The sequence below is a fragment of the Rhodococcus sp. C1 genome (assembly GCF_020809065.1).
GTDB lineage: Bacteria > Actinomycetota > Actinomycetes > Mycobacteriales > Mycobacteriaceae > Rhodococcus_F > Rhodococcus_F qingshengii.
The window spans coordinates 5,057,471-5,287,543 of sequence record NZ_CP078080.1; the positions used below are offsets into that span (position 1 = coordinate 5,057,471).

Consider the following 230,073-nt stretch of genomic DNA (forward strand, 5'->3'; position numbering starts at 1 on the left):
AGATGCCACCCCGCAGCGAGCGCCGACGCCATCCCCTCGGCGCGCGACCTCTGCGTCAGCACGACGCGGGTGCCGCCTTCGATCGGGGTCAGGTCCCACACCAATTCGTCCGGGCCCCACTCGTGTTCGAGCCGCCGAGTGGTCTCCACGACGTGAACGGTGACCGGCAGCGACATTTCGGGGGCGCCGTCCTCGGTGAGCATGGTGATCACCGCATCACCGGTACGGCTCAGATTCCGATCGGCGGTGTACGGCGTCCATTGCGCCAACATCTCCGGGTCGGTGATCGCCTCCCACACCTTCTCGACGGAATACGGCAGCACCCGAGGAAAGCTGACGACTGTGTCGTCACCGTCGACGCTCACCGTGACGTCGGACAGGGCACTGGGCTGATACGGCTGGGCACTCATGGTTCGATCTCACCAGGAACCACCGACACGGGCAACCGCCCGCTCGGCGTTCAGAACGCAAACACCGCCGATGCGGCCGCGATTGTCTCCTCCACCACCGGAAATTTCACCACGGACAAGTCGTGTCGAGCTCCTTCGAACTCCACCAGACGCGTCGCGGCGGGAATCAAGGCGAGTGCTGCCCGCATCTCCTCCGTTGTCGCGAACTCGTCCTTCGAACCGTGGACGACAACGGTCGGGGTGTTCAGTTCGGGCAGGTGTTCGGTTCTGAGCTTCTCGGGCTTCTTCGGTGGATGCAGTGGATAGGAGAGAAGGACCAGGCCGTCGACAAGTCCCGGGTTCTCCGCCGCAAGCATCGACGCCTGCCGACCGCCGTACGAATGTCCGCCGAGCAGAACGGGTCCGGGCACCGAGTAGTCCTTGCGAACAGCAGCAATCACCTCGGCAATGCCCGCGCGATCCTCCGCAGCACGCGACGGATGCGGAGGCCCCGAAGCTCGACGCACCCGAAACGCGAGATCGAAGCGCAGAACTTGCACTCCTGCCGCAGCAAAGCCGTCGGCAACAGCACGCAACAGCACGGTGTCGCAGTTACTTCCTGCGCCGTGAGTCAGTGCAAGCGTGGCGACGGGCGACGCGAAGGACACAGAAGCAGGTCGATGAAGGAAACCGTGCACCGCACCTTCGTCGACCGTTTCGACAGTAGTCATGGACGCATCCTTGTCCGACCCGCTCGGGCCTGTTCGACCGCGGCAGTCATGCTGCCCTCGTAAACCGGACCGTGTCCGGGAAACAGCACGCCGGCAGGTGCAGCGGCGATATTGTCCAACGCCTGGTCGGTCGCTTCACGGTCATGATTGAAGGGGCACACCAGAAATTGTGGTCCGGCGACGCTCGACGTCGCGTGTCCGGTCACCAGAGCGTCACCCGACGCGATCACTCCTGCGTCGGGAACAAGGTAAGCGCTGTGGCCGTCGGTATGCCCATGAGTGGGAATCGGCACGATCCGACCGGGAACGTCCAGCGCACCACCGGACGCAAAGGACTGTGCCCGAGGCAGTTCCGCACCTTTCAACGCGCCGACTCCGATCACGTCGCGAAGCCATTTCGGAGCACCTCGCCGCCACAACAGCAACGGAACTCCGGCCGGCGACAACTGTTGCAGATACTCCCGCTTCGCATGAGGCACTTCCAACGGATCCATCAGGACCGGAACCTCGAGCCGAGTCACGATGTCCGCGATCCCACCGATGTGATCGATGTGCGCGTGAGTGACGAGAATTGCCCGAACATCCCCGAGCTGGTGACCGATCTGTTCGATCGAGCGTTCGACGTCGGTGCCGTTGGCCGGATATCCGCCGTCGATCAAGGTCAGATCGGACCCCTCTTCGACCAGGACCCAATTGGCGTGACCGCACCGAACCAGATGTGTGTTCTCGATCTGCGTGATCGACAGTGCCGCAGTAGTCATGCTTGGTAGTCTGCGCCACGTGTCGGAATCCGTGAAGCAGGCCAGCAGCCGCAGCATTCGAGATCGTGCCGAAGCATCCTTGGTGGCAGCCGCATTCGCACTGCCCAGCGCGGTGAAACGTCGAATCACCGGACCACCCGTCGTCATCGAGGGCAACACGCTCGACGCCGACGCACACCTTCTGCTCACGCTCGCGAAGACGCGGCCACTCCCCTCGCATTCAACCGATCCCCAGTCACTCGCCGCTGCTCGCGCCAATCTCACCCGAACCGCGATCATGATGGGCGGCAGGCCCACGCCCGTCCACACCGAGGAGATCTCCGTTTCGGGTGCCGACGGCCCGCTTCGCGCCCGGCTCTACGTCCCGACAGCCGACACCGGCGCTCTGCTCGTCTATTTCCACGGCGGCGGGTGGGTACAGGGCAGCATCGAATCCCACGATGCCCCGTGCCGCCTGTTGGCCGAAACCTCCGGCGCACGGGTCATCTCGGTCGACTACCGGCTCTCACCCGAATTCGCTTTCCCCACACCGGTACACGATGCCTATGCCGCCTACCTCGATATCGTCGACCGCGCCGACGAGTTCTGCGCAGACCCGACGCGCATCGCTGTCGGGGGCGACAGCGCGGGCGGGCATCTTTCCGCAACGGTCGCGCTGCGTGCCCGCGACGACGGCAAGACCCCACCGGCGGCGCAGCTGTTGATCTACCCCGCGACCGACTTTCACGAGAAGGCCCCCTCGCGAACGACGTTCGGTGAAGGTTTCTTCCTGACCGAGGCCAACATGAACTTCTACGAGTCCAGCTTCCTCGGCAGCAATGCCGATCGACTCGATCCGATGGTGTCGCCGCTACGCGCCCCCGACGCGACCGGACTGCCGCCGGCCATCGTGATCACGGCGGGATTCGATCCACTCCGGGACGAAGGCGAAGCCTACGCAGCTCGATTGCGCGACAACGGTGTTCACGTGACCGATCGACGCTATCGCGGGTTCATCCACGGCTTCGTCAACGTTCTGGGACCGAGCGCGGGTTCGCGCACCGCCGTCGCCGAGATCGGCGGAATGCTCCGCGTTCTACTCACCCACCCAGCAAAATCTCCCGCAACGTATCCACCAGCGGATCAACCGGCAGCTCAGGGCTGATCGCACGCTGTAGCCCCAAACCGATTCCGACGCTGAGTATGCGCAGTGCCGCGGCGTTCGGGTCCAGTGCCGGCGTCACGCCGTTGGACTCGGCAAGATGTTGCACCACTCCGGCAATCAATCCGCGCACCTGATCGGCACCCGTCGCGATCTTTTCGCGGATCTCTTCGCTGTGCCGCGATCGCACCGAGAACTCGACTTCGAGCAACGTCCATCTCTTGTCCCCGATGGTTCGCTCGGCCCATCGCGCGAACTCGGCCACCGCGTCGTCGAGCGTCGAATTGGCTCCGAGCTGTGAGGTGATCTCGCCGACCTTGGTCAACCTGATTCGGCCGAGCACCTCGGCGCACAACTCGTCCTTGTTCTTGAAGTTCGAGTACACCGCACCTTTGGAATAACCGGCATCCTCGGCGATCTGATCGAGCGACGCGGCGGCGTACCCGCGATCGAGGAAATGTTCGACGGCCGTCGCCAACAAGGTCTCGCGGGTCATCGCCTGCGCTTCCTGCCTGGTCAATCGCGCCATCGGAACCTCCTCGCGGTTCTGAGTATCGAGATTCCAACGGTAGCCGAATACCGGAAGCGCACCGCAGGCGCACTCCCGAAACCCAAATTTGGGGTACCCACGTTATTCAGATACTGATAGTCTCCGAAATATGACTTCAGAAGTGACCGGCACCACCGCGCCCGGGTCCGGACGACACAGCGCGCCTAGACGGGGATTGGCAATCGGATGCGGCGGCACCCTCGGCTTCGCCTGGACCGTTGCTGCCCTCGCCTCGGTTCGGGACGCCCTCGACTGGGATCCCCGCGAAGCCACCGCCATCATCGGCACGTCCGCCGGAGCCGAGTTCGTGACAATGCTCGGCAGCGGAGTCGGCGTCGACGAGTTGGTAGCCATGCAACTCGGAGAGCCCGCCGCACGTCCCGAACTCCTCGCCCACACAGCATCGGCGCCCGGAAGAATCCCGCCACTTCCGAGTTTGGGGATCGGCAATCCACGACTGGTGACGCGTCGAGATCTTCCCGTTCTGAGCCGGATGAGCGGTATCGCACCGCGTGGTGGCGGCGACCCGTCCTGGCTCACCACGCTCGCCGAATCTCTTGCCCCTGGCGATTCGTGGCTCCCACATCCGTGCGCGTACATGGTATCCATGGACTACAGAACCGGGCGACGGGTCGCGTTCGGGGCACAGGGGGCTCCGAAAGCGACAGTCGGTGAAGCGCTTCGAGCGTCTTGGGCGATTCCCGGCTGGTTCCCACCTGTCACCATCGACGGCGTCAGGTACATCGACGGCGGCGCGGCGTCCACGGCATCGGTAGACCTCCTGCTCCCCCTCGAACTCGACGAGCTGGTTGTACTGGCGCCCATGGCATCTCGAACACTGAAGCCGGCGCGCGGCGCCGCCCGTATCGAACGCGGCGCCCTGCGGAACTCCATGTCCAAGGGCCTCGACCGGGAAATCGAACTGGTCCGCGCTGCGGGAACCAGGGTCTTGCGCATAGACGCCACCGACGACGATCTCGCCGTCATGGGCGCCAACTTCATGGACGGCCGACGGCGGCTCGCCACCTTCGAATCATCCCTACGTACAACACGTGCGAGCGTGAAACGCGAACTCGATGCGCGCCCGTTCCACTCCACCCCGTCCCACCAGTGAAAGCGCAGACTCAGTGAACAACAGAACTGACCACTTCGAGGTCGTGATCATCGGTGGCGGGATCTCCGGGATCGGTGCCGCAATTCACCTGCAGCGCCTCGGGATCGACAATTTTGTCCTGCTCGAGAAAGCGGACTCCCTCGGCGGCACCTGGCGCGCCAACACCTATCCCGGTTGTGCCTGCGACGTTCCGTCCGGCCTGTACTCGTATTCCTTTGCCGCCAATCCGGATTGGACCCGACTGTTCGCGGAGCAGCCGGAGATCCGCGAGTACATCGAGGACACGGCCGTCCGCCACGGGGTCGACAAGCACGTTCGCTTCGGGGTAGAAATGCTCTCCGCACAGTGGGACGCATCGCAATCACTCTGGAAGATCACAACTTCCAGCGGTGAACTCACTGCTCGTTTCGTGATAGCCGCCGCCGGCCCGTGGAACGAACCCTTGACGCCGGCGATTCCCGGGCTGGAAACGTTCGAGGGCGAGGTGTTTCATTCCTCGCAGTGGAATCACGACTACGACTTGACCGGAAAGCGCGTCGCCGTCGTAGGTACCGGCGCTTCCGCAGTCCAATTCGTGCCGCGCATCGTCTCCGACGTGTCCGCCCTTCACCTTTACCAACGCACCGCTCAATGGGTCCTTCCCAAACCCGATCACTACGTACCGCGGATCGAAAGGTCCGTCATGCGATTCGTACCGGGAGCGCACAAGGCTCTACGCAGCATCGAATACGGAATCATGGAAGCGCTTGGATTGGGGTTCCGCAATCCGTGGATCCTGCGTATCGTGCAGAAACTCGGGTCGGCCCAATTGCGCTTGCAGGTGCGCGATCCGAAGCTACGCAAGGCGCTGACTCCCGACTACACCCTCGGTTGCAAGCGACTACTCATGTCGAACTCGTACTACCCGGCCCTCGGCAGACCCAACGTGACCGTCCATGCCAACGCAGTCGAAGAGATCCACGGCAACACCGTGATCGGAGCCGACGGAGTGGAATCGGAAGTGGACGCGATCATCTTCGGAACGGGCTTCCACATCCTCGACATGCCCATTGCATCAAAGGTATTCGACGGAGAAGGTCGATCACTCGACGATCATTGGCAGGGAAGCCCGCGGGCGTACTTCGGTTCCGCCGTCAGCGGATTCCCCAACGCGTTCATTCTGCTGGGCCCGAGCCTCGGCACCGGACACACGTCGGCCTTCATGATTCTGGAAGCCCAACTGAACTATGTGGCACAGGCGATCGGCCACGCTCGTCGGCACGGCTGGAAAACCATCGACGTGCGCCCGGAAGTACAGGCAGCCTTCAACTCTCAAGTTCAGGAGGCATTGGGTACCACGGTCTACAACGCCGGTGGTTGCGAAAGCTATTTCTTCGACGTCAACGGCCGCAACAGCTTCAACTGGCCGTGGTCGTCAGGAGCCATGCGTCGACGGCTACGGGCCTTCGATCCATACGCCTACAACCACACGCTGTCCGACAACCCTGCGTCAGACGACACCGCCGCTGAGCCCACCACCACCCCCGAACCGGAGTACACCACATGAGCCTTTTCGGCACCACCTACCCGCCGATCGATCTCGACGGAGCAGTCGTCGTCATCTCCGGAGGTGGCCGCGGAATCGGCCGGGCCACAGCGGAGTTGTTCGCAGCTCGCGGCGCACTCGTCTGCGTCGGCGACCTCGACGAGGAGACGGCCGTCGACACCGCCGCATCCATCGGCGCACGGGCCCGCGGGTACGCTCTGGACGTCACCTCACGCGAATCCTGGGATGTGTTCGTCTCCACAGTGATCGGCGAATTCGGTCACATCGACATTCTGGTCAACAATGCGGGCGTGATGCCGCTCGGCAGCTTCCTCGACGAGTCCGACGCCACCAGTCGAGTAACCCTCGACGTCAATGTCTGGGGCCCGATTCACGGGATGCGCACCGTGCTGCCCGGCATGGTGGATCGGCGACGCGGCCACGTCGTCAACATCGCATCCATGGCAGGCAAGCTACCGGTGCCAGGAATGGCCGTGTACAACGCAAGCAAGTTCGGTGCGGTGGGCCTTTCCGCCTCTGCTCGTGTCGAATTCGCAGATTCCGGCGTCAGCGTCAGCGCCATCCTGCCCAGCGCGGTGCGCACCGGGCTCTCCTCCGGTGTGCCACTCGGAAAGGGCATGCCGACGGTTGAACCCGAGGTCGTGGCCAAAGCTGTCGTCGACACGGTCGCGCACCGGCGAGCCGAAACTACTGTTCCGCGTTACCTTGCGGGCTGGGACCTCATCGACGCTGTAGTACCCGAATGGATGATAAACATCGGACGCCGGGTGATCGACGATCGCCGCGCGCTGACATCGGTAGATCCGAACGGGCGTGCGGACTACGAAAAGCGAGTGGCACGTCAGGCCGAAAACGAGGAGCACGATCGGAGATGAAGCGGGTAGTTTCGTGGCCATGTACATCCGCCGCGAAACTTCTTCCGACCGTGACGCAATCTATTCACTGCTCGGGGCGGCGTTTGCCGACCAAGCGCCGCCCGGCGAGTCTCCCTACGAGATCGAACTGACACGTCAGCTCTTCGCCTCGAACGACTACTTACCGAAGTTGTCCCTTGTCGCCGTCGCCGGTGATGAGATCGTTGGTTTCGTGATCGGAACACGCGGATGGGTCGGTCCCGTTGAGGCGGTTGGCCTCGGCCCGTTGGCAGTCACACCGGACAACCAACGCAGCGGCGTCGGTTCGGCGCTGATGCACGCGGTGATCGGTGCGTCCGACGCTCTGGACGTGCCACTGCTCGCCCTCCTGGGCAGCACCGAGTACTACCCGCAGTTCGGGTTCGTCACCAGCACGGACGCCGGGATCGAGTCTCCGGAAGCCGAGTGGGGCGAGCACTTTCAGATCAGGACCCTCACCACGCACCGCCCCGATCAGACGGGGAAGTTTTCATACGCAGCGCCTTTCGGGGTCGCTTGACCCTCAGCGCGATGTAAGAGTTCTTTGACATCCAGCGCACGTAGACCTACGCTCAGGCATGTCAAAGAACTCTTACACCTGGGAGGCTTCATGAGCACCACGGCACGGTGGAGCCTGATCATCGGTATCGGCGTCGCAGCAACGCTAGCCTTCAGCTTTTTTGCAGCATTGACCGCCGATGATCGGAAGACGTTGGCCTTCATCGTCTTCGCAATCGTCATGGCACCGGCTTGTATCGGGTCGGCGTGGGCCCTTTTTCCATCGGAGAACGACAAGGCCCCCGCCTACCCCGAGGACACCGTCGAAACAGAATGGAGTCGCAAGGCCGGCTTCGGCGCGTTCACCGACTTGATCACTGCCATGGGGATCGCGCTGATCGCGCACAATGTCTTCGGCGCTCCCGAACTGCCGCTCGTAATGTTTACAGCCCTCGGTCTGGCCGACTTCGGAATCCGGTACTGGGCAGTGTCGAGGGACCGCACCCCACATTCGAGATCTGACGAGATCTGATGCGCAACAACCTTCAAGAACTTCGTACGGCAGCCGGATTGTCACAGCAAGCGTGCGCCGACGCGCTCGGCATCACACGCCAGACCGTCATCTCGATCGAGAAGGGACACTTCGACCCGCGTCTGTCACTGGCGTTCCGAATCGCCGAATACTTCGACAAACGCGTAGACGACATTTTCTCCAGCTGACGCCGTCTCGAACTGACGGAAGATCAGTCGAGCTGCGGTTTCAGTCGAGCTGCGGTTTCAGTCGAACAGAGTTGGCGATCCGTTTTCGTCGTTCCCGTCTTCGACGGCCGTTGCCTTCTTGCCCGAGCCCTTGCGGACGACGGTCAACGTCGTCGTTCGACGCGACAACCTGTGCCCGTCACTGTGTTCGAGCAGCGCCATCCCCTGGCGAACTTCGACTACCGTCCACGGACCCGCATGGCCGGCTGCCTGCACGAGGTCACCGGACTCCACCTCAGTTGCCATGACCACTCCTTGTTCGTCGTGTCCTGCACGTTCTCCTTCCTATTATCGACGCGGCCACCTGGTAGTCGACGCGCAGGGTACCTACGCTGCAGCTGCAACCTTGACCGCATGGCCGACTTCGGCTCGGAATGCCGCGTATTCGGGTGAGCCTCGGAGATCGTCGGGATCGACGCCGGTTCGTGGCAGATCGATTTTCAGGTCGAGCGCGACCTTGCCCGGTCGGCTTGTCAGAACTACGACGCGGGAGCCGAGAAAGGCCGCCTCGTCGGCACTGTGAGTGACGAAGACACTTGTTCGCCCCGATTCGGCACTGACACTGCGCAGGTCCTCCTGCAGACGCTCGCGAGTGAGGGCGTCCAGCGCGGCAAAGGGTTCGTCCAACAGGAGCAACGACGTTTCGGCCGCCAAGGCACGAGCAATTGCCACCCGCTGCTGCTGCCCGCCGGAGATTTCCCAGATACGCCGGTCCGCAGTGCCGACCAGACCGACGCGGTCGAGAAGCTCGTCACGCCTTTGCCCGCGTTCGCTCTTCGCAACGCCGGCGTATTTGAGTGCCAGATCGATGTTGCCGCCCACCGATTTCCACGGAAAGAGCCGTGGCTGCTGAAACACCACTCCCGCACTCGACCCGGGAATCGGGTCGGATCCGGAGACCTGAACCGTTCCACTGGAAGGACTTTCGAAACCCGCGATCAGCCGCAGCAATGTGCTCTTGCCGCAACCCGACGCTCCGACGAGAACCAGAAACTCACCAGGTGTGACGTCGATCGATACGGGCCCGAGTGCCGTGACGGACTCTCGACCGTGGCCGTACCTGTGCGAGACGGTGTCGATTCGGATCGCGCCCGGGCGGTCGGCAGCGAATCCTCCCGAGGCCTGCTGTGCGGTCACGCTACTGGTCAAGGACATCGGGAAGCCCCTTCACATAGAGAGCATTCTGAAAGACCGCCAGATCAGGCACACTGTCGATCTGCTTCTGCTCGGCCAGGAATTGCGCTGCACTCTGCAGGTTCACTGCCAGATTCCCGGGAGCGCCCTCGGTGCCCAACCATTCCGGCGAGGAGATCTGCTCCGGAGTGAGGAACACACCCTGTTTCAACTGCGCTGCCGCGTCGTCCTTCGAGGCGCCTAATTGTGCGGCAACAGCTTCCGCTGCCGCGTTCGGATCAGTGGCGATCGTCGTGAGCGCGCGGGCCTGAACCTGGCGCCAGGTGTCGACGATCTCGGGGTGATCCTTGGCAAACGCAGTCGACACCACACCAAGATCGAGTGTCGGCTTTCCTGCTGTCGCGAGCTCACGGCTGGCGATCAACTGTGTTCCGTCCTTACGGAGTTCGTCGAGCGTGGGCAGCCAGGTGTAGACGGCATCGATGTCACCGCGCTGCCAGGCTGCGAGGGATGCTTGCGGCTGGAGATCCACCAATTGGACGTCGTCGGCACTGAGTCCGGCCTGGTTCAGCGCTGCCAGCAGACTGTAGTGCGCGGTCGAGGCGAATGCCGTGGCCACTTTCTTGCCGCGCAGATCTGCGACGGTCTTGATTCCGGTTGCGTTGCGCGCCACCAGGGCTTCGTTGTCGCCGGCCACGTCCAGAACAAACGCGACCTGATACGGAATGTTCAGCGGTGCCGAGAGGCCACGAGCAACCGGGCTCGAACCGATTGCGCCGAAATCGATTTCACCGGCGATGAAGGCGGTGTTGATGTCGGCTCCCGAATCGAACTTCGTCCACTTCACGTTGTACTCGGGCAGTGCGTCTTCGAGCCAGCGATTGTTCTTGACTATCAAGTCGCCGCTCGGGAACGACTGGTAAGCGATACGGATCGTTTCCTTGGACGAATCCTGGCCCGAATGATCCACCGAGCACGCACCGAGAACAAGGGCAAGGACGCCGATCAGCACCGTGAACGCCGTCCGGGCAGCCCTTCCTTCATTGGGCGTCGAATTACTGCCGCGCTTCAGATTGCTGCTGGCGTGTTTCTGATTGTCAGTCATACTTTTCCCCTCCAGGGAACGGCGCGGCGCTCTGCAGCCCGCAGCAGTCCGTCGATGATCAGGCCGGAGAATCCGATGGCAAAGATCCCCACCAGCACGACCGGTGTGTTGTTGTAATTGCTTGCATCCTTGACCATTCCGCCAATTCCGGGGATGCCGTTGAACAGTTCGGCCGCGACCACCGACGAGTACGCCATACCTACCGACAGCCGAATGCCCGTGAAAGTTTCCGGTAAGGCCGACGGGACGACGACGTCCCGGATCACTTGCGCCCGTGAGGCTCCCAGGGCCCTGGCCGCTTCGACCAGTCCGACCGGCGCCGCGACCACAGCAGCTGTGGTGGCCACCGCTGCCGGCGGAAGAGCAGCGAGCGCCAGCAATGTAATCTTCGGCGCCTCGTCGATTCCCAGCCAGATCACCAGCAGGAAGAAATACGCCAGGGGCGGCAGTGCGCGCAGGAACGTCAACCACGGTTCGAGCAGGCTCCGCAGCCATGTCACCGATCCCATGGCCAAACCGAGGATCACGCCCAATCCGACGCCGATGATCACACCGACCAGCACCCGTCGCAGCGTCATGTAGAGGTGCTCCCAGAGCAGGTAGCCCTGGTAGCCGCGCACTCCGTCGTGCGTGGTCATCGTGTTGACGAAGGCATGCCAGACCGTGCTCGGGAACGGCACGAAGGTCTCACTCCAGGTGCCGCTCGCGGCAGCGACCTGCCACAGGGCCAAGAATGCGATCACGGAAAGCACCGGCAGTCCGACAGTGGTCGCACTCGAAGTCCACGGCCGACGCGGCTCACGGTTCGGTTCCGTGACTGATGTTGGTTCTATTGCTTCGACAGGAGTCGACATCGCTGTTCTTCCTCGACGTACGGAAAATTCCGGCACACATGCAGCAACGGGCGCATATGCAGGGGCGAAGGCGCACAGAGCGGCGCCATTCTCACTCAGGAGAGTCGGAAGGAATCAACAGCAACAGCAGTTGGCACCAAGACGGCACAGGTCGACGGCGATGCGTCGTGTCAGTGGCGTCGAGGGCATGGGGGTAATTACTACCTGTGTCTGCAATTACCCGCAAATGCGGGGGAAATAGGCGTCAGTCGGCCAAGCGAACCGACAGCGAATACATGAGCGGGATCTCGGGTCGTCCGGCCGGGACTCCCCAACGCTTGCCGCCGAGTTCAGCCATCTCCTCGAATCCTTGCCAACCGTTGGCGTACGGGTACTCGTCGAAAGACTCGAGCGTCAATCCGGCGCGCCGCAAAGTTCCTAGCACCTCGGAAATGGACCAGTTGAATTCACATGAGGGGAAAGGATTTTCGAAGTTCTCGACTCCTTTTCCCTCAGCGCCTGGCAAGACGAGATCGGCCGAATCTGCCACGTAGTCGCCCACGCCACGGGGTTCGGTCACGGGAGTCCCGCCTCCGTACGGGTATGTCAGCGACCACTTCTCGTCGAAACACATGGCAAACGGATGAAACTCCACCAGAACGAATCGACCGTTCGGCGCGAGAACACCGGCAATCCCCTCGGCCCACTCGTCGAGATCGGGTAACCAGATCACCGTTCCGTACGAAGAAAAGACTCGGTCGAACTTTCTCTGGCCAGCGGCAGCAGCGCGGAGCCACGCAGATACATCGGCACGCTCGAAATCGGCGGCAATTCCGGATTCCGCGGACAAGGTTCGGGCGAAGTCGATCGCGGAATCCGCGATGTCGACGCCGGTCACCGCGGCACCGAGAGCGGCCAAACTCAACGAATCCTGACCGGAATTGCACTGCAGATGAAGAATCGAGGAGCCGTCGATCTCGCCGAGCAGCGCCAGTTCTTCCGGATACAAGGTCGACCCGCCGTTGCGAAAGAACTGTGCCTGGTCTCCTTTGTGACTGTTGTGAGCGACGGTCGCCGCATTCCACGACAACCGATTCATCTCCGCTGCATCCATCACTACTGCATCCACCTCTACTGCATCCACTTCTCGACCCACAACAAGTCCGCCCGAGTTCACCACGTCCCAGGTCACGTCGGCAATCGATTTACTGGGCTGGAAACCTATCCGAACGAAGATGCAACAGGTTACAGTTTTTCGACGGACCATCGAAGGAGAACCAGTGCGCTACGGACTCAGCCTGTTCACCAGTGATCGCGGCATCCGCCCTGCCGATGCAGCAAAGGCTGCGGAGGCGAATGGATTCGACGCCTTTTACGTTCCGGAGCACACTCACATCCCTGTCTCGAGGGATTCCGATCACCCCGGAACCCAGTCGGCCGAATTGCCCGACGACCGTTACATGCGCACACTCGACCCCTGGGTTGCCCTCGGCACCGCCGCGTCGGTCACGAATACCATCCGATTGGGCACCTCCGTGGCTCTCCCCCTCGAACACGATCCGATCACTCTCGCGAAAACCATCGCATCGCTGGACCATCTTTCCGGCGGACGCGTGGTCTTCGGCGTCGGATTCGGCTGGAATGCAGAGGAACTCGCCGACCACGGCGTACCGCCCAACAAACGCCGGACCGCACTCCGCGAGTATCTCGAAGCCATGGGCGAACTGTGGTCGAAGGAAGAAGCGTCGTACGACGGCCAATTCGTGAAGTACGGACCCAGCTGGGCGTGGCCCAAACCAGTTCAGAAGCCCCGTCCTCCCATCCTCTTGGGCGGCGGCGGCAACGAGAAGACTTTCAAGTGGATCGCAAAGTCTGCCGACGGGTGGATCACCACGCCCATCGAGCAGGAGATCGACGGAAACGTGGAACTGCTCCGAAAGATCTGGGCCGAAGCAGGTAGAGTCGGCGAGCCTGAAATAACCGTCCTGGCAGGCAAACCCGATTCGGAGAAGCTCGCCCACTGGGCAGACATCGGTGTCACCGAAGCAATGTTCGGCACTCCGGACAAGAGCCCCGACGAGGTTGTCGGATACATGGAACGTCTGGCAGCCAAGCTCGGACGGTGAGGTCCGCCACAGCATCTTGACCTCAACTGCACTCGAGGTTTTAACGTCGGTATTGCACAAGACAGTGCAACGGCAGCAAAACCCGAGACAGAAGAGGGGCGAGGAGTGACCACAAAACTGGTTGGCACCCAATCTGTTTCGGACGACTCTGTTGATGCGGAGCCGTCCATCCGAAACTCCTTCGTCGAGGCGTTCCGGAACCATCCCGCCGGCGTCTCGATCATCACCGCAACGGGCGATGACGGCCCGGCCGGCATCACGTCGTCGTCGGTGATCTCGATCAGCGCCGATCCTGCAGTTCTGGCGTTTTCACTGCAGTCGTTGCGAGGCTCTGCGAGCGTCATCGCTTCCGCCCGCAGTTTTGTTGTTCACCTGGCAAATTCGGCGAACGAACGACTGGCTTCCACGTTCGCAACCCGCGGCGCTGTGCGCTTCGGAGACGATATGCCCTGGTCGTTTCTCTCGACGGGTGAACCGTTCCTACATGGGACAGGCCACGCCCTGCGTGCGGTTCCCTTGAATGCCACTACATGTGGCGCCGCAGTGATCGTCACTGCACGCGTCGTCGACGTCATCGATCCGCAGCACGTGTCAGCGCCGCTCGTCTATCACGATCGAACCTATCGAAATCTCTCGACTCACAACATTTCCTCAAAGGAAGGCATGTCACATGACTGAATACGTTCTCCCCGAACTGGATTACGACTACGCCGCTCTCGAACCGCACATCTCCGGCGAGATCATGGAACTGCACCACAGCAAGCACCACGCAACGTACGTGGCGGGCGCCAACAGCGCAATCGAGCAGTTGGCTGCTGCGCGCGAAGACGGCACGATCACCGCGAAGGCGCCGCTGCTCAGCAAGAACCTCGCCTTCCACCTCGGCGGCCACACCAATCACTCCATCTTCTGGAAGAACCTCTCCCCCAACGGCGGTGAGCGGCCAGAGGGAGAGTTGGCAGCCGCAATCGACGAGCACTTCGGCACCTTCGACGCATTCGTCAACCACTTCTCCGCTGTAGCAACCACTTTGCAGGGGTCCGGCTGGGCAGTACTGGCCTACGACACGGTCGGGCAGCGCCTGGTCATCGAGCAACTCACCGACCAGCAAGGCAACATCAGCATCGGTATCGTTCCGTTGCTCATGCTCGACATGTGGGAGCACGCCTTCTACCTGCAGTACAAGAACGTCAAGGCCGACTACGTGAAGGCCTACTGGAACGTCATCAACTGGGAAGACGTTGCACAGCGATACGCGACGGCCACAGCCTCGACCGGCTTGATCGTCCCCGCCTGATCGTCCCCACCCGATCACTGCCATACCACCCCGATCAACCCAGCTCGGCACGGTGGCTCCGTTGCCGAGCTGGGTTTCTGCACCCACGAAGTCGATGTATGTGAAGGCAGGTAACATACACCGAGCGCGGCTGACTCGGCCGTCCGCCGATTCGACTCCGAGGGGAACCAGTGCTCGATATCAGTGGTTTGATCGCGACGTGGCGTCCGACGCTGGACACCGCAGCACGCAATGCATGGGGACTCTCCTTCGGCGACGGTGTCGAGAAGACCGAACGCACCCCGTCCGTACTGATCAGCGAAGGTCCACACCGCGATCTGTATCGCTTCGGCGCATTGTGGAGGCCAAGAGGTAATCCGGTTCTCCTCGTACCGCCCCTCGCGGTTTCAGCCGACTGCTACGACCTTCGTGCGGGCCAAAGCCTCGCCGCACACCTACTGGATGGGGCGAACACGCCCTACCTCCTCGACTACGGGACCATGCGGTACTCCGACCGCGGGATGGGTTTCGAGGCCTGGGTCGACGACATCATCCCCGAAGCGATCCGTACGATCTCGGATCTACACGACGGCGCACCGGTTTCGCTGATCGGGTGGAGCCTCGGCGGGACCATGTCTCTGCTCACGGGCTCCGCTCACTCCGACCTGCCGATCGCATCGATCACGGCAATCGGAACGCCAATCGATTACACGAAGATTCCCGCTATCAGCCCCTTGAGGCTGATCGGCAAATACACGGGCGACACCCCACTCACGTCCGCGACCAATCTTGTCGGCGGACTACCTGCACCACTCGTTCAGGCGAGTTACAAGGTGACGGCGTTGCAGCGCGAAGTTCTCAAGCCATGGTTCATCATGCGCAACCTCCACAACACCGAGACACTGGCTCGCATGGAATCGATAGACAAGTTCATGGCAGCCATGCCTGGATACCCTGGCAAGGCTTTTCAGCAGATCTGCGAACAACTCATGCTGGGCAACAATCTCTTCAACGACACCGTCACGCTTGCCGGACGCGAGATCAAACTGTCAGCTCTGAGCGTTCCCGTTCTCGCGGTCGGCGGCACCACTGACGTGATTGCACCAATCGCTTCGGTGGAAGCGATCACGTCGGTCCTCACCGGCGCGCCGTCGGTCCGGTTCGAGAAGGCGCCGGGAAGTCACCTCGGGCTCGTTGCCGGCCCCACCGCGAGAGACTCCACCTGGGCGCACATCGACGAATTCTTGAAAGAGAATGCACCGCAGTTGGTTTCGACCAGCTAAATCACGGCGTTGTGATGCCCGCGGCTACAGCTGCCTTGTGCCAATCCGGGAATTCACTCAGCAAACGGGTGTACAACTGGGCGTCGTCGACGGTGTCGATGTCGTCCAGCGCGAAGAATCCGGCATTGTCGACCACCCTGCCGTCGAGGTCGTCGAGCTTCTCCAGCACTCCGTAGTTGGCCTTGCCGATTCCGACGAACTGCCAAAAGGCCGGGAGCCCAGACGCTTCGCGCATCAATTTCGTGATTTCCTTGCGCTCGCTGAAGCCACCGTCGGTGAAGAACAGGACGAGCGTCGGCGCCGAACCACGTGTCAGGCCGGAAAGAATCTCAGTCATGATCGGCACTTCACGATTTGCGGCGCCGATCTTGTCGTAGTTGAATCCGCCGTGCGAGCCGCGCAAGTGCAGGTAGGTATCCGACCACTCTTCCGCGTCATGGACAGAGATCTCGGGAAGTTTGACGAAGCTGACTGCATACAAGTACGGCTCCAGCTTGCCGTCGTCATCGAGTTGGATCGCAACGGGAATCATGCGTTCGACAACACGATGCACCACTCTGGTGCGGTACTGCTTGGCCATACTTCCGGTTTTGTCGATCACCAGGACCACCCGTGCCCGAATTCCGTTGCCACCCTTCGTCAGCAGGACCTTGGCCACTTCGCGCTTTCGGAGGTCCAGCTTCTCCCGCTTCACCATGGAGAGTTTGGCTTCGTCGGGCACGGTCCGAATGCCGTCTGTCGTTTCAGCAGAGCCGGCGGGTCGAGCCTGCGGTTCCTCGTCGACCGACACTCCGAATGCTGTTACCAGGTCCGCCAATCCGCTGTCCCAGCCAGCTGACACGTTTCGCAGCTTCCAGCCCGCGCCGCGGCGATAGATCTCGACGAGAACCGCTGCCCTCTCACTCGTCAACCCCAAAGCCTGAGCCACGATGGCGGTGGAACCAACCTGCTCCACCACGACACCAAGGCCCCCGACAGCAGACAGGGTTCCGTTTGCCGCCGCATCAAGTGCCACGGCAACACTCAGCTGATGGATGTCAGCGGGCAACCTCGCAATGTCGATTTCGATGACGCCGCCGGACTCCAAGCGCACCGCGCCTTCGGGTGAGACCGGCTGATTGAAGAAGACAAAATCTGCGTCGTCCCGTACTTTGTTCCGTTCGTCGAGCTGGAACACCATCAGGTCTACCGTGCCCGGGGCGCTACCGTTCACCGCCACCTTCAGCGAAGTTCCCTCAACGACTGTGTTCGCTCCACGCGCCAGCTCCATACCGGAAGATTAGCTGGCCACCAAAGAATCCACGGCCCCGCGGTCGGAAGAATCACAGCACACTTTCAGCAATCGCGAGGATTCTCGAGGCAGACTGTTCGTGGAAGATTTGTCGCACGCGGGACCAAGAGCCTGAACATCGACAGAATCCTAGGGTCGATCAGGAGGTCAAAAATGCCGCACGGCCAGGCGCGCACCATCCCGATGTTGCCACTCTTGCCACCTCTGACGAATTTCGACGACGCAAGTCGCTCGGTCGTGTCCTACCTCGACGAATATCTTCCGCTGGCACTGTGGTCGATCACGCGGTTCGACGGGTCCAATCAAATCTTTCTCACCGTCTCACCCAACCCACTTCACATCGAAGTCGGCGAGACCCGGGCTTGGCCAAACACCATGTGCAGCGAGGTGGTACTCGGAAATGCGCCGCCAGTCTCATCGAATCGCGCGCTCGTGCGCGCACTGTCCCGCGATGGCAGGTGGGAAGGCATTGGCGCATACGTCAGCATCCCAATCCTCCACAACGACGGCAGTCTCTTCGGCACTCTGTGTGGCGCCGACCCGAGTGCGGGCGACTCCGCACTCGAGGACAACCTAGCCCTCCTCAATCTCCTGTGCCGACTTCTCGGAACCATTCTCGATGTCGACTATCAGCGCGCGCAGTCAGTCCGACTGGCCGAAACTGCGCAACTCGATGCCGAGACCGACCCGTTGACAGGTCTTCTCAATCGGCGCGGGTGGAATCGCATCCTCGAGGCCGAGCAAACTCGGTACCGCCAATTCGCCGATCCGGGAGCTATCATCATCGTCGATCTGGACGGCATGAAGACCATCAACGACGAACTCGGCCACGCCGCGGGCGACGAATACGTTCAAAGGGCCGGCAAGATCTTGGCAGCGTGCGCGCACCCTGGTGCGGTGGTTTCACGGTTGGGCGGAGACGAGTTCGGAATCGCTCTGCCCGATACACAGCCGCGCGCCGTCGACTACCTGCTCGAGTGTTTGGAGAAGGCGTTCCGGAATGCCGACGTCTGTTGTTCGATCGGTCGAGCCGACTTTTCCATGACCCAAAGCCTTTCCGAGACTTGGGATACGGCCGATGCGGAGATGTACCGCCACAAGCGCTCGAAGCACTGATTCGACTCCTCCACGGCCGGTTGGCACCGCATCGGAGGATCCCTTCGATGCGGTGCTCGGTCCGTGTTCTGTTGTCGCCAAAGAGGTTTGACCTCTCAGGTTTTGAAGGTGGTGTTCGCCGGCCTGGGTTGCTGTCCGGGGTCGATCGAGGGCGGCGGGATGAACCAGGGCTTGTTGTCGACACCGATCCGGATTTCCCATTTCCCGACGAACCCGGATTTTCGGTGCATCAATCGGTGATGTGAACGGCACAGCAGGACCAGGTTGTTCATCACCGTCGGGCCACCGTTGGCCCAGTGCCGGATATGGTGCGCATCAGTCCACGCGGGCACGCATGTGCAGCCCGGGAACGCGCAGCCTCTGTCTCGGGCAATCAACGCCACTCGCTGTTCGGCGGTGACCAACCGTTTTCCTGGTTGCGCATCGAGCGGTGCCCCATGATCGTCGAGCAGAACGGTCGACAGGAAACAATCACACCCGAGAAGCCTGGTCTGCGACACCGACAGCGGTCCGAGCCAGGGCATGTGCCCGACATCAAGATCCGACACAGCCATTCCGTCATCAGCAGTGGAGGGTGCTGCGGCGCAGTCACGGTGCTCCGCCAGATCCCGAGCATTGATGTGCACATTCACATGCGGACGCTGACCACCATCGGTACCGGTCTTGGCGCAGTCCAGATAGCGGCGGATCAGTTCGGTGAACCCATCCGCAGTCCGCTTCGCCGCCGACCGAGAATCCGGGGTTCCGTCCGGTGCTGGGGTGGGCATCGTCAGATTCGACAGGGCCGAGAGCAGCATTTCTCCGGTGAGGGCGTCGAAATCACCACGCACCACCACTCGACCGTTCAATGTCGACGCGATCCGCAACTCGTTCCGGTCGACATCCTCGGCGGGCGGAATCTCATCCGATTCGAACAACCGCTCCAACGTCGCGATCACGTTCCGCACCTTCGTCGTCGTCGCCTCCACACCCGACGCAGCAGCCAACAACAAATCGATACAGCGAGGGAGCGCCTCCTCCGGCATCCCCTTCGGCGGTGATTCACAGAACGCCACGATCAACACCGCATGCTCGAAGGAGCAGTCCCCGCCATCGAACCGAGCCGCCACCGCCGGAAACGGCCGCAAAGCCGCACCCAGGGCGGCGATCTTCTTCCCGTCCCGAACCTGCAGCATCGTGTTGGCCGCCAACCAGGACCCCACCCCGCGGCTCGCAATCACCTGATCATCCGGGCGCAACGACAACTCGTACACCACAGCCACACGAACGGCTTCCAGGCGCAGAATCTCAGCACTCGCCGACACCGCAGCAGCGCGCAACTCAGCAGCAGACAACTGCCACAACCGTCCGCGTAACCCCACCGCAGAACCAGACACCACGTCCGACAACAAGACACTCATTGAATCCCCCGATCCCCTCCCCAAATCATACTCGAACATGCGTTCGAGTCAATACCTTGCTACCAGCGCAAATAAGAGCATGGAATAGTTCGACGGTCGCACGCGTATTATTTGAGTAAGCAATACTTGCGGTCGCAAATAAATGGAGGGCGTCACCGATGACAACTGATGAACACGTACGTGGTCGTGTGTGGCGCGACCTCGTCGTCTCCCACAGCGTCATCCTCGGCAAGATGGAGGCGGACCTTCGAACCACCACCGGGCTCACCCTTGGCCAGTACGACGTTCTGCTCCGACTGCACGAAGCGCCGGGAAACACGATCCGAATGGGCGATCTGGCCGAACTGGTCCTGGTCACCACCAGTGGCGTGACGCGCGTCGTCGATCGATTGGTCGAGGCAGGACTGGCAGAGCGCGTTCGCCCGGAAAACGATCGACGCGTCGTGACGGTGTCAATGACGCCTGCGGGCAAGAAGACGCTTCGAAAAGCGTCCGCCATACACACGCGAGGGATCGCCGAATACTTCTCCGATCTCATTGAAACCGAGGAGCTTCCGGTACTCGAACGCTTCTTCTCCCGACTTGCCGCACATCACACGAATCAAGGCGGCGCATGCGATGCGCACGTAGAACAACTTTCCATCACCCCCACGAACAGATAGCGAGAAACAACATGGCTTTCGAATTGGGCGTCTACCATTTCGGTGAACTCACCCCAGATCCCACTACCGGCGCGATGATGAATCCCGGTGTCCACCTTCGCCATTTGGTGGAGCAGGCAACCGTTGCCGATCAGGTTGGACTCGATGTCTTCGGCGTCGGCGAGCACCATCGCACCGACTTCGCAGTCTCAGCCCCTGCAGTTGTGCTCGCGGCAATGGCTCAGGCTACCGACAACATCAAGCTGTCCAGCGCCGTAACCGTACTCAGTTCCGACGATCCCGTACGTGTGTTCCAACAGTTCGCGACAGTTGACCTGCTTTCCGAAGGCCGTGCCGAGATCATTGCCGGCCGAGGTTCGTACACGGAGTCATTTCCGCTCTTCGGGTACGACTTGTCCCAGTACAACGAACTCTTCGCCGAAAAGCTTGATCTACTACTGAAACTGCGCGACGAGAACCCGATCAACTGGGAAGGACAACTTCGCCCACCACTGATCGACGGTGACGTGACGCCCCGCCCGGACCGTCAGATTCCGGTGTGGATCGCAGTCGGAGGTACTCCGGCCTCTGTCGTCCGTGCCGCGAAACTGGGCCTGCCCCTCTCACTGGCCATCATCGGTGGAAGTTACCAACAGTTCGAACCGTTCGTCGATCTATACCGCAGGGCTGCAGCGGAGTTCGGACACGATCCGAAGAAACTGGCTGTCTCGATTGCTTCGCCAGGATTTGTCGATACCTCGAAGCAAACAGCACTCGACACGTCGTACCCGTACTTCCAGGCCGGGTGGATGCAGAATCATCATCAGCGCGGAAACGGAGTTCCCATGCCGCGCAGGGCATATGAAGCGCAGGCAACCACCGCGGGTGCGTTCTTCCTCGGCGGCCCGCAGGAAATCATAGACAAGACGATGGCGCAGTACGAACTGTTCCATCATGACCGCATCATGATCCAGATGGGGTTCGGCAACGTGCCACAGAAGGACATGCTGCGTGCGATCGAGATCCTCGGCACCGAAGTAGCCCCCGTTGTGCGTAAGGAAATCGAATCGCTGAAGTCGTCCCAAGAATAGGAGTTTCGATGAGCACACCGCTCAAAATTGTTGCCGTTGTCGGCAACCTCCAAAAACCCTCCAAGACTCGTGCCCTCGTCGACCTGATCGTCGAAACCTTGGGAGACTTCGAGCAGATCGACACACGAGTTTTCGAGATCGTGGATCTGATTCCAGGTCTTGCATCTGCTCTGGATCGCGATCACGTCGACTCAGTGACCGCCGAAGCGCTGGCAGCAGTCGAGTCCGCCGATATCGTCATCGCGGCGTCACCGGTGTTCCGCGGTTCGTACACGGGAATGTTCAAGCATTTTTTCGATCTCGTCGACCAGTACGCGCTTGCCAACACTCCGGTGATTCTTGCCGCTACAGGTGGTAGCGACCGCCATGCTCTCGTGTTGGATCATGCCCTGCGGCCACTGTTCGCTTTCTTCCAAGCGCTGACCGCTCCGGTCGGAATCTATCTCAGCTCAGGTGATTTCGACGGAACGACCATCCTCAATCCCGAGGTATTCGAACGTATCGAGATGGCAGCAAAGGACGTCCTGCCGGTAGCCAGGATGCTCGCGGAGCGGCATCGAGTTGCGCTGACGTGAACGCCCCTCGTCTGCACAACAATGACCCGGAACCACCACCAGCGGTCACGACTGGCAATGCGGCTGATCCAGCACACTTACGCCGCTGATCCACATCGCATCACCGAACACCATTTTTCAGTGATTCTTCAGCTCCATCGCAGTAGCGTCGAAAGGGCCACCTCATGTCAGGAGCCCCCCATGACCACCCCGGATCAACCCACTGTCCAGCAATCCGTTCCTCAGCACCCGATTCGACCACCCGTCAATGCGGGCTGGGCAGTGGTCTCGCTGCTGTTCTTCTGGCCGCTTTCCTTCTCCGCTTTCACGCACGCCTTCAACGTGTATCCGCTGTGGGCTGACGGCGATGTGGCCGGGTCGCGGTATGCGTCCGATCGAGTGAAACGGCTCGGTCAGATCTCGCTGTGGATCGCAGGCGGCCTACTACTCCTGGTCTGCATCCTGTACGCGATTGCGGCAATCGTGTGGTTCGCCAACGGTGGCCACGATTACGGTCCGCGGCGTATGCGCTGAACAGCCACCCTGGACAACCACACCACCAGGACATCACCTCATCAATCGATCGACGAACTCCATGGTCTGGTCCATCGAAGCGACCGTCGTTTGACCGTGGCTGATTCCGGCGAGTTCTTGATACTCGAACTGCGTTCCCCGCGAACGCATGTCGACCAGTTGCGCCCAGGTAAGGGCGACAGGAACCGTTGTGTCCGACACGCTCTGCACCACGCGCAGTGGACGGTCGTAGCCGTCGACCGGCACCTGCATCATCTCGCGGAACAGGTCGTACATGCGCGGCGTCCATACCGACCGAGAAAACAACGAGCTCAACTGGATTCGTTCGGCTCGAATGTGTCGGCCGAGATCTCCGGCGCACAGTGTCCGAGCCTTTTCCATCCACTCGATCCCCTGCGGCGAGAGAACCTCGCGAATGTTCTCTTCGGGTCGTTGATCGTCGATCCCAGCCAGGACGTACAGCGCATATCCCACCAGCCCGGTGATACCGATGTCGGGAAACAGCGGGCCGCCCAACGGAAACAGCCCTTCCATGTGTGTGGGGCCTGCGACTACAACCGAGCCACGGAAATCCAATTCCGGTGCACGAGTGGTGGCATCGTGTCCCGCGAAGTACGCCGCATGACCACCTTCGGACAAACCCGCGACCATCCACCGCGGACTCAGCACATTGCCGTACAACTCGTGCGCGGCCCGCACGATGTCGACGGCATTCGCCCCGGCGGCATGTCCGTCGAGATAGGCCAGCACCCCGTCGGTACCAACTCCCGAGTAGTCGGTAGCGACCACCGCGTACCCCTGCTCCAACCAGCGTTCGATCGGTTCGATCTCGCCCGGACCGAATCCGGTCGACGAGGGTGCACACTGATCCGCACTGCCCAAAGTTCCGTGGGCATAGGAGATGACGGGCCAACCGCCCGCCGGTGGGGCGCCTTCCGGCAGAAACACGGACCCTGACGACTCTCCCCATCTGTCAGCGGTACGCAGAGTTCGATAGACGACCCGCTGCGTCTCACCGGCGCCGACCGGAAACACTGCGGCCGAGAGTTCGCCATAGGACTCCAGCGCGCCCGCGACTTCCGGTTCGTCCGCCGTCGCCACTGCAACACCTGACCCCCACCCGAGACCCGACAACAGAATGCTCGCCACCACGGCCGCAACAGAGGTTCTACCCGAACGACTCACCACGCCAACCCCTCCCGACCTATGCAGAGCATGATGTCGATATGCAGATCATCATCACCGGTCACAGCCTGCCCGGACGTGAGTGTTCCGAAACCGCAACCTTCGAAGAGCGCAGCAACATCCAAGTCGGCGTTCAGCGCCGAGGCAAGCCACACGAAATCCTCGACCTCGTACCGGGAGATACCGAGACAGTGCGATGGGAACTGACAGCGAGTCTGGAGCGAAAGTCCGGTGCCTGGGACTTACTCGGTCCATACATCCAGGGTCCACCTCGCGGACGCTTCATCTACCTGTCCTGGGTGACGGTATCCGATGACCAGACGTTCGAGATGTTTCGGCGCGCAAAGCTGATGCTCGACGCGATCCCCGAGCACATCGCCGAGGAGGCCGACGCTTCCGGCATGCTCCACGGAGACCTCGGCCTCACCGACGCCGCAGGTAAACCACTGTGTGCGGCTATCCGACCGCCGACGATCACATGGTCATCCTCGCCTTACTGAGCATCGTTCAGTAGTGTGGAGATCGAACACATTAGCCTGCCCGGTGGCCCCACACGATCGATACGGAGTCCGAACTGATGAGCACCGAACACCTCGATGTCCTGATCGTCGGCGCCGGCTTGTCCGGCATCGGTGCTGCGTATCGACTCCAGACCGAGCTTCCCGGCAAGTCGTACGCAATCCTCGAGGCCCGCGCGAACAGTGGCGGAACCTGGGACCTCTTCAAATACCCTGGCATCCGGTCGGATTCCGACATGTTCACGCTCGGCTACCCGTTTCGGCCGTGGACAGATGCCAAAGCAATCGCCGACGGTGATTCGATCCTCCGGTACGTGCGCGACACCGCGCGAGAGAACGGGATCGACAAGAAGATTCGGTACAACCGGAAGGTGACGGCCGCATCATGGTCGTCAGCTGACTCGACGTGGACGGTCACTGTCACGACCGGTGACGAAGATGAAACCCTGACCTGCAACTTCCTCTATCTGTGCAGTGGTTACTACAGCTACGAAGGCGGATACACCCCCGACTTCCCTGGACGTGAATCATTCAGCGGCGACGTAGTGCACCCGCAGTTCTGGCCCGAGGATCTCGATTACTCCGACAAGAAGATCGTTGTGATCGGAAGCGGCGCCACCGCAGTCACTTTGGTCCCCACGATGTCGCGCGACGCGAGCCATGTCACCATGCTCCAGCGATCACCGACATACATTCTGGCTCTGCCGTCCAGCGACAAATTATCGGACACCATTCGCGCAGTACTGCCGAATCAGCTCGCGCACAGCATCGCTCGATGGAAGAGCATCGTAGTGAACCTGAGTTTCTACCAACTGTGCCGGCGCAGTCCAGCGCGCGCAAAGCGGTTGCTGAACCTCGCGATCAGTCGCCAACTCCCGGAAGAGATCCCACTCGATCCTCACTTCACACCCACCTACGATCCCTGGGATCAACGCTTGTGCGTCGTACCGGACGGCGATTTGTTCAAAGCCCTCCGATCGGGCAAGGCCTCGATCGAGACCGATCGCATCGACACTTTCACCGAGACCGGAATTCGTCTCGCGTCAGGTCGCGAACTCGAAGCTGACATCATCGTCACTGCAACAGGATTGAAGATGGAAGCGTGCGGCGGGATGTCGATCGAAGTGGACGGCGAACCCGTCACCCTCGGTGATCGTTACGTCTACAAGGGCATGATGATCAGCGACGTACCGAACTTCGCGATGTGCGTCGGCTACACCAACGCCTCGTGGACTCTGCGAGCAGATCTCACGTCGATGTACGTCTGCCGACTGCTGACGGCGATGGACAAGCGCGGCTATTCGAAGTGCGTGCCGCACGCGAGCGAAGAGATGGACCAGCGGCCGATCCTGGACCTGGCGTCGGGGTACGTCATGCGTGCTGTGGAACAGTTCCCGAAGCAGGGATCGAAGTCACCGTGGAACATGCGTCAGAACTACATCCTTGATCGTCTTCACTCGACGTTCGGGAGCATCAACGACCACATGACGTTCTCGAAGGCGCCAGCTCGACAGTCGACGCCGGTACCGAGCAAGAGTTGAGCGGACCACGAACAACCAGGTAGAGCAATCGGGCGAAGCCACCAATCGATCCGACGACAAAGAACACACCCGAACCTGCGACTACTGCACAGAGCGCACCGAGAACGATGATCGCCGACGCCTCTACCATTCGACCGGCGGACTCCGATCCGAGAACGTGTATTTCATCAACTCCTTCGTCCATAAAACTATTTTCAGCCAACCGTCCAGCCGGTTTGTAGGGACTTTAGTCGCGAGTCGGATCAAAATGGACTCATAATTGCAGGTCAAGCGTTCAGTTGGCCATTCCGGCCGGATGATCTCCAGTCCGTTCCGTTGTGATGGTCGGCAACCGAGTGCTGGTCGAATACATGGACGATTCACGAATCGACACGGTCGTATCAAATCTCCGTGCCTCTCCACCCACTCTTACGCAGGGTGTGGCCCAGCAGCGTGATCACCAGTGAAAACATCGGCAGGGCAATGATCACCCTCGCGGCAAACACCCCCGATCTTCCCGGCCGCGTCCTTCGCAGCGACAAGATCAACGAACTCGCGCAGGCCTGACAGCTTGGCCTCGAAAGACGAAACCGCGGGCGACGAGTTCCAACGCCACGGCCACCGAGCAGGTTTGTGCCAACAACAACCCTGCCAATACAAGAATTTGCACAGCACCGGCCTGAACGGCCGATCCCGTCGCGAGCAACACACCGACAAAGGCTCCGGGCAATGTCACGAGGCCGACGGTGCGTGTCTGGTCGACTCCAGGCAGCAGAGCATCGGAGGCAGCGGTGCGGGCTACCTCCCACCGCGCATCGCGTTGGGAAAATCCAAGGCTCAGTGCTGCTTCCACTTCCCCGTACCGGTCGTCGACGGCGTCGAGTCCGCGTTTGGCTGCCATCGATGTTGCAGTCATCGCGCCACCCAGAACAATGCCGCCGATCGGCACCAGAGCGACGCCTTGCAGCGGAACCACTCCGGACAGCAGCATCAGTGGCAGAACCACACCGATTCCCGACGCCAACGCGATGGTCAGCCAAACTCCGGACGTCCCCGCGTTCGAGCGTCGTGCCGCGGTGAAAGACGCCGCAACGAACATGCCGGCGAGCACGAGGAGCGCCGACCAGATGTGGGCCAAGGCGGCGGCAAGGATCAACGAAATCGCAGCCAGCTGAAGAGCGCCACGAGCGAGGGCACCGGGGACCACCCGAACGCTACCGAGATAGGTGAATCGGTAGACGAGCGTGGCGACAAGTGCCATGACGATGCAGAGCACAGCCAGACGGATGCCGGAGTCGGCTATCGAAAGGCTCATGGGTCTCAGTGTTCCCTACGAGCCGAGTCCGATCCGAATTCGAGAACCGCTCAGAACACCCAACCGCGAAGGGCGACGAATCGCAGGCCACCGACAATTCCGCTCACGGCGATCACAAGCCCGGCTTGAAGAAGCCCGTCGGCGCCTGGGAGAAGGAAGCCGAGCGCACTGATGGCGGCAGAACTGGCGATCAACCCGACCAGTGCGAGTCCACCGCCTTCCCACTGCGCGGTGAACCAGTTGACGCGATCCGCGGCGTGGAAGGTGAGCCGGCGATGCAGCTCATTGGCCAGAATGGTGCTCAAGACCGCACCAACTGCGTTGGCTACCAGCGCTCCGTCACCGCGCAGCGCCAGAAAAGCGGCAAAGTACAAGATGTTGCTGGCTCCGCCGACGAGGGCAAAACGAACGAGCTGAGCAAAGGCGCCGTCGCCGGCAAGGGCGCGAAGCCTCGTTGCCGCGAAACCTGCACTCCGCGTACCCACCATCGAGATCGGATTGCTCCCGACCCAGATGTCAGACGTGCTCATATCGGCTTCTCTCATACGGACAATCGGAACCACACGTTCCGCTTAGTAATATAGCACTAACGGAATCGATCATTCCGCTTAGTGCCGTAGACTGTGAGGATGCCGACAACACACCCCGACGCTTCTCATGCGGGGACCTCGGCCGACTGCTCACAGCCGCGCCTTCGGTCCGACGCCAAGGCCAACCTCGAGCGCATCCTCAACTCCGCTCGCGAGGTGTTCGCTGCCCAAGGACTCGACGCCACGCTGGCGGACGTCGCGAAGCACGCCGGCGTCGGCGTCGGCACCGTCTATCGCCGGTTCGCCAGCAAGGACGAACTGATCCAGGCACTGTTCGACACGCGGTGTTCCGAGATCGAAACGATCGCCGCCACCGCCCGAGAGATGCCCGACGCCTGGGAAGGTCTTGTCTACTTTCTCGACGTGATCTCTCTGCGCATGGCAGACAACCGCGGATTCGGCGATCTCCTGATGGACGGACGCTTCACGTCCGACACCTTCGCTCGCGCGCGCGCCGGGATCGCTCGACACACTGCGGTACTTGTCAATCGAGCCAAGGAACAGGGCACCCTGCGCAGCGACTTCGAAGTCAACGACATTCCGCTTCTCATGCAGGTCGTCAAGATGGCCCAGAAGTTCGGTGGCGACGAGGCCCCTCAGGCTTACCGCCGCGCACTCGGGTTCATGATCGACGGACTCTGCGCGTCCCGCACCGACCATCGGGAACTGCCCGTGCCGGCGCTGTCCTCCGAGCAACTCGATCACGTCCTTCATCGGTTTCAGGCAACGCCCGGGAAGAACTGCTGAGTCGATTTCGGGGTCGACGCCATTGCGGCGTCGACCCCGAAATTTGCTGTCAGTGGGCGATTACCGGTTCACCTTCCGGCGAATCCGGAAGCAGTCCACTCCGAAGAACCAGTCCGGTCAAGACCGCACCGACCGCGAATATGCCTGCGGCCCAATAGAACGTCGTGGTGTAACTCTCGACGGCGGCCTGCGCCTGAGTCAGCGGATTCATCTCGCGGCCCACCAGGTAGTTGGTGGAAGCCGAGGCGGCAATCGTGCTGAGCAGTGCAGTTCCGATCGAGCCGCCCACCTGCTGCATCGTGTTGACCGTGGCAGATGCGACGCCGGCATCTTCGTGATGCACGCCTGAAGTTGCTCCCTGCATCGACGGGGCGAAAATGCTGCCCATGCCGAGTCCGGTGACGACGAGCCCCGGCAGAATGTGTACTGCATAGGTGCTGTCCACGGAAATCTGGGCCAGCAGCGTCATTCCGATCGCCGCGATGACCATTCCGCTCACGATCAGCACTCGCGGACCGACGCGCGGCAGCAAAACCGCTGTCGAAAGCGTTGCCGCTGTCACGATTCCGAACACCATCGGCATGAATGCGAGGCCGGTCATGATCGGGCTGTACCCGAGGATCAGCTGCATGTAGTACGTCAGGAACAGGAAGACTGCGAACATGCCTGCGCCGGAAAGGAAGATCGCCAGGTACGAGCCAGCCCGGATTCGGTCGAGGACCACCCGCAGCGGAAGAAGTGGGTGCTCGGACTTGGTCTGCCAGTAGATGAACGCCGCCATGAACACGACGCCGGCAACGAGCCACGAGATAGTGGGAGTTGCACTCCACCCGTCCGACTCGGCCTTCGAGAATCCGAAGACGATGCTGAACAAGCTGATCGACACCAGGATCGTTCCGGGGATGTCGAGTTTGGGTCGCGAGTCACTGGTGTGCGGCGCGAGCAACAGGACTGCTCCGACCAGGGCGATCGCCGCGAAGAAGAGATTTACGAAGAGGCACCAGCGCCAGTCGACCCACTCGGTGAGTGCGCCGCCGAGCAGCAGTCCGATGGCGCCACCACCGCCGGCAACGGCACCGAAGATACCGAACGCCTTGGCACGCTCACCTGGATCCGTGAATGTCACGGACAGCAGCGACAGGGCTGCCGGGGCAAGGAGCGCACCGAATACGCCTTGGCCGGCACGAGCGGCAACAAGCATTTCGAAGTTGACGGCTGCGCCACCGATGGCGGAAGCGACTGCGAAGCCGATCAGGCCGACGATGAAAGTTCGCCTGCGCCCGAACAAGTCGCTCAATCGACCGCCGAGTAGCAGCAAACTGCCGAACGCCAATGCGTATGCCGTGATGATCCACTGGCGGTCCGAATCACCGAACTCCAGTGAGCGCTGCGCAGCAGGCAGCGCGATGTTGACGATGGTGGCATCCAAGACCACCATCAGCTGCGCAATTCCCAGAACCGCGAGAACCAGCCACCGCTTTGCGTGGTTGTCCCCTGAAGGCGCTGAGGACTGCTCGAATTCAGTCCGTTCAGCAATGTCTGACATAGTCCCTCGCCCAACCTATGCGGAGATGGCTTCTCCGGTTAGCAAAAACGCTACACGAAAACGGAGAGGCTGTCTCCACTTGGCGGGTAGAGTGGGGACATGAGTACCGCAATGGAGCGCCCCCTTCGCGCCGATGCTGCACGTAATCGGCAGTTGATCATCGACGCCGCACGTGAATTGTTCGCCGAAGAAGGGATCGACGTCACACTCGACGACGTCGCCCGGCGCGCGGGGGTCGGCGTCGGAACGGTCTATCGGCGGTTCGCCAGCAAAGAAGAATTGATCGACGGAGTCTTCCAGCAGAACTTCGCCGACATGGCAGCGGCCGCGGACGCGTCACTTGCCAATCCGGATCCGTGGGACGGACTTGTCACCTTTGCCGAATTCGCCTGCAGCCGTATGTCGGTCAACCGCGGACTCAAAGACGTCCTGAACGGAACCGACGAGGGATGCGAGCAAGTCGCATGCCAACGATCCATCATCGAACCGTCGGTCGAGAGGATCTTCTACCGGGCCCAGGAGGCCGGGATGCTGCGCACCGACGCCGTACCGACGGACCTGTTCGGCCTCATCTTCATGGTGGGCGCAGTCACCGAATTTGCTCAGCCCGTCAACCCGACCGTGTGGCGTCGATACCTCTCGGTAATGCTCGACGGCCTACGCACGGAGGGCTTGCACCGTGACGCACTGCCCCTTCCTCCACTGAGTTCGGAGGAATTGCACGAGGCCAAGCAATGCCTGAAAGACCGCCGCCGTTGAGCGGTTCGGTCAGATCTGCTCACGAGGAATGAAAATCCACATCACGATGTAGATCAGAAACTGCGGGCCGGGCAGCAGGCACGAGAGTACGAACAGCAAGCGGACTGTCGACGACTTCCAACCGAAGTACCGAGCGATTCCGGCGCACACCCCACCGAACATTGCTCCCGAGCGGGCGCGGGTGAGCTTGCGGGTATTCATCGGGGAGGTCATGTGTTGTTTCCTTTCAACGGAACTCGCGGTTCATCCGCGTCGACCTCCACTATCCGCTGCCGATCCACCTGTGCGCATCAGGCCATGGACCCATCTTTTCCGACGCGGTGTGTCCTCAGGTACGAGTCCGTCCCCGCGTCAGACTCAGGGTTCTCCCCCACACCCCGGCCTCGGACCTCAGCCTCGCACCTCAGCAGGGAAACATGCGTCGAAGCCGTTTCGGAGCCGCAAAAGGTTGCCAGTTGTCGACGTCCTGCGCCAGACGATCGGCAACGGTCCACAACGCCGACGGGTTGTGGGTCAACCCCATGTGACTGCCTTGCACCGCAATGCTTTCCGACAGGCCTGCCGAGGTTTCACAGCACGCTTGCCATGGAACGATACCGTCGTGCCTGGAGTAGACCGACGTGGCGGGAACGGAAATAGGCGATCCCTGTTCGGATTCGATGCCGTCGACCGGAGGCAGTATCGCGTGATTGCCGGACAAACGAGCGTAGAGAGATCCGACTCTCGTCTGCTCCAGACTGGTGAGACCGAAAGGACTTCCCAGTGTCACTACCTGACGCACCGAATCCGGCAGGTCCCTCGCCAGCTTTCGAGCGTAGATACCGCCCAGACTCCAGCCAATTACCGACACCTTCTGCTCGTATCGATCTGCTACCTCGGCCAATGCGGCAGGCAGTCCGTCGACCACCGTCGCCGTCGGACCGGTGTTCAGACCCAGATTCCAACCGTGAACCCGGTATCCGAGAAAGCTGAGGTATGTCCTCAAGGCGAGAGTCGAAACGTCCGAAGTCAGCAATCCGGGGAGAACGAGGACCGGATGCCCGTCCCCACGCGGCGATCGAAGCAACCAAGGAGCCGCGAGAAGCAGTGAAGCGATGTCGACCAGTCCGCGCGTCGGCTCGCTCAGACACATCGCCAAGGATGGTGGCCCCGGAACGAGTGGGTCGACTTCACGAATCAGCGTCGATCGCTGCGCCCAATCGAATTCGGTCTCCGCGAAATCGATCGCCGAGACTTCCGCAACTACGGACACCTGAACTCCTGTCGGCCGGTGCCCTCGTCGGGGCGTGTGGTGGGGCGGTTCCGCGAGCTGTGTGCTCAACCCGCGGAACCTTGTCCTCATCCACCACCGGTAGCGAACCAGGACCCGTTCTGCCCACAGATTCGTGACCAAAGGCCTCTCGACCACACGAACACTGTGTGATCCAGAACACTAGTTTTGGCTACGTTGCATCTACGTTGCGTAGATGTTTCGTCGCTTCCTACGAGATTTCGTCCCACAGAAGCGCGACCCACGCGGTCGCGGCGCCGGCGTCCTAGCGAGCGCTCAGTTCGAGCAACTCTCGGGTGGCAGATTTTCGGCGGCCCACGTTGTCAGTTCACTGAGAGCGGGGAGCAGCGCCTGCCCCGACGCTGTGAGTTCGTACTCCACGGCGATGGGCGGACCTGCATCGACGCTCCTCGTCACCAGGCCTGCCCCTGCCAACTCCGTCAGGCGTTCCGAGAGCACCGAATCACTGATCCCGCCCACCGCGCGCTTGAGTTCGGAGAATCCCGCCGGCCCGTTCAGCAGCGTGCCGAGAATGACGCCGTTCCACCGTTTGCCCAGGAAGCCGAACGCGCGGGCCAGAGCCCCGTCACATGCGCGGGGCTCGTGTCCCGCTTCGCTCTTGCTTGCCACCCCACCATCCTAGCCACAGTGCTAACGTATCCGTAGGCACTATTTTTTTACTAGCAACTAGCTTTACCGGGTGATGCTCGGTCGAGCTACCACGGAACGGAAACCCCCGATGTCTCTCGACGCAGCCACGCCATTCACCGCCCAGCAACTCGACGAAGCCGGCCGCGAACTCCTCTTCACTGCGGCTCGCACCGCCAACTCCTTCTCGAACGAACCTGTGACCGACGACGAACTGACTGCGATCTGGGAGCTCGCGAAGTGGGCACCGACCGCGGCCAACACCAATCCGCTACGTGTGCTGTTCGTCCGTACCGAGGAAGGCAAAGCACGCCTCGTCGAGCACATGGCAGACGGCAACAAAGCCAAGACCGAGGCCGCTCCTGCAGTTGCCGTTCTGGCGGTGGACACCGAGTTCTACAAGCACATCCCCAACCTGTTCCCCATTCGCCCGGAGATGAAGGACTACTTCGAATCCGACGAGGCTGCCGCCAGTTCGACGAGTCGGTTCAATGCCGCACTTCAGGCCGGCTATGTGATCCTCGCGATTCGCGCACAGGGTCTGGTCGCCGGCCCGATGGCCGGGTTCGACGCCGACGGCATCGACGGCGAATTCTTCGCAGACGGACGTTTCAAGACGATCCTCGTGGTGAACATCGGCCATCCCGGTGAGAACCCCTGGTTCGATCGTCTGCCGCGCCTCTCCGATGAGGATGTGCTCAGCTGGGCCTGAGGCCAATTCGGACAAATCAAGCAATGCGGGAGAGTTCTGCGGAACTCTCCCGCTTTGCCATCTCCAGCGCGTTTCAACTCTGCTCGCAGTGGGTACATACCCGCGTCTCGCAAAATCTCACGTCCAGAACAACATCCGACACGCTGCAATCGGAATTAGTTGCAGTATCTCAGTTTTTGGACGACAGTCGAGGGAAACCCCTCGGCCTACGGAGGCTGTGGGGAAAGCCCTTGTGCGCCGGTCGGTGTCGAGGGAAGACGTTCGAGCGAGCAGAAGTCCGAAGAAAGTGGGTTCGGAAATATGGGCGCGCTATGGGATTTTGTCGTTGCACGACGACAACAGTTGTTGACCGACTCGTACCTTCATGTTTCAGCAGTTATCCAGTCCGTGATCATCGCGACGATCGCCGCCGTGATCATCGGCATTCTCGTCTACCGGAGCCCGGCGGGATCCTCCATCGCTACGGCGTTGGCCAGCACGATCCTGACGGTTCCTTCATTCGCCCTCCTCGGACTGCTCATTCCGATTCTCGGTCTCGGCGTCGCTCCCACGATCACCGCGTTGATCTTGTATGCCCTGCTCCCGATCATTCGGAACACGATCATCGGTCTGGATGCAGTCAACCCGGCGATCACGGACGCAGCCCGCGGTGTCGGAATGAATCGCATGCACGTACTGAGTCGAATCGAGCTACCGATCGCGTGGCCGTCGATCCTCACCGGCATGCGGGTCAGTACACAGATGCTCATGGGCATCCTCGCCATCGCGGCGTACGCCAAAGGTCCTGGTCTGGGAAACCTGATCTTCTCCGGACTCTCGCGTGTCGGTAGCCCGAATGCTGTTCCGCAAGCGCTGGTCGGCACCGTACTGATCGTCATTCTCGCTCTGATTCTCGACGGAATCTACGTCGTCATCGGTCGTCTCACTACTTCGAAGGGGCTGCAATGACTGAAACCATTCCGTCTGACGTATCCACAGATCAGAAGGTATCCGGGGTCGAGATCGTCCTGGAGTCCGTCACCAAGCGGTACCCGGGCCAGAAAGCTGCAGCGGTGGACAATGTTTCGCTGACTGTTCCGGCCGGTGAAATCGTGGTCTTCGTCGGACCTTCGGGTTGCGGCAAGACGACGACGATGCGCATGATCAACCGCCTGATCGAACCTACCTCCGGCAAGATCACCATCGACGGCAAGGACGCGCTGTCGATCGACCCGGACAAGCTCCGCCGTGGCATCGGGTACTCGATCCAGCAGGCAGGCTTGTTCCCGCACTTCACGATTGCGAAGAACGTCGCGACTGTCCCGGGTCTGATCGGTTGGGACAAGAAACGTATCGCAGCGCGCACCGACGAGATGCTCGACCTCGTAGGCCTCGATCCCGATACCTATCGCGACCGCTACCCTCGCCAATTGTCCGGTGGGCAGCAACAGCGTGTGGGCGTGGCGCGGGCGCTGGCTGCCGATCCTCCGGTGCTGTTGATGGACGAACCTTTCGGTGCCGTCGATCCGATCACCCGCGGCCTGCTCCAGGACGAACTGATGCGTCTGCAGTCGGAGTTGGGTAAGACCATCGTCTTCGTCACGCACGATTTCAACGAGGCAGTCAAACTCGGTGACCGTATTGCCGTGCTGGGCAATCAATCCAGCATCATGCAGTACGACACTCCGGAAGCGATTCTCGCCAATCCCGCAAACGACATGGTCGCCGGATTTGTCGGGGCGGACGCCTCGCTCAAGCAGCTGACCCTGACACGCGTGCGCCAGATCAAACTCAAGCAGTGCCTCACCGCCCGCGAAACCGATTCGGTCGATGATTTGAGAACCGCACTCGCAGCGCGTAAGTGGAAGTGGGCCCTGATTCTCGATCAGCGCGGACGGCCGCTTCGCTGGGTCTCGCCCGGCCACCTCGCCCATGCGTCGACTCTTCGAGGTGTCGGTAACGAGATCGGCGAAGCCGTGTCCATCCAGTCCACCCTGCAGGATGCGTTGGAAGCTCTTCTCGCAGAGAGCAATGCGTCCACCGTGGTCACCGGACGGCGTGGCGAGTACGTCGGTCTCATCACCATCGACACACTGGTCAGCCATCTCTCCGAAATGCGCGAGGAGCATGCGCACGACCACGACGAAGAGCCAGACACCGAGAACGTCGAGGGTTGAACATGACTGCCACGACAGAGGAGCGCGTCTCCGCGCCTGAGATGGAACCGGACGCCCCCGATCTGGGTGCGGCCGAGAACGCCGCCACGCGCCGTGCGGAACGGATGCGACTGTATGTGCAGCCGGTCATCGTCCTGATCCTGGTTGCGGGCGTGTTGATCTGGGCATTCAGCCGAGATCTCAACGCGACGCAGAAGGCGAGCATCAACCTCGACAACATCGTCACTCTGACCTGGCAGCACGTACTGATCACCGCCGCCGTGGTCATCATCGTCGTCGCCATCGCGGTTCCACTCGGAACCCTGCTGACCAGGCCGAAATTCACCCGCCTGGCACCGTTCTTCGTGGGAATAGCCAACATCGGAGCCGCAGCGCCTGCCATCGGCCTGCTCGTGCTGTTCTATCTCGCGACAAGAACGACCGGCTTCTGGATCGGCGTGTTTCCCATTGCGTTCTATTCGTTGCTTCCGGTGCTGCGCAACACCATCCTCGGCTACCAGCAAGTGGACAAGACCTTGATCGATGCGGGGCGCGGGCAGGGAATGTCTTCGCTCACGGTCCTACGTCAACTCGAGTTCCCGATGGCCGTCCCGTACATCCTTGCAGGACTGCGTACTTCGCTCGTTCTGGCCGTCGGTACCGCGACGCTGTGCTTCCTGGTCAGTGCCGGCGGACTCGGCATTCTGATCGACACCGGATACAAGCTCCGCGACAACGTCACCCTCGTTGTCGGTGCCGTACTGGCGGTGTCGCTGGCCTTGCTGATCGACTGGCTCGGCGCGCTCGCCGAAACTTATCTCGGGCCCAAGGGATTGCGATGACCAAGACTTCGATCACCAGAACGTGGGGCTGGAAACTCGCGGTTGCCACGATCGGCCTCACACTTGTCGCTTCGTGTGGTCTCGAGTCCGGTGGCGCACTGCCCCTGGCCGTCGGCCCCGGCAGCATCGAGCCGGTTACGGAGCTCGAGGGTGTGAAGATGACCGTCGGCTCCAAGGACTTCACCGAGCAGATCGTGCTCGGGTACGTCATCGAATTCGCGATGGCCGCTGCGGGCGCGGATGTTCGAGATCTCACGAACATCCAGGGCTCGAACAGCACCCGTGACGCACAGTTGAACGGCCAGATCGATCTTGCGTACGAATACACCGGAACCGGCTGGATCAACTACCTCGGCAACGAGACACCGCTTCCCGATTCGCAGGCGCAGTTCGAGGCCGTCCGCGATGCGGACCTTGCTGCGAACGACATGGTGTGGACCGATCCGGCGCCGATGAACAATACGTATGCATTGGCGATGAGCAAGGAGACCGCTGAGAAGACCGGTGTCAAGACCGTTTCCGACTACGCGAAGTTGGTCGAATCCGATCCCGGAGCTGCGGTGACGTGCGTCGAGACCGAGTTCAACGTCCGCCAGGACGGATATCCCGGCCTGGCAGCGAAATACGGTTTCGACGCCTCTCGTGCCCAACGCCAGATCCTGCAGACCGGCATCATCTACCAGGCGACAGCCGATGGCGATCAGTGCAAGTTCGGCGAGGTGTTCACCACCGACGGTCGCATCATCGCACTTGATCTCGTTCTGCTCGACGACGATCTCCAGTTCTTCCCGAAATACAATCCGGCACTGGTGATGAAAAAGGACTTCGCGGAAGCACATCCGCAGGTAGCAGAAGTCATGGCACCGATCTCGGAGCGACTGACCAACGAGGTGATGACCGAGCTCAACCGGCAGGTCGACGTCGACGGCAAGGAGCCGGCGGACGTGGCCCGCGACTGGCTGGTCTCGGAAGGCTTTGTCACGGCGCAGTGATCGGCTGACCGCAACCCAGCCGAGTAGTTACCGTTTGCGTCCGACGCAGAACACCCGCCGGAACGGAAAGAGCGTTCCGGCGGCTGTTGCGGGGTAGGCCTCCCTCAGCAGATCGGAATACTGACGCTCGAACTCCGGAGCGTCAGCTTCGCCGAGAACGTCGAGCACGGGTCGTAACCCCGTCCCCCGTACCCATCCGAGCACCGGGTCGGCACCTGCCAGCACGTGTACGTACGTCGTCTCCCAGGCGTCGACGTCGAATCCGTGTTCTTGGAGACGCTGCGCGTACTGAACTGGACTGTCGACGCCTTCCGGGCCGCGTAGGACGCCACCCAGTCGCTCACTCCATTCCGCTGATTCCGCGAGATCTCGCATGAGCGCATGGGACGGAGCATCGAAGTTACCCGGCACCTGCCACGCCAGCCACGATCCGGATTCCAGGGTGTCCGCCCACTGGTCGATCAGCTCGCGATGGCTCGGAACCCACTGCAATGCAGCGTTACTGACGACCACGTCGTAACCGGTGGCGTCGAAGGACATGATGTCCCCCAACTCGACGGTGACGTTTCCCGGTAGGTCTGTAGGGGCCTGCGCGACCATTTCGGGAGACGAGTCGAATCCGGATACCGAGGCGTCCGGCCATCTTTCCCCGAGCATCGCGGTCAGGGTGCCTGATCCGCAGCCGAGGTCGGCTACCCGCGTCGGGTCTTCGGTGGCCACCCGTGACACCAGGTCCACGAACGGGCGTGACCGCTCACCCGAATAGCGGCCGTAGACTTCGGGATTCCACGTGACAGTGCGCATGAACCCATCCTGCACCCTGTTCCTGAGAATTGCCGCCCGTCAGATCTCGCTCTTCACGATCCGGCCATTCGAAAATCACCGACGCGGCACCACGGTGGACACTACGTTCGGCAACCTCGACCAGTCCGCGGTGATGTAACTTGCGTGCTGCCCGGCCAACAGGTCGAGACGCTCGCTCGCCTCGGTTTCGGTGGCATGGGTTCCGTCGATCTGCGGAGCGACCTTGTGCGCGTCGGTCATGACGAGCAGGTAGCCGCGATCGTGGTACCAACTCGGATCCACGACTCCGGCGGTGTAGTCGAGAGCGTCACCGTCGAAGATCACGAACCACGGACGGATCCCCGGGTCGGTATAGCGGTCGAGACGTGGGTCTCCCGGTGATGCACGGTGAACAGCGGGAAAGGCGGCGCCGAGTTCGACGAGCCCGGCGGAGGACAGATCTCGCAGGTGCGTCGCATACTGCCGGTCCGTCCACTCCGTATCGAGAGGGTTTCCCTCCTCGATCGTTCCCGGTATCAGCTCGAACAGAAATTTCCCGGTCATTTCGGAATTGCTCGGCCATCCACGCTCGGTGACGGCGGCATCCGGGGTGGAGTAGGACTCCCCCATCAGATCGGCCGGCGTGAAAACCGCGTCTCCGAGAGTCCCGAGAATCAGGGCGTCGAGATCCGCGGGCCCACGTCCGTACCCGGCAGTGAACCCGTCCTTGATTTCCAACTTGATCATCACCGGCGGATGCTCGGGATTGGCCTCGTGCCACGCCCGCATATCTGCCAGGCATCCACGGAATCCCTGATCTCGTAGACCGCTTCGCAACCCGGATGCGTCCTGAGCGCCGACGCAGTTGCTGTCGCTCGCCACCGGATTCATGTGCGACACACGCCAGTCCGGACCGCCTCCGTTGGTCCACAAGTCCAGCTCGAGCAACGACGCCCCGGAATCCAAAGCGTCGGCGAAGTACGAAAACGTCGCCTTCTCGTAGGAATTGTGGACCCCGACTGACGTGGTCTCGGAAAACGAGCGCACTTGGTTCGTAGTCGTTTCGGCGCCGGCAGAGGGCGCCGAGACGACCGCCACGAACGCACTCATACCGGCTACCAGGATTGCTCGCATGTTCGACACTCTCGCAGAAATCACCCCACGGCAGGATGGAATCGTCAGAGTTAACTGGACAATCGTCTAGATTGCACCGGAGTGGGGCATGATTTCAGGCGGTGAGTGAGGGCAATTGTCAGGCCAATAGCATCAGTGCCGGAACTGATCCGAGTCAGAGCACTCGCCGCACACTCGCAGGAGGAATCGCATGCAGCTGACTCAATTCGTTCACCGATCCCTACGAGCGTCGCCCGAAGCGGTGATGACGATCTCCGATGGCCGAGTGCGCACGTCTCGCGAATCGGTCGACCGGATCAAGAGGCTCGCGGGCGGGCTGCAGACGTTAGGCCTGCGCACCGGTGACAGAGTCGCGATCTTGGCATCGAACTCCGACTACTACCACGAGGCGCTCCTGGCCTGCTGGTGGTTCGGAGCAGTGGCCAGTCCGGTCAATTCTCGCTGGAGCACGGCGGAAATCACATACGCCCTGGAAGATTCAGGGTCGACGGTATTACTCGTGGACGAGAATTTTGCTTCCGTCGGATCTACCCTTCGCGAGGCGTGTCCAGGCCTGACCACTGTCGTCTACTGCGGCAACGACCGAGTTCCGGACGGAATGCTCGACTACGAACAGGTGATCGCGGAGGCGATTCCGGTCGACGATCTGCGCGTCGGCGGCGACACGCTTGCACTACTCCTCTACACCGGCGGGACCACCGGAGTGCCGAAGGGCGTGATGATCAGCCATCAAGCGCTGATGACCTCGGCGCTGGGCACTCTCGCGGCAGGCGGCGTGGCAATCAGCAACGGAACGAACCTCGCGGTGAACCCTCTGTTTCACATTGCCGGGATCGTCGGATGGTTGGCTCAGTCGCTGATGGGTGGAACTCAGGTCTTCGTACCGAACTTCAGCCCACGGACGTTCCTCGAGGCCGTGGACCGCTATCGCCCGACAACCGTGGGTCTGGTGCCGACAATGCTCCAGATGTTGGTCGCCCACAAAAACGAAACGGGCGAAGACGCAACCACCTACGATCTGTCCAGCGTCAGGATCCTGAGATACGGCGCCTCGCCCATATCTCCGACGCTTCTCGGACAGGTCATGCAAATGTTCCCCAACAGTTCCTTCGCTCAGGGCTACGGGATGACTGAAACCGCGCACATCAGCATGCTGAGTCCAGCCGATCACCTCGAAGGTGGTGACCTCCTCCGCAGCGCTGGTCGCGCACTCCCTCATTGCGAGGTGAAAATCGTCGACCCGGCCGGCTCGGAACTCCCACCCGGCGAGGTGGGCGAAATCGTCACGTTCGGCAGCCACGTCATGCTCGGATACTGGAACAAACCGAAGGAGACCGCTGAAGTGCTCCGCAGCGGGTGGATGCATACCGGCGACGCGGGGTACCTCGACGCCCGCGGTTACCTGTTCATCGTCGATCGCATCAAGGACATGATCGTCACCGGTGGCGAGAACGTCTACTCCACCGAGGTCGAAAACGCTCTGGAACAACACGAATCCGTCGCGGCCTGTTCCGTGATCGGTCTGCCCGATGCCCAGTGGGGCGAGCGTGTCCATGCCGTGGTCGTCCTTCGGCATGGTTTCGACGCCGACGCCGACGAACTGCGCGCTCACGTGAAAACGCTGATAGCCGGATACAAATCTCCGCGCACTTTCCAATTCGTCGATGCATTGCCGCTGTCGGCAGCAGGCAAGGTGCTGAAGCGCGATCTTCGTTGCAACGCAACGTAATCCTTTACGACGGTCAGGATTACAGCTTCAATGTCGGTTCTGGGTCGGTGATCAAGCGGTGCAGTGACGGCGACGCCGCTACGGCCTCTCCTAGTTGCGTCGCACTCGCGATTTCGTCGCCGAACTCCGATCGCCAGGCGTGCAGTCGACGCGTCAGTTCTTGCAATCGGTATTCGCGGGTCATGCCGATTGCACCGTGTGCCTGGTGGGCGGCGCGGACGCTCACGAGCGCATTCTGCGAAACCACCAATTTGGTTGCGCTCACTTCGAAGTCGGCGTCGCCTCTGATGAGTGCATGTGCAGTGCGATCGACGGCCAGCGTGGACATCGAAGCCATCTGAGCAAGCGTCACGATATGCTGCTGGACTGCTTGAAACTGCGCGACGGGCCTACCGAATTGCACCCGGTCGGACACATAGCGCCGGGTCAACGTCGACGCCGACTCCATCGCTCCCGACATCTGCACCGAGCGCAAGAACGCGCCGAGCTTGCTGAGAATCCGGGCATCGACCGGGTTGTCGCCGTCAATGGTCCGCGCTTCGGAGAACGTCAGGCTCTCACGCGGTTGCCCCGCAAGATCCGTCCCGCCACCGATCTCGGCGTCGGAGATGTCAAGGAGTACGACGCGATCACCGAGAACTGCTGCCAGCACTGATGCAGCGCTACCCCACGGCACGTCGTGAAAGGTTCCCGAGAGAACACCGTCGTTGGTCCGGCGCACATCGTCGCGCGGCGAACCCGGGGCGACCGTTGCGATTCCGGAGGGCACGGGTAACCCGCCCGCTGTTGCCAGCCTGCCCGCGAGGTACGTCTCGGCGAGCGGCAGCGGCGCAGCGTGCCTCGCCGCCGCGCGCTGGACAGTCACGGCGTCGAGGAGCGAGCCACCGGAACCACCAACCGATTCGGGAAGACCGACCAGAGGTAACCCTAGTTCGACTGCCGCGCTCCATAATCCGGCGGGCAGACCGCCGATCTCCGCCTGCGCTACCACCTCGGTGCCGGACTTCTCGGCGAAAAATTGCTCGACCATCGATTCGAGGTCGGCGTCGAATGTGTACGCGTTGATCTGTGACCCCGAATTCATCGGTCCAACCCTTTCATGATCACGGTGCGGAGAATTTCGTTGGTACCGCCGCGAATCGACCACGACGGCGCCACCAGCACGGCCCGGGCGAGCAGCGACTCGTACGGATCGTCGGATGCAAGGTCCGGAGCCCGGCCGAGGTGCCGCGCGACGGTCGCAACACAGTCCTGTTCGAAGCGTGTTGCCATCTCCTTGATCAGCGCGGCCTCCGTGACCGGCGAGCGACCGGCGTCGACCATCCGTGCGATGGACAGCGACATCCCGCGAAAAGCCCAGCAGCGTGCGGTAATCGAGCCCAGATCGGCGAGGGCAGCTGGACCGCATTGCGCTGCTTGGTTGGCCGCGAAGTTCTCGAGGACCGGCATCAGCGACATCCAACGGTCGACGCCACCTCGCTCGAGTGCGAGTTCACCGGTGTTTTGTCCCCAGCCCGCTCCGACGTCTCCGAGGCGACGCGAATCCGGCACGAAAACATCCTGGAACGACACCTCGCAGAAGTCCTCACTACCGTCGATGAACGGAATGGGTGAGACGGTCAGACCCTCGCTGTCGCGATCGACGATCAGCTGAGTGAGACCGTTGTGCTTGTCTGCCGAGGTTCGAAGCAGGGCGAGTATGTGTGTGGCATGGAAGGCGCCGGTGGTCCAGATCTTGGTGCCGTTGACTTTCCAGCCACCATCGACACGTTCGGCGCGAGTGCGCACCGATGCCAGGTCCGAACCCGAGTCGGGCTCACTCATCCCGATCGAGAACGAGAACTCACCGCTCGCGATACCGGGAAGGAAGTACCGCTTCTGTTCTTCCGTGCCGTTGGCGGCGATGCTCGGACCCGACTGTCTGTCTCCGATCCAGTGATAGCCGACCGGCGCTCCCCGCGCGAGAAGTTCTTCGACGACGACCAATCGATCCACTGCTGACCGTCCGCCCCCGCCGTATTCCTTCGGCAGCGACATGCCGAGCCACCCACGTCGACCCAGATCTCGCGAGAACACCGGATCCACCGCCCCGGCCATCCCGAGTCCGAGCGAGTAGGTACCGGGGGTGAGTCGCTTGTCGAGGTACTCCCGCACTTCAGCCTGAAGAGCAAGCTCCTCGATCGTCAGTTCTGTTGCGTCGAAACGCATGACGTCTCCGATCAGTTTCGTGAGTCGATCCGCCGCCCGTGGCGCTTACCCGAATTTTTCATGCGCCCAGCAGCAGGGCGCAGCCGATCTCGAAGAGTCTGTCCGACAGGTCGTCGCGACGGCGAAGCCGGCCGATTCGGACGGCGTTCTCCACAACTGTCAAAGTGGCATTGACGGTGATCCTGGCGGTGGCGGACTCGAGGCCCGGACGGACTTCTTCGAGCATCTTGACCCATAGCGCGACGTACTCACGTTGATTCTGTTCACACGTGCGGCGGAACTTGTCCGGTAATTGGTCGAGTTCGCTGATCAACAACCCGATCAAATGACGCTCGTTGATCGCGAAATCGATATGTGCGGCAAGCAATCCGGACAGCGCGTCCTCCGGGCCGGTTGCGGCGCCGAGAGCCTGTGCAACGCCGAGCCGGCGACGCTCGCCGCCCCTCGAGACCGCGGAGATCAGCAGGTCGATCTTGGCATCGAAGTGGTTGTACACATTCGGGCCTGTCGTTCCTGCAGCCTCACCGATGTCCTCGGTATTGACTGCTTGATATCCACGCTCGTCGAACAGCCGAATTGCTTCGGTCAACAAGAGTTCACGTCTGGGTATCACAACGGGCAGGTGACCCGTTGCCGCCACGACTTTCACTTCTGAGCGACCCAGTTCCGCGTATGCAGCGCGGTCTGCCAACTCGACAAGCAGCAGTTCCATCTGACGCCTCGGCAAGGACACTCGATGCGAAGACACACTGTTGAAGACTGCGATGACAGCCCAGGCGAGCAGATAGCTGTCTTCCTCGTCGAGGTCGGGACGCTCAATTCGGATCAGCGCTGCATCGCGCGAAGCTGCACTCTTGAGGGTCGAACGCATTTCCTCACGTTGCTCGTCAGGCAGATAGCGTGCCTCTCGCTGCCACAGGAGCGACAGACCCCGACGTTTGGACACCGATGCCGCAAGTTCGGTGATCAGTGTTTTCAGATCCTCGGCACCTGCGACCCGATCGTAGAGCGATTCGATGCCTGCGTTGACCGCGGCGTAGAGGAGATCCGGCTTGTTCTTGAAGTGCCGATAGAGCGCAGGTGCCGTGATTCCAACTGCAGCAGCCACCTGAGCGACAGACACGTTGTGATAACCGTGCTCACGGAAAAGCTCACCTGCAGCCGCAAGAATCTGCTGCTTACGGTCGCGGGGCCTGCGTACGACCATCGTGACTCTCTCCTTCGCGGCAGCGGACACGCTCAGAGTACCGAGCCGAGGAATGAAGCAATGAACCGAACCGTCTACAGCAGCGACGATCCGATGCACCGTTCACGAACACGGAATCCCGCTCAGGAGTAGATGAACGACTCGACCATCCCTCGTTCGGCGGCCCTGTCTGCAAGAGGCCACGCCAACAGCATCAACACGATCCGAACCACCCACTGCGACTCTTGACCTTCAGGATCCAATCCTGCAAGTTCCAGTGCAGTACGCGGGAGCAACGGCGAGGACACGAGATACTCGTCGATTCCGTTGGCCCGCGCTGCCGCAAGGCCGTGGCTCATGGCAGCGTCGGATCTGATCGCGTCGACGGCGACGAGGATCGACTCCACGATGCGCTCGTCGCCGTGCAGTGATTCGACGGCAGTTGCGACCTGGCTCGCCACGGATGCCGCGCCTCGTGACAACAACCCCTCGCGGATCGCGGACTTGCCACCTACGTAGCGGTAGAGCGTTGCCCTCGAACAGCCTGCGCGGGCAGCGACGTCGTCGGCGTTGAACCGATCGAATCCCTGTTCTCGAATCAGCTCTGCCGCAGCCGCGAAGATGCGCTCGGTTGCGAGTTCACGGCGGTTACCGCCGGCCAACCAGTCGGCGGCGCGGCGCTCGTTTGCACCGGTCACTCTCCGTCACCTCGTCTCACTCTGAGACAGATTCAATCAGAAATCTCAAGGCTACGGAAGGCCGCGAGCCTCTGACCTGGGAGAAGTACGAGGGGGTTGAAGTGCGTGAGATTTTCTCAAAATGCCAGTTCAGAGGCATTTTCCACCTGTTGACTTCTCCTCGACGGCCGTGACATCTTCCCTTCGTGACACCATCGACGCTCGACATCAACCCTTTCCTGCCGTCGAACATCGACGACCCGTACCCGCTATACGACGTACTCCGGCGCGAGCACCCCGTGTACCGCATTCCTGATACCGACTTCTATCTGGTGTCCACGTGGGAATTGGTCACCGAAGCCGTTTCCCGTACCGACGACTTCTCCAACAACCTCACCGGCGTGCTGGTTCGTACACCGGACGGTTCGGCAATGACATTCGACATGAACGGCGGCGGCCAAGCTGTTCACGTTCTCGCGACTGCCGACGAGCCCGACCATCAACACCAGCGCAAACTTGTCTTGCCGACACTGGTCGCCAAACGTATACGAGCACTCGAGCCGGTGATGACCGAGTACACGCAGCAGTTGTGGGACAACGGCTTCGACGGTCGACGGATCGAATGGGTCACGTCGGTAGCGGACACGCTGCCGCTGCAGATGGTTGCCACGCTGATCGGCCTGCCGGCACACGACGTCCCCCAATTGCTGGCGTGGTCGTACGACAGCACCGAACTTCTCAGCGGCATCGTGACGTCGGAGCGTTTGACAGGCGTCGTCACCTCGGCGGCCGAACTCACCGGGTACCTCTACAGCAAGTTTCGTGACGCACGGGCTCACCCGGTGGATGATCTACTCGGAGACCTCGTCCGTTGCTGTGACGCAGGCGAACTCAGCGAAGACGTGGCCGTGCTGATGTTGGTGCAACTCGTCGGTGCGGGTGGCGAATCGACCGCCGGACTGATCGCCAACTCTGCACGGTTGCTCGCCGAGCGCCCTGAGATTCAGACGCAGCTGCGCGAGGACCCTCTACTCGTGGGCGCGTTCCTGGAAGAAACGCTCAGGCTCGAGTCACCCTTTCGCGGACATCACCGACATGTCAACGCGGACACGACACTCGGTGGCATGACACTGCCCGCCGGCAGTCATCTCATACTGCTGTGGGGTTCGGCGAACCGCGACCCCGAGTCGTTCGTCGAACCACAGGTGATGAACCTCGACAGAGTCAATCCCCGAGCACATTTCGCCTTCGGCAAAGGAGCACATTTCTGTGTCGGGGCCGCGCTGGCTCGTCTGGAAGCAAAGATCGCGATCGCAGTCCTTCTCGAAAACAGTGCGCACTTCACAATCGATTCCGAATCCCCACCCCGTTGGGTCCCCAGCATGTTCGTACGCCGCCATCAGAGTTTGCGTCTCGCTGTCACCGGATAGTTTCACTCAGTTGTCGAAATTGTGGGCTATCCAGTCGATCGTCTGCATTCCGAACAGATCAGTTCCCCAACCGTATGGATTCGTGAATGCGCGGTCCATACTGCAGTCGGTGGGCTGGTAGCTCACGTCGGTCCCTCCACTCCTGTACGTGTCCGCCAGTTCTCGCGCATCAGCTGCCGGTACAAGTGACATCGGGGAGTCGTCCTTTGCGCACGAAGTTATCAATACCTTCGACGCCGGAGCACCGTGGCCCAGTACGTTGTCGTCGTACGCGCGCTGGAAACTGGGTTCTGTGATCGGATCGATCCCCGGCTCGAAAAGGCTCGCCAGCGGTACGAACGGAAGCGTGAAGTACGCCGGCATCTGACACTCATCCCGGTACACGTCGGCAATCGCTCGGCCCACCGGATTGAGCTTGTCGTTCAACTTCATCTCGGGGTACCAGGGCTCGAGGCCGAGGAGCGTCGCCAATCCGAAGCCGGCCCCGACCGAGGAATCTGTTGTCTCCATGAATGTTCGGGGCTTGATCACCATTCCCTCGAGGACTGTCGAGACGATGTCGAGTTCCGGTGCGTAGGACTGCGCGGATTCGGCGGCGAATGCCGAACCGACTCCACCACCAGCGATTCCGAACAACGCAATCTCCGCATCCGGATTCAGCTCGGAATCCTGCACCTGAAATGCTGCGCGCACTGCATCCAACTGGGCGTGCCCGGCGAACTTACCCGCGAAGACCCCGTGGGGATCACGGTCTCCGTTGTTCCCGACGTCGGAAATTACTACGGCATAACCTTTTCCGAACATCAGCGCCAGCGGACCCAAGGCCGACCAGGAGGCGCCGTCCAGCGGATCACCGCCCGTCCAGTGCGAACTCGGATGACAGTAGCCGCCGACGCTGTCGTTGGCCTCCTGGTAGCTGATGACTTTCTTCTCCGATGCCGGTGTTCCGTCGATCGGGATCATCATGATCCCGGTGCTCACCACCGGCGTCGAACCGTCGATTCCAGTTGTGACGTACATGATCTTGTAGGCGTCGAGCTGTCCCGGTTTGTATCCCGTGAACAGTACATCCACCTTCTTCGACTTCAGGAGGTCACCGGGACGCTCGACGCCGGTCAACACCGGCTCGTCGTAAAACGGATCATCGGCGGTGAGCGCAGTGAAGATCTCCTCTTCCGATGCGAACTCCCCCGACCTGAGCGCACCGACCGTGAACCCGTTGAAAATCTCTCCCAGAGTGGGAGTATCGGTCCGAAACTCCTGGGATACCGGAGCTTGCGCATCGTCTGGAACACCACTGCCTGGGGCCTCGGCTTCAGCAGTCGCAGGCAGAACCAGCGCAACGGTCAGCGCTACCAGCGGGGCAAACCTTCGAAATCTGGCACCCGACATCACTGAACTGTCACTTTCAAACTGGAGAGGGCCGATTCGAGCGTTTGTGGGAGGGTCACCATCGGGCGGTGACTCTCCAATTGAATTTCGTAGGGAACACTTAATGTGGCTACGAGCCGTGGCCAATCTTCTTCGACCATCGCTCGGTACTTCGGCAAGAGCTGTGAGGTGATGTAGTCCCACCGTTCCTCGTACACCGACCAGTTCCAATCCGGTAAGGGCAGTGTCACTGTCGCGGTGCGTCCGTCCGCCAGTGTTGTCGCGAACTCGAGAGACCGAAACGAGCGAGGCGGTACGACGCCGGCGACCGAGGGCGAGCCGGCGACAGTCGATGCGTAAGTGATCGCCTCTCCCACATCACCTTTGTAGGCGCGCACGGTATCCCACTGGTCGCGGATGATCATCCCTTGCTCGCGTTGGAGCAGTGCTACGTTCCCACGTGCAATCCGATTCGAATCGCCGGAGGCTACATCACGCCAGGCGTCCATGACATCCTGACCGAACAATCCGGCACTCTGCATTTCCTCCAGCGCGGGAAGTCCTTCATCCACGTATGCCTGATGCATCGGCATCAGATCCGAGAAGATGTTCTTCTGCATCACCAGGATCATCCCCAGCACATAATCCAAGTCGTCCGCCGTGACGTTCCTGCCCACCGCGGCGAGCGCGCGCAGCCCTGCCGGCAATTGGTTCAGCGCTTGCACGCCAACCTGATCCGTGACCTGAGAAACTATCGAATTGGCAACATATTGCAGATTCGGAAACGAGTACATGCCCGCCATCAGTTCGAAGTCGATCAGTCCCCCGCCGAAGTCCGCACCAACCTGTCCGCCCATGCCCGCCCACTGCAATTCCGGGTGACCGAGTTGCAGATCCTCGTAGTAGCGGTACGACTTCACCAGGTTCGTGCGATTAGCCGACACTCCGGCGCGCGGATTCCACGATGAGAGATCGATTCCGGCGGCTTCCGTGGCAGCGACCAATCGATACTGAAACAGCAAGGCCGCATAGGATTCCGGACTGCGACCACTGGCGCGGGCTTCTTCCACAAGGGCTTGCAAGGTGCCGAGATCAGTCGGCAACGCGGGATGGACACCGCCCGGACCGTGTTCGGCATTCCGATTCACCAAAGGCAAATTCACGTACTCGCCCAGCTCGGACGCCGACGCTGAAATCTGTACCGAGAGCAACGCGGACATCGCCAGCGCACATGCCGTCGCGGCTGCCAATACGTCGCGCGCCCAACGACGTCGCCGAACACCTGCCCCCAGGTTCATCCGCATATCGATCCCTGTACTCAGGTCGGCATAGCCCCAATCGACGCCGACACCAAACACTTACTTTGCAGTAAGATAACTCGAGCCCCGAATAAGTGCCAATCCACTGCGAACGCTTCAGGCATCTCTACACGTCGTTGCCGTCTGCAGTTGGTTATCCAGTTCACGGGCGGCCGAAACCTCTCCAGCGGGCGACCAGCCGGTTACCTGATTGCCCGACACCGTCGGAACATGCGCAGCTACGACTGTGCCCCCGGGTCCGGAAACTCGGGGGCACAGTCCAGACGTCGAGTGATTGGCCGCTACCCGAAGTCAGGCATGTTCTGCCCGCTGTCCTTGTAGAACTTCCATGTGCCGTCCTGCGGTGACTCCATGATGCGGTAGACCTCGGTTGCCCCGACAATCCACAACTGGCCGTTGTACCAATGCAGAGTGGAACCCGATTCCACACGGCCACTTGCGAGTTCGTTGCCGTCGGCGTCGACCACTGCAACCCTGTTACCACCCGCAGTCCAGCCGCCGGTGAGGCCGCCACTCTCGACTGTGTCCGTCAGAACCGGCTTCGGATCAGCCGAGGGAGTGGTCTCCGGCGACGTGGTTTCCGGGGTGGTCGGTGCCGGAGTTGTCGTGCTCGGTGCCGTCGTGGTCGTGGCCTCGGTGGTGCTGGTCGGCTCGGTAGACGTTGTCGGATTGGCGGTCTCGCTCGTGGACGGAGCTTGGGTGGTGGTCGTCTCCAACGCATCAGGCTCGTTCGGCACCATCGCTTCGGCCTGCATCCTGCTCAGAGGGTTCGCCCCGTTGGGTGCCGGTGTCGCCGGATTCCAGGTGTTGGTATTTTCCCAGGCCTGGTTAGCCAATTGCGGACCACGATTACCCTCGCATTCGGTCCTGTTACTTACGAGGTCCTTATGGGTTATCTCGACAGACGACATGAAACCAGATGAGATTGCCGGCCCGTTCACGGTGTACACCCGCGCCCACATCACATTGCGACTGCCATGGGTAATTCCACTGATGGACGTTTGGCTCGCCGACAGATTATCCGTTCGAACGATGTAGCTCGGATCGGATTTCCTCACGAAAACCACCTTGTACCCCGTGACACCTGGAACCGCGGGCCAGCTCAGGTTTGCTCTACGTCCCAATAGGTCTGCTCCTCCCGACGTCGAGCAGTTCACAGTCGAGGTCAACGGCGTCGGATAGAAGTTGCCCGTCGCCACCTGTGCGCCAGTCGAATTGACCACGTCAGTTGGATTTGCCAACGTCCCAGTGGCCTGAGCCAGACCGAAAGCCATTGCAGCAGCGCCGCCGACAGCGATCAACGACCGCAGCGACTTCATGCGGGTGCTAGCCCGTCGCATTTCAATCATTATGAGCCTCCTGAAGCTCCCCGCAGGTTTCGTCAGCATCGACGCGGGCGTCATTTGTAGTGGCGGCGCGGGCATTCTCCAGACGCCGGTCTTTAGTTCGTCCAAATGCGATGACCAGCACCGCGCCTACCAATCCGCCGCCAAGGAAGGTTGCGAGCGGGCTGGAAAGCCAAGCAACGACATAGCCGAGCCCGCCGACGCTGATGAACACTCGGTCGGCCTCGGTGATGGTGTAGGGCAGTCGATCAGCCACATTGTTGGCATCGCCCTTGAGCGTGGCGAGCACGGTGTCCGCTCCTGCCGATTCGAGTTCGACCACGCGGTGGGTGATGCGCACGCCTTGGTCGTTGTCGACGCTGATCACGTCGCCGACAGCCAATTCAGTTGCAGGCACGGTCTTCGCCAGCGCCAGCGCACCGGTGGAAATTGCAGGTTCCATCGAACCCGAGCGAAACACCAGTGGTTTGATCCCGAATATCAGGGACGCGAGAGTGGCGATTATGCAGATGAGCCCGGCGACCGCAGCCACATTCAAGGCAATTTCCTTGCCACGACTGCGTCCCACGCTCACCTCCTCATCGGTGCTGTCCATCGCGATGATCACTGCCCCGTTGCGGTGAAGTTGAAGCCCAGATCGGCGATCTTGAACTGCTCCGTCTGACCCGCGGTCGAATCGACGGTCACCTTGATGCACACCTGCTCCGAAACACCGGCAGCGAGTGATCGGCCAGAGACGAGTGTCGGGTTCCCGGAGAACGCTTGCTGCGTCCCGATGATCGGTCCTGAACAGGTACTGCCGTCGTTGGCGCCGGTCTGATGTAGGGAAACCTTGAGCTTCCCGATCAGCGCGGACGAACCCGTGGCCGTTGCCGATACCGCCCACTGGAAGTTGGCAGTTCCGGTGTTCTGAACCGTCAATGCCCCAGCCTCACTCTGGCCTGGCAGCATGCTGTTGCGCTTGAGTTCGGTGAATTGGTGTGCGGGCCGCTGGTTGTCGACTTTCAGCTGGACCGACGAAGTGCTGAACATGCCGGTGGTCGCAGTAGCGCTGTCGGACCACGCCGCCATCGTGCCGACCGCTCCGAGGCCCAGGACCATGCCCAGTGAGAGCACGGCCCGGGTCCGTATCCAACCGGTCTCGCCCAGACGGCTTCGCATCCGCGCCCCGAGACGCGCGTCGCCGCCCGATTTCTGTTCTGTAGACATTCTGCTGTCCTATTTCGATTCGGAGGTTGGTGCCGATGGATCGGCGGGCAATACCGGCGCGCCGAGTTCAGGGCCGGAAAGAGTCGGGTCTGTGCCACTTTCGTCGTCACCGGCCTTGCCCCGCTTGTCGCGGATGCCACTGACGACCATCCACACGGCATATACAGCCAGGCCCGCAGCTACGCCTGTGGTGAGAATCGAACGCGATTGCCCGTTGATCACCGAGTTCACCCGGCCCAGATACGGCACCGAGTAGATGACCCGACCACGGATCTGCTCGGGCACCAGCGACCACGAGTCGGCGACGGGGTTGTTGTCGCCGCGAGTGTGGATGCGACGCTCCCCTTCCCCCGTGTAATAGATGCCTTCGATGCGGTGGGTGACCACCGCTGGATCGCCGGAGACGGGCTGGAACGTGATCACGTCCCCGGTGGTCAGATCCTCGTTGGGGGTCGGCTTGACCACGATGAGCGTGCCAGGGGGCATGGTCGGTTCCATCGAACCGGTGAGAACCGTGTACGCGGTGGAGCCGGTGAGTCGAGGGATAACGACCATCACCGCGAGAATGCCGACCATCAGCAGCAGCAGTACCCACGAGACGATGGTGCGAGTCCACCACCATAGGGTGGTCTTGTCGTCTCCGCCTTGTTCGGGATCATGTTGCCGCTCAGATGTTTCCACGTGTGCGCTGTGCCGGGGTCGATACTCGGCACGTTCGCCTGCACGCCGGCTTCTCGCGGTGACGGTCATGACTGGCTCACTGAGCTTGCGTCGAAAGTGAACGTCGCGTTGGACTGCTGGCTCGCTGCCGCGCCCTGGCCCAGCGTGGCCCGCAGGCACAACACCTGCATCTGCCCGGCCGGAACCAGCTGTTCGGAAAAGGCCGCGCCGTCCATGGCACCGTTGTAGAGCTCAGTGCCCACGTCGCCAGTGGCGGTGCAGGCCGCCTCGTTGGCTACCTTGGCCACGCGCAGGCTCAGCGGCGGTGGGGTCGCGCCGTTGAGTACAACATCGGAAAGCACGTAGTTCATCTGCACGTTGCCGGAGTTGATCACCGGCAGTGGCATCTGAATGCTGTCGCCCGGGCCCTTGTTGTCCAACTTGAACCCATCGAGGTTGAACTGCTTGACCCCTTCTCCGCCGGCAGAGATATCGAGCATGCCTGCCTGGATAGTGCCGCCGGTCGATTCTGCGGTATCGCGCCACAGCGCGCCGGTCTGCTGCACCGAGACGAACCCGATGAGCAGAACCGACGACGCTGCGATCGCCCATTTGTATTGGGTCTTCACGTGACCTTCTTCTGGTTACGGATTAACTACGGGGTGAGCGTCTGCTCGAGGGTGACCGAGGCTCCCGACAGCGTGGCTGCCTGGCCAGCGCCGTCCGTGTTGGTGGTGTCCGGCTTGAACGTGATCGTCGTGGTGATATCGCGCGTGCCAGTGCCCGCGGAGACGCTCGCGTTCTGACCACCGGCAGTCGCGACCTCCAGCTTGCTCGCGAGAGCCCCGGAGATTCCGCCGACGGTAGGTGTCAGCGTCGCCTTCAGGTTTGTGCCGACGAGGGTGTAGTTGTACGTGGCGGTGTAGGTGAGTACGTCACCGGGGACAATTTTGTCGCTGGCCGGGTTGAACGTGTTCGCGCCGAGCTTCCATACGCCGGAGCCGGCCGCTTCGCTGATCGTCATCGAGCCGGCATTGACGGTCTGGCTTCCGCCAGCGCCGGTCGACGCGTTCCACGCAGCCATGGTTCCGGCACCACCTGCGAGCAGAACAGCAGCCGCACCTGCGGCGATCGCACCCTTTGTGGTCTTGTTCATCTGGTATTCCTCCTGTGCAGTTCGCGGCGGGACATCCGACGCGCTTGGTTGAGCCCGGGCCGTGCGGATGTGCACTCCGGTGAAACAGCCCCAGGAAGGGGCATGGGAAATGAAGCCGCCGAATTGAATTCGGTGACCGAGAAGGTTGGCGATGCGCGGAGATGGTCGAGATCGCCCCGTGCATCGCGAGGTCTAAGTGGCCGGTTGGGCCGGAGTGGTTATCCGCCGAGGCTGCCGAACAGGTCGAGACTTCCGAGCGAACCGGTGCTACTTCCGAGCGAACCGCTGCTGCTGCCACCTGGATCGGTGGTTTTCGCCGTGACCTTGACCGTGACCGCCGTGGAGGCGGGGCTGGTCCCACCCGCATTTGTCGCCGTGGCGGTGATCGGATGACTGCCGGGCGTGGTGATCGTCAGGTTGCAGCTGAAGTTCCCACTCGTATCCGCGGTGGCGGTGCAGGTGGCGCCGCCTCCGGTCACGGTGACGGTACTGTTCGGCTCTGCCTTGCCGGAGACCTTGACGGGTGTGCCCGCCTCTACTTCGGCCGAACCCAGAGTCAAACCGGTCGGCGCACTGGGAGCAACAACGACGGGCTCGCCCTCCACCAGGACGAGACCCCAGCCGGGGTTGATCTCGTATCCCTGCAAAACTTCGCCGGCAGGGATGCCAATCATGAAACCAGCCATCACGTTGGCGTTCTGTGCGAGAGGCGTTTTCACCAGCTCGATCCGCGTCGACGAATTCGCATTCGGCCCGATCACGAACTGCTGGCCGACCTGGCCGTCGAGCTTGCCCCGCACTGTCGCAGTGCCGCCGCCCGAGACGGACCAGCTCTCACTGAAAAGAGTGAGCGTGGCAGGAAGGTCGCAGACATTACGAACGTTGAAGGCCAACTGCGTGCCCTCGTCACCGGGGATCGGGATGTAGTCGGTTCCACTGGGATCGAAGGCCGCCGGCTTCACCCAGGGTCCACCGTTCTGGGACATCTCCAGGCACTGGTCAGTGATGTCGTCGCCCGGGGCGGCCGCGGCGCTACCAGGTGCAAGCAGCGCACCCGAGGTCGCGAGGAGCAGTGCAGCCGGCAGAGCCGCCAACACAGCAGTGGCGCGCCGGGGGAGACGGGATTCTCGTCCGTCCCCGACCGGGAAAAATCGAGGCATGTGAAGACTCATTTCGTCTGTCCCGTTGCCGGGCATTGGGTGAAGAGATGGCGGAACGAGGTACATCCGCCATCGGTGCCAAACATGTTGCAGAAAGCTTGCGAGCCGAACCGTGACGCTGTGCATGCCCTCGCTCATACATAGCAACCGCTCCGCTTCGGATCAATTTTTATCACACGTATCAGCTTTTGTGGCGGTTTTACTGGTCAAACGTTCAGAAGGAATTTCAACATCCCTCAAGGGCTAATTCTGCACCCTGACCAGTACCGTTAGAAATAGTTAGCTGCGCATCGCAACTATTTACCAAAAAGCGTTCTGCGATCGAACGGGCGATTCGTTCCTATCCAAACAAGAACAAGTTCTAGATGCTCTTGGTATGTCCGGGAATCCACGAACGAACTCGCCGAGAACAGCGACCCTCGAGCAAACAGAAAGATCGAGCCGTTTCGAGACCCCCGCATTTCGTCCACTAGCGCCACGGACACGGGCGCCATCGATCGCTGCGCCCCGCCGGATCGTCCGGCCAGGACAAACTCTCGCGCGCTCCGAAACCAGCACTCCACCAATAACTTTGTCCGACCATCGAATCGCGACTGCCCGTGCTGCATCCAAAGCTGTGGGCCAGGAAGCAAATTCGCTCCCCGGCCCACGTGCATCTACAGTTGCGAAGCCGGTAAGGAGTTGACTACCGGCACCCAATCCCAAGGTAAAACGACGAGCATCTACGCCCCGAAGACGGTCTCACCTCCGACAACCGTGCGCAGGACCGACAGTTCATTCAAGTCTGTCGAATCGCTGCGCAGCGGATCTCCGTCGAGCACAACAAAATCCGCCAAAAGTCCCACCGCTATCCGACCTTTGTCCGATGACTCACCGGTGAGACGAGCGGCTGCGCTTGTGTAGCCGGCCAGCGCCTCGGACGCGGAAACCCGTTGCTCCGCACCCAGAACGTGACCTTCTCGCGTCACACGATGTACGGCGGTGTTCATCGTGAAGAGCGGGTTCACTGGAGTGACAGGGCAGTCGCAATGCAGCGCGTAGGCAAGCCCCGCCGCCACGACCGACGCCACGGGGCTGATCCGCTCGCCGCGACCCGGTCCGAGAAAACGATCGCGGTGCCGGTCACCCCAGTAGTAGACGTGGTTCACGAAGATCGACGCCACCACCCCGAGTTCGACCATCCGCGCGATCTGATCTTCCCGCAACGTCTGAACGTGCTCGAGTCGATGCGAAACTTCGATGTCCGGGTGCGCCGTCCGTGCCGCTGCAATTGCGTCCAATGCAAAATCGATGGCCTGATCACCGTTGGTATGAATCGCAACGTGTCGGCCGACAGCGTGATGTTCCTCGACGAGTGCCCCGAGCGCACCTGCCGGGATTGCCATTCCGCCGCAGTGGCATCCGCCCAGATCGTGGTACGGCGCGGTCAGCGCAGCGGTGTGCAACTGAATCGACCCGTCCGAAATGAGTTTGACGCCGCCCACACGAACTCGCTCGGTCGGATCGGCGAGTTCACCCAACTGATCGTGAACCCCGTGGCCGAGATAGAGGCGCGCACGCAGCCTCAAGTCACCATCGGCGTCGAGTTGCCGGTACGCCTCGTACATCTCGGCCGTGACGTACATGTCGTGGAAACTCGTCACGCCCACCGACGCCATGACTTCCTGCGCCCGCAGCATCGCGATCTTGGACGCATCCGGGTTCATATCCGGAACAAGTCCGTGCACCAGAGACATTGCCGGAACCTCGCACAGTTCACCGGTGGGTACACCGTCGCTGTCTCGAACGATGACACCACCCTCCGGATCGACCGTGGTGGCATCGATCCCGGCCTTCTCCAGTGCGACCGAGTTGACATAGATTCCGTGAGCAGACAAGTGCCGCACCAGAATCGGATGATCGGTGGAAGCCTTGTCCAGATCAACCGCGGTCAGGCCTCGATCTTCCGCCACGAGGCTGTCGTCGAAGCCCCACGCTTCGATGGGCTCGCCAAGTGGTGTGATCGCGGCCCGCGCGGCCAACGCCGTGATCAACTTCTCGATGGTCGGGCACGTATTCGTCGTTGCGTCGACCCCACTGAGCATCAAACCCCACATCATCGGATGAAGGTGCGTCTCGATGAACCCCGGCACAACCACCGCTCCGGCGAGATCGACAACGGAGGTTTCGGAATCGGTCAGCGCCGAGATCTCGGCGTCAGTTCCGAGGGCGACAAATCTGCCGTCCTTGACTGCCACAGCGGTGGCGTTATCGCCGACCGCACCGTCCATGGCCCTGATGTCGCCGTTGATGTAGATGTGGTCAGCCGCCGTGGTCATACGCTTGTCTCCATTCGTTTTCCGACAACAGTCGTCGAGGATTTCTTCGCGGGTATCCGCGTCGCCACAACCACTCCGGCCAAAATCATTCCGGCACCCGCAAGTTGGACGAGAGTTGGGGTCTGCGCAAGCATCACCGCGCCGAACAACAGTGCTGACGCCGATTGCAACACGAGGCTGGCGGCGACTGCACTGGCAGGCAGACGCTGACTGGCGCTGGCTACCAGCAGCCACCCGATCACCTGAGATACCAACGCGAGCAGCACAAGCCAGCCTTGAGCTACGAGTGAAGGGGTCAGATCCAAAGTTCCACTCACGAGGCCGTATGCACCTGCCGTAAGGGCAGTGGCTCCCGTCGAGACGAACATCGGCAACGCCGTTCTGCCCGCCGCCCGAGTAGCCAGACCCATCAGGAAGATGTAGACCGCGTACGCGCCTGCGGCGATCACGGCAAACGACACTCCGACAGCAGGATTCGACCCGGTGAGCGTTGTGCTCGCCCCGGCTACCAGAGCAACTCCGACAAAGAGCAACGGAAGGCTGGCGACCAGTTCCCGGCCGATCCGTTGGCGCAGAACAACGTAGCCGAGGATTGCGACGAACAGCACCTGCAAATTCAGGATCACAGTCGAAAGACCTGCCCCGATCGAATGAATCGACTCGTGCCAGAGCACCAGATCGATTCCGAGGAACGCGCCGGCAAGTAGAGACTTCACGATCCAGGGCGCCGAGATCGAAGGCCGGGGTGACCGACGACGCTGAACGAGCACGAGCATGCCGAGAGGGATGAGCGCATAGAGACACCGAAAGAATGCACCCGTCGACGGAGACACTCCTGAGAGTTCGTAGAGCACCGAGGTCAACCCGAGGATGCATGCACCGGTGACGACTACGCGCAGGTCACGACGGCGTAGTTGATCGCCGGACGGCTCGCGTGGCGATACTTCATCACTCATGGTGATAATGTATCACCGACGCGAAGCCTGTCATACAGGGAAGATGCGTGCATGAGAACTCCGGTTACCCGTGAACGCGTGATCGCTGCCGCAGCCGATCTCGTCGACAGCAAAGGCGCCGACGCTCTGGTACTGAGTCAACTCGCCGAGACCCTCGACGTCCGGCAGTCAGCCCTGTACAAACACGTCGACGGGGTCGACGACGTCCACCATCAACTCAGCCTCCTCGCACGCAACCTTCTCGCCGAACAACTGCGTGCCGCCGCGGTCGGTCTCTCGCGCGACGACGCCGTCATGGCGCTCGCGGACGCATGGCGTGCGTTCGTCCGAGTACACCCCGGGCTCTACGCCATCACCGACCGCTACCCCACTGCACCGCATCCCGATCTGGTCTCCGCCGTCGGCGAGGTGGTCGACGTCATCAACAAGGTGATCGCGGGATACGGTCTGAGCCCGGATGATTCGGAGCAGGCGGCGTGGTCTCTTCGCAGTGCGCTGCACGGCTTCTGCATCCTCGAATCGGTAGAGGGACAACCGGCCGGCACCGACCCGGATCGGGTGTATCGACGACTGGTCGAACTTCTCTGCGCCGGTATTGCTCGTATGTAGATACCGGCTCCTGTTATCGTCGGATGAAACAACACAGACCAAAAAGGATCAGACATGGTTGGTGAACTCGACATCTCCGGATAAAACCGGGCATGACGGCCACCGGCAGACGCCTCGGAGCGCTGCCGTCGTGGCCATGTTGTCGTTCACTTACCCGACTCTTCGCGGAGCAGCGTTGCCGCGCCCGCACAACACCTGAGGTCTATTCATGTCCGATACCTACATCGTTTGCTCGAATCTGTCTTTTGCCTGGCCGGACGACACTCCGGTCTTCGACGAATTGTCATTCACCGTGCCCGGCGGCCGAACCGGGCTGGTGGCCCAGAACGGCGTCGGGAAAAGCACTCTGCTCAGATTGATCGCCGGCCAGTTGCGGCCGCGCGCCGGCAGTGTGTCCGTCGACGGCGTTCTCGGATACCTTCCGCAGGACCTGCCACTGACGGGCGATCTGACCATTGCCGAGGTCTTGGGCATCGCCCCGATTCTTGACGCGCTGGACGCTGTCGAATCCGGGGACACACGAGAAGAACACTTCACGACAATCGGGTCCGACTGGGATATCGAGGAACGAACGCGAGCCCAACTCGGTCGACTCGGTTTGGGCGACATGACGTTCGATCGTCGCCTCGACACTCTGAGCGGCGGGCAGGTCGTCTCGCTCGGACTGGCGGCGCAACTCCTGCGACGCCCCGATGTCCTTCTCCTCGACGAACCCACCAACAACCTCGACCTGGACGCGCGCCGCAGGCTTTACGACGTTCTCGACGACTGGAGTGGTTGTCTGTTGGTGGTCAGTCACGATCGAGGCCTACTCGACCGCATGGACCGCATCGCCGAACTTCACAGCGGCGAGATCAGCTTCTACGGTGGCAATTTCACCGACTACGAAGCCGCGGCACGCTCGGCTCGCGAAGTGGCGGAGAAGAACATCCGCAACGCCGAGCAAGAGGTCAAGCGCGAGAAGCGCGAACTGCAGCAGGCCCGAGAACGTGCTTCGCGACGCGCAAGTAACGCTGCCCGCAATCTCGGGAACGCGGGCTTGCCCAAGATCTTTGCGGGGACCATGAAGCGCAATGCTCAGGAGTCGGCCGGCAAGGCCAACGAGACACACCTCGCCCGGGTCGACGCGGCGAAGGAACGACTCGACAAAGCGGGCCGCGCTCTTCGAGACGACCAGACGATTTCACTCGAATTGCCTGGCACACATGTACCCGCCGGCCGGACGGTGTTCCTCGGTGAGCGAATGCAATTCGCGTTCGGTGATCATGCGATCTTCGCCGACTCCGGAATCGACCTGGCCATTCGAGGACCGGAGCGTATCGCGTTGACCGGGCCGAACGGCGTCGGAAAGTCGACGTTGCTACGCATCGTCAACGGGGATGTGGCGCCGACTTCCGGTGAGATCACGCGAGCCGACGGTCGAGTGGCATACCTGTCGCAGAGGCTCGACCTACTCGACCCCGCACGCACCGTCGCAGAGAACTTTGCCTTGTCTGCTCCAGGCCTACCGGCACCGGAACGCATGAACATCCTGGCGCGCTTCCTCTTTCGGGGTGCGGGTGCTCATCTTCCCGTCGCTGCACTCTCGGGCGGTGAACGACTGCGGGCTACATTGGCGTGCGTTCTCTTCGCCGATCCGGCCCCGCAGCTGCTTCTTCTCGACGAGCCGACCAACAACCTCGACTTGGTGAGCGTTGCTCAACTCGAAAGTGCCCTGAATGCATATCAGGGGGCGTTCGTGGTGGTCAGCCACGACGAGAGATTCCTGGCCGAGGTCAAGGTCGAACGCTGGCTCAGGCTCTCGGACGGCCGTTTGACCGAGGTCGCCGCACCAGGCGCAGTGGGCTGACACGAGAAGTGAACAGGCGAAAGGCCTTCACACACGATGTGTGTGAAGGCCTTCGTCTGCACTACTGGTCAAGGCGTCCTGGTGTACACCGGATCGTCGAAGGATCGACGTTGCGTCACCCAGTCCGTGGACAGGATGTTCTCGATCACGTCTTCACGGGATTCGTCGAACACGACAATCCGATCGGCGATTCGCCATTCACCGTGGCGCCTTTCGAACCTGTCGACGTAACGGCATTTGATCGTCGCAAGCGTCTGCACCGTATCCGTACCGGAACGCTCTTGCCGCAGAAAGCACAAACAGTACGACTCGCACTGAGCGACATCGCCGTTGACGTCGATCAGTATGTTGGAAATGCAGTGAATCGACGAGTCGATCGTCTTGTGTCTGAGCTTCATGTCTTCGATCAGCCCGTCGACGGTTCCGATGTAACCGCCGTGGTTGTCTATCGCGTCGTCGAAGTAGCAGAGGGCCACGCTGTCGAAATCCTTCCGATCGACGGCCCGAGCGTAGCGATACAGAACTTCGGTGATTTCTTGCTTGTCAGCGAGGGACACGGTCAGGCTCCTGTTCTACCCGATGATCAATCAACCTGCAGTTCAACACCCTTGGTCTCCTTGATGAAGAAGACCGTGACGAGGGTGATCACCGCACAGAAGACGAAGTATCCAGCCGGAGCGAGAGAGTTACCGGTCAAGCTGATGAGATAGGTGGCGATGAAAGGCGCGGTGCCACCGAGGAACATGTTGGTGACGTTGTTACCCAATGCCAGACCGCTGTACCGCACAGATGCTTTCAGCATTTCGACATAGGTCACGTACGAAGCACCGTTGACAACGGAAACGCAGATGAAGAGCACTGACTGACCGACAACCGCCTGCCAGATGCCAGAACCGGCCATCATCATGAACATCGGGATTCCGAGAACCACTGCGGCGGCACTACCGGCGAACAGCACCGGCCGACGCCCGTACTTGTCTGCCATGTATCCCGAGATCGGCAACGTGATGACGCCGAGAACCAGTGCAAGAGAAGTGGAAAGGAAAGCAACGCGCGACGAATGACCGCCGGTGGTCTGCAGGTACGTCGCGGCATACACCGAGGCGATGTAGTAACCGCCGGTGATGAGTGCGCCCAGCAGGATGATCTTGACGACGCTGCCACCGGAGGTGCTGAGCAACTCACGGATGGGAAGCTTCTTGGTCTCACCCTTGTCCTGCAGTTCTTCGAACTGAGGAGTGTCTTCCATCTGGCTGCGGATCCAGATACCGATGCCACCGATCAGCAGGCTGAGCAGGAACGGGATACGCCAAGCCCATTCGAGGATCTGCTCTTGCGAGAACACCGACGTCAGGCCGAGGGCCATGAGCGAAGCTGCCAGCGAACCCAGGTAGGTGCCGGTATTGACCATCGAGGTCTGCGTCGCACGCCACCGTTTGGGAGCGGACTCGGAGACGAACGCGTTGGCGCCGCCGAGTTCACCGCCGGCCGCGAAGCCCTGCAGGCAACGAGCCAGAACCAGGATGGACGTCGCCCACACACCCAACGTGGCGTAAGTCGGCAGCAGGCCCATTCCGGCTGTCGCGAGAACCATCAGGAGGATGGTCCAGGACAGCGCGTTCTTGCGGCCGTACTTGTCGCCGATGTGGCCGAAGAAGATGCCGCCGGGCACGCGTAGGAAGAAGGCCACGGCGAATGCTGCAAAGGTACCGAGCAGCGCTGCGTTCGGGTCATGGGAAACGAAGAACAGCGCGGCGATCGTCGTGGCCATGTATCCGTAGATACCGAAGTCGTAGTACTCGACGACGGTACCGACGATGGCCGCGCGAATTACCTTCGTCGTCGACTGTCGTTCGGTTGCCACGCTGCTGCCCTCGGTGGATTCGGCTCTCGCCATGGTCTCATTCTCTGACATGTTGTTCCCTGCCTGGATTGGATACTGACTGGATTCGGTGCCGCGCAGACGTCGGACGTCAGGAGTGCGCGATGGAATGGACCGGTGCGCTCTCAGCGCTGGTCCTGGTGTAATTCGCCGCATTACGTCCCGCTACGCGGCCCATGGTCAAAGCGTTGGCAACCGCATTGCCGCCGCCCACGTATCTCAGTCCGAGGATTCCGGCGCCGGCCTCACCTGCGGCGTACAGACCCTCGATAGGTACTCCGGTGCTGCCGAGCACGGCCGCATCGGTGTTGATCTCCATTCCCGCATGCGTACAGACGAGCTCTGCCGGAAGGATTTTCGCGGCATAGAACGGAGCTGTCGCAATAGGATCCGGATTGCCGACGGCACCCTTGTTCCGCAACGTGCGATGGCGGAGGAAGTCGTCGTCGTGACCGCTGGGCAGTTGGTCGTTCCATCGACGCAGGGTTTGCGCCAACGTCGCAACCGGAACACCCGTAGCCACTGCGAGGTCTTCGATCGTGTCCGCACGAATCGTGCCACCGGCGGCAACTTCTTCCTCGATGCGTTCGGGATTCCAATCCGCATATCCTGGAGCCAGATTCACGCGAGCGTTCTCGTCGAAGATCATCCAACCGTATCCACCCTGATGGTCGATGATGCCGGTCGAGACCGCGTACGAGCTGTCCTCGTCCATGAAACGACGGCCGTCCTGGTTGACGTAGATCCGCGACTTCGGCGGAAAGCCGGCCTGCCAGTGGTGGAATCGCTGGAAGTAGACGGTGGGCAGCATCAGACCCCAGCCGTCGCCCGCCAGGGAAGCACCGAGGTCTTCGGCAAAACGAAGATGGTCTCCGCGGCTCCCCTCGGCTGCGACGACGAACAAGGCCTCTCCGGCCTTGTTCGCGTCCGGGAAGTGGCGTTCCACCAAACCCGGATCTTGCGCGAATCCACCGGAGGCAACAACGACGGCGCCCGCAGGCACCTCGATGTCGTCGGCGACAACGCCGACAACCCGACCGTCTTCCTCGATCAGCTTCTGCACCCGTGTTCCGAAGATGACCTCGATCCCGTGCTTACGACGAGCCTTGTCCAGCACCTGAATCAGTCCGTATCCCTGATCCTTGGGCACGTGGCCGCGCCAGACGTCCTCGACGCCGGCTTGGGCGAGTCCCGGCTGGTGAGCGTTACCTGAGATCGCCGCCGGAATCTCGACGCCGAGTCCGATGAGCCATTCCAGTGTCGGACCGGCGTTTTCGCAGAATGCACGAATCAATCCGGGTGAGAGCATCCACTGGTTGAGGTCCATGTAGTGCTGGAAGAACTTCTCTGCCGAGTCGTCGACTCCGAGGCCGGCCTGCACGCTCGTTCCGGCGGCCGTGAAGATGCCGGCCGACAGCGCGGTGGATCCACCGAGTTCGGTTTCGGATTCGAACAGCAGAACGGATGCGCCTTCTTCAGCTGCCGACACCGCAGCGGCGAGACCTGCTCCGCCGCCACCGATGACAACGACGTCCCAGTGCTCGGTCATGAAAGTTCTCCAGTCTCCGCGATGATGCGGTGGTAAAGACCGTTCGACACCAACCCGCCGTCGACAGTGAGTTCCGTACCGGTGGTGTAGGTCGAACTGTTCGAGAGCAGGAACAGCACTGCTTCGGTGATCTCGTCGAGAGTTCCCATGCGTCCGAAGGGAACCGACTTCAGTGACGCGGCGACGAAGTCGTTCGCGCCGCCGAGCAGCGCCGTACCGACCAGTCCCGGGTGCACCGAGTTGACGCGAATCCCCCACTGCGCGAAGTTACCTGCGGCCGACTTCGACAGACCGGTCAGACCCCACTTGCTCGACGAGTAAGCCGGAGAGAAGTATCCGATCTGACCGGCGATGGACGAGATGTTGACGATCGATCCGCCACCACTCTCGCGCATCAGCGGCGCCACCGCCTTCATACCGTAGAACGGGCCGAAGAGGTTGATCTTCATGGTCAGTTCCCAGATGTCGTTCGGGGTGTCCATGAATTCGAGCCGACGCGAGATGCCGGCGTTGTTGACCAGTCCGCCGAGTTCCCCACGGGTGGTGCGAATTTCGTCGACAACCCGGTCCCAGGCATCGACATCGGTGACGTCGAGAATATGAGCGGACGCCGATCCGCCTGCGGCGACGATGTCGTCGACCACGCCGGATGAATCCGAAACATCGGCAATGCAGACATGCGAACCGCGCGCGGCGAGAGTGCGCGCGTGATGCGCCCCCATCCCGGCAGCACCGCCGGTAACGAGAACGACGCCGGGATATGTCGTGGACTCAGACATGCCGCGAACCACCGTCCACCGCAATGCTGTGCCCGGTGACGTAACGCGCGCTGTCCGAGAGCAGGAACAGCAGCGGGCCGAAGACCTCTTCGGGCGAGCCCAGACGATGCAGTGGTACCGCGTCGAGTGCGTTCGCGAGCGCGATCGGATCTTCCTGGACCCACTTCGTCATCGCCGTGTCGATGTAGCCGGGTGCAATGGAGTTGACCCGAATACCCTTGTCGCCGAACTCCACTGCGAGAGACTCCGTGAGGTGCGCAACGGCAGCTTTCGACGTGCAGTATGCGCCTCTCCCCTTCCGCACACGCAGCGCAGACACCGAAGACATGTTGACGATGGCGCCGCCGGGACCGAGGTGACGTGCCGCCGCCTGAGCACCGTAGAGCACTCCCTCGACATTGACACTCAGCGTTGCGCCGATCTGCTCCGGGGTGATCTCCTCGGCCAGCGCAAACGGGAAGATACCCGCATTGTTGATCCAGAAATCAACCCGGCCGAACTCCTTCAACGCCAACTGCGCAAGCAATTCATGCTCGTCGGGCTTGGTGACGTCGACCCGAGCTCCGACGACGCGACCCGGCTTGTCCGCCAGTGCATTCGATTCGAGGTCCGTGTTGATTCGTGCGGCCGTGGCGAGCATCTGCTCTTCGTTGATGTCGGCGCCGACGACATGTACGCCGCGCGTTGCCAGTCCTTCGGCGAACGTCGCACCCATACCCTGAGCCGCGCCGGTCACCACTGCGACCTTGCCTGCCAACTCCGGGTACACCGCCGACATCTGCGTCACAACGGTACGGCCCGGGTTCGTCTGGTCAGAGCTTTCGGTCATGATGTACTTCTCCTACTGAATATTGTTGTGCAAGAAACATTTCGGTACTTCAAGCTTGTTCGGACGCTCGGGGCGCGTCGTCGCGGGAGACGGTGCGGCGGGCGATCTTCCACCCCTCACCGACCCGAACCACGTGATCTGTGACAGTTGTCAACCGCACCAGTCGCGAGTCTCCGCCGCGAGCGGTGGCAACGATCTGCAGGTACCCGTGCACTGTGAGAGCACTCTCGTCCACCGCCTCGACGACGAGATTGGTCAGAACGTGGCGATGCACCTCGTCGGCAGCTTCCGCCGCAGCGAAGAAGCGAGCAGCAAAAGCCGCAAGGTCGTCGAAACCGACCACAGGTTCCGGATAACTGGGGGAATGAAACTCACCGCCATCGGTGAATGTCTGCGCCCAATCCTGCTGGCGCCCAGAGTCTATGCAATGACTCTGGTGGCCGTACAGCTGGTGAATTGCGGCAACATCCTCCGTTGCCACGACGCTGTAGTTGCTCATGAAGGTTCTCTCCGAACACGCTGTGCTGCATCCACCCGAAGGTTGTGCAGCTCCGTAAAGTGTGCGATAATCGCACACACTGTGCGATATATTCAAAGCGTAGGTGGCATACCTCACAAACGTCAAGAAAGGGATTTGATGTCAGAGCTGAGCGAGGAACACCGACCGCGCAAAAGTGCAGTTCAAGTGGACTCCAGCATGTCGAAAACGCTGCACCACGGACTCGAGATCCTGGAACTCCTGACGTCCTATCCGCACGGCTTGTCGGTCACCGACATCGCCGACGGAGTGGGAGTCCACCGAACCGTCGCACATCGGTTGATCCGCACGCTCGAGGCTCATCACCTGTGCCGCAAGGACTCCTTCAAGCGCGTCACTCTCGGCGCCGGCCTGGTCACCCTCGCCGAACCGGTGGAACAGGATTTGCGCACTCTCGCTCGCCCGATACTTCAAGAACTTGCCGAGGCCACCGAGGCGACAGCGCACCTGGTGGTCCGCGAGAGCGATACCGAAGTGCGCGCGCTGATGGTGGTCGAACCGCGCAGCGCCAAGGTTCACGTCGCGTTTCATCCAGGGCAGGTCGATCCGATCGACCGCGGCTCCGCCGGGCTCTCCATCCTTGCCTCACTCCCGCCGACGAGCGGGGAACGAGAGGAAGTGACGGCGGCACGCGCACGCGGCTACGCAGTGACCGTCGGCGAGGTCATCCCGTCGGTCCTGGGAATCTCGGCGGTGATCCCCGGCCGACGCCGCGACGCCATCTCCAGCCTCGGAATTTCCGTCTTCGACTCCGAGGACCAAGCAGCGCTGGGCGCCGAGGTCATGGCAGCGGCAAAAACCCTCGGCAGCATGTTGCGCTGATCCGAACACCAGTCGAGCCCCGGGAATACCCGGGGCTCGACTTTGTTGACTCCGAATGAGATAGTTGAACAATCAACTACCTGACATCAGCTTCACGGATACAAGGAGTACGACATGCCTGCTGTGACAGTCGAGAACATCTTGGCCCTGCCCCGTCTCGACGAGCCGGCAGAGTCAGCAGTCGACCGCCCTGTCAAGAGCATCACCACCGCACCGGTCGGATACGAAGGTGAAGGCTTTCCCGTTCACCGCGCCTTCGCCGGCATCGACCTCTCCGCCCTCGATCCCTTCATCCACATGGACCAGATGGGCGAAGTCAACTACGCACCCGGAGAACCCAAGGGCACACCGTGGCACCCGCACCGCGGCTTCGAAACCGTGACCTACATGATCGACGGCATCATGGAGCACCAGGACTCCAATGGTGGCGGTGGCATTATCGGCGGCGGCGACACCCAGTGGATGACCGCGGGTGGCGGCATCCTCCACATCGAAACTCCGCCGGAGCACCTCGTCCTCAGCGGCGGCCTTTTCCACGGCGTCCAACTGTGGGTCAACCTGCCTCGCGACAACAAGATGGCATCTCCGCGGTACCAGGACATCACCGGTAACAAGGTGGCCCTGCTTTCCTCGCCGGACGGCGGAGCCTTGGTACGCGTCATCGCCGGAGACATCGCCGGCCACGCCGGACCTGGTTCGACGTACACACCGATCGCGCTCTCCCACACGACTGTGGCCCCGGGTGCGAGCCTGACGCTTCCGTGGAACCCCGAGTTCAACGCGATCGTCTACGTGCTCGCCGGCGAAGGCACGGTCGGGGCAGAGCGTCGGCCCATTCGTGTCGGACAGACAGCTGTCTTCGGACGCGGTGACTCCATCACCGTCGCCGCCTCCGATCGCCAGGATTCACGGACCGAATCTCTCGAGGTATTCATCCTCGGCGGCAAACCGATTCGTGAGCCCATCGCGATGGCCGGGCCGTTCGTCATGAACACCAAGTCCGAGGTCATGCAGGCCTTCGAGGACTTCCAGGCCGGACGCCTGGGATCCATCCCGGCGGCACACGAGACGCTGAGCTGACATGTCGTCGGTAGTCGTCCAGCGAGCTGACGAACGCGCGCATCTCAACTACGGCTGGCTCACGGCGCGTCACAGTTTCCCCTTCGCCGGAAACTTCGATCACGCCGCGTACGCGCATGGACTTCTGTTGGTGAACAACGACGACATCATCGAAGCCGACTACGGTTTCGACACTCATCAGCACCGCGACACCGAGATCGTGACGTGGGTGCTCAGCGGATCTCTGGTTCACCAGGATTCCGCTGGGCACTCCGGGGTCATCCATCGCGGACTCGCGCAGAGAATGAGCGCCGGTACCGGAATCCTGCACTCCGAGCGCAACGATCGCTTCCGGGCCGACGGCTCGCGTGTCACCGAGCCCGTTCACCTCGTCCAGATGTGGATACCCCCGGACGAATCCGGAGTGACTCCGAGCTATCAGGAACTCGACATCAACTCCGAACTCGACGGCGGTGGCCTGATCACCCTGGCGTCGGGGATGCCCGCGCATCGCGACCACAGCGCGATCAGCTTGCACAACAAACATGCGGCACTGCATGTTGCTCGCCTCGAGACCGGTGGGTCGGTATCTCTCCCGGATGCGCCGTACGTGCACGGCTTCATCGCCGGTGGCACTGTCGACGTCGAGGGAGTCGGATTGCTCGGTCCGGGAGATTCGTTGCGACTCAAGGATACTGGCGGTCAACGAGTCGAGGGAATCGGCGATGCGGAGATACTCGTGTGGGAGATGCACGCGTCGACGAACTGACGACACCACCGAGTACGCCCAATGTTCGGACTACACAGCAGGTTCGTCGTAGGGTGGATGCCGGTAGTGGCGGATCCCGATTGTGGTGGATCCCGGTGGTACAGAAGGAGGAGCCATGGCATCTGGTCGAGCACAGGCCCCACGGACGACACCGCACATCGATGTGCACCGCTCCGGCGATCGCTTGAAATCCCGCGTCTCCTGGCTGGATTCGAAACATTCGTTCTCGTTCGGACAGCACTACGATCCGGACAACACTCATCACGGATTGCTGCTCGTCAACAACGACGACACCGTACTGGCGGGAACCGGTTTCGACACCCATCCGCACAAGGACATGGAAATCGTGACCTGGGTGCTTCGCGGTTCGCTCGTGCACCAGGATTCCATCGGCCACACCGGCGTCATCTATCCGGGACTCGCCCAGCGCATGAGCGCCGGTACCGGAATCATGCACAGTGAGAAGAACGATTCGTGGCGTATCGGCGGCGAACAGCATTCCGACCCCGTGCATTTCATTCAGATGTGGGTGGTACCGGACGAAGGTGGACTGACCCCCGGTTACGAACAGCTCGAGATCGACGACGAACTGCTGCGCGGCGGTCTGATCCCGGTTGCCTCCGGGATGGAGCGCTACAAGGATCATTCGGCGATTCGCATCAACAACAAGAACGCCGCCATGCATGTCGCACGCATTCTGCCGGGCACCTCCGTGAATCTTCCGGGCGCACGGTTCCTGCACGTCTTCGTCGCGCAGGGCACTGCCGAGATGGAGGGCGTCGGCACACTGTACGAGGGCGATGCTGTCCGGTTGAGCGATTCGGGTGGCCAGCAGCTGACCTCCGACGCCGGGGCCGAAGTCCTCGTCTGGGAGATGCATTCACGTATCGGTGGTTGAGACCCGGTCTCGGCAGGACTCGGCGCGCTGGAGATACTCGACGGATGAGCATCGACAACTCCGCCGCGCCCGTCAAGAAGCTTGACCCACTCAACACATTGATGGGTGTGCGCGCCGTTTCGGTCGAGCCCGGGGACCTGGCCTTCGCGCAGGCCGTCGGCGAGCGATTCCACGATCACCGTGGCAAGACCGTGCTCGGTTCCATCGGAGTCATGATCGACGGTGCCATGGGTGGCGCGGTGTACTCGGGACTGACCTCGGGCCATCAGTCCGTGCTCGCGCAGGTCACGGTCAGTGCGGGCGCCGACATCCCCGACGTCGCGGACGTCGGTGCCACCGGAACACTCGTGCATCTCGACGACGGCGTCGGACTCGCATCCGGGCAACTTCGCGACGAGAACGGCACCCTTCTGGCAGTGATGGCCGGTCGCGCCATGGTGGTCTCGCGTCCCCCCGTCGTGGGAATCGACGACTACGTGGAGGGCGAGCCGCTGCCCGTCCCGACGCCGGAGAAGACAAGCGACCTGAGCGGGTTGTCCGGGTCCGACGTCGTCGAAGGAATCCGCGACGGCAAACTCGAACGCGGTCCACTCGCCGGTCTCCTCGATCTTGCTGTCGTCGACGTGACCCCGGGTTCCGTCGTCGGTGAGTTCGCACCCGTGGCCTGGATGGCCAACCCGTTGGGCGCCGTTCAGGGCGGTGTCCTCATCTCGGCAGTCGACGCCATCACTGGCCTGTCTGCCCAGACCCTGACCAGCGTCGACCAGGACTATCGCGTCCTCGACCACAAGATCGACTTCCTGCGCTCACCCGACATCGGCGGGCCGGTCTTGCGCGCCGAGGCCTCCGTGATTCGTGCCGGGCGCAGGCTCGCGCTGATCGAAACGCGCATCGTCGACGCCGGCGGACAGGTCTACGTACGGGCCACCTCGAGCATCCAGATGCTCTCCCAGCAAGTTCACAGCGGATAACCAGTTCCGCACCAGGTCGCCCGTCCACCATTGAGACAACAGCCCACACAATGGAGGTACAGCGGCGTGAACAAAGACATCGAAGCGAGCAGGCTGCGCGTGAGCCGTCGGCGGGCTCTCGCCCTCGGCGGAACCATCAGTCTCGGCGGGCTCATCGCAGCGTGCTCCGGCAACAGTGGCACCGCCACGACGACTTCGGCTGCGGCTGCGTCGACGACAAACACTTCCGGCACTTCCGCCGCGGCCACGTCCGGCGACGCTGTCACCGCACTTCTGGCCAAAGCACCGCAGTGTGTCATGAGCAAGGAAGAGACGCAGGGTCCCTACTGGTTCGACGTCGACTCCATTCGCGGCGACATCCGCGAGGACCGTCCGGGCACCACGCTGCAGGTTGCGATGCGCGTGCAGGACAACAGCCAGTGCAACGTCGACGGCAGCATCGGCGCGGTCAGTAACGCCGTCGTCGAGATCTGGCACTGCGACGCCGGCGGCGTGTACTCCGGCTTCGAATCCGGTTCGCTGAGCGCCAACGGCGGCGGCGGTGGCGGAACTCCCCCGGCCGGCGGGATGGGTGAACCTCCGTCAGGTGCACCCGGAGGCGGAATGGGCGAACCACCGTCAGGCGCCCCCGGCGGAATGGGCGGCGGCATGGGAGGGTCCGGTGAGACCTCCGACGGTTCGTACAGCGTCGGCGACACCGAAGCCACCACCACCGACGACGGTACCTATCTGCGCGGGGCGCAGACCACCGATGCAAACGGCATCGCACAGTTCACCACGATCTTCCCCGGCTGGTACATGGGCCGCACCACCCACATCCACGTCAAGGTTCACATCGACAAGAAGACGGTCCTCACGTCGCAGACCTTCTTCGACGAGACCCTTCTCGACGAGGTGTACTCGCAGTCCCCGTACAGCGAGCACACCGGTCGTGAGAACAACACGAACAACGCCAGTGACGGCATCTACGACGACACCGGCCTCATGACCGTCGAAAAGCAGTCGGACGGGTCCTACCTCGCCGTCATCAACCTGGGTATCGACGCCTGAGGTAGGAGCCCGGTCAGCTGCCGACGTATGCCGCGAGGTGCTTTCCGGTGAGGGTGGAGCCGTCGGCGACGAGCTCCTCGGGAGTGCCCTCGAAGACGATCCGACCGCCGTCGTGACCCGCACCAGGGCCGAGGTCGATGATCCAGTCTGCGTGTGCCATCACCGCTTGGTGGTGCTCGATCACGATGACTGACTTGCCGGAATCGACCAGTCGATCGAGCAGGCCGAGCAACTGCTCGACGTCGGCCAGGTGCAGTCCGGTGGTCGGCTCGTCGAGGACGTACACGCCGCCCTTCTCACCCAGGTGGGTTGCCAGCTTGATGCGCTGACGCTCACCGCCCGACAGCGTCGTCAACGGCTGGCCGATCGTGAGGTATCCGAGCCCCACGTCGACCAGTCGGACGAGGATCTTGTGCGCAGCGAGGGTCTTGGCCTCACCGTCGCCGAAGAACTCCTCGGCCTCGGCCACCGACATCGTGAGAACCTCGTTGATGTCCTTGCCACCGAATTTGTATTCGAGTACCTCGGCTTGGAAGCGCTTGCCCTCGCACTCCTCGCAGAGAGTGGCAACGCCGGCCATCATCGCCAGGTCGCTGTAGATGACGCCGTTGCCGTTGCACGTCGGGCAGGCGCCCTCGGAGTTGGCACTGAAGAGCGCCGGCTTCACGCCGTTGGCCTTGGCGAATGCCTTGCGAATCGGGTCGAGCAGCCCCGTGTACGTCGCCGGGTTGCTCCGACGCGAGCCGCGGATCGCGCTCTGATCGACCGACACCACGTCTTCGCGTTTCGCGAGCGAGCCGTGGATCAGCGAACTCTTGCCCGACCCGGCGACACCGGTGACCACGACCAGGACGCCGAGCGGTACGTCGACGTCGACGTCCTGCAGGTTGTGTGAGTTCGCTCCACGAATCTCGATTGCTCCGGTGGACTCCCGCACGGTCTCTTTGATTGCGGCCCGGTCGTCGAAGTGACGGCCGGTTACGGTGTCGCTGGCACGCAAACCGTCGACGGTGCCCTCGAAGCAGACGTTTCCGCCGGCGCTACCCGCACCCGGACCGAGGTCGACGATGTGATCGGCGATCACGATCGTCTCCGGCTTGTGCTCGACCACGAGCACGGTGTTGCCCTTGTCCCGCAGGCGCAGCAGTAGGTCGTTCATCCTCGCGATGTCGTGCGGATGCAGGCCGGTGGTGGGCTCGTCGAAAACATACGTGATGTCGGTGAGCGAGGAACCCAGGTGACGAATCATCTTGGTGCGCTGAGCTTCACCGCCGGAGAGGGTTCCCGACGGCCGATCGAGACTGAGGTAGCCGAGTCCGATCTCCACGAACGAGTCGAGCGTTTCACCGAGCGTCGTGAGCAACGGCGCGACCGACGGTTCCTTCAGTCCGCTGACCCATTCCGCGAGATCGCTGATCTGCATCGAGCAGGCGTCGGCGATGTTGACGCCCTTGATCTTCGACGACCGCGCCCCCTCGCTCAGTCGCGTCCCGTCGCATTCGGGGCAGGTGGTGAACGTGATCGCCCGCTCGACGAAAGCCCGGATGTGGGGCTGCATCGCGTCGACGTCCTTGGCCAGGAACGACTTCTGAATCTGCGGAATCAGACCCGTGTACGTCAGGTTGATGCCTTCGACCTTGATCTTGGTCGGCTCTTTGTAGAGCAGATCGTTCAGTTCCTTCTTGGTGTACTTCTTGATCGGCTTGTCGGGATCGAAGAAGCCGCAGCCGCGATAGATCCGGCCGTACCAACCCTCCATGCTGTAACCGGGCACCGTGATCGCACTCTCGTTGAGCGACTTGGTGTCGTCGTACAACGCGGTCAGATCGAAATCGTTGACCGCCCCTCGTCCCTCACACCGCGGACACATGCCGCCGGTGATCTTGAAGCTGCGACGCTCTTTCGTCTGACGTCCGCCGCGTTCCATCGTGACCGCGCCTGCTCCGGAGATCGAGGCCACGTTGAACGAAAACGCCTGGGGCGAACCGATGTGAGGCTTTCCGAGACGGCTGAACAGGATGCGGAGCATCGCGTTGGCGTCGGTGGCGGTTCCGACGGTCGAGCGCGGGTCGACTCCCATCCGCTGCTGATCGACGATGATCGCGGTGGTCAGGCCGTCGAGAACATCGACGTCCGGCCGCGCGAGCGTCGGCATGAATCCTTGAACGAAAGCGCTGTAGGTCTCGTTGATCATCCGCTGCGATTCCGCGGCGATCGTACTGAACACCAGCGAACTCTTCCCCGAACCGGAGACGCCGGTGAATACCGTCAGCCTCCGCTTCGGGATCTCGACACTGATGTCTTCGAGGTTGTTCACCCGCGCGCCTTGCACGCGGATCAAATCGTGGCTGTCTGCGGTGTGCAAGGCAGTCATCGTGTCTCCATCTGTCAGTCGATCGCCGACGGTCTCAGCGCAGTTGACGGGCTCAGCGCAGTTCTTGAATACGGATCAGGTTTCCCGCTGGGTCCCGGACGGCGCAATCGCGAACGCCGTACGGCTGCTCGGTCGGTTCCTGGACGACGTCGATGTCGCCGGCCTGAAGCCGCTCGAACGTGTCGTCCAGATCTTTGGTGGCCAGGAGAAGTCCGCCGTAGGTGCCCTTGGCCATCATCTCGATGATGGTGCGGCGCTCCTCGTCGGTGATTCCGGGATCGACGGCCGGCGGATGCAGCACGATGGAGGTGCCGGGCTGGCCGGGCGGCCCCACCGTGATCCAACGCATCCCGTCGTAGCCGACGTCGTTGCGAACCTCGAAGCCGAGCGTGTCGCGATAGAAGTTCAGGGCGGCTTCAGGGTCGTCCTGCGGAAGGAAACTCGAGTGAATGGTGATGTCCATGGCGATCACGTTAATTGCGGCTGCGCGGTCTGCGCTTCTCGATTCCTGATCGGTCTGGTGACTTGTTTGGACACGCAGGACGGCATTCCTGCCGTCGACTGCTCGGCCTCGCGCCGATAGACACTGGGCGGAACCCCCACCAATTCGGTGAACTTGCTGCTGAAAGTGCCGAGAGAGCTGCAACCGACCTCGAAGCAGACGTCCGTGACACTGAGGTCTCCGCGCCGCAGTAACGCCATCGCTCGCTCGATTCGCCTGGTCATCAGGTAGGCGTACGGCGGTTCTCCGTATGCCTGACGGAATTGGCGACTGAGATGCCCCGCAGACATGTTCACTCCCCGCGCGAGCGCCTCCACGTCCAGAGGCCGCGCGTACTCCCGGTCGATACGGTCTCGCACACGTCGTAGTCGCGCGAGGTCCTGCAGGTGCGGATCTGCGGCAGGTCTGCTGGTCACGTATTCGATCGTGCCATGCCATACCGACGTTGCCCAGCACAAGAGATGAACTCGGCGTGGAGCGATCGCGCACACACCGAGCAGTTCGTCATGATCGTGTAAGGATGGAGAAATGACCACGGCTCATCGCTCAGGCATCGACCTCACCCACCTCGACGGCGACACACGGGCGCAGGACGATCTGTTCGTCCACGTCAACGGAAAATGGCTCGCCGAATACGAGATTCCGGCAGACCGCGCAGTCGACGGGGCCTTCCGGACGCTCTACGACAAGGCCGAAGAAGACGTACAGACCATCATCACCGAAGCCGCGGAGTCCAACTCGGCCGCCGGTACCGATGCACAGCGCATCGGCGACCTGTACTCGAGCTTCATGGACGCCGACGCCGTGGAGGCCGCAGGCCTCGGCCCCATCGACGACGAGCTCGACGCCGTCGCCGATGCGCCGGACCGGTCGTCGCTGGCCACCGTGATCGGACGCCACCAGCGCGTCGGCGTCGGCGGTGCCATCTCGCATTACGTCGACACCGATGCCAAGAACTCCGAGCGGTACCTGATCCACTTCAGCCAGTCGGGAATCAGCCTCCCCGACGAGTCGTACTACCGCGAGGACAACTACGCGGAGATCCGCGAGAAGTACGTCGCGCACATCGACAAGATGTTCACCCTGGCCGGCGTCGGGTACGACGCCCAGCGTGTGTTCGAACTCGAGAAGAAGATCGCGGCCGGGCACTGGGACGTCGTCAAGCGTCGTGACGCAGATTTGAGTTACAACCTGGTGGGCTTCGAGGAACTGACCGAGCAGAACCCCGGTTTGGACTGGGCTGCGTGGCTGTCGGGTCTCGGCGCCGATTCGGAGAAGTTCGCCGAGATCGTGGTCCGCCAGCCCGATTTCCTGCACACCTTCACCGCACTCTGGGCGTCGGAGTCACTGGACGACTGGAAGGCATGGGCGGCGTGGAAGGTGCTTCATGCCCGCTCCCCTTATCTGCATTCGGCCCTGGTCGACGAGACTTTCGCTTTCTACGGCACCACACTGTCCGGGACCGAAGAGAACCGTGAGCGCTGGAAGCGCGGGGTAAGCCTGGTCCAGGATCTGCTCGGCGAGGCCGTCGGCAAGCTCTACGTCGATCGACACTTCCCCGCAGAGGCGAAGACCCGCATGCTGGAACTGGTCGCAAACCTGCAGGAGGCGTACCGCCGCAACATCTCCGACCTCGAGTGGATGAGCCCGCAGACTCGTGAGGCTGCATTGGCCAAGCTCGAGAAGTTCACCCCGAAGATCGGTTACCCCGACAAGTGGCGCGACTACGCCGGACTCGAGATCTCGGCAACCGACCTGGTGGGCAACTACCGTCGCGGATACGCCGCCGAGTACGACCGTGACCTGGCCAAGCTGGGCGGCCCCGTCGACCGTGACGAGTGGTTCATGACGCCGCAGACCGTCAACGCCTACTACAACCCGGGCATGAACGAAATCGTCTTCCCCGCAGCCATTCTCCAGCCGCCGTTCTTCGACGCGGCAGCCGACGACGCTGCCAACTACGGCGGCATCGGCGCCGTCATCGGCCACGAGATCGGTCACGGATTCGACGATCAGGGCGCCAAGTACGACGGCGACGGCAACATGGTCGACTGGTGGACCGACGAGGACCGCAGCGAATTCGGCAAGCGCACAAAGGCTCTCATCGAGCAGTACAACGAGTTCGAGCCCAAGGAACTGCCGGGCCACCACGTCAACGGCGAGTTCACGATCGGCGAGAACATCGGCGACCTCGGCGGGCTGTCGATCGCGATCGCGGCGTACAAGATCGCGACCGAAGGTACCGAACCTCCGGTCATCGACGGACTCACCGGCTTGCAGCGCGTGTTCTTCGGGTGGGCGCAGGTATGGCGCACGAAGGCCCGTGAGGCCGAAGCGCTTCGCCGTCTGGCCGTCGACCCGCACTCGCCGCCGGAGTTCCGGTGCAACGGCGTCGTCCGAAACCTCGACACGTTCCACGAGGAGTTCGACGTCAAGCCCGGTGACGCACTGTATTTGGAGCCGGAGAAGCGTGTGAAGATCTGGTAGCAGGGGCAAGCCCCTGTGTGCGCTTAGGGACCCCTGGACTCCCTGAGCGCGCACGGGGCCGAAGGCCTACCGGGCGTACATGATCACCCCGACGCCGACCAGACAGATCAGCGCACCGGCGATGTCGAAACGATCCGGGCGGAATCCGTCCATCACCACCGCCCACAGCAGTGAACCTGCGACGAAGATCCCGCCGTACGCGGCGAGGATGCGCCCGAAGTTCGCATCGGGTTGCATGGTGGCGACCAGACCGTAGAGGCCGAGCGAGATGACGCCGAGCCCCACCCAGATCCATCCCTTGTGCTCGCGAATTCCCTGCCACACCAACCACGCGCCCCCGATTTCGAGCAGCGCGGCGAGTACGAACAGCAACAGCGAACGTGCGACGGTCATGCCGCACACAGTATCGCTACAGACGTACTCCGGTCTCCGCGGAAAAGAAGTACACCTCGCCGGCCTTGGGCAGCAGATGAAGCGACTCCCCCGGTGCCACCGACATCTTCCGGTCGACGCGAATGACGATTCGACCGGATCGGCTCTGCCACTGCGAATCCGGGGCACCCTTTGCATAGACGAACGATTCGGCTCCCAACTCTTCGAGCAGATCGGCATCCACGGCCAGCGAGCCCTTTCGCCACGCTCCCACCAGATCCCACGATTCCGGGCGCACTCCCACGACGACCCGCTCCCGCTCGGACGCCCCGGTGGGCAGCGGAATCCGCAGATCACCGAGCACTGCGACGGTTCCCTCGACCGGCGCTTCGATCAGGTTCATGCCGGGCGATCCGATGAAGGCGGCCACAAAGGTGTTGACGGGGTTGTCGTAGAGTTCGCGCGGCTTCGCCACCTGCTGCAAGCGACCGTCCAGCATCACCGCCACTCGGTCCCCCATCGTCATCGCCTCGACCTGATCGTGGGTGACGTAGACCGTCGTGGTGCCGAGTCGACGCTGTAGGGCGGCGATCTGCGACCGTGTGCTGACGCGCAGTTTGGCGTCCAGATTACTGAGTGGTTCGTCCATGCAGAACACCTTGGGATGGCGAACGATGGCTCTACCCATGGCAACTCGCTGACGTTGCCCGCCCGACAGCTTTGCCGGTTTCCGTCCGAGCAAGGGTTCGAGTTCGAGCATCCGCGCGGCCTCGAGTACCCGCTCCCGGCGCTCCGTCTTTCCCACTCCGGCATTCTGGAGCGCGAAGCCCATGTTCTGCTCGACGGTCATGTTCGGGTACAGCGCGTAACTCTGAAACACCATGGCGACGTCACGTGCTCGCGGAGCGAGGTGCGTGACGTCCGTGCCGCCGATCTCGATCCGACCGTCCGACGCGGACTCGAGACCGGCGAGCATTCGGAGGCTGGTGGACTTACCGCAACCGGAAGGTCCTACGAGTACCAGGAACTCACCGTCGGCGATGTCGAGGTCGAGACGGTCGACTGCCGGTCGATCAGTTCCTTCGTAGCGGTGCGTGACTCCCGCGAATTGCACGTTGGCCATGAGTGTTCTCTCCTACTACTTCGGCAGCTTGGGGGTGATCTGCCGGTCGATGATCTGCTGCAACTGCGTGGCAACGCCGGCGAATGTCGATGCGACGTCGGCCTTCTGGAGAGCGATCTGCTCGAGTCCGGTGCCGATGATCTGATCCCCACCCGGGACGAACACGCGTGCGTAGTCCTGCGAGCGCGTACGCGAGAGCTGATCCACAGCGGTACGGGAGTTGGGGTTCGCGTCGAGGAACGCCTTCATGCTCGGCTCCGAGGTTGCCGACTTGCGGACCGGCATGTAGCCGACGTTCTGCGAGAAGTACGCCGTGTTCTCACCATTGGTGATGAAGTCGATGAACTTGAGCGCGTTCTTCTTACGCTGATCGGAGATCTTGGACGGGATGGCAAGCCCGGCACCGCCGGTGGGGCAACCGGGAGTTCCGTCCACTGCCGGGAGGAAAGCGGTGCCGAAGTCGAAGTTGGCAGTCTTCTTGATGCCGGACAGATCGCCCGTCGACGCGATGGTCGACGCCAGAATGCCGGTACCGAATTCGTTTGCGATGTCAGTGGAGACCGCGGCGTACTTCTTGTCGTGAATCATGCTGGAGAGGAACTGCCCTGCGGCAATGGTCTTCTCGTTGTCGAGCTGCAGATTCCACTGGTCGGAGTACGAGCCGCCGAACGTCCAGATTGGGCCTTCGTAGGTCCAGCCGAGGTAATCCTTCGCGTTGCCCCACCCGTGTGCCAACTTGCCGTTGCCCACGACCTTCTGCAGCTCGGGTCCCCACTCGTCGAACTCCTGCCATGTCGCCGGCCCACGGTCGGGAAGACCTGCCTGCGACCAGACCGCCTTGTTGTAGTAGAACAACGGCGTCGACCGCGCGTAGGGAAGCGCATAGTGCTTGCCCTGGAACAGGTAGTCGGCGAGCAGTGAATCGACGTAGTCGGCCGAGTCGACCCCCACCTCGGAGAAGAGTCCGTCGAGCGGCTCGATTGCCCCGGCCAGTGCATAGTTGAACCACCAGACATCCGACAGCACAACCACATCGGGCACATCTCCACCGGAGAGGGCAGCGTTGAACTTCTGTGCCACCTCTTCGTAGTTCTTGCCGCCGTCCACCAAGTTGACCTTCAGGTCCGGGTACTTGGTCTGGAAGCGGTTGATCAGTTCCTTCTCCACGTCGGTGGACTTACCCGGATGGTTCGACCAGAAGGTGATGGTGTTGGAATCACCCGACGCACCGGATGTTCCCGCAGCATCAGCGCTCGACCCGCCGGATCCCGCGCACGCGGTCAGTGCGGCGCCGGCGGCGATTGCACCGCCGAGGCTCAAGAATCCGCGCCTGTTCATGTTTGCCATTACTGCTCCTCGAGAAAGAAATGTGACGGGAAAGCTGTCAGCCCTTGACCGCACCGGAGGTGAGGCCCTTGATCATGTGTCGTTGCAGCAGAAGGAAAATCACCAGGATCGGTAGCATCGTCAGCACCGTTCCTGCCATGACCGGACCCCAGTTGGTAAGTCCGTCGTTGTTCTGCAGTTGGGTCAATCCGATCGGCAGCGGCGCTACCGAGGAATCGTCGGACATGAGGAACGGCCACAGGTACTCGTTCCATTCGTTGACCACCGTGATGATGCCGAACGCCACCATCGTGGGTCCGGAAACGGGGAGCACCACGCGCCAGAGCAACCGCCAGTGGCCGGCTCCGTCCATCCGCGCCGCCTCGACGATCTCCGAAGGGATCGAGAGGAAGTGGTTGCGCATGAGGAACGTACCGAAGGCTACACCCGCGAGCGGAACTATGATGCCCTGGAACGTGTTACGCCAGCCCCACTCTGCCACGAGCGCGTAATTCGAGATCACGGTGATCTGGTTCGGAACCATCAATGCGGCGATGATTCCGAGAAAGACGAAGTTCTTCCCCGGAAAGCGCAGGAAAACAAGCCCATAGGCGCTGAGAGTCCCGAGAACGAACTTCGCCGCCGACAGAATCGTCGTGATCACTATCGAGTTCCGCAAGAACATCCAGAACGGGACCGATGTGGTTGCTTCCGAATAGTTTTCGGGATGCAGCGACGACGGCCACCACGTTGCCGGCTGCGTGTAGATCTCCGGGCGCTCCTTGAACGAGGTCATCACGATCCAGTAGAGCGGCAGGACGATGATGACCAACGCGATCACCATTGCCGCATAGCCGAGGATCTTCACACCGACCTCACGCCGGTCCACGTTCTTGCGGTCCGGCCCCGGCCTAACGACGGAAGTCGGAGCAGCGCTTTTCTTTTCCTCTACCGCTGTCATTTCTCTTCTCCCCGATCCATGGCACGAACCTGGTAGACGGTGATGATCAGCAGGATCAGGAACATGATGGTGGCAACCGTCGCACCGTAGCCCGCCCGGAAGTTTCGGAACGTCTCGTTGTACACCTGGTAGACCATCGTCGTCGTCCCCGTACCCAGCGGGCCACCACGGGTCATGACGTTGATGATGTCGAAGACCTGGAGCGAGTTGAGCATGACGGTGATGGAGAGGAAGAACGTCGTCGGGCGCAACTGAGGTAGGAGCACCCGGCGGAACTTGGTCCACGGCTTGGCGCCGTCGATTTCGGCAGCTTCGTTCAGCTCCTGCCGAACTCCTTGCAGTGCAGCGAGATAGATGACAAACGTGTACCCGAGGTTCTTCCACATGTATGTCACCGTCACCATGAACAGCGCCCAGTGGGGATCCTGATAGAAGTCGGGCGATTGGAGTCCGACACGGTGCAGGAGATCCTGGATCAGGCCGAAGTTGGGGTCGAAGACGAACTGAAACGCGACACCGATCGCTGCACCGGAGATCACGAACGGCGCGAAGATGGCCGACCGAACCAGGTTTCGCCCGACGAGCTTGCGATCGAGCAGCATGGCCAACGCCAAACCGATGACCATCGAACCCACCACTGTAACCAACGTGAATATCACTGTGTTGGTGACGATCTCCCAGGTGTCGCTTCGTCCGAACCACTCGCGGTAGTTGCTCAGCCCGATGAACGTCGCCTTCGGGTCCGCAATGTTCCAGTCGAAGAACGAAAGTCGGATGTTGTCCACCAGCGGGCGATAGGTGAACAAGATCAGCAACGCGAGATTGGGGCCGACCAAGAGCGCGAAGAGCGCGTAATCACGCCATGGTCTGCCCCACAGACCTGGCTTGCCTGAAGTGGGCAGCGTTCTTTCCGGACTCGATCTCACTGAGGCAGTCTGACCGCCCGCAACGAATGAATGGTGAACGTACAAGACACTCGAGCTGAACGCGACACGAAAAAGGCCCTGCGCGAATACTTCTCGCGCAGGGCCTTCCTCGTCGATGTCTAGCGGTTCCAGTCGCCCAATCCGTCGGCGCCGCTGAGGACTCCACCTGCGGTGTTCTGCACGATCACCGGGTCACCCTTGCCTGCGTTCTCGAAGAACCACTTGGCGTCCTCGGTGCTGACATTGAGGCAGCCGTGGCTGACGTTGGTGAAACCTTGTTGCGCAACCGACCACGGAGCGGCATGGACGAAGATGCCACTGTAGGAAATTCGTGTCGCGTACTCGACGTAGGTGCGGTAACCCTCGGGAGAATCGATCGGGACGCCGTACGTGGACGAATCCATGTACATGTCGCGCAACTGCTCGCCGACGATGTACGTGCCGTTCGGTGTTTCGTGACCCGGCTTGCCGAACGACGTCGGCATGGTGCGCACGACCTCACCGTTGCGGGTGACGGTGACCTGCTTGGTGTTGTCGTCCGCGACGGTGACGAGTGCGTCACCGATGTTGAACGTGGAGTGCGAATCACCGGCGTCGACGGTCACGGAGATGTTCGCCGGCCAGAACTGTGTCGGCTTCCAACGGACCTGGCTGTCGTTGATCCAGTAGAAGCTGCCCTCGACCGGCGGATCGGTGGTCACGCGAATCGCGCGTTCGGCCGTAGCACGGTCGCCGACGGCCTCGTTGAATCGAATGATGATCGGTTGCGCGATACCGACGGTCTCGCCCGCGGACGGATTGAGCGACGGCGCGGAGAAGTTGGGAGCGCCGATGGGCGCCTGGATCGGCGTACCCGGGATGCCCGGAACCGGAATCGCCGGATCGAGGTACGGAACGCCGGGAATGACGGGCAACGGAATGTCCGGTCCACCGGGGAAGAGAGGAACGGCCGCGGAAGGTCCGGCGAGAGCCAGGCCGGCAGCCACCGCTCCGACGATTGCCACGGCAACCCGTGACGTCCGACGACCCTGTTTGCTGCCCATGTCACTACCTTCGCTCGAATGACCACGTACTCACGTGGAGTTTGCGCGGCCGGCATCGATACCCGCCTGGTACCGATGCCGATGCACCATTCGGACACACCCGCTCGGAGCACACCTACACACCCGAGCACGCCGAAGAGAGCAAACCGCGCATTTCCATAGTCATTAACACACAAATGCGGCAATCGAGCAATTCGGATGTTCGCCCAAACGTTGCTATCCCTCGCTGCGGGCAGCCGCCAACATGGATTCGATGGAGATGAGTTTGGTTCGCGGCCGTCCGGTTGCGGCACCGGATGCGCGTTCTGCCTTGTCGATCCGCTGCCAACCTTGATAGTCCACCTGATCCGGCGACCGGTCTGCCAACAAAACCTGCAACTTGTCGGCATCCTCGGTCGGGGTGGCGAGGCGCCCACCAGCGAAGTCGTCGAAGATCATCGACACGGTCTCGGCGGAGCAGTACTTGTTGGTGCCGATCACGCCAGTCGGTCCGCGCTTGATCCAACCCGCGACGTAGACACCCGGGATCGGCGTGCCGGTCTCGGTGTCGATTACTCTGCCGTTCTCGTTGGGGATCACGCCGCGAGCGTCGTCGAAGGGCAAGTCGGCCATCGGTGTGCCGCGGTATCCGACCGACCGAAGCACCAGTGAAGTGTCGATCGTCTCCTCGGTTTCGGTAGGCCGGGCGGAGAGCTGACCGGTCGGCGTTGCCACCAATTCGTTTTTCACGATCCGCACCTGTGAGACTGCACCGTCGCCGAGGACCTCGACGGGAGAGGTGAGGAACCGGAGAACGATCCGCTTGCGAGAAGGATCTGCGGTACGCGAAGCAAATTCCTGCGCCTGCTTGACCTTGAGCAGGACGGACGGCTCGGCGGCATCGCTGTCCACGAACGCCTGACTGGCCTCGTCGAGTTCGGCTTCGATCGGGTCGACGACTACGTCCACGTTCGCCATCTGTCCGAGCGCCAACAGTTCGGGATTGGTGTACGCGGCCTGCGCCGGCCCACGACGCCCGAGAATGACCACCTCACGAATCTTGCTGTTCCGCAGCGCTTCCAATGCATGCTCGGCGAGGTCCGTCTTCGCAAGCTGGTCAGGGTCGGTCACCAGGATGCGTGCGACGTCGAGTGCGACGTTGCCGTTTCCGACGATCACCGCTCGCTCGCCGGACAGATCGAAAGTCCGATCGGCATATCCCGGGTGGCCGTTGTACCAGGCGACGAACTCGGTGGCGGCGTGACTTCCCGGCAGATCCTCGCCCGGGATCTCGAGCTTGCGATCCCCGGCAGCGCCCACCGCGTAGATCACTGCGTGGTGATGGTCCAAGAGTTCCGAATGCGAGATGTGGGTGCCCACCTCGACGTTGAAGTGGCAGCGCACAGTCTTCTTCGCGACCACGGCGCGGAACTGATCGGTGACGCCTTTGGTTCCGGGATGATCCGGCGCCACGCCGGCGCGCACCAAACCGTATGGAGTGGGAAGTCGATCGAACATGTCGACCTCGACGCGAGGCTTGCCGGTCAGTTCCATCGCCGCGTAGCAGGCGGCCGGGCCGGAGCCGACGATCGCTACTTTCAGCGTTCCCAGTTCGGGATCGATCTTGGCCATCGTGATCGGCTCGGGCCAATCCGGGCCCATCGGATGCTTCTCGAAGTACGACGCGTTCATCTGCAGGTACGGCGCGTCGTCCTCGTCGAGTTCGTTGTCCGGGAAGATCGCCTCGACCGGGCATTCGTCCACACACGCACCACAATCGATGCAGGTGTCGGGATCGATGTAGAGCATTTCGGTGGTCGCGAACGGGGCTTCGTCCGGTGTCGGGTGAATGCAATTGACCGGACACACGTCAACACACGAGGCGTCGTTGCAGCACGGCTGCGTGATCACATACGCCATGACATTCCCCTATCCCTGAAACACGAAGCTCGAACTGGTTCCCAGACTATAACGTGTTCCAATTTGGCGCGAGAATCGTTTTCAGATCACCCCATTGCGCTTCAGCAGCCACACCGCCTGCACGGTGGCGTGACCTCGCCATTCCAACGCCGCGACGGGCGAATAGCTGTCGAAATCCACCGCCCAACCGCCGTCGCCATGTTGTCGCGCAGCGAGCGCAGACAGTTCGGACTCGATCACTGATGCGTCGAACAACGCGCGGGTCGGGCCGCCGGGAAGCGGTGAGAAATCGAGGGGCCGCATGAATTCGCCCTCGGCTCCCCCGTCCACGTGAACCAAGCCGTCAGCCGGGATACGCGAACCAAGAGTGCTCACCAACGACGACGCTTCGGGACTGTTCCGGTGAACCGGGTCGAGAAACTGCAAGGCAAAGGCCAGCTCGAGGGCATGCAGAGAATCCGCCCCGTCGATCGCGTCGAGGCAATATCGAACGGCAGAGGCGAACCACGGATGTTCGGCGACGGCCTCGTCGAATTCGGCGACGCGAGCCGCTGCAGCACACACGATGCTGGTGATCTGCAACGACGGCGCCAACGGATCCGCGCTCACCCAGAAGGGCGCACAACCGGCCGGGTCGGCAATCGGAAAGGCAAAGGGCAAACCGCCGCCTGCCAGCGAATTGGTCTGCAACCAACCGCACAGCTCGACGGCTCTGGGCGTCGGCGTTCCGATGTCGGCAAAGGCTTCGAAGGCGTGCAGCGCGCCGCCAGGTTGGCTCGATGCCGAGCGAAGATCCGGTTCGAGTCCCCAGCCGTACCCACCGTCCGGGTTGCGATAACTGTCCACAGCCGCCAATGCCGCGGTCCGGTCACCCTGTCCGAGAATCAAATTCAGTCGATGCCGATCGAGAGTTCTGGCATGTCCCGCCATGAACCCGACGGCCGCCCTGAGATCAACACTCATGAACGACGACTCAAGATTCGTCGCCGTCGAGCCGGAAGCCGACCTTCAACGTGACCTGGAAATGCGCCACGGCGCCGTTCTCGATGTGACCGCGAGTTTCCACCACCTCGAACCATTCGAGGTTGCGCACCGTCTCGTTCGCCCGGGCGATGGCGGTGCGAATTGCCGCGTCACTGCTCTCGGTGGACGAGCCGACGATCTCGGTCACCCGGTACACGTTGCTGCTCATGGCATTCCCTTCGTGTCAGATTCGACGAACCAACTCCTGCGCCTCGGCACCGAGCCTCGCAAGGCGAAGATCACCGAGAGCTGTCACAGCACTACCCAACCTGTTGGTGGTGAAACCGAGCGAGAGTCCGCTGGACAGGTCCGCATACGCGCCTGAACCGCCGACTCCGTAGTGGCCTATCGCATTCCGCGGCTGCCGCCGCGCGGCAATGATCGGCGGGTGGTAACCGAGAGTCCAGTTGGGCCGCACCGCCAGCACGTAATCCCGATCGCGAGTCTGGATGGTCGACATCTGGTCGATGGTCGATTCCTTCAGGAACCGCTTCCCGTCGATCACGCCGCCGTTCGCGATGGCGCCGTACATCTTCGCGAGAGCACGCGCGCTGAACACTCCGTTCCAGCCCGGCATGACGGCGTCGTGGACAGCCGGGTTGCGCACCATGACGTCGAAACCGTCCGGCATCGCGGCCTCCGCGAGTCCGCGAGTCGGACCGACGTGTGAGAGCACGGTCGACGCGAAGGCCCAGTTCAAGCCGGCAGGGTTGATATGTGGGAACAGCTTCGCGATCCGTGGACGCTCGGTTTCGGGTACGCGGTACCAGAATTCGTCGACTCCGAGGGGCTTCGCTATCTCCGCTTGTACGACGTCGATGAACGGCTGACCGGACACCCTGGCCACAAGTTCGGCTACCAACCAGCCGTAGGTCACAGCGTGATAGCCGGGGCCTCGAAGCCGACGCGGATCCGGTTTCTCGGCAGCCAGGGCGGCAACGACCGCGTCGTAGTCCATCAGGTCGAGGGGATGCGGCATCAAGCCGCGAACTCGGTGAAGGCCCGCGCGATGTGACATCAGTTCACGGACGGTGATCTTGTCCTTGCCGGCCGCCGCGAATTCAGGCCAGTACCGAGCAACCGGGGCGTCGTAGTCGATCAACCCACGTTCGGCGAGTCGGTGAACGACGGTGCTGGCGACGCCTTTGCCGGTCGAGAACGACAGCGACACCGTGTCGTGGTCCCAGCGCCGATCACGATCGGCATTGCCGGCCCAGATGTCGAGAACTTTCTCGCCTCCCAGGTACACGACCAGCGCGCCGCCGCCTTGTTGCGGTTGGCGATACATCGCGAAAAAGCGGTCGGCCAAGGGAAGGAATCGCCGGTCCACGTACAGCTCGGTGCGCGAAGGCACCTCCACCCGGGCGAGCGAACCCCGTCGTGCACTGGGAGTCATCGCGTCCTCCGATCCCCGCTGATCAAGTTGTCCGGTCACCCGATCGGTGGCAGGAGCTTGACACCATTGTGACCACTGTCACGCAAGAGGCTCAGGGCCGGGGTGCCCTCACGGGGTGACCCACGTCGAAGTGCCGTCGCTGAAACATCCCTGACCTGTGGCGATATTGAAAACAAGGGTGGGACCACCTGAGCAGATCGCCCCGACGTCCGCGTCACCCACTGCCGCTCTGCCGCCAGGTCCGCTGAGCACCACGGCAAAGGGTGAGGAGTCGGTGCGACCGAGTGCGAGCGAACCCGGGCCGTACGCGACCGCGGCAAGTAACCCACCGCGTGACTCCGCCGCAGCAACGCCGCCGAAGAGGCCGAGGCCTGCCGACCTGCCGCCGTCTCGAGAATCCGCGACGCCGACGCCGTCGCCCTCGACGTGTGAAATCGCGTAACTGGAGGGATCTGCCACCGCTCGGCATGCGGATGACCCGTCGACGATCGTCTGATCTTGCCCGCGCGCCGAACAATCCAACGTCGCGGCAGACGCTGTTCCGCTACCGAGTGACAATCCGAAGGCGGCAAGAATCACACCGCCCGCCGCTAAGCTTGCTGCTCGCATTTTCCGGCGATCCATATCCAACCCCCACAGTGCATTCGACGTGACCGTACATTCGACGTCTGATCGAATTACCCGATATGTCCGCCTCTGACGCTACCCGTCTTTGTTCTTCCGATCGCGGTCCTTGCTCGGTTGAACACGTTTGGGTTCACCGGGCATTTTGGGATAGTTCGGCGGGTACGGCAGATCGCCCAGTCCCGCCGCCAGATCCTTCTCCCACATCTCCAACAGAACATCGAGGGCAAAGGCCTTGTCGTGCATGGCTTCCATCGGATCACCACGATCGGCGAGCAAGCCGGGAACCGTGGCGATGGTGCAGTCGTCTGGATGCACGTCGCGCAGTTCGTCCCAGGTCACCGGCGTCGACACAGTTGCGATCGGCGTCTTACGAGCGGAATACGCCGCCGCGATCGTCCGGTCACGGGCATTCTGATTGAAGTCGATGAAGATCCGTTCACCCCGCTCTTCCTTCCACCACGCGGTTGTGGCGCGATCGGCACTACGACGCTCGACTTCACGGGCGAGGGCGATACCCGCGTGGCGGACCTCGACAAAATCCCAGCGCGCCTCGAGCGGGATGTAGACGTGAAGGCCTCGGCCACCGGACGTCTTGGGAAATCCTTCCAATCCCAACTCGGCGAGCAGAGGGCGAAGGACCTCGTCCGCGATGGCAACGGCCTCGTCGAACCCGGTCCCCGGTTGCGGATCGAGATCGATGCGCAGTTCGTCCGGGTGGTCGGTGTCCGGGCACCGCACGGCCCAGGGATGAAACGTGACAGTCCCGAGATTGGCGGCCCACACGATGTTCGCAGCACTTCGCACTCGAAGGACGTCGGCCTTGCGACCCGACGGGAACGTGACCTCGCAGGATTCGACGTGCTCGGGCCGCTTTGCCGGCAGCCGCTTCTGGTAAACCTCTTCGCCCTCGATGCCGTCGGGGAATCGCTGAAGATGCGTGGGCCGATCTTGGAGCGCCCGCAACGCTGCACCCTGCAGCGCCACCGTTCGGTAGTACTCGACAAGATGCCGTTTGGTTCCGCCGTCCTCACCCAACTGCGGATAGTAGATCTTGTCCGGGCTCGACAATCGGACCGCGATCCCGTCGACGTCCAGTTCCTCTGCCGGGCTCGCCATCACTTACCGCCTGCAAGAACATCCGCGAAGTCGTATCGCACCGGAACCTCCAACTGATCGAATGTGCATTCGTCGGGCACCCTGTCCGGACGCCAGCGCAGGAATCGTGCAGCGTGCCGAAAGCGTTCCCCTTCCATCTGGTCGTACGCCACTTCGAGCACCCTCTCAGGACGAAGCGGAATCCAGGAGCGGTCTGCGGCCGATCTCCACCGGCTGGCCTCTCCCTCGGCTACAACGTCGTCCCCGAGGCGCAAAGGTTCGAGTTCGGCCAACAACTCGATCCGCCGCGCCGCGGTGAAAGCAGAAGCGCCACCGACCATCTTCAATTCGGAACCGTCGTACAGACCAAGAAGCATCGACCCGATACCTGGCTGACTCTTGTGGGGACGGTAGCCCAGCAGTACGACATCCGCGGTCCTGGCGTGTTTCACCTTGATCATCTCGCGCTTGTTCGGCAGGTACGGTCCCGCCAGCTTCTTGGCGACAACCCCGTCGAGACCCGCGCCTTCGAAGGTTTCGAACCAGGCCATTGCTTCGGCGCTGTCGGCCGTCGCTGCCGTGACGTGGCAACTCGGCCCGCCACCGACGCAATCGAGGAGCAACGCACGTCGAACCCCGAAGTCCTCGATCGAGACGTCGCGATCCCCGAGCGCCAGTAAATCGAACCCGACAAATTGCGCGGGCGTCTGTTCCGACAACAATGCGACGCGGCTCGCGGCGGGGTGAATCCGCTCGGAGAGCGCTTCCCAACTCAGGCGCGTCACACCGTCGATCTCACGGGGAACCACCAGTTCTCCGTCCACCACACATTTTTCGGGCAATTCAGACTTGACGGCTTCCACCGCCTCGGGAAAGTACCGCGCCAAGTCCTTTCCTCCTCGCGATCCGAGCACCACTTCGTCACCGTCACGAAAGATGATTGCTCGAAATCCGTCCCATTTCGGCTCGTACGACCACGTCGGGTCACCGGACTCGGGCTGAGGCGGCACAGTGGCCGCAGCCTTCGCGAGCATCGGGGCAAGCGGCGGCATCAGGGGTAGCTCCACCTACCCATACTGACAGTCCGGTTGGCAATTCGACTACCGATGTATTGGAATAGGTCCCGAACAATCCACGAACCAACAGAATTATCCAAGAATCAACAAAGGGGTCCTTATGTCCGGAATCGTCCGGCGACTTTGCACTGCGGTGATCGCAACTTCTGCAATCGCCGCCTTCACCGTCGGTTGCGGTTCCGACATCGAGCCGAAAGCCATTGCGGAATCATCTTCCTCGGTTGCCGATTCGACCACTACCTCCGCGGCCCCGACCACCTCGAAGATCACCGGCCAGGAGGGCTCGGACGACGGCGGCGACGTCGACATCGACGTGTCGATCGGTGATTGCGTCAAGCTCGGAGGCACCACGACGGCCGCAGAAATCGACAACGCGGACTGCGGTAGCAAGGATTCCAACTACAAGGTGGTCGCCAAGGTTCCCACCTCTGATCTGTGTGCCTCCGACGTCGACTCGTACTACTACGAGACCCTCGCGGGTGACGAGCAGGGCGCTGTCTGTCTCGACGTCGACTGGGTAGTCGGCGGATGCATGGACCTCGGCAGCGGAATGGATGAGCCCGCCCGCATCGAATGCTCGGATACCAGCGGCACCAACGTCGTCGAGGTCGTCGAAATCCTGCAGAACTCCACGTCGATCGACGAATGCGGTTCGGGGGCAGACTCGGGATTCGAGCACCCGGAACGTAAGTTCACGGTCTGCGTCGCAACGCTCTGATTCGAGCGCCCTCCCGAAAAACACCTGTGCGCCTTGCCAACCGATCTCGGTTGGCAAGGCGCACAGCGCTTTCTACAGCCGGCGCTTTCTACAGCCAGCCCCGACGCTTGAAGATCGTGTAGAGACTTCCACAGGTCAGGAACATCATCGAGAGCGCAAACGGATAGCCCAAGTGCCAGTGCAGTTCCGGCATGTCGTCGAAGTTCATCCCGTACACGGTTCCGATGAGCGTCGGCGCGAAGAGAATTGCCGCCCACGCCGAGACCTTCTTGATCTCCTCGTTCTGCGCGTAGCTTGCCTGCGTCAGATTGCGCATCTCCTCGTTCTGGTTCTGCGACACCAGAGTTGCGTTCACCGTGAGGATGTTTCCGAGCAACTGACGAAAGCCGTCGGCCCGCTCCACCACAGTCGTCGCATGGTCGGTGACGTCGCGCAGGTATCGCTGGAGTTCCTCGTCCGTGTGGTACTTGTCGAACCCTGCCGACAACCCACGCAGCATTCCCAGCAGCGGACGCGTCGCCCGCTGGAATTCGATCACCTCACGGGTCAGTTCGTAGATGCGACGCGAAACTCCGGGATCGCCACTGAATACTTCGGTTTCGATCTCGTCGATGTCGTTCTGCAGGCCGGCCACCACCGGGGCGTACCCGTCGACGACTGCGTCGAGAATGGCATAGAGAACGGCCTCGGTACCCAACCGCAACAGGTCAGGATCGTTCTCCATGCGAGTCCGCACCGCCGACAGATCCGGCGATTCACTGTGACGGACGGTCAGAATGAAGTTCGGACCACAGAAGATGTGCAACTCGCCGAATTCGACCCGCTCGGTCTCGTCGCGGTACCGCGCAGCACGCAGCACCACGAACAGTGTCTTGCCGTAGCGCTCGAGCTTGGGGCGCTGGTGCGCGACGATCGCATCCTCGACCGCCAGTTCGTGGAGGTCGAAATGTTGTGCAGCGGCATACAACTGGGCGTCGTCGGGCCGGTACATGCCGATCCACGCCATCGACTGCGAATCCGGAAGGCATGACAGTGCTTCCGCCAGCGTGGACGGTGACGCTATCCGCTCGCCGTCGCGGTACACGCCGCTGTTGACGACGGTCGATTCGACGGGCGCCACCGCCTCGGGCGGGGCAGCCTTGACGACGGTGCGTGCGGCACGCGAGTGTCCGGGATGTGAGTCACCGAGCCCCGCGGAACGACGCGGCAGTACCGAACGTGAACGACGAAATTCGCGCATGCTGAACAGCTTTCGAGGGAAGAGTGAACGACGACGCTTGCTTCACAGCAAAGCCGAAGCCGATGAACACACGATGAAGCTGCAGCAAAATACCGGATCAACCCGGGCGGCTACAGCTTCAGTTGGTACTCGGAGGTTGGCCACGCATTACAGCCACACCTCCTCTTCCCTGAATTCCTACGCAAGTCCGCGCACGACGCCAACATGCTACCCCGACTGTCAGAGCGGGACAAACCGAACGACAAGCCGCAGGACAGCACGAACCGGTCGGAGGAACCCGCTCGACGAATGCAGCTTTCAGTCAGTTCGCAGCGCGCAATCCGCCGATCAACAGTTCGACGATCTGGTCCGCCAACGACTCCGTCTCCGCCAAAGTCTGCCCTTCACGCCTTCGGTACCAGAGGTCGATGCCGTTGAGACTGCTGAGGAGGACTTTTGCCGCCATTCGAGGTGAGCCCGCACGAATGGAACCATCCGCGACACCTTCGGTCATCACGTCGACGAACAGATTCTCGTAATCGAGTCGCAGCGAATTCAGTTCCACGAGGACTTGCTGTTGTCTCGGTTTGAGCGCGGAGTTCATCTGGCCCCGGACGCCTTGGTGGATCGTGTGGTGGTACCCGAGATGTGTCATGAGATTGACCAGGTGGGCGTGCGACATCGCTTCGAGACGCGCGAGGCCGCTTTCTGCCCCGCCCATCCGAGACTCGACCTCAGCGCGGAGCAGGCTCATCCCGCGCTCGTAGATTGCCAGGTAGATGTCGAACTTCGAACGAAAGTGGTAGTAGACAAGACCTTTGGTGGCGCCGATTCGATCGGCCAGTAAATCTACAGTCGTGGCCGCGTAACCGTCTTCGGCAAAGGCGTCGGCGGCGCTGGTGATGATCGCGGATCGCACGTCCGGAAGATCACTACTCATTCGACTTCCACTCCCATTCACACTGCCTGCCGGCCCTTGACTGTTTCCACGCCATCGCATAGTAATACTGAGTAGTATCCCAGATCAGAGAGGTTTTCCAATGTCGTTGGATTTTTCCGGCAAGGTAGCGATCATCACGGGCGCAGGCGGCGGACTCGGCCGTTCACACGCATTGGCCCTCGCCGCACGCGGCGCACGCGTCGTCGTCAACGACATGGGTGGCTCGGTCAACGGCAGTGGCGGCGCTGATACCGCAGCAGCCAAAGTAGTGGCGGAAATCGTCGAGCTGGGCGGCGAGGCCATCGCGGACCACTGCGACATCACCGACGTCGACGCCGTTGCCGCCATGGTCGCGACGGCCGTGGACAAGTGGGGCCGCGTGGACATCCTGATCAACAACGCCGGAATCCTGCGCGACAAGTCGTTCATCAAGGCCGAGCTCGACGACTTCCGCAAAGTCATCGACGTGCATCTGATGGGTTCCGTCATCTGTTCCAAGGCAGTCTGGCCGCACATGGTCGAACAGAACTACGGACGCATCCTCATGACTACGTCGGCATCGGGAATTTACGGCAACTTCGGCCAGGCGAACTACGGCGCCGCGAAGTCCGGCGTCGTCGGCCTGATGAACGTTCTCGCCATCGAGGGCGAACGCAAGGGCATCCGCGTCAACTCGCTGGCCCCGACCGCCGCGACCCGCATGACCGAAGACCTCCTCGACGAGAAGACTCTCGCTCTGCTTGCACCCGAATCGATTTCACCCGGCGCACTGTTCATGGTCTCCGATGACGCACCGACGAAGACCATCCTCAGCGCCGGCGCCGGCGTCTTCGCGATCGCTCGCATGGAGGAGTCGCAGGGCGTCTACATCCCCGAAGGCGCACTCTCGCCCGAGGTCGTCGCCGAACGGTGGTCCGAGATCAGTGACATGACCGATTCCGTCCAGGTGCCCGCGGCGTTCGATCAGACCCGCCGGTTCGTCGAGAAGGCCGTGGCGGAGCAGCCCAGCAACTGAGCAGGGCAACCAGACAACTGATCGACCCCGCTCCCCCTAAGGTGTGGTGGTGACCACACCTACGGGAGTATCGATCGTCGACATCGTCGACAGACTGGGAATGACGTTCCTCAGCGGTGGCGACACCGTCGACGGCGCCCGCACTGTCAGCCGCGTGACCCTGCACGAAGGGTCCGAAGCTACCCAGGACAGTGCGGGCGCCGTCGTACTCGGCGCAGGTCTCGCAGGTTCGGCCGATATCGCAACGGCGGTAAGAGAATACGGCTCGGCAGGTGCGGTAGCGCTGATCGTCAAAGAGCCCCTGGACTTCGACGGCCTCGTCGAGAAAGCGGTGGCCGACACCGACGTCGCACTCCTCGGAATGGTCAAGGATGCAAGCTGGCTGCAAAGCGCGTCGTTGATCAACGAGATCCTCGAATCCGGCAACAACGGGGACCGCACGTCGGCCGCCGACGCCGACCTGTTCGATCTTGCCAACTCGATCGCTCAGGTATTGAACGGCCCGGTCACCATCGAGAATCAGTCGAGCCGGATCCTCGCGTTCTCGGCGGATCAAGCCTTCGGCGACGAGGCACGTAAGCAGAGTGTCCTCGGACATCAAGTGCCGCAGCACTATTCCGATCGGCTCAGGTCAATGGGGTATTTCAACAAGATCTACGGCTCTACCCTGCCGGTATTTCTACCGGGTATCGGGCCGGGCATCAGGCCCCGCGTCGGCATGCGAATACATGCGGCATCGCAGATCCTCGGTTCGATCTGGGTGATCTTGGACGAGGAGCCGAACGAATTACAGGTCAAAACGCTCGTCGAGGCAGCGGGCGTGGCCGCCATGAGTTTGCTTCGCGCCAAACTGGCCGCGGATTCGGCACGACGACTGAGGTTGGGCGAGGTGATCACGTTACTGAGTGGCGGCACTTCAGCGAAGGAAGCGGCCGAGCGACTGGGCTACGGCCGTTCGAAAGCAAACGTGCTTGCGGCCGGCTTCCGTAGCGGCGCCGGTGCATCGTTGGAGGCCGAAGCCGACGTCGATCAACTGGCCCTGACACTCAATACCTATCTCGACCAAGTATTTCCGCTGTCGGTGGCGGCAGCGATCGGCGGCACCGTCTACGCCGTAATCCCACACACCCGGCACCAGACCGACGACGACTACGTGCGTCGGATCGCGTCGGAGTTTGCAGACCGTTCCCGTTCGGAAAAGTCGGTGGTCATCGGAATCGGTGCGACAGTGGCCGACGTGATGACGCTGGAGAAGTCACGCGACGAAGCCGACCGAGCGCTTCGCGTTCTGAGGTCGACGTGGAATTCTTCGGGCCGGACCGTCGCGCGCGCCGACGACGTGCAGATCAATTCCCTACTTCTGCGCCTCTCCGACGCCCTGGCGGACGAGAACGAGACCGCATCGGGTCCGCTCGCGGTACTGCGTGAGTACGACCGCAGTCACGACATCAACCTTGTCGACACGCTCCGCGCCTGGCTCGACACGTTCGGCGACATTCCGGCTGCTGCGTCCTTGGTTCACATCCACGTCAACACGTTCCGGTACCGCCTCAAGAAGCTTGCCGGGATTGCCGGCATCGATCTCGATGATCCGGAAACTCGATTCAGCCTGATGCTCCAGCTTCGTCTCTTCCATCCGACAATGTTGTAGCGATCTACCAAGTCTCACGAAACATTCGTAAATCCGGACGATGTTCTCGTTCTTTTGTTGGGTGAAGATTCAAGCAATCGTCTTTTGCTCCTGACCCGACAGACCTCGCGTCACTCGGGCGGGACCACACCTTCCGGAGGCACCATGAAACAACGGTCCTACGCACTACTGGCTGCGGCAACTGGCACCGTTCTTGCCCTGACCGCGTGCTCAACGGGTGGCTCATCGGGTTCGGGTGGGGGTGAACCCGTCACGGACGGCACCTTCAAATTGGCTCTCGTGGCCGACCCCGGCGCTCTGAATCCGCTGATGACCGCCGCTTCGCCGGCGCACCAACTGGCGCGTCTGAGCTACGACTATCTGCTCCATCCGGATCCCGATACCGGCGTAACCAAGCCGTGGCTCGCCGAGAAATGGGAAGAGACAACCACTTCCGCGTCCTTCACCATTCGCGACGGCGTCACCTGTAACGACGGATCCGCTCTGACTGCCCAGACCGTCGCCGACAACGTCAATTTCATCACCAACGCAGCAAACAAATCCGCTCTCCGCGGGGTGTACGCACCGGCAACTGCAACTGCCACCGCCGACCCGGCGACCCGGACCGTAACGGTCACAACTCCGGAACCCTCTCCGTTCCTGCTTCTCAACCTGGCGCGAATACCGATCATGTGCGAGGCCGGGTTGAAGGATCCGACGGCGGCAAACAAGACGACCTTCGGGTCGGGCATGTTCCAGATGACCGAGGCAGTCGCCAACGATCATTACTCCTACGTTCGGCGCGACGGATACAACTGGGGACCGGACGGCACTACCTCCGACACTGCCGGTGTACCCAAGAATGTCGTCGCATCCATCATCACGAACAACAGCACAGCGGCCAACCAGGTGTTGTCCGGTGATCTGAATGCCGCTGCCGTCTCCGGCCCCGATCAGGACCGCATGAACGCCGCGAACTTGGATACCGTCAAGCAGCCTGCTCCAGCGGGCGAGATGTTCTTCAACCACAGTCCCGGCAATCCGACGAGCGATCCTGCCGTACGCAAGGCGCTGGTCCAGGCTCTCAATCTCGACGACCTCGCCGAGATCTTCACCGCCGGCCGCGGAACCCGATCGACCACGATGGTGTCCATCGAACCGCGGGCCTGCATCTACGACTCTGTCGCCGGAAACCTACCGGACTTCGATACCAGTGCGGCCGCAGCAACTCTCGAGTCTGCGGGCTGGAAGGTCGGCGCGGACGGTAAACGCAGCAAGGACGGCACACCGCTCCGAATTCGGATGGTCTACGAGACGTTCGGCGACGCGACCGATGCTGCCGCCGACGTCGCAGTCAACGCGTGGAACGACCTGGGCGCCACCGTTGAACTCACCAGTGGAGACTCGAACAAGATTCTCGATGTCGCACTCAGCGGCAAGGACAACACGGCGTGGGATGTCGCGTGGGAGCCGATCAACGTCGCGCTGCCCAGCATGCTGGTCCCCTTCCTCTCCGGTCCGGTGCCCGCTGCGGGAATGAACTTTGCGTCGATCTCCAACCCGGCCTACGACGCAGCCGTCACCAAGGCTTCCGGGCTGACGGGCGAGGACGCTTGTGCCGCTTGGGCAGACGCTGAGTCCGAGATCATCAAAGCAAACTCGGCGGTACCTTTTGCCGACAAGATCACGACTCTCTACTTCAACAATGCGGGTCTTGCATTCGGCCGCAATTTCATCGGTTCGGCCCTGCGCCTGTACCAGTAGACCGCCGGTAGCGACCGGGGAAATCGTCGTGTTTCGCCGGTCGCTGTCGGTATACGGACAGGTATTCACTGATCCTGACGGTTTTCGTGGGAGCGGACGAAAATCGACCCGATTTTCGTGAGGATCGACAGAGATGCGCGTCACGTCATGCGCCAAGATTTAGCAGTCAACACTCAACCGCGCCCTCACGTTTTTCGCTCGGGCCCCTGCTCCATCACGGAGGCACCATGAAACACCGCTTCTATCCAACACTTGCGGCAGCCGCAGGGCTCACGCTTGTGTTGTCTGCTTGTGGCTCGGGAGGCACGTCCTCGGGCGCCAGTGGCGGTGAACCGGCCACCGACGGGACCTTCCGTTTCGCCCTGCAGGCCGATCCGGGTGCTCTCAACCCGATCATGTCGGCCGCCTCGGCGACCGCCGAGTTGTCGCGTTTGGCGTACGACTACCTGATCTACCAGGATCCCGATACCAGTGAAGTCGGACCGTGGTTGGCGGAGAAGTGGGAGGAGACCCCGACCTCGGCGTCCTTCACCATCCGTGACGGGGTGACCTGTACCGACGGATCGACGCTGACACCGCAGACCGTCGCGGACAACATCAACTTCGTGGCCAACCCGGACAACGGTTCACAGTTGCGCGGGTCCTCCGTGCCGACCGGCGCCACTGCGACTGCCGATCCTGCAACGCGCACTGTCACGGTGACCACTCCGGCGCCGAGCCCGTTCCTTCTTCTCAACGTCGGTCGCCTGCCGATCCTGTGCGAGGCCGGATTGAAAGATCCGACAGCGTCGAACAAGAAGTCGCTCGGCACCGGCATGTTCGAAGTCACCGAAGTTGCCGCCAACGACCACTACACGTTCCAGCGTCGCGAGGGCTACAACTGGGGCCCCGACGGCACGACCTCCGACACCCCGGGCGTCCCCAAGACGGTCGTCGCCGCCATGTCGCCGAACGTGAGCACCGCCGCAAATCAGCTGCTCTCGGGTGAACTCAACGCAGCTCCGATCGCCGGTCCGGACAAGGACCGCGTCGCGGCAGCCAATCTGGACTCCGTCGGTCGGCCACTGCCGGCAGGCCAGATGTACTTCAACCAGATCGCGAGTAATCCCACCAGCGATCCCGCAGTGCGCAAGGCCCTGATCCAAGCGGTCGATCTCGACGACCTCACTCAGGTCATCACCGCCGGACACGGGGTCCGGGCAACCAGCCTCGTCGCCGTCGAACCGCGCGCCTGCGTTTACGACTCTGTCGCAGGCAACATTCCGGACTTCGACCTCACTGCCGCCAAGGCAACACTGGACGGCGCTGGTTGGACCGCCGGCGCTGACGGCAAGCGAAGCAAGGATGGCAAGCCGCTCAATCTCCGTCTCGTGTACGACGGCACCGACGATCCGCGCAACGCGGCGGCCGAACTTGCTCAGTCGGCGTGGTCCGAACTCGGCGCAAACGTCGAGGTGACCGGGGGCGACTCGAACAAGATCATCGACGTCATTCTGAGCGGCAAGGACAACTCTGCCTGGGACATCGCCTGGGTCCAGGTCAACTCCTCGCTGCCCAGCACCTTCACTGCGTACTTTGCCGGGCCGGTTCCCGCAGCAGGCAAGAACTTCGGATCGGTCAGCAACCCCGCCTACGAAGCAGCAGCCACCAAGGCTTCCGGTCTGACCGGTAGCGACGCTTGTGACGCCTGGGCCGACGCCGAGTCGGAGCTCACCAAGACGATCGCGGCCGTGCCCTTCGCAGACTCCGTCATGAACGTGTACTTCAACAAGGCCGGACTCTCATTCGGCAAGTCGCTCAACGGTTCTGCGCTGCGTCTCTACCAGTAGGCCGTCCGCCCACTCTGAAATATCTTCCCGCCCCAGCATCCCGCCCTCCGGAAAGACAGCCCATGAGTCAAACTATTGAAGCCGCGAAACCAGAAGCGGCGCCTCAGGCTCGAGCAAAGTGGCTCGAGTCCGACAGCTGGCCCGCATATCTTCTGCGTCGTTTCGGCACCTTCGTGATTTCACTCTGGGCGCTGGTGACTGCGGCGTTCCTGATGCTCCAACTGATTCCGGGAGACCCGGTTCGGTTGGCACTGGGAATGAACGCACCGGTCGAACTGGTCGAGACAACGAGGTCTCAGCTCGGTTACGACCTTCCCTTGTGGCAGCAGTACTTCCGATTCGTCGGCGGGTTGCTGAGCGGGAATCCCGGTGACTCGATCACCTTGAGGACTCCGGTCTTCGAGGTGATCGCGTCCCGCCTACCGGCAACACTCGAACTGGCTGTACTCACAGTCGTCACGGTGCTGCTAGTGGGCATTCCGATCGGCCTCATCTTCGCTGCACTGACCCGCAACGGTCGACGACGCGGAGTCGAGATCGGTTACACCGCAACGTCGGGCACCATCGCCGTGATCCCCGAGTTCATGTTCGGTACGGCGCTGGTCTACCTCTTTGCCGTCACGTTCCCTGTTCTGCCCGTCGCCGGCCGAGGTGGACCGGAAAGCTACATCCTCCCGGTCGCGGCCATGTCGATCGGTGCCATCGCCTCGATGTCGCGCATCGTCCGTGCAGAGGCGCTCGGCGTGTTGGACATGGACTACATCCGTACGGCGCGCGCCAAGCGAATGCCCGTGGCACGAATCTACTTCCGTCATGCAATGCCCAACCTCATGACGTCGACGCTGACGCTCGCCGGACTCCTCCTGGGTGGTCTGATTGCCGGCACCGTGCTCATCGAGAGCATCTTCGCCTGGCCCGGCATGGGCATGGCGCTGGTCAAGTCCATCACCGAGAAGGACTACCCGCTCGCCCAGACACTGGTCGTGATCTACGGCGCCATCGTCCTTCTCATCAATTTCATCGTCGACGTGGTGCTCGCTCTCATCGACCCACGATCCACAATTCGGGAGAACTGAGTTGAGCACCTCACCTACGGCCCCCACTGCGGCCCCCAAGACGCCCCCGCGACGACACTGGATCGTCGGAACGTTCCGCACCCCATTGGGAATCCTGGCCCTCACCTTCCTGACCGCTCTGATCGCCCTCGTCATCTTCGGACCGATGATCTGGGGTGACGCCGCTGTCGCAGCCAACCCGAAGGCACTCTCTCAGGGACCGAGTTCCGAGCACATCTTCGGCACCGACGCCGGCGGGCGTGACGTCTTCGCCCGCACGATGACCGCCGCGAGACTGTCGGTGCTCATGGCTCTCGGAGCCGTCGCACTCGGTGTCACAATTGGCCTGATACTCGGTACGCTCCCGACGCTCGCTCCCCGCTGGGTCGGACGAATGGTCGTGGCATTCCTCAACTTCGCCATCGCATTCCCCGGACTGCTCCTCGCGATCTTCCTGTTGGTCGTTCTCGGACAGGGTGCTGGCAGCGCGGTGATCGCCATCGGTCTCGCCCTGGCCTCGCCGTTCGCGAGGTTGACGTACGCACTGGCTTCGTCGGTCAACGGACGCGACTTCATCGACGCAGCACGCATCCTCGGGGTTACCAAGCCGGGGCTGCTGTTCCGCCACATTCTCCCCAATATCCGTGAACCACTCATCGTCAATGCCAGCATCGCTGTCGGCAGCGGCCTCGTGGTCTTCGCCGGACTCTCGTTCCTCGGCTTGGGCATTCAGCCTCCTGCATTCGACTGGGGCCGGATGCTCAACGAAGGTCTGTCGAAGATCTTCGTCAACCCGGCCACCGCACTCGCCCCCGGCATCGCCGTCGTGCTCGCCGGCTTGACCTTCACGCTGCTCGGCGAGGCCATTGCTCGCGGCGCGGGAGTTCGCAGCCCGATCAGCAGTCGCCTGCCGAAGTGGAAGCCGATCAACCGGAAAACTGCCCAGGCCGATTCGGCGCCCACCGACGAAGACGCGGTACTGACCGTCCGCAACATGTCCGTCGCAGTCCCCGCGGGTGACGACTGGCGTCGCCCCGTCGACAACATCAGTTTTACAGTTCACCGCGGCGAAACCGTGGGCATCGTCGGTGAATCCGGGTCCGGAAAGTCACTGAGTTGCATGGCAATCGCGCAGCTGACCGACCACCCCACCGTGGTCGACGCCGGGCTCATCGAGTTCGACGGCACCGTGCTGATGAAGGACGGCAAGCGGCCGGACGACGCGGCTTCGCGCAAGGTTGCCCGCCAACTCGGCACACGTATGGCGATGGTGTTCCAGGATCCGATGTCGTCCATGAATCCGTCTCTCAAGGTCGGATACCAGGTCGCCGAGATCGGTTGGCTCCACGAAGGTATGAGCAAGGCCGACGCGAAGAAGGCGGCAGTCGAGCGACTGAACGCCGTCAAGATCCCCGACGCGCCCAGGCGTGCGAAGCAGTACCCCCACGAGTTCTCCGGCGGTATGCGTCAGCGCGCGATGATCGCCATGGGTCTGATGGGTAAGCCCGCTCTGATCATCGCGGACGAACCCACCACTGCGCTCGACGTGACCGTTCAGCGTGAGGTCCTCGGGCTGCTCCACGAGGTTCGCGAAGAAACCGGCGCCGCAATCCTTCTCATCTCGCACGACATGGCCGTCATCACCGGCATGTGCACCCGTGTCCTCGTCATGTTTGCCGGCGAAATCGTCGAAGACATCGCAGTCGACGATCTGATTGCCGGCCGTGCAAAGCATCCGTACACCCGCGCGCTGATCGCCGCGGTCCCCACCATGAGCACCGATCGCGACAAGCCGCTTGCCACCGTCGACGAAGCCTGGCAGGTGGAGAGCCTCGACGCCGAGGAGAGCACCGCCGACATCGAGTTGGAAGAACTGTTGGCTGTTGCAGAGGAGATCCGATGAGCAGACTCGAATTCCGTGACGTCAACGTCCACCTCGGTAGCGGTTCGAAAAAATTCCACGCCGTCAAGAACATCAATCTCGACATCCCCTCCGGATCGGTGGTCGGTCTCGTCGGTGAATCGGGTTCCGGAAAGTCGACACTGGCGCGAGCAACTGTCGGCCTGGCCGAGCCCAGTTCCGGCCAGATCCTTCTCGACGGTGTGGACGTCGCTCACGCCCGCGGCGCGACGGCTCGTCTGCGCCACCGGATCCAGATGGTCTTCCAAGATCCGTACTCGTGCCTCGACCCGCGAATGACCATCGGCCAGTCACTCGCCGAGGCGCTGCGGTCCACCGAGCGTCGTGACAAAGCTCGGCGCAGCCGCGGCGACCGCGCCGCCGAGGTCGCTCGACTCCTCACCACCGTCCAACTGCCGGTGGAGAAGGCGCACGAATACCCATCGTCGTTGTCGGGTGGTCAGCGCCAACGCGTTGCCCTCGCGCGGGCTTTGGCAGCCGCACCGGCAGTTCTGCTTGCCGACGAAATCACCTCCGCTCTGGACGTGTCCGTGCAGGGCGCGGTTCTGAATCTGTTGGTGGATCTGCAGAAGCAGCTTGGTCTGACGGTTCTGTTCGTCAGTCACAACCTGGCGGTGATCCGCTACGTCTGTGACCACGTCGCAGTCATGCTCGGCGGCGAGATCGTCGAGCACGGGCCGGTTCTCGACGTGATCGATTCGCCCAAGGAGCCGTACACGGCAAAGCTGTTGTCCGCGATCCCGACATTCGGGGAGCCGATGTTCCAATGACAACGCCGACCACTCTCGACTCCCCCGCTGCCGTAGCCCGTGCCGAAGAACGTCGTTCGGCGAGAATCCAGGATTACGCGTCCGTGGTTACACCGACCAGCATCGCCGTATCGGCGTCGGGACGCATTGCATACGTACGTACCGAATCGAATCCGGCTGCGGATACCAACGAGCACTCGATCTGGTTGGCTTCCCCGCAACTACAGCTCACCGCGGGACCTGCCGACACCTCGCCGGCTTGGCATCCCGTTTCGACGCTGTTGGTCTTCGTTCGGCCGGATTCCTCGGGCACACCACAACTGTGGAAGGTCGACGCCACCGGGGGTCCGGCAACACAGCTGACCACCACGGCGCAGCTCCCGCTCGGCGCGGGGGCACCGGTGTTCTCTCCTGACGGCGCTCGGATCGCCTTCAGCGCCCCCGTCGACCGCACTGCCGCCGGATCGTCATGCCTCTTGGTGGCGAAGCGCCTCAACTACAAGGTCGACGGATCCGGTGTCCGGGGCAGCGTTCGGGCGCACTTGTTCGAGTTCGATCTGGCCGCCGGCTCGCTTCGGCAGCTGACGGACGGCGATTGGGACGCTTCGCATCCCGCGTACAGTCCCGACGGCACCGAACTGGCTTTCACCGCGGCGATGGACGGCGACGCCGATCTGACGCGGGCGAGTTCCGCCTGGACCGTATCGCTGACTGATCTCGCCTCCGCTCCGCGGATGTTGGGGCACGCACGCGGCATCGCAGGACCACTTGCATGGACACCTGCCGGCGACGCGGTCGTAGCCGTCGGTTGGCACACACCGATCATTCACAACAACGAACTTCTTGTCCTGCACCGCGACCAGCGAGTGGAAGACCGCAGCCTGACGTCCGGACTCGACCGAAACGTCATGCCGGGCGGAACCGGTTATCCCGGTGGCGCACCGAGTTTCACCGCCGACGGCGACATCGTCTTCTGCATCCGCAACCACGGCTCCACCGAACTGCACAAGGTCGATTTCGGATCAGGCTCCGTCTCACCACTTCTCACCGGCGAGCGGACAGTGGTCTCAGGCCTTGCCCTGACGTCCGGGCGAGCCGTCGTCGCGCTGGCAACGGCGACATCCTTCGGCGAGGTCGCCGTCATCGACCTCGAGACTCGTGCAGTCGAAACGGTCACCGAATTGAACACGGAACTGACAACTTCCGTCGCGTTTCCAGTCGCCTCCGAGCGTTGGTTCGACATCAGCGACGGCACCCGTGTTCAGGGTTGGATCCTGCGCGACCCGAACGTCACGGGCGCCGGTCCGCTGGTTCTGGACGTCCACGGCGGACCACACAATGCCTGGACCGGAACGCCGACCGTGATGCACGCATACCACGCGGAACTGGTCGCGCTGGGATTCACGGTCTTGATGATCAATCCGCGCGGAAGTGACGGCTACGGAAACGACTTCTTCGACGGTGTGCGGGACGGCTGGGGTGAGGCGGATCGTGCCGACCTGCTCGAACCGGTCGAAACCCTTGTCGCCGAGGGGATGGCCGATCCGAAGCAACTGGTACTCACGGGCTACAGCTACGGCGGATTCATGACGTGCGCCCTGACGTCCGTCACCGATCGGTTTGCCGTCGCAGTCGCCGGTGGTCTCGTTTGCGACATCGCGAACACGGCCGGCCCCTCAGACGAGGGCATCTTGCTGCAGACGGTCGAATTCGACCCGCAGTCATCTCGGGTACAGGAACTTTCGCCGCTGGGGCGAGTCTCCCAGGTGACGACACCGACGCTGATCCTTCACGGCGGCAGCGACGTCCGTTGCCCGGTCAACCAGGCCGAACAGTGGTTCGGTGGACTGCGTTTGGCCGGCACCCCGACCGAGTTGGTGGTTTTCCCGGACGCGTCACATGCCTTCGTGTTGACGGGTCGGCCGTCCCACCGACTGGAGTACAGCACTCGTCTCGTCGACTGGATCGAACGGCACCTCTCCCCCAAGCCCGCACTGACCACGGTCGATCCCGACTACTGGCAGTACCGACTCGACACCCTGAGTGCGAAGTACGGGGTGCCCGGCGCCTCACTGGGAATTCTGACCACAACCCGCAGCGGATTCTCCCGCACCGTGGTCACGTCTGGTGTCGTCAGTACCCGCACCGGCGTCGCGGCTACGCCCGACACGCTGTTCCAGATGGGTTCGATCAGCAAGGTCTGGACGGCCACCCTGATCATGCAGCTCGTCGAAGAAGGATTGCTGGATCTCGACTCACCTGTCCGGAACATCCTGCCGGACTTCGCAGTTGCCGACGCGGTAGCCACCGAAACGGTCACGACTCGCCACCTGTTGACTCACACCAGTGGCATCGACGGTGACGTTTTCATCGACGGCGGGCGCGGCGACGACTGCGTCGAGCGATACGTCGCATCACTGAAATCAACGGTGCAGCTCTTCGCCCCCGGCACCGATTGGTCGTACTGCAACACCGGCTTCGTGATCGCCGGACGAATCATCGAGGTTCTCCGAGGTAAGAGTTGGGACGCGGTTCTGCGCGAGCGGATCATCGAACCGCTCGGCCTGACCAAAACCACGACCCTGCCTGAGGAGACGGCACTGCACCGCGCTGCAGTCGGGCACGTCGGCGCTGCCGACGACCTCGAGCAGACACCACAATTCCTCATCCCTCGCTCGATGGGCCCCGCCGGTCTCATCAACAGCACCGCCGAGGACCTTCTTCTGTTCGCGCAGGATTCGATGCGCGAGGATCCGATTCTGCTTCAGCGGTCCACCCATCTGGCGATGCTCGAGGAGCGCCGCCAGATCGGTGACGTGTCGTCAGCGGACATCATGGGAACCACGTGGCTGCTGCATAATTGGGGCGGGGTACTGGCTCATGGCCACAATGGCGGAACTCTCGGCCAGCAGTCGTTCTTGCGAGTGGTGCCGTCGTGCGGTCTAGCCGTGGTCCTGATGGCCAACGGTGGAGCAATGGACGCTCTCTCCGGCGATCTTCTGGCTGAAGTAATCGGTTCCATAGGCGGCGTCAGTGTGACACCGGCATTCTCGCCTGGTGACCCCCACACCCGCGTCACGTCCTCACCTGAAGAACTCGATGCGCTGTGCGGCCTGTACCGCGATGCCGCAGCCGATTTCGTCTTGGAAAGGACCGGCGGTTCCCTGACCGCCCGCCGCACCGATCACATCGACCCTTCGGTCACCGCCGAAAGCGCAGAGTCCGTCTCTCTCAGCCTGATCGAAGTTCACCCTGGAGTATTCGCGACCCAACTACCTCAATCAGCGGGTTGGATCCGGATCACTTTCTCCGACAACGGGAGTACACAATTGCTACACGTCGGAAGCCGCGCGTATCCGCGAGTGAACAACCGATGACCATTCTCCGCGATCTGGCCGAGCGCCAACTTCCTCAGATCCTCGAGGACGCCATCGCGCTCATCGAAGTCGAGTCGCCGTCACACGATCTCGAAGCTGTTGCCCGCAGCGCGAAGTGGACGTCAGACCTTGTCCACGAACGACTCGGCGTGACACCGGAGTCGATAGTGACGGAAGGCCGTACCCATCTGGTGACCCGTTTCGGCAGCTCACCGACGCGGCTGATGCTGCTCGGTCATCATGACACCGTGTGGCCGATCGGCACCCTGACACGCCTGCCCGCAGCCGTCACCGACGGAGCGCTCCGAGGTCCGGGCGGACTCGACATGAAACTTGGTGTCGTTCAGGCAATCCACGCCCTCGCTATCGTCCGGGAGCTGCACGGCGACGATGCACTCGACGGAATCACACTCCTCGTGACCGGTGACGAAGAAATCGGTTCACCCACGTCGCGGTCCCTCATCGAGGAACTTGCGGCAGGCGCGGTACTGGTTCTCGAGGCCGGCGGTGACGGTGGCGAACTGAAGACTGTCCGCAAGGGAGTGTCGCTGTATCGGATCCATGTTGCCGGTCGCGCCGCCCACGCCGGGCTGGAGCCGGAAAAAGGCATCAACGCTGCAGTAGAACTGGCTCGTCTCGTGATCGCGATCAACGACTTGTCCTCGCCGGCACAGGCAACCACCGTCACCCCGACTGTCATTTCAGCCGGAACCACAACCAACACCGTTCCGGCAGAAGCCTTCGTCGACGTGGACGTGCGCGCAACCAGCGCCGCCGAGCAGGAGCGCGTCGATGCGAATATCCGAGCCCTGCAGGCAATCCACCCCGAAGCCGTAGTCACGGTCTCGGGTGGTGTCAACCGTCCACCTCTCGAAGGGACGATGTCCGCACCGTTGCTGGCGTTGGCGGAACGCGTTGCGCTCGAGCATGATCTGACTCCGCCCGTCGGCCTCGCCGTAGGCGGAGCCTCGGACGGAAACTTCACTGCCGGTATCGGTATCCCCACCCTCGACGGCCTCGGTGGCGTCGGCGGCGGTGCACACGCCGAGACCGAGCATGCGCTCGTGTCCGCAATCGCTCCGAGGACGGCGTTGGTTGCGGGCCTTATTCGTTCGATCACGTCTGAAGGGGGCCCTCGTGTCGAAAAGCAAAGCGGTTGAGTTTCGAGAACTGGTCGATACCCGCGAAATAGCCGATCTATCCGCCGTTTTCGACGAGATCTGGGCTACCAGTCCCGGACCGGCTCATTTCGGCACTGCGATGTTGGTTGCGCTTCACCACGGTGGTCACTACGTGGTGGGAGCCTTTTCCGAAGGCGAAATGATCGGTGGTTGCGTCGGATTCTTCGTCGAGCCTCTCGGCGAGGTTCTGCACTCACACATCGCCGGAGTACTACCGGGACACGCAGGCAAGGGAATCGGCCGCGCCCTCAAGCATCATCAGCGAGACTGGTGCATCGAGCGCGGCGTCAAGACGATCCGGTGGACCTTCGATCCACTGGTCGCACGAAATGCCTATTTCAACATTCAGCGTCTCGGAGCCGAACCGGCCGAATACAACCCGGATTTCTACGGGTCGATGGCAGACGGAATCAATGCAGGCGACGCCAGCGATCGTATGCTCGTCAGTTGGGACCTCGACGTCGGTGGATCTCCGAGTTCTACTGTGGCCGTGAATGATACATTCAAGGTGCTTCAACCCACCGAAGACGGTACGCCTCGAATGCTCCCGATCCCACCCGACTGCGTCGATATCGCAGTCGGAATACCCAGAGACATCGAGCATCTGAGAACAGTCGACCGCGCCTCTGCCTTTGCCTGGCGACACGCGCTTCGCGAGTACCTCGAACCACTGATCGCCTCGAAGGAATGGCAATCGACCGGCTTCGACCCCAGCGGCTATTACATGTTCACGAAAATCTGCGAGACAACCGGAGAAGAGCAAGTCCATGCACATTGAGTCCGTCGAATTGCGCGAACTGCGCATCCCTCTCGTCTCCCCCTTCACCACGTCATTCAGCACCCAGCTCGAGCGCAACACCCTCGTCCTGAAAGTGAGCGGCACCACCGACGGCCCCAACGGTCCGGTGGAGACCGTCGGCTGGGGCGAGTGCGGCTCGCTCAGCGATCCGTACTACAACTCCGAATACACCGCTGGTGCGCGGGCGATGCTTCGCGAGTATCTTGTTCCGACGCTACGTAAGTCGCAGTCGGATCAACCGCTCACCGCCGAGACGGTCGGCAGCGTACTTCACCACATCGTGGGTCACCAGATGTCGAAGTCGGCTATCGAAATGGCAATTCTCGATGCTGAATTGCGCGCTCGCGGACAGTCTTTCGCTCGGTACCTCGGTGCCACTCGCACGCGAGTTCCCTCGGGAGTGTCCGTCGGCATCCAGGACAGCATCCCTCAACTGCTCGAGACCGTCGGCAACTATCTGTCGCAGGGTTACGTGCGAATCAAGCTGAAGATCAAGCCGGGCTGGGACATCGCTCCCGTGGCTGCGGTGCGCAAGGAGTTCGGCTACGACGTTCCTCTGCAGGTCGACGCGAACGCCGCGTACACCCTCGTCGACGCGCAGTTGCTCCGTCGCCTGGACGAATTCGCACTGCTCCTCATCGAACAGCCGCTGGCCGAGGACGATTTGGTGCAGCACGCCAAGCTCGCCCAGTCCCTTTCGACTCCGATCTGCCTCGACGAGTCGGTCGAGTCGGCCAAGGATGCGGCGGATGCCATCACGCTCGGTGCCGCTTCGGTCATCAACATCAAGCCGAGCCGTGTCGGTGGATATCTGGAAGCCAAGCGCATCCACGATCTCGCCTCGGCACACGGTATTGCGGTGTGGTGCGGCGGAATGCTCGAGACCGGAATCGGCCGCGCCGCCAACGCAGCCCTCGCGGCGCTGGACGGATTCACGCTGCCCGGCGACATCTCGGCGTCCGATCGCTTCTACAAGGAAGACATCACCGAACCTTTTGTCATCGAGGACGGCCACATCGCCGTGCCGCAGGGACCGGGCTTCGGTGTGACTCCGCGCGAAGACGTCATGGATCGCTTCACGGTCGGAACCGAGATTCTGTAGGTCCGTCACACAGTTACGCAGCAGCCACCTCCACCTTCACCCCGGAGGTGGCTGTTCGTCGTTTGTGTCGGTAGGGGGGTGCATAGTGATTCGGACATGACGTTCTGCACCGAAAGGCCCCCGATGAGTAGCTGGTCCGATCGCCCGATCTGCGCGTTCGACCTCGAGACCACGGGGCGGGATCCGTCGACCGCTCGTATCGTCAGTGCCTGCGTCGCGGTGATCGACGGTTCGAGTGTCGAAACACGCACGTGGCTACTCGATCCCGGCGTCGACATCCCCGCCGGCGCCTCGGCTGTTCACGGCATCAGCACCGAGTTCGCGGCGCAACACGGCCAGGATTATTCCGAGGGCTACGAAGAGATTCGCGAGGCTCTGCACAATTCCTGGGCGCGCGATCACGCCGTGGTGGCGTTCAATGCCTCCTATGATCTGACGGTCATGCATGCCGAGGGTCTGCGCATCGGCAAGCCTGCATTCGTTCCGGGGTTGGTGATCGATCCGTACGTGATCGATCGGGCGATGGATACGTTCCGCAAGGGCAAGCGAACGCTTGCGGCCGTGTGCGAGCACTACGGAATTTCATTGGAGTCGGCGCACGAAGCCGAGGCCGATGCCAAAGCTGCGGCAGCGTTGGCCCGCGAGTTGGCCGTGCGGTTCCCCGACATCCTGGGGCTCGATCTCATGGTCGATCAAGCCGATTGGCACGCCGAGCGGCAACGCGATTTCGCCGAGTACCTTCTCAGCCAAGGGAGGGACGTGGCAGATGTGAACGGCCAGTGGCCGATTCGCATCATCGCCTGACGTCCTCCCCGGCTCGGACGACCGCGCGCTACGCCGGGACCGGCGGCCACACCGGCGCAATGGACCACGGACGGGCTGTTTCGAGCTGCGACGCAACCTGAATCAGCAGATCTTCACGGCCGAACGCGCCGACCAACTGCACGCCGATCGGAACGCCGGCCGAGTCATGACCCATCGGCAAGGAAATCGCCGGCTGACCTGAACTGTTGAACGGACTGGTCAAGCCGCTGTACCCGGCCGAATGCTCCCAGATCGACATAGGATTCGCCGTATCGAGCAGACCGAGCGGAGCTGCCGGCCGAGCCATCGTCGGAGCCAGCAACAGGTCGTGATCGACAAAGAACGCACCGATCACCTGGGCGGCCCGCTCGAGTTCCTGCAACGCCTTGACGACGTTCGTCGCACTTTCGGACTTCGCGCGGTCGTAGATCATCCGCGCCATCGGCTCGAGGTCGTCGTCGCGGATCGCGCGGTTCAGGGCGTCGAGTCGTTCGTCGACCTCGATCGTCATCGGAATGCCCATCAACACCGACAGCCCGGCAGTGAGCGCATCGAGCGGAAAGTTCGGGGCACTCTCGGTGACATCGTGACCGAGTTCTTCGAGCAGGCCGGCAACACCGGTCGCGACGGCCGAGCACTCCGGGTCCACCGGTGTGCCGTCAGGAAGAGCGTTACTCAGACCGATCCGCAACCGTCCGGGATCGGCACCCACTTCCTCGATGTACGGCCGCTTCGGCGCCAGGATCACGTAAGGATCGCCCACTGTCGGCCCGGCGGACAGATCGAGAAGCAGCGCAGTGTCGCGGACACTTCGGGTGAGCGCGTGATGAACACTCATCGGCGACGAGAAGAGCGTGCGCGCCGGTGCCGTCGGAGTACGTCCTCGGCTCGGCTTGAGGCCTACCAGGCCGCAGGCCGATGCGGGAATACGGATCGATCCACCACCGTCGCTGGCATGCCCGCCTGGCACGATCCCGACGGCAACAGCTACAGCCGTGCCACCCGAAGATCCGCCGGGCGAACGATCAAGGGCGTAAGGGTTACGGGTGGGTCCGAACAGCGCAGGTTCGGTACTCGCGTTCTTGCCGAACTCCGGGGTGTTCGTCTTGCCGATGACAACCAGACCAGCCTGGCGGTAGCGCTCGACGAGCGTCGAATCTTTTTCTGCCACAGCGTCGGCGAACAATCGAGATCCATTGGTGCTCGGCAATCCTGCGACGTCCATGCCGAGGTCTTTGATCACGAACGGGACGCCCTGCAGTGGACCATCCGGCAGGCCGCCTGATACCTCGTTGCGCGCTTCCTCTCGGCGCTCACTGATCACCGCGTTGACTGCCGGGTTGCGCTCGTCGAGCCTGTCCAGACTGAACTCGAGGACTTCCTTGGCGGAGACGTCGCCGCTCTTGATCGCTTCGGCCAGGCCGGTCATGTCGTTGTTGTCGAACAAATCCTGCATCGATGCCCTCATCACTCGTGTCGAACTCTGCCGATAGTGAGGTCCGTCATATCAACCGGAGTGGCGACGCAGTTCCGAAATTCCGCTTGGCGGGACCGCTCAGAGAATCAAGCCCTCACAGAATCAAACCTTGCCGCCGCGCTTCCACGACCGCTTCGTGACGACTGCGGACGTCGAGTTTTCCCATCAGATTCCTCATGTACGTCTTGATCGTTTCGACGCTCAGGGACAACCTCTCGGCGATCTCGGCATTGCGCAGTCCGAGAGCGACGTACCCCATCACCTCCCGCTCGCGTGGCGACAGGACAACGGTGTTCGCGACTGGAGTGTTCGCGGAAGGTTTCGGCGACGCCAACGCCCGCAACTTTGCCTCGACCGCGAGGACCTGCGCGCTGAGAGCCATGTCCTCGAGGTTCGCCGCGATCTCACCGAGCGCCAGGACGCTCTCGGTCAGCCCTTCGGATATCTGGGCATCGCGGTTCGAACCATGTTCCACCGCAGCGGTATCGAGCATCGCCACCCGACGATCCACTTCGTCGCGAATCTCGAATTCGCGGGCCAACGCGTACGACGATCGCATCATCGTCTCTGCGATCACGTCGCCGATCGGCAGGTTGGCACGCAGTCCTCCGTAGATCGCTCCGCGAGTAACCCCGCGTACGACGATCGGGACTGCCATCAAGGATTCAATCGCTTCGGTACCCACTTCATAGTCGTAGTCGTGAGTGATGTGCGACGAGTTCGCGTAGTCCTGGACCGCGCCCGGTCGTTGTTCTGCGATCGCCCGACCGCCGAGTCCGCATTCGGCGTCGATCCGCAGGTTTCGCAGGATGTTGCTGCGCGTGCCGACGTGACCGGTGATGGTCAGCGACCGGTCGCTGACGCAGCCGCCGAACAGAACCGGCAACTCGGTTTTGGGGTGCAGCCGACGCAGTTCGGCGCGCAACGCGTCGTCGTCGCTCGGTCTCAGTACCCTGCTCACTCTCACCTCCACGTACCCAATTCAGAGGGTAGCGGCACCTTTGGCTGGGCAATAGCGTGCATCCAGGCCGTTTGTAGTGCCGATCACACTTATCGTGACACCAACCGTGCCACGTCGCCTTCGGAGGAACCGTGTCTGTCCCGACAGCTGTTGCAGCCAACAACACCCCGCTCAGTCCGCTGCGCTTTCTCGAGCGCAGCGCCGCGGTGTTCCCCGAGCGCACCGCCGTCGTTCACGGCGACCGGACCTACTCGTACCGAGAGTTCGGTGACGAGGTCGCGGCTCTGGCCCGCGTCCTGCGTGAACGCATTCAGCCCGGTGACCGCGTTGCATACCTGGCGCCGAACGTACCCGAGATGCTGTTCGCGCATTTTGCCGTCCCCCTCGCCGGCGGGGTCCTGATCGCCCTGAACTCACGCCTCGCCGGTCCCGAACTCGAATACATTCTCGATCACTCGGGAACCACGATCCTGTTCGTGGACTCCGAATTCGTCGGTTCGGTCACCTCGTCCAAGGCAAACGTGGGGAGCCTGCGTGAGATCGTCGAGATCCCGGACTCCACCGTCCCCTATCCGGACGTTCCCACCGGAATCGTCACCGGGCAGTACGCCGATCTGATTGCCGAAGGCGAAGCTCTCTCCGATCAGCCACTGCACTGGGGCGTCGACGACGAGCAGCAGTGCATCGCCATCAACTACACCTCGGGTACCACCGGAAAACCCAAGGGCGTCATGTACTCCCACCGCGGGGCGTACCTGAACTCGCTCGGCGAGACATTCCACAACGGCTTCGACGGAGCGACGAAGTATCTGTGGACACTGCCGATGTTCCACTGCAACGGGTGGTGCACGCCGTGGGCCGTCACTCAGGCCGCGGGCACACATATCTGCCTGCGCGCGGTCCGCGCCGATGCGATCTGGGACGCCATCGACAATCTGGGCGTGACACATCTGTGCGGCGCTCCTACCGTCTGCTCCACCATCGCCGACGCAGACCAGGCCCACAAGGTCGACGCCTTGCGCATCACCACCGCCGGCGCTCCCCCGTCACCGACGATCATCGGAAAACTCGAAGACATCGGTGTCACCGTCGTTCACGTCTACGGCCTCACCGAGGTATACGGCCCCTACACGATCTGCGAATACCAGGAAGCCTGGGACGACAAGCCGCAGTCCGAGCGCGCCGCACTTCTCTCGCGTCAGGGAGTCGGCATGGTGCAGGCCGAAAATGCTCGCGTTGTCGATGCCGAGATGAACGACGTCCCCGCCGACGGCCAGACCATGGGTGAGATCGTGCTCCGCGGCAACAACGTGATGCTCGGATACTACCGCGACGAGGCCGCGACAGCCGAAGCATTTGCCGGTGGTTGGTTCCATTCCGGCGACCTCGGCGTCATGCATCCCGACGGATACATCCAGCTCAAGGACCGCGCGAAGGACATCATCATCTCCGGCGGCGAGAACATCTCCACCGTCGAGGTGGAGCAGGCGATCATGAGTCACCCCGCGGTGATCGACGTGGCAGTCGTCGGCGTTCCGGACGAGAAGTGGGGCGAGCGCCCGAAGGCATTCGTGGTGCTGGGCAAGGGATTACAGGCATCCGCCGAAGACATCGTCGAGCACACCCGCACTTTGCTGGCCGGGTACAAGGTTCCCCGCGACATCGTCTTCCCGCTCGACCTTCCTCGCACCCCCACCGGCAAGGTTCTCAAGTTCCAGCTACGCGCCGACAACTGACGCCGACGAAACCTGGATACTTGCATCCATGACCGAGCGCTCCGATGTACCCGGAACTGACCCCGCACAGTTTCGGGTACACGTCGCGTCTCAAGCGATCCGGTTGTTCTCGGAGAACGGGTACGAAGCCACCACCGTCGAGCAGATCGCCGCTGCCGCCGGTGTGTCGCGTCGGACGTTCTTCCGGCAGTTCCGCTCCAAGGAAGACGTGATCTTCGCCGATCACGAGTCCCTCCTCGAACACGTCGCAGAGTTCCTCGCGTCCGATTCCGCCGACCCCTGGGCGTCCGTGTGCGAGGCCGCGGGACTGGTCTTCGATTTCTTCCGCAGGAACCGAGACCTGTCGATGCGGCGATACCGCGTCGTACAGCATGTTCCGGCTCTTCGCGACCGCGAACTCGTCACCGGATTCCGCTACGAGCGCCTCTTCGTCGACTACCTGCGCAGCGCTGTGCCCCGCGAACCTGTCCTCGAGGTTGTCGGTTTTGCCGCAGCTGTCACCGCGTGCCACAACTACCTCTTGCGAAGCATGATCAAAGGCGACGAGGACGCCACAGCTGACGCACTAAGTCAGGCATTGCTCGACGTTCGGCGGACGTACGGCGTGGCACCCGGGTCCAAGACCAGCACGCCAGAATCGAAGTCCGTGCTGGTAGTAGCCTTTCCCCCGGGCACGTCCGCTGATGAGATCAGCAGAAAAATCCACGAACAACTCGGCTGACACTGCTCGTGCACCGAAACTTCACACACCCATCCCTTGACCTGGCACTCAGTGCCGTGTTTGACTGGGGTCATGGGCACCGGTCTGTCCGCGAATCTCGCTGGTAACGCCGGAGCCGCACCGACCGCCTTCAAGCCACCTTCACCAAGGAGCGTTCCCATGGCAGGAAACCCGGATTTCAATCTCTTCGCACTGAACGAAGAGCACGACGAACTGCGGGCTGCTATCCGCGGACTCTCCGAGAAGGAAATCGCGCCGTACGCCAAGGACGTCGACGAGAACGCACGTTTCCCCGAGGAAGCGCTCACCGCTCTCAACGCGTCCGGCTTCAACGCCATCCACGTTCCCGAGGCTTACGACGGCCAGGGCGCCGATTCCGTCGCCACCTGCATCGTCATCGAGGAAGTCGCCCGCGTCTGTGGATCCTCCTCGCTGATCCCCGCTGTGAACAAGCTCGGCACCATGGGCCTGATCCTCAAGGGTTCCGAAGAGCTCAAGTCCAAGGTGCTCCCGGACCTCGTCAACGGCGGAATGGCGTCGTACGCACTGTCCGAGCGTGAAGCCGGATCCGACGCCGCTTCGATGCGTACCCGCGCAAAGGCTGACGGCGACGACTGGATCCTCAACGGCTCCAAGTGCTGGATCACCAACGGCGGCAAGTCCACCTGGTACACCGTCATGGCTGTCACCGATCCCGACAAGGGCGCAAACGGCATCTCCTCCTTCATGGTCCACAAGGACGACGAGGGCTTTGTCGTCGGACCGAAGGAAAAGAAGCTCGGCATCAAGGGCTCCCCCACCGCTGAGCTGTACTTCGAGAACTGCCGCATCCCCGGCGACCGCATCATCGGCGAACCGGGCACCGGCTTCAAGACGGCACTCGAGACCCTCGACCACACGCGTCCCACCATCGGTGCTCAGGCTGTCGGCCTGGCCCAGGGCGCACTCGACGCGGCTCTGGCATACACCAAGGATCGCAAGCAGTTCGGCAAGTCCATCAGCGACTTCCAGGCTGTTCAGTTCATGCTCGCGGACATGGCGATGAAGGTCGAAGCCGCACGTCTGATGGTTTACACCTCCGCAGCACGCGCCGAGCGCGGCGAGAAGAACCTCGGCTTCATCTCCGCTGCGGCGAAGTGCTTCGCTTCGGACGTTGCCATGGAGGTCACCACCGACGCCGTGCAGCTGTTCGGTGGCGCCGGCTACACCACCGACTTCCCGGTCGAGCGCATGATGCGCGACGCCAAGATCACGCAGATCTACGAAGGCACCAACCAGATTCAGCGCGTCGTGATGTCGCGTGCGCTGTTGAAGTAAGGCACTTCGCGCCCCTGTGCGCCTTTCTGGTAGTTCTGACTACCGGAACGGCGCACAGGGGCTTGCCCCTAATTTTGAGGAGAATTGTGGAACTCGTAGGCGTAATCGGCGGCGGCACCATGGGTGCCGGCATTGCCGAAGTTTGTGCAAAAGCCGGTAGCTCGGTACTGGTGCTCGAAACCAAAGAAGAATTTGCCGCCGCTGCTCGCGAACGGATCGCCAAGTCGATCAACCGCGGCGTCGCCAAGGGCAAGATCACCCAGGAAGAAGCCGACGCCGCGATCGCACGCGTCCGCGTCACCTTGGACATGGAAGAGTTCGCCGATCGCGATCTGGTGATCGAAGCTGCTCCCGAGATCGAAGCTCTCAAGTACGAGATCTTCGGCAAGCTCGACAAGATCGTCAAGCCTGCAGGCATTCTGGCGACCAACACCTCGTCGATCCCCGTCATCAAGATCGCCAAGGCCACCTCGCGCCCCGGCCAGGTTGTCGGCGTTCACTTCTTCAACCCCGTGCCGGTCATGCCGCTCGTGGAGATCGTGGTCAGCCTGACGACGTCCGAAGAGACCGTTCTCGCCGTCACCGACTACGCCAAGAACACCTTGCGCAAGAAGACGGTTCGCGCGGGCGACCGTTCGGGCTTCATCGTCAACGCTCTGCTCATCCCGTACCTGTGCCAGGCTGTCCGGATGCTCGAATCCGGCTACGCCACAGCAGAAGACATCGACGAGGCCATGAAGGGCGGCTGCGGCTACCCGATGGGCCCGCTGACGCTGCTCGACACCGTCGGTCTCGACATTGCCCTCGCAGCGGCAGAGTCCCTGTACGCGGAATTCGCAGAACCGCACTACGCTCCGCCGGCGCTGCTTCGCCGCATGGTCGACGCCGGTCGCCTCGGCAAGAAGACCGGTCGCGGCTTCTACGAATACGCCTGAGTCTGACCGCTTCACTCTTCCGGCCCCTCACCTGTTGCAGGTGAGGGGCCGGAGTTGTTTTCGGGCAGATCTAGCCGAATCCATTGACAAATTCGCGCGGCGCAGCAAAAGTCATCATTTGACAACAACCGTTGTCACATGAACGCAGGCGGAGGGTCAACCAGATGAGCAGCGATGCGGACACAGGTACTCGTCGGCCGAAGCCCCGGGAACTGCCAGCGCCCCGGGCCCTGCGAGCAGATCCGATCGGCCCCGGTTCCCTGACGTGGACACACTTCGGCGACGTTCGCGGTCTGCTGTATCTCGGACGCGCAGGCACGCTGCAGAACATGCATCCCGCGGTAAGTGGAGCGCTGCAGGATCATTCGAATTTTTTCGACAACCCGCTCGACCGCCTGTTCCGCTCACTGCCGCCCATCTACGGCGTCGTGTACGACCGGACCGAAGAGGGCACAGGCACGCTCGTTCGCAACTTCCACACCGATCTCAAAGGAATCGACGAAACCGGCGGGCGTTACCACGCCCTCGCTCCTGACACTTTCTGGTGGACACACGTCACGTTCTTCGAGGTGATACTCGATTTCAACGAGCGATTCGCGTATAAGAAGTTCAAGGCGGAGCAGAAGGACCAGCTTGTCCGTGAGGCCGTAACCTGGTGGCGCTGTTACGGACTCACCGACCGACCGGCTTTCGACGACTACGCCAGCTTCCGCACGTACTGGGAAGACATGCTCGACAACCACCTGATCAACACCCACACCACAAAATGGTCGACGCGCATCGCCGAGCACGACATCGCACCGGCTCCGAAGGTTCCGACGTGGCTGTGGCGTCTTAGCTCTCGCCCCACGATGGCCGTGGCGAACTGGATCGGCAAGGCACTGATGCCGGAGAAGGCGCGCAAGACCCTTGAATGGGAATGGACGCCACGCGACGAACGGATGTACTTCTGGTTCGCCCGCTTCCTGACATTGACGGATCGGTTCTGGCATCTGCTGCCGTTACGACTGCGGTATGCACCGCGCGCCTACTCGGGCATCCGCGCGCAGGGTCTGTGAGCACTCGTCGGTAGGCTGGAGTGCGTGCCAGCTCATCTCCCTTCCGACGCGATCAGTGTTCGTGTGGACAGCTGGACGTGGGCGGTTCGGCTGTTCAAGACACGCTCGCAGGCGGCGACCGCCTGCCGATCGGGACACGTTCGGGTCAACGGAACGTCGGCAAAGGCGGCTCAGCAGGTGAAAGCCGGCGACGAGGTGCGGGTGCGTGTATCCGGCATCGAGCGCATCGTCGTCGTGGTCAAGCCGATCGCGAAGCGAGTCAGCGCCGTGCTGGCCGCCGATTGCCTGCAGGACAATTCGCCGCCCCCTCCACCGCCCGAACTGATCGCGTCCATTCCGCGACGTGATCGTGGCGCCGGCAGACCGACCAAACGCGAGCGACGCGACCTCGAGAAGCTGCGCGGCCTCGAGCCCTGATTGCTACCTCGAAACAGGCTGACGCAGAACCGTCTTCAGTTTCTCGGGCGGTGTACGGCGAGCGTCGCTGAGATAGATCTCATGATGATCGCCGTTGAAGCTCAGGCCGTTCGACGGGATGAACGTGTTGTGCAGCCGGTCCAGGGTGGGGGCTTCGTCGTCGTACGAGCCGACGTGAAGAATCTGGACGGACAGACCTTCCTCCAACTCGAGAAACCTGACCTTGTCGAGAGCGGCAATCTCCTTCTTGGCCCGCACTGCCTTGGCCCGGACTGCGTCAATCGACGCAGACAGTTCCGTCTCCGTGATCCACTCCGGTTGCGAGATCATCATCGTCCAATCCCACGACGACTTGTCCCGCGTCACGAACACCTCGGGGTCATCTGCCCGCCACAACCCTTCCAGCGGGCCCACGACGAAGTCGCGATCCAGTTCCTTCTTGCTCGCGAATTTGGTCGCGTAGGACACCGAATACAGCGCTTCGAGCGCCTCGGAGTACTCGGTGGCAGTGTTGGGATCACCGTGACCGTCGACGGCGAAGTAGCCGAAGCGCGGGACGGTCACGAGGGCAAAATCGCGGCGCCCGGGGGAATAGAGATCCTTGTATGCCTTCTTGACGTCGTACTTCTCCATGCGCCACCCACCTGATCACTGGCCGAGTTTCAACGTTCGGAAACCTATCCGAGAACACCGACATTCCGATAGCGGACCACCGTCCCCTTGTTAATAGACCAGTGGACCTTTACTCTGGACGGGGTGACTACACCCCAGGCGACCGACGTCGCTCGAGTTCCGCGCCGCAGACCGTTGCGGATCGTTGCCATATCCGCGATTGTCGCGTCGATCTTGGCTCTGTTGTTCGTGTACCCGTGGTGGAGCTTGTTCGTCCGGCCGGACTGGCCGACAGCGGTGGCAGTTTTCGGCACCGTTCTATTTGCCGCCCTCCTGATCACCCTGCCTGCCACCATGATGCTCAGCCACGGACACACTGACCGCGATCCAGTTCGCCTGGTCGGCGACGCCCTCCTCGGAATCATCTGGGTCGTGTTCGTGTGGACCCTGCTCGGTGAAGTCCTGAGGCTCGGATTGCTCGTCGGCGGCGTGGATGACCCGCTTCGATCGAGAATCGTCGCCGTTGCGGCACTGATCACCTCGGCCGTTCTGCTGATCTGGGGCTATCGGGAAGCCATGAGACTGCCACGGATCAAGCACGTCGACGTCACCATCCCTCGCCTCGGAGCGGGAATGGACAAGCTTCGGGTAGTCGCAATTACCGACACCCATTTCGGCCCGATCAATCGCGAGAAGTGGTCCGAGCGCGTGATCGCGGCAGTCAACGAACTCGACGCCGACATCGTGGCCCACGTCGGCGACATTGCCGACGGAACAGTGGAGCAGCGCCTCGGCCAAGCCACCCCACTCGCGTCGGTGGAAGCCAGACTCGCTCGTGTCTACGTCACCGGGAATCACGAGTACTTCCACGAGGCTCAGGAGTGGCTCGACTACATGACCTCGATCGGCTGGGATGCCCTGCACAACCGGCACCTCGTCGTCACCAAGGGCGGCGACAACCTGGTCATCGCCGGAGTCGACGACGCCACCGCTCTGGGATCGAAGCTCGACGGTCACGGCGCGAACTTCGATATGGCCCTTGCCGGCACCGACCCCGATTTGCCGATCCTGATGCTCGCCCATCAACCGAAGCAGGTAACTCAGTCCGCTTCCGCGGGAGTGGATCTGCAGCTCGCCGGTCATACCCACGGCGGACAGATCTGGCCGTTCAACCTTCTGGTCAAACTCGATCAACCGTCGGTGCACGGGCTCACCCGTCACGGCGACCGCACGCAGTTGTACACAAGCCGCGGAACCGGGTTCTGGGGTCCCCCATTCCGCGTGTTCGCACCGAGCGAGATCACCGTCCTGACGCTGCACAGCGCCTGAACGGGCTCAGCTCGTTCGGGTTGCCGCTCGCGCCGACAGCCCGACGAGCTGATTGATCAGACCTTCACGTAGGCCGGTTGCGAACATGTCGGCAGCGGGGGGCGCCTGCATCTCGTTCAGTACGACGACCATGGATTCGGCAGGCTCGGCAGTCGGCCACAAGCCTGCAACAATCACCAGGGTTACCTTGGCGAATTGAGCCGCGTCGCCCTCCGAGAGGTGAGGCAATTGCGAATGAATCAGCGACGCAAACCTTCCCGAGTTGACCGTTGCCCGCTTCTTGAAGTCACGGGCGAAGTCGACGGAGATGTTTCTTTCGAGGACACCTGCCATGACGCTCATCAACTCACACAGTAAACGCTGTGCGACAAGCGATTCCGCAACCGTCGATGCCACATGGATTTCAGTGGCGAACGGCGAGTCGTCACCGGTCGGGGTCAACGACTCGGACAACCCGTCCAACCACGCAACCCAGTTCTCGTCGAGCACTTCGAGAAAGATGGCTTCGCGACTGTCGAAGTAGCGAAGCACGTTCGACTTCGCCAGTCCGACGCTCTCACTGAGCTCACGCAGGCTGATGTCGGCGACGGGCCTGGACCCGAGCATCGCGCGGGCCGCATCGAGAATCGCGCACCGACGCGCTTCGATCTGCTCAGGCCTGCGCGCGCGCTGAAATCCGTGGGTCGCCACCATCACGCAAGATTATCAGACCATCGTTCTATTGTTTGCTGTACTGCGGGTCAATTGTCCGAAGGTGCATGCTGCGCCACGACTCCCCTCGACGCCAGTTCGCGACGCAGCGAATCGATATCGACGGACGCGAGATCGACTCGGTGCGTGCGGGTGGCCAAGGCTCGGACTTCCTCGGACAGGTCCGCCACCTGCTTACGCGTCGCGGCCTGGGATGCCTCGTCCTGTTCCGCCACGCGATCGACCAACCAGGAAGCGAGTGTGGCAGTCACGATGCCCAGCAACGCAATTCCGCCGATCATCAATGCTCCGGCGATCATGCGCCCGGTCGTGGTAACGGGCGCCATGTCTCCGTAACCGACGGTCGTGACCGTCTCCATCGCCCACCACAATGCCGTTCCGTACGACGTGATGGCAGCGCCCTGCGCGTGACGCTCGGCATCGAGCATGGCCAGCGCCGCGACACCGATCAGCAAGGCCGTGGCACCAGTGGCGTAAATAACCACCCGTCCACGCAAGCTTTGCCCGCTCGAGCGGTGAACTATCGCAAGCAGTGTGACCAACCGAAGTAGGCGCAGCGGACGCAGCATGGGCAACACCACCATCGCCAAGTCCAAGAGATGCCTGACGAACCAGCGACCGCGGGCAGGTGCCAACCACAGGCGAACTGCGTAGTCGACGGCAAAAACGACCCACGCAGCCCACATCGTCCATTCGGTCAGACGATGTGGAAGGCCCGTCGGTTGCGCCAGCACTTGGTACGCGTACGCCACCAAGAACAGGCAGGCCGCAGCGGTCAACGGGATGTCGATGGCTAGCTGCCATTTCTCCAACGTCCACGCAGCGCGGCGGTGCGCCGACTTCGTCGATTCGTTCATCCGAGAAGTCTGACACCACCGCTACCTAGTGCCCGGCAGAACCGACTCAGATCCGAGTGTGCGTCAAGATGTTGAGCGCCGTGGGAACTGCCTCGATCGTGATGGGCAACGGCCCCACCCGATCGCCGTCCGCGTAGGCGATGATGCCCTCGGAGACCAACCGCACCTTCTTCGACCGATACGTCTGCACCGCATCCAAGGAGACGTGAGTTCCCTTGTACACCCGCGGAAACAGGCGCACCAGACGCAACCTCGAACCGTGCCCGACGACGGTCAGATCCAGCAACCCATCAGACTTCGACGCGCCCGGAGTGATGAGCATGCCGCCACCGTACGAGCGGCCGTTGCCGACAGCCACGAGCGTCGCGTCCACCGTGATGACCTCGTCGTCGAGTTCGATCCGGTACGGCAGCGGCTTCATCTTCGCCAACTCGGCGAGCATCGCCAAGTTGTAGCGCATCGGTCCCTTGGGCCACGACATCCGATTGGCCCGTTCACTGACCAGCGAATCGAATCCGCTCGCGATGATCGTTCCCGACCAGACGACGGAACCGTCGGCCAGCGTGATCTTCGCCAGGTCGGACTGCTGCACGACGCCGTCGGCGATCACATCGGCGGCTGCTTCGGGATCGCCTGTGGGAATGCCGAACTCACGGGCGTGATCGTTGCCGGTGCCTGCCGGAATGAGCCCGATGGGCGTCTCGGTCAACGCGGCAGCCTGCAGTCCGATGCTGATGGCACCGTCACCGCCGACCACCACCAGCGCGTCGGTACCGTCTTCGATCGCACGACGGGCCAATTTCTTGGCGTCGTCGGCGTCGGTTCCGATGATCTCGGTGACGGCAACTCCCCGAGCGCGCAGTCGCGCAACACCTTTGCGTCCTGCCGCAGGCGCGTGACCATGTCCCGCCATCGGATTGATCAGGACGGTAACCTTCTCGATCTGACTGCGGGTTTCGGTCACGGAATCAGCTTTCCAGGATTGAGGATGCCGGCAGGGTCCACTGCATTCTTCACTGCGCGAAGGATGTTCGCGCCCAGTTCACCGATCTCGTCCTTCATCCATGGGCGGTGATCGGCGCCGACAGCGTGGTGATGGGTGATCGTGCCACCGGCGGCGATGATCGCATCGCCAGCGGCAGTTTTCGCCTTGTGCCACTGAGCGATCGGATCCTCGGTCTGCGCGCTGACCACGGTGAAGTACAGCGAAGCACCGGTCTTGTAGGTGTGCGAAATGTGGCACATCACGAGCGGCTGAGTCCCCTGCTCGACGAGAGCCTTGGTCAGCGCCTCGGTGACCGAGGAGCGCAGGTTCGCGAGGTTACCCCAGGTGGTTGCCGTCTCGAGGGTTTCGCACAGTGCGCCGACGTCGAGCAGAGCGTCACGCAGATACGGCGCATCGAATCGCCCGTGTTCCCAGCTGTTTCCGGGCTCCTCACCGAGCGACGTGCCGCCGTGAGCGGTGAGAATTGCGCGGGCCTCCGCCATCCGTTCAGCGGTGTGCGAAGCGGTGCCCTCGTAGGTAGTGATGCCGAGGCAACCACCGGTGAAGGCGTTCTCGCCGATCTTGTCGGTGGTCGCCAGATTCACGCCACTCTCGGCCTCGTCGGACAACCGCAATACTGTCGGAGCCGATCCTTCCTGGACCAGCTCACGCAATGCGGCTGCGCCGGTGGCGAAGTCGGGGAAGCTCCACCCTTCGCGCACGGTGGTCTCGGGCAGACGGTGAACCCGCACACGCACGTGCGTGATGACGCCGAAGGTGCCCTCGGAGCCGACAAAGAGCTCACCCAGATCGGGGCCTGCGGCAGATGCCGGCGCACGCCCGGTCTCGATCACACCACTCGGAGTGACAACAGTGAGGCCCTGGACCATGTCCTCGAAGCGCCCGTATCCAGCCGACGCCTGCCCCGAAGACCGGGTTGCGGCAAACCCGCCCAGAGTGGCGAACAGGAAGCTCTGCGGGAAGTGCCCGACCGAGAAACCGTGCTCACGCAGAAGCTCCTCGGCCCGTGGGCCGGTAGTTCCGCCGCCGAACGTCGCAATGCCCGATTCCTCGTCCAACCCGACAAGCTGATCGAACCTGCGCAGATCGAGAGAAAGAACTGCGTCGAACCCGTCACGAATGGGATCGAGCCCGCCGACGACGCTGGTGCCACCACCGAACGGGACCACTGCGATCCGGTTGGCAGAGCAGTATCGGAGAACCTGCTCGACCTCTGCGTCTGTCCCTGGAGTGACGACTGCGTCCGGTGCGTCCTGCGGCTCGACGCTACGACGGCGAAGCAGATCCGGGGTGCTCTTGCCACCGGCCCGAAGGATTCGATCGGAATCCTTGGTACTGACGTACTCGGCCCCGACCAGCCCGGACAGCGCTTCGACATGCGACTGGGCCATAGCGGACGGAGCCACCTGGACGTCTTCGATGGCGAGACGCGATCGAGTCGGTGCGGAGACACCGAGAAATCCGGTCAACAATGATGTGACTGCGTCCGACAGTTCACGCTTCTTGGCCGGATCGCCCCAGGCGTCCCACTGCATCGGCGGTTGCAAGGCAGACTTTTCGGTGCTCATAGACACTAGTGTTACATATTTGTGTGATGTGTAAACATCCCGGTGGATCAATCCATCCATCAACCCATCGTCTTGGAACCGTCGATGGCTTCGCGAAGCATGTCCGCGTGGCCCGCATGCTGGGCCGTCTCGGCGATGATGTGCAGCAATGCGCGCCGCGCTGACCAGCGAGCTCCCGCTTCGAACCACGGCGCCGACGGCAGTGGATGCGAGATGTCGAGGCTGTCCAGCGAGGCCACCAACTCGTCGGTCCTGGCCGCGATCCCCTCGTACTCGGAAACGATGCCTGCCAAGGTTTCATCCTCGACCATCGCGAATTCGTTCGCCCGTTCCTGTTGCATCTCTTCCGACCACTGGGTCGGGTCGAAGTCCCCACCAAGTCCGGCCGGCCCTTCCAGAATGAAGTCGACCCATCCCTTTTCCGCCTGACCCACATGCTTGATCAATCCGCCGAGGCACAGTTCACTCACGGTCGGCCTCGAAGCGGCCTGCTCGTCGGTGAGGTCCTTGACGGTGAAGAGAAGGAATTCACGATGCCGACGCAGGCTCTGGAGGAGATCCGCGCGCTCGCCGGTGACGGTGGTGATCGGTGCGTTCATGATGTTTTCCTTCGCTCGTGGGTTCGTGCCCTGTGAGAACTACGTTAGAAGTTATTGCGGACAGAAACGGTCCTCATTAGAAAACGATCAAGAAAAAACTCCCGGCACCCACCGATGAAGGTGAGTGCCGGGAGTTCGAGCGAGCTAGACGAGATCAGACTGTGCGGGCCAAACGATCGGCCAGCAGGCGCGTGAAGTGCGCCGGATCGCTCAGCTCGCCGCCCTCGGCAAGCAACGCCATGCCGTAGAGCAACTGAGCCGTCTCCGTCAGGTTCTCTGCATTGTCATTGGCGGCCTGCGCCTCCCGCAGACCCGAGACAAGCGGATGCTCCGGGTTGAGCTCGAGAATGCGCTTGCTGTGTGGAACAGGCTGACCCGAAGCCTTGTACATCTTCTCGAGCGTCGGAGACATGCTGAACGCGTCGCCGACGATGCAGGCAGCCGACGTGGTCAGGCGCGTCGAGAGACGCGTTTCCTTGATGTCGTCGGACAGGGTTTCGGTCAGCCACGTCAGTAGCGCGCCGAATTCCTTTTCCTTCTCTTCGCGCTCGGCCTCGGCCGCCTTCTTCTCGTCCTCGGTGTCGAGGTCGACCTCGCCCTTGGCGATCGACTGGAAGGTCTTGCCGTCGAAGTCCGAGACTGCGTCGACCCACATCTCGTCCACGGGATCGGTAAGTACCAGAACCTCGAGGCCCTTGGCCTTGAAAGCCTCCATGTGCGGCGAGCTTTCGATGAGGTGACGAGATTCGCCGGTCATGAAGTAGATCTGTTCCTGACCGTCCTTCATGCGCTCCACGTACTCGGCGAGAGTGGTCACGCCCTCTTCGCTGTTGGTCGAGGCGAAGGACGAGATGTCGAGCAGCGTCTTGCGGTTGTCGGCATCGGCCATCAGGCCTTCCTTGAGCGCGCGTCCGAACTCGGTCCAGAAGGTCGAGTACTTCTCCGGCTCGTTCGCCTTCATGTCCTTGATGGTCGAGAGGACCTTCTTGGTCAGACGACGACGGATGGCAGCGATCTGCCGGTCCTGCTGCAGAATTTCACGAGAGACGTTGAGCGAGAGGTCTTGTGCGTCGACCACGCCCTTGACGAAGCGCAGGTAATCGGGCACCAACTCTTCGCAGTCGTCCATGATGAAGACGCGCTTGACATAGAGGTGGATCCCGGCCTTGCGCTCACGCATGAACAGATCGAACGGCGCCGTCGACGGAATGAACAGCAGCGCTTGGTATTCGAAAGTACCTTCGGCCTTCATCGGGATGACCTCGAGAGGCTCGTCCCAGGCGTGGCTGACGTGCTTGTAGAACTCCTTGTACTCGTCCTCGGACACCTCGTCCTTGGCGCGAGTCCACAGCGCCTTCATCGAGTTGATCGTCTCGGTCTCGATGGTGACCTCGGGCTCCTCGCCCTCGGCCGGCGTCGACGTACGAGCGACATCCATACGGATGGGCCACGCGATGAAGTCGGAGTACTTCTTGACCAGTTCCTTGATCTTCCATTCCGACGTGTAGTCGTGCAGGCCGTTCTCGGAATCCTCGGGCATCAGGTGCAGGGTCACGGAGCTACCCTGCGGTGCCTCGTTCACATGCTCGAGCGTGTACGTGCCTTCGCCGGTCGATTCCCAGCGCGTCGCGTGATCTTCACCGGCACGGCGGGTCAGCAGCGTGACCTTGTCCGCGACCATGAACGTGGAGTAGAAACCGATGCCGAACTGACCGATCAGTTCTTCCGATGCCGCTGCATCCTTGGCTTCCTTGAGCTTACGACGTACCTCGGCGGTGCCGGACTTGGCGAGCGTGCCGATCAGGTCGACGACCTCGTCACGCGACATGCCGATGCCGTTGTCGCGGATCGTGAGGGTGCGCGCCGCTTTGTCGATGTCGATCTCGATGTGCAGATCGGAGACGTCGACGTTGAGATCTTTGTCCTGGTACGACTCGAGGCGGAGCTTGTCCAGCGCGTCCGAAGCGTTGGAGATCAACTCACGAAGGAAGCTGTCCTTGTTCGTATAGATTGAATGAACCATCAGATCCAGCAGCTGACGTGTTTCTGCTTGGAACTCGAGCTGCTCGGTATGCGCGGTCACTTCGATCCCTTTCTCTTCTCGGACTGATCACAGGAATTTTACTTGACCGCGAATACCGCGGGTCGGCCCCCGCACAGACAAGGGAGGCCACGCGACCTGCGCGTGACCTCCCGTTATCTTCACCACCGATCTACTCGGTGACGTTCACCATCGAATAGTTCGAGACGCCGGCGGCCAGCACCCTGAGGTGATCGTCAGATGCGCCCAAAGTGTGTTCGATGGCCACCAGCCGCGAGACGTAGTGCCCGACCGGATACTCGGCTGTCATACCGATACCACCGTGCATCTGAATTGCTTCCTGACCGATCTGATGCGCGGCGCGACCGACAGACAGCTTCGCTCGCGACGCGATGGTCGGATCGATCACTCCGTCGGCGATGGCCATGGTGGCGTACAGACTCATGCTGCTCGCCAGTTCGAGCGCCACGTACATGTCGGCCGCACGATGAGTCAGCGTCTGGAACTTCGCGAGCGGAACACCGAACTGCTTGCGCTGCTTCAGGTATTCCGTCGTCAGTCGCAGAGCTTCGGTCATGATCCCGATCGCCTCGGCGCACAGAGCTGCCTGCGCCCGAACCTCTGCTTCGACGATCGCCTCCGTGACATCGCCGCCCTCACCAAGCTGTTCGGCCGCGGCATCGGTGAACGTGAACTGCGCACCGCGACGGCCGTCGTGGGTGGCGTACGTGCTCCGTGTGACACCTGAGCCCTCCGCATCCACCAGGAAGAGCCCGGTGCCGCCGCCTGGAAGTGTGGCGCTGACGATCACGACGTGCGCGCTGTCGCCCTGCAGAACCGGGTTCTTGACGCCGGTGATCGTCCACCCCGATCCCTCCTGCGATGCATTGGTCGTGACAGTGGCGACCGGCCAGCGCGTGCCGGGTTCCGTATGCGCGAAGGCCGACAGAGTGGTCCCGTCGCTGAGCGCCGGCAGGAGCCGCGCCCGCTGATCTGCCGAACCGACAGCCGCGATCAAACCGCCGGGGATCAGAACACCACCCAGATACGGCTCGGGTGCAAGCGCGCGGCCCAGTTCGGTCATCACGACCATGGTCTCGACCGGCCCAGCGCCCATCCCGCCGTCGGCCTCCGCGAATGGCAGGCCGAGCAGCCCGAGCTCGGCGAACTGCTTCCACACCGAGGCATTCCATCCCTCGTCAGTGGCCGAGGTGGCGTTACGCTTCTCCGCGTCGTAGCTGCGGTTGAGCAATTCACGCGTCGTGTCGCGAAGCATCGTCTGCTCGTCGTCGAGTTCGAAATTCATGTCAGATGCTCACAATCCGAGAATCGAGGAGGCAATGATGGAGCGCTGCACCTCACTTGATCCGCTGTAGATGGAAACCTTCCGGTAGTTCAGGTAGCGCGGCGCCGCTTGCTGCGCCCACTCCGGCGAGTCGATCTCGACCGTATTCACCGGCAACGAGTCCGGACCCGCAACATCCATCAGCAATTCCGTTGCTGCCTGCTGCAATTCGGAGCCGCGGAGCTTGAGCAGCGAGGACGCCGGGTTCGGCTTGCCGTCTGCCGAACTCGCCACAACTCGCAGTTGAGTCAGATCCAGCGCAAGCAAATCGTTTTCCAGCTCAGCCAACCGAGCCGCGAACAACGGATCATCGAGGAGGGTGCCGGTTCCGACGCGAACTTCCCGCGCCTTCTCTTTTGCCGTGGCGACAAGAGTTTTGGAGAACCCGACCCGCGTGACGCCCGTGCGTTCGTTGCCGAGCAGGAACTTGGCGTAGTCCCAGCCTTTGTTCTCTTCGCCGACAAGATTCTCCGCAGGGACGCGGACGTTGTCGAAGAACACCTCGTTGACCTCGACGCTGCCGTCGATCAGTTTGATGGGGCGAACCGTGATGCCGGGAGTTGCCAGATCGATGAGCAAGAACGAAATTCCGGCCTGCCGCTTCTGGGCACTGGCATCTGTGCGAACCAGACAGAAGATCCACTCGGCGTGCTGAGCGAGAGTAGTCCACGTCTTCTGACCGTTGACGATGTAATCCGCGCCGTCACGGACAGCGGCCGTCTTGAGTGAAGCGAGATCCGAACCGGCTTCTGGTTCCGAAAAACCTTGGCACCACCAGATATCGGCGTTAGCCGTCGCCGGGAGAAACTGCTCCTTCTGCTCCTGCGAGCCGAAGGCCGCGATGACGGGCCCAACCATGCTCACGTTGAACGGCAACGGGTTGGGTACCGACGCCAACTGCATTTCCTCGGAATAGATGTGGCGCTGAACCGGAGTCCAGTCCTTGCCACCCCATTCGACCGGCCAGTGTGGAACCGCCAACCCGTGTGCGTTCAGAATCTGTTGACCCGCAACGATGTCCTCACGAGTCAGCTTTCCGAATCCGGCTGCACGTGCTCGAAGTTCGGGCGAGAATTCGGTGGTGAAGAACTTTCGCATCTCCTCGCGGAACGCAACTTCCTCAGTGGTCAGTTCGAGATTCATGTGGAGTCTGCTTTCTTCTTGCAGGATTTCAGAACAAGATTCGCGCGACGGTCTGCGCAACGACGGCAGGTTTGCCCACGCCTTCGATCTCGACGGTGTTGGTGATCTGACTCTGTAGTGAACCGTTCGGCAATTCTTCGATTGCGGAGAGCACTGCGGTATTTCGAACCTTGGCCCCGACTGGCACCGGACTCGGGAATCGAACCTTGTCGGACCCGTAGTTGACGACCATCTTCGCGCCGTCGATGCGATACACGGACTTCGACAGAAGCGGCAGGAGTGAGAGCGTCAGATACCCGTGCGCAATTGGTCCACCGAAAGGTGATTCGCGCCTGGCTCTTTCGTCGTCGACATGAATCCACTGATGGTCACCGGTCGCGTCGGCAAATTGATGGACCATCTCGCGGGTGACCTCGACCCACTCGCTCGAGCCCAGCGTTTCACCGACCGCCCCCAGGAGATCGGACTTGTTCTCGAACACCCGTGTCATCTGATCCTCCACGTTCCCGAACACTGTTAGGTTAATTGGATAATAAACTCACAGTGTAAGGTTGTCCAGTACTTTCAGACGAAAGGGTTCTGGGCGATGGCGCGACCGCGGGTTCCACTACTGAGCAAGCCGATCATCAGGGACACCGCCCTGAAACTGGTGGACGAGCACGGTTTGACCGACTTCTCGATGCGCAAACTCGCCACTGTTCTCGGCGTACAGGCACCGTCGCTGTACAGCCATTACGCCAACAAGGACGAGTTACTCGACGACGTCGCGAACGTCATCATGGAGTCCGTCGACGTGAGCGGCTTCGACTCCGACGATTGGCGCGGCGCGCTACGCACGTGGGCGCGGTCCTACCACGCCGCCCTGGGCAAGCATCCCAATATCGTTCCCTACTTGGCCTACGGTCCGAGCGTCAGGCCCATCGCCCTCGATCGCGCGAACGCCATCCATGGCGGACTGGTGCGCGCCGGATGGCCACAGCGCACGGCAACACTGATCGGCGCTTCCGTCAAGTACGTGGTCATGGGTGCTGCGACGGCGACGTTCTCCGGCGGATTCGTGGACGATCCTGCGATCTACGCCGAGCGTTACCCGCACCTCACGCGAGCACATCTGTTGCGTGAGCGTGCTGCGGAAATCGACGGTGCCAGTTTCGAACTCGCGCTGGAATCCCTACTGGACGGACTGGAAGCCAAATACGCACTGCTGCAGAGAACTACAGAGCAACCTCCTCGAAACTGAGGGTTGTTACCGTCGATCAAGCGCGCCGAGCATCGCGACGAAGGCCGCCTGACGATCCCCCAGAGCGGCGAAGAATTCCCGGTCCGAAGATTCCACCGCGCGGTTCGCCCTGCCGGCCAAGGCCGCACCCACCGGCGTGACGGCAAGCGAGCGAGCACGAGCATCGGTCGGATGTGGACGTCGTTCGACAAACCCCTTGGATTCGAGGGTCCGAATCACCTGTGACGTCATCATCGCGTCGGTGCGCGCGTACTCGGCAAGACCGCGTTGAGTTATCGGCGTCTCTGCATCCAGCCAGGTCAGTGCTGCGAGCAGAACGAACTGCACGTGGGTCAGGTCGAAAGGTCGCAGCGCCGCGCGAATCGAGGCTTGCCAAGCATTGGTGACACGCCACAACATCAGACCGGGACTCTCGTCCGCGTCCTCGAAGTCGGTTTCCAGTTTCTTCGCCACAGCGCCAGTGTGTCAGCTCGTCGTCGAACGCAGAACCTCGACGTCGTTGTCATCCAACGGAATCAAGCCACGCCGGAGTTGATACCCCCAATTCGGTGCCGAGGTCAGCGCCAATCGACTCCGCACATCGCCGAGTGGAACGGGCGTGAACTGCTCGTATCGCACTCGACGCCGAAACGGCTTGAAGCACCCCTCGTCCGCCTGCCAGATCTCACCCTCTTCGATCACACCGAGAGCTGTGAACTCGCGCAACGGATCTCGATCACCAATGGACTCGACCGGCGAATAGTAGACCAGCACGTCACCTGCTTTCATCCGTGCCAATCCGGCTCTCTTTCCGTGCCCGATCTGTGCGATACCGAGATCCACTGCGCGACGCACATGTTCGGCGGACACAACTCCCAACCATGCGTTCATCGCCGACCACCTGGCGAACCGCTCACAATCTCAATCATGGATTTAGTATGCGCGCTTATTATCTCGCTCGCAACAGATCAAGTCTTGAACGTGTTCAACTTTGGGGCGTACGCTGCACTTGAACATGTTCAAAGAAGGAGTGTCGATGAGTAGTCGCGGGATCGAGACCAGGGAAAAGCTGGTGGAAACAGCATTGCGGCTCTTCCGCGACGAGGGCTTCGCAGCGACGACCATGCGCAAGATCGCAAATGAGGCAGAGGTCTCGCTCGGGAACGCCTACTACTACTTCGCCAGTAAAGACGAACTGGTTCACGAGCTGTATCTCGTCATCCAACGCGATCACCGCGCGCGGGCGCTTCCACTCCTTCGCGAAGGTGGGTCACTGACAGAAAATCTCAGGATTGTTCTGCACACCGGACTCGATGTCATGGGGCCCTATCACGGCTTCGGCAGCACGTTTCTGCACGTTGCCCTGCCCACCACATCACAGTCCAGCCCGTTCTCGGCCGAGTCGACCGATGCGAGATCGATGGCCGTCGATCTGATGCGTGAAGCACTGGCGGCGTCGAAGCAGAAGACGCCGGCGTCATTGGAGACCCAGCTCCCCACGCTCTTGTGGCTCAGCTATCTGGGCGTGACGCTGCACTGGGTTACCGACGCGTCTCCGGGGCAAGCGCGCACCCGTTCCCTGGTCGACGGCCTGGTACCGATCATCGCGAAAGCGCTCACACTCGCCCGGCTGCCAGTGGCACGAGGTCTGGTCGGCGATGTCGCCGCCCTGATGACAAAAGTCGTTTCTGCAGAGGGGAACACAAAACCATGAAGGCCGTTGTTGTCTGTGGTGCGTCGGGTTACGTAGGCCAACACCTTCTTCGAACGCTCGAATCCAACGGGGTCGACGTTCGGACGATCGGCCGGGGAGGAACGAGCGATGCCACGTGGTCCGACGAGCACGGCGTCGCCGATGTACTCAGCGGCACGGATCTGCTCGTCAACCTCGCCGGCCGCTCCGTGAGCTGCCGCTACAACAAGCGCAATGCCGACGACATCTTCTCCTCCCGAGTGGAAACGACTGCACTGTTGGGTCGTGCGCTGACCCGCACGCCGCAGCCACCCTCACTCTGGGCGAATGCCAGTACCGGCACGATCTACCGAGACGCACGAGATCGACCGATGGACGAGAAGAACGGAGAGCTGGGAAAGGGATTCTCCGTAGCGGTCGCGCGAGCGTGGGAACACGAATTGTTCTCAGCCCCAACGCCTGTTCGCAAAGTGGCACTTCGGATGTCGATCGTCCTCGGAGCCGGCGGTGGGGCGATCAATCCGTTCGTCAACCTCGCCCGAATGGGCTTCGGCGGACGAATGGGCGACGGCCGACAGATGTTCAGCTGGATTCACATCGCCGACGTCATTCGCGCGATCATCCACGTCTACGAGAATCCGGAGATCTCAGGCCCGGTCAATATCGCATCCCCGTATCCGGTAACCAACACCGACATGATGCGGATGGTACGAGCGAAACTTGGCCGACAATATGGGTTTCCGACGCCGGGCTGGATGCTCGAGTTCGGCGCACGAATCATCCGCACCGAGGCTGAACTGGTAACGAAGAGTCGCTGGGTTTCACCAGGGGTGCTCGCGGACAGCGGCTTCCAGTATCAATTTCCGACGTTGGAGTCTGCGCTGAACCAGATCGCTCAAGAGACCCCGCGAGGGTTGCTTCCGGTTTCACTCGGCTGAAGTTCGGCTGCGATCGCAACCGCTCGCACGATATCCTGCTCGAGCAGATAGTGATTCAGTGCAATCGCAGCCTTTGATCCGGCAGCGGCGGCGGTGATCAACTGCGCCGGAGAATCCGACACATTCCCCGCGGCCCAGGCTCCAGGCACACTTGTGCTGCCTGCAGGATCAGTTACCACCCAACCATTTTCGTCGGCTTCACACCCCAGGTCAGTCAACAGATCGCCTCGCGGAACAAACCGTGGGCCGACAAACACTACGCTTCGCGGAATTACCTGACCGGAGGCCAGTTCGACGCCGTCCAATCGACCATCGCCAACCGACACGCCAGCCACATCGCCTTCGACAATGCGAATCCCTCTGGCAGTCAGCCGCTCCCGTTCGGCTCCGGTCAGCTCGATGCGATTGGGAAAGAAGACGACATCCTCCGACCATTGGCGCACCAACGACGCCTGATGAATGGTGAACGGCCTGTTGTCACCACCGAGCACACCGATCGGGGAATCTCGAACCTCGTATCCGTGACAATAGGGGCAATGCAGAACATCGACTCCCCACCGATCGTGCAGCCCAGCGATGTTCGGCAGCTCGTCACGTAACCCCGTGGCCACCAGAACAGTCCGTGCCTCCAGCTGCGCGGTCGCATCGGTTTGCACAAGAAATCCACCGTCATCCGTGCGCTCGATTCGGATTGCGGTGCCAGTCGTCATTTCGCTGCCGTACTCGAGAACCTCCTTGCGGCCGGCCGCAAGTAATTGCGTAGGACTCTCACCATCCCGCGTCAGGTACCCGTGCAGGTGCTCGGAGACACCATTGCGCGGGTTACCTGCATCGACGATCATCACTCGCCGCCGAGCCCGAGCCAGAACAAGCGCGGCACTCAACCCCGCCGCACCGCCACCGACAATCACCACGTCGAACCTCATGTGCTCCCCCAGTCCGCAGATCGTCCCACCCGAGACGGTGGCTATTCTGGCAATCTAGCAAATTTGTTTACCGGTTAACAAAGTTGAGGAATCGTGAACGAACCAACACTCCGCTCCCGTACCTGCAACCTCTGGGCCGAAAACAATCCCGACCTCGACACCTCGCCCATGGAAGTAGTCGCGCAACTCAAACGGATTACGGCGCTTCTCGAACTAGCAGTCGAACCGGTATACCAAACCGCGGATCTCACCGTGTCGGAAGTGGAACTGCTTGTGCCACTGCGATACGCCGAGGAACCGGTCACCGCGATTCGTCTCGCCGAACGCCTCGGTATGTCTCGGGCCGGGGTCAGCAAGGCACTCGCGCGACTCGAGAAGCGAGGACTCGTCTCCCGCACAAGCAATCCCGAAGACAGGCGATCTGCACTGATCACGATGACGGTCCAGGGAAACGCTGTCGTCGACGACGTCTTTCCTCGCGAACTCGCCGCTCACGGTGAATTGTTCACCCAACTCGGCCGGGACCGGGGGAAGGTCCTTGCCGCACTCGAGCGACTGGCAGTATCCATGGAAAGTGGGCTCGATCGGATGAGCGATGCCCGTTCGCGTACCTGAGTCGCCCAATTCCTGTATCGAACTGACGTCGGCGCACTAGATATCGACGACGAGGCGTGCGATGAGTGAGCTGGCCTCCTGGGAAGCGTCGCCGCCCTCGGTCAGATGACGCTGCGCCTCGGGAAGTTCACGGCCGTGATGTGCCATGGCCTGCGCATACAGGCGGCCGGCGCGGTACGACGAGCGAACCAACGGACCGGCCATGACGCCGGCGAAGCCCATCTCTTCTGCAGCCTTGGAGTGTGCGACGAACTCCTCGGGCTTGACCCACCGCTCGACGGGGTGGTGCCGGGGCGAGGGGCGCAGGTACTGGGTGATGGTGAGGATGTCGCAACCGGCGGCGTGGAGATCTGCCATCGCCTCGGTGACCTCTTCAGGGGTTTCGCCCATGCCGAGGATCAGGTTGGACTTGGTGACCAGTCCGTAGTCGCGTGCTGCGGTGATGACGTCGAGGCTGCGCTGGTACCGGAATGCCGGACGGATCCGCTTGAAGATGCGGGGGACGGTCTCGAGGTTGTGTGCGAGTACCTCGGGGCGTGAGGCGAAGACCTCGTCGAGCAGTTCGGGCTTGCCGTTGAAGTCCGGAACCAGGTTCTCGACGCCGGTGCCCGGGTTGAGTTCGTGGATCTTGCGGACGGTCTCGGCGTAGAGCCAGGCGCCACCGTCGGGCAGGTCGTCGCGGGCGACGCCGGTGATCGTGGAGTACCGAAGGCCCATGGCCTGAACGCTTTCCGCGACGCGACGGGGCTCGTCGCGGTCGAGGGCTTCGGGCTTGCCGGTGTCGATCTGGCAGAAGTCGCAGCGGCGTGTGCACTGCTCACCGCCGATCAGGAACGTGGCTTCGCGGTCTTCCCAGCACTCGTAGATGTTGGGGCAGCCCGCTTCCTCGCAGACGGTGTGCAAACCTTCACGCTTGACCAGGCCCTCGAGCTCCGTGTACTCGGGGCCCATCTTTGCTCGGGTCTTGATCCAGTTGGGTTTGCGTTCGATGGGCGTCTCCGCGTTTCGGATCTCGAGACGGAGCAGCTTGCGCCCCTCCCCGGTGGTTCGATTGTCGTGCGTCACGACTTTCCTCCAAGCATTCGTTGGGTCTCTGTCATCGCGTGAGCACAAAGGATGCGGCAAGGTGACTGCCTTCCAAGGCTGCAACTGCGCGGGTGATCAATGGTGCCACCAAGGCCGACACATCGCCGAATCTATTTGTGCTCGAGAGCCATTCGCGTCTCTCATTGCACAGTTCGAGCACACGTGCAGCAACCTCGAGAAACCCCACCGAGTAGAACCACGGCAACACGCGTGTATCGACATCGAAGGTAACTGACCTTCGATACCGGGACAACAACTGCTCGAATGCCGGGTATCCGAAATGAACTGAAGGGCAACCCGATACAACGCTGGGAATTCCTCTCAAACCTGCCCAGAAAACGTAAGCGATACCAACGTCCAACAGCGGGTCACCGAAACCTACTCGACGCCAATCTGTCACTGCGCGCAATAGTGGGGAGTCGGCGAGGTCGAAAATCGTTCGATCCAGACGATATTCGCCGTGGAGCAAGCAGGGCTTCTGCGGCGCCGGCACCGATCGCGCGAGGGAATCGAGGAGCGCGTTCAACGCAGGCCTCACACTCAATTCGTGCCGAGCGAGCCTTATTCCAATCTCGGACAAGTAGTTGTGCAGTTCCCCGCACATCCCGGGGAGAGCACTCACACCGTTGAGGCCGACTTCGAGCGAATGAATCCCGGCAAGCGTGTCGGCAAATGAGTTCGCTACCAGGCTTCTCGCGCCGATCTCGACGTCGGCTAACTGAATGTCGGTCCGGAGAGATGATCCATGCACCCGTCGAGAGACGACCAATCCAGAGACTTCGTCCCGGTAGACAAGGAGAGGTACTGGAATGCTGCTCTTTTCGAGCATGTGCAGCGCAGTGGCCTCCGCTCGAATTCCTCGTGTTCCAAGACTGTCATCACTGCTCGACGAACAGCGCAAGATCCATGCTCCTTCACCGCTGGTCAAGGAGTAGGCCTGACCCGGCGGCGAACTGGAAACCTTGTTAGCACTGAATCGCGAGTACCGATCCAACTCGCCACAGTCGATCAGACGCCGTCGAATCTCACCGATATCGAATGGGAGTTGCATTCCCACCAGTTATCCCCATTCGGCATCGATTCGTCATTCGTGAAACCCGGACCGCTATCGATGAAGGCGCAATTCTCGTGACGCGACGACCATCCGATGAACCTCGTCAGCGCCGTCGATGAAACGCATGGTCCGAGCCTGCGCCCACAACATCGCCAGCGGATAGTCTTGCGTCATTCCGCCGGCGCCGTGCACTTGAATTGCCTTGTCGATCACCCAACCCACAGCATCCGGGGCAGCCACCTTGATAGCCGAAATTTCCGTACGCGCCTCACGCGCCCCAACTGTGTCGATCAACCACGCAGTCCGCAGAACGAACAACCGCAACTGATCGATCTTCACACGGGACTGCGCAATCCAATGCTGAATGATCCCCTGATCCGCCAAAGACCTACCAAAGGCCTCACGCTCGTTCGCCCGGCGGCACATCAACTCGATCGCACGCTCTGCCATCCCGATCATGCGCATGCAGTGATGAATGCGCCCCGGACCAAGTCTGGCCTGCGCCAACGCTTGCCCCCGACCACGCTCGCCGAGCATGTGGTCCTTGGGAACAAGTACGTCCTCGAAATGCACCTCCGCGTGACCGCCATGGGCACCGTGTGTGAAGCCGAACATCTTCAGTCCCCGGACAATACGCACGCCAGGAGTCTCACGCGGAATCAGAACCAAACTGTGGCGCGACCGCGGATCCGCATCAGGATCTGACACCCCCATCACGATCAACAACACACAATCGCTGCTCATCGCGCCGGTCGACCACCACTTACGTCCATTGATCCTCCAACAATCACCCTCATCAGTGATTGAGCAGGTCAAGTTCGCGGGATCAGACGACGACACGTCCGGTTCCGTCATGCAATACGCCGACCTGATGTCACCGTTCAACAACGGATCGAGCCACCGATGTTTCTGCTCGTCAGTCCCGAACAGCGTCAGCAACTCCATGTTCCCGGTATCGGGTGGGTTGCAGTTGAACGCTTCGGGCGCAACCTCCGGACTCCAACCCGTGACCTCGGCCAACGGTGCGTACTGCAGATTCGACAGTCCCGCACCACGCGGATCGTGCGGAAGAAACAGATTCCACAACCCTTGTGCCTTCGCGTGTTCCTTCAGTTCCGCCATCACCGCCGGACGCTCCCACTGCCGATCCCCAGCTTCCGGGTTGTCGTGGAAGAAATGCTCTGCGGGAAAAACGAACTCGTCCATGAATGCCGACGCGCGTTCCTTCAAATCAATAGTCTTCGCGTCGAATTCGAAGTCCATGTCACACACCTTTACCCTTCGCCGGCCGAGTACGACCGAGATCAGAAATCACTGTTTCACAACAATTTTCGGCTACGCAAGTGCCGAAAGCCCGCGCTCTGCCAAAGGAACGACCATCGAGCCGATGTCCTCGAAACCGTCGCCGACTGTTTCCCCATTGACGAAGCGAAGATGGATGCCTTCCAGAATCACTGCCATCTTGTAGAATGCAAAGCCCGAATACCACTGCAGCGCATCGATATCGAACCCAGTGCTTAGGGAATATCTTTCGACAACGTCGTCGAACGAGGGGAAACCCTCATGCGCAGAGGGTGTCCCGGCAATCGGATTATCGATACCTGCCCATCCCGACCAGAACAGATGGATTAAACCCAAGTCTGTCAACGGATCACCCAGTGTTGACATCTCCCAATCCAGCACTCCGACGATGTCCGACGGGGCACCTAACCGAACAATCATGTTGTCGAATCGAAAGTCGCCGTGGACGATCGAGGTTGCAGACCGCCTCGGAATCGACGACGCGACCCTTACCCCTAGTTTTTCCAACATCGGAAGATCGCGGGACTTCGACGACGCCAACTGCTTACTCCAGCGCCTTACCTGCCGCTCGAGGTATCCCTCCGGCCTACCGAAACCAGACAAACCCAGGCTACGAAAGTCTTGCGTATGCAGAGCAGCCAGGCAATCGACGTAGCGAAACGCCAGCTCGGAGCGATTGCTCTGGTCCACGGAAGCGAAGTCGTCATCGGTTCGCAACACCTGACCTTCGATCTTGTCCATGACGTAGAAACTTCCACCCGATGTCGCGTCGAACTCCTCGGAGAACACGATCCGCGGAACCGGGACAGCACTTTCCGCGAGGGCTCGCTGAACGGTCACTTCCCGACCCATGTCGTGAGCAGTCTCCAGACGGTGACCGATCGGCGGACGACGCAGAATCCATCTTCTCGACTTACTCGCCAACTCGAACGTCAGGTTGGATCGACCGCCTGCCAATAGTCGCACAGTCAGTTCCTCGCCCGTACCCAACTCGCCCATCTCGACCAACCTGGACCGAACCAAGTCGGCGTTGAACTGCTCGCTCTCCGCTGTTGATTCAACCTCATTCATTACAACGTCCTCATCCCATAGTCCGTTACTCGACGCCACAACGCACCACACCCGCACCGGCGGGCAGGTCGGGCCGAACCAAAACCTTCACGTGCTCTATCTCGTCACCCGCGGCCGGGCGCAGCGCAGAGAACACCTCACTCACCGCATCCAGCCCGGCAAAGCCCGTGACCATCACTCCCGGATCGAAACGACGCTCCACGATATGTTCGAAAGTTCGGGAAAACGCTTGGTACGTATGTTCTCCACGCCCCGGACCACCCACGAATTCCAAACTCACATTCTTGAGAATCCCGATTACGGGTCGAATCGACTCGTGCTCCATTGCCGATCCGACAATCACAATGCGTGTGAACGGTGGAACGACAGACATCAAGGAACCCAGTAGATTCCGCGCTCCGGATGCTTCGAAGACAAATACTTCGGTATCTGCCGGAATCATTCCTGCAAGTGTGCTCAGTGGATCCGAGTGCCTCGGATCGACTGCCACATCGGCCCCGTACGCCAAAGCCACAGTTCGTCGAAGTTCCGAAGGGTCGGATACGACGATGGGGTGAACGCCACGTTGCGCCAATTCGATGACTGCGCCGAGTCCCACAGGCCCGCAACCGGTCACCACTGCGGCGGCGCCGGCAACGATTCGTGAACGCAGCACGGCGTTAACACCAGTAGCGAGAGGTTCGGTCACTGCAGCGGTAACCGGATCCACGTCCGGAGGGATGTGCAGGTGCCCTCCAGCCTGGATAACAACCCTTTCAGCCAGCCCTCCCGGCTTCGAATTGCAGTATCCGACTGTATGAGTCAATCCATCGTCGTCAACGACCCACGGCAGAACCACCAGACGGTCACCGACTGCGTAGTCGACCACTCCGGTTCCCAACTCGGTCACCGTTGCAGTGAACTCGTGTCCGAATACAACATCGTGCGCCGGATCGAACAGCGCTCCCGGCACGTCCGCCTCACGATGCGCAGCCAGGAAATCATCGGTGTGCTGCCAGGCCGAAAGATCACTGCCGCAGATCCCGGTGGCTATCGGCTCCACCAGAAGCTGATTCGGTCCCGGTGACGGCTCCGGAATGTCGGCAAGTATGACGTCTCCACCTCGAAGCACTGCTGCCCTCATCTGATGTCCTCACGTCGAGAAGTGCCTACGATTTTGTCGGCCATTGTTCGAGATACTTCTGTACGGACATCAGCGTGCGCAAGGCTTCGGCGCCGTCGAATGCCCTGTGGTCGAAGGTCAATCCGAGTCGTGCAATGGGCCTGATGGTGAGGAGCTCGGATTCACCGTCGACGCTCTTTCGCGCGACGGGGGTACGCACGATGGCTGGGAGACCGATCGAGGCAACTTGCGGACGAGTCAGGATCGGAGTCGAGACCACGCCGCCGACACTTCCCGAGTTGCTGATCGTAATTGTTCCGCCCGAAAGATCCTCCGGCTGCGCGGAACCCGAGAGTATCGCACTACTGGTCGCGACTATTGCGTCCGACAGTGCCTCCAGTTCGAGATTCTGCGCATCACGTATGACGGGGACGATCAGTCCGTCCGGAGTGTCCACGGCAATTCCCAGGTTGACAGTGTTCCATCGCACGAGGTGCTTGTCCGTGAACGTGGCATTGGCATCCGGGTGGTCTGCGAGCGCCCGGCACAGTGCGTGACCGACAAAGGGAAGGAAACTGAGTTTCCCTTCACCTCGAGCTGATCTCTCACGGTTGATCTTCGCTCGGGCTACTGAGACCGCAGTGAAATCGACATCAACCTGCGCCGTCAATTGAGGAGCCGTATTCCACGATTCTGTCAGATTCTTGGCGATTGCCCTACGCAGGCGAGTGTGTTCGATAGCCGTGTAGGTCACCGCCTCGTATCCGGCGGGAATCGCCACGGTGTCAGCATCTTCCGGTACTCGATCCCTGGCTCCCGGCAAGAATTCGCTCTTGCTCTCCAGCGACATATCAGTCGAGCCCGAATCGAGGCGGAGGCGTCGACTTCCTTCGGGCGGACGATTGACCGGAGAGAACCACGACGCAGCCAACACCAGTGAATCGTTGGGTGGGCGAGAACCCTCGGCGGCGACTGTCGGGGCCGCGCTCTCGAGAGCCCGATCCGGCGAAATCGGGAACGGACCCGCGATCGGACCCGATGTCGGCGCCGCCGGCGCGACATCTTCACCGACTGCATCTTCACCGGCAATGGCTTGCGCGACGGCTACCGGGTCGGCGTCGAGTGAGGCAAATCGAGCAATGACGTCACCGACAGGAACCTCCTGATCCACTGCGGCAACGTAGCTGATGAGGATTCCCGAAGTTGGCGAGTCGACTTCGGTGTCGACCTTGTCAGTCGACACCTCACAAAGCGGATCGCCCTCGGCGACCCTGTCCCCAGGCTTGAGCAGCCATTCGGTGAGCAACGCGAATTCCACCGACCCCATGTGGGGCATGTGGACGTCGAATAGTGTGAGCATGGTGAATGTCCTCGTAGTCGAGTAATTAGTCGCGAACCAGGTGACGGGCCGTCTCGATGATGTCGGAAACATTTGGGAAGCAATGATCTTCGAGGAACCGACTCGCCGGAATCGGCGCATCCACAGAACCGAGACGCGCGATCGGAGCGTGGAGCCAGTAGAAGCAACGCTCCTGGATGAGCGCAGCGATCTCGGCGCCAGGACCAGCGGTTCTCGGCGCCTCGTGAACGATCATCGCCCGCCCGGTCCGCATCACCGACGCGATGATCGTGTCGTGGTCCAGCGGAACCAGCGTCTGCAGGTCGACGACCTCGAGTTCGATACCCTCCGCAGCCAGCACGAGTGCTGCTTCGAGCGAGCGAGGCACCATACATCCATAGCTGATGACGGTTACTGTGTCGCCGCGCCGTGGAATCGATGCTTTACCCAAGGGCATTACGTACTCGGGATCGGTGAATACCTCACCCCGTTTGAAGTTGAGCTGCTTGCTCGGGTAGTACAGAACAGGATTTGGGTCCCGGATTGCGGCCTTGAGTAGGGCTTTCGCGTTGGCAGGATTGGACGGGACAACTGCTTTGAGTCCCGGAAAATGCATCGGTAGCATCTCCATCGAACCCGAATGTTCTGGTCCTGCACCACCGCTCGGCCCGATCGGCATGATGATCACAGCGGGAAGTTCGAATTGACCACCGTGCATATGGCGCCACTTACCCAGTTTCTGAAAGATCTCGTCCCCGGCGATCAAACTGAAGTCTGCAAACCCCAACTGAACGATCGGACGCATTCCGGTCATGGCGGCACCGGCAGCTGCACCCACCATGAATGCTTCGGTGATTCCGGTGTTTCGGATCCTGTCCAGGCCGAATTCCTCTACCAGGCCTCGGGTTCCGCCGAAGAACCCGCCTGAGGCAATGTCCTGCCCCATGAGAAACACCGAGGGGTCACGGCGCATCTCTTCGGCAATCGCCGCACCCTGTGCGGCCTCGTAGCTTTGCACCGTAGTTTCCGGAGCCGTGCGGTTGACAGACGTGTCGTCAGTGATAGTCATGCAAAAACGTCCTTCATGATAACGGAGGGGTCAGGCAAAGGAGCGGCTTCTGCCTCGGCGAGCGCTTCGGCAACTTCCGCACGTGCTGCGGCGACGATCTGGTCGGCCAGTGAAGCATCGAGTCGAGAACGCATGATGTCCAACGGATCTCGGTACGTCGACAAGAAATCTTCCGGGCGATACTTCTGCGCGTCGCCTTCCCAGTGTCCGCCGACCCGGGTGACGACTGCCTCGATCAACGACGGCCCATGACCATCGCGCGCTCGATCGATCGCGGTCTGTGTCGCATGGTAGACAGCGACGGCGTCGTGACCGTCGACGCGAACTCCCGGAATCCCGTATGCAGACGCCCGTTCGGCGATAGTGCTTGTCGGACTTACAGACTCAAAAGAGGTGGTTACCGAGATTCCATTGTTCTCACAGAAGTAGACCAGCGGTAGTTTCCACCGCGATGCCTCGAGCAGAGTTTCATGGAAGGTGCCACGTGCCGCCGTTCCGTCGCCGAAGTCAGCCAGCGCAACTTGCCCGGTGCCTCTCATTTGCGCCGACAACGCCGCGCCTGCTGCCACCGGATACACCGATCCGAGCGTCGCCCCCTCCCCCATGATTCCGAGCGCCGGATCTGCCCAGTGAGGAACCCCGGCGCCTTTTCCGCCGGTAGAACCTGTCACTTTTCCAAGCAGGTCACCGATGATCGGCCCCATCGCCATCCCTTTGGCAAGCGGCCATGTGGCTCCTCTTCCCTGATAGAACAGATAGTCGTCGTCTCGCATGGCTGCCACCGCTCCAGCGACAGCACCTTCCTGCCCTTTGCCCGGATGCCAAAATCCGGCAAATCCGTGGTCCCGGATGTGAATCTGCACCGCGTCCTCGATCGCACGCGCACGGGCCATGACGGTGAAAATGTCGATCGCCAACCGTGGGTCGAGTGACTCCGGTTCCACTACTTCGGTCAGCTGTTCGCTTGTGTGCGTGGCCATTCCGATCTCCTTCTGACAGTCCGACATGCAAGTACGAGGGTCGCGCCTTTGACAACCCGGCATCGATTGCCATTCGTGTGGCTGCTGTCACATCACCATATGTGGATCAAGTGATTCAATCAAGTGCATTCTCTAAATCGACTGAGATCTACTCAGACATCACCGGGTCAGCAGGCCGGAAATCAGGCCGCGACATCGCGATATGATGGGGTCAACAAACCGAAAGGTTGCGGAAATGCCACGATCCAGTCCACGCGACGGCGCAGCAACTCGCCGTGCTCTGATCGACTCAGCGGCAAAGCTGTTCGCAGCAGAGGGAGTCGAGGCCGTCTCGATTCGAGCGATCAATGCCGAAGCCGGATTGGGAGCAGCGTCCGCGCACTATCATTTCGGATCCAAGGACGCGATCCTCGACGCCGTCCTCCTCGACTCCGGCGCCGAAGTACTCGCACACATTCATCGCCTGGCCAAGAACATGGTCGATTCCGACACCGTTCCGACAGCGAGGCAGATCGTCGATCTCCTGGCACTGCCGTATCGCCAGTTCCTCGATCAGGAACCTGACAAAGGTGTTCGGTGGCTGACTATTTGTGGACAACTCAGCCTCGCCAACGATCCTCGGCTATTCCCCGTCAAGGACGACACAGCAGAGTTGCTGCGCAAACTACTCGAACGCGCCTACCCCGCAGCCGACGACACCGCGATCGAACTGAACTGGTCACTCACCGTGAACACGCTGATCGTGATGGCGGCACGATGGTCGGACGCAAGCATCGAGGGATCTCGCGCGCTGTCCAACGGTCGATTCGACACACTGGCGGATTTTGTCGCAGGCGGACTCGAGTCACTCATGGATCCAACCCGGACCTAGCTTTGCGGATGGATCTTCCCAGGTAGGGTTGCGGATCCACCATCCACAGAACGCGCCGTCTCCGTGCGCGCTTTTGCAATTTTCTCGGGAAAAATTTAGTGGATCACTTGACAGAATCAATCGATCCATTTTACTGTGCCTCACATCACAAAATGCTTCAGTGGGTCTGCACACTCGCCGCGCCGACTGTCCCGCTCACTGCCCCGTCTTCCCGTCAGAAAGATGCAGGAGCCACGATGACCGCTCCATCCACGGATAATCCTTCCTCGACTCCATCGGAATCTTCCTCCGCAAACCCCACTCTCGCGATAGAAGGCGTGGGAAATCGATCAACCGCCGGCTGGGTCGGAATCCTCCTGATCCTCTGCCTTCTGTCCGAAGAAGTCGCATACGCGTTCAATCTGGTGACGCCCGCACTCCCCAGCATGGCTGGTTCATTCGAGACCTCGAACATCGCTTGGGTGTCAACACTGTTCACACTCTCCGGCGCTATCAGCGCACCGTTGATCGGCAAGCTCGCAGATCGAGACGGTAAGAAGAAATGGCTTCTGATCGCAACCGCCTGCATGGCAACAGGCTCGCTGATCGTCGCAATCGCGCCGACCTTCTCCGTAGTACTAGTCGGTCGTACCGTCGAAGGACTCGGTCTTGCAATCGTGCCGATAACCTACTCGCTGATGCGCGACATCTTCCCGAAGCGGATGCTGGCGATGGCGGTCAGCATGACAACCGCTGGAATTGGTGTCACCACGATCACCGGTCCTGTCATTGCCGGAGTTTTGATCGACAATTTCGGATTCCGCGGAGTGTTCTTCGCATTGGCACTCTTCCCTGTGCTCTTGGGTGCCTTGGTCATGCTCGTTGTTCCCGAGTCCCCGATCCGAGTGAAAACGTCCATCGACTGGGTTGGTGGGATCATGCTCGGGCTCTCGATCGCACTCCTCCTGTACTGCATCGGCGAAGGCGGAACGTGGGGTTGGACGTCGTGGAAGACACTTCTCTGCGCCATCGCCGCGGTGGCAATTTTCATCGGATGGGCTCGATACGAAAAGCGAATCGAGAACCCACTGATCGACATTGTGGTGCTGCGTGGTCGCGCTGTCGTGACGACACTGGTCGCGCAATTTACCGGCCAGGCCGTCATCGTTCTCCAATTCGTCTTGTTGTCCTTCATCGTTCAGACACCCATCGCCCTCGGCGTTACCTACGGGTTGGGGGAAAGCGCAAGCTACATGGCGCGGTTGACCACACCGGCCGGCGTGGCCACCGTCGCAATGGGGTTGCTTGTCGGCATAATCGCAGAACGTCGGGGCGCACGCCTGCCGAACTGGATCGGCTTCGCCTTGATGGCGATCGGCTCCGCATCACTCGCCCTCTCCCACAAGGAATTCTGGCCGATACTGTTGGGATACTTGGTATATGCATTCGGGGCCGGTCTGATCAGTGCGGCAATACCCAACCTGGTGATCGCCGCCGCGCCGGTTCGACTGCAGGCCGTCACAGCCTCGACGGTCAATGTGGTGGGATCCGTCGGCAGTGCTGTTGCTGTACAGATTGGTTTTGCCATCCTCGCCCTGAACATTGCAACGGTTGCCGACGGAACGCCTATTTACGCTGGAATTGGCTACACAACAGTCTATTTCGTTGCAGCAGGTCTGGCGATAGTCGGACTCGCCGCGACTCTCCTCATGCCGCACGGCCGAAAGCCCCAGTCTGTGGAAGCACTGACCTGATCTGAATCGACTATCTGAGAATTATCGTGACCTCACACTATGACGTCGTTGTCCTCGGAGCCGGCCCCGGTGGGTACGTCGCTGCTATCCGCGCGGCACAACTGGGCCTGAGCACCGCCATCATCGAGCAGAAGTACTGGGGCGGTGTATGCCTGAATGTCGGCTGCATTCCGTCCAAGGCGCTTCTCCGTAACGCCGAACTCGCGCACATCTTCACGAAAGAAGCGAAGACGTTCGGCATGTCCGGAGACGTGTCCTTCGATTTCGGCTCCGCTTTCGATCGCAGCCGCAAGGTCGCGGACGGGCGAGTCAAGGGCATTCACTTCTTGATGAAGAAGAACATGATCCCGGAGTACGACGGCAAGGGCACGTTCGTCGACGCCAACACCATCAGCGTGGAGTTGAGCAAGGGTGGCACCGAGACGATCACGTTCGACAACGCGATCATCGCGACGGGTTCGTACACCAAGCTGCTGCCCGGCACCTCGCTGAGCGAGAACGTCGTGACCTACGAAGAGCAGATCCTCACCCGTGACCTTCCGGGTTCGATCCTGATCGTCGGTGCCGGCGCGATCGGCATGGAGTTCGGTTACGTCCTCAAGAACTACGGCGTCGACGTCACGATCGTCGAGTTCCTCGATCGGGCACTGCCCAACGAGGACGCCGACGTCTCGAAGGAAATCGCCAAGCAGTACAAGAAGCTCGGCGTCACCATCAAGACCGGTGCCGCTGTGCAGTCCATCAGCGACGACGGCAGCAAGGTCACCGTCTCGATCAAGGACAACAAGTCCGGCGAGATCGAGACCGTGGTCGTCGACAAGGTTCTGCAGTCCGTCGGCTTCGCACCGCGCGTGGAGGGCTTCGGTCTCGAGAACACCGGTGTCGCGTTGACCGATCGCGGCGCCATCGCGATCGACGACTACATGCGCACCAACGTCCCGCACATCTTCGCCATCGGTGACGTCACCGCCAAGCTGCAGCTCGCGCACGTCGCGGAAGCTCAGGCTGTCGTCGCTGCCGAGACCATCGGCGGCGCGGAGACGCAGACACTCGGTGACTACCGGATGATGCCGCGTGCGACGTTCTGCCAGCCGCAGGTCGCCTCGTTCGGTTTGACCGAGGAGCAGGCCAAGGCCGAGGGCTACGACGTCAAGGTCGCGAATTTCCCGTTCGCTGCCAACGGCAAGGCACACGGTCTCGGTGACCCGACCGGTTTCGTCAAGCTGATCGGCGACAAGAAGTACGGCGAACTGCTCGGCGGGCACCTCATCGGACCGGACGTTTCGGAACTGCTGCCCGAGCTGACCTTGGCCCAGAAGTGGGACCTCACGGTCAACGAGTTGGCACGCAACGTCCACACCCACCCCACACTCAGTGAGGCACTGCAGGAAGCGATCCACGGCCTCGCCGGCCACATGATCAACCTCTGAAGAACTCCGATCGATCAGAAAGTAGTAGACCTCAGTGACATCTACTGGCAGTACTGAAATCCACGCACTCCCAGTCACCGATCCACCTCGAGACTCCAATCCCTGGGTCGCCATGACTGCGATCGCACTCGGCGTTCTCATCGTTTCGCTCGACGGCACGATAACGGCAGTGGCCAATCCGGTTCTTGTCGTCGATCTAGGCGCGAGTCTCTCTGGTTTGCAATGGATTACCAACATCTATCTGCTCGCGATGGCGGCAACGCTTGTTCTCGCGGGAAGGTTGGGCGATCGCTTCGGACGACGATCTGTATTCCTTTCAGGGATCGTCGGTTTCGGGCTGGCATCAGCGGGAATTGCCCTGGCGCACAGTGTAGAAATGGTGATCTTCTCGAGACTCGGCCAGGGAATTTTCGGCGCACTGATCGTCACCAACGCTCTGGCGTTGCTTCGGTCCCTCTTCTCCGAGGCAACACTTCCGAAGGCGCTTGCGGTCTTCGCATCGCTGATCGGCGCTTCATCCGCCGCCGGCCCCCTGATCGGCGGATTGCTGATCGAGCACACCAGCTGGCGATGGGCCTTCTTGATCAACGTCCCCGTTGCGGCGATTTCCCTCGCTACAGGATTGTTTCTGCTCCCCAAGGGCCGGGTCGAACGGACTGTAAAGTTCGACGTCCTGGGTTCGATCTTGCTGACGAGTTCACTCCTCGCCATAACCTATGGACTTATAAAAGCCCCCGAAAGTGGTTGGACTGATTGGCATGTCATCGGGTGGCTGGTCGGTGGAACCGTCACTGGTTTGGCCTTCGTAGAAGCGGAGCGACGCGCATCGGATCCTTTGGTGCCGCTTCGGCTATTCGCTGACCGGTCAATCACACTCGGAGTCATCCTGACAATCATCTCCTTCTTTGCGCTTGTCGGCTCACTGTTCTTCATTCTCTTGTTCTTGCAACAGATCAACGGTGACTCCCCCATGGCCGCTGGACTCCACATCCTCCCGATGAGTATCGCGAATGTAATCGCTTCGAGCAGTTGCGGTTGGATCATCAAACGGTACGGCGCACGTCCGCCCTTGTTTATGGGAATGTTGCTCAGCGCAGTGGGATTCCTACTGTTCACCACCATCGAACCACACGGAAGCTACCTTTCTCTGGCCATTCCGTTTGTGGTACTGGGCCTGGGAATCGGGTTTGTGATGACTGCGTCAGTCCAAGCGATCCTAGGGAATGCGAACGTCGCAGACGCCGGACCTGCCGCGGGCGTCCATCAGACCTCACTTCAAGTTGGCGGTATCCTCGGAACTTCAGTGCTCGGAGCCGTGATGGCGGCGGCATCCGCAGCAAAGTTCCACGAAACACTACTGGGCAACGTCATTCCCGACTTCATAGTCGATCGAGTCTCGGAAGATGCGGTTCGCGCCGTCGCCCAGGGCACCACACCAGTCGTGACAGAAATTGACCCGGCTCTTTCCCTCACACTGCGATCAGCGACAGAGACTGCATTCATGTATGGGCTGCAGACGACGATGTGGGTGGGCGCCATCGTCTCCCTGATTGGCGCGTTCGTCTCGATCGGAATCAGAAGAGGGCGAGTCACGAAAACAGCCACTCACATCCACTGAACCGATCACTCCTGCTCTCCGGTCCGCCCGCCGTACGTCGCAATCTTGTACTCCGTCGCAGCCAAAGACAACGTGAGCTCCTTGATCTGCCGACGAACGGTGTCCCGGTGTTCGAGCAGCATGTCGAGCCTCTCCGGAACTGTCCCTTCACCGGCGTCGACCAGTTCGACGTAGTGCTGCAGGTCGCGAATCGCCATACCCGAGATGCGCATGCGGGTCAGAAACACCAGCCTGCGAACCGATTCCGGACCGTACACACGATGTCCGCTCGAGTCACGATCGACCTCGACCAGACCGATCTTCTCGTAGTAGCGCAGCGTATGTGCCGAGACATCCAGCAGGTCCGAGACTTCGGCGATCGACATCGGCTCCTGAACGTCTCCTGCATCGACGAGTCGGTGAATCACCTCGATCGACATGGGCCCGTTCACTTCCCCAAGTGCCTCGAGTGCCTTACGCATCAAGTCTTCGGTAGCCATGCTTCTCAGCCTAGAACGGACGGACGGGTCCGGCAGCATCCGCGAAATCGGCGCTGCGAGCCAGGTCGGCCCAGACGCATACCTCGGCGAGATTCTTCCGATACGACGCGGAGACACGCTCCACGGCTTCCTTTCCGAGTGGCAGACGAAATGGCACATTCTCGCTGTGCACAAGCGAGGTGATGATCTCTGCTGCTCTCTCCGGATCACCCTCCTGAACACCGTCTGCGGCCGCCATGTCCCGCAGAACGGGATCCAGCAAATCACGGTATTCCGATGATGATTCGGCGAAGCTCAGAACGCCAGGCGTGTTGAATGCTGTACGGAATCGGCTGGGCTCGACGATCATCACCCGAACGCCGAACTGCGCGACCTCACCGGCGAGAGCCTCCGACCAACCCTCGAGAGCGAACTTCGACGCCGAGTACGCCCCGACGCCGGGAAACGACATACGGCCGCCTTGACTGCTCATCTGCACGATCGTCCCGCTGCCCTGCACTCGCATCGACGGGAGGACGGCGCGCACCAACGCGGCGGGTCCGATCAGGTGCAGTTCCATGAGATCCCGCAAGGTCGAATCCTCCACCATCTCCGCCGCGCCGACCATCCCACGACCGGCATTGTTGACCAGCACGTCGATACGACCGAAACGCTCGAGCGCATATTCGACGACGCCCGGAGCCGCTGCGGTATCTCTGACGTCGAACGTCACCGCCGAGAACCGATCCGGATTCGCCGACGCAATATCTGCAACGGACTCGGGACGACGAACTGCAGCGACTACCGCGTCCCCCGATCGAAGTGCAGACAGTGCGAGTTCACGGCCGAAACCCTGAGAAACTCCAGTGATGATCCAGGTCTTTGTTGTCATGGTCGGCAACGCTAGGGGTTAGAGCGCGCTCCAACGCAAGCCTGTGGTTCTACCGCCGAACTACACGCCGGCCCACACCGGTCGTTCCCCGCGAAGGAAACCGTCGACGCCGGCTTTGAAGTCGTCACTGCTGTAGATCATGCTCATCAGATCATCGTTGTCGGCAATCACTCGGGTTCTGATGCGTCGCAGGGACTCCCGAATAGTCCAGACGGTCATCGGGGCGGCGGCAAGTAGATCGCGAGATACCTGGGCAGTCAGGGTCGCGAACTCGGACTCTGTTGCACAGTCGCTGAGGAAGCCGCTCCGCAGAGCCTGGCCACTCGACATCACCCCAGCCCGAGCGATCAACGACATCAGACGCGAACTGCCGATCCTGTCCGCCAGCAACGCCACGGAATGGATCGACAACGAGTTTCCGAGTGTGCGCGCGATCGGTAGGCAGAAGCGTGACCCCTGCGTCGCGATCCGCACATCGCACGCTGCCGACAGCAACAGCCCTGCTCCCGCGCACACACCGTCGATGACCGCGAGGGTGGGAACCCTCACTTTCTCGAGTTCGGTCAGTACGCCGACGAACCGGCTTTCGTAGTCGAGCCCGTCCTGAAAGCTCGAGAAGGTTTGAAAGTGGCCAATGTCGGAGCCCGCCGAGAACGCCTCTCCCCCAGCACCTCGGAGAGTGAGTAACCGAATCTCGCGGTCGGAGTCGGCGCGCCGGCAGGCTCCGGCAATGGCGTCGTACATCTGCGGGGTCAATGCGTTGCGCTTTTCCGGCCGGTTGAACACGACGTCGAGGGTCTCGCCACGACGGATGATCAAGATTTCTTCGTGCGTTTCAGTCATGACACTCACGTTATTTCCGGTAGAGAAGAGTCGAAACACATTGCACTTGAATATCTTTGCGAATTCTCGATGCAAAGTTGCAGATAGTGCGAACGGAGAAGCGTCGACGAGGCCAGGAGACGGTGATGCCAGAACCGAACCTCGCCGACGCAGTATCAAAGGGGCGTCATGCCACGACAGCAAAAAGTGTCATGCCACGACAGTGCGCTGCGGCACGCCCGAATACTGGCTCAGCGGCCTGATCAGTGCATTCGACTGCCCCTGCTCGATGATGTGCGCCGTCCATCCGGTGATGCGGCTCATCACGAAGATCGGCGTGAACATCTCGACGTCGAAGCCCATGAGAAAATATGCAGGGCCCGTGGGGAAATCGAGATTCGGCTTGATTCCGGTGGCACTGACCATTGTCTTCTCGAGGATCTCGTACATCTGCACCCACTTCTCGCCGTCGGTCGCTGCCGCGAGGTCGAGGAGGGCCTGCTTCATGGTCGGAACACGCGAATCACCGTTCTTGTAGACGCGGTGCCCGAAGCCCATGACCTTCTCCTTGACAGCCAACTTCTCCGACATCCAGGCTTCGGCGCGGTCGGGGTCGTCGATCTCGAGCATGTCGTGCATGACAGCTTCGTTTGCACCGCCGTGCAACGGGCCCTTGAGTGTGCCGATAGCAGCGGTCACTGCGCTGTAGATGTCCGAAAGTGTGGACGTCACAACACGAGCGGCGAACGTCGAGGCGTTGAAGGAGTGCTCCGCGTACAGGATCAGCGAGACCTCGAAGGCCTTCACGATCGCCGGCTCCGGAACAGCACCGAAGCACATGTTCAAGAAGTTTTCGGCGAAACCCAGGTCCGACTGCGGCGCGATGGGATCCTGACCGCGCCGGCGGCGGAAATCGGCTGCGACGATGGTCGGCAGCACAGCTGTCATCCGCAGCGCCTTGGCCAGATTGGCCTTCTCCGAGTTGTCGTCCTCCGCCGGATCCTCGGCGCCGAGGTAGCTGATCGCCGTGCGGACAACATCCATGGGGTGGCAGTTGTCCGGCATCTTGGTCAGAAGCGAGAGCAGTGAGCGGTCGGCACGACGGGCCGCACGCTCACGCAGGCAGAGTAATTCGAGCTGCTCGGGAGTCGGCAGTTCGCCGTACCAGAGCAGGTGCGCAACTTCTTCGAAGCTGCAGTTCGCGGCAAGGTCCTGCACTGCGTAACCGCGATACGTCAACGAATTCGTCTCGGGCACTACCTTGGAGATAGCCGTCGTATCGACGACAACTCCGGCCAAGCCCTTGTAGATCGTCGGAATCTGTTCGGTCATGTCCTACTCCCCTCCAAGCTGAAATTGAAAATGCCACTGTCGAATTCGTTGTAGCGCTCGTACTCGAGAATCTCGTACAACCTGCTGCGATGCTGCATTTCGCCGAGCAGTCCTTCTTGCGTGCCCTCCGCAAAAATCTCGCGCAGACCCTTTTCGATAGCGAACATCGCCAGCCGAAGGGTGGTCACGGGGTAGATGACGGCGTTGAAACCGATCTCTTCCAACGTCTTCGCCGAAATGAGATTCGACTTCCCGAACTCGGTCATGTTGGCGAGGAGCGGAGTGTCGACCGCTGCGCGGAACTTCTCGAAGTCTGCTTCGGCGGCAAGGGCTTCGGTGAAGATCAGATCGGCACCGGCATCCGCGTAGGCCTTTGCTCGCTCGATCGCCGCGTCGATACCGTCGATACCGGCAGCATCGGTGCGCGCGCAGATGACGAAGTTCGGATCACGGCGCGCCGACACTGCAGCACGAACACGGCGAACCATGTCTTCGGTGGGCACAATTGCTTTGCCGTCGAGGTGCCCGCAGCGTTTGGGGTTGATCTGGTCCTCGAGGTGCAGACCGGCTATTCCGTCGTCCTCGAAGATCGTGACCGTGCGGGCCGCGCTCATGGGTTCACCGAATCCGGTGTCGGCGTCGATGAGCGTCGGGAGGTCCGTGACGCGCGCGATCTGCTTGCTGTGGCCGACGACCTCGGTCAAGGTGGTCAGTCCGATGTCGGGAAGCGCCAATCCGGCGGAGTACGCACCACCTGAAACGTAGACACCTTCGAATCCGATTTCCTCAATGAGCTTGGCTGTCAGCGGATTGATGGCACCTGGCAAGCGCTGAATCTTTCCGGACGTCAGCCCCGCCCGGAAGGCAATCCGCTTGTCGGCTGCAGACGTCGCTGCTGCGATGAGGCCCGACATCAGAAAAGTCCCTTGGCGACCTTGGGAGCCCGAGCGAGAACGTCTTCGGAAACGGTGAAGGTCAGCTGATCGAGTTCGCCTGCCTTCAATTCGGCGGTGCGCTGAGCCGCATCGAGGAAGCGGTCCTGTTCGCTCGGCTCGATGACGCCCTCGGCGAGGGTGCGGAATTTCGCGACGTACTGATCGCGAGCGAACGGACGTGCGCCGAGCGGGTGCGCATCGGCCACCGCAAGCTCGTCGACGATGACTTCGCCGCTCTTCAAGGTGATCTCGGCGCGAGCACCGAAAGCCTTCTCGTCCGGATCCGTCGAGTGGTAACGGCGTGTCCATTCGGGATCTTCGCGCGTGGAGATCTTGTTCCACAGCTCGATCGTGTCCGCGCGCTGTGCACGCTCGGACGCGTAGGAATGTTCGTGGTGCCACGTACCGTCCTGTAGCGCAACGGCAAAGATGTACATCACCGAGTGGTCGAGGGTTTCACGCGAGGCGGTCGGGTCGAACTTCTGCGGATCGCCGGAACCGGTGCCGATGACGACGTGGGTGTGGTGACTGGTATGCAGGACGATCGACGCGATCTGGTCGAGATCACCGACACGAGAACGCATTCGGCGAGCGAGGTCGATCGGCGCCTGGCTCTGGTACTCCGCGGAGTGTTCTTTGGTGTACGAGTCGAGGATGGCGCGCTTCGCCTCACCCGAACCGGGCAGCGGAACGTGGTACTCCTTGTCCGGGCCACCGAGTAGCCAGGCGATGACGCCGTCTTCGCCTTCCCAGATCGGTGACGGTGCGCCCTCACCGCGCATCGCACGGTCGACCGCCTCTACGGCAACCTTGCCTGCCAGCGCAGGCGCGTACGCCTTCCAACTGGAGATCTCGCCCTTGCGGGACTGACGTGTCGCTGTCGTGAGGTGCAGTGCCTGGCCGATTGCCTGGTAGACCGTCTCGGTGCCCAGGCCCAGCAAAGTTCCGATACCTGCCGCAGCCGAGGGGCCGAGGTGTGCGACGTGGTCGATCTTGTGCTCGTGCAGGCAGATAGCCCGAACCAGGTCGATCTGGATCTCGTAGCCGGTCGCCAGACCACGAATCAGGTCTCGACCGTCACGGCCGGTGTGCTGAGCGACGGCGAGGATCGGCGGGATGTTGTCTCCGGGGTGCGAGTACTCGGCGGCGAGGAACGTGTCGTGGAAATCGAGTTCACGAACCGCGACACCGTTGGCCCAGGCGGCCCATTCAGGAGAGAACGTACCGGGGATACCGAACACGGTGGAGCCCGGCGTATACGGATGCGACTGTGCTTGCGCCCGCGCATTCACCACGGGACGGCGCACCAGGGAAGCTGCGGCAACTGCCGCGTTGTCGATGATCCGGTTGACGATCATGTCGGATGTGGCGTCGGTGACGTCGACGGAATCCGTCGCAACTTCCGCGATCTTCCACGCGAGGTGGTCTTCCTTGGGGAACTCTTCGGCAGAGCGGTGAGTGCGTACGAGATGCGTCTTCATCGGTCCTCTTCTCACGTTCTTCGGTATCTATTTGCACGCTACGCAGCTCATTCACCTCGGGATAGGCCCTCGCAATTGCCTATTTGTGCAATGACAATGCTGCAATGTTGCGAATGTTGCGAATAGCTTCTCGGTAGGGTGAACGCGATCGGCACCGAGGAGATTCGATGAAGAAGATGTACGCGGGAGCGCGGCTGCGACGGCTGCGGGAGGAACGAAACCTGTCACAGTCCGCACTGGCGAAGGCACTCGAACTCTCCCCCAGCTATGTCAATCAACTGGAGAACGATCAACGACCGCTGACGGTGCCCGTCCTTCTCAAGCTCAACGCCGAGTTCGATCTCGACGTGCAATTCTTCGCCTCCGATTCCGACGCACGCCTGGTTGCGGACGTTCATCACGCCTTGGCCGAAACTTCGGAATCTGGAGACGTATCTCTGGCCGAGGTGGACGAATTGGTGGCCCGCATGCCGGCGGTCGGACGCACCCTCGTGATGTTGCACCGCCGCCTTCACGCCGCGACAGAGCAGTTGGACCAGTTCTCGACGCAGTTGTCCGGCGAACCAGCGTCCGATGTGTCACTCGTACCGATGCCCTACGAGGAAGTTCGGGACTTCTTCTACGACCGAAAGAATCACATCGCCGTTCTGGACGACGCTGCCGAGCAGATGTTTCTGGACAACGGATTGTCCGTGGGCGCAGTGGATTTGCAACTGGCACGACTACTTCGCGATCAGCACGGCGTCACCGTGACGATCCGTACCGACGAACCCGACAAGCTCGGGCCCAAGCGTTACTACGATCCGAACAAGTCGGTCCTCACACTCGCCCGTCGTCTGTCGGCAGGACAACGCGCGTTCCAGATCGCAATGCAGTTGGCCTTCTTCACGCAGGCCGACGTGATCGATTCCCTTGTCGCCGAGGATGAATCATTGAGCGCCGAGTCCGCAGCGCTGGCTCGCGTCGGACTCGCACACTACTTTGCCGGCGCACTGCTACTCCCGTACACCCAATTCCTGCAATCCGCTGAGGCCTTGCGGTACGACATCGACCTGCTCAGCCTCAAGTTCGAGGTCGGCTTCGAGACAGTCTGCCACCGGTTGTCCACTCTCCAACGACACGGCCAACGCGGCATCCCTTTCTTCTTCGTCCGAACCGATCGCGCCGGAAACATCTCGAAGCGTCAGTCTGCTACCGCCTTTCACTTCTCCAGAGTCGGAGGCAGCTGCCCGCTGTGGGTCATCCACGAGGCATTCGCGAGCCCAGGTCGCATCCTCACTCAGGTCGCGAAGATGCCCGACGGCCGGACATACCTCTGGGTGGCGCGCACTACCCACAGCGGCGGACTCGGGTACCTCGCACCCGAGCGCAACTTCGCCGTCGGACTCGGTTGCGACATCGGCTACGCCGATCGCATGGTCTACTCACACGGAATTCAGACGGACGACCCCGCGACCATCGTGCCGATCGGCGCGGGGTGCAAAGTCTGTGACAGGCCAGCGTGCTCTCAACGCGCCTTCCCCCAACTCGGCCGCTCGATCTCCGTCAGTGAGAACAGCAGCAGCCACCTTCCGTATCCGCAACAATAGGGCGCAAACAATAGGGCGCACCGACTCCACCTGCAGTTTCCCGGAGCTACGACGCTCTTCTGCTTCTATGGACGTCATGCAACCCGATGCCGTGACCCCTCGTCGACTGGTTCTTCGCCGCCTTTCGGCCGTGGCCGGTGTGGCCGGCATCGTGACTGGTTTGGTTGCCTTGATCGCAACTCAGTTGGACGTCGATCACAACATCGTGATCGTTCTGGCGTCAGTGGCGCCCTTGTTGATGATTGCTCCGCTGATCGGTGCCGTCGTCTCGGGTATCGGGCGTCAGTGGATCGTGTGCGCCGCCTCGATCCTCGTCCTTGGGTTGTTCGGATGGTCTGTGAGCCCGCTGTACATCGGCGGAACTGGGGAGTCGACGTCTGCGAACGGTCCATCGATTCGAATCATGCAGGCCAACTTGATGGTCGGTGCAGCGGATCCGGAGTCGCTTGTGGCGATGGTCCGCGAACGCGAGGTCGACGTGGTGACGGTCCAGGAGTTGACGTACCAGGAAGCCGACGCGCTCGAAGCCGCCGGGCTTGACGAGGTTCTGAGCCACCAATTCCTCGTCCCCTACACCGACGGTGGTGGCGGGGCCGGAATCTACAGTCGCTTTCCACTCTCCAATCCGCGTAGCCTCGACGGATTCTCACCCGAAACGCTGTCCACAGAACTGAATGTCGGCTTGGCGCAGCCAGTCACATTGTTCGCCGTGCATCCGGCACCGGCGTACATCTCACCGGCTTCGGTGTGGGCGGACGAGCAGCGAAGGCTTGGGTCTTACATGGACAAAGTCGCCGGGCGGGACAACGTGATAGTGAGCGGCGACTTCAACGCGTCGTACTCGAACAAACAGTTCCGGAATCTTCTCACGAACGGATACACCAGCGCCGCCGACCAATTGGGTTCCGGCCTGATCCCGACCTATCCGACCGACAAGCGATATCCGGCGGTGGTCGGTATCGACCACATCATCACGAAAGGCGCCGTGGCGACATCCTTGGAACGGATCGAGATCGAGGGATCCGATCATCACGGCCTGATTGCCGACATCACGTTGTCTTGAGTAAATACTGGATTGAGCAAGCAGCGGGGCATGGTTGTGCCCCGGTGCTCACGTCTTCAGTTGTCGCGATTCACGCCGCGGTGGGCGGACTGTTCCCGCCGATGGGCCGCTGGAACGGATCAATCGACATCGGTGGATAGAACACTGTTTTTCGGTCGGGACCGATCTCCACCCGCCACTCCGTGTGGTGCAGCGTCCGGTGATGATGACCGCACAACAGAATCAGATTATCGAGATCCGTTGGGCCACCATCATTCCAGTGAACAATATGATGGGCATCGCACCACCCCGACGGCGTCCCGCACCCCGGAAACGCGCACCCACCATCACGCACCGCCAACGCCCGCCGCTGCGGCACCGTTGCTGTTCTCGCTTCCTTACCGCAGTCGAGCGGAACACCATTCTCATCCAACAAGATCCGCGTCACGGTGCAGTCGCAGGCCAGCATCCGCGCAGTATCGATGCTGATCGGGCCCACCCAATCCGCCCACGCAAACCCCAACTCCTCAGTGGACGGCAGGAGGTCTTTCAAAGCCTTGAGGTCTGTCATGTCTTTTGCGCTGGCGGTGACCGTGATGTGCGGTTTCACTCCGCCTTCGATCGGACCCAACCCCGCCCGCTCGTACCGACGCAACAACTCGCAAAACCCGTCCGCCCGCCGTAATGCCGGAGTACGGGTGTCCTTGACGCCGTCCTTCTCCGGTGTCGGAGCCGACAGGCTCGACAACAACGTGATCAGACGGGCCCCGTTCACAGCATCCAGATCACCCTTCACCGACACGCGCCCGTACAAACCTTTCGACGCGTAGAAATCGTTACGCTCCGAATCTTCCCCCACCGGAACGCCGTCCTCACGCTTGCCGTACTGCTTCTCGATCCGCCGAATCGCCGCCCGCACCGCATCACAATCAGCAATGTTCTGCGACGCCAACCCCAACAGAATCCCGCGAGCCTTGTCCACATCGGCCGGGGTCATGTTCTTGGGTGGATGCTGACAGAACGACGCCACCTGACGGGCTTTCAACGCATCCACATCGCCGCGATGGAATGCATCGCCGACAACGGGTTCGAGCATCAACAACCGCGCCAAGCCGACGAGCAGGCTGCACTCGCCGATCTCCAGATTCGTCGACCCGTGCAGCCATTGCGCGATCGCCCGAAAACCCTTCCCGCCGAGAACCTCCCGGGAAAACATCTCCACGATCAGCAACACCATCCGCGACTGCAACTCGTGTCGGGTGCGCACCAGATCCAGAACCTCACTCTTGAGGTCCTCACCATCCAGCTGCCACGCTTCCCGACTGTCCATGCTCAAAGTTTAATCGAACATACTTTCGATAACCAGAGACAAACCGGACAACTTCAAGAAGACCTACACTCGAGACCTATTGAAGTACAGTCTCGTTCACGACTGATACAGCGCTAGGTCGGAGTGACTATCGCAAAGTTCGGATCCGGCTCGTCGAGGTATCCGGCAAGTTCTGCGAGCTTCGCCGGGTCGCCGGAAACCGAGATGGTTCCGTTCGCGATCTCAGCACCCAAGTCCGCACCACCGAGCAGCACACCGAGCAAGCCGAGACGACTCAAACTGAACATCGCATCCACAGACCCAGCATCTGCAGACCCACTTTCCACGTCGAAATGGATCAGAACTCCGTTGCTGAGTTCCGTTCGGTGCACGATGTTTTCGTCAGTGATGTTCCAATCGACGACGATGTGCGAGCCCGCTGCGCGCACTCCGTCCACGCGCAGCGATACTGCATCGAAGACTTGACTTACCGACAGCGCCGCGGTGATGTCGGGCGCCGCGGCAACCGTGGGCGTCCCCACTGAGCCGTTGCGCAGTTCGTATGCACCGGTGAGGTAGAAGTTCCGCCATGTGCCGTTCTCGGCACCGTACCCGAGTTGCTCGAAGGTATCGGCCTGCAGATTCTTGGCCTCGACGTTGTCCGGTTCAGCGAAGACCACGTAGTTCACCACCTGCGCAACCCAGCGAAAGTCGCCGCGCTCGTATGATTCCCGAGCTTTCCGTAACACTTCTGCTGATCCGCCCATGAACTCCACGTGACGCTTGGCCGATTCGACGGGTGGATGCTCCCACAGATGCGCAGGGTTACCGTCGAACCAACCCATGTATCGCTGGTAGATGGCTTTGACGTTGTGACTGACGGAACCGTAGTACCCGTGCGTGTGCCACGCTTGCGCCAATGCAGGTGGCAGCTCGATCGATTCGGCGATCTCGAGACCGGTCCAACCCTGATTGATTCGACGAAGTGTCTGATCGTGAAGGTACCCGTAGAGGTCGCGCTGCAATGACAGGAACTCGGTGAGCCGTTCGGTCCCCCACGTCGGCCAGTGGTGGGACGCAAACAGAACGTCGGATCGTGAGGCGTAACGATTGATCGATTCCGTCAGGTACGCAGACCAGACGTGAGGATCTCGTACCAGGGCACCGCGAAGCGTGAGCAGGTTGTGGAGAGTATGAGTTGCGTTCTCCGCCATACACAGTGCGCGCAAATCCGGGAAGTAGAAGTTCATCTCGGACGGGGCCTCGGTTCCGGGCGTCATCTGGAATTCGATCCGAACGCCGTCGATCGTCTCCGTGTGACCTGTCTTCGAGATCGACACCGTCGGCGAAATGAGCGTCGGTGTGCCGGTTGAGGTGGTCTGCCCCAACCCGGCTCCGACGCTACCTCGGGGACCTCGGGGTAAGGCCGCTCCGTACATGTAGGCCGCACGTCGAGCCATTGCCGTTCCCGCATAGACGTTTTCCTCCACCGCGTGCTCCACGAGCCCGGTGGGTGCGACGATCACGCATCGCCCGGCGGCGACGTCGTCGTCGGTGGTCACACCTTTGACCCCGCCGAAGTGGTCGATGTGCGAATGCGTGTAGATCACCGCGACAACCGGTCGATCACCACGATGCTCCCGATACAACGCGAGACCAGCGGCAGCGGTTTCCCGGGAGATCAGTGGATCGATGACGATGATTCCGGTATCTCCCTCGATCAACGTCATGTTCGACAGATCAAGTCCGCGAATCTGATAGATCGAATCCGTCACCGCAAAGAGTCCCTGCTTGGCGACCAACTTCGACTGACGCCACAAGCTCGGATTGACCGTTGGCGGGCAGTCCTCGTCAAGGAAGGCGTAGGAATCGTTGTTCCACAGGACTTTCCCGTCCGAATCGGCAACCAGCCCCGGATCGAGTGCGGCGACGAAACCCCGCTTCGCCTCGGTGAAGTCGGCGTCGTCGGAGAACGGTAGAGTCTCGGCGACTCGGGCGTTCGCGGCTTCGATTGCGGCCGATGCCGCACGTGGGTCGATCATAAGTCAGCCTTTCACGCCGAATTGCGGCAATGCGCATTGCCGCAATTGAAGAGAACAGCAGGGCTAGCTCAGCAACTGCGCCTTTGCCGCCGCGAACTCGGCATCGGTCAACACGCCGGACTGATGAAGCTGTCCCAACTCCTGCAGCTTGGAGACCAGATCGTCCGCGCCTGAAGGGGGAACGGACTGCACGGGGGCGACCTGCTGCTGCGGCGGCGGCTGTTGCTGCTGGTACTCCTGCTGATATTCCTGCTGCTGCTCGCTGGCCTTTCGTTGACTCCGTCGATCCATGGCGTTGGACGTCGCCTTTGCGGTTCCAGCCACTACCGCCGTGCGCGCCACCGTGCCGAGCAACCCCGGCCGCCCTCTGCGTCCACCTCGAAAAACCATGCCGAACTCCTTGGGTAATTGTCGCTACTGAAATGCTGCTTCGACCGCTGCGACGACTACCTCGCGCGGTATCTGAACGTGAAGGACTACGTCGCCGCCGCCACCGCGAACCGTCGACGCGAGCTCACGCGCCCACGTCTGCTCGTAGACGATGACTGCGGCGGACGTTCCTGGTTCGAGTGACTCACGGACCACGTCCAGGTCCTCGTCACTGATCAATGCCTTGGCTTCGATGGACAGAATCGCCAGTCCGATGTCGGTGAGATCTTCGTCGACATCGATCTGCGACACCTGTCCGTCCGCGTCCTTGGCGATGTACACGAGGTCGAGCAGAGTGACAAAACCTCGTTCCACCACGTTCTGCAGCGCGGCGACAGCTTCAGGATCCACAGTTGAACCTGGGAATGCCAGCACCACGAGCTCGACCGGTCCGATGTTCATTGCGTCGTTCATCCATCAAGCCTGGTGGCTCGGACGCTTGGGAACCTCACCCGCAGGGGATGAATTACCCGATGCGATCGAGTTATTTGTTGCGGCGAATGACTTCGCGAATCGGCCGTACGTGTACGCCTTCTGCTGCGAGGGCTCGCCGGGCTTTGCCTCGGGTGACGAGCACACCGACGATACCGAGAATCCAAACCGGATATTGCACCATCCAGGCGACACGGAATCCGTCGAACGTGTACCCGCCCATGTGCCCGAGGATGACGCCCATCACTTGAATCACGATGAGGGAAGCGAGGAATCCCCCGATGTTGACCATGCCCTGGGCGGTGCCCATCGCCGAACTCGGATTGGATGTGCGCGCGTAGTCGAAGCCGATCACCGAACCCGGCCCACCCACCGAGATGACGACCACCAGGATCGTCAACAACCAGAGCGGAGACGGTTCGCTTCGTGAAAGCACGATCGTCCACATGAGCGCGCTGGCCACCATGATGGTGAGAACCAACCACGATCGACGCATGGGATAGCGACCGGTGAGAATACCGAGGATCGGGCCGGCCACGATTGCCGAGATGACTGACAGCGTCAGCAGCGAGCCGACCGTCGTGGAGTCGAGGCCTTGAGCCGATTTCAGGTACGGCACACCCCACAGCAGCGCGAACGTCGTGATCGAGAACTGAGTCCCCATGTGGCTGAAGAACCCGAGTCGGGTGCCGGGCCGCATCCACACCGTCTTGATCTGTCGCCCGATCTCCTTGGCGCCGGCCGGCACGGCGACCACGTCGGCACCGGGAGGCGCATCGCGGATGACACTCAACGCCAGCGCAAACGCCAACAGTCCGACAGCGGCAGCGCTGCCGTAGGCAAAAGTCCAGCCCGGTCCGGACAACAGCAACATGAACGGAAGCGCAGACATCACCTGGCCCAGCTGACCGAGGATGCCCGTGAACTGCGAGACCAACGGCACCTGCCGGGGCGGGAACCACTGCGGTACCAACCGCAACACCGAGATGAAGGTGAGTGCATCCCCGGCACCGACGGCAATACGTGCACCGATCGCGACGGGCAGCGATTCGGTGAAGGCGAGAGCCAACTGCGCGGACATCATGATGAACGCACCGACTGCGATCATGATCCGCGAACCGTAGCGGTCGAGGAGGACTCCCGCCGGAATCTGCATGCCGGCGTACACGACGATCTGCAGCACGACGAAGCTCGACAGAACGCTGGGCGAGATCGAGAACCGATCAGCAGCAGACAGACCCGAGACGCCGAACGAAGTGCGGTGAAGCACGGCGATCACGTAGGCAAAAACACCGACACCCCAGACCAACCACACTTTTTTCATCGGGTCTGTATGTTACTCCTGTCTTTCGCAAGGCTCAGGACATGATTATTCGCGGCCCTGAGACACCCAATTCAGATCGGCCGAACGGAAGCCTTCGGTGATCGCGGCGAGGGAGTCGAGGCGAGCGATCTGGTCTTCGCTCAAAACGATGTCCAACGCTCCGGCGTTTTCGGTGACTCGTGCAGCGAACCGAGTGCCGGGAATCGAAACGGAAGGCAACCCGTACTGGCGGCCCTTGGCATCGAGCCATGCCAGGGAAACCTGTGCAGGCGTCGCGCCGAGCTCCTCACCGACGGCGCGGACCACGTCGAGAACCTTCTGATTGGCGGGAAGTGCGGAGTCCGAGAAGCGGGGGAAGCGTCGGCGTAGGTCGTTGTCACTGAGCGTCGCCGCATCGAACGATCCCGCCAAGAAGCCTCGGCCCACAGGTGAAAAGGGCACGAACCCGACTCCGAGTTCCGCCGCGGTGGGTACTACCTTGTTCTCGACGTCACGGCTCCAGATGCTCCATTCCGACTGGATCGCCGCGATCGGATGTACCCCGTACGCACGACGCAGTTCGTCACCGGTCGCCTCGGACAGTCCGATGTTGCGGACCTTGCCCGCCTTCACCTGCTCCGCGATCGCGCCGACGGTGTCTTCGATCGGCACGTTCGGGTCGACCCGGTGCAAGTAGTAGAGGTCGACATGATCGACGCCGAGTCGTCCCAGAGACTCGTCGAGTGCCCGCGGCACGTAAGCCGGGTCTCCGTTGATCCCGCGCTGACCGTTGGCGATGTTGCCGACCAGACCGAACTTGGTCGCCAACTGCACTTCCTCCCGGCGGTCTTTGAGAAGCTCTCCCACCGCCCGCTCACTCGATCCCTCGCCGTACACGTTCGCGGTGTCGATGAATGTGATCCCGATGTCCACCGCATGGTGCAGCGTGGCGAGCGCCTCGGCCGGATCCACCGGGCCGTAGACCGGGGCGACGGACATCGCGCCGTATCCCTGGGCGCTGACAGTGAGACCTTCGGCCAGAGTGACGGTGGGGACGATCATGAAAACTCCTCGATTCGACTGAGCGACAACCCCGACAGTCTTCACCGAATCGAAGCCTCACGCACCGATTAACGTCACGCTGATCGGGTTACCCTCGAGTGATGGCATTCGATTGGCTCGAACTCGTACTCACCGCCCACCGCGAATTCGGTTCACGACTCGCTGCGGTCGAGGACTGGAACGCACCCACGCCCGACTCCGACTGGCACGTCGAACACCTCGTCCGCCACGTCATCGAGGAGCAGCAGTGGGTACCGCCGCTCCTGGCCGGACTGACGGTCGGCGAGGCGACACCGGACATCGTTCCCGTCGGGGACGACCTGTGGACCGAATGGCAGAAGTACTCCGATGCCGCAATCAAAGCGTGGAAATCGACGGACCTCAGTGCCCACGTTCACCTCTCGTACGGCACGGTGAAGGTGGAACCCTATCTGCGCCAGCAGACCTCGGACGTCACGATCCACACCTGGGACCTCGCGCGAGCGGTCGGAGCAGACGAGCGACTCGATCCAGACCTCGTCGAGGCCGTCTGGTCCGACCTCGACGGGCAGCGCGACATGCTCGCCGAGAGCGGACTCTTCTCCGATCCCGTCGACCTCCCGGACGATGCGTCGTTGCAGGACAAGCTGATTGCCCTGACCGGTCGCGATCCTCGTTAGACGTTCAGCGACACACCCGTCGTGCGGGCGACGCCGTCCCAGCCGCCGGCAGGTGCACCGAGGCCGAGCAGAGCCGCAACCGTCGGCGCGACGTCGATCGTGCGAGCCTGCGTGTCGATCTTCCGTCCACCGTCCAGAGCGGGATGTCCGCCGCTGAGGAAGAACGGAATGGGCAGTGTCACGAAGTGACCGTGGTTGCCGGGAATCGGGTTGGACAGTGGAGTCGGATCACTGAACCGCCAGCCCTGAGCGCAAAACGCAACGACGTCACCGGCATTGGTGCCGAGATCGAATTCGGCGGGGAGGTGGCTGGATTCGACGCCGTCCACACCATCCACGATCTGCTGAATCCGGCTGACGGCTTCCGCCCGTTCGCCATCGGGTCCGATGAAGTAGATCAGGTCTGCGCCACCGTTCTGGGCGATTCGAATCTTGCCTGCCAGCAACGGGTCCGCGTTCAGCGGTCGATCCAAGCCGATGAGCCGCGCGGGCTCAGACCAGTCCATGGAGTGGTCGGCCAACACGATCAGAATGCTCCGATTCCAGCGACCCGTGTCATGAAGGAAGTCGACGAAGCGGCGAACCTGGTTGTCGGTGTTCTGAAGTGCAGCCGTGCGAGCGATCCGGATGGACGGACCGGACAGATCCAGGTGCCCGACCCGATCGACGTCACCGAGGTTGGTGAACGAGAGCCGCGGCGAGTTCCCGCCGACGATACGGATCAAGGCGTCGATCGTGAAGTTGTCCGGCGCATGCTCGGTACCGGGAACGAGCGGCTGCGGATCCCACACCAATGAGGCGCGGTCACCGAACAACCCGTGCAGGTAGCGCTTCGACAGCACACTCGCAGTGGTCAATCCGAGTTCGGTGCGCACCCGATCCAGAACCGTCGATGCCTGCAGGTCGGAAGGCCGATCGAGGTCACGCTTCTTGTCGATGGCCGGATCGTAGACGGAGTTGGCGGGTACACCCGAACGCGCCGGCAGCACTCCCGTCATCATCGCCGTGTGGTTCGGCAGCGTCTCTGCGATCGTGATGGCACTGGCGTCCGGGTAGTGGATACCGCCGGCCGCAAGCCCGGTCAGCGTCGGGGTGAGCTCCGATCGCAGCTCGTCCGGCCGCATGCCGTCGACGACTATGACATGCACGTCCAGGTCTGGGATTCCGGCGCTGGTGGGAACACTCGCGCGAGCGGGCGTTCCGAGCAATGCCGTTCCGGCGACAACACTTCCGCCGATCAGAACGCTACGACGCGAAACTTCGATGCTCACTGGTCGACTCCTGGTCGGTACGAGGCCTGATCGAGGGCGGCCGAGGTGGGTGAGACTCTACTGCCCGCGCCTGCCGGAAGACGGTAGCTCACGGCGTAGTGCGCATTGCTCTGCGGATTGGTGAGATCGTCGACGTAGTACCAGTCCATCTGAGTACCTTCGCGGGCGATTTCGAATACGCCGTAGCCGTGCGAATCCAGTTCGACGTACCGCACGTGTCGGTTCACGGCCTTGAATGCTTCTTCTGCCGCAACGGTTACCGTGCGCGGTGGCACTTTCAGCATGTCGTCGATATTGGGCGACGTCACCGACGGGACGACGAACTCGGCGCCGACGGTCGGCCCACCCGGATAGTTGGCGGCGTTGGTCGGTAGGTCGCAGGCCCACGACGTGTGGATGTCACCGGTGATGAAGACGGTGTTGTCCACACCGTTCGAGGTGATCGCGTCGAAAAGCCTGGTGCGGTCGGCGGTGTACCCGTCCCACTGATCCGTGTTGTACGGGACACCGGCCTGCGGCACACCCACCAGTTCGGTCAACGCCGCGGTGGTCGCCGGTTCCAGCGGCGGGAACACGCAGGGCGTGATCATGACCGGATTGCCGACGACCTTCCACTGCGTCGGGGAGGTGACGATTCCGTTGGTCAACCAATCCATCTGTGCGCGTCCGGTAATGGTGCGCGACGGATCGTCGACCTGCTTCATGGTCGGTTGCTCGTCGCGGTAAGTACGCAGATCGAGCATCGAGATCTCGGCCAGATTCCCGAAGCGGAACCGACGATACAGCTGAACGCTCGAACCACTACCCGACGGGCGGACGGGCATCCACTCGAAATATGCCTTGGCCGAGTTGGCCTTTCGATCTACCCAGTCACCTTCGACACCGGGAGTGTGGTTTTCGGCGCCGTCCCGGTACGCGTTGTCGGCCGATTCGTGATCGTCCCACGTGGTGATGAACGGGAGCTTCAGGTGCAGAGCTGCCAGATCCGGGTCTGTCTTGTACTGCGCGTGCCGAATTCGGTAGTCGGCCAGCGAAATGATCTCGTGGGCCGGCTCGTGAAGGCGAACGGATCCGTTTCTCGCGCCGTACTCCCCCTGCCCGTACTCGTAGATGTAGTCACCGAGGTGGATGATCGCGTCGAGGTCTTCGCGGAATGCGAGGTGACGATAGGCACCGAAATACCCCGCCTCCCAGTTGGAGCAGGACACCACGCCGAAGCGGAGACGATCGAGATCTGCCGAGTTCGACGGAGCCGTGCGGGTGCGGCCCATCGGAGAAACAGCCGAACCCGCAGTGAATCGGTACCAGTACGTCGTCGACGAATCGAGTCCGGTGACGTCGACCTTCGCGGTGTGATCGGAATCCGCCGAAGCAGCAACACTTCCGGACGCAACGACGCTCGCGAACCCCTCATCGGTCGCGACCTGCCAGTTGAGAGTCACCGCCGGCCCGACGCCGGAACCGGGCGTCGCGTCTGCCGTCGGGGTGATGCGGGTCCAGATGATCACCGCATCCGGCAACGGGTCACCGGATGCCACGCCGTGCGCGAAGCCCGGGCTGCCACCCGGAACCTCGGCACCGGCGTGACTCGCCGAAGCGACACCGAGACCTACTGCGCCGGCGAGGGCCGCCGATCCCTGCAGCAGGCCACGTCTGGATATTCGATCGAAGGCATTCGTGTGCACGCTAGGAGTGAACCCGCACCTGAACGGGCGTTCAAGAGAGCTTCGGGATGTTCACCCAGGCTTCGCCTGCGCTTCTCTGGAAGTTTGATCGAGTCGATCCCGATTACAACCGGTAATCGAGGGCCGAGCCTCGAACCACACCGACCTTGACTCCGATGTAACCGCCGAGTGCACCCCCGGCCGCGATCAGGATCCAGAACGCCGGCGGAAGCAGAGCCTCGGACCCGTCGACCTCGGAGAACGCGGAATAGCCTGCGATCAACGCGCCGAACAGGATGGGCAGTATCAGCAGAGCGGCAAAGAAAGTCACCCACACCCGATGCGACGAGTCTATTCACGACGGACGGCGTTTGTCGGCAAGTCGAGTCGCTCGTCTGCCGGAAACACACCCCGCTGACGCCTATGCTTGGAAAATGACCGAACCCGACATCAAGCCCAGAAGTCGTGACGTCACCGACGGACTCGAAAAGACCGCAGCGCGCGGCATGTTGCGTGCAGTAGGAATGGGCGACGACGACTGGGTCAAGTCGCAGATCGGCGTCGCCTCGTCCTGGAACGAAATCACGCCATGCAACCTGTCCCTCGATCGCCTGGCCAAGGCCGTCAAGGAGGGCGTACGGGAAGCCGGCGGGTTCCCTCTCGAATTCGGCACTATCTCCGTCTCCGACGGCATTTCGATGGGGCACGAGGGCATGCACTTCTCCCTCGTCTCCCGTGAAGTGATCGCGGACAGCGTCGAGACCGTCATGCAGGCCGAGCGTCTCGACGGATCGGTCCTTCTCGCCGGCTGCGACAAGTCGTTGCCCGGCATGATGATGGCGGCGGCCCGCCTCGACCTCGCCAGCGTGTTCCTCTACGCCGGCTCCACCCTCCCCGGCGTCGCCAAACTTTCCGACGGCAGTGAGCGGGAAGTCACCGTCATCGACGCGTTCGAGGCGGTTGGCGCCTGCTCGCGTGGGCTGATGAGCCGCGCCGACGTCGACACCATCGAACGGGCGATCTGCCCGGGCGAAGGCGCGTGCGGCGGCATGTACACGGCAAACACAATGGCGAGCGCCGCCGAGGCCATGGGAATGTCGCTGCCCGGCAGCGCTTCACCGCCCGCACCGGATCGTCGCCGCGACGGCTTCGCCCGCGAGAGCGGCAAAGCCGTTGTCGAACTCCTGCGTCGAGGTATCACCGCGAGGGACATCCTCACCAAGGAAGCGTTCGAGAACGCCATTGCAGTAGTCATGGCATTCGGCGGATCCACCAATGCGGTGCTCCATCTCCTCGCGATCGCGCACGAAGCGTACGTCCCGCTGACGCTCGACGACTTCGCTCGCGTCGGCGCGAAGGTCCCGCACCTCGCCGACGTCAAGCCTTTCGGAAAGCACGTCATGACGGACGTCGACCGTATCGGCGGCGTCCCCGTGATCATGAAGGCATTACTCGACGCGGGACTCATGCACGGAGATTGCCTGACCGTCACCGGTAAGACCGTGGCGGAGAATCTCGCGCACATCACCCCGCCCGATCCGGACGGCAAGGTCCTGCGGGCGATGAACAAGCCCATTCACCCCACCGGAGGCATCACGATCTTGAAGGGGTCACTCGCGCCCGGCGGCGCGGTGGTCAAGTCGGCAGGATTCGAGTCTGATGTATTCGTCGGCACTGCACGGGTTTTCGAACGCGAGCGCGCCGCGATGGATGCTCTCGAGGACGGCACCATCACCGGCGGTGACGTTGTCGTCATCCGCTACGAAGGCCCGAAGGGTGGTCCCGGCATGCGCGAGATGCTGGCCATCACGGGCGCGATCAAGGGCGCGGGTCTCGGCAAGGACGTCCTGCTGCTGACGGACGGACGATTCTCGGGCGGCACCACCGGCCTGTGTGTCGGACACGTTGCGCCCGAGGCCGTCGACGGCGGTCCCATCGCGTTCGTTCGCGACGGCGATCAGATCCGGCTCGACGTGGGTACCGGACAACTCGAATTGTTGGTCGACGACTCCGAATTGGAAGCCCGCAAGAAGGGCTGGGAGCCGTTGCCGCCTCGCTACACACGTGGTGTGTTGGCCAAGTACTCCAAGCTCGTGGGATCAGCCTCGGGTGGAGCAGTGTGCGGCTGATCCCAGCCCGCCGCTAGATCGGCCGGTACCCGGCGCCGACACCTCCGTGGGCATTGATCGTGTCCACGATGGAGGTCATGTTGGTGCCGAGTTCCGGCCCCAGGCATGGCACCCAGAGGTAGGCGTTGACCATCGCGACCAGCGTCGTCCCGACCGTGACCGGGGCTCCCGAATCACCGTGGTCGACGCAGATCTGAGTCCAGGTGGATGCGTCGGCGCTCAGGTCTCCCCAGACGACGCCGCAGGTCGTGCCCGTCGTACGGCCTTCCTTGCAGGCTGTGGCCGGGAAGCTGGCCGGAGCGCCGATCGAGGTGATGGTTGCCGCGCCCACCGTTCGAACTGGTGTGACCTTGCCCGGATCGAACTGGATGACCCCGTAGTCCAGGTCCGGGTTCGACTCGACGAACGTGCCGACCACGCCTGCGTCCTCGTTGCTTTCCGGGATCACGAACGATCCAGGACCACCGCAGTGACCTGCGGTGATACCTACGAGTCTGCCGCCGTTGTCGTGACCGATAGTGGTCAACGTACAGACCAGCTGATTGTCGATGATGATGCCCGAACCACCACCCATGGGCGTGGGTGCAGCAACAGCGTTGCTGCTGACGATGAACCCGAGTCCGAGTGCCAAGACCAACGCTGCCAGAGCCGAAACAATTCGCTGCAACATCACAATCTCTCCGCCGGTAATCTCCCCGCTGCAAAAAACGCATACCCCGGAAAGTGCGGACCTACGCAGCGTTTCTAGTCGGTAGCTCCGAGCGCCTCGAGCATCTTGCGTGCCTCCTCGAGCTGACGACTCAACTCGTCGACTCGCGCTGCAGCCATGTCCCGTGCAGCGACGATGATGGACTCGACAGCCTCGATTGCGGTGGGCTCACCCAACTCGCGGACAGCTCGCTCGACCGCATCGGGTGCGACCGGAACTGCTTTGCCCGGACGCTTGGCGCCCTGTGTGACCGTCACGCTCCAGTCGTTGTCCGCGCCGGCATGGATGGTGACGCTGATACCGGCCGGCAGTTTCTTCGCACGCTTGACGGCCGGACGAGGTGTCGCGGCAGGGGCAGCAGTGGTAGTCGGTACCGGAGCGGGTGCAGGCTGCGCACGCGGCTTCGGTCGAACAGGCTCTACGAGTGGCTCCATCAGGGGCTCGGACTCCACAACTGGTTTGGGCCGTGGCGCCGGTTTGGCCGGTGCCGCGGAGACGCGGTTTATGCGCAATTCCTCTGCCTCGAAAGGCAATTCGTCGTTGACGCCTTTGGGGCGGATCATCACGGTGTTGCCGTCCACCGACACGACTTTCGCCGAGGTACCGGCTTCGATCCCCAGGCTGGGAGTCGCCTCGCGCAGATAGACGGTGGCGCGCTTGCCTTCGGCGACAGCCGTGGCGAGCGCTGCCAGATTGTCCGCAGTGAGGTGATCCGGCGTTGATGCGGCAGCGCCGGAACGTCTACGGGGTGGCATGCGCAGGTCCTTTCAGAAGTATCTCGTGCATTTCGGTATCGACAGTGCTTTTCTCGGGGCAACTCTTGCACAAGCCACCGACGTGTTGACTCTCACCGCCCGCCTGAGCCCGAGGATCCGTAGGCGGTTCGGCCAATTCAGTACTGTTCTCGGGGCACCGCGTGGAAGATGGTGGACAGAAATTCGTTGCGGCAAGAAGGAGCACGGTGAGCAGTTCGGAGTCAGAGTGGATCGACGAGGTCACCGAACCCGCCCCTGCTGAATCTCACGCTGCCGAATCTCACACTGCTGATCCGGTCGACGTCGATGCTCATCTGCTCAGCCGGATTCAAGCCGACATCGAGGAGTCCCTCCTCGGCGGACCGCGCTGCTTCACGCAATCGCAGATCGCGGAATTCGCCGGTGTGACACGCGAGCGTGCCGATCGTTTGTGGGTCGCGATGGGCTTTGCCGTCGACGAGGATCCCGACGCCGTCATGTTCACCCAGCAAGACGCCAACGCCCTCAAGACGATCATCGACATGGTCAATCGAGGAGTCATCTCGCAGAGCAGTGAGGTTGCTGCCGCCCGTTCACTGGGGCAGTCGATGTCGAGGTTGGCTGAGTGGCAGGTCTCGCTGATCAGCACACACATCATCGACCAGCTCGCCGACTCGGCAGATCACGAGCCCGAAGCGATCCGGAAGATCGTTCTGCGCCTCGGCGCCGAGATCATTCCCGCTGTCGAATCTCTGCAGACGTACGTGTGGAAGCGCCACGTCGCGTCCTCGACGGGACGCAACGTCGGAAACCCGGGTGAAGAAGTAGCGAGTCGTGTTCTGGTCGTGGGTTTCGCCGACATCGTCGGGTACACCTCGCTGACCCGCGGCCTCGACTCCGCCGAACTCAACGATCTGCTCGAGCGGTTCGAGTCCGCGTCCACCGAAATCATCGGTCGCAACTACGGCTGGGTGGTCAAGACCGTCGGTGACGAGGTCATGTTTGCCGCTGAAAGTCCCCACCACGCCGCCGAGATCGCTTTGCAGATCCAGCAGGCGGTCCTCGCCGATCACGACGATCCGCAGCTTCGGGTGGGTCTGGCCATGGGGCCGACGTTGGTTCGCTTCGGAGATCTCTACGGTTCGGTGGTCAACAAGGCCGCGCGTCTCACCAGCTCTGCTCGTCCCGGCACTGTGCTGATCGACTCCGAGCTGGCCACCCAGCTCGGCTCGGACGCCAATTTCAAACTGCGACACCTTCGTCCGCGACGAGTGCGCGGCATCGACAGGCTCGAGCAGTACGTGCTACGCCGCAATCTGGAGCCGTGAGCTCTCAGCTCGACACTCCGCGTGCAGCCAGAAAGTCGTCCACGATCTGCTCACACGCAGCCTCCCCGAGAGGCGTCAGCGTGGCCAGCTTGGTGAGCACCAACGGTCCGACCAACTGAGCAAGTGCGACGTCGTAGTCGTACTCCCCCAACGCGTCGATCGCGTCCGGCGAGCGCAGGATCCGATCGAACGCGTGTCGGTACTGCTCGAAGACCGTCTGGCGCAGCGATCGCAATTCGGGCTTGTCCGCGGACAGGGCATCGACGCTCGAATAACCCTTCAGTTCCGGCCCCAAGCCGAGCCAGCACATCGCCGTCACCTGGATCGGTGCGCTTTCGATGGCCTTGGCCTGACTGGTCAACAACTCGAGCAACTGCGCGCGGAGGTCACCTTCCCCGGACATCTCCGGCACCGGCGGCAGTAGACGTGCAAATGCCGCGGCGAGTAACTCCGTGCCGCTGTCGAAATGGCGGTACAGCGTCGCACGCGCGACGTTGGCCAACTTGGTGACGGCATCGATCGTCACGGCGTCGACGCCGCCTTCTGCCAGCAGCGTGGTCGCTGCGTCGAGCAACCTGGACCTGGAACGCTGTTTGCGCGGGTCCTCGTCGTTTCCCTGCTGTTCGATTCCCTGCTTGTCGATTCCCACCGTCACAACTTCAGTTATACCCACTTGGGGGTTGTGGAACTGCTGTTCTTGTAACGATACTGATGGTCTTGTTTCTATCGGGAGGTTTCGTGAGTAGCGATACGACGCTCGAACAGTCCACGTGGACCATCCGACAGATCTGGATGCTGACGGTCGCGTGCTGCGCCGTCGCGCTGGTCGTCGCAGCGATGGCCGCGCTCAACACGGCCCTTCCCGACTTGGCCCGCGATACCGGTGCAACACAGAGCCAGCTCACGTGGATCGTGGACGGGTATACGCTCACGCTGGCTTGTCTCTTGTTGCCGGCGGGCGCACTCGGCGATCGATACGGTCGACGAGAACTGCTCATGTTCGGACTACTCGTTTTTGCTGCCGGCTCGTCGATTCCGGTCTTCGCGGACGAACCGTCGTGGGTCATCGTCTCCCGCGTGATCTCCGGCGTCGGCGCCGCGTTTGTCATGCCGGCGACGCTGTCTCTACTCACTGCAGGTTTCCCGCCGGCGCAGCGTGCCCGCGCCGTCGGAGTCTGGTCCGGCGTCGCAGGGTCCGGTGCAATCGCCGGACTCGTCGTCTCCGGGCTACTCCTCGAAAAATGGTCCTGGCATTCGATTTTCGTCAGCCTGGCCGTCGTCTCAGTTCTCATCCTCGTGGTGTCGTTCACGATCGTGACGTCGAAGGACACGGAGGCAACTCCACTCGATCTACCTGGTACAGCGCTGATCGCCGGCTCGATTGGCCTGTTCGTCCTCGGGATGATCGAGGCGCCCGCCCGTGGCTGGCTCGATCCGGTGGTTCTCGCATTGCTGATCGGCGGAATCGCCATGACAGCAATCTTCAGCTGGGTCGAATTACGCACTCGCCACCCACTTCTGGACGTCAGACTGTTTGCCAATCGTGCATTCGGCAGCGGCGCGGCGTCGCTGACCCTGCAATTTCTGGCGACCTTCGGCCTGTTCTTTCTGATCGTGCAGTATCTGCAACTGGTGCTCGACTACTCCCCTCTGCAATCTGCGCTAGCCCTTATGCCGATCGCCGTGCCGGTAATGGCCCTGTCCGTGGTTGCGCCCCTGCTGATTCCGCGTATCGGTCTACGCGCCCTCACCGCAACCGGAGTCGCCTTCCTCGGAACCGGAATTGCACTCCTGACGCGCTTGGATGCCAGTTCGACCTATGCCGAAGTCTGTGTTCCCTTGGTAGTGGCCGCCATTGGATTGGGTTTGTCGACAACCCCCGCCACTGCTGCCATCGTCTCCAACGCACCGGACTCCAAACAGGGGGTTGCCTCAGCAGTCAACGACGCAACCCGTGAGATCGGCTCCGCCATCGGCGTTGCACTGGCGGGAAGTATCCTCGCCGCCGGCTACGGAAATCACGTCCAGCCCGCGGTCGACTTGCTACCCGAACCGGCCAAGGAGCCGGTATCCGGTTCTCTGGCCGCAGCTCTCCACGTCGCCGAAGCAGCCGGGCCGCAGGGTGCCCAGTTGGCCGAATTCGCCCGTGAAGCCTTCATCAAAGGCATGGATCAAGGAGCACTCATGCTCGCCGCGATCATGTGGGTATCCGCGATCGTTCTGGGATTCTGGGCTCCGGGTCGTCAGCGAGACTGATCGTCGTGTCTATACGCGGGAGCTTTTGTCGTCTGCTTCGACTGCAGAGTCTGCAGTAGGGGCATCGACCGGAGCGGCACCACAACCGAGAGAACCATGACGCTGGTCGACCGGGTGGCTATCCCCGACCGATTCAGTTCGAGCAGCGTCGCTTGCAAATCCTCGTGCGACGCAGCGGCAATCCGGCACAGCACGTCGCCGGAGCCGGTGGTGGCAAAGGCTTCGAGCACACCGGGGATTGCCTCGAGTTCCGCGGTGACGGTGTCGAGCGCCCCCTGGGCGATCTGCAAAGTCACGAATGCTTGTACTCCGAAACCCGCTGCAGCCAAATTGACGTGCGGCGCGTATCCGGCGATGACGCCCGCATCTTCCATCCTTTTCAATCTCGCCTGCACTGTCGCCCGCGCAACCTTGACCTGACGCGAAAGCTCCAACGCACCGGCTCTCGGGTGCTTGTTCATCGCGTCCAACAGAGCCAGATCCACTGCGTCGAGATTCACGTCCGCTCCACTCGTCGTTCAACTATGCAAATTGCCTACAAAACAGTGCCACCATCTTCGCATTCCGGCGCTGTGTCTACTTTCAACTACCTCCGTTGACTACCCAACCTCTGAAGGACTTATCTGTTTGTACCGGCAGTGCCGAACATGACTCGAGCACCGCGCTGTGTACATCGCACTCAGAGGGGACTCACCATGACCGTCGAACAGACTCTCACCGACGACGAACAGTTGGCCGGCCTGGATCTGGAGCAATTGCGCCAGTTGGTCGGCTTGGTCGAGTACGACAGCGATCACGATCCCTTCCCCGTGAGCGGTTGGGACGGCCTCGAATGGATCGTCGGAAATGCCACGCAGACTTCACATTTCTTCCAGTCTGCGTTCGGCATGGAATTGGTGGCCTATTCAGGCCCGTCGACGGGAAACCGCGACCACCACGCGTTTGTACTCAAAAGCGGGGCCGTGCGGTTTGTCGTCAAAGGTGCTGTGGATCCGGCAAGTCCGCTGATCGAACATCACAGCCGTCACGGCGACGGTATCCGCGACATCGCGCTCAGCGTCCCTGACGTGGACAAGTGCATCGCACACGCCATCACCCAAGGCGCGACAGTGTTGAGCGAACCGCACGACGTCACCGACGAGCACGGCACCGTTCGCCTGGCCAGCATCGCGACGTACGGCGAGACTCGGCACACCCTCGTCGACCGTTCCCGCTACACCGGCCCTTACCTTCCCGGATACGTCGAACGGACGTCGTCGTACCGCAAGCGTGACGGCGCGCCCAAGCGAATCTTCCAGGCCCTCGACCACGTCGTCGGCAATGTCGAACTCGGCAAGATGGACCAGTGGGTCGACTTCTACAACCGGGTCATGGGATTCACCAACATGGCCGAGTTCGTGGGCGGCGACATAGCCACCGACTACTCCGCGCTGATGAGCAAGGTCGTCTCGAGCGGCAATCACCGAGTCAAGTTCCCACTCAACGAACCTGCCATCGCGAAGAAGCGGTCACAGATCGACGAGTACCTCCAGTTCTATCAAGGTCCCGGCGCTCAGCATCTCGCACTTGCGACCAACGACATCCTCGGAGCAGTCGACGCTCTGGCCGACGAAGGAATCGAGTTTCTCTCCACTCCGGCTTCGTATTACGAGGATCCAGAACTGCGCGCGCGTATCGGAGAGGTTCGAGTTCCGATCGAGGAATTGCAGAAGCGAGGCATCCTCGTCGACCGTGACGAGGACGGCTATCTTCTTCAGATCTTCACCAAGCCGATCGGAGATCGTCCCACCGTGTTCTTCGAGATCATCGAACGCCACGGCTCACTGGGATTCGGGTTGGGAAACTTCAAAGCCCTGTTCGAAGCGATCGAGCGTGAGCAGGCCGCGCGGGGCAACTTCTGAGGTAGGTCAGCTGTTTTCGGTCCACGCCCAGACCACCGCGGGTCGCCCGGTGGCACTGACCCGGACTCGTTCGTCCGTACGTTCCAGCCCTGGCAACGCTTTGAGCGTCCGGTTCAAATTGCCCGGGTCCGGACGCACACCGGAAAGCTCCTCCGCCACGGCCAGCGCGTACGACGCCGGAAACGACGGACCCAGTAGTGCCCCTGTGAATGCCTGATCTCGCCACAACAGGGTGTCAGCAAGGATCGGGCGGGTATCGGCGACTATCCGATTGTGGTCGAACGCAAGGTCCCCCGGGTTGTCCCAGCTCACCCATTCGGCCGAACCCGGCACCTCGTCCGACGAGATCACTGCCCACATGGTCACCGAGAGCGTCGGACCGCGGGGGTCGCGATTGGGTTCGTCGAACACGGTCAATTGACCGCTGACGAGGATCTTCTCGTCGGGAATTCCGAGCTTGGTGGTCACGGCTCGCCTGGCGGCGTCCTGCAACCGCTCACCGGCGCCCAGCAGTACACCGGGCAGCGCCAACTGCCCGGTGTACGGCTCCGCTTGCCGCGGAGTGACGGCAAATCGCAACATCCCGGGTTCCGGATTGCCGAACCGGAGCGCGATGACATCGATCGAGACAAGTGACTGGTCCACACCGTCCATCATGCAGGCACTGGGCATCGCATCTGACGATCGACCCGGTCGGCACCGTTCGCGGTCAGCACTACCGGCGCACCCATTTCCTCGCTCAGATACCGGGCGAAATCCTCCGGGTCGGCCGGAAGTTCCTTCGGCACGACCCCTACGGCTTTCAGGGAATCTGTCAGCGCCTGCTGGTGATCGAGATCCTTCCACTCTCCGACGGGAACGAACGGCAATCCTTCGTACGCGTGCACCCCGTGGATCGGGACGCCTGCAGCCCGCGCGCGATCCATCGCGTCGAGATGAGTAAGCGCCAAACCGTCGACGCCACCGCTCACCTCGATTGCGTAGTGCAACAACAACTCGTCGAGGTGGCCCGTCCGGAATCCGCCTTGATACTCACCCGTCCCGTTGTGCAGCTCGGGCAACACCTTCGCCAGCTCCGGATCCTCCGTCGGGAAGGGCCCAGCTCCGTGTCGTGTCATGTACGTGCGGGTGACGCCGAGTACGTAACTGTCCCGCCCCAACTCGTCGATCATCGCTCGCGCGTTGGACGGCTCGACCGTCGACCACGTGGTGTGTGGGTGAAACCCCCGCCACTCGTCGAGAAGGACACCTTGTGCCCCCTCGAATACCAGACGACCACGGGCACCCAACGCGCCCAGCGCATCCGGGTCGGCGATGTCCACGACGGCACCGAATTCCGCGTACATGTCGACCATGTCGTCGATCGGCGGAAAACCGTGGCGACTCTCCGCGATCAACGGTCCGTAGAATGTGGCCGACGCCGACAACTTACGACGCAAGGAGTCAGGTCGCCGGCAGTCTCCCACCGTAGGCGCATTCGCAATTTCGAGCGCATACGCCGCGGTCTCACCGATCCCCTTGCCACACGAGCCGTGTCGGTTACCGCCGCGAGCATCCTCACGGGCCCTGTTGGCGGCCACGTGAATCGGCGTCGTCAACAATGCGCGCGCGTCGATCCGTATCAGATCGAACGGATTTCGAACTCCGAGCGCTTCCAGAGCACACGCCTCCCGGGCGAGGGCGATGGGCTCGACCAACACGAATCTCGAGAGAAACGTCGGGACGCCGGACAGCGTTCCCGAACCGAACTGCGAAAACGTGTGGTGGTACTCGCCGACCGTCACGTTGTGCGCTGCCTGTGCCCCACCGTTGAACCGGACCACTGCGGCCACACCCAAATCGGCTTGGTCGGAGCAAAGCCAATCGACGGTTGCTCCCTTCCCCGCATCTCCGAACCCGAGGTCTACGACGACGATATCGCGGTCTTCGAACGGCTCCATCATGCTCTCCTTCTATGCGAAATCGACATCGTCCGTATCGGTTCCGAGATCGTGGGGCAACCCGGCCACCGTCGCGGTGCTGCGCCCTGGGATCACAGCGAGAGCCTTGCCGACGGTCTCGGCTTCAGCTCTTGAACCGATGTCGCGGAGATCCGCCAGTCCGTCACGCAGGTCGATGCGGTCCTCACCGATTCCGACCGTCAGCGCGATCAGTTCGCACACCGCAGCGGGGTCGTCGAGTTTGACGAAGCGTTCACCGAGCAACTTCTTCCAGTGATCCGCGATTTCCGGATCGTTGAAGTACGACGACTGATCTGGCAGAACGAAGTAGACATTCCATCTTTCTTCGAGTTCACGGTAGATCGACGAGACCGATACGTCCTGACGTACCTTGTCGCCGATCACCGAACGGATGTGACGAGCCGAGAGCCGCGGCTTGTTCAGCTCGTCGCCGATGATGAAGAGGTAGCCTTTCCTTCCGCGCTTCTCCCAGGCATCCGTACTGGTGTGGCGCGCCATGAAATATGCTGCCAATTCATAGCTTTCCGACTTCTGTCCACCACCGTTGCCCTCGAGGAAGATGGTCCGAAGCTGCTCGTCCATCGCGTTACCCGACTCGAACTGACCGACTTGTAGTGGCACCTGATCGGAATCGGCGTCGCCGATACCACCGAACAGAATCTGCGGATCATCCGCGTATCCCTTGCGTTGCAGCAGCCCGTGCAGCTTTCCGAGCTTGTCCTGCATGATTCGAGGAACAGCGCCCATCGAGCCGGTGACATCGAAAAGCACTGCTATCGGGAGAGAATCGGGGTGCCCGGCCGAGTCTCGGCATTCACGCTTGTCGACGCCGAAGGGGTCGAGGGTCGGGTCCGCTTTCCAACTGCTTCGCGGACGCGACCGAAGCGAATCGGTGTAACCGAAATCGTCGACACCGCGTGCGGCACGAAAAGTCTTGCCCGCCAAATAGGTGTTGTCGTCCCAGTTTCCGTAGCCCATGACAATCACTGTCCTTTCGTGGATGGAACGGCGAACGGACGAAATGTCCGCTGGCCATAGAGAAGATCGAGGAGTTCGTCGAACTCACCCAGTAGGTCGACCGCGTCGGGACGCAATCTCGGGTTGTCCTGCATGCAGCCGTCGGCAAACACCTTCATCCGTTCGTGGGTCTGCTCGCCCAGCATTCGGAGCATCAAATGATGAGCCATGTAGACGTCCCAGGCCGGAGACGCTCCTTCGCCGAGTTCCGGTGGGTACGAATCACGATCGGAACCGATCGTCGCCACCGGGCGGCTGCCCGTACGGGTGGCAAAGGACCAGCCGACCAGCACCACCCCGTGCCGATCAGGCTCGATCAGCACGTTCTCCGCGGTAATCGCCGTGTGCACCCAACCAGTCGCATGCGCTGCTGCCAGAGCCCGAAGTAGCCGTCGGTGCATCCACGCCCAGTCCCGTGGATCGAGGCCACCTGGATACGCCTCACGGACGTCGGCGAGACTCACAAAACCTTCGGTCAGATCGTCCAACACATCGATCTGACGTCTCGTGCCGCTGCCCACATGGGTGATTTGATCGATCAATCGCGGGAAGTACGAGACTGCCCAACCGGCTTCGCACGAATTCTCGATGTCCGTCAACACATTCCGTTCGGCCTCGATCATCGAGTTCGCCCGAGGGTCTCGCGGAATCTTCAGTACGACACCGGCATCGGACCGGTACAGGTTAGCGACCGAGCCGCGCGCTACCAATCCACCCAACGTGTACTCGCCCCGCTCGCCGACATAAACGGGTCGAGAATCTGCCGGCTCGAACTCCGCTGTCCAACTGCGGTAAAGCTCGTTCAATCGAGATGTTGCGGCCGAGTATCGCACCCGATCTTCGGGCTTCACCCGGTCCGGATGAATGGCTGAGGCGAGCCGATGAAAACGACGCTTTGCAGCGCGACGGGTGTCGAGATCGCTGGAGCCCCCCCCGAACACATCGGCCGAAACTCGTGCTGCCTCGACGATTTCAAGTGCCGTGCTGATCGTTTTCATGGTTTTAGTCTAACCGACTAAAACCATGACGGCAAGAATGCGTATTTCATCCGAGTACATGCGCATCACATCAGGACACGGCAATCACCTGTCGGCACCGAGGGCTGAAACAGCTTTGCGTAGCTCGATCACTGCCGGACTGCTGTCGCCCTCACGGGTACACAGATCGATCGAACACTGCTCGATGTCGGAAATGCGCACGAAACTGATATCCGAGCGGGTGTAGTACTCGGCAATGGTTGCTGCCGTTATCACCACCGCCCGACCGTTGGCGACAACCTCGAGCGCTTCGTCCATCGTGCGGACAGAGGGACCGTACCGGACGGGTACACCACTGGGGCGCGGGTCCACCGACCACCATTTCACCCATTCGGGTGGCGCACCGTCACTCGAAACCTGCACAGTCCCATCTATTTCAGAAATCTCGATGCTCGTACGGCCCGCCAGTTGGTGTCCTCGAGGCAGGGCCACCACCCGCGGTTCGACGCCGATCCGTTCGAGCACCACACCGTCGAGCACCGGCAGTGGAGGGCGCACGAAGGCGGCATCGACGGTCGCGCTCGCCACCGCGGAAACCTGTTGGGACCAGTCCAATTGGACCAGCTCCACCTCCGCATGCAACGAATCGATCACCGCACGTCCCAAACTTCCGGCCGCCCCGTTGATGAATCCGATCCGCAACCGCCTGGCCCGCCGACGCTCGAGTGCGTCGAGCCCGTTCATCGCGCGAACGGCGAACTCGAGAGCGGGCCGCGCATCCGCGACGAACACCTCACCCGCGGCGGTGAGCACCACCGGGTGCGAACTGCGATCAACCAACTCGACACCCACCTGTTCCTCGAGTCGACGAATCTGCTGACTGAGAGCAGGCGCCGTGACGAACAACCGGTCTGCCGCTCGGCCGAAGTGCCCTTCCGCCACGACGACGAGCAACGAGGACACCAACCGCAGATTCAGATCTTCACCTCTTCTCGCCTTTTTCATTACCGTCCATTCGGTTGTCTTAGGCCGCTGTTCGCCAGCAAAGTGATGAACATCACGGTATCTGAACAGCGGAGTTAAGCAAACCGGCAATTGTCGAACGAAGTTCTACATGTACAGCGAATGCCACGTCAGGTCACAGTTGTCGCAGATCCGGACAGCCCGCCGAATCCGCGAAACCAGGAGATGTGATGAGCAAGTACGAGCACGAATTCGTCCACATGATGGATGGCGTCGAAAAGCAATTGGGAACCATCGACAATCCGCGGCACCAGAAGATCCTCCGAAACTACCGGCGCCACGCATTGCTCGAGGTCTCCGGTCGTTACAAGGAAATCCTCTCGCCCGACATGACCGTAGAAGAACCCGTCTACCGGTTGTTCGAAGACGGGCAGTCGATTGTTCTGGACGGCATGGACGCCGTCACCAACTTCTACCAGTCACTCGCCGAGACGGACACCCTTGTCATGTGGACCGGACAGTCCGACTTCGCGGTCTCCGACAGCGGATTCTCGGGTGAGACTCTCTTCAGTCAATTCGTCCCAGGATCGATTCTGGGAGACGGGGTGTTCGGCGCGGTGCACGAATCGGGTGGATCCACCCCCGCAGCCCCCGAACAGTCGTCGGACATCGACCCCGACGGTTGGTATCTCGTGCGTCGGACCTTGGCATTTGTCTGGCCGTACGACGAGCAGGGGCGACTCATCGGTGAGCATGTCTACGAAGATTCTGCTTCGAAAGTCGTGACCAAGGTGGACCCGAGCGAGGTCATCACGGCGGCGCGCGCAGCCGAACTGCTTGCCCCACTGCTCGAAACGCACCTGCCGTGAGCGCGCCCGTAGCCATTGTCACCGGCGCAGCTGCCGGGTTGGGCGCCGCTATTGCCGAGCGCCTTGCGGAGGACTTCGGCACCCTGCTTCTCCTCGACATCGAAGAGGCTGCACTCGCCGACACCGCAGCACGCCTGGAAAGCCTTGGCGTAGCAGTCCACACGGCACGATGCGATGTTCGACGTGAAGGTGACGTCAAGAACGCCTTCGACGTGGCTGCATCGGCCGGAAGCCCGACTGCACTCGTCAACGGCGCCGGAATCGGCGTCTTCACTCCGTTCCTCGAGATCACCGAAGACCAGTGGGACAACACCTTTGCGGTGAACACCAAGGGCAGCTTCCTGATGTGCCGCGAATTCGTGAGCAGAACCGAGGGTCCGGCAGCGATCGTCAACATCGCGTCGATCGGTGCCCGCTTGGGCGGTGACATGCTCGCGCACTACGGACCGTCGAAGGCCGCCGTGATCGAGATGAGTCACAGCGTCGCCCGGATCGGCGCGACTCGAGGACTTCGCTCGAATACGGTCATGCCCGGGCTGATCCTCACCGACATGTGGCTTCGAACCATCAAGGAACTGCGTCGACGCGATCCCTCGCTCACAGATGTTTCCGATGCTGACGTCTTCGATTCTTTTGTCGCACAGATGGTTCCGATGGGTCGAGCTCAGACACCCGGAGACATCGCCGAGATGGTCGCCTTCTTGCTCAGTGACAAGGCTCGCAACGTCACCGGCCAGACGATTGCCGTCGACGGCGGCGCCGTGATGACCTGATCGGGTCGATGGCGGTCAGCCCCAGCGCGACTGGCCGCCGTCGAGCGGGATCGTGGCACCCGTGAGGTACCCGGCGTCTTCGCTGACGAGGAAGACGACGGCACGACCGATGTCGGCCTCGGGGTCTCCGACGCGTCCCAGCGGAATACCTGCGACAAATGCCGCTGCCTCTTCGGGATTCTTGTCCATCCACCACTGCAACGCGGGAGTCTTGGCGTGCGGGGCAACATTGAGAACGCGAATGTTGTCCTTGCCCCATTCGCAGGCGGCAGCGCGGGTCAACGAGCGCATGCCTTCTTTGATGGAACCGTAAGCGCCGTAGTTACTGGCATCCCAGCGCACCGCCGCCGAGGTGACCATGTTGATGATGACGCCACCGCCACGACTGTTCATGTGGGGGTACGACGCCTGCATCATGCGCAGGGTGGCGAGCGGCCCCGTCGCGAAGGAACGCTCGAAGTCTTCGTCGAGCACGCTCAAGAGTGGGCCGGGCTTGCAGTCGTTGGCGTTGTTGACCAGGATGTCGATTCCGCCGAACAGTTCGACGGTACGGTCCACGGCGTCGGTGATGTCGTCCTTCTTGCTGACGTCGCAGACCACCGCCTCACCGCGCGCACCGATGTCAGCCAGTAGTCCGCACGTGGTGTGCAACTTGGATTCGGTGCGGCCGGAAACGGCGATCACGGCGCCCTCTTTGGCCAAGGCCAGGGCAATCCCCTGCCCGATTCCCTGACCCGCACCGGTGATGAGTGCGACTTTGCCTTCGAGCTTGCCCATGTGACCACTCCAATGTCCGTCGACGCAGAGGTCCCTTTTGCGGGAGGGACCGGTCGATTCTGGTGACTGCCGCTGTTTGTCGTCTACACTCGACCTACAAAACAACCAAGCACTTGCTTGACCCTAAGGTGTGCGACCACGTCGCGTCAATCACATTGGGCGGCAATTCAGCTCGGCACCGCACCAGGAAGGCTCCACCGTGACACTGCCCAACCCCGTCGATTTCAGCGGACGCTCGGTGATCGTCACCGGCGGCACCAAAGGCATCGGCTACGTCATCGCCGAAACCTTCCTCGCCGCGGGTGCGAACGTCCTGGTCTGTGGCCGTAACGAGCCCGAAAACCTACCCACCGCCGACGGTCGTAGCGCAGCCTTTCGCGCCACGGACGTCCGCGATCCCGCCGACGCCGCAGCCCTCGTCCAGGATGCCGTCGAGCGCTTCGGCCGTCTGGACGTCCTGGTCAACAACGCCGGCGGCTCCCCCGACGCCGACGCTGCGACGGTGTCACCCCGCTTCGTCGAGAAGATCGTGGCCCTGAACCTGTTGGCACCCTTCAACGTTGCCCAGGCCGCAAATGCAGTGATGCAGACTCAGGACGACGGCGGCGCCATCATCAACATCGGCAGTGTCTCGGCGATCGACCCGCAGCCCGGAACCGCGGCGTACAGCGCAGCCAAGGCAGGCCTCCTCGTTCTGACCAAGGCATTGGCCCTCGAATGGGCGCCGAAGGTCCGGATCAACCACATCACCACCGGCCTGATCCGTACCGAGGCTGCCGCCGAGGTCTACGGCGCCGACGGCGGCGCTGCGGTCACCAGGACCATTCCGATGGAGCGCATGGCCGTGCCGGCCGATATCGCCAACTCCTGCCTGTTCCTGGCGAGCCCGCTCTCCTCGTACGTGAACGGCGCCGACATCGCCGTTCACGGCGGCGGTGAGTACCCGGCTCGCTACATGGCGACCCACCAGGATTGAAACAAATACGAAGCAGCCCCTGAGCGGATTCGCTCGGGGGCTGCTTCTTCGTGTGAACAACTGCGGGGCGCGACGAGGGGTCAAGCACCCCGCAGTTGAGTCTGGAGGGACTAGCGAGCGGAGAAGCTCACTCGTGCACCGGAAATCGCTACCTGATCACCCTTGGTGACCTGGAAGGCCAGGTCGTCGGGAGTTCCCCACGCAACGATGGACGGCGCTTCACCCGGATGGATTGCCGCAGCGAATCGACCCTCGAGGCTCACAAGGTCCGCCGGATGCACTCCGGCGACCCGGGCAAGCTCGAGCGTGCTCGCGGCCAACGTGCACAGGCCGTGCATGATCGGACGCGGCTGGTTGATCCGCGCCGCAGCCTCGGGATCGATGTGGATGTGGTGCTTGTCGCCCAGGAGCCGGTACATCGCCGTCTGGTTCTCCGCTGTGGTCAACACACCGGTCAACAAAGGCTCGCCGGTCGGCTCCGCCGGACGTGAGGGTCCACGTTCTCCGCCGAATCCACCGGCACCGGGGGCAAAAAGTGACCAGGTCGCGACGAAGTATTCGCACTCCACCTTCACTTCGAACACGGCCGCTGCGCCCTTGTCCCACACCTCGCCGACCGAAGCCTTCAAGGTCACGTCACCGCTACGCGGAAGCGGAGCAAGCACTTTCAGCTCTTGCGAGCCGTGCAGTGCCGTCGAGGTGTCGAAGGCGCCCGCCGAACCCAGAGCGTCGGGAGCCCACTGCGCCAGCGTCAGAGCAAAGGTCGGCAGTACCCGAAGCTGATCCTCGAAGACGAGGTCCAGCTCGGTCGCCTTGGCGCCCACGGCAAGTGCGTACAGGATCGCGTCGCGCTCGGTGTACGACACGGTGCGGGTCCCGAGATCGGCTCCACGCCAATCGCCGGCGGTCTTCGCAGCTTCCGAAGTTGTCACTGTCTTTTCCTCTCTCAAACAGCGCCGAGAACGAGACCGCTGGTGGGTACTGCTGTTCCGGCTGTGACCAATACGTTTTCGACGCCCTCGGGCTGGTTGGTCGACGTGCCTCGCACCAGTCGCACACCTTCGGCAATTCCGTTGACACCGTGCAGGTACGCCTCGCCGACCTGACCACCGTGAGTGTTGGACGGCAGGCGTCCACCGATCTCGAGGTTGCCTTCGCGGATGAAGTCCTTTGCTTCGCCTGGCTTGCAGAAGCCCAGTTCTTCGAGCTGGGGAAGCACCAACGGAGTGAAGTGGTCGTACAGGATCGCGGCGTTGATGTCGTCCGGTGTCAGGCCGCTCTGGCCGTACAGCTGACGAGCAACCAGGCCCATCTCCGGGATACCGGAGATGTCGGGCCGGTAGTAGCTGGTCATCATGTGCTGATCCTTGCTACTGCCCTGAGCGGCGCCCTTGATGACGACGGGCTTGTTGGCCAGATCCTTTGCGCGCTCGGCAGAGACGATGACCAATGCCTGGCCGCCGTCGGTTTCCTGGCAGCAGTCGAGCAGGTGCAGCGGCTCGGCGATCCAGCGCGAGTTCTGATGGTCCTCGAGCGTGATCGGACGCTCGTAGAACCAAGCAGCCGGGTTGTTGGCGGCATGCTTGCGCGCCACCACTGCAACTCGTCCGAAGTCCTCACTCGTCGCACCGTACTGGTGCATGTAGCGGCGGGCGAACATGGCGACCCACTGAGCGGGAGTCGACAATCCCTGAGGAGTCATCCACGCATACGCGGCGCGGTCAGCCGTGCTGTCCATCGGTCGATCGTGTTGGCCCAGGCCGTAGCGCACACCGGAGCGCTCGTTGAAGGCGCGGTAGCAGACCACGACGTCGGCAACACCCGTCGCAACTGCCATGGCTGCCTGCTGCACGGTGGCACACGCAGCGCCGCCGCCGTAGTGAATGCGCGAGAAGAACTTCAGCTCGCCGAGACCACAGTTGCGAGCCACGATCGCTTCGCCGTTCGTCTCCGACGTGTAGGTGGACAGACCGTCGACCTCGGACGGATCGATACCGGCGTCAGCGAGTGCCGCGACGATGGCCTCACACGCCAACTGCAGTTCGGTGCGGCCGGAGTTCTTGGAGAACTCGGTGGATCCGATGCCGACGATGGCGGCGGCTCCCGAGAGTGGGCTGATCGCCATCAGGGCCTCTCCTCTTCCTTGAAAGCGACTGCGACGGTGCCGGATGCATGGTTGCCGAGGCTGTTTGCACCCTGCACCTTGACCACGACCACTCCGTCTTCCTTGGACACGACCTCACCGGTCATCGTCATGGTGTCACCCGGGTAGTTGGGCGCCCCGAGACGAATGGCGATGCGGCGCAGGGTCGATGCAGATCCGGCCCAGTCCGTGACGTATCGACCGACAAGACCGTTGCTCGTGAGGATGTTCATGAAGACATCCTTCGAGCCACGCTCCTGGGCCAGGCTCGGATCGTGGTGCACGTCCTGAAAATCGCGAGTGGCGATTGCCGTGGCGACGATCAACGTGCGGGTCAGCGGGATCGCCAACTCGGGCAATGCCTCTCCGACAACGACGTCTGCGTAGCTACGACCGGCAAGAACGGTCATGCGAGCACCTCCACACCGGATGCGAGCTGCGCACCCAGACGCGCTAGATCGGAGCTGGAACCACCGAGGGTGGCAGCAATCTGCTTGCCCCACAACAGGTGACGGTGAACCGGGTAGTCGGTGTCGACGCCCATGCCGCCGTGAACATGCGTGGTGCGATGCACGACGCGCTGTCCGCCGTCGGTAGCCCACCACTTGGCGACCAGTACCGAGGTGCCGAGATCCAGTCCCTCGGAGATGCGCCAGGCGGCCTGCCACAGTGTCACGCGCATCGCTTCGAGATCGATGTAGCAGTCAGCGAGTTGATGATTGACGGCCTGGAAGGTCGCCAGCGGACGGCCGAACTGCTTGCGGCCGTTCAGGTACGTGACGGCCTGCGCGACTGCACCCGACCCGACGCCCCATTGGATTGCGGCCAATGCCAGCTGAACGCGGTCGATCAGCCACGGAACCGTGGTGCCGTCAGCCGCACCGATCAGCTGCGCGGGGGCACCGGCAAAGGTGACGTTGGCACAGATCTCCCAGTTGGTGGACTGCGTCTGTTCGAGCGTCACTCCCTCGGCACTCAGGTCGACCAGCAGCAGTGCCGTACCGGTGGAAGCGGTTGCCGAAACGAGAGCAAGGTTCGCGACGTGAGTCATCGGCACTACTGCCTTCTCACCCGTCACGGTCCAGTTGCCGTCGGCGTCCTGCTCAGCCGTGGTCAGTGGGTCGCCGCCCGTGTACGGACCGAACTCTTCGAGACCGACGGTCAGGAATCGACTGCCGTCGGCAACTCCCGGAAGGAGTTCGGCGCGAAGGGAATCAGAGCCGAATTCGTTGACAGCCAATGCTGCAAGGGTCGTTTCCCAGATCGGCACGGCCGCAACGTGACGTCCCTGCTGTTCGAGCAGTGCGTACAGCTCGGACAAGCCGAGGCCACCGCCGCCGAACTCCTCCGGCAGGGCGATACCGAGCAACCCGGTGCTCGCGAGCTCACGCCACAGTTCACGGTCGACGCGCTCAGCGGAGAGTTCGATCTCCTTGGTGCGCTCGATCGTTGCCTTGCTGGTGAAGACCTCGTCGGCCAGTGCGCGAATTGCTTCCTGCTCTTCGCTGAAATTGAAGTCCATCAGTGCTCCTCGCGTACGGCCGGCCGGAACGCGGGAAGCGTCAGATCCGGGTCGGCGTCGATCCAGTCAAGTTCCACGGGCATGTCGACCACGACATCTTCGGGCGCGATACCCACCATGTTGGCGATCAATCGGGTTCCCTCTTCGAGTTCGATTACCGCAACGACGAGCGGGTAGTCGAACGCGTCGATCTTGGGGTGGTGATTGACCACGAAGCTGTACACCGTGCCACGACCCGACGCGTCGATCGTGTCCCACTCGAGTGACTGGCACTCGCCGCACATCGGGCCGGTGGGATGACGCAACGTCTTGCAGGACGTGCAGCGCTGGATCACCAGACGGTGCTCTTTGGCCGCTTCGAACCAGAAAGCATTGTCCGCGTTGAGAGCCGGACGCGGACGCAGTGCACGAGGAGCTTCGGGCGCAGCAGATTCCTGAGGTTTGAACCGCAGCGTCCGCCACCGCTGGGTGCCGACAACCTGATCGTCACCGTTGCGGTAGGTCTTGAGCGTCGTGACGAAGTGTCCGACACCGAGGCCGGTCTTCTTCTCCGGCGAAATCGACTCGATGACCTCGGTGTAGTTAACGCGATCGCCTGGGCGCAGTTCGGCGAAGAACTCCTGATCGGAATCGGTGGCCACGACAGAGCTGTAGCCGGCTGCGTCGAGGGTGGCGATCAGATCGGTCCACACCTGCGACGGGTCGTTGCCCGCCATCTTGTCGGTAAAGGTCCGCATGATCCAGACCTGAAGCATCTGAGCGGGAGCGACGACGCCGTCACGACCGGTGGCGCGGGCAGCGTCGTCGTCGAGGTAGACGGGGTTGGTATCGCCCATGGTCTCGGCCCAATGCCGGATCATGGGGATGTTGACCTCGTCTGGCCCCCAGGTGGTGGGAACAAGCGTCTGGCCTACAAAAGCGTCGAGTTGCGCCGAAATGTCGCTCACTTGACCCTCTTTTCGCGAACGAGTCCCAAGCCGATGGTGCCGACCATGTCCCGCAGAACTTCGTTGACGCCGCCGCCGAAGGTGTTCACGACACCCTGACGCGAGATCTGCTCGATCTGACCGGCAAGCAGAGCGCCCGGAGACTCGGGGCGGATGCGACCGGCGGAGCCGAGAATTCCGAGCAGGGTGCGGTAGACGTCGACGTGAGTCTCGGTCCCGTACGTCTTGGTGGCACCGGCGTCGGCTCCGGAGAGCGTGTCCTGTGCGACGGCTGCCGTCATCTTCCAATTCAGCAGTCGCATGGCCTCGAGCTTGGCGTGTGTGCGAGCGAAGTCCTGTTGCACCCACGGGATGTCGATGGCGCCGTTTTCCTTGGCCCAGTCCAGGACCAGGTTCCACAGACCGTACGTGCGACCACCGATGGCCGCCAGGCCGATTCGCTCGTGGTTGAGCTGAGCCGTGATGAGCTGCCAGCCGCCGTTGACCTCGCCCACAACGTCCTTCGACGGAACTCGAATGCCGGAGTAGTACGTGGACGTCACCATCAAACCGCCGACGGTGTTGATCGGTGACCACTCGAAGCCTGCATCCTCGGTGGGGACGATCAGGATCGAGATTCCCTTGTGCTTGGGGGCATCCGCGTCGGTGCGGCAGGCCAGCCACACGTAGTCGGCAGTGTTGGCGCCACTGGTGAAGATCTTGTTGCCGTCGACGATCCACTCGTCACCGTCGAGAACCGCACGAGTCTTGAGTGACGCAAGGTCGGTGCCGGCCTCGGGCTCGGTGTACCCGATTGCGAAGACGATGTCGCCGGCCAGGATGCCGGGCAGGAAACGTTCCTTCTGTTCTTCGGTGCCGTACTTCATCAACGTCGGTCCGACGGTATTGACCGTCACGAAGGGAAACGGCAGACCTGCGCGCTGAACCTCGTCGAAGAACACGAACTGCTCTTCGATGGAGCGTCCCTGTCCACCGAATTCCTTGGGCCAGCCGATACCGAGCCAACCGTCCTTGCCCAGCAACTTCACGATCTCGCGGAAGTACTCGCCACCCACACCTTGCTCGCCGGCCGCGCGACGCTTCTCTTCCGGCAGCAGCGCCGCGAAGTACGCGCGCAACTCCTTGCGGAGCTCCTGCTGCTCGGGCGATTCCCTCAGATCCATCGCTGTTTCTCCTATGGCATTCATGGCTGGCAACTCTTGGCCTGGACGCTAACCAGATGCCCAGGTGGGCGCTGTGAGTGTCTCGATGAGCGGGAAGCCGAAACATGAGCGGCGTCACATAGGGTGAGATATGCGCATGGACTCCTCGGATCGCGTCGCTCTCACCGACTTGGCCGCCAGGTACGCACAGGCCGTCGACCGCCGAAACACCACTGCACTTGCGGCTCTCTTCACTGACGACGTGGCATTCGTCTTGCCGCCGGCACTGAACGGAACGGGTGCGCCGACGGAGATACGTGGGAATTCCGTCGTCAGCAGTTCGGTGGTCGATGCCGTCTCACATCTGCACTCGACCCGGCACATCGTCGAGCAGCAGATCCTCGACCTCGACGGCCCCACCACTGCGCACGGTGAGGCCTACTGCTCCGCCCACCACATCTATCCGCGGGGCGAGGGCCACCGGGACAACCGGATCGAGATTCGTTACCAGGACAGCTTCGAAAAGATCGACGGCACCTGGCTGTTCTCGCGTCGCGAACTGGTAGTCGATTTTGCCGAGGACGTTCCGGTCATCCTGCTCGGACAATAGGTACATGAAAAAATCGCGGTGATTCTGTATCTCCTCACGGGAGGTTTACCGGGCTAGCGTTCAGCAACTGTCACGCCATCTCGGCGTGCGTTCGGCTATGTCTTGGAGATTCACATGTCACGCTCGCGCACCAGAAGATTCCTCGCTGCCTTCGCAGTGGCCGCCGTCGCAGTCGGAACCGTAGCCGCGTGCTCGAGCGACAACTCCTCCGACGAGAACGCACCTCTTCGCATCGTCGCTTCTTCGGTTCCGCACGCCGAGATCCTGAAGTTCGTCGAAGAAAAGGGCCTGCTCGGTGACACCAAGATCGAGGTCAGCGAGATCACCGGCGATCTCGACGCCAACGAGGTGCTCGAAGCCGGAGACACCGACGCCAACTTCTTCCAGCACGTGCCGTACCAGGAATCGTGGTCGAAGGAGAAGGGCGTCGACGACCTGGTCGCAGTGGCGAAAGTCCACGTCGAGCCGCTCGGTGCATATTCCAAGAAGGTCACCAACGTGGCCGACCTGCGCCAGGGCGCAACGGTCGCTTTGTCCAACAACGTGACGAACTTCGCCCGTGGGCTGTACCTGCTGCAGCAGGCCGGTTTGATCAAGCTCGATCAGCAGTTGGGCGCCCCCGGCACCGACATCACGCAGATCAGCGAGAAGAACATCATCGACAACCCCAAGGGACTCACGTTCACCCAGGTCGATCCCCCGCAGTTGCCGCGCACGCTCGACGACGGAAATGTCGATCTCGCAATCATCAACGGCAACTACGCAATCGAAGGTGGCCTCAACCCGGCCAAGGACGCCCTGGTGCTCGAGAAGGCCGAGGGCAACCCGTACGCCAATGTCCTGACCGTACGCACCTCGCTCGAAAACGATGCGCGAGTACAGAAGTTGGCCGAGGCATTGACGTCCGCCGACGTCGCGACGTTCATCGAGCAGACCTATCAGGGCTCGGTCATTCCGGCCAGCGCTACCTGATCGAGACCCGTCATGGTCTTCTCGATCGAATCGGTCTCCAAGGAATACCGCAGCGGCACAAAGGTTCTGCATGCACTCGATTCTGTATCCCTGAAAATCGAAGACGGCGAAATCTTCGGCATCATCGGCAAGAGCGGCGCCGGCAAGTCGACTTTGCTGCGCTGCCTCAACCTGCTCGAACGCCCGACCAGTGGCCGGATTCTGTTGGGCGACACCGATCTGACCGCGTTGAGCCCAGCGCAACTGCGCGACACACGCAAGCGGATCGGTGTCGTGTTCCAGCATTTCAACCTGCTGCATTCCCGTTCGGTCGCCGCCAACATCGCCTTCCCTCTCGAAGTGGCGGGATACTCGCGGGCAGATCGACGTGCCCGCGTCGACGAGCTGATCGAGTTGGTGGGCTTGGAAGACCGACGTGACGCCTTCCCCTCGCAACTGTCCGGCGGCCAGAAACAACGCGTCGGCATCGCGAGAGCCTTGGCGGCTTCACCCGACGTCCTCCTGTGCGACGAGGCCACGAGCGCCCTCGACTCGGACACAACCGATTCGATCCTCGACCTGCTCGCCGATCTCAATCGACGACTCGGTGTGACCATTGTTCTGATCACCCACGAGCTCAACGTGGTTCGACGGATCTGCCATCGCGCTGCGCTGATCGATCAGGGCCGCATCGTCGACGAGGGAACGCTCACCGAACTGGTCGCAGACCCGGACTCACCCCTCGGAGAGGCGCTACTGCCGACCGGAACGGTACGAACGTCCACGACCGGAATTCCGGCGCTCCTCACCTTTGTCGATTCACTGTCCACCTCACCCGTGATTTCCCAACTCTCACGAGATCTCGACGTCGACGTCACCGTGATCTCCGGCGGTATCGAGGACATCGGATCCCATCAGGTCGGTCGCCTTCGCGTGGAGTTCGCCTCACACACGGGACTCGTCAGCAACGAAGAGACAAGAAAGTCTGTCGAAGAACATCTTTCGCAGCGCGGAGTGAAGGTGACGTTCTCATGAACAAGACGTCCTGGCAGGATTCCCTGGGCGAAGCATGGGAAGCCCTACTCGACACGCTCTACATGGTCGGTGTCTCGTTCGTGCTCACCGTGATCATCGGAATCGCTCTCGGTGTTCTGTTGCACGCGAGCGCGCCCGACGGAATCCGTCCCAACCGCGTCCTCAATTCGGTTCTGGGCACCGTGGTGAACATCGGCCGTTCGCTGCCGTTCGTCATCTTGTTGGTGCTCCTCATCCCGGCAACGAGGGCGATCGTCGGAACAGCGCTCGGCGCCACGGCAGCGATCGTCCCGCTGACCATCGGTTCGGTGCCCTTCTTTGCGCGCGTCGTCGAGAACGCCTTGCGTGAAGTCGATTCCGGACGCGTCGAGGCAGCGCGGTCCATGGGCGCCACCGACAAAGACATCATCACCAAGGTGCTACTGCCCGAATCCGTTCCGGGATTGGTAGCAGGAGCAACCCTGACGGCGGTGATGCTGATCGGCTTCTCGGCCATGGCAGGTGCCATCGGCGCCGGTGGACTCGGCGACTTCGCAATCAAGTACGGCTACCAACGATTCAACACACCGGTGCTGTTCGTCGCAGTCGTGATCTTGATCGTGCTGGTGCAGGCAATCCAGTCGACCGGCGATCTCGTGGTTCGTTCAATGGCGCACAAGCGGTAACTGATCAGCTCGAGACCATCGCGATCGCTGTTCGCAGTCCGCGCCGCTTACCCGTCTGCGGATCGACGCCGAACACTTCCTTGATTCCGCCTCGGATGCGGAACTTCAACTCCGAGTGCGTCTCCGGAGCGTCGTCCTGGGAAGCCGAGAGAAACCTGTTGGGCAGCGACAACTTCCAGATGGTGCGCAGAGTCAATCCGTACTGCTTCCACAGCGGCCCGGTCGTGTACGGGAGGTCGTACTTGTCACACAGGTCGCGCAACGGCACCGCGATTTCCGAGTACCGATTGCTCGGCAGATCCGGGAAGCAGTGATGCTCGATCTGGTAGCAGAGGTTGCCGCTCATGAAGGCCATGACGGGACCGGCATGAAAGTTGGCAGAGCCCAGCATCTGTCGTAGGTACCACTGAGCGCGCGATTCGTTCTCGAATTCCTCGAGCGTGAACTTCTCGGCACCGTCGGGAAAGTGCCCGCAGAAGATGACGGCGTAACTCCAGTAGTTTCGGATGAGGTTCGCAACGACGTTCGCCGTCAACGTGGTCTTCCACGCGGGGCCGGTCAGGGCGGGGAACAGGATGTAATCCTTCGCCACCTGACGCGCGATCTTCTTACCGACGTCCTTGGCCATGTCCGATTTCTCGGACCACTTCACCTCACCCTTGCGGAGTTTGTCCGTTTCGAGGTGATGCAGTGCCACTCCCCACTCGAAGAGGGTCGCGAGCACAAAATTCGTGATCGGTTGAAAGAGATAGTCGGCGTGCCACTTTTGATCGCGCGTGACGCGCATGATTCCGTAGCCCACGTCGTTGTCCAGTCCGACGATGTTGGTGAACTTGTGATGGGTGAAGTTGTGCGAGTGCTTCCATCCCGAGGACGGGCAGGTGTTGTCCCACTCCCAGTTGCTCGAGTGAATCTCGGGATCGTTCATCCAGTCCCACTGGCCGTGGATGATGTTGTGGCCGAGTTCCATGTTCTCGATGATCTTGCCGACCCCCAGCAGCGCAGTCCCCAGAATCCAGGCAGGCTTCTTCTTGCTGGCGAACAAGACGATGCGGCCGGCCACCATCAGAGAGCGTTGAAACGCGATCGTCCGCTGGATGTATCGAGCGTCGTGCGCGCCGCGCTTCTCCTCGATGTCGAGCCGAATGGCGTCCAACTCGCGCCCGAGCGCTTCGACGTCTTCCTCGGTGAGATGGGCATATTCCTTGATGTCGGTGATCGCCACAGTGTTTCTCCGTATCGGTTTTCTCCGTGCCGCAGGGCTGGTCCGTCGGGCGGTACCCCTGGGAGCCGGTGCGGAAACGTCAGCCCCGATATTCATGTGCGTCTTCACGCAATCTATGCCAAAGTCGATATACGTGAGCCCCGAAAACAAGATCACCATCCGCACCGCTACCGAGAGCGACTGGCCGGCTCTCCAACTACTCGACTCGGTGGGGTTCGGTTTTCACCCGTCTCCCGCGGTCAGCGAACTGACGAAGGCGCTCTACAAGCCCGAGGACATCATCCTCGCCGTCGACGGTGACCTACCCGTCGGCGTGGCCATCGAAATCGACATGGAATTCACCGTGCCCGGCGGACGCCAACTCCCCACGCGCGGAATCACCTGGGTATCCGTCGCCCCGACTCACCGTCGACGTGGTGTCCTACGCTCGATGTTCACTGCACTTCACGCCCACATCGAGTCGACCGGAGCACCACTTGCGGCCCTGACGGCCAGCGAGGCCGGCATCTACAACCGCTTCGGATACGGCCCGGCCACCTTCAGCGAAGGCATCACCCTCGATCGCCGCTTCGCACGATTCCGCCCCGAGGTGCCCGACAACGGTGGCGTGTCCATCGTCGACATCAAAGCTGCCTCGACGCTTCTTCCCGAGATCTACGACCGCTGGCGACTGCAGACTCCCGGCGCGCAGGTCCGTCCGCAACCACTCTGGGACCACATGTTCGCCGACCCGTCGGAGGATCGTGACGGCGCCTCCGGACTGTTCTTTCTGACACACGCGGACGGATACATCGCTTACCGGCACACGAGCGAGGGCCGCGACAGCATCGCCCGGATCGACGAGTTCGTGACGATCACCGAAGATGCGCACGCGGCGCTGTGGCGCACGATCTGCGGCCTCGACCTCGTCACCCGGATCGAGACACGCCAGCATCCTGCCGATCCACTCCGGCTGATGCTCACGGACTACCGCCTTGCCCGGACGACGACGCGCTCCGATCGACTGTGGCTGCGCATCATGGACGTTCCCGCGGCTCTCGAGGCTCGTGAATATGCTGCTGACCTGGACACAGTCATCAAGGTCGAAGATCCGTTCCTGAAGGCCGGCGGAACCTTCGCACTTCAGGTCAAGGACGGCAAGGCCACCTGTACGGCCACTGACGCGGTGCCTGCGATCACGATGCCCTCTGATGTCCTGAGCAGCTTGTACCTGGGCGAGCACCAGGCCAAGACCTTCGCGGCGGCGCACCGACTCCACGCGTCCGATCCGCAGGAGATCCTGAATTTCGACTTCGCTTTCAACGCGCAGAAGCCCGCAATTCTCGGGTACGGATTCTGATGATCTTGCCGACACGGGCATCGACGATTTGTGCCCTCGGTCGTATTCAGGGTTAGCCTCGAACAATGGCGTTTGTCGAAAAGATGGTCAATAGGCTTCCTGAGCGGGTTCTCGTGCGCGTCCTGCCGCACGCAGAAATGCTCAAGTTCCTGGTGGTCGGCGGCATCGCCTTCATCGTCACCACGGTGCTGTTCTTCGGCATCAAGTGGACGGTTCTGCCTCAGCACCCGGTGACGGCCAACATCCTTGCGGTCCTGATCGCGACGGTTCTGTCCTACGTCCTCAACCGCGAATGGTCGTTTGCGCAGCGCGGTGGTCGACAGCGCCATCACGAGGCCGCTCTGTTCTTCATCGTCGCGGGTATCGGTTTGGCCATCAACCAGGTACCACTCTGGACCTCCCGGTACGTGTTCCATCTGCGTCAACCCGAGGTGTCGGTGTTGATGGAAAACTTCGCGGACTTCATCAGCGGATCGATCATCGGGACCCTGCTGGCGACGGCCTTCCGCTGGTGGGCCATGCGTCGGTACGTCTTCCCCGAAGAAGCCACCGACAGCCAGGTCGTTCTCGACATCGAAGCGACTCCCGGCACCAAGACGCCGACAACCGACGCCACCGCCCTCGACTGACTCCCGGATCGACGCACCCGATCGCTCGCGCTTCGATCAGAGTTCGTCGATTGCGATCAACCCGTCCTGCAGCGCCCGCGCAAGCAGTGCCATCTTTGTCGGCGCGATGCTCCTGAACGGGCTGGCCCATCCCTGATCATCATCGGCGACAAGCACTCCAGCCTGCAGTTTTCCCGCTCTGCACAACACGGTCACGACACAGTGATCACTGGTGCGTAGCCTCCGATTTCCAATTGGATTCGGAGGACCCATGGCTACTTGCAAAACTCGAGTTCTTGCGCTGTCGGCGGCAGGACTCATGCTCGTACTCGGCGCATGCAGCAAGGCCGAGTCGGCGAAAACGCCGACCGACCTCGACGTGACATCAGCGTCCGCCGGACACTACTCACTGGTCTGGGAACACGGCGGCTCGGAAAAGGTGCGTGTATTCGCCGCCACCGACCCGAAAAACCCAGCCGCAGAAGGAAAGGAAATTGGCACGGTCGACGGCTTCTCCACTGAGGTCGACGGCCTCGACCCACTGTCACGCTGGTACTTCGAGGTCATAGACGAGGACGGCACTTCCACCATCGCGTCAACCCGCCACGTGACGCTGCAGGGCGCAGCCAACGTGCGTGATGTCGGCGGATACGAGACAGCCGACGGCCGATCAGTCAAGTGGGGCCTGGTTTTTCGTGGCGACCGCTTGAGCGATCTGACTGCTGACGATCAACAAACGATCGAGAACGCAGGCATCCGGACCGTTGTCGATTTCCGAGGTGACAGCGAGATCGCAAAGGACGGAGCAGACAAGGTTCCCGCGAACGTGAAAGTGGTCAACACGGCAGTCCTGGATGCCGGCACTCAGGCTCTTGCCACAGCGATTACGAGTGCCCTGAAATCTGGTGACCCTGCAATCGTGGAGCAGGTGCTCGGGGGCGGTGAAGCCGTCCGGATCAGCGACACCGGCGCCGTCGACCAACTGTCCAAGCCTGACGGAATGGCCGGGTATTCCCAAGCCCTACGGACCGTCGCCGATTCCGAGTCCGCAGTCGCTTACCACTGCACGGCAGGCAAAGACCGCACTGGACTGATGACAGCTCTACTTCTCGGCATTCTGGGTGTTCCTGACAAGACCATCGTCGACGACTTCGTCCTGTCGAACACCTACAACAAAGCCAAGAACGAACAGACCTACACGTTTCTGTCTTCGAAAGGAATCGATGTCGATCTGTTGAAACCGTTGATGGAGCAGCGTCCCAGCCAGATTCAGCCAGTACTCGACAAGATTCGCGACCAGTTCGGTGGGTGGGAGAAGTTTTCGCAGGACGTGCTGAAACTTGACGCCGACACGATCGCAAAGCTCCGGAGCAAATTGCTGACCAAGCAATAACTGATCGACGTTCCGACAGCAATGACCGGCAGCCGCTCCGATGGCTGCCGGTCACGCCCGCACTCCTAGTTACTCAGCCCCAGCCGCTTCGAGCATTCGGCCATTTCGTCGATGATCAGTTCCAGCGACGTGCCACGACGACTCGCGGACAACACGATTCGATCGGCTCCCAACCCGCGTGCCCAGTCGAGTTTCGCTTCGTCGAGCCTGGGCAGTGTCGCACCGAGTACCAGCGATACGTCGGCAGGATCTCGATCTGCCTTCACCGCAGCCGCTTTCATCGCCGCTACAGCCTTGTCGAGATCTTCACCGGCCAGTCCCAGCGGCTGGAAACCGTCACCCAACCGGCCTGCTCGCCGAGCAGCAGCGAGACTGTGTCCACCGATGTAGAGCGGAACTCCGGATTCGCGGTGCGGCTTCGGCCAGCTGTACGCACCCTTGAACGAGAAGTAATCGCCGTCGAAATCGACTGCTTCCTTGCCCGCCCAGAGTGAACGCATCACCGCGATGGCCTCATCGGCTACCTTGCCGCGGCGCTCGAAGTCACCGCCGCACGCCTCGATCTCTTCCTTCATCCACCCCAGGCCGAGGCAGATGCGCAATCGCCCACTGGAAAGGCGATCGAGCGTCGCCAATCTTTTGGCGAGCACTACCGGATTGTGATTGGGCAGCACCAGAACTCCAGTGGACAAGCCCAAGGTGGTTGTGGCACCCGCCACGAACGAAAGCAGTTCGAGCGGATCCGGGATGTCGCAGTCATCGGGAAGATGCGATTTGCCGGTCGGAGAATAGGGGTACTCGCTCGCGGTGTCGGCGATGACCACCGAGTGCTCCACTGCCGAGATCTCGTCGAAACCCAGCGACTCGGCCGCACGGGCGAATTGCAGAATCCAATCAGGGTCTCCGCTTCGACCCAGTTCGACCGGAACGACCACGCCGAGCTTCATACCGTTTCCTCCAGTGTCGCCATCAATTTCGGACCATCCACGACGCGACCGAGGTACCGGTCCGCATCGGGATCTGTTGCAAGCCACACCGCCGCTGCAGCGGGTACGGATGCCGGTGTGGCCGCAAATCCGGCTTCCACGATTGCGTCCGCGCCACCACGGGCTTTCCCTGATTCCGTGATGACAAATCCCGGACTCAGGTTGAACGCTTTGATTCCGGCGTCTCGGTACTCGGAGTTGATCGCTCCGGCAATACGTCCGAACGACGCCTTCGACGCGGCGTACGACAGACCCCAACCACCCTCGCCGGGAGGCGCAGGCGGATCCATGGTCGCCGAGCCCGATGCCAGATTGACCACTACGCCGTTGCCGCTCTTGATCATCGACGGGAGTATCACCTGGACCAGAGCGAGTTGGTGCAGATAATTCCCGATCGCCATCGCCTGAGCGTCGTCGATCTCGATGTCGAGCACCCGGTCCATGTTTCCGACAGTCTGCGCATAGGCGTTGTTCACCAGCACGTCGACACGTCCCCACTCGGCCAGCACCCGTTCACCGGCGCCGCGGACGGATGCCAGATCGAGCAGGTTCATCGGAACGGCCAATGCGCGCACACCGAAGGACTTGATCTCGGCAACCGTCGTCTCCAGGCTGCCGGGCACCGGAATCACTTGCTCGCCTTGCCTCGTTCGCGGGGCTGCCCGTCCCTCTCCTTCACGAACGGTGCGAGCAGTGATTGCAACGTCGAATCCGGCGCGCGCGAATGCCAGCGCGCACTCTCGGCCGATCCCCCGGGAAGCGCCGGTCACCAGCGCAACTCCACTCACAGGAACCGCGTGCGGCCGTGCGTCTCGAACTCCTTCTCCAGGTTCACCACGTCAGCTTCGGTCATCAACGTGTATTCGGGAGTGCCTCGGCCCACCCAGTGGAACACTGGTTCGTCGGTCCGCCAGCGATCGGCTTGAAGTTCACGTTTGAGTACCTTGTTGGAGCCCGTGACGGGCAGGTCGGTCGAAACGCGAACAAATCGTGGCGCTGCCTTAGTACCCAGATCCGCCTGCGCGGCAAGGTAGTCGGCGAACTCGACCGGATCGAAATCGGCGAGATCGGCGACCTCGATCGCAGCCATGACCTGATCACCCGAACGCGGATCCGGCACCGCGAAGACACCCGTGGCGATCACCTTGGGGTGCCGACGCAGGATGTGCTCGATCATCAGGGCCGAGGTGTTCTCACCGTCGACCCGGATCCAGTCGCCCTTGCGTCCCGCGAAGTAGATGAAGCCGGCCTCGTCGACGTAGCCGAGATCGCCTGTCCAGTACCAACCGTGGCGAATCTTCTCGGCGATCGCGTCTTCGTTCTTGTAGTACCCCTCGAACTTCTTCGATCCGGCCTTGTCGACCATCTCGCCGATGGATTCGTCGGGGTTCAGCACGTGACCGTGCTCGTCGAGAATTGCGCGGGGTCGCTCTTCGCGCGTATCGGGATCGACGATGACGATGTTCTCGCTCGCGGGACGGCCCAGTGCTCCGGCAGGTTGGTTCGGATCGAGCACTACTGAACCGGCACCTTCACTCGAACCGTATCCCTCGAAAAGTTGTGCACCGAAACGACGGATGAACTCTGCCTTGTCCCCCGGCGACGCCTCGGTCCCGAAGCCGTGGGTGAGGGTGTTCTCGATGTCGTCGGGCAGTTCCGGCGTCGCCATGAGATACCCCAAGGCCTTACCGACGTAGGTGAAATATGTTGCGCCGTAGAACCGAACGTCCGGCATGAATCCCGAGGCCGTGAACTTACGAACGAGGCAGACCGTAGCTCCCTGCGAAAGGGCCGGCGCCCACAGAGCCATCAACGCGTTGCCGTGGAAGAGCGGCATGCAGCAGTAGCAGACGTCGTCGCGGTCGATGTCGTACTTGGCGCAGTTCGCGTAGGCCAACCGCGTCAGACGCCCCTGGCTGCACCGCACTGCCTTGGACATTCCGGTGGTGCCCGAGGTGAAGAGAAGCAAGAACAGCGTCGACGCGTCGACACCGAGGTCGATCTGAGGCGACTCGACGTGATGTGCTGCAATCTTGTCCGGGTACGACGCGTCGTCGACGAGGACGAAACGATCTTCGGTCAGCCCGAGGTCCAGGCCGGCAAGCTTCTCGTAGCCTGCTTTGTCGGTGACGATCAGCTGGCAGTCGACGTACCGGACCTCAGCCTCGAGTTCAGCTCCACGCCTGGTCGGATTGATGCCGACGATCGTGGCCCCGGTCAGGGCCGCGCCGCCGAGCCAGAACAGGAACTCCGGATCGTTCTCGAGAAGTACTCCGATGTGAAACGGTCCGGGCGCGCGAAGCGACTTCGCCAGCGAGCCGCGCGCTGCGCTCTCGCGCACCACCTCGTCCCAGCTCCAGTCCTGCGTCCGCGTCCGCAGGCCCAGGTGCTGATCACCGAGACGGTCGATCAACATCTGCGCGACGTCCTCGCGCTGAGGAGCTGCAAGAGCTGCATTCGAAGATGCTTCGGTGGCGGTGTTCGTCATCGTGTCCTGTGTCCTAGTCGATATCGGAATGTCGATTACTCCAACTGCGATACGACTCGAACGTATCGACGCCTCAGAGCCGGAACGGTCCCAGTCTCGCTCAGTGGTAACCGCCGCCACAGATATGATTTTCTCGTGAGATTTTGTGACGTGAAAAGCGCCACAATACGAAAGGCCATTCCATGACTGCCCCCGCAGATCCGCAGTTGCTTCTGGACCAGGCGGTCTCACGCCTCACCGGTCCAGGTGGGCCATTCGAGATCGTCGAAGAAGAGGTTCTCGGCACCGTCATGCCTGTGATGAAGAACCGCGGTCACGCCATCGGTGAACTGATCTCGGCATCTCGCGCCTGGGGCGACGGCGACTATCTCGTCACCAGCGATCGTCGAATCTCGTTCACCGAGCATGCCGATTCCGTTGCCGCGCTGGCAACTGCTCTGCGGGACAAGTACGGAGTCCGCAAGGGCGACCGTGTGGGCATCCTCGCTGCCAACACTCCCGAATGGGTCATGACGTTCTTCGCGACGCAGGCGCTCGGCGCGATCGCAGTCGGTCTCAACGGTTGGTGGGTTCCGCGCGAGGTCACCCACGGAATCGAGCTCTCACGTCCGAAGGTTCTGGTCGTGGACGCCAAGCGCGGCGCCGCCCTCCCCGAACTGCCGGCAGACATCACGGTCCTCACCATGGAAGAGGATCTGCCCGCGCTCATCGCGGAATATGCAGGCTCCGACGTGCCGAGCACCGACATCGACGAGGACGACCCCGCCGTCATCTTGTTCACCAGTGGTACCAGCGGCCGCCCCAAGGGCGCACTCCATTCGCACCGCAACGTGATGGCCGTCGTCGACTACCACAAGTACAGCGACGCGATCGGCGCGGCATTCACCGGCCGTGAGTACGACGCTTCCAAGCCGAGCCCACTGCGTTATCTACTCACCTCCCCGCTCTTCCACATCGCCAGCCTGCACAATCTGGTGGTCCCCCGTCTCGCGACGGGCAGTGCCGTCATCCTGACCGAGGGCGGCTTCGACGTCGACAAGGTGCTCGGGTTGGTCGAACGCGAGCGCGTCACCAACTGGGGTGCTGTCCCCACGATGGCATCGCGGCTACTCGAGCACGGCAACATCGCCAAGTACGACGTCTCTTCGTTGACTGCATTCTCACTGGCATCCGCGCCGTCGTCGCCCGCGTTCAAGGAACGCCTCAAGGAGCAGGTGCCGTTCGCACGCAATGCTCTGGTCGACAGCTACGGCCTCACCGAATGCAGCACCGCCATTGCGGTCGCCGTCGGCGCCGAACTCGAAGAGTTCCCAGGCACTCTCGGGCGTCCGATCATCACCGTCTCGATGGAGATTCGCGATCCCTTCGGCGAATGGCTGCCGGACGGCATCGAAGGTGAAGTGTGCGTACGCAGCCCCTTCGTCATGCTCGGATACTGGGAGAACGACGAGGCGACCGAGTCGGCAATTGCCCCCGGACGCTGGCTCCGCACCGGCGATTTCGGCGTCATCGAAAACGGGCGTCTCCGTCTCACCGGTCGCCGTTCCGACCTGATCCTGCGCGGCGGCGAGAACGTCTACCCCACCGAGATCGAGCAGACGCTCGACGAACACCCCGACGTGATCGAGTGCGCTGTCATCGGCATGCCGCACCCCGACCTCGGCCAGGAAGTGTCCGCCGTGGTTGTCCTGCGTCCCGGAGCCGCCACAACGGAGGCGGAGCTGCGTGATTACGCCGCCGAGCGACTGTCCTATTTCAAGGTGCCGTCGAAGTGGCGCATCACCAGCGATCTGCTGCCTCGCAATGCAACCGGCAAGATGGTTCGGCGCGAGATCACCGTATGACCACGGAGCTGTCACGGATCGTCGCCGAGTCGGCGATCCGTGACCTGCTCTGCGAGTACACGCATCTGATCGATCAGGGCCGATTGCGTGAAGTCGCTGCATTGTTCGCCTCGTCCGACTACGGGCAGTGCGGGCCGGACGGGGTTGCCATCACGCTCATTTCGTCCGACGCCGACGCAGTGTTCGCAGCCTGCAGCGGCTTCATTCGAATGTACGGTGATCCGCCGGTTCCACGAACCAAACATCTGCTGACCAACACGCGAATCGCGGTCGACGGTGAATCAGCGACGGCACTCTCGTACGTCACGGTCATCCAAGGTACCGAAAATCTTGCCCTGCAACCTATTCTGGCGGGGCGCTACTTCGATCGCTTCACCTGCGTCGACGGGTCGTGGCAGTTCAGCTCGAGACTCTTCTGTCTGGACAACATGGGCGAGATGTCCGCGCATGCCAAGCGGGCACTGTAGAGGAACGACGACTGTGGAAATCGGCGTCAACATCTTGGGCCTCGAGGCCCTGTTCGACGGCAAGATTCGCCCGGTTCTGGACTTCGCCGCGCGTGCTGACCGTGCCGGGATCGATCTGATCTGCACCGGCGATCATCTCGGGTTCAATGCCGAAGCACACGCTCAGCGGGTAGCCGAACACAACTTCTTGTTCCCGTTGGATCACCCTTGGTACGAACCGATTTCACCTCTTTCCTCGATCGCCGCAGTGACCGAACGCGCTCGCCTCGGAGTATCGGTTCTGATCGCCACTGTTCGCCCAGCCGCCCTGCTTGCCAAACAGGTTGCAACTCTCGACTCATTGTCCGAAGGTCGAGCCGTCATGGGTTTCGGCGTCGGTTGGCAAGAAGCCGAATACACCGCTACCAACATGCCTTTCGACGCGCGATTCGGGCGCATGGAGGAGGCTGTCGCAGCGTGTCGCGAACTGTGGACCAATGCTCCGGCCACCTTCAAGGGACGCGACTTCGCCTTCGAGAACTACCACAGCCTCCCGCTGCCGATCCAAAATCGCGTACCGGTGCTCTTCGGTTTCGGACCAAGCCGGCGGAACTTCGACCGCATCGCACGCGTCGCCGACGGCTGGACCGTGAACCCGACCGATCTGGGAACGTTCACCGACAGTGTTGCACTGTTGCGCAACACGTTCGAAGCCCACCAACGTGACCCGGAGTCGGCGCGCGTGCAAGTGTCTGCGGCGCCGGTTCGACGCGACAACGGGTCCGTCGACCTCTCGGCAACCGCAGACAAGACCCGGGACTGGTTCGCCCGCGGCGCGTCCGTCGTCGTTTTTCGACCTGCCGTATTCGATTGCGCTGCCGAAGAACTGCCAGAACTACTCGACTGGATAACCAGCATCAAGGAGGCATGACATGGACCGGGCACTGCAGGATCTCATCGACAAGCAGGCAATTCGTGAGGTGGTTCTGACGTACTGCCGCGGCATCGATCGCCTCGACTTCGATCTCGTCCGCAGCGCCTACCACCCGGACGCGATCGACCATCACACCGGATTCGACGGCACCATCGACGAGTACATCGCCTGGGCCACAACAAAACTCTCCGCGATCGGCGGCACGATGCACCACATCGGCAACCACCTGGTCGAACTGCACGGCGACCACGCGATCAGCGAGGCGTATTCGATGTCCACACACTGGGGCGGGCCCGAAGACATCGGAATGATCAACTTCACCAGTGGTGCGCGGTTCATCGACCACATGGAGCGACGCGACGGCCGTTGGGCGATCAAGGAGAGATGGGCCGTACGCGAGTGGACTCGCTCGGACGAGGGCCGCTTCGTCAACCCCGAAGGGCCTGGTCCGCGTGGGCGTCGAGATGCCTCGGATCCGCTCACCGCACTACGAAGGTCCCTTGAATAATTTGGGGTTCAGTCTGCGAGGTCGAATTCAACTCGCGCTCTCGCGAACAACATGCGGATATCCTTCCCGAACGTGACTGCTGCCGTTCCCAATGCATTGACCGCTGCGGTCAACGGGTCCGATTCGATCGCGTCGAAAATCGCATTGAGAGCGTAGGACGGGACATGAATATTCCCGTGATCGAACGGATTGGACTCCGGTTGCGACGAATGGTCCACTATCTCGATCTTGACTTCCAACTCCACATTGTCGGTCCCCGCACCGAATTCCTCCTCGTGTAGGTGCTCGAATGCCGTTGTGCGATTTCCGAAGGGTTCCGGAAGTTGTTGTCCCACATGCATAGCGTTGAGGGCCGGACGAACCCAATCCCTGTCGGCTAATCCCGCATGCTCATACGCCTGCACAGCGGCCCAAAACGCGAGTCGACGAAGAGTCGCGACGTTCATGCGGACGACCGCTTCGGCAAGTGGTCGGTCCATACGAGCTAGTTCTTTGCCGGACTGGAATCGTTCGAGTTCAGGCATCGGATCTCCTCCCCACTCCTGCCGCTCTCGTTCAGCAGCTTCGGCGCGGAGGTCACTGATTTGCACAACCCTGGACGGTTCGCCGTTCTCGCCGTAAATCGTTATCCATTTCGACTCGATGTCCCGTTGTGGACGAGGAATCGGTTCAGGTATCGGTTCGTCCACAGGAACGCCATATCCCGGCATGTCCCACTGCAGCGATGGCCGCACCTCGTCACCACCTGCAGGCCACATACGCACCCGCCAAACATCTCCGGGTTCCGTCGATCCGGGCCAGCCGTAGTTTACAAAACCGCGGCCGGCAATCTCGACCAGATATGACCCCTCGGGTACATCACAGACAATGAACTCCCCACCCGGAGGTGAATCAAAGCTGATTGACCCCTGCGGACCAACCGTCAGAAACGACTCACTGACCTGCTGCCATTTCTCGCGATCGGATGTGGGTCGGGAGGACCAGACTTCGACCGTTGTATGCATGTTGAAGTTGTTCTGGTGCGGGCTCAGGACAATCACAACTGTGCCGTCACTGTACGCAGGGCGCGAAGCCATCGCGAGTTCGAGCAGGTCCGTTTCCCTCCCGAAACCGTCATCGTCGCCGTATAAGTAAAACTGTCCATAGTCCATGAAGAGCACAAGCGACTGTTCACTGAGTTTCACCGCGTTGTCTGCCACAAGCCGATACTTACACAGTGGCACGACAATCACGTTCGAGTTTCGAATGAACAGGATCCAAAACGCAAGCACAATAAGCATTTCGGCCGATTCGGACTATTCCGACTGATTTGAGAATTCGGTTCGCATCGAACACACATTCGAATAGAATGGATGCATGTTCAACCCGACAACAGAGCTCTTCGGTATCTCAGCACAGCTGACCGGTACCGAAACTGATTGTGCGCTGGTTGATCTCATGACCGATCTGCATGCATGCGAGGCGATGCTGGTCGAACGCAAGCTCGCTGTGATTGCCGAGTTCTTTTCGCGGCGAAGCTCGGAGCATGTCGCCAGTGGTGCGTGGTCGTCGACCGCACACGAGTTGGCGGAGTCGGAAGTCGGTGCGTCACTGACGATGGGTCGCGCGGCTGCCGGCAAGCTGATCGGGTTGGGGTTCTCGTTAAGGACTCGTCTGCATCGCACTCGAGCGGCGATGGCGCGTGGCGAGTTGGATCTGTACCGAGTTGGTTTGATCGATTCCGCGACCGCGAACGTGAAAGACGAATTGATCGACGAGGTGGAACGACTACTGCTCGAGCAGGTTCTCGCCCCACCAGTAGCAGGCGGAACGGGCTTGACGGGAAGACGACTGACAGCGGCGATCGATCGGATCGTGGCGATGGTGGACCCGGAAGGTATGCGAGAACGCCGACGCCGTGCTCTCACCGATCGCTTCGTCGGGGTCAGCGCTGCCGAGGACGGGATGGCAAAGATCTTGGGAAGCGTTCCGGCAGAGCAGGCTCGGGCATTCGACGGCCGACTACGCGAGTTGGCAGTGTCGGTATGCCGAAACGACTCTCGAACGTACGAGCAGCGACGAGCCGACGCGCTCTTCGAGTTGACCAACGGATCACAATTCTTGCCGTGCAACTGTGGCCGAGCTGATTGCCCGCAGGATCGTAGCGGTGGTGTTGTCGTTCGTCGGCCCGTGGTTCACGTCGTGATGACTGATTCCACTCTGCACGGTGGCGGCGAGCCCGCCCACCTCGACGGGTACGGGGTGATCAGCGCTGGGCATGCTCGCGATATCGCCCGTGACGCCGTAATTCGAAACGTCCGAGCACCTGCTGATGACGTCGCAGAGCCGGTGCCTGCTTCGGCGCGCGTCTACCGACCGGGCGCCGTTCTCGATACCTGGTTACGGATCATCGCGGGCAGCTGCCAATGGCTGCATTGTGATGTCCCGGCCTGGAATTCCGATCTGGACCACAATGAACCGTTCCATCACGGCGACCCCGAATGCGGCGGTAAAACGATCGCGTCGAATATGAGTGCGTTCTGCCGCAACCATCATCGCCTCAAGCATTCCGACCGGTGGCGGTTCGCGTCGAACGAGGATCGGACCATGTCGCTGACGTCGCCGACCGGGCATTGTTACCGAACGCGACCCGCAGGACTGATGGCTGGATCGCACGAACCGACACCGCCCCAGGGCGGTCGAAATCGGCGGACCCAGGCGGAGAACAAAGCTGCCCGTATCCAGAGTGAACGCAATCGCCAGCGCCGACGGATACAGAAACGAGCAGAGGAGCACGTTCAATACAAGCGGCGGAAATCACCGCGAGCCCGCCGAGAACCCATCGACTACGGGGACGACCCGCCACCGTTCTGAGATACCGAGCGGTGTCGAGGCGCGCCGACGGGTCGCAGAGTCAGTCTGACGTCGGCTTGGTGCCGTCTTCTGGTGCCGGATCGTCGTCGGCAAGCGGATCTATGGTGTCGACACCTTCGAGGACGGTCAGCTCTTCTTCCGCCTCGGCGAGGAGCCCTTTGGCTTCAGCTTCGACCTTCTTCACCCAATCGGACATCCCGAGCCTCTTCTCTTCCGAAGCGAGTTCCCGCTGTAACTGAACTCAGACTACGTCGCCGGCGACGAATTTCGCCGTCCCCTCGGGTCAGTACTCATGACCGAGTAATCATGATTCACGACGGACGGAGCACGCATGCCCGGACAGTTGGAAGGCAAAACCGCACTGATCACCGGGGCCGCCCGAGGTCAGGGCAGGAGCCACGCCGTGCGATTGGCGCAGGAGGGCGCGAACATCATTGCGCTCGACATCTGCCGTCAGATCGAATCGGTGGCCTACCCGATGGGAACCGCCGACGATTTGCGGCAGACAACAGCAGCGGTCGAGAACCTGGGACGAAGTATCGTCGCGCGAGAAGTGGATGTTCGCGATCTGTCCGCACTGCGAACTGCGGTATCCGAAGGAATTGCGGAGCTGGGCAGCGTCGACATCGTCCTGGCCAACGCCGGTATCGGCATGATGTCCCCGGATATCGACGATGCTCGCGCCTTCCGCGACCAGATGGAGGTCAACCTATTCGGCGTCTGGAATACCGTCCAGGCCGCAGCGCCCGCGATGATCGAACAAGGTACAGGTGGCGCAATAGTCCTTACCGGATCAACTCTGGGACTTGTCGGTCGTGGAGGTGACGGCACCGGCGGATCCGACGGCTACTGCGCGAGTAAACACGCCATCGTGGGGCTTGGGCGCACGTGGTCGCACTGGCTTGCTCCCCACAATATTCGTGTCAACTCCGTGCACCCGACTGGCGCGAATACACCGATGGTCGTCAACGACGCGGTCGCGAAGCTGTTTGCGGACTCCCCGACATCGAGCGGAGCCGACGTGGGCAACCTCTTGAACGTCGAGTTGATCGAAGCTGCCGACGTCAGCAACGCGATAGCCTGGCTGGTTTCGGATCAGGCTCGATACGTCACAGGTATCGCGTTGCCGGTCGACGCCGGGTTCACGGCCAAATAGATGCCGGATACACCGGCCGAGTCGCCGTCGATCAGTCGACGGTCGGCGCCCACTGCACGCCGTTGATGTGCCCACCACCGTCGACGAAGAGGGTGTTGCCGGTGACGTAACGGCTGTCGTCACTTGCCAGGAAGGCCGCAACGGGGCCGATGTCGTCGAGGGGATCGCCGATCCGCCCCATCGGGTTCTGTGCGGCCATCACTGCCACGTTCTCCGGATTGGCTTCGGCGACACGCTTGTACGCCGCACTCTGCGCACCGGGACAGATGACGTTGCAGTTCACCTGCTTGGGAGCCCACTCGCGGGCAGCAGTGCGAGTCAGGGTTCGCAATGCTTCCTTCGCCGCGTTGTACTGCACCGAGTACATGTGAGCATTCACGCCGTTGAGGCTGCACATGTTGATCACGCGGCCCGTGCCGTGACGCTCCAGTTCCGGCAGGGCAGCCTGCATCGCCCAGAATGCCGCCATCACTGCCATGTCGAAACCGCCGCGCAATTGCTCGTCGGTCATCTTCTCGAGCCGAGCGAAACCGAAAGTCCGCCAAGCATTGTTGACCAGGATGTCGAGGCGTCCGAACCGCTCGACGGACTTGTCGACCATGGCAACAACCTGAGCTTTGTCAGTGACGTCGGTCCGGACGAATTCCGCCTCCGCGCCCCATTCGTCCCGCAACCACTGGGTGGTTTCGAGGCCCGCTGCCTCGTCGATCTCGGCAACCAACACCGACGCGCCTTCACGCGCGAACGCGCCCGCCACTCCACGCCCGATGCCCATACCGGCACCGGTGACCACTGCTACACGTCCGTCGAGCTTGCCCACTGGGCCCTCCTTCGTCAGAACCCCTGTGCGCCTTTTTGGTAGTTCCCACTACAAAAAAGGCGCACGGGGGCGAAGCCCCTACCTGGGGCGCGGCACGGTCTTGTCGATGAACAGTCCCTCTACCGACACACACAATTCGCCGTCCGCAGTTTTGATCTCACCGACGGTGTGAATCTTGCGGCCGTCCTTGGACAGGAATTTGCCGCTGATCGTGAGTGGCTCGAACAGCGGAGTCGGGCGATGGTACCGAGTGCTCAATTGTGCTGTCATGCCGGAAGTTCCACCCCAGGCGTTCGCGACGCCGAGAACGTGATCGAGCAGCAGCGCCGAAACACCGCCGTGCACATGGCCGGGAGGGCCCTGGTACGGCAGCGTCAACGTGACCACTCCCTGCACCGACCCGTCAGCGAGCCCTTCCAGAACGAGCGGCGGCGCAATGGCGTTCTCGGGGCCGGTCACGGGGTCGTGACGAGTCACGCCCTCACCGTTCCACATGTCGATCAACCGCTCGGCCACCTCGGGTGAGTGCTGTTCGAGATGCTCGGCAATGCTGTTGAGCTCCTCCGCAACCCGGTCCAAATTGGCGTTTCCGCGGTCGGTGCGCAGCATCGCGTCGACAACGCGACGCGCTGCTGCCGTGGCCCGGTCGACCGGGGCGTCCTGCGGCGGCGACGTCAGAATCGTGCCGCCCGGATGTGTCGCTGCTGTGGGGTGCGAACCGAGGTCCATCAGTTGATCTCCATTGTTGCGTGCGTGAGAACCGGGGAGTTCTCGCGTTCGGGGCACGTCGCCGCCAACGTCAGTGTGTTGCCGTCCTGCCATACCGAGGTGGTGATGGATTCGCCGGGGAAGAGCGAACCGGCAAACCGCACCGAGTAGTTCTTCACCCGCGTCGGATCTCCGTCGAGAATCCCGTCTACCACGGCCTTGCAGACGATGCCGTACGACGCGAGGCCGTGCAGAATCGGTGCATCGAAGCCCGCCATCTTCGCGAAGGAGGGATCAGCGTGCAGCGGGTTCATGTCTCCACTGAGTCGGTACACCAGCGCCTGTGAGGGACTCGTGCTCGACGTCAGTACCTTGTCGGGCGCTCGATCAGGCACCCCGGCAACAACTTCGGGTCCGGCGTTGCCGCCGAATCCACCTTCGCCGCGCGCCCAGATCTGCATTCCGGTGGTCCATAACGGATTCCCGTCCAGGTCCTCGGCCGCCGTCTCGAGAACGATCACAGCTGCCTTACCCTTGTCCCAGACATCGGCGACCCGAGAGGAAATACGGGCAGCACCCGTCGACGGGATGGGCGCGTGAAGTGCCAGCGACTGCCCACCGTGCAGGATCTTTCGCAGATCGATGTCGATTCCCGGCATACTCATCGACGGTGCGGGCAGTACACCCGCCGAAACTCCCTGGCCTGCAACCATTGCAAACGTCGGGAGTACCTTCAGCCCCTTTTCGTACACCCAGGTCAGTTCGGCGGGATCGAGAGCATTCGCCCCTGCCCCGAGTCCCAATTGGTAGAGCATGACGTCGCGATCGGTCCACGACGCCTCGCGCACAGTCGGTTCGGCGGCCAACGCCACCTCGAGATCGATAGCCATCAGTTCTCCAAAGTTCCGGCTCGGTAGACCGTCACGACGCACGCGCCGCCCAGTCCGAGGTTGTGTTGCAAGCCAATACGAGCGCCTTCGACCTGCCGCGCATCCGCGGTCCCGCGGAGCTGCCACGTGAGTTCGGCGCACTGCGCCAAGCCCGTCGCGCCCAGCGGGTGTCCCTTCGAGATCAAACCACCCGACGGGTTGACGACCCACTGGCCGCCGTACGTGGTCGCGCCGGATTCGACGAGCTTTCCGCCTTCTCCGACCGCGCACATCCCCAGGCCCTCGTAGGTGATGATCTCGTTGATCGCGAAGCAGTCGTGCAGTTCGATGACGTCGACGTCATCGATGGTGATCCCGGCCTGCGCAAAGACCTGCTCTGCCGCAGCTGCCGTCATCGGCGCGCCGACCACGTCGATCATCGACTTCCCGGCGAACGCTGCCTCGGTGTCAGTGGTCAACGCCTGTGCGACGATTTCGATCGCCCGGTCTTCGAGGCCGTGCTCACGCACGAACTTCTCGCTCACGACGATCGCGGCTCCGGCGCCGTCCGAGGTCGGCGAGCACTGCGAGCGTGTCAGCGGCTCGTGAATCATCTTGTCGCCGAGTACCTGTTCGAGGGTGTACTCGTCACGGAACTGTGCGTACGGATTGTTCACCGAATGCTTGTGATTCTTGACCGCCACCGCTGCGATCTGCTCGACCGTGGTGCCGTACTTCTTCATGTGCTCGACGGCAGCGTTACCGAACAGCTGAGCTGTCATCGGCGATCGGGCGAACCCGTAATCCTCGACCATGATCTTCAGCTGAGAGTCCAAGGTCGTGACCTTGGGCATCTCACCGTTACCGGTCAACGCCGTTTTGGTCATCTTCTCGAAGCCGACGGCCAAGGCGCACTCGGCTTGTCCGGCCTGGACCCACTCGCGCGCCATCATCAGCGCCGTCGAGCCGGTCGCGCAGTTGTTGTTGACGTTGAAGATCGGAATGCCGGTCAGACCGGTCTCGTAGAGAGCTCGCTGTCCTGCTGTCGACGCGTTGAACACGTAACCGACCGCAGCACGCTGAATCTGGCCGTAGCCGATCCCGGCATCGGTCAGGGCATTCGAGACGGCTTCGGTCACCATGTCCGGGTATTCCCAGTCGCGGGTCTCGATCTTCTCGAACTTGGTCATGCCGACGCCGATGACGAAGGTGCGATTGCTCATGTGCAGGTCACTTTCCCGGTTCAGGGTCGCGAGGCAGACCCAGGATTCGCTCACCGATGATGTTGAGCTGAACATTGGTTGTACCACCCGCGATGGACATGCACTGCGAGTTCAAGAACATCTGGGTTGCAGACATCCGATGCTGTTCGCCCAGAAGTGAACTCGGTCCGGCCCACTCCATTGCCACGTCCCAGACCTGCTGGATGTGCTCGACACCGATCAGCTTCGCCACCGAGGATTCGGCACCCGGCTGCGCGCCGGTGAGCGAGCGCAGCGTGGTGCGCAGACCGAGCAGACCACCGGATTGCGCGTCGCACAGCACCTTTCCGAGCACGGTCAGCTGCTCGTCGTCGATGCCACCGGGCAGTCCGTCGACCAGGCTCAGAAGAGCCTCGCCACCCGATCCGAGCGACGAGTCGTTGGACAGCGAGACACGCTCGTTGGCCAGCGTGGTGCGAGCGAGCTTCCAGCCGTCGCCTGGCTCGCCGACCAGGCACTCGTCGGGAACGAAGACGTCGTCGAAGAAGACTTCGTTGAACAGCGCTTCACCGGTGATCTCGCGCAGCGGACGAATGTCGAGGCCACTGTTCTTGATGTCGATGAGGAAGTAGGACAGGCCCTTGTGCTTGGGTGCGTCGGCGTCGGTGCGCGCGAGGCAGATTCCCCAGTGCGCGTCGCGTGCCATCGACGTCCACACCTTCTGGCCCTGCAACTTCCAGCCACCATCAACCTTGGTGGCCTTGGTGCTCAGCGCCGCGAGGTCGGAACCTGCGCCGGGCTCGGAGAAGAGCTGGCACCAGACGATGTCGCCGCGCAGTGACGGCGGGACGAACTTGGCAAGTTGCTCTTCGTTGCCGTGCGCGATGAGCGTCGGGATGACCCAGTTGCCGATGATCATGTCGTGCGGCTTGATCTTCGCAGCGCGCAGCTCTTCGGCGATGACCAGCTGGCTGACGGCATCGGCGGACTTGCCCCACGGAGCCGTGAAGTGCGGTGCGGTGTAGCCCTTTTCCGCGAGATACGTTTTCTGGGCGGCACCTTCGAGTTCGAGCGCAGGACCGAGCTCGGCGCGAACGTCGGCGCGGACCGCCTCGGCCAAGGGCGGCAACTCGATGCTGAGCACGCGACGGGTGCCGGCAATGGTCAGCTCGGCAACGCGACGACGCCAGGATGCCGTGGAACCCAGCAGAATTCGCAGGGACTGCGCGCGGCGCAGGTACAGGTGCGCGTCGTGCTCCCACGTGTAGCCGATTCCGCCGAGCACCTGGATGCAGTCACGCGTGACGGAGAAGCCAGCCTCGAGGGCCGTGGCTCCGGCGACGGCTGCTGCGAGAGAAGCCTCTTCGGCACCGACGCCGTTGGCGGGAGTCAGCGCACGCGCAGCGTCCCAAGCGCAGACGCGTGCCTGCTCGGCAAGCGCGAGCATACGTGCAGCCTTGTGCTTGACACCCTGGAACTGGCCGATCGGGCGACCGAACTGCTGACGCACCTTCGCGTAGTCGGCCGACGTCGTGACTGCCCAGTCGGCCAAGCCTGATGCCTCGGCCGCGAACAGTGTTGCGGCAATGTCGAGTACACGCTGGGTATCGATGGTGAGGATCTCGGAATCGGTGAGCACCAAACCGTCGACGGTGACCTCGGAGTTACGACGCACGACGTCGTAGCTGGCCAAGTCCGTGACCTCGAGGCGGTCACGTCCGAGCAGAACGAATCCGCTGTCCGTCGCGAGGAGGAACAGGTCAGCGACATGGCCGCCGAGAATAAGGCTGGACGTTCCGCTGAGGGTGGTGTTGTCGCCGTCGCGGGTGATCTTCAGCGAACCCGGCTGTAGTGCAACAGCTCCGAGCGTGCTGCCATCCACGAGCGTCGGCAGTCTGTCCGTTTCTCCGGCATCGCTGAGAACAGCGCTGACCACTACCGTCGGCAGGAATGGTCCGGGAACCATCGAGCGTCCAAGTTCCTCGACGACGATGGCGAGTTCGACCAATCCGTATCCTGCGCCGCCGAATTCCTCGGCTACGTGTAGTCCGAGAAGCCCCTGCTCGGCAAGCCCGTTCCAGAGTTGGGGGCGAGTTTCGACCTTCGCCTCGACGGCTTCACGGACGACGGTGGGTGTTGCGTGACGCGCCGCCCAGCCCCGTACGGAGTCGCGGAGGTCACGATCTTCTTCACTCAATCCAATAGTCATGTCTACCTCGTCAATTCGACAGTGTCAGTACGGGTCAGATGCGTTCGATAATGGTGGCGGTCGAGAGAGCGCCACCGGCGCACATCGTGACCAGAGCCGTCGACTTGTTCGAGCGCTCGAGTTCGTGCAGCGCAGTGGTGATCAGACGAGCGCCCGTGGAACCGACGGGATGTCCGAGCGCGATCGCACCACCGTTGACGTTGACCTTGGACAGGTCTGCGCCGTGAACCTGCGCCCAGGAGAGCACGACCGAGGCAAAGGCTTCGTTGATTTCGACGAGATCGATGTCGTCCAAGGTCATTTTGGCCTTGTCGAGCACCATCTGGGTGGACTCGATCGGTCCGTCCAGGTGATAGAAGGGATCGGATCCGACCATGCCGGACGCGACGATCCGCGCGCGGGGCTTCAATCCCAGTTCCTGTGCGCGCTCTTCGCTCATCAGCAGTACCGCAGCCGCGCCATCACTGATCTGCGACGAGTTGCCGGCGGTGTGGATATGGCCTTCGATGACCGGCTTGAGCCCAGCCAGCGCTTCTGCCGTCGTCTCACGCAGTCCCCCGTCGCGAGTGACAGTGGCGATCTCACCGGTAGGCACGCCTTCCTTGTCCACCACGGGAGCCTTGACGGGCACGATCTCGCGGTCGAAGCGTCCTTCAGCCCAAGCCTGAGCTGCGCGGCGCTGCGATTCCAGACCGAACGCGTCGACGTCGGCGCGCGTGATCCCACGCTTCTCGGCAATTCGCTGCGCGGAGGTGAACTGGTCACCCATGTCGATGGTCCAGTCGTCCGGGTACGGGTTTCCCGTTCCGGGTGCGTTTGCCTGACCCAGGAACACACGGCTCATAGCCTCGACGCCGCAGCCGATACCGGCCGAGATCTGACCAGACGAAATCAGGCCTGAAATCAAATGCACTGCCTGCTGGGCGGATCCACAGGCGCAGTCGATAGTGGTTGCCGCGGTGCTGTACGGCAATCCGGCGTGCAGCCACGCCTGCCGCGTGACGTTGTTGGACTGCTCACCTGCCTGGGTGACACAGCCGCCGATGATCTGTCCGATGTCTTCCGGTGCGACGCCTGCCCGTTCGAGAACGCCGAGCTGCGCTGCTCCCAGAATCTCGGCGGGGTGCAGTCCCGCCAGGGCGCCGCGACGACGGCCGATCGGTGTCCGAGCGGCCTCGACGATGACTGCATGACCCATGATGTTCGCTCCTTCGTGGAGTTTTCGGTCGGTGAGCTGGCTCACCGTCTAATTTTCTGTAATTTATTCTATTAATGATGTCAGGGCAATGTCCGGATTGACATCAACTCTCAACTGATGCGGATTCAAAAATAGAATTGATTTCAATTTTGCGAACATGACGAACCCTCCCCAGAGAGGGGCGAAGTCACGTCAGTGCCGTGAGAGATTCACCAGAAGCAGGTCGCATCCCTTGCGGATGTCGTACTCCGCATCGGGGATGGAGATTCGACCGTTGAGGCACGATTGGATGACCCCGAACCACAGCTGCATCAGCAGACGCAACCCGGTGTTGTCTTCCTCGGTGGGGTTCTCGATCCCGGCCGCATCGAGAATGATCTGCCGGAAGCCGCGATCGATCTTTCCCACGTCCGGCACCGTCGCGACGTTGGCGGTACTGGACGACTGCAGCATCGCAGTCGAGAGGGCCGGCCGACGCAGTAACCCGCGAGTCGCGCGAACCAATACCTCGTACACCGCATCCTGCGGATTGTCCGACTGAACCTGATGCCTGACAAAGCTGGCACCGATCTGGTCGATCTGCTCGACCATCACAGCGACGAAGAGGTGCGTCTTCGAGGGGAAATAGCGATAAAGAGTGCCGATGGCCACGCCCGCCCGCTTGGCGACCTCGTGCATCTGTACCCGTGAGAGTTCCTTCTCGGTCCCCAATTCGGCTGCCGCTTCCAGCATCCGCACATGGCGCGCCCGCTGCTCGTCCGAACTGGGCTCTGCAGCGTCCCTGACCTCGGCAATTCTCGGCAACGTCGCCCCCATCATCGATTCTGTGTCCCGGTCGCGAACGACCTCGCCAATTCTCTCATCTCGACCACCCATCTCGGCATATTGCCCGCTCAGTGGGACCTGGCATGGCCTTCTCTCCCCGTGCGGTATTCCGTGGACACCCCACCCTCTTGGAGTTAGGACGCAATGATGCAGGACTGGACCACCGAGTGCGACGTGTTGGTAGTCGGCTCCGGCGGCGGCGCGCTGACCGGCGCATACACCGCGGCAGCTCGAGGATTGACGACGATCGTCCTCGAGAAAACCGATCGCTTCGGCGGAACTTCCGCGTACTCGGGCGCATCCATCTGGCTGCCGGGAACCCAAGTACAGGAACGTGCGGGACTCCCCGACTCAACGGAGAACGCACGCACCTATCTGCGCGCATTGCTCGGCGACGCCGAGTCCGAGCGCCAGGATGCCTATGTCGAGACCGCTCCCGATGTCGTCGCACTACTCGAGCAGAACCCGCACATCGAATTCGAGTTCCGTGCGTTCCCCGACTACTACAAGGCCGAAGGCCGGATGGACACGGGACGCTCCATCAACCCTCTCGATCTCGATCCCGCCGACATCGGTGACCTCGCCGGCAAGGTGCGTCCGGAACTCGACCAAGACCGCACCGGTCAGGATCATGCTCCCGGCCCGATGATCGGTGGGCGCGCACTGATCGGCCGACTGCTGGCCGCAGTCCAGAGCACCGGTAACGCAGAACTTCGTACCGAATCCATCCTCACCTCCCTGATCGTGGAAGACGGTCGGGTTGTCGGCGCCGAGGTCGAATCCGGCGGCGAAACCCAGCGAATCAAGGCGAACCGCGGTGTGCTGATGGCAGCGGGCGGCATCGAAGGCAACGCCGAGATGCGTGAGCAGGCCGGCACCCCCGGCAAAGCGATCTGGAGTATGGGTCCCTTCGGCGCCAACACCGGTGACGCGATCTCCGCCGGAATTGCTGTCGGTGGCGCAACCGCTTTGCTCGATCAGGCGTGGTTCTGCCCCGGCGTCGAGCAGCCGGACGGCAGCGCCGCATTCATGGTCGGCGTTCGCGGCGGACTCGTCGTCGACAACGCGGGCGAGCGTTACCTCAACGAGTCTCTCCCGTACGACCAGTTCGGCCGGGCCATGGATGCGCACGACGACAACGGTTCTGCAGTGCCGTCGTTCATGATCTTCGACTCGCGCGAGGGTGGCGGACTACCTGCCATCTGCATCCCGAACACGGCGCCCGCCAAGCACCTCGAGGCCGGAACCTGGGTCGCCGCCGACACTCTCGAAGAACTCGCCGCCAAGACCGGACTGCCGGCCGACGCATTGCGCAGCACTGTCGAAAAGTTCAACGATGCCGCAAAGCTGGGAGTCGACGAAGAGTTCCATCGCGGCGAAGACCCGTACGACGCATTCTTCTGCCCACCCAACGGCCGCGCGAATGCGGCACTGACGGCGATCGAGAACGGTCCGTTCTACGCGGCCCGCATCGTCCTCAGTGACCTCGGCACCAAGGGCGGATTGGTCACCGACGTCAACGGTCGAGTCCTGCGTGCCGACGGCAGCGCCATCGACGGCCTGTACGCCGCCGGCAATACGAGCGCGTCACTGAGCGGCCGCTTCTACCCCGGTCCTGGCGTTCCGCTCGGCACGGCCATGGTCTTCTCGTACCGAGCAGCCCAGGACATGGCGAAGTAACCAGCACAACGAGGACGTGGGGCAGGCAATGTCAGAATCACCTGCCCCACACTCTTTCGCACGGCGACGCGATTTTGTATCACTCCAGGTCGATACCGGGCAACCCGTCCACACTCTTCGCGTTCTTCTCGGCGCGATAGGCGATGAGCCGCTCCGGCCCCCTCTTCTCCGCTACGCGGTCGAGCACGTCACGATCGGATTGGTAGTCCATCAGCGGTACTGCGTATCCGCACGAATCCGAAATGCGCGTCAGATCGACCACGACGATCGACCGCAGCCCCGGGTGCTCAGGGAACCTACCGACAAGCTCGTTGAACGGTTCCGACCCTGCAAGCAGAACGTGTCCGTGACCGTGCAGTCGTACGATCTTCGGTGGTCCGTCAAACGCCATGAACATCAGTGTTATTCGGGAGTTCTCGCGCACGTGCGCGATGGTTTCCACACCGCTGCCGGTGAGGTCGAGGTACGCCACCCGGTTGGATGTCAGCACCACAAACGATCCGACTCCCCCTTTGGGTGAGCAATTGACCAACCCGTCAGCAGACAACGGTGCGGTGGCAACGACGAACAGCGGTTGAGCCTGCAACCACGTGGTGAGCTTTTCATCGATGCCTTCGTAGACGCGCCCCATGTCGAGAGTGTAGTTCGCGCCGACTGGACGTCACGGGGCAGACGCTGCGGCGGCTCGAATCTCCTCACACATCGCTGCGAAGACGCGGTCGTCGGCGGGATTCGCCGGCACCGCCAGTGCAATGCCGTCGCAGAGACTCGCGTATTTCGAACTCAGCACCTCGGGGAGTTCGGCGTAGGTGCATTGCGTGACCAGCCTGTCGAGAACATCGTCGGTGAGGACGTCAGGTAGTCGAGCCCAATCACCTGCCCGCGCCATCACTGTCAGTTCTTCCCCGACCTCGGATAATCCGAGGACCTCCAGCGCGACTCGGTACGCCGGAGTGGAGTAGAGAAAGGCAAGTTCACTGCGCACCGCTTCTCGTTGAGCAAGTATCGCGGCAGGATCTTTGCCGGTGATCATCTTCGGAACGGCAATCAGTCGCGGCTTCCTTCCTCCTGCCGTCAACGATGGAATGATCCTCTCCGCGAGCACCTTCGGATGGGAGCTGGTGGGGTGAGAAACAAAACCGTCGGCGACGGCTCCCGCCAGTGAGCACATGCGAGAGTTCACTCCCCCGGTCCAGATCTCCGGAGCCGGAACATCGAGCGGCCCCGGATTGAAGTAGGGCTGCAGCCGGTCGAAGGTATAGTGCGTTCCCGCATGGTCGAGTTCACCGCCCTCCTGAAACACTCGGAAGATCTCGCGTACAGCGCTGACGTAATCACGCAGTTGCGCAACAGGATCCGTCCACGGCATCGAGTACCGCCCGACGATGTTCCCACGCACCTGCGTCGCAAGCCCCAGTTGAAATCGCCCACCCGAGAAACCCGCAAGATCCCAGGCAGCCAAAGCCGTCACCATGGGACTGCGCGCAAACGCGACAACCATCGACGTCCGGACAGTGAGAGTACTGCTGTGCTCGACGGCCAGGGCCGCCACCGCAAACGGATCACGAATGGTTTCGGAGATGTGCACCGTGTCGAAACCAAGGTTCTCGATGCGTCGGACGTGCTGAGCTACCTGCCGCAGCGGAGTGTCGGCAGGTAGCGAGGTCACCAATTCCATATCAGATCAAAGGCTCCAGGCGAATCGACAGCAGCTTTCCTTCGGTAGCCACCTTGCGAGCGTGTTCATTGAAATCCGGGGCGGCACAAACGAACAGGGTACGACCGTCGGAACCGCCGAGTCCGCAAGCGAAGACACCGCTGTCGAAGGCAATTTCGTCGACTATCTCCCCGCTGGCGCCCACATGAAGAACACGGCTTCCGAGGGCATCGGCCACCCACATCGAATCGTCTCCGTCGATACAACACCCGTCCGCCGCAACGACGATCTGAGCGAGGGTGGTCTCCATCTCGGGTCCACCAGGCACCGGCCCGAACGACGCCCAGTCGCGGCGTTCACCCAGAGAGCCGTCGGCCTGGACGGCAAACGCACTGATTCGATTTCCCAGCGTTTCGTCCACGAGCAGATCTCCGGTCGACGTCAGAGCCATTCCGTTGGGGAAGTGGAGATCTCGCGCGACGACGTGCACCGATCCGTCGGGGTCGACGCGGAGGAGATCTGCCGTCTCGACGGGGGCCAGGTTCATCAGATCGAACCCGAAGTTGCCCACGTACGCTCGTCCCTGTGCGTCGACCAGCATGTCGTTGACGTTGGCACTGACGTACCCGGACAAGTCTGCGTGCACCACCAACTCGCCATCGGATTCTCGCCGCAGAATCTTCTGGTCCCGCATGGAGACGACCAGTAATCTGCCGTCCGGAAGCCACCCCAGCCCGGACGGCTGCCCTGGAACCTCCGCCTCGACGCGTATGTCGGTCCCGTCCTCGCGGGCCGAAATCACCTGGTAGGTGTAGAAGTCCGACACCCAGATCCGGTTCTCGTGCCAGCGCGGGCATTCGAAGTAGGTGTATCCCTCGAGAACTACCGCAACTTCTGGTGCCATCGGGCTCTCCTGAGTCGGTGATGAATGAAGTATCAGTCTCATTCAATCACCGGCACCGCTGTCGCGGTGTCCGATTCCCGACTAGTCGCCGGCGCGAACTTCGTCCAACACGTCGAAAGCGGATTCCCATCCGTCGTACACATTCCCGTCACCCTTGAATCCCGGAATTCCTACCAGGTGGAAGGTCATCTCGGTTTTGTCACCCCGTTCTGCGAGCGTGACCGTTATCCGAGGTGCGGCATCCACCGGATCACTCGGATTTCCCCAGGTGAAGACCAGCCTCTTCGGCTCGTCGACCTCGAGATAGGTTCCGCCGGTGGGGTACTCGGCTCCGTTCTCGTCGTTGATCATCAGGTAGCGGTACGTTCCGCCAACTCTGGGATCGATCGTGACATGCTCACGGGGACTGCTGACACCCTTCGGATGCCACCAGCGCGCCGCCTCGTCGGGGTCGGTCCACGCCTGCCAGACAAGGTCGCGCGGCGCGTCGAAGATCCGGGTGATGGTGAATTCTGCAGTGGCATCGGCATTCCGGTCACTCATTGTCCTTCTCCTTCTTCGGTCGACGTTGTTTCAGCTCACGTAGACGCTCGTCGAGGAGGTCGAAGCGTTCGTTCCAGCCTCGCCGGTGTTCGTCGACCCAGGCGCTGGCGTCGTCGAGACCCTCTGCGCGAAGGGTGCACGTGCGCCATTGCGCGGTGGCAGTTCGTTCGATGAGACCGGCTCGCTCGAGCACCTTCAGATGCTGAGAGATGGCAGGTCGACTCATTTCGAACGGCTCGGCCAACTCACCGACGGTCATCGAACCATCAGTGAGGCGAGAGAGCATTTCACGCCTCGTCGGGTCGGCCAATGCGCTGAACACTGCATCGAGTCGGCCACTTCGCTCGTCCATGTAAGCAACTCCTTAATTAAGGAATAGCTTAAACATAGGACTCGACATCTTGCGCGTCAACCCTTTCAGCTCCAGGTATATCGAAGCCGCTCGACGGTTGTCGCCTCGTCCATCTGGGAGAAAGTCTCGCGCTCAACTCCCTTCACCGACACCATCGCTTCGATGATCGACTCCCCGAAGATTTCCTTCGCCACCGAGGAGGAGTTGAACTTCTGCACTATCTCGCGCAGATCGGTGGGGACTCGGGTCACCCCGCGCTCATCACGTTCCGCCTCCGTGAGAGTCGACGGGTTCACCACAATTTCCGGCGGCAATGGCGAGGCATTGCCGATACCGATATGCGAAAGGCCAAGTATCGCAGCGGTCGCCAGATACGGGTTGGCCGATGGATCGACGATTTTCACTTCGGCGTTGGCGCCGTGTGGATTCGACGGTGACTCTGCGCAGAACCTCAGTGCCGCTTCCCGGTTCTCGAGCCCCCAACAGACGTAGGCCCCCGACCAATTGTCCGGTCGCAGCCTGACCCCGGAGAGCGGTGAGGACGCAAAGATGGCCGTGAATTCCGTGAGGTGAGAGAGGATTCCACCCAAAGCTGACGATCCTTTGTCGGTCATCCCGTACTCCTGCCCGCCACCGGAGAAGACGGGTCGCCCACCTGAGTTCAACGAAAAGTGCTGGTGTGCACCGTTCCCTGCACCTCCGACCGTAGGTATCGGTGAAAACGAGGCCGCCAATCCGTGGGCTCTGGCAGTGCGACTGATCAAGATCCGGGCCAGTATCACCAGGTCGGCAGCCTGAACAGGAGTTGCCGGAGCGATGGAGATCTCGAATTGTTCCGGTCCGTACTCTGCATGAACTTGCTCGATATGAAGTTGTGCGCGTTCGGCATTGCGCAGAAGGTCCTTGAGGAAGTCCTCGCGGCGCAGGACTGCACCTAACCCGTACGCCGACCACGCTCCGTTGCACGCATCACCGAAAAGAGTGAACTCGATCTCGTGACCCACCCGAGCTTCCAGTCCGTCGGCGGCAAGCCGCGCCACGACGGCAGTGAGTGCGGACCGAGTACACACGGCAGCCGTCGCACCGTCTTGCTCGTGCAACGTCGCCGGCGCCCACGACACGCCCCCGCCGAGATCACGGAGGTCGGAGCGGTCGATACGCAACCGGAGATCACCCACGACGGAAAAGGAATCGGTGAAGGCAATCCGATCGTCGCTACAGAAGACGTTCCAGCTCGGTGAGACTCCCGCACCGGCTTTCTCGAAGACACCGGTTCGGCCGGCCGGCATCACCTTCGCGCGCGCGACACCCGCCATGTCGACGATCGAGCCGATGGTCAGAGCCGGTACTTCCCTCATCCAAAGGCAAATACCCCACCCGGTGACGCGCCAACCCGTCAGATCAGGTTGTCCTCCACCGGCAGTCCGAACGCCGCCCGGCCGTAGAGCGCCAACGCGCGCTCGGGTTCGTTGGCAACGTGAACGCTGCCCGCATGAACGTCACGCCACGCACGCTCGATCGGGTTTCCGCGAGAGAGGGAGTTCCCGCCTGCCGTCTTGAAAAGCATGTCGATCGCTTCCACCGAGCGTTCCGTCGCACGAACCTGATCACGACGCGCACGCAGCCTCATCGAGAGTGGGAGCTCCTGACCGGCCACAGCAAGTTCGTACATCTCCCGGATATTGCGATCCATCTGCAGAATCGCAGCATCGATCTCCGACGACGCACGTGCGACGGCGACCTGAGCGAACTGATCCTCGCTGAACCGTCCACCACCCAAACTCAGACGGACGCGCTCACGCATCACGTCCAGGTACCCCTCGTAACAACCGGCGACGATGCCCACACACGGAGCGGCAACCGTCGAGGTGAAGATACTCCCGAACGGAAGCTTGTACAGCGGACCAGGATTGACTGCTTGGCCTGGGCCGCGAAGTTGTGCGGTCTCGTAGTTGCGCTTCAATCGGTGCTCGGGAACGAAGGCCTTGTCGACCACGATCTCGTTGCTCGCGGTGCCGCGCATCCCCACGACATCCCAGACATCTCGGATCTCGTAATCCGTACGCGGCACCAACACCGTCATGAAATCGACGGGACGACCATCCATGCCGACCACCATCGCGCCCAGCAATGCCCAACTCGCGTGATCACAGCCGGAAGAGAAGCCCCACTGGCCCGACAGTTCGTAACCACCGTCCACCGCCGTCAGTCGACCGACCGGCGCGTAGGCGGACGAGATGAGCGTCGTCTGATCCTCTCCCCACACGTCGGCCTGCGCTCGGTCGTCGAAAAGTGCAAGATGCCACGGGTGCACCCCCACCACCGACGCGACCCAACCGGTCGAGCCGCAGGCAGCCGAGATGGCCCTGACCACTTCGTAGAACTGAACCGGGTCGCTCTCGGCACCTCCGTATCTTTTCGGCGCCAGCATGGAGAAGACGCCGGCTTCGGACAGCTCCCGGATGGTCCGTTCGGAGATCTTGCGCGAATCGTCGACCTTCTGAGCGCGGGCCGCGATCTTCGGGAGCAGATCACGGACTGAACTCAGAACCTTGTTGACCATGGGAGACACTCCTCGCACCGAACCGTGAGGGAGCGGATCGGCAGATAGACATAACGGCTGCCCCGTCACGATATGTCGGTCACGCGTTCCGGTGATCGGAAGTCCCGGAGGCCGGGATCAGCCGCCGGATCCTCGCGCTCGCCGCTGGTCCCGGCCAGTGAGACGAGACCCCAGAGGCAATTCACGCTCCCCTAGCGTCGGGCGTCGACACTGCCCCTGGAAAGGACGGGACTCATCGTGACGATCACTCAGTCCGACAACGACGAGGTTCGCGAGATCCAAGCTGGAACCGCGCCTACACGCTTTGCGCGTGGATGGCACTGCATTGGACTCACGGAGTCCTTCAAGGACGGCCAGCCGCACTCCATCGAGGCGTTCGGCACCAAACTGGTCGTCTTCGCCGACAGTGAAGGCAACGTCAAGATCCTCGACGCGTACTGCCGTCACATGGGTGGCGACTTGAGCCAGGGCACCATCAAGGGCGACGCCATTGCCTGTCCGTTCCACGATTGGCGCTGGGGCGGCAACGGCAAGTGCCAGAAGATTCCGTACGCACGCCGCGTCCCCCCGCTGGCCAAGACGCGCGCCTGGCAAACCCTCGACCAGGACGGCATGCTCTTCGTCTGGCACGACCCCGAGGGCAACCCGCCGACCGACGACGTGGCTATCCCCCGCATCGAAGGCGCGCTCAGCGACGAGTGGAGCGACTGGGTCTGGTACACCACGACCGTCGACACCAACTGCCGCGAAATCGTCGACAACATCGTCGACATGGCGCACTTCTTCTACGTGCACTACTCCTTCCCGACGTACTTCAAGAACGTCTTCGAAGGCCACGCCGCAACGCAGTACATGCGCGGCGTCGCTCGCTCGGACATGCGTCCCCACGCAGCAGGCACCCCGAAGATGGTCGGCAGCAACTCGGTTGCCACGTACTTCGGCCCCTCCTTCATGGTCGACGACCTGACCTACGAGTACGAGGACTACAACGTCGACTCTGTGCTCATCAACTGCCACTACCCGGTCAGCGCTGACAAGTTCGTGCTCCAGTACGGCATCATCGTCAAGAAGTCGGATCGCTTCCAGGGTGAAGCCGCCGACGCGATGGCCGCGAACTTCGGCACGTTCATCGCCAAGGGCTTCGAGCAGGACGTCGAGATCTGGAAGAACAAGACTCGCATCGAGAACCCGCTCCTGTGCGAAGAAGACGGCCCGGTCTACCAGCTCCGTCGCTGGTACGAACAGTTCTACGTCGATGTCGCGGACATCGCTCCCGAGATGACCGAGCGCTTCGAATTCGAACTCGACACCGCGCGACCCGTCGCAGCCTGGCAGAAGGAAGTCGAAGACAACCTCGCTGCAAAGAAGGCAGACGAAGATGCAGCCTCTTCCGTGCGCTGAGTGCAAGGCTCAGGTCCTGGTCCAGAAGAACAGTTGGGAACACACCACCGTTCAGTGGAGTGACCAGGCCCGCGCCCAGTGCCTCGAAATCGCCGACGACCGTGAATTCGGGCAGCGAGAGGGACGACCCGGTGCCCCTCGCAAGCAGTGCGGCGCCTTGATCGCGTCCATCGTGAACGCTGCAACAGCGGGCCAACTCGAGATCCTCAACGACGAGCCGGTGCCTCAGCCGATCGTCGACGACAGCGAACCCGTACCGACTCCGTTTCACTAGTCAAGCCAACATCTTTCGAAGAAGGTAGTAATGATCGATCCTCAGTACTACGGCCCGTGGGCAGTCATCGCCGGCGGTTCAGAAGGTGTCGGCGCAGGGTTCGCCGACGAGCTCAGCAAGATCGGCATCAACCTCGTTCTCATCGCCCGCAAGCCGGGCCCGCTCGAGGAGACCGCGGCCAAGGCACGCGCCAACGGCGTCGAAGTACGCACTCTCGCATTGGATCTGCTCGTTCCGGACGCGCTCGATCAGATCAAGGCTGTCACCGACGACGTCGAGGTTGGTCTCCTCATTTTCAACGCCGGCGCCAACAGCTACGGCCACGAGTTCGTCACCGGAGATCTGACGGGATTTGCCGGAGTCATCGAGCTGAACATCAACAAGCAGCTCGAACTCTCGCACCACTTCGGCGGATTGATGAAGGATCGCGGACGCGGCGGCATCATGCTGCTCGGTTCACTGGCCGGATTCATGGGCTCCGAGCACCAGAGCATCTACGCGGCGTCCAAGGCATTCGGGCGCATCTTCGCCGAAAGCCTGTGGCTCGAACTCCAGCCGTACGGCGTTCACGTCGTCGAGTTCATTCTCGGTGTCACTCGCACACCCGCTATGATTCGCGCGGGACTGAACTTCGACATCCCGGGCATGAACGTCGCAGAGCCCGAAGATGTTGCACGTGAAGGTCTCGAACACCTTGCCGACGGCCCGATCTGGGTGGCTGCAGGAAACTACGAAGGCGCCAAGAAGCGCAGTGGCTTCCCCCGAGACAAGATGGTCAAGGGCGCTGCCGAAGCGATGCGCAAGCTGCTCAACCGCTGACATCTGCTGTGCGCCTTTATTAACCCCCCGACGTTAAGAAAGGCGCACAGCATGAGCATCGACATCACCACTCTTCTCGACGAACGCGAGATCACCCGCTCCATCTTCGAGTTCGCCCGAGCCATGGATGCGCGAGAGTGGGATGAACTCCACCGGATTATGACGCCGGACGCTACGGCAGAATTGGGCACCGGAACTCTGCGCGGACCCGCCGAGGTAGTGGCGTCCATCCGCTCGTTCCTCGACGAGTGCGGTCCCACCCAACATCTGATCGGTAACGTGCTGGTCGAGGTGGTCGGCGATCTCGCCACCAGCCGCTCCTATGTCAGCGACATGCATGTGGGCACCGGGAGCAAGGCTCACCTGAACTTCTTCACCCTCGGCGACTACCACGACTCATGGGCGCGGATCGACGGAAAGTGGCGAATGACGCACCGCACCAAGCATTCACACGCCAGTCAGGGATCCATCGAGGTTCTGGGCGCCGGCCCCAGCGGTTGGCGGAGCTGATTCAGCTCAACATCGACGAACGGCCGGTCGCGAGCGGACTCTTGCTGGTGAGTCCGCCGTCGACCACCAGGGTCTGCCCCGTCATGTAGCGAGATTCGTCCGAAGCCAGGTAGACCATGGCATGCGCGATGTCTTCGGGTTCGCCGAGGTAAGGCAGGGCGTTTGCCTGCTTCATGCCGTCGATGACATCAGCGGGGATGTTGTCCACGAGAGCGGGTGTCATGATCGCGCCCGGCGCTACGGCATTGCACCGAACACCGTTTGCTCCGTACTGGACTGCGATGTACTGCGTCAGACGAATGACTGCCGCTTTGGCGGATCCGTAGGCAGACTGCAGGGAATCCCCGATCAATCCACCTACCGAGGCCGTGTTGACGATCGATCCTCCACCGGCACTGTTCATGTGCGGAATGGCAAGTCGTGAAGCGACGACAGTGCTGCGGACGTTGAGCGACATCACGCGATCCCACTCGTCCAAGTCCATCCGGAGCAGGTCGAGATCCTTGCGCGGGTTACTACCGCCCACGTGATTACACAGGACGTTGATGCCGCCGAATTCGGTGACCGCCTTTTCGATCATCGCTGCCAGAGAGTCCTCGTTCATGACATCGACGCCGAAACCCACTGCATTGCCACCCGTCTCGCGAAT

Annotated in this window: 226 protein-coding genes (2 of these 226 only partly in view); 92 read left to right on the forward strand and 134 right to left on the reverse strand. The window is 61.8% G+C overall.

Translation table 11 applies throughout. The annotated features are described in order from the left end of the window. The 3 genes in view from KTR60_RS23195 to KTR60_RS23205 are tightly spaced (at most 50 nt apart) and all read right to left on the reverse strand, a layout consistent with a single transcriptional unit that may run on beyond the window. On the reverse strand, positions 1-410 hold the 5' portion of the coding sequence (locus KTR60_RS23195) for an SRPBCC family protein (protein ID WP_003940599.1). 142 nt of this gene lie to the left of the window's left edge; 410 of the gene's 552 nt are visible here — the first part of the coding sequence; the start codon lies at positions 408-410; its stop codon lies off the left edge, out of view. Positions 411-460: 50 nt separating this feature from the next. Then, positions 461-1,120: an alpha/beta fold hydrolase gene (locus KTR60_RS23200; protein WP_007733800.1), complete on the reverse strand. Its 660-nt coding sequence runs from the start codon at positions 1,118-1,120 to the stop codon at positions 461-463. Further along, positions 1,117-1,881, reverse strand: a complete 765-nt coding sequence (locus tag KTR60_RS23205; RefSeq protein WP_003940355.1) for an MBL fold metallo-hydrolase — start codon at positions 1,879-1,881, stop codon at positions 1,117-1,119. Before KTR60_RS23205 ends, KTR60_RS23200 begins: the two co-directional genes overlap by 4 nt. Before the next feature lie 19 nt (positions 1,882-1,900). Between KTR60_RS23205 and KTR60_RS23210 the strand changes: the two genes are divergently transcribed. Then, the gene (locus tag KTR60_RS23210) at positions 1,901-3,025 is read left to right on the forward strand and encodes an alpha/beta hydrolase (RefSeq protein ID WP_228401292.1); all 1,125 of its coding nucleotides are present in this window, start codon (positions 1,901-1,903) and stop codon (positions 3,023-3,025) included. On the opposite strand, the gene KTR60_RS23215 is transcribed toward KTR60_RS23210, so the two are convergent. After that, complete coding sequence (locus KTR60_RS23215; RefSeq protein WP_030535226.1) at positions 2,961-3,551, reverse strand: TetR/AcrR family transcriptional regulator; 591 nt, start codon at positions 3,549-3,551, stop codon at positions 2,961-2,963. The genes KTR60_RS23210 and KTR60_RS23215 overlap by 65 nt on opposite strands. A 130-nt stretch (positions 3,552-3,681) precedes the next feature. On the opposite strand from KTR60_RS23215, the gene KTR60_RS23220 reads away from it, so the two are divergent. The 6 genes from KTR60_RS23220 to KTR60_RS23245 all read left to right on the forward strand — a co-directional run bounded on the left by KTR60_RS23220 (position 3,682) and on the right by KTR60_RS23245 (position 8,343). Next, positions 3,682-4,686 (forward strand): patatin-like phospholipase family protein, encoded by a 1,005-nt coding sequence (locus tag KTR60_RS23220; protein WP_042451435.1) that lies wholly within the window; start codon positions 3,682-3,684, stop codon positions 4,684-4,686. A 13-nt stretch (positions 4,687-4,699) separates the two neighbouring features. Beyond that, positions 4,700-6,232 (forward strand): flavin-containing monooxygenase, encoded by a 1,533-nt coding sequence (locus KTR60_RS23225; RefSeq protein ID WP_007733790.1) that lies wholly within the window; start codon positions 4,700-4,702, stop codon positions 6,230-6,232. Continuing rightward, a complete protein-coding gene (locus KTR60_RS23230; protein WP_007733788.1) occupies positions 6,229-7,107 on the forward strand; it encodes an SDR family oxidoreductase in 879 nt (292 codons plus the stop codon). Before KTR60_RS23225 ends, KTR60_RS23230 begins: the two co-directional genes overlap by 4 nt. Positions 7,108-7,126: 19 nt before the next feature. Continuing rightward, on the forward strand, positions 7,127-7,645 hold the full coding sequence (locus KTR60_RS23235; protein WP_003940356.1) for a GNAT family N-acetyltransferase: 519 nt from the start codon (positions 7,127-7,129) through the stop codon (positions 7,643-7,645). 90 nt (positions 7,646-7,735) lie between these two features. Beyond that, positions 7,736-8,155 carry a hypothetical protein gene (locus tag KTR60_RS23240; protein ID WP_030535224.1) on the forward strand — a complete coding sequence of 140 codons (420 nt, stop codon included), beginning with the start codon at positions 7,736-7,738 and terminating at the stop codon, positions 8,153-8,155. After that, entirely contained in the window at positions 8,155-8,343 is a 189-nt protein-coding gene (locus tag KTR60_RS23245) for a helix-turn-helix transcriptional regulator (RefSeq protein WP_003940277.1), read from the forward strand. Before KTR60_RS23240 ends, KTR60_RS23245 begins: the two co-directional genes overlap by 1 nt. A 57-nt stretch (positions 8,344-8,400) precedes the next feature. Here KTR60_RS23245 and KTR60_RS23250 read toward each other — a convergent pair whose 3' ends face one another. From KTR60_RS23250 to KTR60_RS23270, 5 genes are all read right to left on the reverse strand, one after another. Beyond that, complete coding sequence (locus KTR60_RS23250; protein ID WP_007733785.1) at positions 8,401-8,628, reverse strand: hypothetical protein; 228 nt, start codon at positions 8,626-8,628, stop codon at positions 8,401-8,403. A gap of 81 nt (positions 8,629-8,709) precedes the next feature. After that, entirely contained in the window at positions 8,710-9,537 is an 828-nt protein-coding gene (locus KTR60_RS23255; RefSeq protein WP_192712231.1) for an ABC transporter ATP-binding protein, read from the reverse strand. Next, a complete protein-coding gene (locus tag KTR60_RS23260; RefSeq protein WP_228401293.1) occupies positions 9,521-10,621 on the reverse strand; it encodes an aliphatic sulfonate ABC transporter substrate-binding protein in 1,101 nt (366 codons plus the stop codon). Before KTR60_RS23260 ends, KTR60_RS23255 begins: the two co-directional genes overlap by 17 nt. Then, a complete protein-coding gene (locus tag KTR60_RS23265; protein WP_003939782.1) occupies positions 10,618-11,475 on the reverse strand; it encodes an ABC transporter permease in 858 nt (285 codons plus the stop codon). Before KTR60_RS23265 ends, KTR60_RS23260 begins: the two co-directional genes overlap by 4 nt. 244 nt (positions 11,476-11,719) lie before the next feature. Beyond that, positions 11,720-12,646 carry a class I SAM-dependent methyltransferase gene (locus KTR60_RS23270; RefSeq protein ID WP_228401294.1) on the reverse strand — a complete coding sequence of 309 codons (927 nt, stop codon included), beginning with the start codon at positions 12,644-12,646 and terminating at the stop codon, positions 11,720-11,722. An 88-nt stretch (positions 12,647-12,734) separates the two neighbouring features. Between KTR60_RS23270 and KTR60_RS23275 the strand changes: the two genes are divergently transcribed. From KTR60_RS23275 to KTR60_RS23290, 4 genes are all read left to right on the forward strand, one after another. Further along, positions 12,735-13,580, forward strand: coding sequence for an LLM class F420-dependent oxidoreductase (locus tag KTR60_RS23275; protein ID WP_064443766.1), 846 nt, complete (start codon positions 12,735-12,737; stop codon positions 13,578-13,580). Positions 13,581-13,685: 105 nt separating this feature from the next. Continuing rightward, complete coding sequence (locus tag KTR60_RS23280) at positions 13,686-14,258, forward strand: flavin reductase family protein (RefSeq protein ID WP_064113504.1); 573 nt, start codon at positions 13,686-13,688, stop codon at positions 14,256-14,258. After that, positions 14,251-14,877 (forward strand): superoxide dismutase, encoded by a 627-nt coding sequence (locus tag KTR60_RS23285; protein WP_003940303.1) that lies wholly within the window; start codon positions 14,251-14,253, stop codon positions 14,875-14,877. Before KTR60_RS23280 ends, KTR60_RS23285 begins: the two co-directional genes overlap by 8 nt. 170 nt (positions 14,878-15,047) lie before the next feature. Then, on the forward strand, positions 15,048-16,139 hold the full coding sequence (locus KTR60_RS23290; RefSeq protein WP_058226197.1) for an alpha/beta fold hydrolase: 1,092 nt from the start codon (positions 15,048-15,050) through the stop codon (positions 16,137-16,139). 1 nt (position 16,140) lies between these two features. On the opposite strand, the gene KTR60_RS23295 is transcribed toward KTR60_RS23290, so the two are convergent. After that, positions 16,141-17,409, reverse strand: coding sequence for a vWA domain-containing protein (locus KTR60_RS23295; protein WP_064113501.1), 1,269 nt, complete (start codon positions 17,407-17,409; stop codon positions 16,141-16,143). A 174-nt stretch (positions 17,410-17,583) separates the two neighbouring features. Here KTR60_RS23295 and KTR60_RS23300 point away from each other — a divergent pair, with 174 nt between their 5' ends. Continuing rightward, a complete protein-coding gene (locus tag KTR60_RS23300) occupies positions 17,584-18,546 on the forward strand; it encodes a sensor domain-containing diguanylate cyclase (RefSeq protein ID WP_030535217.1) in 963 nt (320 codons plus the stop codon). A gap of 95 nt (positions 18,547-18,641) precedes the next feature. Here the strand turns inward: KTR60_RS23300 and KTR60_RS23305 are convergent, their stop codons facing one another. After that, a complete protein-coding gene (locus tag KTR60_RS23305) occupies positions 18,642-19,946 on the reverse strand; it encodes an HNH endonuclease signature motif containing protein (protein ID WP_228401295.1) in 1,305 nt (434 codons plus the stop codon). 158 nt (positions 19,947-20,104) lie between these two features. Between KTR60_RS23305 and KTR60_RS23310 the strand changes: the two genes are divergently transcribed. From KTR60_RS23310 to KTR60_RS23325, 4 genes are all read left to right on the forward strand, one after another. Beyond that, entirely contained in the window at positions 20,105-20,608 is a 504-nt protein-coding gene (locus KTR60_RS23310) for a MarR family winged helix-turn-helix transcriptional regulator (RefSeq protein ID WP_228401296.1), read from the forward strand. Positions 20,609-20,619: 11 nt separating this feature from the next. Continuing rightward, positions 20,620-21,678, forward strand: coding sequence for an LLM class flavin-dependent oxidoreductase (locus tag KTR60_RS23315; RefSeq protein WP_047271106.1), 1,059 nt, complete (start codon positions 20,620-20,622; stop codon positions 21,676-21,678). Positions 21,679-21,686: 8 nt separating this feature from the next. Beyond that, entirely contained in the window at positions 21,687-22,253 is a 567-nt protein-coding gene (gene msuE, locus KTR60_RS23320) for an FMN reductase (RefSeq protein WP_007731485.1), read from the forward strand. 180 nt (positions 22,254-22,433) lie between these two features. Beyond that, positions 22,434-22,766 carry a CD225/dispanin family protein gene (locus tag KTR60_RS23325; RefSeq protein ID WP_007731480.1) on the forward strand — a complete coding sequence of 111 codons (333 nt, stop codon included), beginning with the start codon at positions 22,434-22,436 and terminating at the stop codon, positions 22,764-22,766. A 33-nt stretch (positions 22,767-22,799) separates the two neighbouring features. Here KTR60_RS23325 and KTR60_RS23330 read toward each other — a convergent pair whose 3' ends face one another. After that, positions 22,800-23,954 (reverse strand): alpha/beta hydrolase, encoded by a 1,155-nt coding sequence (locus KTR60_RS23330; RefSeq protein WP_042922323.1) that lies wholly within the window; start codon positions 23,952-23,954, stop codon positions 22,800-22,802. Positions 23,955-23,992: 38 nt separating this feature from the next. On the opposite strand from KTR60_RS23330, the gene KTR60_RS23335 reads away from it, so the two are divergent. Together KTR60_RS23335 and KTR60_RS23340 are read left to right on the forward strand one after the other, a co-directional pair. Beyond that, entirely contained in the window at positions 23,993-24,451 is a 459-nt protein-coding gene (locus KTR60_RS23335) for a DUF5990 family protein (protein WP_228401297.1), read from the forward strand. Positions 24,452-24,528: 77 nt separating this feature from the next. Further along, positions 24,529-26,010 (forward strand): flavin-containing monooxygenase, encoded by a 1,482-nt coding sequence (locus tag KTR60_RS23340; protein ID WP_228401298.1) that lies wholly within the window; start codon positions 24,529-24,531, stop codon positions 26,008-26,010. Between the two features lie 523 nt (positions 26,011-26,533). On the opposite strand, the gene KTR60_RS23345 is transcribed toward KTR60_RS23340, so the two are convergent. Continuing rightward, positions 26,534-27,304, reverse strand: a complete 771-nt coding sequence (locus KTR60_RS23345) for an ABC transporter permease (RefSeq protein WP_007731470.1) — start codon at positions 27,302-27,304, stop codon at positions 26,534-26,536. A gap of 50 nt (positions 27,305-27,354) precedes the next feature. Further along, positions 27,355-27,792: a GtrA family protein gene (locus KTR60_RS23350; RefSeq protein WP_020908979.1), complete on the reverse strand. Its 438-nt coding sequence runs from the start codon at positions 27,790-27,792 to the stop codon at positions 27,355-27,357. A 141-nt stretch (positions 27,793-27,933) separates the two neighbouring features. Here KTR60_RS23350 and KTR60_RS23355 point away from each other — a divergent pair, with 141 nt between their 5' ends. Next, positions 27,934-28,641 carry a TetR/AcrR family transcriptional regulator gene (locus KTR60_RS23355; RefSeq protein ID WP_007731468.1) on the forward strand — a complete coding sequence of 236 codons (708 nt, stop codon included), beginning with the start codon at positions 27,934-27,936 and terminating at the stop codon, positions 28,639-28,641. A gap of 49 nt (positions 28,642-28,690) precedes the next feature. On the opposite strand, the gene KTR60_RS23360 is transcribed toward KTR60_RS23355, so the two are convergent. Further along, positions 28,691-30,187 carry an MFS transporter gene (locus tag KTR60_RS23360; RefSeq protein WP_003940566.1) on the reverse strand — a complete coding sequence of 499 codons (1,497 nt, stop codon included), beginning with the start codon at positions 30,185-30,187 and terminating at the stop codon, positions 28,691-28,693. Positions 30,188-30,286: 99 nt separating this feature from the next. Between KTR60_RS23360 and KTR60_RS23365 the strand changes: the two genes are divergently transcribed. After that, entirely contained in the window at positions 30,287-30,946 is a 660-nt protein-coding gene (locus tag KTR60_RS23365) for a TetR/AcrR family transcriptional regulator (protein WP_080712681.1), read from the forward strand. A gap of 9 nt (positions 30,947-30,955) precedes the next feature. On the opposite strand, the gene KTR60_RS23370 is transcribed toward KTR60_RS23365, so the two are convergent. From KTR60_RS23370 to KTR60_RS23380, 3 genes are all read right to left on the reverse strand, one after another. Next, the gene (locus KTR60_RS23370) at positions 30,956-31,159 is read right to left on the reverse strand and encodes a PspC domain-containing protein (RefSeq protein ID WP_003939828.1); all 204 of its coding nucleotides are present in this window, start codon (positions 31,157-31,159) and stop codon (positions 30,956-30,958) included. A 190-nt stretch (positions 31,160-31,349) separates the two neighbouring features. After that, on the reverse strand, positions 31,350-32,198 hold the full coding sequence (locus KTR60_RS23375; RefSeq protein WP_020970664.1) for an alpha/beta fold hydrolase: 849 nt from the start codon (positions 32,196-32,198) through the stop codon (positions 31,350-31,352). A gap of 294 nt (positions 32,199-32,492) precedes the next feature. Continuing rightward, a complete protein-coding gene (locus tag KTR60_RS23380; protein WP_007731459.1) occupies positions 32,493-32,846 on the reverse strand; it encodes a winged helix-turn-helix transcriptional regulator in 354 nt (117 codons plus the stop codon). A gap of 109 nt (positions 32,847-32,955) precedes the next feature. On the opposite strand from KTR60_RS23380, the gene KTR60_RS23385 reads away from it, so the two are divergent. The 5 genes from KTR60_RS23385 to KTR60_RS23405 all read left to right on the forward strand — a co-directional run bounded on the left by KTR60_RS23385 (position 32,956) and on the right by KTR60_RS23405 (position 37,545). Next, on the forward strand, positions 32,956-33,576 hold the full coding sequence (locus KTR60_RS23385; RefSeq protein ID WP_063315823.1) for a malonic semialdehyde reductase: 621 nt from the start codon (positions 32,956-32,958) through the stop codon (positions 33,574-33,576). A 300-nt stretch (positions 33,577-33,876) separates the two neighbouring features. Next, on the forward strand, positions 33,877-34,524 hold the full coding sequence (locus KTR60_RS23390; protein WP_054187726.1) for an ABC transporter permease: 648 nt from the start codon (positions 33,877-33,879) through the stop codon (positions 34,522-34,524). Next, entirely contained in the window at positions 34,521-35,732 is a 1,212-nt protein-coding gene (locus tag KTR60_RS23395; protein WP_007731456.1) for an ATP-binding cassette domain-containing protein, read from the forward strand. The genes KTR60_RS23390 and KTR60_RS23395 overlap by 4 nt, the downstream gene beginning before the upstream one ends. Before the next feature lie 2 nt (positions 35,733-35,734). Beyond that, positions 35,735-36,553 carry an ABC transporter permease gene (locus tag KTR60_RS23400; protein WP_003939758.1) on the forward strand — a complete coding sequence of 273 codons (819 nt, stop codon included), beginning with the start codon at positions 35,735-35,737 and terminating at the stop codon, positions 36,551-36,553. Next, entirely contained in the window at positions 36,550-37,545 is a 996-nt protein-coding gene (locus KTR60_RS23405) for a glycine betaine ABC transporter substrate-binding protein (protein WP_228401299.1), read from the forward strand. The genes KTR60_RS23400 and KTR60_RS23405 overlap by 4 nt, the downstream gene beginning before the upstream one ends. A 27-nt stretch (positions 37,546-37,572) precedes the next feature. Here KTR60_RS23405 and KTR60_RS23410 read toward each other — a convergent pair whose 3' ends face one another. Next, the gene (locus KTR60_RS23410; RefSeq protein WP_030535206.1) at positions 37,573-38,349 is read right to left on the reverse strand and encodes a trans-aconitate 2-methyltransferase; all 777 of its coding nucleotides are present in this window, start codon (positions 38,347-38,349) and stop codon (positions 37,573-37,575) included. Positions 38,350-38,424: 75 nt separating this feature from the next. Next, positions 38,425-39,462, reverse strand: a complete 1,038-nt coding sequence (locus tag KTR60_RS23415) for a phosphatidylinositol-specific phospholipase C domain-containing protein (RefSeq protein ID WP_211920844.1) — start codon at positions 39,460-39,462, stop codon at positions 38,425-38,427. Positions 39,463-39,652: 190 nt separating this feature from the next. Here KTR60_RS23415 and KTR60_RS23420 point away from each other — a divergent pair, with 190 nt between their 5' ends. Beyond that, a complete protein-coding gene (locus KTR60_RS23420; RefSeq protein ID WP_064113488.1) occupies positions 39,653-41,191 on the forward strand; it encodes an acyl-CoA synthetase in 1,539 nt (512 codons plus the stop codon). A 19-nt stretch (positions 41,192-41,210) separates the two neighbouring features. Here KTR60_RS23420 and KTR60_RS23425 read toward each other — a convergent pair whose 3' ends face one another. From KTR60_RS23425 to KTR60_RS23440, 4 genes are all read right to left on the reverse strand, one after another. Next, on the reverse strand, positions 41,211-42,275 hold the full coding sequence (locus tag KTR60_RS23425) for an acyl-CoA dehydrogenase family protein (RefSeq protein ID WP_064113487.1): 1,065 nt from the start codon (positions 42,273-42,275) through the stop codon (positions 41,211-41,213). After that, on the reverse strand, positions 42,272-43,399 hold the full coding sequence (locus KTR60_RS23430) for an acyl-CoA dehydrogenase family protein (RefSeq protein WP_042922335.1): 1,128 nt from the start codon (positions 43,397-43,399) through the stop codon (positions 42,272-42,274). The genes KTR60_RS23425 and KTR60_RS23430 overlap by 4 nt, the downstream gene beginning before the upstream one ends. Positions 43,400-43,457: 58 nt before the next feature. Further along, on the reverse strand, positions 43,458-44,606 hold the full coding sequence (locus KTR60_RS23435) for a TetR/AcrR family transcriptional regulator (RefSeq protein ID WP_178377370.1): 1,149 nt from the start codon (positions 44,604-44,606) through the stop codon (positions 43,458-43,460). A 122-nt stretch (positions 44,607-44,728) separates the two neighbouring features. Beyond that, positions 44,729-45,283 carry a TetR/AcrR family transcriptional regulator gene (locus KTR60_RS23440; RefSeq protein WP_007731448.1) on the reverse strand — a complete coding sequence of 185 codons (555 nt, stop codon included), beginning with the start codon at positions 45,281-45,283 and terminating at the stop codon, positions 44,729-44,731. Positions 45,284-45,468: 185 nt separating this feature from the next. Here KTR60_RS23440 and KTR60_RS23445 point away from each other — a divergent pair, with 185 nt between their 5' ends. Continuing rightward, on the forward strand, positions 45,469-46,692 hold the full coding sequence (locus KTR60_RS23445) for a cytochrome P450 (RefSeq protein ID WP_064113486.1): 1,224 nt from the start codon (positions 45,469-45,471) through the stop codon (positions 46,690-46,692). A 6-nt stretch (positions 46,693-46,698) separates the two neighbouring features. Here the strand turns inward: KTR60_RS23445 and KTR60_RS23450 are convergent, their stop codons facing one another. The 11 genes from KTR60_RS23450 to KTR60_RS23500 form a co-directional block, all read right to left on the reverse strand. Further along, a complete protein-coding gene (locus tag KTR60_RS23450; RefSeq protein WP_007731446.1) occupies positions 46,699-48,084 on the reverse strand; it encodes a lipase family protein in 1,386 nt (461 codons plus the stop codon). Beyond that, entirely contained in the window at positions 48,084-49,367 is a 1,284-nt protein-coding gene (locus KTR60_RS23455; protein ID WP_082900921.1) for a hypothetical protein, read from the reverse strand. The genes KTR60_RS23450 and KTR60_RS23455 overlap by 1 nt, the downstream gene beginning before the upstream one ends. A 296-nt stretch (positions 49,368-49,663) precedes the next feature. Then, positions 49,664-50,722: a hypothetical protein gene (locus tag KTR60_RS23460; protein ID WP_228401300.1), complete on the reverse strand. Its 1,059-nt coding sequence runs from the start codon at positions 50,720-50,722 to the stop codon at positions 49,664-49,666. Position 50,723: 1 nt separating this feature from the next. Further along, positions 50,724-51,323, reverse strand: coding sequence for a signal peptidase I (locus KTR60_RS23465; protein ID WP_042453547.1), 600 nt, complete (start codon positions 51,321-51,323; stop codon positions 50,724-50,726). 8 nt (positions 51,324-51,331) lie between these two features. Next, complete coding sequence (locus tag KTR60_RS23470; RefSeq protein WP_021332053.1) at positions 51,332-51,937, reverse strand: SipW-dependent-type signal peptide-containing protein; 606 nt, start codon at positions 51,935-51,937, stop codon at positions 51,332-51,334. A 9-nt stretch (positions 51,938-51,946) separates the two neighbouring features. Beyond that, the gene (locus tag KTR60_RS23475; RefSeq protein ID WP_223304718.1) at positions 51,947-52,618 is read right to left on the reverse strand and encodes a signal peptidase I; all 672 of its coding nucleotides are present in this window, start codon (positions 52,616-52,618) and stop codon (positions 51,947-51,949) included. 65 nt (positions 52,619-52,683) lie between these two features. Beyond that, positions 52,684-53,226 (reverse strand): hypothetical protein, encoded by a 543-nt coding sequence (locus KTR60_RS23480; RefSeq protein ID WP_019745195.1) that lies wholly within the window; start codon positions 53,224-53,226, stop codon positions 52,684-52,686. Between the two features lie 26 nt (positions 53,227-53,252). After that, complete coding sequence (locus tag KTR60_RS23485) at positions 53,253-53,753, reverse strand: alternate-type signal peptide domain-containing protein (protein WP_003939763.1); 501 nt, start codon at positions 53,751-53,753, stop codon at positions 53,253-53,255. A gap of 218 nt (positions 53,754-53,971) precedes the next feature. Next, entirely contained in the window at positions 53,972-54,913 is a 942-nt protein-coding gene (locus KTR60_RS23490; RefSeq protein WP_082893093.1) for an Ig-like domain-containing protein, read from the reverse strand. Between the two features lie 722 nt (positions 54,914-55,635). Beyond that, the gene (locus KTR60_RS23495) at positions 55,636-57,231 is read right to left on the reverse strand and encodes an amidohydrolase (protein WP_064443755.1); all 1,596 of its coding nucleotides are present in this window, start codon (positions 57,229-57,231) and stop codon (positions 55,636-55,638) included. Next, the gene (locus KTR60_RS23500) at positions 57,228-58,187 is read right to left on the reverse strand and encodes a DMT family transporter (RefSeq protein WP_228401301.1); all 960 of its coding nucleotides are present in this window, start codon (positions 58,185-58,187) and stop codon (positions 57,228-57,230) included. The genes KTR60_RS23495 and KTR60_RS23500 overlap by 4 nt, the downstream gene beginning before the upstream one ends. A gap of 51 nt (positions 58,188-58,238) precedes the next feature. Between KTR60_RS23500 and KTR60_RS23505 the strand changes: the two genes are divergently transcribed. Continuing rightward, the gene (locus KTR60_RS23505; RefSeq protein ID WP_003940110.1) at positions 58,239-58,796 is read left to right on the forward strand and encodes a TetR/AcrR family transcriptional regulator; all 558 of its coding nucleotides are present in this window, start codon (positions 58,239-58,241) and stop codon (positions 58,794-58,796) included. A 208-nt stretch (positions 58,797-59,004) separates the two neighbouring features. Next, a complete protein-coding gene (locus tag KTR60_RS23510) occupies positions 59,005-60,645 on the forward strand; it encodes an ABC-F family ATP-binding cassette domain-containing protein (RefSeq protein ID WP_058226218.1) in 1,641 nt (546 codons plus the stop codon). 68 nt (positions 60,646-60,713) lie between these two features. Here KTR60_RS23510 and KTR60_RS23515 read toward each other — a convergent pair whose 3' ends face one another. From KTR60_RS23515 to KTR60_RS23540, 6 genes are all read right to left on the reverse strand, one after another. After that, positions 60,714-61,202, reverse strand: a complete 489-nt coding sequence (locus tag KTR60_RS23515) for a nuclear transport factor 2 family protein (protein WP_030535188.1) — start codon at positions 61,200-61,202, stop codon at positions 60,714-60,716. A 26-nt stretch (positions 61,203-61,228) separates the two neighbouring features. Beyond that, entirely contained in the window at positions 61,229-62,542 is a 1,314-nt protein-coding gene (locus KTR60_RS23520) for an MFS transporter (RefSeq protein WP_007731424.1), read from the reverse strand. 76 nt (positions 62,543-62,618) lie between these two features. Continuing rightward, entirely contained in the window at positions 62,619-64,076 is a 1,458-nt protein-coding gene (locus KTR60_RS23525) for an FAD-dependent oxidoreductase (protein ID WP_003940616.1), read from the reverse strand. Continuing rightward, positions 64,073-64,855, reverse strand: coding sequence for an SDR family NAD(P)-dependent oxidoreductase (locus KTR60_RS23530; RefSeq protein WP_039973229.1), 783 nt, complete (start codon positions 64,853-64,855; stop codon positions 64,073-64,075). Before KTR60_RS23530 ends, KTR60_RS23525 begins: the two co-directional genes overlap by 4 nt. Next, positions 64,848-65,684, reverse strand: coding sequence for an SDR family NAD(P)-dependent oxidoreductase (locus KTR60_RS23535; protein ID WP_007731420.1), 837 nt, complete (start codon positions 65,682-65,684; stop codon positions 64,848-64,850). Before KTR60_RS23535 ends, KTR60_RS23530 begins: the two co-directional genes overlap by 8 nt. Positions 65,685-65,733: 49 nt before the next feature. Then, positions 65,734-66,183, reverse strand: coding sequence for a nuclear transport factor 2 family protein (locus KTR60_RS23540; RefSeq protein WP_228401302.1), 450 nt, complete (start codon positions 66,181-66,183; stop codon positions 65,734-65,736). 138 nt (positions 66,184-66,321) lie between these two features. Between KTR60_RS23540 and KTR60_RS23545 the strand changes: the two genes are divergently transcribed. The 6 genes from KTR60_RS23545 to KTR60_RS23570 all read left to right on the forward strand — a co-directional run bounded on the left by KTR60_RS23545 (position 66,322) and on the right by KTR60_RS23570 (position 71,791). After that, positions 66,322-67,044 (forward strand): IclR family transcriptional regulator, encoded by a 723-nt coding sequence (locus KTR60_RS23545; protein ID WP_003939719.1) that lies wholly within the window; start codon positions 66,322-66,324, stop codon positions 67,042-67,044. A 114-nt stretch (positions 67,045-67,158) separates the two neighbouring features. After that, a complete protein-coding gene (locus KTR60_RS23550; protein WP_007731415.1) occupies positions 67,159-68,124 on the forward strand; it encodes a pirin family protein in 966 nt (321 codons plus the stop codon). A gap of 1 nt (position 68,125) precedes the next feature. After that, positions 68,126-68,872 (forward strand): pirin family protein, encoded by a 747-nt coding sequence (locus KTR60_RS23555; RefSeq protein WP_003939960.1) that lies wholly within the window; start codon positions 68,126-68,128, stop codon positions 68,870-68,872. A 115-nt stretch (positions 68,873-68,987) separates the two neighbouring features. Beyond that, entirely contained in the window at positions 68,988-69,770 is a 783-nt protein-coding gene (locus KTR60_RS23560) for a pirin family protein (RefSeq protein WP_003940511.1), read from the forward strand. Between the two features lie 44 nt (positions 69,771-69,814). Next, a complete protein-coding gene (locus KTR60_RS23565) occupies positions 69,815-70,741 on the forward strand; it encodes a PaaI family thioesterase (protein ID WP_003940082.1) in 927 nt (308 codons plus the stop codon). Between the two features lie 66 nt (positions 70,742-70,807). Beyond that, positions 70,808-71,791: a protocatechuate dioxygenase gene (locus tag KTR60_RS23570; RefSeq protein ID WP_228401303.1), complete on the forward strand. Its 984-nt coding sequence runs from the start codon at positions 70,808-70,810 to the stop codon at positions 71,789-71,791. 13 nt (positions 71,792-71,804) lie between these two features. Here KTR60_RS23570 and KTR60_RS23575 read toward each other — a convergent pair whose 3' ends face one another. The 3 genes from KTR60_RS23575 to KTR60_RS23585 are packed head-to-tail and all read right to left on the reverse strand — an operon-like array spanning position 71,805 to position 75,083. Then, positions 71,805-74,165, reverse strand: a complete 2,361-nt coding sequence (locus tag KTR60_RS23575) for an ATP-binding cassette domain-containing protein (protein ID WP_007731409.1) — start codon at positions 74,163-74,165, stop codon at positions 71,805-71,807. A gap of 52 nt (positions 74,166-74,217) precedes the next feature. Further along, complete coding sequence (locus tag KTR60_RS23580; protein ID WP_003940539.1) at positions 74,218-74,628, reverse strand: VOC family protein; 411 nt, start codon at positions 74,626-74,628, stop codon at positions 74,218-74,220. Between the two features lie 5 nt (positions 74,629-74,633). Then, positions 74,634-75,083, reverse strand: a complete 450-nt coding sequence (locus tag KTR60_RS23585; RefSeq protein ID WP_030535180.1) for a helix-turn-helix transcriptional regulator — start codon at positions 75,081-75,083, stop codon at positions 74,634-74,636. Positions 75,084-75,195: 112 nt separating this feature from the next. Here KTR60_RS23585 and KTR60_RS23590 point away from each other — a divergent pair, with 112 nt between their 5' ends. Further along, entirely contained in the window at positions 75,196-77,154 is a 1,959-nt protein-coding gene (locus KTR60_RS23590; protein WP_058037706.1) for a M13 family metallopeptidase, read from the forward strand. Positions 77,155-77,220: 66 nt separating this feature from the next. On the opposite strand, the gene KTR60_RS23595 is transcribed toward KTR60_RS23590, so the two are convergent. The 13 genes from KTR60_RS23595 to KTR60_RS23655 form a co-directional block, all read right to left on the reverse strand. After that, on the reverse strand, positions 77,221-77,547 hold the full coding sequence (locus tag KTR60_RS23595) for a YnfA family protein (protein ID WP_003940244.1): 327 nt from the start codon (positions 77,545-77,547) through the stop codon (positions 77,221-77,223). A 16-nt stretch (positions 77,548-77,563) separates the two neighbouring features. Continuing rightward, positions 77,564-78,649, reverse strand: a complete 1,086-nt coding sequence (locus KTR60_RS23600; protein ID WP_007731405.1) for an ABC transporter ATP-binding protein — start codon at positions 78,647-78,649, stop codon at positions 77,564-77,566. Positions 78,650-78,664: 15 nt separating this feature from the next. Further along, complete coding sequence (locus KTR60_RS23605) at positions 78,665-79,996, reverse strand: ABC transporter substrate-binding protein (RefSeq protein WP_003940485.1); 1,332 nt, start codon at positions 79,994-79,996, stop codon at positions 78,665-78,667. A gap of 37 nt (positions 79,997-80,033) precedes the next feature. Continuing rightward, positions 80,034-80,936, reverse strand: a complete 903-nt coding sequence (locus KTR60_RS23610; protein ID WP_003939837.1) for a carbohydrate ABC transporter permease — start codon at positions 80,934-80,936, stop codon at positions 80,034-80,036. Then, positions 80,933-81,907, reverse strand: coding sequence for a carbohydrate ABC transporter permease (locus KTR60_RS23615; protein WP_193594955.1), 975 nt, complete (start codon positions 81,905-81,907; stop codon positions 80,933-80,935). The genes KTR60_RS23610 and KTR60_RS23615 overlap by 4 nt, the downstream gene beginning before the upstream one ends. 74 nt (positions 81,908-81,981) lie before the next feature. Beyond that, positions 81,982-82,905: a L,D-transpeptidase gene (locus tag KTR60_RS23620; protein ID WP_064113418.1), complete on the reverse strand. Its 924-nt coding sequence runs from the start codon at positions 82,903-82,905 to the stop codon at positions 81,982-81,984. 216 nt (positions 82,906-83,121) lie between these two features. Continuing rightward, positions 83,122-84,804: an FAD-dependent oxidoreductase gene (locus KTR60_RS23625; RefSeq protein ID WP_007731395.1), complete on the reverse strand. Its 1,683-nt coding sequence runs from the start codon at positions 84,802-84,804 to the stop codon at positions 83,122-83,124. 81 nt (positions 84,805-84,885) lie between these two features. After that, the gene (locus KTR60_RS23630; protein WP_228401304.1) at positions 84,886-85,767 is read right to left on the reverse strand and encodes a hypothetical protein; all 882 of its coding nucleotides are present in this window, start codon (positions 85,765-85,767) and stop codon (positions 84,886-84,888) included. Positions 85,768-85,777: 10 nt separating this feature from the next. After that, entirely contained in the window at positions 85,778-85,996 is a 219-nt protein-coding gene (locus KTR60_RS23635; protein ID WP_003939815.1) for a dodecin, read from the reverse strand. A gap of 15 nt (positions 85,997-86,011) precedes the next feature. Next, positions 86,012-87,223 (reverse strand): serine hydrolase domain-containing protein, encoded by a 1,212-nt coding sequence (locus tag KTR60_RS23640; protein WP_003940004.1) that lies wholly within the window; start codon positions 87,221-87,223, stop codon positions 86,012-86,014. Between the two features lie 108 nt (positions 87,224-87,331). After that, complete coding sequence (locus KTR60_RS23645; protein WP_007731389.1) at positions 87,332-87,832, reverse strand: DUF6764 family protein; 501 nt, start codon at positions 87,830-87,832, stop codon at positions 87,332-87,334. A 93-nt stretch (positions 87,833-87,925) separates the two neighbouring features. Further along, positions 87,926-88,966, reverse strand: a complete 1,041-nt coding sequence (ligD, locus tag KTR60_RS23650; RefSeq protein ID WP_003940248.1) for a non-homologous end-joining DNA ligase — start codon at positions 88,964-88,966, stop codon at positions 87,926-87,928. Further along, positions 88,966-90,012 carry an ATP-dependent DNA ligase gene (locus KTR60_RS23655; protein WP_039973226.1) on the reverse strand — a complete coding sequence of 349 codons (1,047 nt, stop codon included), beginning with the start codon at positions 90,010-90,012 and terminating at the stop codon, positions 88,966-88,968. The genes ligD and KTR60_RS23655 overlap by 1 nt, the downstream gene beginning before the upstream one ends. A gap of 109 nt (positions 90,013-90,121) precedes the next feature. On the opposite strand from KTR60_RS23655, the gene KTR60_RS23660 reads away from it, so the two are divergent. Continuing rightward, a complete protein-coding gene (locus KTR60_RS23660) occupies positions 90,122-90,739 on the forward strand; it encodes a hypothetical protein (RefSeq protein WP_007731384.1) in 618 nt (205 codons plus the stop codon). 88 nt (positions 90,740-90,827) lie between these two features. Here the strand turns inward: KTR60_RS23660 and KTR60_RS23665 are convergent, their stop codons facing one another. Together KTR60_RS23665 and KTR60_RS23670 are read right to left on the reverse strand one after the other, a co-directional pair. Next, positions 90,828-91,979 (reverse strand): magnesium and cobalt transport protein CorA, encoded by a 1,152-nt coding sequence (locus KTR60_RS23665; protein ID WP_007731382.1) that lies wholly within the window; start codon positions 91,977-91,979, stop codon positions 90,828-90,830. 301 nt (positions 91,980-92,280) lie between these two features. Beyond that, a complete protein-coding gene (locus tag KTR60_RS23670) occupies positions 92,281-92,898 on the reverse strand; it encodes a TetR/AcrR family transcriptional regulator (RefSeq protein ID WP_007731377.1) in 618 nt (205 codons plus the stop codon). A 100-nt stretch (positions 92,899-92,998) separates the two neighbouring features. Between KTR60_RS23670 and KTR60_RS23675 the strand changes: the two genes are divergently transcribed. The 12 genes from KTR60_RS23675 to KTR60_RS23730 all read left to right on the forward strand — a co-directional run bounded on the left by KTR60_RS23675 (position 92,999) and on the right by KTR60_RS23730 (position 110,124). After that, complete coding sequence (locus KTR60_RS23675) at positions 92,999-93,913, forward strand: SDR family NAD(P)-dependent oxidoreductase (RefSeq protein WP_007731375.1); 915 nt, start codon at positions 92,999-93,001, stop codon at positions 93,911-93,913. A 49-nt stretch (positions 93,914-93,962) separates the two neighbouring features. Next, positions 93,963-95,564 (forward strand): PucR family transcriptional regulator, encoded by a 1,602-nt coding sequence (locus KTR60_RS23680; protein WP_007731373.1) that lies wholly within the window; start codon positions 93,963-93,965, stop codon positions 95,562-95,564. A 144-nt stretch (positions 95,565-95,708) separates the two neighbouring features. Further along, on the forward strand, positions 95,709-97,307 hold the full coding sequence (locus KTR60_RS23685; protein WP_007731371.1) for an ABC transporter substrate-binding protein: 1,599 nt from the start codon (positions 95,709-95,711) through the stop codon (positions 97,305-97,307). 227 nt (positions 97,308-97,534) lie between these two features. Beyond that, positions 97,535-99,136, forward strand: coding sequence for an ABC transporter substrate-binding protein (locus tag KTR60_RS23690; RefSeq protein ID WP_030535172.1), 1,602 nt, complete (start codon positions 97,535-97,537; stop codon positions 99,134-99,136). A gap of 62 nt (positions 99,137-99,198) precedes the next feature. Further along, positions 99,199-100,212: an ABC transporter permease gene (locus KTR60_RS23695; protein WP_003940249.1), complete on the forward strand. Its 1,014-nt coding sequence runs from the start codon at positions 99,199-99,201 to the stop codon at positions 100,210-100,212. 1 nt (position 100,213) lies between these two features. Beyond that, positions 100,214-102,094, forward strand: coding sequence for a dipeptide/oligopeptide/nickel ABC transporter permease/ATP-binding protein (locus KTR60_RS23700; protein ID WP_225320135.1), 1,881 nt, complete (start codon positions 100,214-100,216; stop codon positions 102,092-102,094). Beyond that, on the forward strand, positions 102,091-102,882 hold the full coding sequence (locus KTR60_RS23705) for an ABC transporter ATP-binding protein (RefSeq protein WP_003940215.1): 792 nt from the start codon (positions 102,091-102,093) through the stop codon (positions 102,880-102,882). The genes KTR60_RS23700 and KTR60_RS23705 overlap by 4 nt, the downstream gene beginning before the upstream one ends. After that, entirely contained in the window at positions 102,879-106,238 is a 3,360-nt protein-coding gene (locus KTR60_RS23710) for a serine hydrolase (protein ID WP_228401305.1), read from the forward strand. The genes KTR60_RS23705 and KTR60_RS23710 overlap by 4 nt, the downstream gene beginning before the upstream one ends. After that, positions 106,235-107,398, forward strand: coding sequence for a M20/M25/M40 family metallo-hydrolase (locus KTR60_RS23715; protein WP_003939777.1), 1,164 nt, complete (start codon positions 106,235-106,237; stop codon positions 107,396-107,398). Before KTR60_RS23710 ends, KTR60_RS23715 begins: the two co-directional genes overlap by 4 nt. Then, positions 107,376-108,197, forward strand: coding sequence for a GNAT family N-acetyltransferase (locus KTR60_RS23720; RefSeq protein WP_030535170.1), 822 nt, complete (start codon positions 107,376-107,378; stop codon positions 108,195-108,197). The genes KTR60_RS23715 and KTR60_RS23720 overlap by 23 nt, the downstream gene beginning before the upstream one ends. After that, positions 108,187-109,320: an o-succinylbenzoate synthase gene (menC, locus tag KTR60_RS23725; protein ID WP_003940422.1), complete on the forward strand. Its 1,134-nt coding sequence runs from the start codon at positions 108,187-108,189 to the stop codon at positions 109,318-109,320. The genes KTR60_RS23720 and menC overlap by 11 nt, the downstream gene beginning before the upstream one ends. A 123-nt stretch (positions 109,321-109,443) precedes the next feature. Further along, the gene (locus KTR60_RS23730; protein WP_003940028.1) at positions 109,444-110,124 is read left to right on the forward strand and encodes a 3'-5' exonuclease; all 681 of its coding nucleotides are present in this window, start codon (positions 109,444-109,446) and stop codon (positions 110,122-110,124) included. A gap of 28 nt (positions 110,125-110,152) precedes the next feature. Here KTR60_RS23730 and KTR60_RS23735 read toward each other — a convergent pair whose 3' ends face one another. Both KTR60_RS23735 and KTR60_RS23740 read right to left on the reverse strand, forming a co-directional pair. Then, complete coding sequence (locus KTR60_RS23735; RefSeq protein WP_151098208.1) at positions 110,153-111,580, reverse strand: amidase; 1,428 nt, start codon at positions 111,578-111,580, stop codon at positions 110,153-110,155. Positions 111,581-111,695: 115 nt separating this feature from the next. Then, positions 111,696-112,562 (reverse strand): helix-turn-helix transcriptional regulator, encoded by an 867-nt coding sequence (locus KTR60_RS23740; RefSeq protein WP_030535167.1) that lies wholly within the window; start codon positions 112,560-112,562, stop codon positions 111,696-111,698. 131 nt (positions 112,563-112,693) lie between these two features. On the opposite strand from KTR60_RS23740, the gene KTR60_RS23745 reads away from it, so the two are divergent. The 6 genes from KTR60_RS23745 to KTR60_RS23770 all read left to right on the forward strand — a co-directional run bounded on the left by KTR60_RS23745 (position 112,694) and on the right by KTR60_RS23770 (position 118,746). Beyond that, positions 112,694-114,298 carry an acyl--CoA ligase family protein gene (locus KTR60_RS23745; RefSeq protein WP_030535166.1) on the forward strand — a complete coding sequence of 535 codons (1,605 nt, stop codon included), beginning with the start codon at positions 112,694-112,696 and terminating at the stop codon, positions 114,296-114,298. Between the two features lie 28 nt (positions 114,299-114,326). Further along, complete coding sequence (locus tag KTR60_RS23750) at positions 114,327-115,019, forward strand: TetR family transcriptional regulator (protein WP_003939674.1); 693 nt, start codon at positions 114,327-114,329, stop codon at positions 115,017-115,019. Positions 115,020-115,178: 159 nt separating this feature from the next. Continuing rightward, entirely contained in the window at positions 115,179-116,336 is a 1,158-nt protein-coding gene (locus KTR60_RS23755) for an acyl-CoA dehydrogenase (protein ID WP_003939784.1), read from the forward strand. Positions 116,337-116,422: 86 nt separating this feature from the next. After that, positions 116,423-117,271, forward strand: a complete 849-nt coding sequence (locus KTR60_RS23760) for a 3-hydroxybutyryl-CoA dehydrogenase (protein ID WP_003940434.1) — start codon at positions 116,423-116,425, stop codon at positions 117,269-117,271. 164 nt (positions 117,272-117,435) lie between these two features. Continuing rightward, positions 117,436-118,329: an oxygenase MpaB family protein gene (locus KTR60_RS23765; protein ID WP_228401306.1), complete on the forward strand. Its 894-nt coding sequence runs from the start codon at positions 117,436-117,438 to the stop codon at positions 118,327-118,329. A 24-nt stretch (positions 118,330-118,353) separates the two neighbouring features. Continuing rightward, complete coding sequence (locus KTR60_RS23770; protein WP_228401307.1) at positions 118,354-118,746, forward strand: RNA-binding S4 domain-containing protein; 393 nt, start codon at positions 118,354-118,356, stop codon at positions 118,744-118,746. A 3-nt stretch (positions 118,747-118,749) separates the two neighbouring features. Here the strand turns inward: KTR60_RS23770 and KTR60_RS23775 are convergent, their stop codons facing one another. Then, on the reverse strand, positions 118,750-119,379 hold the full coding sequence (locus KTR60_RS23775; protein WP_007731353.1) for a GyrI-like domain-containing protein: 630 nt from the start codon (positions 119,377-119,379) through the stop codon (positions 118,750-118,752). Between the two features lie 123 nt (positions 119,380-119,502). Here KTR60_RS23775 and KTR60_RS23780 point away from each other — a divergent pair, with 123 nt between their 5' ends. Further along, positions 119,503-120,687 (forward strand): metallophosphoesterase, encoded by a 1,185-nt coding sequence (locus KTR60_RS23780; protein ID WP_030535164.1) that lies wholly within the window; start codon positions 119,503-119,505, stop codon positions 120,685-120,687. A 6-nt stretch (positions 120,688-120,693) separates the two neighbouring features. Here KTR60_RS23780 and KTR60_RS23785 read toward each other — a convergent pair whose 3' ends face one another. From KTR60_RS23785 to KTR60_RS23825, 9 genes are all read right to left on the reverse strand, one after another. Then, entirely contained in the window at positions 120,694-121,380 is a 687-nt protein-coding gene (locus KTR60_RS23785) for a TetR/AcrR family transcriptional regulator (RefSeq protein WP_007731351.1), read from the reverse strand. Positions 121,381-121,427: 47 nt separating this feature from the next. Then, positions 121,428-122,255: a potassium channel family protein gene (locus KTR60_RS23790; RefSeq protein WP_228401308.1), complete on the reverse strand. Its 828-nt coding sequence runs from the start codon at positions 122,253-122,255 to the stop codon at positions 121,428-121,430. Between the two features lie 46 nt (positions 122,256-122,301). Next, the gene (locus tag KTR60_RS23795) at positions 122,302-123,168 is read right to left on the reverse strand and encodes a diacylglycerol kinase (protein ID WP_202425930.1); all 867 of its coding nucleotides are present in this window, start codon (positions 123,166-123,168) and stop codon (positions 122,302-122,304) included. Between the two features lie 47 nt (positions 123,169-123,215). Then, complete coding sequence (locus KTR60_RS23800) at positions 123,216-124,796, reverse strand: FAD-binding oxidoreductase (RefSeq protein WP_042452763.1); 1,581 nt, start codon at positions 124,794-124,796, stop codon at positions 123,216-123,218. A 92-nt stretch (positions 124,797-124,888) separates the two neighbouring features. After that, complete coding sequence (locus KTR60_RS23805; protein ID WP_003940638.1) at positions 124,889-125,428, reverse strand: DinB family protein; 540 nt, start codon at positions 125,426-125,428, stop codon at positions 124,889-124,891. Between the two features lie 154 nt (positions 125,429-125,582). Further along, positions 125,583-127,511, reverse strand: a complete 1,929-nt coding sequence (htpG, locus tag KTR60_RS23810; protein WP_003940518.1) for a molecular chaperone HtpG — start codon at positions 127,509-127,511, stop codon at positions 125,583-125,585. A 130-nt stretch (positions 127,512-127,641) separates the two neighbouring features. After that, positions 127,642-128,775 carry an acyl-CoA dehydrogenase family protein gene (locus KTR60_RS23815; RefSeq protein ID WP_073512532.1) on the reverse strand — a complete coding sequence of 378 codons (1,134 nt, stop codon included), beginning with the start codon at positions 128,773-128,775 and terminating at the stop codon, positions 127,642-127,644. A gap of 9 nt (positions 128,776-128,784) precedes the next feature. Further along, positions 128,785-129,957, reverse strand: a complete 1,173-nt coding sequence (locus tag KTR60_RS23820; protein WP_047271166.1) for an acyl-CoA dehydrogenase family protein — start codon at positions 129,955-129,957, stop codon at positions 128,785-128,787. Between the two features lie 28 nt (positions 129,958-129,985). Next, a complete protein-coding gene (locus tag KTR60_RS23825; protein ID WP_047271233.1) occupies positions 129,986-130,447 on the reverse strand; it encodes a MaoC family dehydratase in 462 nt (153 codons plus the stop codon). Between the two features lie 96 nt (positions 130,448-130,543). Here KTR60_RS23825 and KTR60_RS23830 point away from each other — a divergent pair, with 96 nt between their 5' ends. Continuing rightward, positions 130,544-131,197, forward strand: coding sequence for a TetR/AcrR family transcriptional regulator (locus KTR60_RS23830; RefSeq protein ID WP_007731342.1), 654 nt, complete (start codon positions 130,544-130,546; stop codon positions 131,195-131,197). Positions 131,198-131,203: 6 nt separating this feature from the next. On the opposite strand, the gene KTR60_RS23835 is transcribed toward KTR60_RS23830, so the two are convergent. Continuing rightward, complete coding sequence (locus tag KTR60_RS23835; protein WP_003940281.1) at positions 131,204-131,650, reverse strand: MarR family winged helix-turn-helix transcriptional regulator; 447 nt, start codon at positions 131,648-131,650, stop codon at positions 131,204-131,206. Between the two features lie 12 nt (positions 131,651-131,662). After that, on the reverse strand, positions 131,663-132,067 hold the full coding sequence (locus KTR60_RS23840) for an EVE domain-containing protein (RefSeq protein WP_050656414.1): 405 nt from the start codon (positions 132,065-132,067) through the stop codon (positions 131,663-131,665). 145 nt (positions 132,068-132,212) lie between these two features. Here KTR60_RS23840 and KTR60_RS23845 point away from each other — a divergent pair, with 145 nt between their 5' ends. After that, positions 132,213-132,890 carry a TetR family transcriptional regulator gene (locus tag KTR60_RS23845; protein WP_037128845.1) on the forward strand — a complete coding sequence of 226 codons (678 nt, stop codon included), beginning with the start codon at positions 132,213-132,215 and terminating at the stop codon, positions 132,888-132,890. Beyond that, on the forward strand, positions 132,887-133,807 hold the full coding sequence (locus tag KTR60_RS23850; RefSeq protein WP_075834380.1) for a TIGR01777 family oxidoreductase: 921 nt from the start codon (positions 132,887-132,889) through the stop codon (positions 133,805-133,807). Before KTR60_RS23845 ends, KTR60_RS23850 begins: the two co-directional genes overlap by 4 nt. Here KTR60_RS23850 and KTR60_RS23855 read toward each other — a convergent pair. Continuing rightward, entirely contained in the window at positions 133,765-134,733 is a 969-nt protein-coding gene (locus KTR60_RS23855; protein WP_211920884.1) for an NAD(P)/FAD-dependent oxidoreductase, read from the reverse strand. The genes KTR60_RS23850 and KTR60_RS23855 overlap by 43 nt on opposite strands. Before the next feature lie 93 nt (positions 134,734-134,826). Between KTR60_RS23855 and KTR60_RS23860 the strand changes: the two genes are divergently transcribed. Beyond that, positions 134,827-135,348, forward strand: coding sequence for a MarR family winged helix-turn-helix transcriptional regulator (locus KTR60_RS23860; RefSeq protein WP_007731333.1), 522 nt, complete (start codon positions 134,827-134,829; stop codon positions 135,346-135,348). A gap of 36 nt (positions 135,349-135,384) precedes the next feature. On the opposite strand, the gene lipA is transcribed toward KTR60_RS23860, so the two are convergent. The 8 genes from lipA to KTR60_RS23900 form a co-directional block, all read right to left on the reverse strand. Continuing rightward, positions 135,385-136,413, reverse strand: coding sequence for a lipoyl synthase (gene lipA / locus KTR60_RS23865; RefSeq protein WP_064443745.1), 1,029 nt, complete (start codon positions 136,411-136,413; stop codon positions 135,385-135,387). 31 nt (positions 136,414-136,444) lie between these two features. Continuing rightward, positions 136,445-137,485, reverse strand: a complete 1,041-nt coding sequence (locus KTR60_RS23870) for a phosphotransferase family protein (protein ID WP_228402300.1) — start codon at positions 137,483-137,485, stop codon at positions 136,445-136,447. 54 nt (positions 137,486-137,539) lie between these two features. Then, positions 137,540-138,751, reverse strand: a complete 1,212-nt coding sequence (locus KTR60_RS23875) for an acyl-CoA dehydrogenase family protein (protein ID WP_228401309.1) — start codon at positions 138,749-138,751, stop codon at positions 137,540-137,542. Between the two features lie 72 nt (positions 138,752-138,823). Then, a complete protein-coding gene (locus KTR60_RS23880; protein WP_228401310.1) occupies positions 138,824-139,861 on the reverse strand; it encodes a phosphotransferase family protein in 1,038 nt (345 codons plus the stop codon). A gap of 25 nt (positions 139,862-139,886) precedes the next feature. Beyond that, positions 139,887-140,984, reverse strand: a complete 1,098-nt coding sequence (locus KTR60_RS23885) for an alcohol dehydrogenase catalytic domain-containing protein (protein WP_228401311.1) — start codon at positions 140,982-140,984, stop codon at positions 139,887-139,889. Between the two features lie 25 nt (positions 140,985-141,009). Continuing rightward, the gene (locus tag KTR60_RS23890) at positions 141,010-142,323 is read right to left on the reverse strand and encodes a dihydrolipoamide acetyltransferase family protein (protein WP_030538054.1); all 1,314 of its coding nucleotides are present in this window, start codon (positions 142,321-142,323) and stop codon (positions 141,010-141,012) included. 25 nt (positions 142,324-142,348) lie between these two features. Further along, complete coding sequence (locus tag KTR60_RS23895) at positions 142,349-143,371, reverse strand: alpha-ketoacid dehydrogenase subunit beta (RefSeq protein WP_228401312.1); 1,023 nt, start codon at positions 143,369-143,371, stop codon at positions 142,349-142,351. Then, positions 143,368-144,351, reverse strand: a complete 984-nt coding sequence (locus KTR60_RS23900) for a thiamine pyrophosphate-dependent dehydrogenase E1 component subunit alpha (protein WP_030538053.1) — start codon at positions 144,349-144,351, stop codon at positions 143,368-143,370. Before KTR60_RS23900 ends, KTR60_RS23895 begins: the two co-directional genes overlap by 4 nt. A gap of 235 nt (positions 144,352-144,586) precedes the next feature. Between KTR60_RS23900 and KTR60_RS23905 the strand changes: the two genes are divergently transcribed. The 4 genes from KTR60_RS23905 to KTR60_RS23920 all read left to right on the forward strand — a co-directional run bounded on the left by KTR60_RS23905 (position 144,587) and on the right by KTR60_RS23920 (position 150,003). Next, the gene (locus KTR60_RS23905) at positions 144,587-145,222 is read left to right on the forward strand and encodes a TetR/AcrR family transcriptional regulator (protein WP_228232242.1); all 636 of its coding nucleotides are present in this window, start codon (positions 144,587-144,589) and stop codon (positions 145,220-145,222) included. A gap of 236 nt (positions 145,223-145,458) precedes the next feature. Continuing rightward, positions 145,459-146,955: an MFS transporter gene (locus KTR60_RS23910; protein WP_228401313.1), complete on the forward strand. Its 1,497-nt coding sequence runs from the start codon at positions 145,459-145,461 to the stop codon at positions 146,953-146,955. Between the two features lie 26 nt (positions 146,956-146,981). Beyond that, positions 146,982-148,385 carry a dihydrolipoyl dehydrogenase gene (gene lpdA / locus KTR60_RS23915; RefSeq protein WP_228401314.1) on the forward strand — a complete coding sequence of 468 codons (1,404 nt, stop codon included), beginning with the start codon at positions 146,982-146,984 and terminating at the stop codon, positions 148,383-148,385. A 112-nt stretch (positions 148,386-148,497) separates the two neighbouring features. Further along, positions 148,498-150,003, forward strand: coding sequence for an MFS transporter (locus tag KTR60_RS23920; protein WP_228401315.1), 1,506 nt, complete (start codon positions 148,498-148,500; stop codon positions 150,001-150,003). A 5-nt stretch (positions 150,004-150,008) separates the two neighbouring features. Here KTR60_RS23920 and KTR60_RS23925 read toward each other — a convergent pair whose 3' ends face one another. The 6 genes from KTR60_RS23925 to prpD form a co-directional block, all read right to left on the reverse strand. Beyond that, on the reverse strand, positions 150,009-150,482 hold the full coding sequence (locus KTR60_RS23925; RefSeq protein WP_228401316.1) for a MerR family transcriptional regulator: 474 nt from the start codon (positions 150,480-150,482) through the stop codon (positions 150,009-150,011). 10 nt (positions 150,483-150,492) lie between these two features. Next, positions 150,493-151,353, reverse strand: a complete 861-nt coding sequence (locus KTR60_RS23930; protein WP_228401317.1) for an SDR family NAD(P)-dependent oxidoreductase — start codon at positions 151,351-151,353, stop codon at positions 150,493-150,495. A gap of 60 nt (positions 151,354-151,413) precedes the next feature. Beyond that, positions 151,414-152,196, reverse strand: a complete 783-nt coding sequence (locus KTR60_RS23935; protein ID WP_228401318.1) for an enoyl-CoA hydratase — start codon at positions 152,194-152,196, stop codon at positions 151,414-151,416. A 189-nt stretch (positions 152,197-152,385) separates the two neighbouring features. Continuing rightward, entirely contained in the window at positions 152,386-153,507 is a 1,122-nt protein-coding gene (locus KTR60_RS23940) for a bifunctional 2-methylcitrate synthase/citrate synthase (RefSeq protein WP_228401319.1), read from the reverse strand. Then, positions 153,504-154,421, reverse strand: a complete 918-nt coding sequence (gene prpB, locus KTR60_RS23945) for a methylisocitrate lyase (RefSeq protein WP_228401320.1) — start codon at positions 154,419-154,421, stop codon at positions 153,504-153,506. Before prpB ends, KTR60_RS23940 begins: the two co-directional genes overlap by 4 nt. Then, entirely contained in the window at positions 154,421-155,923 is a 1,503-nt protein-coding gene (gene prpD, locus KTR60_RS23950) for a 2-methylcitrate dehydratase PrpD (RefSeq protein WP_003939787.1), read from the reverse strand. The genes prpB and prpD overlap by 1 nt, the downstream gene beginning before the upstream one ends. 167 nt (positions 155,924-156,090) lie before the next feature. Here prpD and KTR60_RS23955 point away from each other — a divergent pair, with 167 nt between their 5' ends. Together KTR60_RS23955 and KTR60_RS23960 are read left to right on the forward strand one after the other, a co-directional pair. After that, positions 156,091-157,512, forward strand: a complete 1,422-nt coding sequence (locus KTR60_RS23955) for a short-chain fatty acyl-CoA regulator family protein (protein ID WP_003939891.1) — start codon at positions 156,091-156,093, stop codon at positions 157,510-157,512. A gap of 67 nt (positions 157,513-157,579) precedes the next feature. After that, a complete protein-coding gene (locus KTR60_RS23960; RefSeq protein ID WP_228401321.1) occupies positions 157,580-158,575 on the forward strand; it encodes an endonuclease/exonuclease/phosphatase family protein in 996 nt (331 codons plus the stop codon). A gap of 70 nt (positions 158,576-158,645) precedes the next feature. Here KTR60_RS23960 and KTR60_RS23965 read toward each other — a convergent pair whose 3' ends face one another. The 6 genes from KTR60_RS23965 to KTR60_RS23990 form a co-directional block, all read right to left on the reverse strand. Beyond that, positions 158,646-159,884, reverse strand: coding sequence for an HNH endonuclease signature motif containing protein (locus KTR60_RS23965; RefSeq protein ID WP_228401322.1), 1,239 nt, complete (start codon positions 159,882-159,884; stop codon positions 158,646-158,648). A 113-nt stretch (positions 159,885-159,997) separates the two neighbouring features. Continuing rightward, positions 159,998-161,905 (reverse strand): alkyl/aryl-sulfatase, encoded by a 1,908-nt coding sequence (locus KTR60_RS23970; protein WP_228401323.1) that lies wholly within the window; start codon positions 161,903-161,905, stop codon positions 159,998-160,000. A 63-nt stretch (positions 161,906-161,968) separates the two neighbouring features. Beyond that, the gene (locus KTR60_RS23975; protein WP_003939954.1) at positions 161,969-162,295 is read right to left on the reverse strand and encodes an SHOCT domain-containing protein; all 327 of its coding nucleotides are present in this window, start codon (positions 162,293-162,295) and stop codon (positions 161,969-161,971) included. A gap of 24 nt (positions 162,296-162,319) precedes the next feature. Further along, positions 162,320-162,748 (reverse strand): DUF6325 family protein, encoded by a 429-nt coding sequence (locus KTR60_RS23980; protein WP_007732604.1) that lies wholly within the window; start codon positions 162,746-162,748, stop codon positions 162,320-162,322. Between the two features lie 70 nt (positions 162,749-162,818). Then, on the reverse strand, positions 162,819-164,090 hold the full coding sequence (locus KTR60_RS23985) for an MFS transporter (RefSeq protein WP_007732605.1): 1,272 nt from the start codon (positions 164,088-164,090) through the stop codon (positions 162,819-162,821). Positions 164,091-164,135: 45 nt separating this feature from the next. Further along, positions 164,136-165,131: an aldo/keto reductase gene (locus KTR60_RS23990; RefSeq protein WP_228401324.1), complete on the reverse strand. Its 996-nt coding sequence runs from the start codon at positions 165,129-165,131 to the stop codon at positions 164,136-164,138. Between the two features lie 101 nt (positions 165,132-165,232). Here KTR60_RS23990 and KTR60_RS23995 point away from each other — a divergent pair, with 101 nt between their 5' ends. After that, positions 165,233-165,790: a TIGR03086 family metal-binding protein gene (locus KTR60_RS23995; RefSeq protein ID WP_007732609.1), complete on the forward strand. Its 558-nt coding sequence runs from the start codon at positions 165,233-165,235 to the stop codon at positions 165,788-165,790. Here KTR60_RS23995 and KTR60_RS24000 read toward each other — a convergent pair. The 3 genes from KTR60_RS24000 to KTR60_RS24010 form a co-directional block, all read right to left on the reverse strand. After that, entirely contained in the window at positions 165,787-167,061 is a 1,275-nt protein-coding gene (locus tag KTR60_RS24000) for an alkaline phosphatase family protein (RefSeq protein WP_007732611.1), read from the reverse strand. The genes KTR60_RS23995 and KTR60_RS24000 overlap by 4 nt on opposite strands. Then, a complete protein-coding gene (locus tag KTR60_RS24005) occupies positions 167,058-168,746 on the reverse strand; it encodes an alkaline phosphatase D family protein (protein ID WP_042448352.1) in 1,689 nt (562 codons plus the stop codon). The genes KTR60_RS24000 and KTR60_RS24005 overlap by 4 nt, the downstream gene beginning before the upstream one ends. Positions 168,747-168,849: 103 nt before the next feature. Further along, positions 168,850-169,056 carry a hypothetical protein gene (locus tag KTR60_RS24010; RefSeq protein ID WP_223304509.1) on the reverse strand — a complete coding sequence of 69 codons (207 nt, stop codon included), beginning with the start codon at positions 169,054-169,056 and terminating at the stop codon, positions 168,850-168,852. A gap of 103 nt (positions 169,057-169,159) precedes the next feature. Here KTR60_RS24010 and ilvD point away from each other — a divergent pair, with 103 nt between their 5' ends. After that, a complete protein-coding gene (ilvD, locus tag KTR60_RS24015) occupies positions 169,160-170,854 on the forward strand; it encodes a dihydroxy-acid dehydratase (RefSeq protein WP_003940201.1) in 1,695 nt (564 codons plus the stop codon). A 13-nt stretch (positions 170,855-170,867) separates the two neighbouring features. Here ilvD and KTR60_RS24020 read toward each other — a convergent pair whose 3' ends face one another. After that, complete coding sequence (locus KTR60_RS24020) at positions 170,868-171,524, reverse strand: S1 family peptidase (RefSeq protein WP_007732621.1); 657 nt, start codon at positions 171,522-171,524, stop codon at positions 170,868-170,870. 74 nt (positions 171,525-171,598) lie between these two features. Continuing rightward, positions 171,599-172,318, reverse strand: coding sequence for a DUF6319 family protein (locus KTR60_RS24025; protein ID WP_003940205.1), 720 nt, complete (start codon positions 172,316-172,318; stop codon positions 171,599-171,601). 206 nt (positions 172,319-172,524) lie between these two features. Between KTR60_RS24025 and KTR60_RS24030 the strand changes: the two genes are divergently transcribed. Beyond that, entirely contained in the window at positions 172,525-173,625 is a 1,101-nt protein-coding gene (locus tag KTR60_RS24030; protein ID WP_372025141.1) for an adenylate/guanylate cyclase domain-containing protein, read from the forward strand. A gap of 4 nt (positions 173,626-173,629) precedes the next feature. Here the strand turns inward: KTR60_RS24030 and KTR60_RS24035 are convergent, their stop codons facing one another. Next, positions 173,630-174,280, reverse strand: a complete 651-nt coding sequence (locus tag KTR60_RS24035; protein WP_058226560.1) for a TetR/AcrR family transcriptional regulator — start codon at positions 174,278-174,280, stop codon at positions 173,630-173,632. Between the two features lie 56 nt (positions 174,281-174,336). Between KTR60_RS24035 and KTR60_RS24040 the strand changes: the two genes are divergently transcribed. Continuing rightward, entirely contained in the window at positions 174,337-175,881 is a 1,545-nt protein-coding gene (locus tag KTR60_RS24040) for an MFS transporter (protein WP_125051983.1), read from the forward strand. On the opposite strand, the gene KTR60_RS24045 is transcribed toward KTR60_RS24040, so the two are convergent. Further along, complete coding sequence (locus tag KTR60_RS24045; RefSeq protein ID WP_054825263.1) at positions 175,869-176,342, reverse strand: Lrp/AsnC family transcriptional regulator; 474 nt, start codon at positions 176,340-176,342, stop codon at positions 175,869-175,871. The genes KTR60_RS24040 and KTR60_RS24045 overlap by 13 nt on opposite strands. Before the next feature lie 234 nt (positions 176,343-176,576). Here KTR60_RS24045 and hppD point away from each other — a divergent pair, with 234 nt between their 5' ends. Then, the gene (gene hppD, locus KTR60_RS24050; RefSeq protein ID WP_125051985.1) at positions 176,577-177,782 is read left to right on the forward strand and encodes a 4-hydroxyphenylpyruvate dioxygenase; all 1,206 of its coding nucleotides are present in this window, start codon (positions 176,577-176,579) and stop codon (positions 177,780-177,782) included. Positions 177,783-177,788: 6 nt separating this feature from the next. Here the strand turns inward: hppD and KTR60_RS24055 are convergent, their stop codons facing one another. From KTR60_RS24055 to KTR60_RS24075, 5 genes are all read right to left on the reverse strand, one after another. Continuing rightward, the gene (locus KTR60_RS24055; RefSeq protein WP_125052724.1) at positions 177,789-178,439 is read right to left on the reverse strand and encodes an NUDIX domain-containing protein; all 651 of its coding nucleotides are present in this window, start codon (positions 178,437-178,439) and stop codon (positions 177,789-177,791) included. After that, positions 178,436-179,725 (reverse strand): adenylosuccinate synthetase, encoded by a 1,290-nt coding sequence (locus KTR60_RS24060; protein WP_407720064.1) that lies wholly within the window; start codon positions 179,723-179,725, stop codon positions 178,436-178,438. Before KTR60_RS24060 ends, KTR60_RS24055 begins: the two co-directional genes overlap by 4 nt. A gap of 9 nt (positions 179,726-179,734) precedes the next feature. Next, entirely contained in the window at positions 179,735-180,721 is a 987-nt protein-coding gene (locus tag KTR60_RS24065; protein WP_042924860.1) for a hypothetical protein, read from the reverse strand. A 5-nt stretch (positions 180,722-180,726) separates the two neighbouring features. Beyond that, positions 180,727-181,758 (reverse strand): hypothetical protein, encoded by a 1,032-nt coding sequence (locus KTR60_RS24070; RefSeq protein ID WP_228401325.1) that lies wholly within the window; start codon positions 181,756-181,758, stop codon positions 180,727-180,729. An 84-nt stretch (positions 181,759-181,842) separates the two neighbouring features. Further along, a complete protein-coding gene (locus KTR60_RS24075) occupies positions 181,843-182,742 on the reverse strand; it encodes a LysR family transcriptional regulator (protein WP_063315783.1) in 900 nt (299 codons plus the stop codon). 188 nt (positions 182,743-182,930) lie between these two features. Between KTR60_RS24075 and KTR60_RS24080 the strand changes: the two genes are divergently transcribed. Next, complete coding sequence (locus KTR60_RS24080) at positions 182,931-183,569, forward strand: hypothetical protein (protein ID WP_125051988.1); 639 nt, start codon at positions 182,931-182,933, stop codon at positions 183,567-183,569. Beyond that, the gene (locus KTR60_RS24085) at positions 183,566-184,342 is read left to right on the forward strand and encodes an SDR family NAD(P)-dependent oxidoreductase (RefSeq protein WP_007732641.1); all 777 of its coding nucleotides are present in this window, start codon (positions 183,566-183,568) and stop codon (positions 184,340-184,342) included. The genes KTR60_RS24080 and KTR60_RS24085 overlap by 4 nt, the downstream gene beginning before the upstream one ends. Before the next feature lie 15 nt (positions 184,343-184,357). Here the strand turns inward: KTR60_RS24085 and KTR60_RS24090 are convergent, their stop codons facing one another. Continuing rightward, positions 184,358-185,119 (reverse strand): SDR family NAD(P)-dependent oxidoreductase, encoded by a 762-nt coding sequence (locus KTR60_RS24090; protein ID WP_228401326.1) that lies wholly within the window; start codon positions 185,117-185,119, stop codon positions 184,358-184,360. Between the two features lie 199 nt (positions 185,120-185,318). On the opposite strand from KTR60_RS24090, the gene KTR60_RS24095 reads away from it, so the two are divergent. Next, positions 185,319-186,095 (forward strand): SDR family oxidoreductase, encoded by a 777-nt coding sequence (locus tag KTR60_RS24095; RefSeq protein WP_003940546.1) that lies wholly within the window; start codon positions 185,319-185,321, stop codon positions 186,093-186,095. A gap of 110 nt (positions 186,096-186,205) precedes the next feature. On the opposite strand, the gene KTR60_RS24100 is transcribed toward KTR60_RS24095, so the two are convergent. Genes KTR60_RS24100 through KTR60_RS24125 form a run of 6 tightly spaced genes read right to left on the reverse strand, consistent with a single transcriptional unit; the run spans position 186,206 to position 191,870 of the window. Then, complete coding sequence (locus KTR60_RS24100; protein ID WP_058226567.1) at positions 186,206-187,027, reverse strand: MaoC/PaaZ C-terminal domain-containing protein; 822 nt, start codon at positions 187,025-187,027, stop codon at positions 186,206-186,208. 14 nt (positions 187,028-187,041) lie between these two features. Next, the gene (locus tag KTR60_RS24105; protein ID WP_003940050.1) at positions 187,042-188,220 is read right to left on the reverse strand and encodes a lipid-transfer protein; all 1,179 of its coding nucleotides are present in this window, start codon (positions 188,218-188,220) and stop codon (positions 187,042-187,044) included. After that, a complete protein-coding gene (locus KTR60_RS24110; protein WP_003940399.1) occupies positions 188,220-188,648 on the reverse strand; it encodes a MaoC family dehydratase in 429 nt (142 codons plus the stop codon). Before KTR60_RS24110 ends, KTR60_RS24105 begins: the two co-directional genes overlap by 1 nt. Beyond that, a complete protein-coding gene (locus KTR60_RS24115) occupies positions 188,645-189,760 on the reverse strand; it encodes an acyl-CoA dehydrogenase family protein (protein ID WP_125051992.1) in 1,116 nt (371 codons plus the stop codon). Before KTR60_RS24115 ends, KTR60_RS24110 begins: the two co-directional genes overlap by 4 nt. Next, complete coding sequence (locus tag KTR60_RS24120; RefSeq protein ID WP_064687713.1) at positions 189,760-190,707, reverse strand: bifunctional MaoC family dehydratase N-terminal/OB-fold nucleic acid binding domain-containing protein; 948 nt, start codon at positions 190,705-190,707, stop codon at positions 189,760-189,762. Before KTR60_RS24120 ends, KTR60_RS24115 begins: the two co-directional genes overlap by 1 nt. Beyond that, positions 190,704-191,870, reverse strand: coding sequence for an acyl-CoA dehydrogenase family protein (locus tag KTR60_RS24125; RefSeq protein WP_003940442.1), 1,167 nt, complete (start codon positions 191,868-191,870; stop codon positions 190,704-190,706). The genes KTR60_RS24120 and KTR60_RS24125 overlap by 4 nt, the downstream gene beginning before the upstream one ends. Before the next feature lie 130 nt (positions 191,871-192,000). Here KTR60_RS24125 and KTR60_RS24130 point away from each other — a divergent pair, with 130 nt between their 5' ends. The 4 genes from KTR60_RS24130 (at position 192,001) to KTR60_RS24145 (ending at position 195,110) form a co-directional block, all read left to right on the forward strand. Beyond that, complete coding sequence (locus KTR60_RS24130) at positions 192,001-192,459, forward strand: nuclear transport factor 2 family protein (protein ID WP_030537000.1); 459 nt, start codon at positions 192,001-192,003, stop codon at positions 192,457-192,459. A 114-nt stretch (positions 192,460-192,573) separates the two neighbouring features. Continuing rightward, on the forward strand, positions 192,574-193,431 hold the full coding sequence (locus KTR60_RS24135; protein ID WP_003940478.1) for a MetQ/NlpA family ABC transporter substrate-binding protein: 858 nt from the start codon (positions 192,574-192,576) through the stop codon (positions 193,429-193,431). A 12-nt stretch (positions 193,432-193,443) separates the two neighbouring features. Beyond that, positions 193,444-194,445, forward strand: coding sequence for a methionine ABC transporter ATP-binding protein (locus tag KTR60_RS24140; protein WP_047270724.1), 1,002 nt, complete (start codon positions 193,444-193,446; stop codon positions 194,443-194,445). Continuing rightward, complete coding sequence (locus KTR60_RS24145; RefSeq protein WP_007732650.1) at positions 194,442-195,110, forward strand: methionine ABC transporter permease; 669 nt, start codon at positions 194,442-194,444, stop codon at positions 195,108-195,110. Before KTR60_RS24140 ends, KTR60_RS24145 begins: the two co-directional genes overlap by 4 nt. Before the next feature lie 4 nt (positions 195,111-195,114). Here the strand turns inward: KTR60_RS24145 and KTR60_RS24150 are convergent, their stop codons facing one another. Then, complete coding sequence (locus tag KTR60_RS24150; RefSeq protein WP_021331991.1) at positions 195,115-196,335, reverse strand: fatty acid desaturase family protein; 1,221 nt, start codon at positions 196,333-196,335, stop codon at positions 195,115-195,117. A gap of 133 nt (positions 196,336-196,468) precedes the next feature. On the opposite strand from KTR60_RS24150, the gene KTR60_RS24155 reads away from it, so the two are divergent. The 3 genes from KTR60_RS24155 (at position 196,469) to KTR60_RS24165 (ending at position 199,675) form a co-directional block, all read left to right on the forward strand. Beyond that, a complete protein-coding gene (locus tag KTR60_RS24155; RefSeq protein WP_042924862.1) occupies positions 196,469-197,674 on the forward strand; it encodes an enhanced intracellular survival protein Eis in 1,206 nt (401 codons plus the stop codon). Positions 197,675-197,739: 65 nt separating this feature from the next. Further along, positions 197,740-198,303 carry a GtrA family protein gene (locus tag KTR60_RS24160; protein ID WP_003939753.1) on the forward strand — a complete coding sequence of 188 codons (564 nt, stop codon included), beginning with the start codon at positions 197,740-197,742 and terminating at the stop codon, positions 198,301-198,303. A gap of 250 nt (positions 198,304-198,553) precedes the next feature. Further along, the gene (locus tag KTR60_RS24165; protein WP_228401327.1) at positions 198,554-199,675 is read left to right on the forward strand and encodes a tyrosine-protein phosphatase; all 1,122 of its coding nucleotides are present in this window, start codon (positions 198,554-198,556) and stop codon (positions 199,673-199,675) included. 65 nt (positions 199,676-199,740) lie between these two features. Here the strand turns inward: KTR60_RS24165 and KTR60_RS24170 are convergent, their stop codons facing one another. From KTR60_RS24170 to KTR60_RS24180, 3 genes are read right to left on the reverse strand one after another with little or no spacing between them, the layout of a single operon-like run. Continuing rightward, complete coding sequence (locus tag KTR60_RS24170; protein ID WP_050656578.1) at positions 199,741-200,622, reverse strand: LLM class F420-dependent oxidoreductase; 882 nt, start codon at positions 200,620-200,622, stop codon at positions 199,741-199,743. After that, complete coding sequence (locus tag KTR60_RS24175) at positions 200,619-201,449, reverse strand: SDR family NAD(P)-dependent oxidoreductase (protein WP_050656579.1); 831 nt, start codon at positions 201,447-201,449, stop codon at positions 200,619-200,621. The genes KTR60_RS24170 and KTR60_RS24175 overlap by 4 nt, the downstream gene beginning before the upstream one ends. Beyond that, complete coding sequence (locus KTR60_RS24180; protein WP_371684398.1) at positions 201,446-203,077, reverse strand: AMP-binding protein; 1,632 nt, start codon at positions 203,075-203,077, stop codon at positions 201,446-201,448. Before KTR60_RS24180 ends, KTR60_RS24175 begins: the two co-directional genes overlap by 4 nt. 254 nt (positions 203,078-203,331) lie before the next feature. On the opposite strand from KTR60_RS24180, the gene KTR60_RS24185 reads away from it, so the two are divergent. The 4 genes from KTR60_RS24185 to KTR60_RS24200 are packed head-to-tail and all read left to right on the forward strand — an operon-like array spanning position 203,332 to position 206,881. Continuing rightward, positions 203,332-204,993, forward strand: coding sequence for a class I adenylate-forming enzyme family protein (locus KTR60_RS24185; RefSeq protein WP_007732670.1), 1,662 nt, complete (start codon positions 203,332-203,334; stop codon positions 204,991-204,993). Beyond that, the gene (locus KTR60_RS24190) at positions 204,990-205,460 is read left to right on the forward strand and encodes a nuclear transport factor 2 family protein (protein ID WP_042448401.1); all 471 of its coding nucleotides are present in this window, start codon (positions 204,990-204,992) and stop codon (positions 205,458-205,460) included. Before KTR60_RS24185 ends, KTR60_RS24190 begins: the two co-directional genes overlap by 4 nt. A 13-nt stretch (positions 205,461-205,473) precedes the next feature. Beyond that, on the forward strand, positions 205,474-206,370 hold the full coding sequence (locus KTR60_RS24195) for a TIGR03619 family F420-dependent LLM class oxidoreductase (protein WP_054781181.1): 897 nt from the start codon (positions 205,474-205,476) through the stop codon (positions 206,368-206,370). A 1-nt stretch (position 206,371) separates the two neighbouring features. Next, a complete protein-coding gene (locus KTR60_RS24200; protein ID WP_054187458.1) occupies positions 206,372-206,881 on the forward strand; it encodes a nuclear transport factor 2 family protein in 510 nt (169 codons plus the stop codon). An 8-nt stretch (positions 206,882-206,889) separates the two neighbouring features. Here KTR60_RS24200 and KTR60_RS24205 read toward each other — a convergent pair whose 3' ends face one another. Beyond that, positions 206,890-208,161 carry a hypothetical protein gene (locus KTR60_RS24205; protein ID WP_228401328.1) on the reverse strand — a complete coding sequence of 424 codons (1,272 nt, stop codon included), beginning with the start codon at positions 208,159-208,161 and terminating at the stop codon, positions 206,890-206,892. A gap of 76 nt (positions 208,162-208,237) precedes the next feature. Between KTR60_RS24205 and KTR60_RS24210 the strand changes: the two genes are divergently transcribed. Next, positions 208,238-209,734 (forward strand): DUF222 domain-containing protein, encoded by a 1,497-nt coding sequence (locus KTR60_RS24210; protein WP_228401329.1) that lies wholly within the window; start codon positions 208,238-208,240, stop codon positions 209,732-209,734. Between the two features lie 40 nt (positions 209,735-209,774). Here KTR60_RS24210 and KTR60_RS24215 read toward each other — a convergent pair whose 3' ends face one another. Next, positions 209,775-209,930, reverse strand: coding sequence for a hypothetical protein (locus tag KTR60_RS24215; protein ID WP_003940615.1), 156 nt, complete (start codon positions 209,928-209,930; stop codon positions 209,775-209,777). A gap of 135 nt (positions 209,931-210,065) precedes the next feature. Between KTR60_RS24215 and KTR60_RS24220 the strand changes: the two genes are divergently transcribed. After that, a complete protein-coding gene (locus KTR60_RS24220) occupies positions 210,066-210,890 on the forward strand; it encodes a mycofactocin-coupled SDR family oxidoreductase (protein ID WP_003940537.1) in 825 nt (274 codons plus the stop codon). Positions 210,891-210,921: 31 nt separating this feature from the next. Here the strand turns inward: KTR60_RS24220 and KTR60_RS24225 are convergent, their stop codons facing one another. The 7 genes from KTR60_RS24225 to KTR60_RS24255 all read right to left on the reverse strand — a co-directional run bounded on the left by KTR60_RS24225 (position 210,922) and on the right by KTR60_RS24255 (position 218,715). After that, a complete protein-coding gene (locus KTR60_RS24225) occupies positions 210,922-211,710 on the reverse strand; it encodes an SDR family NAD(P)-dependent oxidoreductase (RefSeq protein ID WP_007732675.1) in 789 nt (262 codons plus the stop codon). Positions 211,711-211,788: 78 nt separating this feature from the next. Next, the gene (locus KTR60_RS24230) at positions 211,789-212,439 is read right to left on the reverse strand and encodes a PaaI family thioesterase (protein ID WP_003940283.1); all 651 of its coding nucleotides are present in this window, start codon (positions 212,437-212,439) and stop codon (positions 211,789-211,791) included. After that, the gene (locus tag KTR60_RS24235) at positions 212,439-213,308 is read right to left on the reverse strand and encodes a MaoC/PaaZ C-terminal domain-containing protein (RefSeq protein ID WP_030536989.1); all 870 of its coding nucleotides are present in this window, start codon (positions 213,306-213,308) and stop codon (positions 212,439-212,441) included. Before KTR60_RS24235 ends, KTR60_RS24230 begins: the two co-directional genes overlap by 1 nt. Next, positions 213,308-214,510, reverse strand: coding sequence for a lipid-transfer protein (locus tag KTR60_RS24240; protein ID WP_228401330.1), 1,203 nt, complete (start codon positions 214,508-214,510; stop codon positions 213,308-213,310). The genes KTR60_RS24235 and KTR60_RS24240 overlap by 1 nt, the downstream gene beginning before the upstream one ends. Positions 214,511-214,517: 7 nt before the next feature. Further along, a complete protein-coding gene (locus tag KTR60_RS24245) occupies positions 214,518-216,698 on the reverse strand; it encodes an acyl-CoA dehydrogenase (RefSeq protein ID WP_219467382.1) in 2,181 nt (726 codons plus the stop codon). A gap of 34 nt (positions 216,699-216,732) precedes the next feature. Further along, on the reverse strand, positions 216,733-217,896 hold the full coding sequence (locus KTR60_RS24250; protein ID WP_007732681.1) for a steroid 3-ketoacyl-CoA thiolase: 1,164 nt from the start codon (positions 217,894-217,896) through the stop codon (positions 216,733-216,735). A gap of 192 nt (positions 217,897-218,088) precedes the next feature. Then, a complete protein-coding gene (locus tag KTR60_RS24255) occupies positions 218,089-218,715 on the reverse strand; it encodes a TetR family transcriptional regulator (protein ID WP_030536987.1) in 627 nt (208 codons plus the stop codon). A gap of 153 nt (positions 218,716-218,868) precedes the next feature. Between KTR60_RS24255 and KTR60_RS24260 the strand changes: the two genes are divergently transcribed. After that, the gene (locus KTR60_RS24260) at positions 218,869-220,401 is read left to right on the forward strand and encodes an FAD-dependent oxidoreductase (protein ID WP_228402301.1); all 1,533 of its coding nucleotides are present in this window, start codon (positions 218,869-218,871) and stop codon (positions 220,399-220,401) included. Positions 220,402-220,480: 79 nt separating this feature from the next. Here the strand turns inward: KTR60_RS24260 and KTR60_RS24265 are convergent, their stop codons facing one another. From KTR60_RS24265 to hsaA, 7 genes are all read right to left on the reverse strand, one after another. Continuing rightward, positions 220,481-221,032: a pyridoxamine 5'-phosphate oxidase family protein gene (locus KTR60_RS24265; protein ID WP_007732686.1), complete on the reverse strand. Its 552-nt coding sequence runs from the start codon at positions 221,030-221,032 to the stop codon at positions 220,481-220,483. Positions 221,033-221,062: 30 nt separating this feature from the next. Further along, the gene (locus KTR60_RS24270) at positions 221,063-222,079 is read right to left on the reverse strand and encodes a TIGR03617 family F420-dependent LLM class oxidoreductase (protein ID WP_042924836.1); all 1,017 of its coding nucleotides are present in this window, start codon (positions 222,077-222,079) and stop codon (positions 221,063-221,065) included. Position 222,080: 1 nt separating this feature from the next. Continuing rightward, positions 222,081-222,962 (reverse strand): SMP-30/gluconolactonase/LRE family protein, encoded by an 882-nt coding sequence (locus KTR60_RS24275; RefSeq protein WP_047270709.1) that lies wholly within the window; start codon positions 222,960-222,962, stop codon positions 222,081-222,083. A gap of 81 nt (positions 222,963-223,043) precedes the next feature. Next, positions 223,044-223,505: an SRPBCC family protein gene (locus KTR60_RS24280; protein ID WP_030536982.1), complete on the reverse strand. Its 462-nt coding sequence runs from the start codon at positions 223,503-223,505 to the stop codon at positions 223,044-223,046. Further along, positions 223,498-223,857: an ArsR/SmtB family transcription factor gene (locus KTR60_RS24285; RefSeq protein ID WP_003940373.1), complete on the reverse strand. Its 360-nt coding sequence runs from the start codon at positions 223,855-223,857 to the stop codon at positions 223,498-223,500. The genes KTR60_RS24280 and KTR60_RS24285 overlap by 8 nt, the downstream gene beginning before the upstream one ends. Before the next feature lie 65 nt (positions 223,858-223,922). Next, on the reverse strand, positions 223,923-225,215 hold the full coding sequence (locus KTR60_RS24290) for a glutamine synthetase family protein (RefSeq protein WP_228401331.1): 1,293 nt from the start codon (positions 225,213-225,215) through the stop codon (positions 223,923-223,925). A gap of 38 nt (positions 225,216-225,253) precedes the next feature. Next, entirely contained in the window at positions 225,254-226,420 is a 1,167-nt protein-coding gene (hsaA, locus tag KTR60_RS24295) for a 3-hydroxy-9,10-secoandrosta-1,3,5(10)-triene-9,17-dione monooxygenase oxygenase subunit (RefSeq protein WP_042448427.1), read from the reverse strand. A gap of 237 nt (positions 226,421-226,657) precedes the next feature. On the opposite strand from hsaA, the gene KTR60_RS24300 reads away from it, so the two are divergent. The 4 genes from KTR60_RS24300 to KTR60_RS24315 are packed head-to-tail and all read left to right on the forward strand — an operon-like array spanning position 226,658 to position 229,424. Next, positions 226,658-227,821 (forward strand): Rieske 2Fe-2S domain-containing protein, encoded by a 1,164-nt coding sequence (locus KTR60_RS24300; RefSeq protein WP_003940257.1) that lies wholly within the window; start codon positions 226,658-226,660, stop codon positions 227,819-227,821. Continuing rightward, the gene (locus tag KTR60_RS24305; protein WP_064443725.1) at positions 227,799-228,095 is read left to right on the forward strand and encodes a hypothetical protein; all 297 of its coding nucleotides are present in this window, start codon (positions 227,799-227,801) and stop codon (positions 228,093-228,095) included. Before KTR60_RS24300 ends, KTR60_RS24305 begins: the two co-directional genes overlap by 23 nt. 30 nt (positions 228,096-228,125) lie before the next feature. Then, a complete protein-coding gene (locus KTR60_RS24310) occupies positions 228,126-228,914 on the forward strand; it encodes an SDR family NAD(P)-dependent oxidoreductase (RefSeq protein WP_020909164.1) in 789 nt (262 codons plus the stop codon). Positions 228,915-228,965: 51 nt separating this feature from the next. Further along, positions 228,966-229,424, forward strand: a complete 459-nt coding sequence (locus KTR60_RS24315; protein WP_003940631.1) for a nuclear transport factor 2 family protein — start codon at positions 228,966-228,968, stop codon at positions 229,422-229,424. A 1-nt stretch (position 229,425) separates the two neighbouring features. Here KTR60_RS24315 and KTR60_RS24320 read toward each other — a convergent pair whose 3' ends face one another. Beyond that, positions 229,426-230,073 carry the 3' portion of an SDR family NAD(P)-dependent oxidoreductase gene (locus KTR60_RS24320; protein WP_054826829.1) on the reverse strand. 147 nt of this gene lie beyond the right edge of the window, so 648 of the gene's 795 nt are visible here — the last part of the coding sequence; its start codon lies off the right edge, out of view — the gene reads right to left on this strand; it ends in the stop codon at positions 229,426-229,428.

Coding starts and splice junctions, on each gene's coding strand:
- KTR60_RS23200 (WP_007733800.1), bottom strand. CDS start 1,120: ATGACTACTGTCGAAACGGTCGACGAAGGTGCGGTGCACGGTTTCCTT.
- KTR60_RS23205 (WP_003940355.1), bottom strand. CDS start 1,881: ATGACTACTGCGGCACTGTCGATCACGCAGATCGAGAACACACATCTG.
- KTR60_RS23215 (WP_030535226.1), bottom strand. CDS start 3,551: ATGGCGCGATTGACCAGGCAGGAAGCGCAGGCGATGACCCGCGAGACC.
- KTR60_RS23220 (WP_042451435.1), top strand. CDS start 3,682: ATGACTTCAGAAGTGACCGGCACCACCGCGCCCGGGTCCGGACGACAC.
- KTR60_RS23230 (WP_007733788.1), top strand. CDS start 6,229: ATGAGCCTTTTCGGCACCACCTACCCGCCGATCGATCTCGACGGAGCA.
- KTR60_RS23235 (WP_003940356.1), top strand. CDS start 7,127: ATGTACATCCGCCGCGAAACTTCTTCCGACCGTGACGCAATCTATTCA.
- KTR60_RS23240 (WP_030535224.1), top strand. CDS start 7,736: ATGAGCACCACGGCACGGTGGAGCCTGATCATCGGTATCGGCGTCGCA.
- KTR60_RS23245 (WP_003940277.1), top strand. CDS start 8,155: ATGCGCAACAACCTTCAAGAACTTCGTACGGCAGCCGGATTGTCACAG.
- KTR60_RS23250 (WP_007733785.1), bottom strand. CDS start 8,628: ATGGCAACTGAGGTGGAGTCCGGTGACCTCGTGCAGGCAGCCGGCCAT.
- KTR60_RS23255 (WP_192712231.1), bottom strand. CDS start 9,537: ATGTCCTTGACCAGTAGCGTGACCGCACAGCAGGCCTCGGGAGGATTC.
- KTR60_RS23260 (WP_228401293.1), bottom strand. CDS start 10,621: ATGACTGACAATCAGAAACACGCCAGCAGCAATCTGAAGCGCGGCAGT.
- KTR60_RS23265 (WP_003939782.1), bottom strand. CDS start 11,475: ATGTCGACTCCTGTCGAAGCAATAGAACCAACATCAGTCACGGAACCG.
- KTR60_RS23285 (WP_003940303.1), top strand. CDS start 14,251: ATGACTGAATACGTTCTCCCCGAACTGGATTACGACTACGCCGCTCTC.
- KTR60_RS23295 (WP_064113501.1), bottom strand. CDS start 17,409: ATGGAGCTGGCGCGTGGAGCGAACACAGTCGTTGAGGGAACTTCGCTG.
- KTR60_RS23300 (WP_030535217.1), top strand. CDS start 17,584: ATGCCGCACGGCCAGGCGCGCACCATCCCGATGTTGCCACTCTTGCCA.
- KTR60_RS23305 (WP_228401295.1), bottom strand. CDS start 19,946: ATGAGTGTCTTGTTGTCGGACGTGGTGTCTGGTTCTGCGGTGGGGTTA.
- KTR60_RS23310 (WP_228401296.1), top strand. CDS start 20,105: ATGACAACTGATGAACACGTACGTGGTCGTGTGTGGCGCGACCTCGTC.
- KTR60_RS23315 (WP_047271106.1), top strand. CDS start 20,620: ATGGCTTTCGAATTGGGCGTCTACCATTTCGGTGAACTCACCCCAGAT.
- msuE (WP_007731485.1), top strand. CDS start 21,687: ATGAGCACACCGCTCAAAATTGTTGCCGTTGTCGGCAACCTCCAAAAA.
- KTR60_RS23325 (WP_007731480.1), top strand. CDS start 22,434: ATGACCACCCCGGATCAACCCACTGTCCAGCAATCCGTTCCTCAGCAC.
- KTR60_RS23335 (WP_228401297.1), top strand. CDS start 23,993: ATGCAGATCATCATCACCGGTCACAGCCTGCCCGGACGTGAGTGTTCC.
- KTR60_RS23340 (WP_228401298.1), top strand. CDS start 24,529: ATGAGCACCGAACACCTCGATGTCCTGATCGTCGGCGCCGGCTTGTCC.
- KTR60_RS23345 (WP_007731470.1), bottom strand. CDS start 27,304: ATGAGCCTTTCGATAGCCGACTCCGGCATCCGTCTGGCTGTGCTCTGC.
- KTR60_RS23350 (WP_020908979.1), bottom strand. CDS start 27,792: ATGGTGGGTACGCGGAGTGCAGGTTTCGCGGCAACGAGGCTTCGCGCC.
- KTR60_RS23355 (WP_007731468.1), top strand. CDS start 27,934: ATGCCGACAACACACCCCGACGCTTCTCATGCGGGGACCTCGGCCGAC.
- KTR60_RS23360 (WP_003940566.1), bottom strand. CDS start 30,187: ATGTCAGACATTGCTGAACGGACTGAATTCGAGCAGTCCTCAGCGCCT.
- KTR60_RS23365 (WP_080712681.1), top strand. CDS start 30,287: ATGAGTACCGCAATGGAGCGCCCCCTTCGCGCCGATGCTGCACGTAAT.
- KTR60_RS23370 (WP_003939828.1), bottom strand. CDS start 31,159: ATGACCTCCCCGATGAATACCCGCAAGCTCACCCGCGCCCGCTCGGGA.
- KTR60_RS23385 (WP_063315823.1), top strand. CDS start 32,956: ATGTCTCTCGACGCAGCCACGCCATTCACCGCCCAGCAACTCGACGAA.
- KTR60_RS23390 (WP_054187726.1), top strand. CDS start 33,877: ATGGGCGCGCTATGGGATTTTGTCGTTGCACGACGACAACAGTTGTTG.
- KTR60_RS23395 (WP_007731456.1), top strand. CDS start 34,521: ATGACTGAAACCATTCCGTCTGACGTATCCACAGATCAGAAGGTATCC.
- KTR60_RS23400 (WP_003939758.1), top strand. CDS start 35,735: ATGACTGCCACGACAGAGGAGCGCGTCTCCGCGCCTGAGATGGAACCG.
- KTR60_RS23405 (WP_228401299.1), top strand. CDS start 36,550: ATGACCAAGACTTCGATCACCAGAACGTGGGGCTGGAAACTCGCGGTT.
- KTR60_RS23410 (WP_030535206.1), bottom strand. CDS start 38,349: ATGCGCACTGTCACGTGGAATCCCGAAGTCTACGGCCGCTATTCGGGT.
- KTR60_RS23415 (WP_211920844.1), bottom strand. CDS start 39,462: ATGCGAGCAATCCTGGTAGCCGGTATGAGTGCGTTCGTGGCGGTCGTC.
- KTR60_RS23420 (WP_064113488.1), top strand. CDS start 39,653: ATGCAGCTGACTCAATTCGTTCACCGATCCCTACGAGCGTCGCCCGAA.
- KTR60_RS23425 (WP_064113487.1), bottom strand. CDS start 42,275: ATGAATTCGGGGTCACAGATCAACGCGTACACATTCGACGCCGACCTC.
- KTR60_RS23430 (WP_042922335.1), bottom strand. CDS start 43,399: ATGCGTTTCGACGCAACAGAACTGACGATCGAGGAGCTTGCTCTTCAG.
- KTR60_RS23435 (WP_178377370.1), bottom strand. CDS start 44,606: ATGGTCGTACGCAGGCCCCGCGACCGTAAGCAGCAGATTCTTGCGGCT.
- KTR60_RS23450 (WP_007731446.1), bottom strand. CDS start 48,084: ATGTCGGGTGCCAGATTTCGAAGGTTTGCCCCGCTGGTAGCGCTGACC.
- KTR60_RS23455 (WP_082900921.1), bottom strand. CDS start 49,367: ATGCGGATGAACCTGGGGGCAGGTGTTCGGCGACGTCGTTGGGCGCGC.
- KTR60_RS23460 (WP_228401300.1), bottom strand. CDS start 50,722: ATGCGACGGGCTAGCACCCGCATGAAGTCGCTGCGGTCGTTGATCGCT.
- KTR60_RS23465 (WP_042453547.1), bottom strand. CDS start 51,323: ATGGACAGCACCGATGAGGAGGTGAGCGTGGGACGCAGTCGTGGCAAG.
- KTR60_RS23470 (WP_021332053.1), bottom strand. CDS start 51,937: ATGTCTACAGAACAGAAATCGGGCGGCGACGCGCGTCTCGGGGCGCGG.
- KTR60_RS23485 (WP_003939763.1), bottom strand. CDS start 53,753: ATGAACAAGACCACAAAGGGTGCGATCGCCGCAGGTGCGGCTGCTGTT.
- KTR60_RS23490 (WP_082893093.1), bottom strand. CDS start 54,913: ATGCCTCGATTTTTCCCGGTCGGGGACGGACGAGAATCCCGTCTCCCC.
- KTR60_RS23495 (WP_064443755.1), bottom strand. CDS start 57,231: ATGACCACGGCGGCTGACCACATCTACATCAACGGCGACATCAGGGCC.
- KTR60_RS23500 (WP_228401301.1), bottom strand. CDS start 58,187: ATGAGTGATGAAGTATCGCCACGCGAGCCGTCCGGCGATCAACTACGC.
- KTR60_RS23505 (WP_003940110.1), top strand. CDS start 58,239: ATGAGAACTCCGGTTACCCGTGAACGCGTGATCGCTGCCGCAGCCGAT.
- KTR60_RS23510 (WP_058226218.1), top strand. CDS start 59,005: ATGTCCGATACCTACATCGTTTGCTCGAATCTGTCTTTTGCCTGGCCG.
- KTR60_RS23520 (WP_007731424.1), bottom strand. CDS start 62,542: ATGGCGAGAGCCGAATCCACCGAGGGCAGCAGCGTGGCAACCGAACGA.
- KTR60_RS23525 (WP_003940616.1), bottom strand. CDS start 64,076: ATGACCGAGCACTGGGACGTCGTTGTCATCGGTGGCGGCGGAGCAGGT.
- KTR60_RS23530 (WP_039973229.1), bottom strand. CDS start 64,855: ATGTCTGAGTCCACGACATATCCCGGCGTCGTTCTCGTTACCGGCGGT.
- KTR60_RS23535 (WP_007731420.1), bottom strand. CDS start 65,684: ATGACCGAAAGCTCTGACCAGACGAACCCGGGCCGTACCGTTGTGACG.
- KTR60_RS23540 (WP_228401302.1), bottom strand. CDS start 66,183: ATGAGCAACTACAGCGTCGTGGCAACGGAGGATGTTGCCGCAATTCAC.
- KTR60_RS23545 (WP_003939719.1), top strand. CDS start 66,322: ATGTCAGAGCTGAGCGAGGAACACCGACCGCGCAAAAGTGCAGTTCAA.
- KTR60_RS23550 (WP_007731415.1), top strand. CDS start 67,159: ATGCCTGCTGTGACAGTCGAGAACATCTTGGCCCTGCCCCGTCTCGAC.
- KTR60_RS23555 (WP_003939960.1), top strand. CDS start 68,126: ATGTCGTCGGTAGTCGTCCAGCGAGCTGACGAACGCGCGCATCTCAAC.
- KTR60_RS23560 (WP_003940511.1), top strand. CDS start 68,988: ATGGCATCTGGTCGAGCACAGGCCCCACGGACGACACCGCACATCGAT.
- KTR60_RS23565 (WP_003940082.1), top strand. CDS start 69,815: ATGAGCATCGACAACTCCGCCGCGCCCGTCAAGAAGCTTGACCCACTC.
- KTR60_RS23575 (WP_007731409.1), bottom strand. CDS start 74,165: ATGACTGCCTTGCACACCGCAGACAGCCACGATTTGATCCGCGTGCAA.
- KTR60_RS23580 (WP_003940539.1), bottom strand. CDS start 74,628: ATGGACATCACCATTCACTCGAGTTTCCTTCCGCAGGACGACCCTGAA.
- KTR60_RS23590 (WP_058037706.1), top strand. CDS start 75,196: ATGACCACGGCTCATCGCTCAGGCATCGACCTCACCCACCTCGACGGC.
- KTR60_RS23595 (WP_003940244.1), bottom strand. CDS start 77,547: ATGACCGTCGCACGTTCGCTGTTGCTGTTCGTACTCGCCGCGCTGCTC.
- KTR60_RS23600 (WP_007731405.1), bottom strand. CDS start 78,649: ATGGCCAACGTGCAATTCGCGGGAGTCACGCACCGCTACGAAGGAACT.
- KTR60_RS23605 (WP_003940485.1), bottom strand. CDS start 79,996: ATGGCAAACATGAACAGGCGCGGATTCTTGAGCCTCGGCGGTGCAATC.
- KTR60_RS23610 (WP_003939837.1), bottom strand. CDS start 80,936: ATGACAGCGGTAGAGGAAAAGAAAAGCGCTGCTCCGACTTCCGTCGTT.
- KTR60_RS23620 (WP_064113418.1), bottom strand. CDS start 82,905: ATGGGCAGCAAACAGGGTCGTCGGACGTCACGGGTTGCCGTGGCAATC.
- KTR60_RS23625 (WP_007731395.1), bottom strand. CDS start 84,804: ATGGCGTATGTGATCACGCAGCCGTGCTGCAACGACGCCTCGTGTGTT.
- KTR60_RS23630 (WP_228401304.1), bottom strand. CDS start 85,767: ATGAGTGTTGATCTCAGGGCGGCCGTCGGGTTCATGGCGGGACATGCC.
- KTR60_RS23635 (WP_003939815.1), bottom strand. CDS start 85,996: ATGAGCAGCAACGTGTACCGGGTGACCGAGATCGTCGGCTCGTCCACC.
- KTR60_RS23640 (WP_003940004.1), bottom strand. CDS start 87,223: ATGACTCCCAGTGCACGACGGGGTTCGCTCGCCCGGGTGGAGGTGCCT.
- KTR60_RS23645 (WP_007731389.1), bottom strand. CDS start 87,832: ATGCGAGCAGCAAGCTTAGCGGCGGGCGGTGTGATTCTTGCCGCCTTC.
- ligD (WP_003940248.1), bottom strand. CDS start 88,966: ATGGCGAGCCCGGCAGAGGAACTGGACGTCGACGGGATCGCGGTCCGA.
- KTR60_RS23660 (WP_007731384.1), top strand. CDS start 90,122: ATGTCCGGAATCGTCCGGCGACTTTGCACTGCGGTGATCGCAACTTCT.
- KTR60_RS23665 (WP_007731382.1), bottom strand. CDS start 91,979: ATGCGCGAATTTCGTCGTTCACGTTCGGTACTGCCGCGTCGTTCCGCG.
- KTR60_RS23670 (WP_007731377.1), bottom strand. CDS start 92,898: ATGAGTAGTGATCTTCCGGACGTGCGATCCGCGATCATCACCAGCGCC.
- KTR60_RS23675 (WP_007731375.1), top strand. CDS start 92,999: ATGTCGTTGGATTTTTCCGGCAAGGTAGCGATCATCACGGGCGCAGGC.
- KTR60_RS23685 (WP_007731371.1), top strand. CDS start 95,709: ATGAAACAACGGTCCTACGCACTACTGGCTGCGGCAACTGGCACCGTT.
- KTR60_RS23690 (WP_030535172.1), top strand. CDS start 97,535: ATGAAACACCGCTTCTATCCAACACTTGCGGCAGCCGCAGGGCTCACG.
- KTR60_RS23695 (WP_003940249.1), top strand. CDS start 99,199: ATGAGTCAAACTATTGAAGCCGCGAAACCAGAAGCGGCGCCTCAGGCT.
- KTR60_RS23705 (WP_003940215.1), top strand. CDS start 102,091: ATGAGCAGACTCGAATTCCGTGACGTCAACGTCCACCTCGGTAGCGGT.
- KTR60_RS23710 (WP_228401305.1), top strand. CDS start 102,879: ATGACAACGCCGACCACTCTCGACTCCCCCGCTGCCGTAGCCCGTGCC.
- KTR60_RS23715 (WP_003939777.1), top strand. CDS start 106,235: ATGACCATTCTCCGCGATCTGGCCGAGCGCCAACTTCCTCAGATCCTC.
- menC (WP_003940422.1), top strand. CDS start 108,187: ATGCACATTGAGTCCGTCGAATTGCGCGAACTGCGCATCCCTCTCGTC.
- KTR60_RS23730 (WP_003940028.1), top strand. CDS start 109,444: ATGAGTAGCTGGTCCGATCGCCCGATCTGCGCGTTCGACCTCGAGACC.
- KTR60_RS23735 (WP_151098208.1), bottom strand. CDS start 111,580: ATGCAGGATTTGTTCGACAACAACGACATGACCGGCCTGGCCGAAGCG.
- KTR60_RS23750 (WP_003939674.1), top strand. CDS start 114,327: ATGACCGAGCGCTCCGATGTACCCGGAACTGACCCCGCACAGTTTCGG.
- KTR60_RS23755 (WP_003939784.1), top strand. CDS start 115,179: ATGGCAGGAAACCCGGATTTCAATCTCTTCGCACTGAACGAAGAGCAC.
- KTR60_RS23765 (WP_228401306.1), top strand. CDS start 117,436: ATGAGCAGCGATGCGGACACAGGTACTCGTCGGCCGAAGCCCCGGGAA.
- KTR60_RS23775 (WP_007731353.1), bottom strand. CDS start 119,379: ATGGAGAAGTACGACGTCAAGAAGGCATACAAGGATCTCTATTCCCCC.
- KTR60_RS23785 (WP_007731351.1), bottom strand. CDS start 121,380: ATGGTGGCGACCCACGGATTTCAGCGCGCGCGCAGGCCTGAGCAGATC.
- KTR60_RS23790 (WP_228401308.1), bottom strand. CDS start 122,255: ATGAACGAATCGACGAAGTCGGCGCACCGCCGCGCTGCGTGGACGTTG.
- KTR60_RS23795 (WP_202425930.1), bottom strand. CDS start 123,168: ATGGCGGGACATGGTCACGCGCCTGCGGCAGGACGCAAAGGTGTTGCG.
- KTR60_RS23800 (WP_042452763.1), bottom strand. CDS start 124,796: ATGCAGTGGGACGCCTGGGGCGATCCGGCCAAGAAGCGTGAACTGTCG.
- KTR60_RS23805 (WP_003940638.1), bottom strand. CDS start 125,428: ATGAACGCACCGATCACCACCGTCACCGGCGAGCGCGCGGATCTCCTC.
- KTR60_RS23815 (WP_073512532.1), bottom strand. CDS start 128,775: ATGAATTTCGAACTCGACGACGAGCAGACGATGCTTCGCGACACGACG.
- KTR60_RS23820 (WP_047271166.1), bottom strand. CDS start 129,957: ATGAATCTCGAACTGACCACTGAGGAAGTTGCGTTCCGCGAGGAGATG.
- KTR60_RS23825 (WP_047271233.1), bottom strand. CDS start 130,447: ATGACACGGGTGTTCGAGAACAAGTCCGATCTCCTGGGGGCGGTCGGT.
- KTR60_RS23830 (WP_007731342.1), top strand. CDS start 130,544: ATGGCGCGACCGCGGGTTCCACTACTGAGCAAGCCGATCATCAGGGAC.
- KTR60_RS23840 (WP_050656414.1), bottom strand. CDS start 132,067: ATGAACGCATGGTTGGGAGTTGTGTCCGCCGAACATGTGCGTCGCGCA.
- KTR60_RS23845 (WP_037128845.1), top strand. CDS start 132,213: ATGAGTAGTCGCGGGATCGAGACCAGGGAAAAGCTGGTGGAAACAGCA.
- KTR60_RS23850 (WP_075834380.1), top strand. CDS start 132,887: ATGAAGGCCGTTGTTGTCTGTGGTGCGTCGGGTTACGTAGGCCAACAC.
- KTR60_RS23855 (WP_211920884.1), bottom strand. CDS start 134,733: ATGAGGTTCGACGTGGTGATTGTCGGTGGCGGTGCGGCGGGGTTGAGT.
- KTR60_RS23870 (WP_228402300.1), bottom strand. CDS start 137,485: ATGCAACTCCCATTCGATATCGGTGAGATTCGACGGCGTCTGATCGAC.
- KTR60_RS23875 (WP_228401309.1), bottom strand. CDS start 138,751: ATGGACTTCGAATTCGACGCGAAGACTATTGATTTGAAGGAACGCGCG.
- KTR60_RS23880 (WP_228401310.1), bottom strand. CDS start 139,861: ATGAATGAGGTTGAATCAACAGCGGAGAGCGAGCAGTTCAACGCCGAC.
- KTR60_RS23885 (WP_228401311.1), bottom strand. CDS start 140,984: ATGAGGGCAGCAGTGCTTCGAGGTGGAGACGTCATACTTGCCGACATT.
- KTR60_RS23890 (WP_030538054.1), bottom strand. CDS start 142,323: ATGCTCACACTATTCGACGTCCACATGCCCCACATGGGGTCGGTGGAA.
- KTR60_RS23895 (WP_228401312.1), bottom strand. CDS start 143,371: ATGACTATCACTGACGACACGTCTGTCAACCGCACGGCTCCGGAAACT.
- KTR60_RS23900 (WP_030538053.1), bottom strand. CDS start 144,351: ATGGCCACGCACACAAGCGAACAGCTGACCGAAGTAGTGGAACCGGAG.
- KTR60_RS23905 (WP_228232242.1), top strand. CDS start 144,587: ATGCCACGATCCAGTCCACGCGACGGCGCAGCAACTCGCCGTGCTCTG.
- KTR60_RS23910 (WP_228401313.1), top strand. CDS start 145,459: ATGACCGCTCCATCCACGGATAATCCTTCCTCGACTCCATCGGAATCT.
- KTR60_RS23920 (WP_228401315.1), top strand. CDS start 148,498: ATGACTGCGATCGCACTCGGCGTTCTCATCGTTTCGCTCGACGGCACG.
- KTR60_RS23925 (WP_228401316.1), bottom strand. CDS start 150,482: ATGGCTACCGAAGACTTGATGCGTAAGGCACTCGAGGCACTTGGGGAA.
- KTR60_RS23930 (WP_228401317.1), bottom strand. CDS start 151,353: ATGACAACAAAGACCTGGATCATCACTGGAGTTTCTCAGGGTTTCGGC.
- KTR60_RS23935 (WP_228401318.1), bottom strand. CDS start 152,196: ATGACTGAAACGCACGAAGAAATCTTGATCATCCGTCGTGGCGAGACC.
- KTR60_RS23940 (WP_228401319.1), bottom strand. CDS start 153,507: ATGACCGAACAGATTCCGACGATCTACAAGGGCTTGGCCGGAGTTGTC.
- prpB (WP_228401320.1), bottom strand. CDS start 154,421: ATGTCGGGCCTCATCGCAGCAGCGACGTCTGCAGCCGACAAGCGGATT.
- prpD (WP_003939787.1), bottom strand. CDS start 155,923: ATGAAGACGCATCTCGTACGCACTCACCGCTCTGCCGAAGAGTTCCCC.
- KTR60_RS23955 (WP_003939891.1), top strand. CDS start 156,091: ATGAAGAAGATGTACGCGGGAGCGCGGCTGCGACGGCTGCGGGAGGAA.
- KTR60_RS23960 (WP_228401321.1), top strand. CDS start 157,580: ATGGACGTCATGCAACCCGATGCCGTGACCCCTCGTCGACTGGTTCTT.
- KTR60_RS23965 (WP_228401322.1), bottom strand. CDS start 159,884: ATGGACAGTCGGGAAGCGTGGCAGCTGGATGGTGAGGACCTCAAGAGT.
- KTR60_RS23970 (WP_228401323.1), bottom strand. CDS start 161,905: ATGATCGACCCACGTGCGGCATCGGCCGCAATCGAAGCCGCGAACGCC.
- KTR60_RS23975 (WP_003939954.1), bottom strand. CDS start 162,295: ATGGTTTTTCGAGGTGGACGCAGAGGGCGGCCGGGGTTGCTCGGCACG.
- KTR60_RS23980 (WP_007732604.1), bottom strand. CDS start 162,748: ATGAACGACGCAATGAACATCGGACCGGTCGAGCTCGTGGTGCTGGCA.
- KTR60_RS23985 (WP_007732605.1), bottom strand. CDS start 164,090: ATGAAAAAAGTGTGGTTGGTCTGGGGTGTCGGTGTTTTTGCCTACGTG.
- KTR60_RS23990 (WP_228401324.1), bottom strand. CDS start 165,131: ATGATCGTCCCCACCGTCACTCTGGCCGAAGGTCTCACTGTCAGCGCC.
- KTR60_RS23995 (WP_007732609.1), top strand. CDS start 165,233: ATGGCATTCGATTGGCTCGAACTCGTACTCACCGCCCACCGCGAATTC.
- ilvD (WP_003940201.1), top strand. CDS start 169,160: ATGACCGAACCCGACATCAAGCCCAGAAGTCGTGACGTCACCGACGGA.
- KTR60_RS24020 (WP_007732621.1), bottom strand. CDS start 171,524: ATGTTGCAGCGAATTGTTTCGGCTCTGGCAGCGTTGGTCTTGGCACTC.
- KTR60_RS24025 (WP_003940205.1), bottom strand. CDS start 172,318: ATGCCACCCCGTAGACGTTCCGGCGCTGCCGCATCAACGCCGGATCAC.
- KTR60_RS24040 (WP_125051983.1), top strand. CDS start 174,337: ATGGTCTTGTTTCTATCGGGAGGTTTCGTGAGTAGCGATACGACGCTC.
- KTR60_RS24045 (WP_054825263.1), bottom strand. CDS start 176,342: ATGAACAAGCACCCGAGAGCCGGTGCGTTGGAGCTTTCGCGTCAGGTC.
- hppD (WP_125051985.1), top strand. CDS start 176,577: ATGACCGTCGAACAGACTCTCACCGACGACGAACAGTTGGCCGGCCTG.
- KTR60_RS24055 (WP_125052724.1), bottom strand. CDS start 178,439: ATGATGGACGGTGTGGACCAGTCACTTGTCTCGATCGATGTCATCGCG.
- KTR60_RS24060 (WP_407720064.1), bottom strand. CDS start 179,725: ATGATGGAGCCGTTCGAAGACCGCGATATCGTCGTCGTAGACCTCGGG.
- KTR60_RS24065 (WP_042924860.1), bottom strand. CDS start 180,721: ATGGGCTACGGAAACTGGGACGACAACACCTATTTGGCGGGCAAGACT.
- KTR60_RS24070 (WP_228401325.1), bottom strand. CDS start 181,758: ATGAAAACGATCAGCACGGCACTTGAAATCGTCGAGGCAGCACGAGTT.
- KTR60_RS24075 (WP_063315783.1), bottom strand. CDS start 182,742: ATGAAAAAGGCGAGAAGAGGTGAAGATCTGAATCTGCGGTTGGTGTCC.
- KTR60_RS24080 (WP_125051988.1), top strand. CDS start 182,931: ATGAGCAAGTACGAGCACGAATTCGTCCACATGATGGATGGCGTCGAA.
- KTR60_RS24090 (WP_228401326.1), bottom strand. CDS start 185,119: ATGGGCAAGCTCGAAGGCAAAGTCGCACTCATCACCGGTGCGGGTCAG.
- KTR60_RS24105 (WP_003940050.1), bottom strand. CDS start 188,220: ATGGCGATCAGCCCACTCTCGGGAGCCGCCGCCATCGTCGGCATCGGA.
- KTR60_RS24110 (WP_003940399.1), bottom strand. CDS start 188,648: ATGACCGTTCTTGCCGGTCGTAGCTACGCAGACGTCGTTGTCGGAGAG.
- KTR60_RS24115 (WP_125051992.1), bottom strand. CDS start 189,760: ATGGACTTCAATTTCAGCGAAGAGCAGGAAGCAATTCGCGCACTGGCC.
- KTR60_RS24125 (WP_003940442.1), bottom strand. CDS start 191,870: ATGGATCTGAGGGAATCGCCCGAGCAGCAGGAGCTCCGCAAGGAGTTG.
- KTR60_RS24130 (WP_030537000.1), top strand. CDS start 192,001: ATGCGCATGGACTCCTCGGATCGCGTCGCTCTCACCGACTTGGCCGCC.
- KTR60_RS24135 (WP_003940478.1), top strand. CDS start 192,574: ATGTCACGCTCGCGCACCAGAAGATTCCTCGCTGCCTTCGCAGTGGCC.
- KTR60_RS24140 (WP_047270724.1), top strand. CDS start 193,444: ATGGTCTTCTCGATCGAATCGGTCTCCAAGGAATACCGCAGCGGCACA.
- KTR60_RS24145 (WP_007732650.1), top strand. CDS start 194,442: ATGAACAAGACGTCCTGGCAGGATTCCCTGGGCGAAGCATGGGAAGCC.
- KTR60_RS24160 (WP_003939753.1), top strand. CDS start 197,740: ATGGCGTTTGTCGAAAAGATGGTCAATAGGCTTCCTGAGCGGGTTCTC.
- KTR60_RS24165 (WP_228401327.1), top strand. CDS start 198,554: ATGGCTACTTGCAAAACTCGAGTTCTTGCGCTGTCGGCGGCAGGACTC.
- KTR60_RS24170 (WP_050656578.1), bottom strand. CDS start 200,622: ATGAAGCTCGGCGTGGTCGTTCCGGTCGAACTGGGTCGAAGCGGAGAC.
- KTR60_RS24180 (WP_371684398.1), bottom strand. CDS start 203,077: ATGTTGATCGACCGTCTCGGTGATCAGCACCTGGGCCTGCGGACGCGG.
- KTR60_RS24185 (WP_007732670.1), top strand. CDS start 203,332: ATGACTGCCCCCGCAGATCCGCAGTTGCTTCTGGACCAGGCGGTCTCA.
- KTR60_RS24190 (WP_042448401.1), top strand. CDS start 204,990: ATGACCACGGAGCTGTCACGGATCGTCGCCGAGTCGGCGATCCGTGAC.
- KTR60_RS24200 (WP_054187458.1), top strand. CDS start 206,372: ATGGACCGGGCACTGCAGGATCTCATCGACAAGCAGGCAATTCGTGAG.
- KTR60_RS24205 (WP_228401328.1), bottom strand. CDS start 208,161: ATGCTTATTGTGCTTGCGTTTTGGATCCTGTTCATTCGAAACTCGAAC.
- KTR60_RS24210 (WP_228401329.1), top strand. CDS start 208,238: ATGTTCAACCCGACAACAGAGCTCTTCGGTATCTCAGCACAGCTGACC.
- KTR60_RS24215 (WP_003940615.1), bottom strand. CDS start 209,930: ATGTCCGATTGGGTGAAGAAGGTCGAAGCTGAAGCCAAAGGGCTCCTC.
- KTR60_RS24220 (WP_003940537.1), top strand. CDS start 210,066: ATGCCCGGACAGTTGGAAGGCAAAACCGCACTGATCACCGGGGCCGCC.
- KTR60_RS24230 (WP_003940283.1), bottom strand. CDS start 212,439: ATGGACCTCGGTTCGCACCCCACAGCAGCGACACATCCGGGCGGCACG.
- KTR60_RS24235 (WP_030536989.1), bottom strand. CDS start 213,308: ATGGCTATCGATCTCGAGGTGGCGTTGGCCGCCGAACCGACTGTGCGC.
- KTR60_RS24240 (WP_228401330.1), bottom strand. CDS start 214,510: ATGAGCAATCGCACCTTCGTCATCGGCGTCGGCATGACCAAGTTCGAG.
- KTR60_RS24245 (WP_219467382.1), bottom strand. CDS start 216,698: ATGACTATTGGATTGAGTGAAGAAGATCGTGACCTCCGCGACTCCGTA.
- KTR60_RS24250 (WP_007732681.1), bottom strand. CDS start 217,896: ATGGGTCATGCAGTCATCGTCGAGGCCGCTCGGACACCGATCGGCCGT.
- KTR60_RS24255 (WP_030536987.1), bottom strand. CDS start 218,715: ATGATGGGGGCGACGTTGCCGAGAATTGCCGAGGTCAGGGACGCTGCA.
- KTR60_RS24260 (WP_228402301.1), top strand. CDS start 218,869: ATGCAGGACTGGACCACCGAGTGCGACGTGTTGGTAGTCGGCTCCGGC.
- KTR60_RS24265 (WP_007732686.1), bottom strand. CDS start 221,032: ATGGGGCGCGTCTACGAAGGCATCGATGAAAAGCTCACCACGTGGTTG.
- KTR60_RS24270 (WP_042924836.1), bottom strand. CDS start 222,079: ATGGAATTGGTGACCTCGCTACCTGCCGACACTCCGCTGCGGCAGGTA.
- KTR60_RS24275 (WP_047270709.1), bottom strand. CDS start 222,962: ATGGCACCAGAAGTTGCGGTAGTTCTCGAGGGATACACCTACTTCGAA.
- KTR60_RS24280 (WP_030536982.1), bottom strand. CDS start 223,505: ATGAGTGACCGGAATGCCGATGCCACTGCAGAATTCACCATCACCCGG.
- KTR60_RS24285 (WP_003940373.1), bottom strand. CDS start 223,857: ATGGACGAGCGAAGTGGCCGACTCGATGCAGTGTTCAGCGCATTGGCC.
- KTR60_RS24290 (WP_228401331.1), bottom strand. CDS start 225,215: ATGAGGGAAGTACCGGCTCTGACCATCGGCTCGATCGTCGACATGGCG.
- hsaA (WP_042448427.1), bottom strand. CDS start 226,420: ATGGTCAACAAGGTTCTGAGTTCAGTCCGTGATCTGCTCCCGAAGATC.
- KTR60_RS24305 (WP_064443725.1), top strand. CDS start 227,799: ATGCAGCCTCTTCCGTGCGCTGAGTGCAAGGCTCAGGTCCTGGTCCAG.
- KTR60_RS24310 (WP_020909164.1), top strand. CDS start 228,126: ATGATCGATCCTCAGTACTACGGCCCGTGGGCAGTCATCGCCGGCGGT.
- KTR60_RS24315 (WP_003940631.1), top strand. CDS start 228,966: ATGAGCATCGACATCACCACTCTTCTCGACGAACGCGAGATCACCCGC.